This is a genomic window from Selenomonas sp. AE3005, from assembly GCF_000686945.1.
Classification (GTDB): domain Bacteria; phylum Bacillota; class Negativicutes; order Selenomonadales; family Selenomonadaceae; genus Selenomonas_A.
Window position 1 is genome coordinate 57012 of record NZ_KK366040.1, and the last position, 214567, is coordinate 271578.

The 214567-nt window shown below is 49.9% G+C and carries 182 protein-coding genes, 1 pseudogene and 2 riboswitches (1 of these 185 running past the window's edge); of the genes and pseudogenes, 82 read left to right on the forward strand and 101 right to left on the reverse strand.

Annotation, left to right across the window (positions count from 1 at the left end):
- The 20 genes from kdsA to DL94_RS0112080 all read right to left on the reverse strand — a co-directional run.
- Nucleotides 1-187, reverse strand: the start of a protein-coding gene (gene kdsA / locus DL94_RS0111985) for a 3-deoxy-8-phosphooctulonate synthase (protein ID WP_028130355.1). Its footprint begins 641 nt before the window's first position; 187 of the gene's 828 nt are visible here — the first part of the coding sequence; the start codon lies at nt 185-187; the stop codon falls past the left edge of the window.
- A gap of 2 nt (nt 188-189) precedes the next feature.
- On the reverse strand, nt 190-921 hold the full coding sequence (kdsB, locus tag DL94_RS0111990) for a 3-deoxy-manno-octulosonate cytidylyltransferase (protein ID WP_028130356.1): 732 nt from the start codon (nt 919-921) through the stop codon (nt 190-192).
- A gap of 23 nt (nt 922-944) precedes the next feature.
- A complete protein-coding gene (lpxK, locus tag DL94_RS0111995) occupies nt 945-3440 on the reverse strand; it encodes a tetraacyldisaccharide 4'-kinase (protein ID WP_028130357.1) in 2496 nt (831 codons plus the stop codon).
- Between the two features lie 4 nt (nt 3441-3444).
- Complete coding sequence (msbA, locus tag DL94_RS0112000; protein ID WP_028130358.1) at nt 3445-5187, reverse strand: lipid A export permease/ATP-binding protein MsbA; 1743 nt, start codon at nt 5185-5187, stop codon at nt 3445-3447.
- Nucleotides 5188-5204: 17 nt separating this feature from the next.
- Nucleotides 5205-6347, reverse strand: coding sequence for a lipid-A-disaccharide synthase (gene lpxB, locus DL94_RS0112005; protein WP_028130359.1), 1143 nt, complete (start codon nt 6345-6347; stop codon nt 5205-5207).
- A gap of 103 nt (nt 6348-6450) precedes the next feature.
- Nucleotides 6451-7254 (reverse strand): LpxI family protein, encoded by an 804-nt coding sequence (locus DL94_RS0112010; protein WP_028130360.1) that lies wholly within the window; start codon nt 7252-7254, stop codon nt 6451-6453.
- Nucleotides 7255-7284: 30 nt separating this feature from the next.
- Nucleotides 7285-8112, reverse strand: coding sequence for an acyl-ACP--UDP-N-acetylglucosamine O-acyltransferase (lpxA, locus tag DL94_RS0112015; RefSeq protein WP_028130361.1), 828 nt, complete (start codon nt 8110-8112; stop codon nt 7285-7287).
- A 123-nt stretch (nt 8113-8235) separates the two neighbouring features.
- Nucleotides 8236-8676, reverse strand: coding sequence for a 3-hydroxyacyl-ACP dehydratase FabZ (gene fabZ / locus DL94_RS0112020; protein ID WP_028130362.1), 441 nt, complete (start codon nt 8674-8676; stop codon nt 8236-8238).
- A gap of 33 nt (nt 8677-8709) precedes the next feature.
- Nucleotides 8710-9540: a UDP-3-O-acyl-N-acetylglucosamine deacetylase gene (gene lpxC / locus DL94_RS0112025; RefSeq protein WP_028130363.1), complete on the reverse strand. Its 831-nt coding sequence runs from the start codon at nt 9538-9540 to the stop codon at nt 8710-8712.
- A gap of 49 nt (nt 9541-9589) precedes the next feature.
- Entirely contained in the window at nt 9590-10477 is an 888-nt protein-coding gene (locus DL94_RS0112030; RefSeq protein WP_028130364.1) for a lysophospholipid acyltransferase family protein, read from the reverse strand.
- A gap of 67 nt (nt 10478-10544) precedes the next feature.
- A complete protein-coding gene (gene lpxD, locus DL94_RS0112035) occupies nt 10545-11564 on the reverse strand; it encodes a UDP-3-O-(3-hydroxymyristoyl)glucosamine N-acyltransferase (RefSeq protein ID WP_028130365.1) in 1020 nt (339 codons plus the stop codon).
- A gap of 18 nt (nt 11565-11582) precedes the next feature.
- Entirely contained in the window at nt 11583-12032 is a 450-nt protein-coding gene (locus tag DL94_RS0112040) for an OmpH family outer membrane protein (protein ID WP_028130366.1), read from the reverse strand.
- A 23-nt stretch (nt 12033-12055) separates the two neighbouring features.
- Nucleotides 12056-13147, reverse strand: a complete 1092-nt coding sequence (locus DL94_RS0112045; protein WP_028130367.1) for a hypothetical protein — start codon at nt 13145-13147, stop codon at nt 12056-12058.
- A 95-nt stretch (nt 13148-13242) separates the two neighbouring features.
- Nucleotides 13243-13707, reverse strand: a complete 465-nt coding sequence (locus DL94_RS0112050; protein ID WP_028130368.1) for an OmpH/Skp family outer membrane protein — start codon at nt 13705-13707, stop codon at nt 13243-13245.
- A gap of 137 nt (nt 13708-13844) precedes the next feature.
- Complete coding sequence (locus DL94_RS0112055; RefSeq protein WP_028130369.1) at nt 13845-15746, reverse strand: BamA/OMP85 family outer membrane protein; 1902 nt, start codon at nt 15744-15746, stop codon at nt 13845-13847.
- A 41-nt stretch (nt 15747-15787) separates the two neighbouring features.
- Nucleotides 15788-20143 (reverse strand): translocation/assembly module TamB domain-containing protein, encoded by a 4356-nt coding sequence (locus DL94_RS0112060; protein ID WP_028130370.1) that lies wholly within the window; start codon nt 20141-20143, stop codon nt 15788-15790.
- 45 nt (nt 20144-20188) lie between these two features.
- Nucleotides 20189-21766, reverse strand: a complete 1578-nt coding sequence (locus DL94_RS0112065; protein WP_028130371.1) for a TolC family protein — start codon at nt 21764-21766, stop codon at nt 20189-20191.
- A 72-nt stretch (nt 21767-21838) separates the two neighbouring features.
- Nucleotides 21839-23122 carry an MlaD family protein gene (locus DL94_RS0112070; RefSeq protein WP_028130372.1) on the reverse strand — a complete coding sequence of 428 codons (1284 nt, stop codon included), beginning with the start codon at nt 23120-23122 and terminating at the stop codon, nt 21839-21841.
- Nucleotides 23119-23868 carry an ABC transporter ATP-binding protein gene (locus DL94_RS0112075; RefSeq protein ID WP_028130373.1) on the reverse strand — a complete coding sequence of 250 codons (750 nt, stop codon included), beginning with the start codon at nt 23866-23868 and terminating at the stop codon, nt 23119-23121. Before DL94_RS0112075 ends, DL94_RS0112070 begins: the two co-directional genes overlap by 4 nt.
- A gap of 22 nt (nt 23869-23890) precedes the next feature.
- Entirely contained in the window at nt 23891-24655 is a 765-nt protein-coding gene (locus tag DL94_RS0112080) for an MlaE family ABC transporter permease (protein WP_028130374.1), read from the reverse strand.
- Between the two features lie 299 nt (nt 24656-24954).
- On the opposite strand from DL94_RS0112080, the gene DL94_RS0112085 reads away from it, so the two are divergent.
- A complete protein-coding gene (locus tag DL94_RS0112085) occupies nt 24955-26193 on the forward strand; it encodes a dicarboxylate/amino acid:cation symporter (RefSeq protein ID WP_028130375.1) in 1239 nt (412 codons plus the stop codon).
- 50 nt (nt 26194-26243) lie between these two features.
- Here the strand turns inward: DL94_RS0112085 and rnhA are convergent, their stop codons facing one another.
- Together rnhA and DL94_RS0112095 are read right to left on the reverse strand one after the other, a co-directional pair.
- Entirely contained in the window at nt 26244-26918 is a 675-nt protein-coding gene (rnhA, locus tag DL94_RS0112090) for a ribonuclease HI (RefSeq protein ID WP_028130376.1), read from the reverse strand.
- Complete coding sequence (locus DL94_RS0112095; RefSeq protein WP_028130377.1) at nt 26918-27472, reverse strand: UbiX family flavin prenyltransferase; 555 nt, start codon at nt 27470-27472, stop codon at nt 26918-26920. The genes rnhA and DL94_RS0112095 overlap by 1 nt, the downstream gene beginning before the upstream one ends.
- 549 nt (nt 27473-28021) lie before the next feature.
- Between DL94_RS0112095 and DL94_RS0112100 the strand changes: the two genes are divergently transcribed.
- A complete protein-coding gene (locus DL94_RS0112100) occupies nt 28022-30202 on the forward strand; it encodes a Tex family protein (protein WP_028130378.1) in 2181 nt (726 codons plus the stop codon).
- Nucleotide 30203: 1 nt separating this feature from the next.
- Nucleotides 30204-32120: a nicotinate-nucleotide--dimethylbenzimidazole phosphoribosyltransferase gene (locus DL94_RS0112105; protein WP_028130379.1), complete on the forward strand. Its 1917-nt coding sequence runs from the start codon at nt 30204-30206 to the stop codon at nt 32118-32120.
- A gap of 176 nt (nt 32121-32296) precedes the next feature.
- Here DL94_RS0112105 and DL94_RS0112110 read toward each other — a convergent pair whose 3' ends face one another.
- The 12 genes from DL94_RS0112110 to DL94_RS0112165 all read right to left on the reverse strand — a co-directional run bounded on the left by DL94_RS0112110 (nt 32297) and on the right by DL94_RS0112165 (nt 43067).
- A complete protein-coding gene (locus tag DL94_RS0112110) occupies nt 32297-32737 on the reverse strand; it encodes a transcriptional regulator PerR (protein WP_028130380.1) in 441 nt (146 codons plus the stop codon).
- Between the two features lie 100 nt (nt 32738-32837).
- On the reverse strand, nt 32838-33365 hold the full coding sequence (locus tag DL94_RS0112115; RefSeq protein WP_028130381.1) for a 2-oxoacid:acceptor oxidoreductase family protein: 528 nt from the start codon (nt 33363-33365) through the stop codon (nt 32838-32840).
- Nucleotides 33362-34192, reverse strand: coding sequence for a thiamine pyrophosphate-dependent enzyme (locus DL94_RS0112120; RefSeq protein ID WP_028130382.1), 831 nt, complete (start codon nt 34190-34192; stop codon nt 33362-33364). The genes DL94_RS0112115 and DL94_RS0112120 overlap by 4 nt, the downstream gene beginning before the upstream one ends.
- A complete protein-coding gene (locus DL94_RS0112125) occupies nt 34192-35334 on the reverse strand; it encodes a 2-oxoacid:acceptor oxidoreductase subunit alpha (RefSeq protein WP_028130383.1) in 1143 nt (380 codons plus the stop codon). Before DL94_RS0112125 ends, DL94_RS0112120 begins: the two co-directional genes overlap by 1 nt.
- A complete protein-coding gene (locus DL94_RS0112130) occupies nt 35331-35540 on the reverse strand; it encodes a 4Fe-4S dicluster domain-containing protein (protein WP_028130384.1) in 210 nt (69 codons plus the stop codon). The genes DL94_RS0112125 and DL94_RS0112130 overlap by 4 nt, the downstream gene beginning before the upstream one ends.
- Before the next feature lie 233 nt (nt 35541-35773).
- Nucleotides 35774-37108, reverse strand: coding sequence for a putative porin (locus DL94_RS0112135; RefSeq protein WP_028130385.1), 1335 nt, complete (start codon nt 37106-37108; stop codon nt 35774-35776).
- A 248-nt stretch (nt 37109-37356) separates the two neighbouring features.
- Nucleotides 37357-37707 (reverse strand): hypothetical protein, encoded by a 351-nt coding sequence (locus DL94_RS0112140; protein ID WP_028130386.1) that lies wholly within the window; start codon nt 37705-37707, stop codon nt 37357-37359.
- 31 nt (nt 37708-37738) lie between these two features.
- Entirely contained in the window at nt 37739-38092 is a 354-nt protein-coding gene (locus DL94_RS0112145; protein ID WP_028130387.1) for a hypothetical protein, read from the reverse strand.
- Between the two features lie 177 nt (nt 38093-38269).
- Nucleotides 38270-39310, reverse strand: coding sequence for a galactofuranose ABC transporter, permease protein YjfF (gene yjfF / locus DL94_RS14865; RefSeq protein ID WP_051586446.1), 1041 nt, complete (start codon nt 39308-39310; stop codon nt 38270-38272).
- On the reverse strand, nt 39307-40377 hold the full coding sequence (locus DL94_RS0112155) for an ABC transporter permease (RefSeq protein WP_028130388.1): 1071 nt from the start codon (nt 40375-40377) through the stop codon (nt 39307-39309). The genes yjfF and DL94_RS0112155 overlap by 4 nt, the downstream gene beginning before the upstream one ends.
- A complete protein-coding gene (locus DL94_RS0112160) occupies nt 40377-41885 on the reverse strand; it encodes a sugar ABC transporter ATP-binding protein (protein WP_028130389.1) in 1509 nt (502 codons plus the stop codon). Before DL94_RS0112160 ends, DL94_RS0112155 begins: the two co-directional genes overlap by 1 nt.
- 159 nt (nt 41886-42044) lie before the next feature.
- Entirely contained in the window at nt 42045-43067 is a 1023-nt protein-coding gene (locus DL94_RS0112165; RefSeq protein WP_037371871.1) for an ABC transporter substrate-binding protein, read from the reverse strand.
- A gap of 562 nt (nt 43068-43629) precedes the next feature.
- Between DL94_RS0112165 and DL94_RS0112180 the strand changes: the two genes are divergently transcribed.
- Nucleotides 43630-44649 (forward strand): LacI family DNA-binding transcriptional regulator, encoded by a 1020-nt coding sequence (locus tag DL94_RS0112180; RefSeq protein ID WP_028130391.1) that lies wholly within the window; start codon nt 43630-43632, stop codon nt 44647-44649.
- A gap of 58 nt (nt 44650-44707) precedes the next feature.
- Here the strand turns inward: DL94_RS0112180 and DL94_RS15440 are convergent, their stop codons facing one another.
- The 6 genes from DL94_RS15440 to purB all read right to left on the reverse strand — a co-directional run bounded on the left by DL94_RS15440 (nt 44708) and on the right by purB (nt 54874).
- Nucleotides 44708-46405: an HD domain-containing phosphohydrolase gene (locus tag DL94_RS15440; RefSeq protein WP_051586447.1), complete on the reverse strand. Its 1698-nt coding sequence runs from the start codon at nt 46403-46405 to the stop codon at nt 44708-44710.
- A complete protein-coding gene (locus DL94_RS0112190; protein ID WP_028130392.1) occupies nt 46402-47997 on the reverse strand; it encodes an ATP-binding protein in 1596 nt (531 codons plus the stop codon). Before DL94_RS0112190 ends, DL94_RS15440 begins: the two co-directional genes overlap by 4 nt.
- A 207-nt stretch (nt 47998-48204) precedes the next feature.
- Nucleotides 48205-49629, reverse strand: coding sequence for an L-arabinose isomerase (araA, locus tag DL94_RS0112195; RefSeq protein ID WP_028130393.1), 1425 nt, complete (start codon nt 49627-49629; stop codon nt 48205-48207).
- Between the two features lie 107 nt (nt 49630-49736).
- Nucleotides 49737-51347: a xylulokinase gene (locus DL94_RS0112200; protein WP_028130394.1), complete on the reverse strand. Its 1611-nt coding sequence runs from the start codon at nt 51345-51347 to the stop codon at nt 49737-49739.
- A 912-nt stretch (nt 51348-52259) separates the two neighbouring features.
- Nucleotides 52260-53546: an adenylosuccinate synthase gene (locus DL94_RS0112210; RefSeq protein WP_028130396.1), complete on the reverse strand. Its 1287-nt coding sequence runs from the start codon at nt 53544-53546 to the stop codon at nt 52260-52262.
- A gap of 35 nt (nt 53547-53581) precedes the next feature.
- The gene (purB, locus tag DL94_RS0112215; protein ID WP_028130397.1) at nt 53582-54874 is read right to left on the reverse strand and encodes an adenylosuccinate lyase; all 1293 of its coding nucleotides are present in this window, start codon (nt 54872-54874) and stop codon (nt 53582-53584) included.
- A 319-nt stretch (nt 54875-55193) separates the two neighbouring features.
- Between purB and DL94_RS0112220 the strand changes: the two genes are divergently transcribed.
- Both DL94_RS0112220 and DL94_RS0112225 read left to right on the forward strand, forming a co-directional pair.
- Nucleotides 55194-56504 (forward strand): purple acid phosphatase family protein, encoded by a 1311-nt coding sequence (locus DL94_RS0112220; protein ID WP_028130398.1) that lies wholly within the window; start codon nt 55194-55196, stop codon nt 56502-56504.
- Nucleotides 56505-56722: 218 nt separating this feature from the next.
- Nucleotides 56723-57268: a PadR family transcriptional regulator gene (locus DL94_RS0112225; RefSeq protein WP_028130399.1), complete on the forward strand. Its 546-nt coding sequence runs from the start codon at nt 56723-56725 to the stop codon at nt 57266-57268.
- A 682-nt stretch (nt 57269-57950) separates the two neighbouring features.
- Here DL94_RS0112225 and DL94_RS14875 read toward each other — a convergent pair.
- Nucleotides 57951-59123, reverse strand: coding sequence for a hypothetical protein (locus DL94_RS14875; RefSeq protein WP_051586448.1), 1173 nt, complete (start codon nt 59121-59123; stop codon nt 57951-57953).
- Between the two features lie 150 nt (nt 59124-59273).
- Here DL94_RS14875 and DL94_RS0112235 point away from each other — a divergent pair, with 150 nt between their 5' ends.
- From DL94_RS0112235 to panD, 5 genes are all read left to right on the forward strand, one after another.
- On the forward strand, nt 59274-60458 hold the full coding sequence (locus DL94_RS0112235) for an iron-containing alcohol dehydrogenase (RefSeq protein ID WP_028130400.1): 1185 nt from the start codon (nt 59274-59276) through the stop codon (nt 60456-60458).
- Between the two features lie 87 nt (nt 60459-60545).
- Nucleotides 60546-62036, forward strand: coding sequence for a class I adenylate-forming enzyme family protein (locus DL94_RS0112240; protein WP_028130401.1), 1491 nt, complete (start codon nt 60546-60548; stop codon nt 62034-62036).
- Nucleotides 62037-62358: 322 nt separating this feature from the next.
- A complete protein-coding gene (locus DL94_RS0112245; protein WP_028130402.1) occupies nt 62359-63315 on the forward strand; it encodes a bile acid:sodium symporter family protein in 957 nt (318 codons plus the stop codon).
- 12 nt (nt 63316-63327) lie between these two features.
- Nucleotides 63328-64176: a pantoate--beta-alanine ligase gene (panC, locus tag DL94_RS0112250; RefSeq protein ID WP_028130403.1), complete on the forward strand. Its 849-nt coding sequence runs from the start codon at nt 63328-63330 to the stop codon at nt 64174-64176.
- A gap of 28 nt (nt 64177-64204) precedes the next feature.
- Nucleotides 64205-64588 (forward strand): aspartate 1-decarboxylase, encoded by a 384-nt coding sequence (gene panD / locus DL94_RS0112255; protein ID WP_028130404.1) that lies wholly within the window; start codon nt 64205-64207, stop codon nt 64586-64588.
- 74 nt (nt 64589-64662) lie between these two features.
- Here panD and DL94_RS14880 read toward each other — a convergent pair whose 3' ends face one another.
- Nucleotides 64663-65184 carry a hypothetical protein gene (locus DL94_RS14880; RefSeq protein WP_051586449.1) on the reverse strand — a complete coding sequence of 174 codons (522 nt, stop codon included), beginning with the start codon at nt 65182-65184 and terminating at the stop codon, nt 64663-64665.
- A 138-nt stretch (nt 65185-65322) separates the two neighbouring features.
- Nucleotides 65323-66210, reverse strand: a complete 888-nt coding sequence (locus DL94_RS0112265) for a LysR family transcriptional regulator (protein ID WP_028130405.1) — start codon at nt 66208-66210, stop codon at nt 65323-65325.
- Between the two features lie 297 nt (nt 66211-66507).
- Here DL94_RS0112265 and DL94_RS0112270 point away from each other — a divergent pair, with 297 nt between their 5' ends.
- From DL94_RS0112270 to DL94_RS0112285, 4 genes are all read left to right on the forward strand, one after another.
- Nucleotides 66508-67809: an S-layer homology domain-containing protein gene (locus tag DL94_RS0112270; RefSeq protein ID WP_028130406.1), complete on the forward strand. Its 1302-nt coding sequence runs from the start codon at nt 66508-66510 to the stop codon at nt 67807-67809.
- A 31-nt stretch (nt 67810-67840) separates the two neighbouring features.
- Nucleotides 67841-69502 (forward strand): bifunctional metallophosphatase/5'-nucleotidase, encoded by a 1662-nt coding sequence (locus DL94_RS14885; protein WP_051586450.1) that lies wholly within the window; start codon nt 67841-67843, stop codon nt 69500-69502.
- A 774-nt stretch (nt 69503-70276) separates the two neighbouring features.
- On the forward strand, nt 70277-71431 hold the full coding sequence (locus tag DL94_RS0112280) for an exonuclease SbcCD subunit D (protein ID WP_028130407.1): 1155 nt from the start codon (nt 70277-70279) through the stop codon (nt 71429-71431).
- 2 nt (nt 71432-71433) lie between these two features.
- Nucleotides 71434-74616 carry an AAA family ATPase gene (locus DL94_RS0112285; RefSeq protein ID WP_028130408.1) on the forward strand — a complete coding sequence of 1061 codons (3183 nt, stop codon included), beginning with the start codon at nt 71434-71436 and terminating at the stop codon, nt 74614-74616.
- A gap of 67 nt (nt 74617-74683) precedes the next feature.
- On the opposite strand, the gene DL94_RS0112290 is transcribed toward DL94_RS0112285, so the two are convergent.
- The 3 genes from DL94_RS0112290 to DL94_RS0112300 are packed head-to-tail and all read right to left on the reverse strand — an operon-like array spanning nt 74684 to nt 78506.
- Nucleotides 74684-75967 (reverse strand): S-layer homology domain-containing protein, encoded by a 1284-nt coding sequence (locus tag DL94_RS0112290; RefSeq protein ID WP_028130409.1) that lies wholly within the window; start codon nt 75965-75967, stop codon nt 74684-74686.
- A 33-nt stretch (nt 75968-76000) separates the two neighbouring features.
- On the reverse strand, nt 76001-77356 hold the full coding sequence (gene dcuC / locus DL94_RS0112295) for a C4-dicarboxylate transporter DcuC (RefSeq protein WP_028130410.1): 1356 nt from the start codon (nt 77354-77356) through the stop codon (nt 76001-76003).
- Nucleotides 77357-77372: 16 nt separating this feature from the next.
- Nucleotides 77373-78506: a M20 family metallopeptidase gene (locus DL94_RS0112300; protein WP_028130411.1), complete on the reverse strand. Its 1134-nt coding sequence runs from the start codon at nt 78504-78506 to the stop codon at nt 77373-77375.
- A 192-nt stretch (nt 78507-78698) separates the two neighbouring features.
- Between DL94_RS0112300 and DL94_RS0112305 the strand changes: the two genes are divergently transcribed.
- Both DL94_RS0112305 and DL94_RS14890 read left to right on the forward strand, forming a co-directional pair.
- On the forward strand, nt 78699-79604 hold the full coding sequence (locus DL94_RS0112305) for a LysR family transcriptional regulator (protein ID WP_028130412.1): 906 nt from the start codon (nt 78699-78701) through the stop codon (nt 79602-79604).
- Between the two features lie 59 nt (nt 79605-79663).
- Nucleotides 79664-80572: an alpha/beta hydrolase family protein gene (locus DL94_RS14890; protein WP_037371873.1), complete on the forward strand. Its 909-nt coding sequence runs from the start codon at nt 79664-79666 to the stop codon at nt 80570-80572.
- A gap of 211 nt (nt 80573-80783) precedes the next feature.
- Here the strand turns inward: DL94_RS14890 and DL94_RS0112315 are convergent, their stop codons facing one another.
- Nucleotides 80784-81476 carry a cysteate racemase gene (locus DL94_RS0112315; RefSeq protein ID WP_028130413.1) on the reverse strand — a complete coding sequence of 231 codons (693 nt, stop codon included), beginning with the start codon at nt 81474-81476 and terminating at the stop codon, nt 80784-80786.
- An 854-nt stretch (nt 81477-82330) separates the two neighbouring features.
- Here DL94_RS0112315 and preA point away from each other — a divergent pair.
- Complete coding sequence (preA, locus tag DL94_RS0112325; RefSeq protein ID WP_028130415.1) at nt 82331-83848, forward strand: NAD-dependent dihydropyrimidine dehydrogenase subunit PreA; 1518 nt, start codon at nt 82331-82333, stop codon at nt 83846-83848.
- Between the two features lie 114 nt (nt 83849-83962).
- Here preA and DL94_RS0112330 read toward each other — a convergent pair whose 3' ends face one another.
- The 8 genes from DL94_RS0112330 to DL94_RS0112365 all read right to left on the reverse strand — a co-directional run bounded on the left by DL94_RS0112330 (nt 83963) and on the right by DL94_RS0112365 (nt 93104).
- Nucleotides 83963-84313 (reverse strand): ASCH domain-containing protein, encoded by a 351-nt coding sequence (locus DL94_RS0112330; RefSeq protein ID WP_028130416.1) that lies wholly within the window; start codon nt 84311-84313, stop codon nt 83963-83965.
- A 48-nt stretch (nt 84314-84361) separates the two neighbouring features.
- Nucleotides 84362-86704 (reverse strand): FAD-dependent oxidoreductase, encoded by a 2343-nt coding sequence (locus tag DL94_RS0112335; RefSeq protein WP_028130417.1) that lies wholly within the window; start codon nt 86702-86704, stop codon nt 84362-84364.
- A gap of 17 nt (nt 86705-86721) precedes the next feature.
- Complete coding sequence (locus tag DL94_RS0112340; RefSeq protein WP_028130418.1) at nt 86722-88353, reverse strand: glutamate synthase-related protein; 1632 nt, start codon at nt 88351-88353, stop codon at nt 86722-86724.
- Complete coding sequence (locus DL94_RS0112345; RefSeq protein ID WP_028130419.1) at nt 88341-89447, reverse strand: class II glutamine amidotransferase domain-containing protein; 1107 nt, start codon at nt 89445-89447, stop codon at nt 88341-88343. Before DL94_RS0112345 ends, DL94_RS0112340 begins: the two co-directional genes overlap by 13 nt.
- Nucleotides 89448-89881: 434 nt before the next feature.
- On the reverse strand, nt 89882-90838 hold the full coding sequence (locus DL94_RS0112350) for a M23 family metallopeptidase (RefSeq protein WP_028130420.1): 957 nt from the start codon (nt 90836-90838) through the stop codon (nt 89882-89884).
- A gap of 30 nt (nt 90839-90868) precedes the next feature.
- The gene (locus DL94_RS0112355; protein WP_028130421.1) at nt 90869-91378 is read right to left on the reverse strand and encodes a DUF4446 family protein; all 510 of its coding nucleotides are present in this window, start codon (nt 91376-91378) and stop codon (nt 90869-90871) included.
- A gap of 21 nt (nt 91379-91399) precedes the next feature.
- Nucleotides 91400-92353, reverse strand: coding sequence for a ParB/RepB/Spo0J family partition protein (locus DL94_RS0112360; RefSeq protein ID WP_028130422.1), 954 nt, complete (start codon nt 92351-92353; stop codon nt 91400-91402).
- A complete protein-coding gene (locus tag DL94_RS0112365; RefSeq protein ID WP_028130423.1) occupies nt 92346-93104 on the reverse strand; it encodes a ParA family protein in 759 nt (252 codons plus the stop codon). Before DL94_RS0112365 ends, DL94_RS0112360 begins: the two co-directional genes overlap by 8 nt.
- Nucleotides 93105-93321: 217 nt before the next feature.
- On the opposite strand from DL94_RS0112365, the gene DL94_RS0112370 reads away from it, so the two are divergent.
- Entirely contained in the window at nt 93322-93996 is a 675-nt protein-coding gene (locus DL94_RS0112370) for a methionine synthase (protein WP_028130424.1), read from the forward strand.
- A gap of 27 nt (nt 93997-94023) precedes the next feature.
- Nucleotides 94024-96402: a homocysteine S-methyltransferase family protein gene (locus DL94_RS0112375; RefSeq protein WP_028130425.1), complete on the forward strand. Its 2379-nt coding sequence runs from the start codon at nt 94024-94026 to the stop codon at nt 96400-96402.
- A 59-nt stretch (nt 96403-96461) separates the two neighbouring features.
- Here DL94_RS0112375 and pfkA read toward each other — a convergent pair whose 3' ends face one another.
- On the reverse strand, nt 96462-97424 hold the full coding sequence (gene pfkA, locus DL94_RS0112380; RefSeq protein WP_028130426.1) for a 6-phosphofructokinase: 963 nt from the start codon (nt 97422-97424) through the stop codon (nt 96462-96464).
- Nucleotides 97425-97668: 244 nt separating this feature from the next.
- Nucleotides 97669-97745, forward strand: a riboswitch (ZMP/ZTP riboswitch).
- Between the two features lie 43 nt (nt 97746-97788).
- On the opposite strand from pfkA, the gene DL94_RS0112385 reads away from it, so the two are divergent.
- On the forward strand, nt 97789-98958 hold the full coding sequence (locus DL94_RS0112385) for a phosphoribosylaminoimidazolecarboxamide formyltransferase (protein ID WP_028130427.1): 1170 nt from the start codon (nt 97789-97791) through the stop codon (nt 98956-98958).
- Nucleotides 98959-99043: 85 nt separating this feature from the next.
- Here DL94_RS0112385 and DL94_RS14895 read toward each other — a convergent pair whose 3' ends face one another.
- Entirely contained in the window at nt 99044-99706 is a 663-nt protein-coding gene (locus tag DL94_RS14895; RefSeq protein ID WP_051586451.1) for a hypothetical protein, read from the reverse strand.
- 596 nt (nt 99707-100302) lie between these two features.
- On the opposite strand from DL94_RS14895, the gene DL94_RS0112395 reads away from it, so the two are divergent.
- Complete coding sequence (locus DL94_RS0112395) at nt 100303-101418, forward strand: IS110 family RNA-guided transposase (RefSeq protein ID WP_028130428.1); 1116 nt, start codon at nt 100303-100305, stop codon at nt 101416-101418.
- Nucleotides 101419-101977: 559 nt separating this feature from the next.
- On the opposite strand, the gene DL94_RS0112400 is transcribed toward DL94_RS0112395, so the two are convergent.
- The gene (locus tag DL94_RS0112400; protein WP_028130429.1) at nt 101978-102985 is read right to left on the reverse strand and encodes a hypothetical protein; all 1008 of its coding nucleotides are present in this window, start codon (nt 102983-102985) and stop codon (nt 101978-101980) included.
- A 160-nt stretch (nt 102986-103145) separates the two neighbouring features.
- On the opposite strand from DL94_RS0112400, the gene DL94_RS16620 reads away from it, so the two are divergent.
- On the forward strand, nt 103146-103277 hold the full coding sequence (locus DL94_RS16620) for a type I toxin-antitoxin system Fst family toxin (RefSeq protein ID WP_156031864.1): 132 nt from the start codon (nt 103146-103148) through the stop codon (nt 103275-103277).
- Between the two features lie 140 nt (nt 103278-103417).
- On the opposite strand, the gene DL94_RS0112405 is transcribed toward DL94_RS16620, so the two are convergent.
- The 10 genes from DL94_RS0112405 to rpmH all read right to left on the reverse strand — a co-directional run bounded on the left by DL94_RS0112405 (nt 103418) and on the right by rpmH (nt 111793).
- Complete coding sequence (locus DL94_RS0112405; RefSeq protein WP_028130430.1) at nt 103418-104374, reverse strand: hypothetical protein; 957 nt, start codon at nt 104372-104374, stop codon at nt 103418-103420.
- 123 nt (nt 104375-104497) lie between these two features.
- Nucleotides 104498-105316, reverse strand: coding sequence for a hypothetical protein (locus DL94_RS0112410; protein ID WP_028130431.1), 819 nt, complete (start codon nt 105314-105316; stop codon nt 104498-104500).
- Nucleotides 105317-105392: 76 nt separating this feature from the next.
- A complete protein-coding gene (gene rsmG / locus DL94_RS0112415; RefSeq protein ID WP_028130432.1) occupies nt 105393-106109 on the reverse strand; it encodes a 16S rRNA (guanine(527)-N(7))-methyltransferase RsmG in 717 nt (238 codons plus the stop codon).
- A complete protein-coding gene (mnmG, locus tag DL94_RS0112420; RefSeq protein WP_028130433.1) occupies nt 106102-107997 on the reverse strand; it encodes a tRNA uridine-5-carboxymethylaminomethyl(34) synthesis enzyme MnmG in 1896 nt (631 codons plus the stop codon). The genes rsmG and mnmG overlap by 8 nt, the downstream gene beginning before the upstream one ends.
- 30 nt (nt 107998-108027) lie before the next feature.
- The gene (gene mnmE, locus DL94_RS0112425; RefSeq protein ID WP_028130434.1) at nt 108028-109404 is read right to left on the reverse strand and encodes a tRNA uridine-5-carboxymethylaminomethyl(34) synthesis GTPase MnmE; all 1377 of its coding nucleotides are present in this window, start codon (nt 109402-109404) and stop codon (nt 108028-108030) included.
- Nucleotides 109405-109483: 79 nt separating this feature from the next.
- On the reverse strand, nt 109484-110266 hold the full coding sequence (gene jag / locus DL94_RS0112430; protein ID WP_028130435.1) for an RNA-binding cell elongation regulator Jag/EloR: 783 nt from the start codon (nt 110264-110266) through the stop codon (nt 109484-109486).
- Nucleotides 110266-110940: a YidC/Oxa1 family membrane protein insertase gene (locus DL94_RS0112435; protein ID WP_028130436.1), complete on the reverse strand. Its 675-nt coding sequence runs from the start codon at nt 110938-110940 to the stop codon at nt 110266-110268. The genes jag and DL94_RS0112435 overlap by 1 nt, the downstream gene beginning before the upstream one ends.
- 51 nt (nt 110941-110991) lie before the next feature.
- Nucleotides 110992-111189: a membrane protein insertion efficiency factor YidD gene (gene yidD / locus DL94_RS15710; protein WP_369793732.1), complete on the reverse strand. Its 198-nt coding sequence runs from the start codon at nt 111187-111189 to the stop codon at nt 110992-110994.
- Nucleotides 111190-111219: 30 nt separating this feature from the next.
- A complete protein-coding gene (gene rnpA, locus DL94_RS0112440; protein WP_028130437.1) occupies nt 111220-111576 on the reverse strand; it encodes a ribonuclease P protein component in 357 nt (118 codons plus the stop codon).
- Nucleotides 111577-111658: 82 nt separating this feature from the next.
- A complete protein-coding gene (gene rpmH / locus DL94_RS0112445) occupies nt 111659-111793 on the reverse strand; it encodes a 50S ribosomal protein L34 (RefSeq protein WP_014425951.1) in 135 nt (44 codons plus the stop codon).
- Nucleotides 111794-112249: 456 nt separating this feature from the next.
- On the opposite strand from rpmH, the gene dnaA reads away from it, so the two are divergent.
- From dnaA to DL94_RS0112510, 13 genes are all read left to right on the forward strand, one after another.
- Entirely contained in the window at nt 112250-113665 is a 1416-nt protein-coding gene (dnaA, locus tag DL94_RS0112450; protein ID WP_028130438.1) for a chromosomal replication initiator protein DnaA, read from the forward strand.
- A gap of 280 nt (nt 113666-113945) precedes the next feature.
- Nucleotides 113946-115058, forward strand: a complete 1113-nt coding sequence (dnaN, locus tag DL94_RS0112455) for a DNA polymerase III subunit beta (RefSeq protein WP_028130439.1) — start codon at nt 113946-113948, stop codon at nt 115056-115058.
- An 11-nt stretch (nt 115059-115069) separates the two neighbouring features.
- Entirely contained in the window at nt 115070-115291 is a 222-nt protein-coding gene (locus DL94_RS0112460) for an RNA-binding S4 domain-containing protein (RefSeq protein ID WP_197020759.1), read from the forward strand.
- A complete protein-coding gene (gene recF, locus DL94_RS0112465) occupies nt 115291-116394 on the forward strand; it encodes a DNA replication/repair protein RecF (protein WP_028130441.1) in 1104 nt (367 codons plus the stop codon). Before DL94_RS0112460 ends, recF begins: the two co-directional genes overlap by 1 nt.
- Before the next feature lie 4 nt (nt 116395-116398).
- The gene (locus DL94_RS0112470) at nt 116399-117349 is read left to right on the forward strand and encodes a DciA family protein (RefSeq protein WP_028130442.1); all 951 of its coding nucleotides are present in this window, start codon (nt 116399-116401) and stop codon (nt 117347-117349) included.
- 13 nt (nt 117350-117362) lie between these two features.
- Nucleotides 117363-117680 (forward strand): extracellular matrix regulator RemB, encoded by a 318-nt coding sequence (gene remB / locus DL94_RS14900; RefSeq protein ID WP_051586452.1) that lies wholly within the window; start codon nt 117363-117365, stop codon nt 117678-117680.
- A gap of 21 nt (nt 117681-117701) precedes the next feature.
- Nucleotides 117702-119696 (forward strand): DNA topoisomerase (ATP-hydrolyzing) subunit B, encoded by a 1995-nt coding sequence (gyrB, locus tag DL94_RS0112480; RefSeq protein ID WP_028130443.1) that lies wholly within the window; start codon nt 117702-117704, stop codon nt 119694-119696.
- Between the two features lie 228 nt (nt 119697-119924).
- Nucleotides 119925-120647, forward strand: a complete 723-nt coding sequence (locus DL94_RS0112485; protein ID WP_028130444.1) for a TerC family protein — start codon at nt 119925-119927, stop codon at nt 120645-120647.
- The gene (gene htpX / locus DL94_RS0112490) at nt 120640-121488 is read left to right on the forward strand and encodes a zinc metalloprotease HtpX (RefSeq protein WP_037371876.1); all 849 of its coding nucleotides are present in this window, start codon (nt 120640-120642) and stop codon (nt 121486-121488) included. The genes DL94_RS0112485 and htpX overlap by 8 nt, the downstream gene beginning before the upstream one ends.
- Nucleotides 121489-121793: 305 nt before the next feature.
- On the forward strand, nt 121794-122789 hold the full coding sequence (locus DL94_RS0112495; protein ID WP_028130446.1) for a pyridoxal-phosphate dependent enzyme: 996 nt from the start codon (nt 121794-121796) through the stop codon (nt 122787-122789).
- 13 nt (nt 122790-122802) lie between these two features.
- A complete protein-coding gene (locus DL94_RS0112500) occupies nt 122803-123717 on the forward strand; it encodes a Ppx/GppA phosphatase family protein (protein ID WP_369793731.1) in 915 nt (304 codons plus the stop codon).
- A 340-nt stretch (nt 123718-124057) separates the two neighbouring features.
- Nucleotides 124058-126487 (forward strand): DNA gyrase subunit A, encoded by a 2430-nt coding sequence (gyrA, locus tag DL94_RS0112505; RefSeq protein ID WP_028130448.1) that lies wholly within the window; start codon nt 124058-124060, stop codon nt 126485-126487.
- Between the two features lie 151 nt (nt 126488-126638).
- Nucleotides 126639-127151: an ECF transporter S component gene (locus DL94_RS0112510; RefSeq protein ID WP_028130449.1), complete on the forward strand. Its 513-nt coding sequence runs from the start codon at nt 126639-126641 to the stop codon at nt 127149-127151.
- A 71-nt stretch (nt 127152-127222) separates the two neighbouring features.
- Here the strand turns inward: DL94_RS0112510 and DL94_RS0112515 are convergent, their stop codons facing one another.
- On the reverse strand, nt 127223-128458 hold the full coding sequence (locus tag DL94_RS0112515; RefSeq protein WP_028130450.1) for an NAD(P)-dependent malic enzyme: 1236 nt from the start codon (nt 128456-128458) through the stop codon (nt 127223-127225).
- 280 nt (nt 128459-128738) lie between these two features.
- Nucleotides 128739-130010 (reverse strand): LCP family protein, encoded by a 1272-nt coding sequence (locus DL94_RS0112520; protein WP_028130451.1) that lies wholly within the window; start codon nt 130008-130010, stop codon nt 128739-128741.
- 307 nt (nt 130011-130317) lie between these two features.
- Here DL94_RS0112520 and DL94_RS0112525 point away from each other — a divergent pair, with 307 nt between their 5' ends.
- The 6 genes from DL94_RS0112525 (at nt 130318) to DL94_RS0112550 (ending at nt 136190) form a co-directional block, all read left to right on the forward strand.
- A complete protein-coding gene (locus tag DL94_RS0112525) occupies nt 130318-130782 on the forward strand; it encodes a CYTH domain-containing protein (RefSeq protein WP_028130452.1) in 465 nt (154 codons plus the stop codon).
- A 376-nt stretch (nt 130783-131158) separates the two neighbouring features.
- A complete protein-coding gene (locus tag DL94_RS0112530) occupies nt 131159-131839 on the forward strand; it encodes an MgtC/SapB family protein (protein ID WP_197020760.1) in 681 nt (226 codons plus the stop codon).
- An 88-nt stretch (nt 131840-131927) separates the two neighbouring features.
- Nucleotides 131928-132344, forward strand: a complete 417-nt coding sequence (locus tag DL94_RS0112535; RefSeq protein WP_028130454.1) for a cytidine deaminase — start codon at nt 131928-131930, stop codon at nt 132342-132344.
- A 96-nt stretch (nt 132345-132440) separates the two neighbouring features.
- Nucleotides 132441-132893: a hypothetical protein gene (locus DL94_RS0112540; protein WP_028130455.1), complete on the forward strand. Its 453-nt coding sequence runs from the start codon at nt 132441-132443 to the stop codon at nt 132891-132893.
- 329 nt (nt 132894-133222) lie between these two features.
- Entirely contained in the window at nt 133223-133591 is a 369-nt protein-coding gene (locus DL94_RS0112545) for a hypothetical protein (protein WP_028130456.1), read from the forward strand.
- 28 nt (nt 133592-133619) lie between these two features.
- Nucleotides 133620-136190 carry a flagellin N-terminal helical domain-containing protein gene (locus DL94_RS0112550; RefSeq protein WP_028130457.1) on the forward strand — a complete coding sequence of 857 codons (2571 nt, stop codon included), beginning with the start codon at nt 133620-133622 and terminating at the stop codon, nt 136188-136190.
- 192 nt (nt 136191-136382) lie between these two features.
- On the opposite strand, the pseudogene DL94_RS16485 reads toward DL94_RS0112550, so the two are convergent.
- The 6 genes and pseudogenes from DL94_RS16485 to DL94_RS0112580 all read right to left on the reverse strand — a co-directional run bounded on the left by DL94_RS16485 (nt 136383) and on the right by DL94_RS0112580 (nt 142525).
- Nucleotides 136383-138047: pseudogene (locus DL94_RS16485) on the reverse strand (IS66 family transposase).
- A complete protein-coding gene (tnpB, locus tag DL94_RS0112560; RefSeq protein ID WP_028130458.1) occupies nt 137975-138331 on the reverse strand; it encodes an IS66 family insertion sequence element accessory protein TnpB in 357 nt (118 codons plus the stop codon). Before tnpB ends, DL94_RS16485 begins: the two are co-directional and overlap by 73 nt.
- Nucleotides 138332-138333: 2 nt before the next feature.
- On the reverse strand, nt 138334-138678 hold the full coding sequence (locus DL94_RS14910) for an IS66 family insertion sequence element accessory protein TnpA (RefSeq protein WP_037371879.1): 345 nt from the start codon (nt 138676-138678) through the stop codon (nt 138334-138336).
- A 221-nt stretch (nt 138679-138899) separates the two neighbouring features.
- Nucleotides 138900-140789 (reverse strand): PTS fructose transporter subunit IIABC, encoded by a 1890-nt coding sequence (locus DL94_RS0112570; protein WP_028130459.1) that lies wholly within the window; start codon nt 140787-140789, stop codon nt 138900-138902.
- Nucleotides 140790-140865: 76 nt separating this feature from the next.
- On the reverse strand, nt 140866-141774 hold the full coding sequence (gene pfkB, locus DL94_RS0112575; protein WP_028130460.1) for a 1-phosphofructokinase: 909 nt from the start codon (nt 141772-141774) through the stop codon (nt 140866-140868).
- A 4-nt stretch (nt 141775-141778) separates the two neighbouring features.
- A complete protein-coding gene (locus DL94_RS0112580) occupies nt 141779-142525 on the reverse strand; it encodes a DeoR/GlpR family DNA-binding transcription regulator (RefSeq protein ID WP_028130461.1) in 747 nt (248 codons plus the stop codon).
- Nucleotides 142526-142862: 337 nt separating this feature from the next.
- On the opposite strand from DL94_RS0112580, the gene DL94_RS0112585 reads away from it, so the two are divergent.
- Together DL94_RS0112585 and DL94_RS0112590 are read left to right on the forward strand one after the other, a co-directional pair.
- On the forward strand, nt 142863-143720 hold the full coding sequence (locus DL94_RS0112585; protein WP_028130462.1) for a YitT family protein: 858 nt from the start codon (nt 142863-142865) through the stop codon (nt 143718-143720).
- A gap of 21 nt (nt 143721-143741) precedes the next feature.
- Nucleotides 143742-144341: a hypothetical protein gene (locus DL94_RS0112590; RefSeq protein ID WP_028130463.1), complete on the forward strand. Its 600-nt coding sequence runs from the start codon at nt 143742-143744 to the stop codon at nt 144339-144341.
- A gap of 40 nt (nt 144342-144381) precedes the next feature.
- Here the strand turns inward: DL94_RS0112590 and DL94_RS0112595 are convergent, their stop codons facing one another.
- Complete coding sequence (locus DL94_RS0112595; protein WP_028130464.1) at nt 144382-144945, reverse strand: beta-class carbonic anhydrase; 564 nt, start codon at nt 144943-144945, stop codon at nt 144382-144384.
- 24 nt (nt 144946-144969) lie between these two features.
- A complete protein-coding gene (locus tag DL94_RS0112600) occupies nt 144970-145530 on the reverse strand; it encodes a hypothetical protein (protein ID WP_028130465.1) in 561 nt (186 codons plus the stop codon).
- A 159-nt stretch (nt 145531-145689) separates the two neighbouring features.
- On the opposite strand from DL94_RS0112600, the gene DL94_RS0112605 reads away from it, so the two are divergent.
- Both DL94_RS0112605 and panF read left to right on the forward strand, forming a co-directional pair.
- Nucleotides 145690-145962, forward strand: coding sequence for a YhdT family protein (locus DL94_RS0112605; RefSeq protein ID WP_028130466.1), 273 nt, complete (start codon nt 145690-145692; stop codon nt 145960-145962).
- Complete coding sequence (gene panF / locus DL94_RS0112610; RefSeq protein WP_028130467.1) at nt 145955-147454, forward strand: sodium/pantothenate symporter; 1500 nt, start codon at nt 145955-145957, stop codon at nt 147452-147454. Before DL94_RS0112605 ends, panF begins: the two co-directional genes overlap by 8 nt.
- 78 nt (nt 147455-147532) lie before the next feature.
- Here panF and DL94_RS15720 read toward each other — a convergent pair whose 3' ends face one another.
- On the reverse strand, nt 147533-147841 hold the full coding sequence (locus DL94_RS15720; RefSeq protein ID WP_072023125.1) for an AzlD domain-containing protein: 309 nt from the start codon (nt 147839-147841) through the stop codon (nt 147533-147535).
- A 162-nt stretch (nt 147842-148003) separates the two neighbouring features.
- Here DL94_RS15720 and DL94_RS0112620 point away from each other — a divergent pair, with 162 nt between their 5' ends.
- The 3 genes from DL94_RS0112620 (at nt 148004) to DL94_RS0112635 (ending at nt 151809) form a co-directional block, all read left to right on the forward strand.
- A complete protein-coding gene (locus tag DL94_RS0112620; RefSeq protein WP_028130469.1) occupies nt 148004-148519 on the forward strand; it encodes a nitroreductase family protein in 516 nt (171 codons plus the stop codon).
- A gap of 768 nt (nt 148520-149287) precedes the next feature.
- The gene (locus DL94_RS0112630; RefSeq protein WP_028130471.1) at nt 149288-150202 is read left to right on the forward strand and encodes a hypothetical protein; all 915 of its coding nucleotides are present in this window, start codon (nt 149288-149290) and stop codon (nt 150200-150202) included.
- Entirely contained in the window at nt 150181-151809 is a 1629-nt protein-coding gene (locus DL94_RS0112635) for a dicarboxylate/amino acid:cation symporter (RefSeq protein ID WP_028130472.1), read from the forward strand. Before DL94_RS0112630 ends, DL94_RS0112635 begins: the two co-directional genes overlap by 22 nt.
- A 42-nt stretch (nt 151810-151851) precedes the next feature.
- Here the strand turns inward: DL94_RS0112635 and DL94_RS0112640 are convergent, their stop codons facing one another.
- On the reverse strand, nt 151852-152574 hold the full coding sequence (locus tag DL94_RS0112640) for an AzlC family ABC transporter permease (RefSeq protein WP_028130473.1): 723 nt from the start codon (nt 152572-152574) through the stop codon (nt 151852-151854).
- 19 nt (nt 152575-152593) lie between these two features.
- Nucleotides 152594-153922 carry a threonine/serine exporter family protein gene (locus DL94_RS0112645; protein WP_028130474.1) on the reverse strand — a complete coding sequence of 443 codons (1329 nt, stop codon included), beginning with the start codon at nt 153920-153922 and terminating at the stop codon, nt 152594-152596.
- A 171-nt stretch (nt 153923-154093) separates the two neighbouring features.
- Between DL94_RS0112645 and DL94_RS0112650 the strand changes: the two genes are divergently transcribed.
- The 3 genes from DL94_RS0112650 to DL94_RS16490 all read left to right on the forward strand — a co-directional run bounded on the left by DL94_RS0112650 (nt 154094) and on the right by DL94_RS16490 (nt 157412).
- Nucleotides 154094-154507: a peptide deformylase gene (locus tag DL94_RS0112650; RefSeq protein WP_028130475.1), complete on the forward strand. Its 414-nt coding sequence runs from the start codon at nt 154094-154096 to the stop codon at nt 154505-154507.
- A 75-nt stretch (nt 154508-154582) separates the two neighbouring features.
- Nucleotides 154583-155938, forward strand: a complete 1356-nt coding sequence (locus tag DL94_RS14915) for an SH3 domain-containing protein (RefSeq protein WP_051586455.1) — start codon at nt 154583-154585, stop codon at nt 155936-155938.
- A gap of 106 nt (nt 155939-156044) precedes the next feature.
- A complete protein-coding gene (locus tag DL94_RS16490; protein ID WP_072023126.1) occupies nt 156045-157412 on the forward strand; it encodes a M15 family metallopeptidase in 1368 nt (455 codons plus the stop codon).
- A gap of 81 nt (nt 157413-157493) precedes the next feature.
- Here the strand turns inward: DL94_RS16490 and DL94_RS0112670 are convergent, their stop codons facing one another.
- From DL94_RS0112670 to DL94_RS0112700, 7 genes are all read right to left on the reverse strand, one after another.
- Nucleotides 157494-158924: a 6-phospho-beta-glucosidase gene (locus DL94_RS0112670; RefSeq protein ID WP_028130476.1), complete on the reverse strand. Its 1431-nt coding sequence runs from the start codon at nt 158922-158924 to the stop codon at nt 157494-157496.
- A gap of 39 nt (nt 158925-158963) precedes the next feature.
- A complete protein-coding gene (locus DL94_RS0112675; protein WP_028130477.1) occupies nt 158964-159296 on the reverse strand; it encodes a PTS sugar transporter subunit IIA in 333 nt (110 codons plus the stop codon).
- A gap of 27 nt (nt 159297-159323) precedes the next feature.
- Entirely contained in the window at nt 159324-159626 is a 303-nt protein-coding gene (locus tag DL94_RS0112680; RefSeq protein WP_028130478.1) for a PTS sugar transporter subunit IIB, read from the reverse strand.
- Between the two features lie 82 nt (nt 159627-159708).
- A complete protein-coding gene (locus tag DL94_RS0112685) occupies nt 159709-161067 on the reverse strand; it encodes a PTS sugar transporter subunit IIC (RefSeq protein ID WP_028130479.1) in 1359 nt (452 codons plus the stop codon).
- Nucleotides 161068-161250: 183 nt separating this feature from the next.
- Nucleotides 161251-162114, reverse strand: a complete 864-nt coding sequence (locus DL94_RS0112690) for a MurR/RpiR family transcriptional regulator (RefSeq protein ID WP_028130480.1) — start codon at nt 162112-162114, stop codon at nt 161251-161253.
- A gap of 138 nt (nt 162115-162252) precedes the next feature.
- Entirely contained in the window at nt 162253-163632 is a 1380-nt protein-coding gene (locus DL94_RS0112695) for an alanine/glycine:cation symporter family protein (RefSeq protein WP_028130481.1), read from the reverse strand.
- A gap of 107 nt (nt 163633-163739) precedes the next feature.
- A complete protein-coding gene (locus DL94_RS0112700) occupies nt 163740-165527 on the reverse strand; it encodes a MutS-related protein (protein WP_028130482.1) in 1788 nt (595 codons plus the stop codon).
- Nucleotides 165528-165643: 116 nt separating this feature from the next.
- On the opposite strand from DL94_RS0112700, the gene DL94_RS0112705 reads away from it, so the two are divergent.
- The 13 genes from DL94_RS0112705 (at nt 165644) to DL94_RS0112765 (ending at nt 178463) form a co-directional block, all read left to right on the forward strand.
- A complete protein-coding gene (locus tag DL94_RS0112705) occupies nt 165644-165808 on the forward strand; it encodes a hypothetical protein (protein WP_028130483.1) in 165 nt (54 codons plus the stop codon).
- A gap of 77 nt (nt 165809-165885) precedes the next feature.
- A complete protein-coding gene (locus DL94_RS0112710; RefSeq protein WP_028130484.1) occupies nt 165886-166164 on the forward strand; it encodes a hypothetical protein in 279 nt (92 codons plus the stop codon).
- A 20-nt stretch (nt 166165-166184) separates the two neighbouring features.
- Nucleotides 166185-166853 (forward strand): hypothetical protein, encoded by a 669-nt coding sequence (locus DL94_RS0112715; protein ID WP_028130485.1) that lies wholly within the window; start codon nt 166185-166187, stop codon nt 166851-166853.
- A gap of 24 nt (nt 166854-166877) precedes the next feature.
- Entirely contained in the window at nt 166878-167537 is a 660-nt protein-coding gene (locus tag DL94_RS0112720; protein WP_028130486.1) for a D-sedoheptulose-7-phosphate isomerase, read from the forward strand.
- Nucleotides 167538-167877: 340 nt separating this feature from the next.
- A complete protein-coding gene (locus tag DL94_RS0112725) occupies nt 167878-169386 on the forward strand; it encodes a phosphohexomutase domain-containing protein (RefSeq protein WP_028130487.1) in 1509 nt (502 codons plus the stop codon).
- Between the two features lie 180 nt (nt 169387-169566).
- Complete coding sequence (locus tag DL94_RS0112730) at nt 169567-170529, forward strand: YybS family protein (RefSeq protein ID WP_028130488.1); 963 nt, start codon at nt 169567-169569, stop codon at nt 170527-170529.
- Between the two features lie 10 nt (nt 170530-170539).
- On the forward strand, nt 170540-172549 hold the full coding sequence (locus DL94_RS0112735; RefSeq protein ID WP_028130489.1) for a DHH family phosphoesterase: 2010 nt from the start codon (nt 170540-170542) through the stop codon (nt 172547-172549).
- Nucleotides 172521-172964 carry a 50S ribosomal protein L9 gene (gene rplI / locus DL94_RS0112740; protein WP_028130490.1) on the forward strand — a complete coding sequence of 148 codons (444 nt, stop codon included), beginning with the start codon at nt 172521-172523 and terminating at the stop codon, nt 172962-172964. Before DL94_RS0112735 ends, rplI begins: the two co-directional genes overlap by 29 nt.
- 1 nt (nt 172965) lies before the next feature.
- The gene (gene lonC, locus DL94_RS0112745) at nt 172966-174936 is read left to right on the forward strand and encodes a Lon family ATP-dependent protease (RefSeq protein WP_028130491.1); all 1971 of its coding nucleotides are present in this window, start codon (nt 172966-172968) and stop codon (nt 174934-174936) included.
- A gap of 5 nt (nt 174937-174941) precedes the next feature.
- On the forward strand, nt 174942-176270 hold the full coding sequence (gene dnaB / locus DL94_RS0112750) for a replicative DNA helicase (RefSeq protein ID WP_028130492.1): 1329 nt from the start codon (nt 174942-174944) through the stop codon (nt 176268-176270).
- 49 nt (nt 176271-176319) lie between these two features.
- Complete coding sequence (locus DL94_RS0112755; RefSeq protein ID WP_028130493.1) at nt 176320-177477, forward strand: FprA family A-type flavoprotein; 1158 nt, start codon at nt 176320-176322, stop codon at nt 177475-177477.
- A gap of 112 nt (nt 177478-177589) precedes the next feature.
- The gene (locus DL94_RS0112760; RefSeq protein ID WP_028130494.1) at nt 177590-178081 is read left to right on the forward strand and encodes a hypothetical protein; all 492 of its coding nucleotides are present in this window, start codon (nt 177590-177592) and stop codon (nt 178079-178081) included.
- A gap of 139 nt (nt 178082-178220) precedes the next feature.
- Nucleotides 178221-178463, forward strand: coding sequence for a hypothetical protein (locus tag DL94_RS0112765; RefSeq protein ID WP_028130495.1), 243 nt, complete (start codon nt 178221-178223; stop codon nt 178461-178463).
- A 77-nt stretch (nt 178464-178540) separates the two neighbouring features.
- On the opposite strand, the gene DL94_RS14930 is transcribed toward DL94_RS0112765, so the two are convergent.
- The 9 genes from DL94_RS14930 to DL94_RS0112810 form a co-directional block, all read right to left on the reverse strand.
- Complete coding sequence (locus DL94_RS14930; protein WP_037371881.1) at nt 178541-179797, reverse strand: ATP-binding protein; 1257 nt, start codon at nt 179795-179797, stop codon at nt 178541-178543.
- Between the two features lie 202 nt (nt 179798-179999).
- Entirely contained in the window at nt 180000-182552 is a 2553-nt protein-coding gene (locus tag DL94_RS15455) for an ATP-binding protein (RefSeq protein ID WP_051586456.1), read from the reverse strand.
- Complete coding sequence (locus DL94_RS0112780) at nt 182539-183654, reverse strand: BMP family ABC transporter substrate-binding protein (RefSeq protein WP_028130496.1); 1116 nt, start codon at nt 183652-183654, stop codon at nt 182539-182541. The genes DL94_RS15455 and DL94_RS0112780 overlap by 14 nt, the downstream gene beginning before the upstream one ends.
- The gene (locus tag DL94_RS0112785) at nt 183644-184987 is read right to left on the reverse strand and encodes a PTS transporter subunit EIIC (RefSeq protein WP_028130497.1); all 1344 of its coding nucleotides are present in this window, start codon (nt 184985-184987) and stop codon (nt 183644-183646) included. Before DL94_RS0112785 ends, DL94_RS0112780 begins: the two co-directional genes overlap by 11 nt.
- A 10-nt stretch (nt 184988-184997) precedes the next feature.
- Nucleotides 184998-185438 (reverse strand): response regulator, encoded by a 441-nt coding sequence (locus DL94_RS14940; protein WP_051586457.1) that lies wholly within the window; start codon nt 185436-185438, stop codon nt 184998-185000.
- Nucleotides 185439-185456: 18 nt separating this feature from the next.
- On the reverse strand, nt 185457-187511 hold the full coding sequence (locus tag DL94_RS0112795) for a type 2 periplasmic-binding domain-containing protein (protein WP_028130498.1): 2055 nt from the start codon (nt 187509-187511) through the stop codon (nt 185457-185459).
- A 199-nt stretch (nt 187512-187710) separates the two neighbouring features.
- Nucleotides 187711-188229 carry an energy coupling factor transporter S component ThiW gene (thiW, locus tag DL94_RS0112800; RefSeq protein ID WP_028130499.1) on the reverse strand — a complete coding sequence of 173 codons (519 nt, stop codon included), beginning with the start codon at nt 188227-188229 and terminating at the stop codon, nt 187711-187713.
- A 1-nt stretch (nt 188230) separates the two neighbouring features.
- Nucleotides 188231-189424 carry a putative hydroxymethylpyrimidine transporter CytX gene (gene cytX, locus DL94_RS0112805; protein ID WP_037371882.1) on the reverse strand — a complete coding sequence of 398 codons (1194 nt, stop codon included), beginning with the start codon at nt 189422-189424 and terminating at the stop codon, nt 188231-188233.
- Between the two features lie 57 nt (nt 189425-189481).
- Nucleotides 189482-189590: riboswitch (TPP riboswitch) on the reverse strand.
- Nucleotides 189591-189630: 40 nt separating this feature from the next.
- Nucleotides 189631-189993, reverse strand: a complete 363-nt coding sequence (locus DL94_RS0112810) for a PTS glucitol/sorbitol transporter subunit IIA (RefSeq protein WP_028130501.1) — start codon at nt 189991-189993, stop codon at nt 189631-189633.
- Nucleotides 189994-190203: 210 nt separating this feature from the next.
- Here DL94_RS0112810 and DL94_RS0112815 point away from each other — a divergent pair, with 210 nt between their 5' ends.
- Genes DL94_RS0112815 through DL94_RS0112830 form a run of 4 tightly spaced genes read left to right on the forward strand, consistent with a single transcriptional unit; the run spans nt 190204 to nt 194472 of the window.
- Nucleotides 190204-191169 (forward strand): sugar ABC transporter substrate-binding protein, encoded by a 966-nt coding sequence (locus DL94_RS0112815; protein WP_028130502.1) that lies wholly within the window; start codon nt 190204-190206, stop codon nt 191167-191169.
- Nucleotides 191169-192512: a sensor histidine kinase gene (locus tag DL94_RS0112820; protein WP_037371883.1), complete on the forward strand. Its 1344-nt coding sequence runs from the start codon at nt 191169-191171 to the stop codon at nt 192510-192512. Before DL94_RS0112815 ends, DL94_RS0112820 begins: the two co-directional genes overlap by 1 nt.
- Nucleotides 192509-193180: a response regulator transcription factor gene (locus tag DL94_RS0112825; RefSeq protein WP_028130504.1), complete on the forward strand. Its 672-nt coding sequence runs from the start codon at nt 192509-192511 to the stop codon at nt 193178-193180. Before DL94_RS0112820 ends, DL94_RS0112825 begins: the two co-directional genes overlap by 4 nt.
- Entirely contained in the window at nt 193177-194472 is a 1296-nt protein-coding gene (locus tag DL94_RS0112830; protein WP_028130505.1) for an ABC transporter substrate-binding protein, read from the forward strand. Before DL94_RS0112825 ends, DL94_RS0112830 begins: the two co-directional genes overlap by 4 nt.
- A gap of 52 nt (nt 194473-194524) precedes the next feature.
- Here DL94_RS0112830 and DL94_RS0112835 read toward each other — a convergent pair whose 3' ends face one another.
- Nucleotides 194525-195001 carry a PTS sugar transporter subunit IIA gene (locus tag DL94_RS0112835; protein ID WP_028130506.1) on the reverse strand — a complete coding sequence of 159 codons (477 nt, stop codon included), beginning with the start codon at nt 194999-195001 and terminating at the stop codon, nt 194525-194527.
- Between the two features lie 142 nt (nt 195002-195143).
- A complete protein-coding gene (locus tag DL94_RS0112840; protein WP_028130507.1) occupies nt 195144-196241 on the reverse strand; it encodes a hypothetical protein in 1098 nt (365 codons plus the stop codon).
- 155 nt (nt 196242-196396) lie between these two features.
- On the opposite strand from DL94_RS0112840, the gene DL94_RS0112845 reads away from it, so the two are divergent.
- From DL94_RS0112845 to manZ, 5 genes are all read left to right on the forward strand, one after another.
- Nucleotides 196397-196837, forward strand: a complete 441-nt coding sequence (locus DL94_RS0112845) for a metal-dependent hydrolase (RefSeq protein ID WP_028130508.1) — start codon at nt 196397-196399, stop codon at nt 196835-196837.
- 38 nt (nt 196838-196875) lie between these two features.
- Complete coding sequence (locus tag DL94_RS0112850; RefSeq protein WP_028130509.1) at nt 196876-198789, forward strand: fructose-bisphosphatase class III; 1914 nt, start codon at nt 196876-196878, stop codon at nt 198787-198789.
- A gap of 233 nt (nt 198790-199022) precedes the next feature.
- On the forward strand, nt 199023-199514 hold the full coding sequence (locus DL94_RS0112855; RefSeq protein ID WP_028130510.1) for a PTS sugar transporter subunit IIB: 492 nt from the start codon (nt 199023-199025) through the stop codon (nt 199512-199514).
- Between the two features lie 57 nt (nt 199515-199571).
- Complete coding sequence (locus tag DL94_RS0112860) at nt 199572-200369, forward strand: PTS mannose/fructose/sorbose transporter subunit IIC (protein WP_026759533.1); 798 nt, start codon at nt 199572-199574, stop codon at nt 200367-200369.
- A gap of 15 nt (nt 200370-200384) precedes the next feature.
- Entirely contained in the window at nt 200385-201209 is an 825-nt protein-coding gene (gene manZ, locus DL94_RS0112865) for a PTS mannose transporter subunit IID (protein WP_028130511.1), read from the forward strand.
- Nucleotides 201210-201318: 109 nt separating this feature from the next.
- Here the strand turns inward: manZ and DL94_RS0112870 are convergent, their stop codons facing one another.
- Nucleotides 201319-201594 (reverse strand): hypothetical protein, encoded by a 276-nt coding sequence (locus tag DL94_RS0112870; RefSeq protein ID WP_231464701.1) that lies wholly within the window; start codon nt 201592-201594, stop codon nt 201319-201321.
- A gap of 258 nt (nt 201595-201852) precedes the next feature.
- On the opposite strand from DL94_RS0112870, the gene DL94_RS0112875 reads away from it, so the two are divergent.
- The 4 genes from DL94_RS0112875 to DL94_RS0112890 are packed head-to-tail and all read left to right on the forward strand — an operon-like array spanning nt 201853 to nt 205546.
- Nucleotides 201853-203163 carry a dicarboxylate/amino acid:cation symporter gene (locus tag DL94_RS0112875; protein ID WP_028130513.1) on the forward strand — a complete coding sequence of 437 codons (1311 nt, stop codon included), beginning with the start codon at nt 201853-201855 and terminating at the stop codon, nt 203161-203163.
- A gap of 10 nt (nt 203164-203173) precedes the next feature.
- The gene (locus DL94_RS0112880) at nt 203174-204244 is read left to right on the forward strand and encodes an FAD:protein FMN transferase (RefSeq protein WP_028130514.1); all 1071 of its coding nucleotides are present in this window, start codon (nt 203174-203176) and stop codon (nt 204242-204244) included.
- A complete protein-coding gene (gene larE / locus DL94_RS0112885) occupies nt 204241-205065 on the forward strand; it encodes an ATP-dependent sacrificial sulfur transferase LarE (RefSeq protein ID WP_028130515.1) in 825 nt (274 codons plus the stop codon). The genes DL94_RS0112880 and larE overlap by 4 nt, the downstream gene beginning before the upstream one ends.
- Nucleotide 205066: 1 nt before the next feature.
- Nucleotides 205067-205546, forward strand: a complete 480-nt coding sequence (locus tag DL94_RS0112890) for an NUDIX hydrolase (protein WP_028130516.1) — start codon at nt 205067-205069, stop codon at nt 205544-205546.
- 77 nt (nt 205547-205623) lie between these two features.
- Here DL94_RS0112890 and DL94_RS0112895 read toward each other — a convergent pair whose 3' ends face one another.
- Nucleotides 205624-206961 carry an MFS transporter gene (locus tag DL94_RS0112895; RefSeq protein WP_028130517.1) on the reverse strand — a complete coding sequence of 446 codons (1338 nt, stop codon included), beginning with the start codon at nt 206959-206961 and terminating at the stop codon, nt 205624-205626.
- Between the two features lie 189 nt (nt 206962-207150).
- Between DL94_RS0112895 and DL94_RS0112900 the strand changes: the two genes are divergently transcribed.
- From DL94_RS0112900 to cas2, 4 genes are all read left to right on the forward strand, one after another.
- Entirely contained in the window at nt 207151-209697 is a 2547-nt protein-coding gene (locus DL94_RS0112900) for an autotransporter outer membrane beta-barrel domain-containing protein (RefSeq protein WP_028130518.1), read from the forward strand.
- A 288-nt stretch (nt 209698-209985) separates the two neighbouring features.
- Nucleotides 209986-213282: a type II CRISPR RNA-guided endonuclease Cas9 gene (gene cas9 / locus DL94_RS14945; protein WP_037371887.1), complete on the forward strand. Its 3297-nt coding sequence runs from the start codon at nt 209986-209988 to the stop codon at nt 213280-213282.
- Nucleotides 213260-214150, forward strand: coding sequence for a type II CRISPR-associated endonuclease Cas1 (gene cas1, locus DL94_RS0112910; RefSeq protein WP_037371889.1), 891 nt, complete (start codon nt 213260-213262; stop codon nt 214148-214150). The genes cas9 and cas1 overlap by 23 nt, the downstream gene beginning before the upstream one ends.
- Nucleotides 214151-214154: 4 nt before the next feature.
- A complete protein-coding gene (gene cas2 / locus DL94_RS0112915) occupies nt 214155-214466 on the forward strand; it encodes a CRISPR-associated endonuclease Cas2 (protein WP_028130520.1) in 312 nt (103 codons plus the stop codon).
- Nucleotides 214467-214567: the final 101 nt, after the last annotated feature.

Consider the following 214567-nt stretch of genomic DNA (forward strand, 5'->3'; position numbering starts at 1 on the left):
AAGAACGGTTCGCCTTGTCAAAGGAGGCTTTGAATACGTAGTTAATGTCCAAACGCTGGCAGATTTCCTTAATCGTACGGCCAATCAGCAGACATCTGTCCAAGCCCTCCAGCACGCAGGGGCCGGCCAGCAGTGTCAGTTTCTCCCCACCGCCAATGGTGTAATTACCAACTTTAACCTGATTCATTGTCAAGCTCCTTTCGTTTTATATATCTCATTTACTTTGGCCAAATCTTCGGCGGTATCTACGCCGACAAATTTAGCTGCAGTTTCTACCACTTTGATGCGATAGCCATTTTCCAAGGCCCTGAGCTGTTCCAGGGATTCCGCACGTTCCAAAGGCGTGGAGGCCATCTTGGCATAGTTCAGCAGGAAATCACGCTTGTAGGCGTAGATTCCGATATGCTTGTATACCGGGCAGCCGGTATTCCGGGGATAAGGCATTACCGAACGCGAGAAGTACAGGGCGTAGCCTGCCTTATCGGTAACCACCTTGACATTATTCGGATTGGCGATTTCCGCCTCGTCTTCCATCCGTGTCTTGACCGTAGCCATCTGCAAGTCGGCGTCTTCCTCAAAGGAAACCACCAGTTCATCAATCAGGCTGGGCTCAATCAGCGGTTCATCCCCCTGCACATTGACTATTAAGTCCACGTCCGGGAAGGCCGCCGCCACTTCTGCCAGGCGGTCCGTCCCCGTGGGATGGTCGGCTCTGGTCATGACGGCGCGGCCGCCATGCTCTGACACGGCTTTCATTATCCGCTCGTCATCAGTGGCCACCACTGTATCAGCTACTTTTTTCGCCTGCACAGCCCGGTCATAAACCCGGCAAATCATCGGCTTGCCGGCTATATCCTTCAGGGGTTTTCCCGGCAGCCGCGTGGATGCATACCGCGCAGGAATGACGCACAACACCTTCATAATGTATCCCTCTTATCTTCTTGTCATTTTTGCGGCTGTCCCAGCTTTTCGGCCAGGCGCTCCGCCAATAATGCTTTAAATTCATCTTTGCCGGCCTGGAAATTGACCTCTACGCAGATAACATATACCGGTACGGTACTGCCTGCATGTACAACTTCCATGGGAATCTTCACGGCATCTTTTTCCGTAATGACAATGGCCTCTGCTCCCATATTTTCGGCCTGACGCAGAATATCGGACATTTCCAGCATGCTGTAATCATGATGGTCCGGATAGCGGAGGCTTTCAATGATGATAACCCCCAGGTCAGACAAGGTCTGTTCAAATGAGGCCGGGTTGCCGATGGCGGACACGGCCATGATTTTCCTGCCGCGCATCTGATTGACGTCGACGCCCTCACCGGCAATATCCACATACCAGTCAGCCAATGGAATGAACCGGCGCGGCTCATGGATACTCTCCACAATCTGGGCACCGTCATTGTAGCGGTGCACGGTATCGCGGATGTATTCCCGGGAACCTTCGGCGGCCTGGTCAACCTTGGTCAGCAGGCAGACATCGGCACGGCTGATATGCGAGATGGGCTCACGCAGGGTGCCGCGCGGCAGCATATAGCCATTGCCAAAGACGTTAACGGCATCTACCAGCAAAATGTCCATATCGCGTTCCAGCTGCCAATGCTGGAAACCATCGTCCAAAATAGCCACTTCTGCGCCGAAGTTTTCGATGGCATATTGACCGGTGACCGAACGGTCAGCACCAATCAAGACCGGTACTTTCGGCAGGTGCTTGGCCAGCATGAACGCCTCGTCCCCGGCGTCAGCCGCAGTCATATGCAGCCGCTGGCCGTCGGAAACAATGCCAACCTTGCCGTGCCATTTGGCCCGGTAACCGCGGTTAAGGATAACCACCTTGTAGCCCATATCGCGGATATCGCTGGCCAGACGCTGCGCGGTCGGTGTCTTGCCGGTACCGCCCACAGTTACATTGCCCAGACTGATGACAAAGCAGTCCAGCTTTTTGCGGCTGAAGATGCCTTGACGGTATCCCCACAGCTTAATATCTACCAACAGGGCATAGATTTTGGAGAACACGTACAGAATTGCCGTCAGTGTGTTTTCAGCAATACCATCGACCTCTTTGTTATGCACGAGGTCGATAAAGTAAGTCTGGAAATTATTTATCTTCTGGGTGGAACGGGCACGCTGCCGGTTTTCCGGACGGCTTTCGTATTCCTCCAGAGTTTCCCGGAGGATGATGGCTGATTTGCGGGACGCGCCCTTGTTTTCCCCGACAATAGCCAGCGTTTCCTTCTCCAGACGCTGGCGGTAAGCCTCATCATCAAACAGGTTCACGACCTCATTGGCCAATTCCTGGGCATTGTTTACCGTAATGCAGGCCTCACGTTTTTTGAACAGGGCGTGCGTATCCTTGAAGTTGAACATGTAGTGGCCCACGATAATAGCCTTGCCATGGGCTGCCGGTTCCAAAATGTTGTGGCCGCCGTGGGTAATCAGGCTGCCGCCCACATAGACTACATCACCAACACTGTACACCTTGCCCAGCTCGCCGATGGTGTCCAAAATGACGATATCAGCGTCCTGCGGCCCCTTTTCCTGCTGTTTGGTCCGCGTCGTGACCGTAAAACCGGCCCGCTTGCACAGGTGAATGACTTCCTGCGTGCGCAAAAGTTCACGGGGGGCAATGACCAGTTTGGCCTTGTCATGCTTTTCCCGTAAGGCCTTGAAGGCTTTCAGCACAAAGTCCTCTTCGCCGCGGTGCGTAGAACCAGCCAGCAGTATGCCTTCGGCGTTTTCCAGGCCCATCTCATGAATGATGGCCGTCTTTTCCTCAGGGCTTACATCGGTATAGGTCTGGTCAAATTTCGTGTTGCCGGTCACCGTCACCAATTCCGGCGGTGCGCCCAGACGCATGATATAATCAGCATCGATATCCGACTGCATGGCAAACTTGGTCACCGTGCCAATCATATCCGTCAACAGGCTGTTCAGGTACTTGTACTGCTTGACGCTGCGGTCACTGATACGGCCGTTTACCATCATGACGGGAATATGCATCTGCCGGGCCGTCTTGAGGAAGTTCGGCCATAATTCCGTTTCCACCGGCAGGAACACCCGGGGGTGAATCCGCCGCAGAACGCGGCCGGCTAAAAACGGCAGGTCCAGGGGGAAGTAGATAATGGCATCAGCATCTTTTATAATGCGGTTAGCCATCTCATAGCCGCTCGTGGTAACCACGGAAACCAGAATCGGCGTCTGCGGAAATTCCTTATGAAATTCTTTGATCAGCGGACTGGTGGCCACGATTTCACCAACCGAGGCTGCATGTACCCAGATACAATGTTTTTTTGCTACCTTGTCCAGTGCGTGCTCCGGGAAAATGCCCAGGCTCTGGCGAATACGCTCCACAAAGCCTTTTTCCCGGACAGAACGAATCATAAACACCGGAATAATCAGGATGACAACCAGTATCGCCGCTATGTTATAAAGAAATTGCATTTATCTATGCCCCTTCTGATACATTTCCGTTTTTGAACTGAATATTGTAAAGGTGGCTGTAAAGGCCGCCATTAGCCAACAGTTCCTCATGGGTGCCATGTTCCCGTATCTTACCATCATCAATAACATAAATCTGGTCTGCATTGAAAATGGTAGACAGGCGGTGGGCGATAACAAAGGAGGTACGCCCTACCATCAGTTTATCCAGTGCCGCCTGCACAATCTTTTCACTTTCCGTATCCAGTGCAGAGGTGGCCTCGTCGAGAATCAGTATCCGGGGATTCTTCAAAATGGCCCGGGCAATGGACATACGCTGCCGCTGGCCGCCGGACAGGTTAAGGCCGCGTTCACCAATCGGCGTATCATAGCCCTGCGGCAGTTCGCGGATAAAGCTGTCAGCATTAGCCGCCTTGGCCGCCTCAATAACCTCTTCGTCTGTAGCATCCAGGCGTCCATAACGGATGTTTTCCATCACCGTGGTGGAGAACAGCATGGTTTCCTGCGGCACAATGCCAATCTGGTCACGCAGGGACGCCACAGTTACGTCACGGATATCATGCCCGTCAATGGAAATGGCACCACTGTTTATTTCATAGAAACGTGGGATCAGGTTGGCAATGGTTGACTTGCCGGCACCGCTGGGGCCGACAAAGGCAATCATCTGTCCCGGTTTTACTTCCAAAGAAACATTTTCCAGGGCATTGACGCCTTCTTTATAACCGAAGGTTACGTCCTTAACCACCACATGGCCCTGAATCTGCGGCAGGGGTTTAGCCCCTTCCTTATCGCCAATGGGTTCCGGCAGGTCGATTACGGCAAAAACACGGTCAACAGCCGCCATTGCCCGCTGCAGGGTACCATAGACACGCGCCAGGCGCTTTACAGGATTAGCCAGGTTGACAGCGTAGGTCAGGAAGGCTACCAGCGCACCGGCCGTCATCTGGCCGTTGACCACTTCATAGCCGCCGAACCCCACAATAAAGGTTACGGAAACCGCTGCCAAAAATTCCACCGTCGGCGTCAGCAGGCTCGTCAGCTGCACATTCTTCATGGCCGCCTGGAAGTTCAGGACATTCTGGTTGATAAATCGCTTGATTTCGTAATCCTCACGCACGAAGGACTTTACCACCCTGATGGAGGAAATGCTCTCCTGCAGCAGAGAAGTGATATCAGCCGCGCGTTCCTGAATAACCGTACCATTGCGTTTCAGCTTGCGGCCAAAAATCTTCATGGCCTGTCCCACCAGTGGAATGACCACCAAGGTCAACAGCGACAGTTTCCAGTCCAGATATACCATCATGGCAATGGAACCAATCAGAATGGAACCTTCCGTCACCATCTCAATGAGCTGGTCAACCAGTGCGGACTGAATAGCGGCCACGTCGTTGGTGATATAGCTCATGGTTTCACCGGTCTGATGCCGGTCAAAATAAGCCATCGGCATCCGCTGGAACTTGCGGAACATTACCTCGCGGACATCGATAACGACTTTTTGTCCGATATACGATACGAGATATGACTGGCCATAGTAAAATATGCCGCGGATCAGGAATACCACCACGATACTCACACAGATAACGTAGAGCATCACCATATCCTTTTCCGCCAGTACCTTATCCACCATATCCTTGATAATCCAGGGCAGATAGAGGTTACAAGCCGCTGCAATTACAATGCAGACAATGGCCAGCCCCAGGCGTTTCAGGTAAGGCCTGATATATTGCAGAAGGCGCTTATAATTCTTCATGTATTTCCCTCACTAATTTATTTGGCAGCAAATTCCCGGGCCGCCGCCAGTATCCGCTGAGCCACGCGCCCGGATGCCCCCGGCGGCCCCAGCTGTTCACAGGCGGCCTGCAGTTTGGCCAGCACTTCCCGGCGATGTTCCTCGCCAGGATATAATTTCTTCAGCTCTGCCGCAATATTTTCCGCCGTGACCTCATCCTGCAAAAGTTCTCTTTGAAAACTTTCGTTTAAGAGTATATTTGGCAGGCTGAAATTATCGACATGCACCAACAGTTTGCCAATGGCATAGGATACGGCTGACAGGCGGTAGAGCACTACACATGGCAGCCCTAAAAGCGCGGCCTCCATCACCACAGTTCCGGAGGTGGCCATCGCCGCGTCAGCGGCCGCCATCAGACTGTAACGCTTTTCCGTGACCAGCGTTACCGGCACACCGGCAGCTGCGATCATTTCCTCAATGCGTTCCCGGCTGACGGTATCAGCCACCGGCAGGTAAAATACCGTAGCCGGCTTTTCCGCCAGCAGTTTTTTTGCCCCGTCCAGCATATAGGGCAGCAGCAGTTCTATCTCCTGCTTGCGGCTGCCGGGGATCATCAGCACCACTGTTTTATCCGCCGGCATCTTAAAGTATTGCCGGGCCTCGTCCCTGGGCATTTCTGCCTGTACGGCGTCAACCAGCGGATTGCCCACAAAGGAAATCTTGGCTCCGGCGGCCTGATAAACCGGCAGCTCATGCGGAAATATCGCGATAAACTCATCAGCGATCCGGGCACAGCTTTGCGCCCGGCCTTTGCGCCAGGCCCAGGCTGATGGCGGTATATAGGAAAACACCGGGATTCCCAAAGATTTGGCTTTCCTGGCCAGCCGCCAGTTAAAATCAGGATAATCAATCAGCACCAGCATATCCGGCTTTTCCTCACGCATAAAATCCGTAAGGCCGGACAACAATTTATACAGACGCCGCAGGTTTACGAGTACCTCCCAAACGCCCATAACACTGTATTCAGCAAAATTTTTATACAGGCGGACGCCGGCTGTTTCCATTCTGCTGCCGCCAAAGCCGACAAGCTCCACGGCCGGGTCTAAAGCCTTAATGGCCCGGGCAATATTCTCGCCATGTACATCGCCTGATGCTTCCCCTGCTGAAAACATTATTTTCATGGGCTGACCTCCTGTAAGTGTAAATACTAAACCATCCTATATTTTAACACAAAAAAAGATACCGGGCATCCTTTTTTTACATCCCCGGCATCTTTCTTCCAAATCACATCGCCATAATCGTAATATCGTTAGCCTCGGCTAAGGCGATGACCTCTTCACTTTCCACGAGCAAGGTGGCCCCAGCCTCAATAACCAATGCCCTGGCCTTGGTTTCCACCATCATCTGCAGGGTTTTCAGCCCCACGGTCGGTACATCAAAGCGGTTATCCTGTTCAGGCTTGGCGACTTTGGCCACCACAGCACCACCGCCGGCCAGCTTGCCGCCCCGCAAAATGCAGGCGTCAGTCCCTTCGATGGCCTCCAAAGCCATGACCGCCATGTCTTTTACCACTACGGTCTGGCCAACATCCATCCGGCCGATTTCCTTGGCCATCTTAAAGCCGAATTCCATATCCTTCAGCTCATCAGCCGTCGGCTGCCGCTTGGTCAGCACGCCCTTGGCGGGCATTAACTGACGAATCAGTGCCGTCTGGTCAAAAACCTCTACATCGATTTTTTTCAGCTCGTCCACAATCGCCAGCATAATCGTATCATCCTTGCGGTTGGGCAGTTTCATCAAAATCTGCATGGCTTTCAAATCCGGCAGAGCCTTGCCGGCGAACAGTAATTCCTTGGTGACCTTGCCAATCATCGTCACCTTGTGGATGTCATTTTTCTTTAGATGCTTTAAAATCTTGCCCACCTTGAGGACATTGATTTCTTCATAGTTATCAGCGTAATCCCTGAGGCGCTGGTCTGTCTCCTTCAGGAGCGCTACAGCGTAAACCTCGTAGCCGAGTTTCTTCGCCGCTCTCGCTATTTCCACCGGCAGGGCACCAATCCCGGCCAAAAGTCCTATCCGCTCCATGATATTCCTCCGCACCTCAAAAATTAAAACTTACTCGTCTTTACCGAATTCACCACGGCGTTCACGGCAGATGCCCCTGTCTACATTGCGCAGGAAACGGAGCAGGTGGTCCACTTCCTCACAGGAGGGAATTTCCTGTTCGATGATGGACACAGCCTTCTGCAGGCTGATCCCTGACCGAAATAGCATTCTATAAGCTTGCTTTAAGCGTCTGCGTGCCGTAGCATCTACTCCAGCCCGGGATAATCCTACACTGTTAAGACCAACAGTTTTGGCCGGCTGGCCGGCAACGATAGTATAAGGCACAACGTCCTGCGTCAGGCGGCTCATGCCGCCAATCATAGCATTGCGGCCGATTTTTACAAACTGGTGTACGCCCGTCATGCCGCCGATAACAGCACGGTCCTCTACCACCGCATGCCCGGCCAGGCTGGCCAGGTTGGACATGATAACCCGGTTGCCAATGACACAGTTATGGGCAACATGGGTGAGCGCCATCAGCAGGCAGTCATTGCCAATACGCGTTTCTTCACCTTCACCTGTGGCCCGATGAACCGTAGCCCCTTCGCGGATGGTTGTTCTGTCACCAATGAAGGTATAGCTTTTTTCACCTTTGAATTTCAAATCCTGCGGCACTTCACCGATGGAGGCACCTTGGAAAATATGACATTCTTTGCCGATTTTTGTCCAGCCATGAATGACCACATGGGGACCTATCACTGTGCCTTCACCGATTTCCACGTCGGGCCCAATGACAGAGTACGGACCAATATCCACCCCGGCAGCGATTTTGGCACCTTCGCCAACAACTGCGGTTTCATGTATATGCGCATCGGCACTGATATTTTCAGTACTCATTTCTACAACTCCTTAATCTATCCACCGGCACCAGTCTATCCATGCTGCCGGCAGGCTCTTTGCACCGGTTGGTTTCCCCAGCACTCAACAGCTGTGCAAAGAATATTCTTTATTGACATCTGCTTACATTTCAGATTCGCGTTTCATGGCGAACTTGAAATCCGCCGATGCCACCAGCTGGTCGTCTACATAGCCATCGCAATGCAACAGACCGAACTCGCCGCGCACACGTACTACATGAGCCTTGGTTACCAGCTGGTCGCCAGGCACTACCGGGCGTTTGAACTTAATGTTCTCCATGCCGCCAAACATGGCAATCTTGCCACGGTTTTCTTCCGGATAGAGCATGGCTACGCCGCCAACCTGCGCCATCGCCTCCAAAATCAGCACACCGGGCATGATGGGATGTCCCGGGAAATGACCGTTGAACTGCGGTTCATTCATGGTGATATTTTTTATCCCCGTAGCAGATTTAAAAGGGTCTATTTCAATAATGCGATCCACCAGCAGCATCGGTGCACGATGGGGCAGAATCTTCATGATTTCTTCAATACCAAGTTCCATTTTTATTTCCCTCTTTCTCTGATAGTCCGTTTCTCAACCTAAACTCTTCTGAATTTCCTTAGCCAGCGCCGTATTCAATGCATGACCAGAGGCCACGGCAATGACATGACCACGGATCGGTCCTGCCAGGCGCAAATCGCCAATAACATCCAAAATTTTATGCCGCACCAGCTCATCCTCATAATGCAGGGGATTGAGCCAGCCTTCATCATTGTAGACAATGACGCTTTCCAAAGTGCCGCCGAGACCAAGCCCCATCTTCTGCAGGGCCTCTATCTCTTTTTCGTAGGCAATCGTCCGCGCCGGCGCTATTTCCTTCTCATATGTTTCAGGGTTTATCGCAAAGTTTTCGTACTGTATCCCAATGAGCTTATGGGGATTTACAGACGTAAAGCTTACCCGGAAACCGTCATAGGGCAGCACCATGACAAAGCGCTGCTGTTCTTCATCGTCAATACGATAAATCTTGTCAATCACGATCTCCCGGCGTTCGGCCGTAAGTTCCTGAACCCCGGCCTCCTGCATTAGCTTAAAGAACGCCAGGGACGAGCCGTCCGCCACCGGCGGTTCTTCCGCATCAATCTCTATATAACAGTTATCTATCTGCATAGCATGAAAGGCACTCATCAGATGTTCTATCGTAAAGACCTTACAGCCGTTTTCTTCAACAGTCGTCGCGCGGAGCGTCGAGGTAACGTTGGCTGCTACGGCCTTAATCGTGGGTTGTCCGTCAATGTCCATGCGTTTAAACACCAGGCCTGTATCCGCCGGTGCCGGTTTTAATACCATATGCACTTCCTGACCGGAATGCAATCCCACACCAGTATAAACTGCTGCAGCTGCCAGTGTAGTTTGCCGCAAAATAATTCCTCCTCATAGTAGTCATTACTACTATTTTAACCAACATCCTCCACTATTGCAACCATGGTTTATCGGGAAATTCCTCCCGTATGGACTTCCAGCGGTCGTGGAGCCAAAACCATTCTTCCGGATACTTGCGGATATGGGCCTCTATGGCGTCATTCAAAAACTGCGTCATTTTGGCAATATCCGCTCGCTTGTCCTTCGTCTTTTCCACATAAAAGGGGCCATCAACAATCAGCGTATGCGTGCCATCAGGTTCCCGGTGCATAAAGGACGTGAGGATGGGCACACTCTGGAATCTGGCCATCGAGGCAGGCCCCGTCAGGCAATTAGTATACTGCCCAAAGAATTTCAGCACAATGCCATCGTGACGGTTGGGGTCCTGGTCAGCAATCAGGCCGATAGCCCAGCCTTTTTTCAGCATATCAAACATTTCCCGTACACCGGTCTTGTAAGTAATATGCATGCCTATCAGCGTGCGGTATTCATTGATAAACTTATCCACTCCGGCATCACGCTGTTTTTGTGCTACCCCGACCAGCGGAATCCCTGCCATGGCAAACGCACCACCCATAAGCTCCCAGTTGCCGCTGTGAGCTGCTGCAATTACCGCGCCTTTTTGCTCCGCCATACTTTGCTGCAGTTTTTCCAAACCTTGAATACGCACGTACTTATCCGGCTGACGTTTTATCACCGGAAAGCGCAGCACCTCCATCAACATCGAACCAAAACGCACCGTACTGGCTCTGACGATGCGCTCTGCCTCCTGTTCCGAGCAGCCAAGGCAGCGCATTACCTGTCCCTTGGCCATCTGTTTGCGTTTTCCCGGCACTGCCAGCCAGCCCATATAGCCCAAGGTCTGTCCAAAGTGTTCACATAGGCCGCGAGGCAATAAGCAAGCTGCCCAGCTTATCAATTTCAGAGCATAATATACCACGTTACCTGCCTCCAAAAAGTCCTGCTGACACCAAAAAGCCCCCAAGCAGGGGCTTCTGGCAATATTACTATTTATTTTCGTACTTAGCCAGCTGCTTTTCCAGCTGTTTTATCTTTTTCAGCATCTCCGGCAATTTTTTCATCGACGCCTGCATGCGCAGCCATTCCGTATGAGACTGCACAGGGAAACCGGCACAGAACACGCCTTCCGGCATGTCACCGATAATCCCGGACCGTGCTGCATAGACGGAATTTGCCCCGATGTTGATGTGCCCTACAGTGCCCACCTGGCCGCCGAACGTAACATTATGACCAACGGTCGTAGAACCGGAAATACCCGTCTGGGCTACAATCAGACAGTTAGCACCAATCTTGCAGTTGTGGCCGATATGTACCAGATTATCGATTTTCGTGCCCTGACCGATAACCGTAGCCCCCATGGCGGCCCTGTCAATGCCGTCATGGGCGCCGATTTCCACATCGTCTTCCAAAACCACGATGCCCACCTGGGGCACTTTGGTATGGACGCCGTCTTTGGTTGTGAAACCAAAACCATCGGAGCCGATTACGGCCGAACTGTGAATCACACAGCGCTTGCCAACCCGGCAATGCTCACGTACGGTAGCGTTGGAGTACACCACCGTATCTTCACCGATTTCCGCATACTGGCCGATATAAGTATGGGGGTAAATTATGACATTGTCACCAATAACGGCATGGTCATCAATCATGGCAAAAGGCATGATAGTAACGTTCTTCCCTAATTTTACATCTTTGCCGACATGAGCTTGGGCGCTGACACCCTGTTCATGCTGCAGCTTTGGCGTAAATATCTCCAACAGCTTGGCAAAAGCCGCTCTGGGGTCTTCCACCAGCAGAGCTGTTTTCGGGAAATCCGTTATGCCCTCCGGCAGCATTACTGCCGCCGCGTTACAGGTTTTAGCTTCCTCGATATGTGGTTCTACCGCGAAGGTCAAATCATGCGCACCTGCACCCTGAATATTGTCCAGACCTTCGATTTCAATATTCCCGTCGCCAACAATGCGCCCTGCCACGAGGCCGGCTATTTCCTGCAATGTCTTTTTCATGCTGCTAATACTCCCATCTTACTGCAACTGTGCGATTACGGCATCAGTAACGTCTTCAGCGCCACTGACAGCTGTCGGCTGGTCAGCAGCGTTGTTCACTACTGCATCAAGTTTCTTTTCCTTCATAACAGCAGCACAGGCTGCATCTATCTTCTGTTTCAGCTGCAACGAGTAGGACTGGTTGAGCCCCTGTATTTTACGCTGGCTGTCCATCTGAGCCTTCTGCAAATCTTCCTGGCTCATGTTGGGATTTTCCTGCATTTTTTTCTGCAGCTCTTCTCCGGCCTGCGTCTGGGCTTCCTGAATCTTCTTATTGCCCTCCTCGACCAGCGTGTTAATCTGCGGAGCTTCTTTCGTAACGCGTTCACCATCTATATAACCGATTTTCGCCTGTCCGCAGCCGCTGACCAGCATAGCTCCTAACATAGCTGCAGCCATGAAGGCCGCAGATTTTTTGCGTAATTTCATTATCTTTCGCTTCTTTCTTTGCTTTAAATATTTTTCATTTCCTGCACCAATTCGTCGGTGACGTCCTGTGTCTTCAGGCCAATAACCACACTATCCTGCGGCTGCAGCGCCGGTACTTTTCCTGTCTGTGGCAGGAAACTGGCAAGTGCCGCCGGATGATGAACCAGTATCAGGGTAAAATGATGCATGATGGCAATTTTAGCTGCCTTGCCGGCCACATCATTGATTATATGGGCATGCAGTGCCGCAAGTTCTGCCTGCTTTTCAGCCAGCTGCTGCCGTTTGGCCAGCCGCTGCTGTACCTTTTCAGCTATGGCCTGTTGCTTGGACATCAGGTCAGCATTACGTGCGTCTGCCGCTGCGCGAGTCTGTTGCGCAGCCGCCATTTTCTCATCCCGGAGCTTTGGCATACTAGCCCGCCACTGTGCCAGTTCAGGGGCCAGCTTATCCTGAACATATTTTTCAACTTCCTGCTTGTAAGCCTGCCACAATTCATACTGCCGCCGCCCGCGTTCTGCCTGCAGCTGGCTGCGCTGCGCCTCCCAGACTTCCCGTTCCTCCTGGATTGCCTGTTTAGAGTCCAGCGCATTGTGCATGGCCGCCTGATTGTCCAACTTGATGTTGAGATTTAAAATCTCATTTAAATACTCTTCATCGAGCGCCTGCCGCCGGGCATTGAAATCCGCCTCGGTGGCCTTGGTGTATTCCTGCCGAAGCTGCTGCGCCTTACGCTCCAGCTCGGCCCGGCCGCCGATTACATCAGCAGCATTTTTCTGCCAGACTGACTCTTTAAACGTTTCATCCAGCAGCTGGGGCATTTCCAGGGAAAGCATATCCCCTACATCGGAAACCTCCAGTTCCAGCAGCTGACATTCTGCGTCCAAAGCGGTAAATTTTTCATAATCGGGATGCGCAGCCACAACCTGCTGCCAGTTGATGATGCCTGTGTCCGGCTTTTCCTGAGCCATCTGACTATGTTTTGGGGGCAGAATAAACTCCCGCGCCAGCCAGGCGCCCAGAAAAATCATACAAAGGGCAGCCACGGTGCCAACCAGAATATTCCGGCGACGCTGTGCTTTGCCAGCTTTCTGACTGTCATCATGCGTTTCCGGCACCTGCGCTCCCCCCTCTTACAAACAGTACCGAGCGCCTTTGCTGCTCGGTACTGCCAAACTTTATATAGTCCAATCAGTGAAGTACCTGACTGCTCTTATTTGCTAACCTGCTTAAGGACATCCTGAGTGATGTCTACACCGCCGTAAACAACAGCGCCTTTTTCCAGAACTACGGACAGGCCCTTCTGTTCAGCAACCTTCTTTACAGATTCCTCAACACTCTTGGTGATGGGTTCCATGAGTTCCTGATTCTTCTGCTGCAGGCGCTGCTGAGTCTGCGTATAGTAGTCGCGCTTTTCATTATCGTTCATGTTAGCGGATTTGGTTTCAAATTCCTTCTGGGCTTCCTGAACAGCCGTCTGCATTTCCGTAGAAGCAGCCTGAACCTTCGGATGCTGGTTCATAACCTGGCTGTAATCAACCACGCCGACGTTGGAGCTGGCTGCGCTGACCATATTCGGGCCAAACTGCGTCAGAGCCATAGCTACTACGGAGCCAACGAAAGCCAGTGCGATAAGAATGCTGACAATTTTAACCTGTTTTTTCTGTAATTTAACCATTGTAAAATCTCCTTTTCCCCTAAAGGGTGATTCATCTTTTCCCTAATGTAGTGTCAAAAACACCCATACATAAAAGTTATTATAACAAACTATTTTTTCTTATTCAAGGCAAACTTCAAATAAACGTCTGGCCTACCTTAGAAAGTGCCGCCCACGGTGAAATGTACGCGGCCGCCATTTTTGCCACGGCCGTAGTCCAGACGCAGCGGCCCCAGCGGCGTGTTGAGCGCCAGGCCTACGCCGATGCTGCCCTTGAGGTCTTTCGGCGTAAAACCATCATACCATGCGGAACCCCAGTCAGTGAAGAGTGCGCCCTGCACCTTGCTGACAATCGGGAACCGGTATTCCAGCGTGGCCAGCGCCATACGCGTACCACGGAACTGGTCTTCACGATAGCCGCGCAGGCTGTTCTGACCGCCGACCTTGTACAGGTTGAACTCGGATATCTCGCCACGACCCACGCCGTACTGACCGCGCAAGGCAATTACCTGTGCATGCCCCACCTTAATGTAGCGCTGGTCTTCGATAGTAGCCTTTTGGAAATTAAAATCTCCCCCCAAGCCGGCCACTTCGCCGGTCAAACTTATCCGGCTGCCTGTCGTCGGATTGTAAACATTATCACGCGTATCCGTCACATGGCTGAAGGTGATACTTCTTGTCAAACCGAAATTCTTTTCCTGCCAAGCAGTATCACCACTACGGTCTTTCCCCTTATTTTTAACATGGCGGACATATTTATCATCACGGTTACGGAAAGTCAAATAGTTAGTGGAATACTCACTTACCGGTCTGCCCAGAGTAATTTCCCCACCGGAATACTTACGCATATAGCTTTCTACTAAATTGCCATCCGTGTTGTAATCATCGTATTGGTACGTACGATTGTAAATACGCAGGGTGCCAACGGTTTCTTTCTTATCAATCCAGGGATGACGCCAGGAAAAAGTATAGCCGCGAGCATCCGTCTCGCTGCCGCTTTTTTCAAACGTCAGACTTACCGCATCACCGGTACCACGGAAGTTGGTATCACCAATGCTGACCATACCAATTACACCATCAGCGGTACTGTAACCGGCACCAATACCAAACGACCCTGTACGTTTTTCCTTAACGTCCAGTTCCATAACTACGGCATTGGGTTCCACGCCCGGATTCATCTTGATATTTACATCTTCAAAAAAGCCCAGATTGTAAACGCGCTGCATACTGCGGCGTGCCTTCTTGGAATTGAACGGCTCGCCGGGTTTCTGCCGCATTTCGCGCAGGATAACATAGTCCTTGGTCTTGGTATTACCCTTAACCTTGTAGCCTTCCAGGGTACCCTCGTTTATGCGCAGCGTCAGGTTGCCTTCCTTATCAATATTTATATCGGTGACCTTAGCCAGGATATAGCCTTCTTCACGGTAGACATCCTTGATACTTTGAATATTTTGCTGCAACAGACGGCTGTTTAATATCTCGCCATCTTTAACCGTAACATTTTTCAGCAAGTCCGCCGTCTTGATGACGGTGTTGCCCGTAATGTTAATGCTCTTCAGCACCGGATTTTCCAGCACATGGTAAGTGATAACCACACCTTCCGGCACTTTTTCAAAAGTCGGGAACAAATCATAGAAATACCCCGTATTGTAGACGGCCTCGCGGTCATTGTTCATCCCCTTAAGTGTGAACATATCACCGGTATGCATGGTAAGTGCCGCCTTCGCAGTATTTTCCGTTACTGACGTAGTACCATCAAACACTGTATCTACAATGGTCTGGCCTTCATATTCCTTGCCGAATTTTTCTATAGCATCCTCCTGCGGACGGTTCTTGAGCCATTCCTCCGTCCGCTGGTCTGCAGCTTTCCCCTGTGCCTCAGCAGTCCCCTGTACTGCATTTTGTACCGGAGCGCCCTGGGGAGCTGCCGCCTCCTGCGCCGTCTGGACCGCGGACTTATCCGCTGCCGCCACTTCCGCATAAGCCATTCCCGGCAGGGCGGAAAAACTGGTTGCCAAGGCAACCGCATAAGCTAAAAACCTTTTATTTCCCTTATTCAAAGGTCAAACCTCCTAATTATGTAAATACATGTTCTGCGTAATTAAAAATTAAATCTGGCCTCCACACCCATAATATAACCACCACTTTCCCTTTCCAAGGTCAGGCCCACGTTATCACTTAAGTCGTATTGGAAGCCATAGCGATTGATATTATCGCCGCCTAACCCCCTGGTATATCGCAACATAACTCTGTCTGCTATATATTTTCCCATAGAAATATTAAAATCATATTTGTTTTCGTTAATTTCTTTTTCCGTTGTGTTATTACGATTGCTAAAAGCTGAACCACTCCCCCGGGAAATAGCCAGCCGGTCAAGATACAAATACTCACGCATAGCCGACTCAATTTCCGACAGGAAACTCATCTGCAGCCCCACTACCAGCATATCACCGGCATTCATATTTGTCTGCCCGTGTCTGTAGGCATCGCGCAGTGTGAGCAGCTGAATAATCTGCGTCTGGCTCATGGCCGGGCTTGCAGACAACCTCATATTGGCAGCTCCTAGCGGGCCCTTCACCGACAAGAACACCCTGGCCTGCGTCAGTCTGGTATCAGCAACGAAATCAATGCTGGGCATAAAGGACGCCACCTGATTAAAGTTCGCCACACCCTGCCGGATGTTGAACTCTGTCTTTAAATAATTTATGGTGCCGCCGCGCTTAACTTTTAAGCTGCCAGACATTTTGGGATGGCTCGTTATGCCGCCCACATGGAAAGCCCCGTCCAGATAGAGGTCATAGAGGTATGCACTGTAAAAATGCACCTTCTTGCCGGCATTGACCTGAACATCAAAGACCATTTCCGGCATGTCGCCATCACTATCGGGTATTGTCGGCACCGAAACCTGGCAATCATGGAAATCAACTTTACCGGATATTTTGGGCAGCTGACGTCCATAAAAGTTCGTGTCGCCCAGATGGAACTCCGCATTCAATGGCCCTGTAAAGAATTTGCTCTTTATCCCCAGTGCATTGCAGACCAGCGAAAAATCGTAATGTTCCGGCTGCCAGCCATCCATAGTCAGGTTGCCCTGCAGATTATATGTGCCACCGCCCATTTTACCAAAAAATTCTTCAACTGTCACTTTATTCCCAGTAAATTTTACCTTGGCTGCCATATCAGTAACCGGTAAATCCAGGAATTTCAGTTTCATGGCGCCAGTGGGAATCTGAATACTGCCATCAATCAGCGGATGTGCCAGGGTGCCATGTATCTTTATGTCACCGGCAGTAGCTCCCATAGCCCAGTCAATTTGCGGCGATAAGGTGGGCAGCAGAGATAAATCTGCATTCTCCAGCCCCACCGTCAGCTGTATCTGCTCGTAATCGTCCAGCCATTCATCCTTGCCGGCAGTCAGGGCGCGCATGGGCACGATACCCTTGATATCAACCGCACAGTTGCGTTCCCCTACCTGCTTGTTCACGCGCAGGCTTTTTACGCTTAGCAAACCATTTTTCAGGTTTACCTGTCCGGTCATGCTGTCAAAAGCAGCCCCCTGAATACCGCCATTTACGGCCTTCAAGGTCACGTCGGCCGACGGATTGTTTATGTACCCACCCAGCTCGGCCTCAATATCAGCTTTGCCGGTTACGCCCTGGGCTTTCACCCCGGCCAGACCGGTGAACATGCCAAAATCAAGCTGCTGCGCGGAAAATTTTGCTGCAATTGGGCCATCCAAGGCCACTGTGCCGGAGGCCGCAAATGTGCCCTCGTCTCCCTGGCTGCCCTTAAGCTGGTTGATGTACAGGATTCTATTGATAAGCTGCATATCGACCGCTACGCCGTGAATGTCGTAGCCGCCGGCCAGCCCCTGCGCGATATTGCCATTTACCTTCACGCTGGGATTACCAGCTGTACCGCCAATATGCGCCGTCAAATCGGCCTTACCGGAGATTACCTCCGTTTTCTGGTTGACCAGCGCCGCCACCGCACTGATTTCTGCGCCGGCAATCACCACATCGCCATCCAGCGCCTCACTTTGCGTATCGTAGCTCAGCTCCATATCATAGGTGCCGCCCTGCTGTTCAAAGCCGAAATGGTCAATGTCAAATTTGTCATTACGGTATTTTACCATGCCATGCAGGTTGTCAATCACCTGGTCATTCAGGATAATTTGCGGCGCATCGAGCAGCCCGTAAAATTCCGGGCGCTGAATCGTCCCTAAAATTTTACCTTTAAACGTGCCATGGCCGCTGACTTCATACGGCAGTTTATGCTGCACGCGTTTCAGGTCAATATCCTGCGCCTCAACTTCCATGTCCAGTGCCTGCGTGGCTGTAATCAAGTTGCCATTTAAGACCATATCAATCATCGGCGAGTAAGCGTGGAAATCCTGCAGGCGCAGGACACCGTTTTCGAGGAAATAGTCCCCGTCCATACCGGACAGCAGCATGCCATGATAACTGCCGCGATAAAAGTGAATATAGCCCACGGCCTGCGGCTTGTCCAGTGTGCCCGTAACCCTGACGACATTGTCCACATTACCCGTCAACGGCTGGTCTGGCGCTATCAAGGCCATGATATCTTCCATGCGGGCGCCCATGGTATCGAGCCGCAAATTGATTTTTTTTGCACCGGTAAAACCTACCGAACCAGCAGCCCGCCAAACTTCCTTGCCATCCTTCTCCATCAGGAAATCGTCAATGCCGACACCGTCCAGGCTGCCGCTGGCCGCAAATTTCAGACTGTCATAAGGCTGCTTGAAGATACGCCCATGATTGCCGGCGAATTTTATCTCGACCCGGGGATTGTGGCGGTCGCCCCGCACCGTGCCCTTAAAATCAGCCAGTCCTGACATGTCAATACGTTCATCGATGTTACGGAACTGTGACAAGTCAAAATGACCGCCATAGAAATCCAAATTCAGTTTGGCCTGGCCGCGCATATCCAGGATTGAGCCTTCCACACCCAAACTGCTGTGATTGGGCATATTTACGCTTAAATAATCTATCTGCAAATCATCATCAGACAAGTGCAAGGATGCACTGGCGCTGTCCACCTGCAAGCCACGGAAAGCAGCATTTTTCAAGCTGGCACTGCCATAAAGCTGCAGCGTGCTCATATCCGCGCCTATACCATTGCCCCCGAGGTCCGCGGACAGACGTCCCGCCGCGCCGGCCAAATCCGGCACCAGTCCTGCAGCCTGGGCAACATCCAGTTCCTCAACTTTTACATGTGCAGTGTAACCAAGGTTTTCTGTAGATAATACCAGTTCACCGCTGACCTTGCCGCCCATCACCAGCGCAGCAAAATTCCGCACAAAGAGATTCTTATCCTGATAGCGGACCTCTGCCACGCCGCCGCTAAAGGGCACGTCCATAGCCTGACCGGCCGGCACCTCTACCCGGCCGTCAATGCTGGGATTGCTGAAAGCGCCTGTAATCTTAGCCTTGAAGTTTACGCCGCCACTATACGGTATGTTTTGTAAAATCCTGCTGGGGTCGAACTCTTCCCCCTCAGCCTCCAGTTCCATGTACGGCACAGTCTGCAAATGTTTTATTTTGCCATGGACACTGGCTTTTTGCCCATTGCTTTCCGCCTGAGCGTTCAGCAGCAGCTCTTCGTTGGTAAACGCCGCATGTCCGGTGATATGCTCGATATCCGTGCCTTCAACAGTTACTGCGCCCTCACGTAAATCCACGTCACCGCTGAAGGAAATATTATCTTCCCGGCGATAAAGGTTGAAACTGCCCTGTTCAATTCTGCCGCCTTTGATGACAACATTGTCCGGCAGCAGCCCCTGCGGCAGATAGCTGATGTAGTTGGCTAAGTCAGCCCCAGACACCTTGGCATTGATTATCTGACGGCTGTCAGATATAGTCGCCGTGCCGGCCAGGTCAGCCCCGGCATTATTAGCGGAAAATTGCGCTTTGGCTACAGGATACGTCCCCATATCCACTGCCGCCTGCACATTATCCAGCTGAAGTTCCTGTCCCTGCCGGCGGACAGTTAACTGGCCGTCTGCTACCGTCACCTTGCCATGAAACTCCTGATTGCTTGATTCCCCCGACAATAAATCCTGCACATTCCAGCTGCCATCAGCCCGTTCGGCAAGTACGGCCTTTACGCCGGTTACCGAAATTTCCTTTACCGCATCGGCAGGGTCTGAAACCGCCGCAAGCAGGCGATAGCTGACCCGTGCCTCATCGGCACGGGCAATCAGCTCCGCCTGCTTGTCATAGATAGTCAAGTTATGCAGTTTGATATCACTAAGGGAACTTACCTCTATTTCCCCAATTTCTACCTCGGTTTCCAACGCTTGAGATGCCAGCTGGGACACTTTCCCCCCCGCTGCTGCCATGAAGTTTTTCGTCTGCGTATAGTACCAAAAGCCACTCACAGCCATTATCAGCAGGCCGCAAGCAAGTGCCCATATTTTCCAGGTCTTTACCTTCATTGCTGTCTCCTCAAACGCCCTGCCCAGGGCAGTATCTTGTCATGGTTATTTAGCCATTTCATTGGCCACCGTACTGGTGCTGGCAGCCTGTTCCTGAGCAGGAGCCGCAGGCTTGGTTTCTGCGGCTTTTTCCTGCTGCACAGGCTGCTGTTTCTTGCTGGCTTTGGCCGCAACTTCACGTTCAGCCTGACGATTGGCTTTAGCCTCTTCCTTCGAAGCCTGCTTAGCCGCCTGCGTTAGTTCCAGTACGGGATTTTCCGTAACTTTGGCATCGTTACGAACCTTCTTCACCCGGTTGCCCTCCATCTGGGAAGTCTTATACTTAGCCACATTGATATCCACAGGAATGCCCATAGCCTTATCCAGAGCAGCCTTGGAAACATTGTACTTGTACAGCGCCGTGTAGTAGTTGGTCTGGGCTGCCGTCATTTTTTCCGTGGCATCCATAACGTCCAGGTTTGTACCAACACCGGCCGCATAGCGTACATTGGCAATCTTTAAATCTTCCCGGGCCTGTTCCACAGCTACTTCCGTGGTCTTGATGTTCTTTTCCGCAGCCTGCAGGTTCAGGAAGGCCGTGCGTACATCCAGCTGAATGGCCTCATCTTTCTGATGCAGGTTTTCCTGTGCCTTAGTCAGTGATGCCTCGGCGGAATTTACATTAGCCGTAGTTACACCATTGTCAAAGATATTCCAGGATGCCGTGGCACCAACCACCCAGGTGTCCGTGTCATTGCCAAAAGCGTTCTTGCCTTCAATAGACGTCGAGCCGGATGCCGTCACCGTCGGATACCAGCCGGCCTTAGCCGTGTTAATGCCGGCCTCTGCCTGCTTTACAGCATAATAGGCAGCCGCACCGTCAGCGCGATTGTTCAGGGCATAGTTAGTGCAGTCATTTAAATCCAGATTATAGGACGAATGTTTCAGCTGGTCATCAATTTCCAGCACCGTATCCGTGGGCAGGCCGACAATATTATTCAGCGTGGCCACCGCAATATCGTAATTGTTCTGTGCCGTGGTCAGGGACTGCTGGGCATTAGCCAGGTTTACCTGTGAGGACAATACGTCAGACTTGGCGACCGTACCTACACGATACTGGGCATTAACATTGTCCAGATGTTCCTGATAAGCCTTGACCGAGTCTTCCTGCACCTTGATAAGGTTCTTGTAGTTCAGCACATTGTAATAGCCTTCAGTAGCACTATAGCGCACGCTCTGCTTGGTGTTTTCGAGCGTCACATCGGCAGCGTTCAGGCCATAGCCTGCTGCCTCAATGCCGCTGCGCAGGGAGAAATTATACAAAGGTATCGATGCACTGGCACTGTTGGTAAAATACTTATTGTCTACATGGGTTCCAGCCACAGTATCGTTAACACGATTAAAAGCCGAAGACAGACCTACCGTAACACCAGTCTGACGGCGGTATTTGGACAGGTTCCACTTGGCTACATCCACGTCAGCCAAGGCACTCTTGATGCTGCGGTTATTCTCCATAGCCATCTGCACTGCGTCATTCAGGTTCAGCTGTACCGTGTTGGCGGCCAGCGCCGTACCTGTGGAAACGGTCAGCAGACCGCCTAAAACCATAGCCGTCAATTTTTTATAAAAACGTTTTTTATTCAAGACAAATTCCTCCTCAATCTCTAATCGGTGTATTATTTAAAGCCGCCCTTGCAGCTGGGATTATCGTAGTAATTAAAACGCCTGTTTCAAGCCTATGTAGGCCGCTCTGCGGTCACTGTGATTTACATCCCGCCACTGTCCCATCAGCCAGGTATCCCCGGCAATACGATACTGGGCGCCCAAACGAAGGGAGAAATCATTAAATTTATAGGCATCAGCGGAAAGTTTGAAATTTTTGCCAGCATAAGCATCAAGTCCTACACCGGCCTCGCCATGAATAGCTCCGGCCCGGGCTGCCAGGCTGCCCCGGCGGCTGCCCACCTGAAAATTCATCCGGTTGTGTTCGCCGATATCTTCAACGCCCATATTTAGGAACGGCCCTTGTTCCATACCAACCATAAAGTTCAGATTGGTTTCCCAGTCCTTGCGGCCGCCGCTGTATAAAACATCAACGCTGGCTTCGGTTTTAATGGAGTCCAGCTGCTTTTTTACATCTTTAGCTTTTTCCGTAAGTTCACGGGCGTTATGAATTATCTTTTTCGTATCTTCCACGGTCTTTTCGTCGCCAGCTATCTTGGCTACACCTTCCGTGATAATTCTGATTTGCTCACTGGACTTGGCGATATTATCCAAGGTCAGACGCAGATTCTCCGCCGTCTGCGGGTCAGCGCCTACAGTGGCCAGATTTGCCATCATCGCCTCGACGGAGTTCATGGTTCGATTCAAACTGCCAGTAGCCATATTGAGGTTGCCAAGCAGCTGGCTGATATTGCTCTGATTGCTGACAGCAATGTTTTCCAGAGCCGCCGTCATGCCTTTTATATGCGCTGTGGTATCACGCATGTTTATGGCCATCTGGATAAAAGATGCCTGGAAATCGCCATTGCCGATAACTTTATTCATGCCTTCCAGCAGATTTTGCGCTTCAGCCGCCAGCTTGATCATACTCTGCATCATGTCATCCATGCCGACTTCATCCTGTCCCTGCAGGTAGTCGCCATCTTCCACCCAGCCGCTGTTATCGTCACCGGGCAGGATATTGATGAACTTATCCCCCATAACCCCGGCAGCGCCTACAACCACCTGCGAGTTCTGCGGTATTTTAACATCGCTGTTTATGCGCATGGTCACCGTAACACCGCGTCCATCGTTGTTCACGGATTCAACACTGCCCACAGGCACACCGGAAAGTCTGACCAGTGACTGTGGTTCAATGCCCACCACCTGTTTAAAACCGGCATATAAGGTATAGCCCTTATCGCCGCCCAGCTTAAAACCGCTCAACATGATAACGACGCCTGCAAATAAGGCCAGACCAGCCAGGGTGAATGCTCCCACCTTTGCCTCTGTTGTCATGCCGTCTGTCCCTCCTTTGCAATGTGCAGCGTCCGGAAAAAGGCCTGCACACGTTCATCCTTTATCTGTTTAAAATTCTCCACCGTATCCACAGCGATAAGTTCGCCCTCGTAAACCATGGCAATGCGGTCAGCGATGCGGCAGGCACTGGCCATATCGTGCGTGACCACCACGGACGTAACGGCGAGTTTATTCTGCATGTCTACAATCAGTTCATCGATTTTCGCCGTGGTGATGGGGTCCAGGCCGGAACTCGGCTCATCGTAAAAGATGATTTCCGGGCCAAACGCAATCGCCCGGGCCAGGCCGACTCTTTTTTTCATGCCGCCGGACAATTCTCCCGGCAGTTTATTCTCCACGCCGTAGAGACCTACCAGTTCCAGTTTCTCTTTGATAATCCGCTGAATTTCCGCCTCGGGCAAATGCTTATGTTCCCGCAGGCCAAAGGCCACATTTTCCCCGACGGTCATGGAATCAAACAGCGCTGAATACTGAAACACCATGCCCATGTTAAGACGAACCTTATCCATTTCTTTCTCGGAAAGCTTGGTAATATCCTGTCCGTCTATGAAGATTTCCCCACTATCAGGACGAATAAGCCCCACGAGCAGCTGCAACAGGGTACTCTTGCCGGAACCGGAACCGCCGATAACAGCCAATGTTTCCCCTTTTTTTATCGTCAGGCTGACATCATGCAGAGCATATTTGCCATCGTAGACCTTAGATACATTCGACAACCGAATCATATTATCCTCCTGCAGACCCTTTTTAGTACAAAACAAAGGTCAGCGCGGCATTCAAGATAAAAATAACAATTATGGATGTCACCACAGTACGCGTGGTGGCTTTACCTACACCTTCGGCCCCGGCAGGACAGTGCAGACCATAATAGCAGCCCAGCACCGCAATGACATTGCCGAAAAATATTGCCTTGATCATACCGCCCGTCAGGTCAAAGACGTCCGCAAAAGTATTGATGGAATTGATGTAACTGAACGAGCTGATGTCGGAGTAATATACCGCCACCAGATAACCACCCAAAACACCGACCACATCACCAAACACTGTCAATAGCGGCACCACCAGCATGCAGGCCAGCATACGCGGCACGATAAGATAATTGACCGGGTTTACCGCCATAACGCGCAGGGCATCAATCTGCTCGGTGACCTTCATGGTGGAAATCTCAGCCGTAATAGCTGCCCCCACCCGGCCGGCACATACAACACCGACCAGCACCGGTCCCAGTTCACGGCCAATAGCGACGGAAATAATACCACCGACAGTACTTTGTGCCCCGAACCGGATCAATATATCTGCCGTCTGCAACGCAAACACCGCCCCTGTAAAAAGCAGGGTGAGGCTCACAATCAACAGGGAGTCCACACCCAGATGCGACATCTGCGCCAGAATATGTTTGACACGCGGCTTGTGACATAACTCCTGAAAGGTATCACGATATAAGAGTACGATGGTGCCAAATTCAGACAAACGCGCTATAACCCACGCGCCTAGCAGCTCTAAATAACGCATCCAGCGTGCCTCCTTTCCTCGCATTTACCACCCTTTGATTTTAACAGGCTTAAGACAATTAGTAAATATAAGTGTACTATTTTTTCGGTAAAATTTCAAGATTTACCACCTGTCAGCCCCAATACCAGCGCACAAGATTATTGACATTTTTCTCCACCAACAGTAGACAAAAACGTTATAAGATGTTAAAATGTAAACATCATAAATCGTGCAATGAAGCCGCATGCCATATCCCCCGGGGTATGCATGCGGCTTTCTGCGTCAGCAGCCGTTTTAGTAAAGTTTTGGGAGGTTTATTTATGTCAGAAAACAAACACAGCAGCCTCGACAGGCTCGGACTATGGATTATTGCCGCCACCATCCTGGGTGCCGTCACCGGCCTGATTCTGGGGAAAGACGCGCAGATGTTCGCACCCTTGGGCAATCTTTTCATGCAGCTCATCAAAATGATTGTTGTTCCGCTGGTGCTCTTTTCCTTAATTGGCGGTGCTGCCTCGCTGGGCAGGTCCGGCAATGCCGGAAAAATTGGCCTGTTGACCTTTGCGTACTACGCCGTCACCACTGCTGTCGCCGTAGCCCTGGGACTGGCCGCCAGTGAAATCTTCCAGCCGGGCCGCGGCATTGAAATGGGCACGCTGTCCGATGCAGCCATTCATGTTGAGCATATCGAGGAAAGCACCCACATTCCCGGCTTTTGGGAAACAGTCACAGGCTTTGTCCCCACTAATCCTTTCCAGGCACTGGTAGATGGCAATATACTGCAAATCATCGTATTTGCGCTCTTTATGGGTTTTGCCGCCACTTATCTGGAGGAACACAAAAAGAATTTTGTATTGAATTTCTTTAATTACCTGACGGAATTATTTATCAAAATTATGACCGGCATTATGTACACGGCTCCCATCGGTGTTTTCTGTCTGATGGCTGATGCCACCGGCACCTTTGGCTATGCCGTGCTCACCAAGATTCTTTATCTGATTATCCTCTATGTAGCCGTGCTGGCCATCGTTACCTACGGCATGATTGGCGGCAGTGTAGCTCTGTTCTCCCAATGCACGAGTTATAAAAAATTCTTCAAGAGCATGTGGAAGGTACAGGTTTTCGCCTTCTCCACGGCGTCTTCCATCGCCACCCTGCCGCTCAATATGAACACGGCCACCACTGAGCTGGGCGTATCCAAGGAAACGACTTCCTTTGCCCTGCCCCTGGGTGCTACCATCAATATGAACGGCAACGCCGCCTATTACGCTATGGCCGCCACTTTTCTGGCCCAGATGTATGGCATGGAGCTATCCATGCCGCAGTACATTGCCATCATCATCACCAGCACCCTGGGCGCTGTAGGCCAGGCCGGTGTCCCCGGCCCGACGCTGCTCGTAGTAGCTGTACTGGTTTCCGCCGGCATACCTCTCGATGCCCTGCCCATTCTCTTCGGGGTTGACCGTATCTTTGACATGCTGCGCACCGCCGTCAACATCACCGGTGACGCCGCCTGCGCCACCATCGTCGACAGATTCCGCACGCCCTCACAGTCCTGATAAACTTATAACAGGAGGCCCGTTGACAACGTCAACGGGCCTCTTACTATTTATTGAAATTTCATCGCCTCAGCCTTAGCCAATTCATCGCAGCGCTCGTTCTGTGCCACCCCTACATGGCCTTTAACCCAGTGAAACCTTACCTGATGCTCGGCAAAAGCTGTGTCCAATTTTTGCCACAAGTCCTGATTTTTCACCGGCGCGCCAGCAGCTGTCACCCAGCCTTTACGTTTCCAGCCTGCCAGCCAATTTTTCGTGAACGCATTTTTCAGATACTGACTGTCAGTATACAGGTCAATCACAGCCCCGGCCTTGGCAAACGTCAGTGCCTGTAATGCCGCCGTCAGTTCCATGCGATTGTTGGTCGTAGACGGCTCACCACCATGAAGTTCCGTGAGCTTGCCTTCATTCTGGTCAGCAATCACCGCCGCCCAGCCCCCCGGGCCATCAGGATTACGCAGGCAGGAACCATCAGTATAGATAATATAATCTGCATCTTCCGCATAAGACGGTGCGGGTTCCGTTGGAGCTTTTTCTGCCGTTCGGCCGCCGCCATAAGGCGGCACATAATCAAGATTCAACCACTGCAGCGCCTCGTTGGGGTCTGTAAAGCCCTTAAATCTTGCGCCTTGAAAACCATCCACCTGTGCCTTGCATTCTGCCCAGGTCGTAAAAATCCCCGTCTTGCGTCCAGCCCGGACGGCATACACTTTTTTTCCTGCCATTAACCTTCCCACCTTGTAAACAAATCCGTATCCACGCCCAGCTGGTCGCAAATTTTGCCCACCAGCATATCCACCAAATCAGCAATGCTGCGCGGCCGATGATAAAAGCCTGGCGCTGCCGGCACAATGCGCACGCCCAGCTGTGCCAGTTTCAATAAATTTTCCAAATGAATGGCGTGCATGGGCGTTTCCCGGGGCACGATTACGAGCTTGCGTCCTTCTTTGAGCATCACATCTGCAGCTCTGGTCAAAAGATTATCTGACATACTATGGGCAATACTGGCCACGGTTTTCATGGAACAGGGCAGTACCACCATGGCGTCCACCTTAAAGGAGCCACTGGCAATCGCCGCCCCCACATTGTCATTATCATAAAGCACGTTCACCCGCGTCTCCAGCATGCCCCGGCTGACACCACACTCATAGTCCAGCACCTGCCAGCCGCTGTCCGTCACCACGGCATGCACCTCATGGCCAGCATGCCGCAGAACTTCGATAAGCCGCAGGGCATAAACACTGCCGCTGGCTCCGGTTATTCCCACTACTATCTTCATAAATTACCTCATACATACGTTATAAGTTACAAGAAATTCCGGCCGGACGGCAGTTATTGGCTCACTTCGCTGAGCCGTTAAGCTAAAACTTATTTTTACCTTTTATATAACGGAAAAGGCTTAAACTCACTGCGTTCAAACAACAGCCTTTTCCGTTATGACAGATGATGGCAAAAATAAGTTTCTTGACACTTAACGGCAAACGCTGCGCTCTGCCAATAACTGCCGTCCGGCCTCCCACCTTACTCATGCGCTCTTTAAATTATAACGCCGTTGTTCCAGTTTTGCCATAGGCAAAACTTCCTCTTGGCGTTTCCCTAAAGGACTAGCTTCGCTTCGCAACGAGGCGGGAGATATGCTCGCCGCCTGTTTTGGTATTCGTGCCCCCACCTGCTGAGGTGGGGGACATTTTCTTGCCTCGTTATAACGAACCCTGCAAAATTCTGTCAATCAATCCGTACTGCCTGCAGCTATGATTTCCGTTGGCAAAAACTAAGTTTCGGCGTTATAATAAATGTACTTTATTTTAGAGAAAGCTGGTGTCAGACCATGAAAATAAATGACATTCCCGTAATTATCGCTAAAGAACTGGGCGTTACCCCCAAGCAGACCACAGCAGCTATTGAACTGTTGGACGGCGGCAACACCGTTCCCTTTATCGCCCGTTACCGCAAAGAGGCTACCGGCGCCCTGGAAGACGAGCAGCTGCGCACCTTGGAAGAACGCCTGACCTACCTCCGCAACCTCGTAAAGCGGCAGGAAGAAATCATCGCTAAAATCACTGAGCAGGGCAAGCTCACCGCTGAGCTGCAGGCGGCCATTGAACAAGCTCAAAAACTGCAGGAACTGGAGGACCTTTACCTGCCCTACAAACAGAAAAAACGCACTCGTGCCCAAATCGCCCGGGAACGCGGTTTGGAACCACTGGCTCAGCTCATGCTGGAACAGGCAAAAATCAACGGCTCCCCCTTGGAAACAGCGCAGGAATTTATCGATGCCGAAAAGGATGTCCCCACGGCCGAGGATGCCTTGACTGGGGCTATGGATATCGCGGCCGAAACCATTATGGAAGACGCCAAGCTCCGTCAGGCCATGCGCACCCGGTTGTGGAACAACGGCCATGTGGAAACCGAGCTGGTGGAAGATGCCGAGGAATCTGACACCTTTGCCATGTATAAGGACTACAGCGAACTCATCCACACCCTGCCGTCCCACCGCATTTTGGCCATCAACCGCGGCGAGGCGAAGGGCTGTTTAAAGGTTCATGTAACCATCGACGCGGAGGACTGTCAAAACCGGATTTTCCGCCGCGTCAGCAAAACGCCTTCCCAATGGGACGAAACCTTGCACGCCGTCATTGAGGACGGCTGGAAACGCCTGTTGTTCCCGGCTTTGGAGCGCGAAGTCCGCAGCCAGCTGACCGAAGAGGCCGAGGCGCAGGCCATAAAAATCTTCGGCGTAAACTTAAAACAGCTGCTCCTGCAGGCCCCGCTGGCCGGCCATACTGTCCTGGGGCTTGACCCCGGCTACCGCACTGGCTGCAAGATGGCTGTTGTCGATGCCACCGGCCATGTGGTTGACCACGGCGTCATTCAGGTTACCCAGAGCGACGCGGCCAAAGCTGCCGCCGCTAAGACTGTACTGGGGCTTATCAAAAAGCACCATGTCACGCTTATCTCCATCGGCAACGGCACAGCCTCCTATGAAACCGAACAATTCACGGCCCAGCTTATCGCGGACAACCAGCTGACGGACGTACATTACCTTATCACCAACGAGGCCGGTGCCTCCGTGTACTCTGCGTCAGCCTTGGCCAAGGAAGAGCTGCCCGAGTATGATGTCACCATCCGCGGTGCAGTCTCCATTGCCCGGCGCATTCAGGACCCGTTGGCCGAGCTGGTCAAAATTGACCCCAAGGCCATTGGTGTCGGCCAGTACCAGCATGACGTCAACCAAAAGGAACTGGGAGCCACTCTTGACGCTACGATTGAAAGCACCGTGAACCATGTCGGTGTAGACCTGAACACCGCCAGCGGTGCCCTCTTAAAACACATTGCCGGCATCAATGCCACAATTGCCAAGAACATCGTAGCCTACCGCAATGAAAACGGCATTTTTACCAGCCGCAAACAGCTGCTCAAAGTGCCCCGTCTGGGGCCGGCCGCTTTCACCCAGTGTGCCGGGTTCCTGCGCATAGCTGGCGGCAAATCACCTCTGGACAACACTTCCGTTCATCCTGAATCCTATGACCTGGCAGAAAAACTGTTGGCCAAGCTGGGTTTCAGCCTAAATGACCTCAATGATAAAAACGCCCTTGCCCTGCTTGCTGTCAAGGCCAAACTTGCTGACTGCAGTAAACTGGCCAAGGATTTAGACGCCGGCGAGCTGACGGTCAAGGATATCATCGCCGCCCTTATCAAACCGGGACGCGACCCCCGCGAAGACCTGCCGGCCCCGTTGACACGTCAGGCAGTTGTCAAACTCTCTGACATCAAGGAAGGCAGCATTATGCGCGGCACCGTGCGCAATATCACTGATTTTGGCGCCTTTGTAGACATCGGCCTCAAAACAGCCGGTCTTATCCACATTTCCGAAATGAGCAAAAAACGAATTAAACATCCGCTTGATGTACTGGCCGTCGGTGATATTTTAGATGTGATGGTCATCAGCGTAGACGAATCCCGGGGGCGTATCGGCCTGTCCCTGAAACAGATTCCCAAGGAGGCATAACATGAGCCTTTTACAAGCAACTATAGAGGCGATAACGCCGGCTGACGGCAAGCTGGCCGCGCAGGCAGGCAAACAACTGGCTGCCGTAATGGAAGGTGATGAACAGGCTTTTGGCAAGTTCAAAGACCTGCTGCTACGCTACATCGCCATAACCGGTGAACTGCACCCGGCCTCACCTGACAAATGCACGGTTATCTGCTGTGCCAGCCACGGCGTAGCTGCCGAAGGTGTCAGCGCCTATCCCGAAGAAACCACCCTGCAAATGACCAAAAGCTATCTTATCGGTCAGGGAGCCGCAGCCAACGCCTTTGCCGAATTCTGTGGCAGTGAACTCTTTGTGGCGGACTTCGGCATTGCTGCCACCGATGATATTCCCGGCCTGCTGGACTGCCGTATAGCCGCCGGCACCCAGAACATTGCCAAAGGCCCGGCCATGACCAGGGAGCAGGCCAGTGAATCCCTGGAAAAGGGTATTATGCTGGCCGAAAAACTCATATCCGAGGGCTTTGACTGCCTCCTGCCCGGTGAAATGGGCATTGCCAATACCACCGTCAGCGCTGCTATCGTCGCGGCTGTCTGTCAAAAAGCCGCCCCGGAAGTCACCGGCCGGGGCACCAATATATCCGATGAACGCCTGGCCAAAAAAATCAAGATTGTGGCACAGGCACTGGCTGTAAATCAGCCTGATCCTCAGGATGGACTTGACGTGCTTACCAAGGTTGGCGGTTTTGAGTTCGGCGCTATTGCCGGTCTTATCTTAGGCTTTGCAGCCCATAAAAAGGCTATCATTCTGGACGGTGCCAACTGCGCTGCCGCTGCACTTATTGCCCAGAGTCTGGCCCCGGCCTGTGTTGACTACCTGCTGCCCTCCCATAGCGGCGGTGAAAAATCCCATGCTATCGCTTTGGCTAAGTTAGGACTCACCCCCGTGATGGATTTGGACCTGAAGTTAGGCGAGGCCTGTGGCAGTTCCCTGCTGGCCAGACAGCTTGACACCATGCTGGCGGTATGGGACGTGGCCGGCCATTTACCACACGACCCTGTGGAAACGCCGTTCCAGCAGGCTTACATGCCCACCTTTGCGCCCAAAATCACCAACAAGACTTTTGACTTTTACCTGTCAACCATGCAGGATTTGGATAAGCTGGCCATGGTCAACTGTCAGGAACGCATTGACAAATTGGTAAAACCTCTCCACAGTCTGGGTGCCTTAGAGCAAATCGCGGCCGAATTTGCTGGCATAACCGGCGATGAACTGCCGCCATATCACAGTGACAAGGCACTGCTTTGTTTCACCGGCAAGGTATCCAATCCCCTGCAGCTGCAGCTCTGCGCCGCCAGCAGTCAAAGCGCGCAGGCCGATGTCACCATGGCCCACGTCCGTGATGGCCTCCCTCTCACCGCGGCCTTTGACTTTGGCCGGGAACAGGGTGAATTTCTCTCCCTGTCCTATCCGCTGTTGGGACTGGCCATCACCGAAACAGATGAAAACGCTCCCTTTGGCAGTACGGCAGAATTACTGCGCACTGCGCTGCTTAACCCCGACGGCAGTCTGAAATACCCGGCCGACGAGTTTCTTGCTCATGCGCCGGAAAGCTGCCAGCCTTTTATCGGCGCGATGATTGGTGCCATCATTGCCGCAGCCCACAACAGCGCCTTTATCATTCTTGATGATGAGGCCAGTGAGATAATCGCCCGTTACACCGAGCTGTTATGCCCCACGGTTCGTCCCTATATTCTCCATGTCCAGCCCCTGCTCATCAAAGCAGACGTTACCCTGCCCGGCGGCTTTATCGCCGGCCTGGGCATGGATATCATCGAGGCCTCCCTCTATATGCTGAACTATATGCGCACCTTTGTGGAAAGCAAAGTGGCTATCGCCAGCGATGGCCCGGGAGCCGAACTGCAAAAATCATAATTAACATCAAAAAAGGAGCCGCAAGGCTCCTTTTTTATAACGCCGTTGTTCCAGTTTTGCCATAGGCAAAACTTCCTCTTGGCGTTTCAACGAGGCAGGAGATATGCTCGCCGCCTGTTTTGGTATTCGTGCCCCCACCTGCTGAGGTGGGGGACATTTTCTTGCCTCGTTATGTCTTATTCAGCCCGTGACTGTTGGCACTCCGGACAAATTCCATAGAAATAGTATTGTTGGCCTGTAAGCTGATAGCCCGTATCCCTGCCTACCTGCCGCCCTAAGTCTGCTGTCGGCAGCTGGGGTACATCGTCTACCCGGCCGCAGCATTGGCAGCGGATATGGGGATGGGCATGAACATTGGCATCGTAACGGAAAGAATCCTCCCCGACATTAAGCTCTTGTGCCAAACCCACCTGACATAATATCCCCAATGATTTATACACCGTAGCCAGACTCATAGTCGGATAACTTGGCTGCAGCTCCTTATACAGCTTTTCTGCACTGGGGTGGGCCGTGGTATGTGCCAGGGCATTATACACGGCCAAACGCTGCGGAGTGACCTTAAATCCCTGTTCGCGCAGCCTTATTGTCACGTCTTTAGGTTTTAGTCCGACAAACATAAATGGACCTCTTTTCATAACAAACAATCATTATTAGTTAGAATCTATTCTAATAAATAAAAAACAGCCTGTCAATGAAAAGTTTTTTCATTGCCCATCTCTATTTTGCGGCAGCCTCCCAGCCTAACTGTAAAGCCTTCATATTGGCCTCCACAGTATGCGGCGGCACACGTTTTTTGACAAATTCCTGCACCGTTTCCAGCTGCACCAACCCTGTAATACGCACCAGCGCCCCGAGGGCCACAATATTGGCAAAGAGCGCTTTGCCCAGCTCTTCCACCGCCAGTTTGGTGATAGGCAGGCGCATTACATTTTTGAAGTCCGGTGTTTCCGGCACCAGCGTATCATCCAGAATAAGCAGGCCGTCTTTCTGCAAATCACCGTAATACTTATCTGCCGCCTTCTGCGTCATAGCCAGCACCAGGTCCGGCGTTTCCACATGCGGATGGTAAATACTTTCATCACTGATGATAACCTCGGCTTTGGAGGCGCCGCCCCGGGCCTCAGGGCCGTAGGACTGGCTTTGTGCCGCCTCCTTGCCTTCGGCCACCGCTGCCTCAGCCAGCAGTATGGCCGCCGTAATTACGCCCTGTCCACCGGAGCCGGAGAGCCTTAACTGTTTTTTCATTTGCCTGCACCTCCTGCCCGTTCAATAACCTGGTCATACGCCGTATCATAATCTGTTGCCGTAGATTCATACAGCAGGCCAATGGGGAATTTCTCCGGCGCAATATTCTCTGCCGGCATCTTATCCCAGGCCGCCTTCATCACCGCATTGTCGCGCATCCACTTCAGCATATCCGCCGGTGTGCCCAGTTTGTTCTTGCGCCCATAGGCCGTGGGACACTGCACCAGCGCCTCGACGAAGGAAAAGCCGTGATTATCAAAAGCCTTGGCAATCATATCAGTCAAATGCTGGACATGGAAAGCCGTGGAACGGGCCACATAGGTGGCGCCGGCCGCCTCGGCCAGAGCACAGGCATCAAACGGTCTGTCCACGGAACCATAGGGAGCCGTGGTCGCCTTGCGGCCCAGCGGCGTCATGGGAGAGGCCTGACCACCGGTCATACCGTAGATATTGTTGTTGAACAAAACCACGGTCAGGTCCACATTACGGCGGCAGCCATGAATGAAATGATTGCCGCCGATTGCCGTGCAGTCACCGTCACCTGTTATAACGACCACATTGAGTTCTGGACGGGCCAGCTTAATCCCTGTAGCGAAGGGAATAGCCCGGCCATGTGCGGTATGCAGGGTATCAAAATCCATATAACCGGACGCCCGGGACGAGCAGCCTATGCCCGATACAATCACCGTATTGTCCTGATTCAGCTCCGGACGCTGGGCAATAGCCTGCACAATGGCCTTCATGGCAATACCGTTGCCGCAACCCGGGCACCAAAGGTGCGGGAGGCGGTTCTGACGGAAATATTTCTCGTATTCTCTTTCTGCCATCAGCCCTCAACCTCCTTTATCAATGCCTCAACACCAGCCAAAATTTCACCAGGCTCAAAAGCCCGCATATTGTACTTGCCGCACAGGGTAACGGGACACTGGCCCTGCGCTGCCCGGCGCACCTCGTGAACGAGCTGACCGTAATTCAGTTCAGCCACGACAATGCCCTTAACCTTGGCCGCCAGTTCACCAATAACCTTATCCGCAAAAGGCCAAATGGTCAGCAGCCGCACGAGGCCAACCTTCTTACCGGCCTCCCGGGCCTCACGCACGGCCTCATAAGCTGTCCGCGCTGTACCGCCAAAAGAAACCACAGCATATTCCGCATCGTCCATAAAATAGCTTTCCGTATGAATGATTTCCTCACCGGCCCGCGCAATTTTCTCATGCAGGCGGTTGATGGAATCCTCTGTCACCTTAGGACTGCCTACAGGGAAACCTGTTTCATCATGAATGAGGCCCGTAACATGGATATGATAACCTTCACCAAAATCCGCCACATTGGGCACCAGGTCAGCCTCCGGCGCAAAGGGCTGATAACCTTCCGCCCGTGTCTTTGACGGTTTACGGCGCGGATATATCTCCACCTTTTCCGGCAGCTCCACCTTTTCACGCAAATGGCCGACCATTTCGTCCATCAGGAGCATTACCGGCGTACGGAAACGCTCAGCATAATTTACGGCCATAACCGTGGCATCGTACGTTTCCCGGACGCTCCAGGGCGACAGGGCAATCACCGGATGGTCGCCGTGGGTGCCCCAGCGCACCTGCATTACATCGCCCTGCGACGGCGCTGTCGGCTGGCCCGTAGACGGGCCCACACGCTGTACATCTACCAGTACGCAGGGAATCTCCGCACAGGCGGCGTAGCCAATCAATTCCTGTTTCAAAGAAAAGCCCGGGCCGGAGGTAGCGTCCATAACCTTGCAGCCGGCCAGCGACGCACCTAAAATTGCGCCCATGGAGGCAATTTCATCTTCCATCTGAATAAATTTGCCGCCATGCTGGGGCAAAAGTTTCGCCATGGTTTCCGCAATCTCCGTTGAAGGGGTAATGGGATAACCGGCAAAGAAGTTCACCCCGGCAGCGATGGCTGCCTCCGCGCAAGCCTCATTGCCTTGCATCAATCTTGCCTTGCTCATGCCGCGCCCCCCTTTGCAACTTTATCCACAAATATTGCATAATCCGGACAACGCAGCTCACACTGACCACATCCGATACAAGCCTCCGGATTGGCCACCTGTACCTTGCCCAGCTCATCTATGGCCAGCACTGACTTAGGACAAAAGGCTGCGCATATTCCACATCCCTTGCACCGCGCCAACTTGACGCTAATCTCCGCTTTCATAAACTCCGCCTCCAATTACACAGATAAATATGATTCAATTTACATACTAAATATGCTTATTGCTTATATACTTTTACATCATAACAGACTTTTGTGTAAAAATCTACTATTTTTGTAAATATAAGTAATGTATACATAAACAGCATGCTATAGCATATCCCTTAATGTAATTGTTCGCTAAAAAAAGAAAATCTCCCCCATAACGGAGGAGATTTTTATAATCTAATATGAAATTAGAAGAAGAATTCAACGCGGCCGAAGAAACGCTTGCCTTTGGAGTTGTTGCCATTGCCATTGTCATCAAGCATCTTGACATCGCCATAGCGCAGGGTACCTACAACATTCTTAACGAAGGTGTAGTTAGCACCGAGTTCCCAGCCTTTTTCGTTGGGCTGAATTACATCGTAGGTGCTGGCAACCATGCCCCAAGCCCCAAGGTGGCGATATGCCAGCCATGCGCCCCAAGTGCCACGGTTTTCGCGCTGTGCCCCTTTATAATCCACTTCTAAGGAAGCGGCCTTATTAAAGTAATCTGCATTACGATTATTAGCATAGAAACCATTTACAGCCACGTTCTTGTTGAATCTGTAAGCAGCCTTGACAGCGATAAGATTGAAGTTATCCTTATCAGCGTCCTTGGTGTACTTATTTGTTTTGAAGGACTCGCTGCTCAGACGATGGTAGTACAGGCCGCCGAACAATTTGCTAACCTTGCCTTCAACGCCAACATACTGGTAGCTGGCAGTTCTGTTCATGCCAGTTACACCACCGCCAACATAATAACCATCAGCCCAATCATGGCCTGCATTCTGTGCTACACCATGTCCATTGGCTGCAGCCGTGTTACTGAGCTTCAGGCGGCCGGCACCAATAATACCTTTTACATTTTTGCCGAAGGAAACTTCTGCACCGGAGAAATCCGTATCAGCAAAGCTGTCGTTATTCATGGAGGCGAACTTACCCAGTTTCACCTGGAAGTTCTTGTAATCACCCTGTGCCCAGATGCGTTTCAGCTTAACATTGCCGTCAGCACCCGTGTCAGTCTTGGCGTTGGTATCAGCGTCGAGACGGGCATTTACATGCCAGTGATTGTTGACCTCAGCAGAGGGTTCAAGACGGAACTTCAGATTGTTCTTGGAGTTCTTGCCGTCCATATCTTCATTCAGATCTTCAACATTGGTGCGAACAGCCGTGTATTCCAACTTGCCGTTCCACTTAACCATGTCAGCATTGCGTTCGAGGTTAGCAACGCGTACCCCCAGGTTGTTCAGTTCAGCAGCGAACTCAGCAGCCAGTTTGTCAACGAGAGCTTTGTCAACACCGCTGGTGTTCTTAGCCATAGCCTTAGCTACCATCTGAGCCATTTCGTAACGGGTGATGTTCCGGTTGCCCTTGAACGTAGCGTCGCCATAGCCTTCGATTACGCCGTCAGCAGCGAGCTGGCTTACAGCGTCATAAGCCCAATGGTCAGCAGGAACATCGGAGAACGGATTTGCAGCAGCGAAAGTCGTGCTGGCAGCACCAACAACCAGAGCAGTCGTCAGCGCAGATACGAGAGTCTTTTTCATTAAAGAACTCCTCCTTAAAAATTTTTATTTGCTTTAAGGAAGATTTATTCGCCCTAAGTATCCTTGTTTCCTTAGCAAATTCTAATCTTCTCTTAAGAACTTCTTAATCTTATCATATAACTACATATATAGCAAGTGGCCCCCTGCTTACAATAATTCCCATTTGCGGAGGTTGTGTGAAAGGCAGATTTTATAACAAAAACAGTCCCTTAACCTGCCTGTATTAGTCAGATTAAGGGACATATTCATTATGCTTTTAGAAGTTTTTCCGCACCTTCACGTACTGCATCCGATACGCCGGCAAAACGCCATTTTGTTTGTGCATATATCAGGCCGGCACCAGCACCGACCATTATGCCGAAAGGTACATTATTGGCAAATATTTTTCCGATGGCTTTGTTTTTCTCTTTGTCAGTCATGGAGGCGTATGCCTTAGAATTAACCAGATTCTTTACTTCTTTATACACGTCCATGCCCGTAATAATTGCTGTTTTTAATGCCCCGACGACAGCCTCTACACCAATTCCGCCGGTAACGGTATCCAACTGTTCCTCACTTAGAACCATACCTGTATTTTTTAGCTTGATTGTTTCCGTCATTTTTATACACCCTTTCTCTTTATACCGTCATTTAATTATTTTTCATCATGTCTTCGACGCCCTTACGAAGTTTATCCGATACACCGGCAAAACGCCATTTGGTCTGTGCATATACAACACCTAAGCCGCAGCCAAGCATTGCCCCAAAAGCTACATTATCAGCGAAGATTACGCCGATGGCTTTGTTTTTCTGCTCGTCACTCATCTTTTTATATTCCGGTGAATTTATTAAGGCTTTGGTTTCCTTATACACCGACATATAAGTTTTTCCTGCGTTGTAGAGGCAGCCAAGTACTGTACCAATTCCCAAGCCTCCAATTACCTGCTCCAACTGAGCATCATCCAAAACCATCCCGGCATTTTTGAGTTTCATTGCTGCTGTCATTTCAATCGACCTCCTACGAATTTTGATTTTCTTTTTTCTTTCTGTTCTTTATATCCGTGGAAGCGAAAAAAGTGTAGAAGAAAATGAAAAGAACGTGAAAAAGTCCGTTGACATTGTACGTCAACGGACTTTCCAGCCAGCAAGGGAGCATTTCACATCCCTTTAACGTATTCTCTTTTATTGCAAACCAGGTGCCGCCTTGGCGGGCGGAGTGCCACTGTCCTCCATGGAACTCTTGGACGAGAGTTTGCTCTTCTGTTCCGTGATAAACGCCTGCATAATGATGAAGACAAAGAGCAGGACACCGACCACAATCTTTGTCCACCAGGCAGAAAGCGTCCCCTGGAAACTGATAAAGGTCAGGATAACGCCCTGAATCAGTACGCCGACCAAGGCGCCGGGGATAAAGCCCACACCACCGGTCAGCAGCGTGCCGCCGATGACGGAGGACGCAATGGCATCCATTTCCATGCCCAGACCATGCAGGTTATAGCCGGTCAGCATGATAAGGCTGTAGGCCAGGCCGCCCAACGAAGAGCAAAAACCGGAAATGGCATAGACCATGACCTTCGTGCGGAACACCGGCAGGCCCATCAGCGATGCCGATGACTCACTGCCGCCGATAGCAAAGACCGTGCGGCCAAATTTCGTAAAGCCGAGCACAATGGCGGCGACCACAATAGTCAGCAAAGCTACAATAGCACCGATGGAAATAAAGCCGACACCTACATCAACGCGATAGCTGGCCAGTGCCACCCAGGTGGGATTTTCAATCTGAATCGTATCCTGGGAAATAACGGCCGTCAGGCCGCGGCAGAAGAACATACCAGCCAGTGTAATGATGAACGGCTGTAAATCAAATTTGGAAATAATATACCCCTGGGCAGCACCAAACGCTGTCCCCATAACCATGACGATGAGTACACACAGCCCCAGAGGCAGGCCTGTGTTGGCCAGCAGCCACGCCAGCACCATGCAGACCAGCGCGAGCACCGCACCCACTGACAAGTCAATACCGGCAATAATCAAGGTGAAGGTAATCCCCACCGTGACAATAATCAGAGCCGCGTTATCGATGAACAGGTTAAGAAATACCTGTGGCCGCATAAAGCCTTTATACAAAGCTATACCTGCGCCATAGAGCGCGGCAAACAGCAGTACCGTAACGAAGAAGGAGAAATATTTTGAGGCTATGATGTCATTCAGTTTGTTTCTCATGCCTGTTCCACCACCTTTCCATCAACCAACTTTTTTGGGCGCGCATTACCTGCCCGCCGTGCTTTCCAGGCGTCGAAAAGTTCCTGTGCTTTCTTGGACTGAATCAGGCAGATGATAATAACGGCAATAGCCTTTACCACAGGCAGCTGGTCTGCCGATACACCCAAAGCATACATCGTTGTCGTCAAGGTCTGAATAGTAATGGCACCAATGACCGAACCGCCGATGTTAAACTTACCGCCGGAAAGCAGCGTACCGCCCAAAGCTACTGCCAGAATAGCGTCCATTTCCATGTTGAGACCGGCATTATTGGCATCTGCCGCCCTGATCAGGGAGCTTTCGATAAGCCCCGAAACACCTGCGCACAGACCAGAAAACGCATACACGAGGAAAATTACCAGCGTGACATTGATACCGGCATAACGCGCCGCCGTCGGATTGATACCTACTGACTGCACAAACAGGCCGATACTGGTCTTTTTCATCAGCAGGGCCACCAGCAGCACCATCGCCAGGGCGATGAAGATATTTGTCGGCAGGGGCACTCCCGGCAGGAAACCGGCAATATACTCAAATGGTTTATAATAAACCGTAATAATCTGTCCTTCGGTCATCAGCTGGGCAATACCACGGCCGGCCGTCATCAGAATCAGCGTGGCTACCACAGCCTGAATCTTGAACTTGGCCACCAGCAGACCATTCCACATGCCGCAGAGGACACCGACGCCTACAGCGGCCAGCATGGCTGCTGCCATCGGCATTTGTGCCACACCATCGCCACGGCCGCCAATCAGCGTACATACCACAGCCGCCGAAATAGCCACCACTGCACCTACGGAAATATCAATACCACTGGTCGCAATGACGAAGGTCATGCCCAAGGCCAAAATAATCAACGAACAGGAACGATTGAGGATATCAATAAGGCGTCCATACAACCGGCCATCCTCAGTCAATTGTATCGTCAGGAATCCATCAACAAAAATCGTATTAAATACCAGCAGTACCAACAGCGCTACCACCGGCAAAAACAGCGAGCTTGCTGCAAACTTTTTCAGCATATCCATCAGGCTGCACCTCCTGCAATTGCTTTCATGACGCCATCAGAACTGATATCGCTGCCCGTAAGCTCTGCCACCTTGCGGCGGTCGCGCATGACGATGAGCTTGGTACAGGTACGTATCATCTCGTCCATCTCCGAGGAGATAAAGACCACTGACATGCCACGCTGTTTTGCCAGCGAAATGGCCATTTTCTGAATTTCCGTTTTGGTGCCGACATCGATGCCACGCGTTGGTTCATCGAGTATCAGCAGATTCGGCTGCGTCGCCAGCCAGCGGGCAATAATGACCTTCTGCTGGTTGCCGCCTGACAGGTTCTTGACCAGCTGTTCCCGGTCAGAAACCTTGATTTTCAACAGTTTTATGCAGTCATCAGCAATTTTGCACTGTTCCTCATAAGGAATATGACGCATGATACCGTCCTTGGCCTGCATGGCCAGGATAATGTTTTCCCGTACGGACAGGTCACCGATAATCCCCGACAGTTTGCGGTCCTCCGGACAAAAACCGATTTTCTGCTCCATAGCGTCCATGGGGTTCTTAAGATTTACCTTCTTGCCATTGATGCTGATAGAGCCCTTGCTGATCTGGTCAATACCAAACAGCATTTCGGCGGTTTCCGTACGGCCAGAGCCCAGCAGCCCGGCAAAGCCGATAACCTCCCCCTTGTGAATAGTCACATCAACCTCACGCAGCTTGCCCACAGCCCCAATTTTCTGGGCATCGAGGAATACTTCCTGCGCTGGCGTGCTCTTTTCCGCAAATTTATCCATATCCTTGACATCGCTGAGTTCCTTGCCCACCATCTTGGCAATCAGTTCCAGCCGCGGCAGTTTGGCCACCTCGTAAGCGCCTACCAGTTCGCCATTGCGCAATACCGTAATATGGTCGCAAATCTCATATATCTGGTCGAGGAAATGTGAGATAAAGACAATGCCCATACCTTGTTGCTGCAGCTGGCGCATTATCTTAAACAAATGCGCCGTTTCCTCCTCATTGAGCGACGAAGTCGGCTCATCGAGAATCAGAATTTTGGCATCGACATCGATGGCACGGGCAATAGCAATCATCTGCTGCAAGGCCACCGAATAGTTATCAAGAGTTTTTGTAACATCTATATGTACATCCAGTTTCGCCAGCAGTTCCTCTGAGCGTCTGTTTATTGTTTTCCAATCAATAAAGCCATGTTTTTTCGGCTCACGGCCAATGAAGATATTTTCCGCCACCGTCAGATTTGAACAGAGGTTGACTTCCTGATACACCGTGGAAATACCGCATTCCTGTGCCTCTTTCGGTGTTTTGGGCGAAATGGCCTTGCCGTTCATGAGGATAGTACCACCGTCACGCTGATACACCCCGGTGAGTACCTTGACCAGCGTTGACTTTCCCGCACCGTTCTCCCCCATCAGGGAATGGATTTCCCCGGCACGGAGCGTGAAATTAACTTTTGACAGGGCCCTGACCCCTGGGAATACCTTATCTATATAGCGCATTTCCAATAGAGCTTGTGCCATAATCTTCACTCCTAACACGGAAAATTAAACTTTCAATAAATGAATAAATGCTATAAACATAATATAATTATTTATAAAAACAGCCGCGTCCGCATTCATACGACTTACGGGCGCGGCTATTTATCCTAAACTGCATCTTCTAAGATATAGATCCGGAAATTAGTATTTACGTTCCGGAAGAGTCTTGGCTGCAACATCTGCTGGGAATACGCCTTCGTCAACATAAACGAGTTTTTCTACTTTCTCGCCAGCGAGAATCTTCTTAGCAGTTTCCATGAGCAGCGGTCCCTGCAGGGGGTTGCATTCAACCGTGCAGTTTGCTTTGCCATCAATCATGGCCTGGAACATGCCTTTTACGCCATCGATGGAGATAATCGTGATATCTTTGCCGGGTTTCAGGCCAGCTTTTTCGATTGCCTGAATAGCACCCAGGGCCATATCATCATTGTATGCGAACAGGATATCAATTTTCGGACCATAGGATTTGAGGAAGGATTCCATAACTTCCTGGCCTTTCTGACGCGTGAATTCACCAGTCTGAGAAGCGAGGATATTGTACTTGCCTGCATTAGCGGACTTAGCCAGAGCATCTTTGAAACCTTCCTGACGGCGGATAGCTACGGAAGAACCAACAGTGCCTTCGAGAACTACGACATTGTACTGGCTGCCGCCATCACGCGGAGTCTTCTTTTCTTTGGCCATGTACTCATCAATCCATTTGAAGACATTATTGCCTTCTTTAATGGAGTCAGTACCGATTTTAGCTACATAGAGGGAATCATCACTGAGTTTTACATCACGGTCAACAACAACAACCGGAATCTTGGCATCTTTTGCCTCTTTGAGGACGGTGTCCCAACCAGTTTCAACGATAGGAACAAAAGCAATGATATCAACACCCTGTGCGATGAAAGAACGGATTGCCTTAATCTGGTTTTCCTGTTTCTGCTGCGCATCAGAGAACTGCAGGTTGATGCCTGCATCCTTGGCTGCCTGCTTGATGGATTCGGTGTTGGCTGTTCTCCATTCGGATTCCGCTCCGATCTGTGAAAAGCCCATCGTTATCTGCTTGCTGCCTGAACCAGAGTTGCCGCCTTTGCTGGCAGCCTGGTCGCCGCCGCCACATCCGGCAACAACGATCATCATAGCTGCTGCCAAAAGTAATGCAATGATCTTTTTCATGTTTTCGTCTCCTTTGCCATTAGCACTGTCAATCAGTACATTTTTTTGCAGGCTTTGTCAGAAACCGGCCCTCACATCTGTCCACCTCACTTCTTCAGAGTGGTTTCTCATTTGTCGTCAGCTGCACCGTTTTTTCCGTTTTCTGTTCTCGTGCACGGAAAAGATAAAAACAATCACGCCAATTGCCAAAAATCAGATAATAAAGCAACCAGCATGGCCTTCATCGGTTACAACCCCCTACTTCCTTGTTCCAAAGCCGTTTATTCCTCTGAGTATTACAATACACTCTAAAGCGGGAATTGTCAATATATTTTTATTCTTTGTTTTTGTTTAGCAACGTTTTCTTCTTATTTGCTCTCATGTGCCCGAACACCAGAAAGCCAGTCTTTACAATACTTCCCAACATTTCCGAGCCTGTTTTTACAGGCAAAAATTTATTTTCTTATTGCCAGTAAAAATTTTTAACTGTGCTCGAGCAGGATTAGCACAGTCCTATAACGAAATTATAAGTCAGTTCTTAATGGTTATAGTGTATAATTATATACGAATAGAGGTGACATTTATGGTAACTATAAAACAAATAGCCGAAATATGTGGTGTATCCCGCGGCACCGTAGACCGCGTCCTCAATAACCGTGGCAATGTAAAACCCGAAAAACGGCAGCTCATACTCAATACCGCCCGTCAGCTGAACTATCAGCCCAACCCGGCCGGCAAAGCTCTGGCAGCCCGTAAAAAGAATCCCATTGTCGGCGTACTTATCGCCTCCGATGGCGTGCCCTTCTTCGATGACGTACTCCTGCCTATGCGCAAAGCCGCCATCAAGTACGAAAACTACGGCATGAAAATTCTCTGGCGCAGTATGCGCGGCTTTAATGTCGACGAACAATGCGGCATTATCGACGAACTGGCCCAAAGCGTCAACGCCCTCATCATCAATCCTGTAAATGACGAACGCATCATTCACAAACTCGACAGTTTAGTTGACCAGGGAGTATTCGTTGTCACCATTAACAACGATGTCGATTCCTGCCGCCGTCACTGCTATGTCGGCAGCGACTACCTGCAGGGAGGACGTACGGCCGGCGCCCTGCTGAACATGATTGCACCGCCGGGCATTCATGCCGGTGTGCTGATGGGTTCCAAGAGCATGCAGGGGCACCGTGAACGTCTCAAAGGATTCTTGGAGGTTCTTGAAAAAAATGCCGATTTCCAACTTATGGGCGTGCGTGAAAACAACGATGACGATATTATTTCTTATGAGGAAACCCAGCGGCTTTTGACAGAGCATCCCGAAACCAATGCCCTGTTCGTTATTTCCGCCGGAGCCTATGGTGCCGCCCGGGCCGTCGTCGCACAGAAACGCCGCGATATCATCATGGTAGTATTTGACACCATCCCCTCCACTATCCGCATGATGCGCCAGCACATCATTCAAGCCGCCATCTACCAGCACCCACGCCAGCAGGGTCGCCGGGCCATGCAGGTGGTCTTTGATTATCTGGTAAACGGCATCAAGCCCGAACGGGAAAAATACATTATGCGCAACGAAATCCGCATTCTGGAAAACGCTGACGAATAAAAACGGAGCTGAGACGAATTGCCAACGCATTTTCGCTCAGCTCCGTTTATTTATGTACTCACCTGTCGTTCTGTAAATAATACTGCTCCAGCGACTCCCGGCAGCCCAGAAATATCTCTTTCAGTTTGGGATCAAACTGAGTGCCCATGCCCTCACACATGATGGCGGCACTTTTTTCAAAACTCATGGGTTCCTTGTAGACGCGCTTACTCACCAAGGCGTCATATACATCAGCTACAGCCATAATTCTGGCCTCGAGGGGAATCATACTGCCCACCAGTCCTTCAGGATATCCTTTGCCGTCCCAGCGTTCGTGATGGTATCTGGCCACATTGTAGGCCACCTCGACAAAATGTTCCTGTTCCACCCCGGCCAGCAGAATTTTCACCATCTCACCGCTTTTGGTGGAATGAGTTTTCATTATGGCATACTCCTCCTCCGTGAACCTGCCGGGCTTGTTGAGGATACTATTATCGATGGTAATCTTCCCGATATCATGCGTTGGCGCCGAACGTATGATATCCCGTCCCTGCTGCTCTGTCAGCTGGAATTTTCCCTGCCGCAGAATCTCATCCACGATGATGCTGATGATATCACTGGTGCGCCGTACATGACCGCCGGTATTGCTATCCCGGTTATCGATGAGCTCAGCCATGCCCAAAACCACTTTGCGTTGTATTTCCTTGATGTTTCTGGTTTTCTCCTTTACTTCCTCATTGAGGCTGCGGTTGAAATCCGCCATGATATCCAGATTGTTCTGTTCCTCGGTGCCATCATAGATTTCGATGATATAGCCCAGCCGCCCATTACTGCTGCCAAAGCTCAGGGAGGTAATTGCAGCCATACAGGTCATTTCTCCCAGCCTGTACTTGATACGCTGCGTATAGCCTTTTTCATAGTACTCCACGAGTTTCAGGATTTTTTGCGCCAGCTGGTCATCCGCCGGCAATCTTTCATCAACTTTCAATTTGTCCAGCAGCGGCAGAAAGTCCCGGCACAGTCTGTTGCAGCACAAAAACTTACCGCTGGGCGTAATCGCCAGATATCCTTTGCCGGCCTCCTCCTTATGCGCCTCAGCCATCAAAAAGCCAATATCATAAGCATGTGCCTTGTCATACTGAAAGGCAATCATCACCGCCCCGAGGCCATAAAACACCGGCCTGTAGGAAAAACCCGTATTCAGCACCATTTCCACGCCATATATTACAATCGTAAGCAGAGGCAGCATGAGATATGCCGCAAAATGCCAACGGGGATATGTGCCCCGGCGCTGTACAGCCAGCCACATAACAGACAGCAGCCCTCCCAGCATAATGAGCATATACGCCGTGTGCAGGCCTTTCAACGGCCCTGGCGTAAAACGTACCGCCGTCCCCATACTGGTTTCCATCAGGGTGATGCCACTGTAATACAGCTCTGTATGATAGCTGAAAAAAATGATGAGCACATGCAGCGAGGCCAGTCCAAACAACGCAATCTTCAAGCCTGGCCAAACTCTGATACCCAGAATATGCAGCAGGTATATAAGCACCACACTAAACAGATAGGTACTGTCAAAATAGGCAAAGCATTGCAGTAAATATGCTCCCTCTGCCGTTGTCACCTGCGACATCAGCCAGTGGGCCGTGATGACCACAGCTATGATGAGTACCATGGTCCACTGATAGATATCTGTATGTTCATATTCCTTTTGCGCCAGATATATAAGCACCACAATGGACACAAAGAGCATGGTGCCGTAAATAACGGTCATCATTTGTCACAAATCTCCTGATCAAGCTCGAAATAATACTCGCGCTCTCCATCATCATTACACAAAACAGACAGTTCAGCCGGCAGCATGAACAACGTTTCCTCCGCCATGTTCTGACACAGGACATCAAGCCCCTCCTGCACGCCTGCTGACACACGGCCCTTCAGGGAGAACAAGAGATGACATACCCCTTCTTTGGCTTTACCATAAACCGCCAGCGATAACTTTCCGCCAGCTCCGGGCACGATGTAGCGCAGGGCCAGACTGAACAGCGCCAGCCGCAATTTACGGGGATCCCCCAGTACATAATAGGGCAGATTCGGACTGATATCCGTTTCCAATGCGAAACCGCCGTCCCCAGCCGCAGCCTTTATATCAGCAGCCACAGATTCCAGCAGGTCACGGACAGAATACGCCTCCAACTCTGCCTGTTCCACTTCCTCGGCCCGGTCTTTTTCCTGCAAGGCCAGCATTTTATTGCGCTCTTCATCAATATTTCTCATGGCAAAGATAACCCGCTCCACAGCATGGCCAGGTTCATGCTCCATAGAGAAGAGCCTGAGCATAAAACAGCGTCCATCCTGAGTCATGTATTCAAAGGCCAGACTTTTCCCTTCCAGCCGCTGTGATATGGTTGTTATATCCAAAAATTCTTCCAGCGGCTCCACATATTCCTTGGCAATATCCGCCATAAAAATCTGTTTCAGCCGTTCTGCCACACTGCTGTTCCTGCTTGAATTATGCTGGGTTGGAATGCCTCCGGATACTTGAATGAGTTCGTCATTTACTAAATCCACAATACAGATAAAATCATAAATCACTGCCATATAGGAAATGCCGATTTTCCTGTGTTCCATTTCTGCCATACCCTTACGATAGGCATAGGACGACACTAACATAGCCCCAAAGGCCGCCAGCCACAAAATGACCAACGTCAGAATAAGATAGAACTCCGCCCCATCTGTAAAACTCTTGTGGTAACTGTACACAATATCATAATCAGAAAGGTCCAGTGTTCCCAGATAGTAAAAAATCAACCCCATTTCCAGACTGCCCCCGGCCTGCACAGGCACTTCCCGGTCCGCAGCTGAGGGATAATATACCAGATAATCCCCCTCCTTCAAGGGTATCAACAGTTCGCTGTCATCCACATAGTCCAGCTCGATATCCGTCCGCTTGCAGTGCCTGAGGTCAAGGGTTTGCACCTTTTCCTTCCCCGCTGCCACGCCCTGATGGATTTCCACCCGGCCGCACCAGGCATTATTCAGAAAACAGTCACCGTGAAAGCGCAGGGTTAGACGCCAGGATGACAGCTCATCCACGGCCTTATTTTTCAGGGCACCGTCAAAAATTTGCCCTGACAGATTAACCTTCTGCCCATTTAGGTCAAAATCCCTTTTCACCCAGGCACTGGTTGTATCTGTCCGCTTATCCAGCAATATATAAGATTCACGATTCTGGTCGGCTCCCTGTGTAATATGCACCCTGCTGTTGTAGGACGAGATAGACACAAAATGCCCCACCACCGCCGTCAGTACAATGATAGCAAAGACGGAGAGCAGTTTTATGAACCGTTCATTTTTTCTGCTGCGCATGAATATCACCTTACCAGTACAGCACATTTTCCGACATCATATAGCATGCTGAAAATTTCGACATAATAGGACGAAAAACCTGCCATTTTCACGCAGCTGTAAAAAAAACATGAAAAAGCTCCCGCTATGACACAGGTTGTTTACTGTCTGTCACCACAGGAGCTTTTCTATTTTATCGCATTAAAAATATGTCTATTTTTCTGCTTATCAGCAGATTTCTACAATATCCATGCCCAGCATAATACCCAGCTCACGAATCTGTTCCGTAGTCAGGCTAAAGCTCAGTACCGTATGATGTCCACCGCCGGCCTGAATCCAGGCCGTAGAACCTTCCTTAAGGCCCACCGTCGGCGTCCAGAGCTGCTTAGCTACCGGCAGGTGCGGCGTTTCAGCCTCAGCTTTGCGGCAGTCTACCGGATAGTAAATCAGACGGAAACCTTCACGGAAGTCAGCCACCGTAACATCAACAGCCGCCCCATCGGCACCTGTAAATACCAGACGCGCCGGGTCATCCTTGCCGCCAATATCCAGCGGATGTACTTCTACCTTGGGTTTATCGCTGGCAATGGTCGGGTCTACCTCAAGCATGTGCGCTCCTAAAATAGCCTCATGCCCCTTGCGCAGGTCAAGGGTATAGTCTTCCATAAATACCGTACGGTCATTGTGTGCCATAACCTTCAACAGGCGCGTGAGCGCTGCATGTTTCCAGTCACCTTCAGCGCCAAAGCCGTAGCCATCACGCATCAGCAGCTGGGCAGCCAGCCCCGGCAGTTGTTTGAGTCCCTTTAAATCCTGGAAGTTGGTGCAGAACGCAGTGTACCCACGGTCATCAAGGAATTTCTTGATTCCCAGATACTCACGCAGCTGATAACGGACTGATTCCGTAAACTTTTCTTCGCTGTTATCCTGCACGTTCAGGTCATATTCGGCTTTGAGTTTTTCATATTCAGCATCGATATCCTTCTCATCAACGGCATCCACGACATCGACGAGTTCACCCACCGGCCAGTAATCTACTGTCCAGCCCAGCTGAATCTGTGCCTCGACCTTATCGCCTTCGGTAACAGCCACATCACGCATCGTATCACCGAACCGGCAAACACGAATCTTGAAACTTTCATTGTAAGCTACAGCTACATCCTGCCAGTCTGCGACTTCACGTTGTACTTCCTCATCTCCCCACCAGCCATAGACAATCTTATTGTTGATACCCAGACGGGCATTAAGATAGCCATACTCACGGTCACCATGAGCGCTCTGATTAAGATTCATATAGTCAAAATCAATCGTTGCATAGGGAATTTCATTCAGGTACTGCGTTGCCAGGTGCAGCAACGGTTTCTGCAGCAGTTTGGTGCCACGAATCCAGTTCTTGGCCGGGGAGAACGTGTGCATCCAGGTGATGACACCGGCTACTTCATCATGATAGTTGACGTCCTTCATAAACTGGGTAATACCATCAGCCGTGGTCATAACACCTTTGCAGACCACTTTATAAGGCAGTTTGCCACTGGCGTTCAGTTTATCAACGATGTCCTGCGCATCACGCGCCACATTTTTGAGCTGCTCCTCACCATAAAGGAACTGACTGCCTGCCACAAACCAAAATTCGTAATCATTTGTTTTCAACATGATAATACGTCCCTCCAGTTAAAAAAATATATCATACATTCAGCAGTGCACAGCACTGCCTTTTCTCCTTATACAAGTGCCTGACAGCGGCATAATAACTTCTCCTGTCAGGAACGCTCCTTAACCGCAGTCCCAGCCTCTTTTTCCACAGCCAAGCCTGCCTGATATGCCTTGATGAACGCCTGACAGCCAGCCACGCCCTGCTCATCGGGCGTAAGGGTTGTACTCTCTGGCTGACAGAATACATGCTTATCAAGGAAGTCTGGCAGTGACTCTTCCGCTGCGCCCCACTTGGCAAACACCGCCAGCACCGCCATACCCCACGGGCCGCCCTCACCGGCAGTTTTCATAACCGTAATGGGAATGTTCAGCGCATCAGCCAAAACCTGCTGGCCAATCACCGGTGTCTGGAACAAACCGCCCTGTGCAATCATCACATCGGTCTTTACGCCTTCCTCACGCACGAGAATATCCATACCAATCTTAAGCGGTGCAAAAGACGCATATAACTGCGCCAGCATGAAATTGGCCAGATTCATACGGCTATGCGGCGTCCGCAGGAACAGTGGCCGTCCCTGCTCCACCCGGGTTATATTCTCGCCGGACAGGCAGCTGTAATTGAGCAGGCCTCCGGCATCCTTATCGGCCAGCCGCGTCTGATTGAACAGCAGGCCATATAATTTATCCGGTTTGAGGCTGTGCCCCATGACATCAGCAAACTCACCGAACAACGACACCCAGGCATTGAGGTCTGACGAACAGTTATTCGTATGCACCATGGCTACAGGGGCACCATCCGGGGTTGTCACCATATCGATGTCCCGATGTACGGCTTTAAGCGGCTTATCGAGGACATTCATCGAAAAAGCAGACGTTCCCACAGAGATATTACCTGTGCGTTGGCGCACACTGTTGGTGCCGACCATGCCTGTGCCAGCATCACCTTCCGGCGGTGCCATCAGACTGCCGCCTTCCAGGCTGCCTGACGGGTCAAGGAGCTTAGCACCCTCTGAGGTCAAAACACCGGCCGATTCACCGGCCTTACGTACCTGCGGCAGAATATCTTTGAGCTTCCAGCTGTAGGGCTGCACCTTGGCCAGCTGGGCAAACTTCTCCAGCATCACTGCATCATAGTCACCCGTTGCGCTGTCAATCGGAAACATGCCGGAGGCATCGCCTATCCCCAGAATCTTTTCCCCCGACAATTTCCAATGAATATAACCAGCCAGCGTCGTCAGAAAATGAATTCTGCCCACATGCTCCTCGCCATTCAGAATAGCCTGATAGAGATGAGCAATACTCCAGCGCTGGGGAATATTGAAGGAAAACTCCTGCGTCAGCGCCTCTGCCGCCTCACCGGTTATATTGTTGCGCCAGGTGCGGAACCCTGCCAGCTGCTGGCCATCTTTCGCAAACGGCAGGTAGCCATGCATCATAGCACTGACACCGATAGAACCAATTTTCGTCAAGGCTGTATGATAACGGCTGTGCACATCAGCCGCCACCTGCGAAAAACACGTCTGAATGCCTGTCCAGGCACGGTCCAGCTCATACGTCCAGATACCGTCCTGCAGCTGGTTTTCCCATTCGTAACTGGCCGACGCCAACGTTTCGCAATCTCTGTTTACGAGCACAGCTTTGATTCGCGTTGACCCCAGCTCTATCCCCAGCGCCGTTTCGCCATTTTCAATGCTGGCCGCATTCTTCATGAGATCCATCAATAGCCCTCCTCAGTTGGTTTGACATTTGGATAACCACAAATACCGTTGCTGCAATCGGCCGGCACCAAAACAATGCCAGCCGCCACAATTCCCCCATGACTATTCTGTCGGTCAATTGTGTTCGAGCACATTTATATTTTAAATATATCACCCCCATCGGTTTTTGTCAATTTCTTTATTGCTTTTTATTGCACTATCTAACCGCACAATTTATAAATTCCCCATCTTGTCCACAGCCCCTATGCCAATTACAGTTTGCCGGTCAATGCGTGCTTATTTTTATTTGTTACAGCTCAGTCGGGTGGAGGTGGTAATACTTTTCGCTGTTGCACTAAATGACCCACCAGCAAAAATATTGTTTTTCTAGCTACATGCGCCGGCAAGCAGTCGGCGCGATTGTTCAGCACAGTGTCCAGGGACTGTTGTTTGTGGGCCAGTCCTCACTGCGTTCGGACGGTCGTTCCACTGCGAAAAGCATCACCACCTCCGCCCTAAGCGTCGTCCGTTTAAAAGAATTATTTCGCAGTGACAGGGAACAAGAACATCGATGTTCTTGTAACGGGAGCAACGAGTTCGTGGCAATTGTAAAGGCTGTGGCTAGGGGCGAACGGGGGAGTGATTTTTATGCGGGGAGCGACTGCCTGAGCGCAGCGAAGGCCGGCACACTGTAGTACGCAGCTAAGCAACTACGCTGAAAGGAGCGCCGTTGGCCTGCCCGGCGCAGGTAAATGGACAGCATTATTTAACGAGGTGTGTCGTTTAGCGGAGGCAGAAAAATTACTCCCCCGTGAACCCCATGCACGCATAAACGGGATATTTTTAAGAACGTATTTACCGCCAAACTGCAATTTACAAAAAAAATCCGCAGACTACTATAGTCTGCGGATTCCCTTTTTCCATGGATATATTTTAGAATATGTCTTTCGCCATCACAATGGTTTCATCACGGTTCGGACCAACGGAGACGATACCGAGCTTAATGCCGGTTACTTCTGCCATACGCTCCAGATATTTCTTGGCATTTTCCGGCAGGTCTTCATACTTGCGAACCTTGCTGATATCCGTATTCCAGCCCGCGAAAGTCTCGTACACCGGTTCAACCTCAGCCAGAACCTTAAGGCTGGCCGGGATTTCGTTGAGGATTTCGCCCTTGTACTTATAAGCCACGCACATCTTGATTTCTTCGAAATTATCGAGAATATCGAGGCGCGTTACAGCCATATAGTCGATACCGGAGATAAGGCCGGCATAACGTACTACGCAGGCATCAAGCCAGCCCGTACGACGGGGACGTCCCGTAACTACACCATACTCATGGCCTTCTTCACGGATTTTTTCACCGATGGCATTGAGCTGTTCCGTGGGGAACGGGCCTTCGCCAACACGCGTGCAGTAAGCCTTGACGATACCAACAACTTTATCAATCTTGTTAGGAGCAACACCGGCACCTACGCCCACACCACCGGAAATTGGATGGGACGCCGTAACATACGGATACGTGCCATAGTCAATGTCCAGCATCGTAGCCTGAGCACCTTCAAAGAGAATCTTGCGGCCTTCCTTGATTTCCTCATTCAGCAGGGCAATTGTGTCGCAAACATAGGAACGCAGACGTTCGGCATAGCCCATATATTCCTTAAGGATTTCATCATAGGACAGCGGCTCATGGTCGTAGAGCAGTTTCAGTTCCTTATTCTTGATTTCCAGGTTTTCCTTGAGGCGTTTGGCAAATTCTTCCTCGTCCATCATATCGCAGACGCGGATACCAATGCGGTTGTCACGGTCCATATAGCAGGGGCCGATACCGCGCTTAGTGGTGCCAATTTTATTGTCGCCACGTGCCTCATCGCCAATACCGTCCATCAGACGATGATACGGCAGAACTACATGGGCACGGTTGGAAATACGGATACCTGACAGGTCAATACCGCGTTCAGCCAGGCCGTCCATTTCCTCGAGCATAACCATCGGGTCAAAAGCCACACCGTTACCAACAACACAATGGGAACCCTTGAACAAAATCCCCGAGGGCATCAGACGCAGCTTATAGGCCTCGCCATCTACCACTACAGTATGACCGGCATTGCTGCCGCCCTGAAAACGGACTACCGTATCAGCCTGCTGAGCCAGATAGTCTACGATTTTGCCCTTGCCTTCATCGCCCCACTGGGTGCCTGTAACTACTACTGTTGACATATTATTTCTCTCCTTAAAAGCCCTTGCTTACCGTCTCAAAGGCCAAAACGCTCAAAAATCATATCTACATGACGCAGGAAGTATTTATAATCGAAACAATCATCGATTTCTTCCTTGGTCAGGTACTTCGTAATATCCGGGTCATTTTCTACGCTGGTGCGGAAGTCCTGACCTTCCATCCAGCGTTTCATAGCGTTACGCTGTACCCATTTATAAGCATCTTCACGCAGTACACCCTTGCTGACTACGGACAGCATAATGCGCTGGCTGTAGATAAGGCCGCCCGTACGTTCCATATCGTGGAGCATCTTGTCCGGGTAAACCAGCAGCTTGTCGATGATATTCGTCAGCTTGCGCGTGCAGTAATCCACGTTGATGGTGCTGTCCGGCAGGATAACGCGTTCTACGGAAGAATGGGAAATATCGCGCTCATGCCAGAGAGTGATATCCTCCAAAGCTGCTACAGCGTTGCCGCGTACCAGGCGTGCCATGCCGGAGATACGTTCACAGTTGATGGGGTTGCGCTTATGCGGCATAGCCGAAGACCCCTTCTGGCCCGGGGAGAAATATTCCTCAGCCTCACGGATATCCGTACGCTGCAAATTGCGGACTTCCGTAGCAATCTTTTCGAGCGTGCTGGAAACAATAGCCAGCGTCGTCACAAACTCAGCATGACGGTCACGCTGAATAACCTGCGTTGCCAGAGGTACCGGCGTAAGGCCGAGTTTTTTCGCCACACGCTGCTCGATTTCCGGGTCAATATTGGAGTAAGTACCTACAGCACCGGACAGCTTGCAGACGGACACCGTCTTTTTCGCATGCTCTACTCTGTCGATATCACGTTCAATTTCTGCACTCCACAGCGCCAGTTTCAGGCCAAAAGTCATCGGCTCGGCATGAATGCCATGCGTACGGCCAATGCAGGGCGTATGTTTGAATTCCAAAGCCCGGCGGCGCAGTACCTCGCGGAATTTTCTGAGGTCGTCCAAAATGATGTCAGCTGCATCACGCATCATCATGCAGTAAGCAGTATCTTTTACATCGCTGGAAGTCAGACCTTTATGGACGTATTTGGAATCTTCACCAACGTTTTCAGCGACATTGGTCAGGAAGGCAATGATGTCATGATGGGTAACGGATTCAATTTCCAGAATGCGTTTCACATCAAATTTGGCCTTAGCGCGAATGTTCTTCGCAGCCTCTGCTGGAATTTCTCCGAGCTCTGCCATAACGTCGCAGGCAGCCAGCTCTACATTCAGAATCTGCTGCCATTCGTTCTCGATGGACCACAGGTGTCCCATCTCGGGGTTGGTGTAACGTTCAATCATTAGTGAATTCCTCCTCAGGATTCTTGCGGCGTCTCTGCACCGCGGAAGTGAAAACACGATAAAAAAACTCAAATTGACTGCCCCACCACATGTGGACTTCAGCCTCATTTTGAGTTTGGAGAAAAGTCTTTAGTTTCCCTTTCTTATAATAGCAAAGCCTAGATAAAGTGTCAACAAAAACCGCCATTCATGAACATATATCTAACCGCAGGACACAAACACAAATATAAGTCTGTATGATATTTTTTCTTGACTTGGAGGGCACTCCAAGTACTAAAATGAGATATCACGTTACGCTTTTTATTGTAAGGAGACATATATGACCAATCAAGCAAATACAAAATCACGGCTGTCACGCCGTTCCTTTATCAAAGGTGCTGCCGGCCTGGGTGTCCTGGCTGCCGCCGGCTGTTTCCTGCCCCAGACCAGTTTTTTCCGCAGTGCCAAAAACAGCGCCATGGCTCTGACTGGTGACCTGCAGGCCATGTATCTGCGGCAGCTTATTACAGCCAATGCGGCCAACAGCCGCCGCATTATGTGGCAGTCTGACACCCCGCTGGAAAATCCCGGTATCGAATACCGGGGCAAAGACAGCAGCGACAGTCATACTGTAACCGCCGCCCCAGCCTTTTTTACCGATGATGGCACGGAAAACCTCCAATATGATGCCCTGCTCACCGGCCTAAAGCCCGGCCAGAAATATGAATACCGTGTAACCTGCAAACAGGGCGCCGGCGACTGGCACCCCTTGGCAACACCGCAGGAAGGTGCTGCCTCTTATAAGATGCTTGTGTTCCCCGACTCCCAGTCCAGCGATTACAGCGACTGGGAAAAAACAGCCCAAAGCGCCTGGCAGCGCAATCCTGACGCCTGCGCTTTTATCAACATGGGCGATATTGTCGATAACGGCGAGGACAGCACGCAATGGCATGCCTGGTTCAATGCCGTAAATGGTATGAAAGAAAACATTCCCTTTATCCCCTTGATGGGCAATCACGAAACCTACAATAAAGACTGGAAGGTACGCCTCCCCGAGGCTTATCTGAATTATTTCCACACACCGGCAAACAACAGCCAGAACTTTGAACGCTACTATTATTCTTTTGACTACGGCGATGTGCACTTCATCGTCCTCAACAGCCAGTGGGATGAAATCGAAGACTTCAAAGCCGGACTTAAGGAGGAACAAATCAGCTGGTTCCGGGAGGACGTCCAAAAATCTACCGCCAAGTGGAAAATCCTGCTGATTCATAAAGACGTGCTGCAATACCGGATTCATGGCCGCCCGGAACGAAAGGAAGGTATTTCTGACCTCGGAAAGACCTTTATGCCCCTCTGTGATGAACTGGGCATTGATGTCGTCTTTACCGCCCATCTGCACACCTACCGCAACCGCGGCCATCTGCAAAATCTCGCCCCCAGTGACAAGGGGCCGCTGTATATCCTCACAGGGGTAGCCGGCAATGTCCGCTATCCCGGCCTCTGGATTGACCATGCTTATGACAAGGTCACCGCCCCCCAGCCGGAAACTGACAACTACCTTACGCTCGAAGTCACGCCCGACCAGCTGACAGTAGCCTGTTTCCTGCCTGACGGCCAGGAAATTGACCGGGTCAGCGTCCGCAAATAATTTTTTTGTAAACTTGTAAAAATACTATTGATTTTCATTCTCAGTTATGCTATATTATATTCAGGCTTTCGTTAAAGCTCTCCTAAAATATAATACACAGCAAAAAACCGGACGTACTGCTCATGCGTCCGGTTTTTTGTATCCTGTTATGTCCTTTTCGCTGTTTTATGCTATACTTATTAAGCTGATTATGACGAATGAAGGAATGAAATGGAAACATGGCTCAGAAAAACGTATTGCGCTATATAATATTAGGTCTGCTGGCCCAACAGGATTTGGCCGGCTGTGATATAAAGAAAATGTTTGAAGGAGAACTGGGAGATTTTTGGCATTCCAACCACAGCCAGATTTATCCGGAGCTGCGAAAAATGGAAACCGATGGCCTGATTGAATATCATACGGTACTGGTGGGCAAAAAACTGGAAAAAAAAGTCTATACCCTCACCGCTGCCGGGGAAGAATTGGTCAGCGACTGGCTGCATAAGCCGTTAAATCCCCTGCTCCCCACCCGGGACGAGTTCACCATGAAACTCTTTCTGCTTAATGACCGGGAATCGCCCCTGGTGCGCAAACTTTTCCGCGAGGAAATTGCCCGTCACGAAGAAAAATGTCTTTACCTGCAAAACCGCTGGCAGCTGCTCTTTCACAATGAGGCCGAACAAGCACAGCACTACGGCCATGCCTGCATTTTAAAGCATGCCATTGAACGTGAACAGGACCGCCTAAAATGGTTAAAAACTGAATATGCCAGCCTGACGCGGTAGAAAATGATATTGCTGGCTTTAATGCAAAAACGATGTGAAAATGCTTTAGTATTTGTCACATCGTTTTTTATTGCCCATTGCAGTTTGACGGTCAATGCCTGCTTTATCTTATTTGTTACAGCTCAGTCGGGTGGAGGTGGTAATACTTTTCGCTGTTGCACTGAATGACCCACCAGCAAAATATAGACATTTCCAGTTACATGCGCCGGCAAGCAGTCGGCGCGATTGTTCAGCACAGTGTCCAGAGACTGTTGTTTGTGGGCCAGTCCTCACTACGTTCGGACAGTCGTTCCACTGCGAAAAGCATCACCACCTCCGCCCTAAGAAACGTCCGTATAAAATGATTCTTTCGCAGTGACAGGGAACAAGTACATCGATGTTCTTGTAACGGGAGCAACGGTTTCGTGGCAATTGCCCAGACCGTTACTGGGGGCGAACGGGGGAGTGATTTTTATGCGGGGAGCGACTGCCTGCGCGCAGCGAAGGCCGGCACACTGTAGGCCATAGCTAAGCAACTACGCTGAAAGGAGCGCCGTTGGCCTGCCCGGCGCAGGTTACTGGACAGTTCTATTTTCCGAGGGGTGTCGTTCAGCGGAGGCAGAAAAATTACTCCCCCGTGAACCCCAGGCACGCATGAACAGGATACTTTTATGCCCGAACTAATCAACAGGCTGTAATTTACTCAGCTGTCCCCCGGTGCCATAATCAGTAGTACCGGCAGATTGGAGGCTCCCGGGGGTGAGTATTCCAACGCAAAATAGCGATATGGTTTAAACCGGCCGATAAGCGCCAGTTCAAAATCCTTGGTCAGAATAGCATTTTTACCTGTGCGGGGCACCAAGTCCCCTGGGGTGTCAGTGCCAAAGTATAATCGTCCGGCAGGCGTATGTACCACACGGCTTTCCCGCCGTCCGGCCTCCACTCTTACCGCACCGGCATAAGGGCCGCCCAAGGGAGTCAGCATGACTTTTACCGGCTGACTGCCTATAGTCGGCAATTCCAGACGATAAAGCACACCATAATTGCCATAATTTATCACCCGGCTGCCATCAGTAGCATCGATACCCTGCTTATATGTGTCATAATAATCGTCGCCAATAGGAATATACACCGTGCCATCACGCTCCGGTTCATAACTATGCCGGGCACGGAGCGTGCGGTTCATTCCCTTAAATGTGCCACGCAGGGCCACTTCATCTTTAGGTAAAATCCGGGCGCGCTGCACAAAATCCACGGGATTCCCCGGCGCAGGACAAAAAACCACCGTCACCCTGACTGGTTCCGTGGTGAAAATATCATACATACCTAAAGCCAGTTCCTTGGGCTCCAGCAGTTCCACGCCCATCAGGGGATTCAGTAAATTTCGGCTGCCGGCCTCTAGGGGAATTTTTCCCACGGGCTGGGGTATGCGCATATAACCGATTTGTGTTTCCTTGCCTACGTGAAAATAGTTGGCACTTGGCTCCGGCATAGCTGAACGCTCCACGCTTACCTGCGTGCGCCGTGTCCCCAGATTTTCCAGAACCACGGCCAGCTTTCCCGGTCTGTCCGTCACATTAACATGATAGTAAAAAATACGCGCCTCGCCCCGTATCACATCACTATACAGGATTCCATACTCACCCACATATTCCGGACTGTCAGAAAGCAGCAAAACGCCGCCGGAATCGTGTGCTGTCACCGGCCAGGGGCTCATCAGCTGCACGCCGGCCAGCCCTTTGGCCACCCTTGCCTGCGCTTGCTGCTGTTGTTCGCGCAGCTGCTGCAGATGCATATGTCTGGCCGCTGCCCCCCCTGTCAAGGCCAATTCCAGCCCCAGGACCAGCGTCAGTACTATCAAGCCGCGTATATGCATTCCCCAATCCCCCCTTTTATTCCCTGTATTCTCCACCAGCCCCCAAAGTCCTGCGCTGATTTTTCCCTGCGTCCTTGGCAGGAAAATCACAACTAATGGCTAATACATGCACTATGATGTGATAAAAGATAATTTTATGGAGGGAAAAGCATGCAGTCATTTAACTTTAAAGTGCCCACAGAAATCGTCTTTGGCCGGGGCGCCGAGGATAAGGCCGCCGAAAAACTGGCCGCTTATAACGCCCACCGGGTATTCATTGTCTACGGCGGCGGCAGTGTGGTAAAAAGCGGCCTGCTGGGAAAAATCGAAACCTCCCTGCAAGCAGCCGGTATGTTCACCCAGGCCAAAGGCGGCGTCCAGCCTAATCCCCGCCTCAGCTGGGTACGGGAGGCCGTAAAGGAGGCCATCGCCTGTAAAGCTGACTTTATCCTGGCCATCGGCGGTGGCAGCGTCATTGACTCCGCCAAGGCTGTAGCGCATGGCACCGCTAACCCCGACATTGATGTCTGGTCATTTTGGAATGGTACAGTAAAACTGGAACGCAGTCTGCCCGTAGGGGCCGTGCTGACCTTATCTGCTGCCGGCAGTGAAACGAGTGATTCTGCGGTCATCACCAATGAAGAAACCGGCAAAAAAGCCGGCCTCAACACGCCATTCAACCGCCCGGTACTGGCCTTTATGAATCCGGAACTGACCTATACTATCCCGAAAAAGCAGCTTATCTGCGGTACTTCCGATATTCTCATGCACACCTTGGAACGGTATTTTACCAGCGTCAAGGCCGAAAACGCCCTGACGGACAGAATTGCCGAGGCCCTGATGGTGACGGTAATCAACGCCACGCACAAAGCTATCAAGGATCAGACCGATTACGACGCCATGAGCGAAATCATGTGGGCTGGCAGCGTATCCCACTGCGGTCTGACAGAGCTGGGGCGCTGCAAGGACTTTGCCTGCCATAAGCTCGGCCATGAGCTTTCCGGCCGTTTCGATGTCACCCACGGGGCCAGCCTGACAGCTGTCTGGGGCGCCTGGGCTCATTACGTCTATCAGGACGATATCCCCCGCTTTGCCCTCTTTGCTGAAAAAGTCTGGGGTATCACGGACGGAACGGAGGCCGAACGCGCCTTGGCCGGTATCGAAAAGACCGTGGCTTACTTTAAGGAAATCGGCATGCCCGTAAACTTTACCGAACTGGGGATTGGCGTGCAAAGCGCAGAAGTTATAGAAGAACTGGCTGACTCCTGCACAGCCGGCGGCACCAAAGTTGTGGCCAATTTCCACCCCATTGACAAACAGACCGCCATCGCCATCTACCAGCTGGCCAACAAATAAATCTCTTTACATTTTTTATGACCTGGTATAAAATTTGTCTTGTATGAGCTAATTTACGTAGTTTATAAAAAAGAAAGAGGTAACATCATGTTTGTTCATGAATTGATTTTACAGGGAAAACCTGAGGCTATGGCCATTGTGGACCATGAACGCCGCTTTACCTATAAAGAAACCCAGCAGGCTGTGAACAACTGCCGCAACCGGCTTTACGCCGCCGGTGTCCGCGAAGGCGACCGCGTGGGTATCTTCTCCCGCAACAGCGCTGATTTCGTCTTTGCCTATATGGGGGCCACGTCTTTGGGTGCCATTGCCGTGCCCATCAACTTCCAGCTCAGCAACCGCGAAATTGCCTACATCATCAAGGATTCCGGGATTCGCGTCCTGCTGACCTATCAGCCGTTGAATCTGGTGGACGCCCTGGCTGCCCTGCGCTGCGATTTGAAGGTCACACAGTACGATATCAAGACTATGTCCAAGGCCAACAAGAAAATTGCCGATGCACCGGCGCTGAGTGCAGACTTCGACGAACATAAGCCCTGCGCCACCATCTACACCTCCGGCACTACCGGCAACCCCAAAGGGGCCGTGCTCTCCCATCGCAATCTCGTAGCCAACTGCGAGCAGATGCGCGATAACGGCATGGGCTGTAAGGCCGAACACAACGTCCTCTGCGTACTGCCGATGTACCACGCTTTCGGCTGGACCTGCTCCGCCCTCTATTCCTTCTTCTGCGGCGCTACGGTGGTAATTCTCGACTCCTTCACGCCGAAGGAAACCATCGCTGTAATCCGCGAAGAAAAGGTCACTGACCTCTACATCGTGCCCTCTATCTGCAGCCTGCTGACCAAACTGGCCACCACCGAGGACATGAAACCCCTGCGCCTCGTAGTCAGCGGCGGCACTACCCTGCCCCTGCAGATTCAGCAGGACTTCATCAAGAAATTCGGCGTAGATATCTGCGAAGGCTATGGCCTGTCCGAAACCAGTCCGGTTGTCACCATGAATCCGCCCGAAAAGCCCATCGTCGGCTCCTGCGGCAAAATTGTCCCGGGCATTGAATGGAAACTCATTGACGCCGAAGGCAAGTCTGTACCACAGGGCGAGGCCGGCGAACTTATCGTCAAGGGCGAAAACATCATGCTGGGTTATTGGAATCTGCCCGATGTTACCCAGGACGCCATGCGCGGCGGCTGGTTCCACACCGGCGACGTAGCCCGGGCTGACGCCGAAGGCTATATCTACATCGTGGACCGCATTAAGGACATGATTATCAGCATGGGGGAAAACATTTACCCCCGCGAAGTTGAAGAACTCGTTTACCAGTTCCCCGGCATCTTTGAGGCCGCTGTTATCGGTATTGATGACAAACTGCGCGGTCAGGCTGGTGCTTGTTTCTACAGCACCCATGACGGTCAAGACATCAACGTCCGCGAACTCAAAAAATTCCTGCAGGCTAACCTCGCCCTCTACAAGATTCCGCGCGAATTCCACCTCATGGAAAAACTGCCCCGTACCTCTACGGGAAAAATCGCCAAGCGCATGATTCTTGAGGAATTTCAAAAAGCCAAAAACAAATAACGGACGCCTTAATATCCCCATATAAGCCACCCCTTTACCAATCAATTCATAAGTGCTAAAATATGACTCATGGCAAAAGATGACATCATTGCTGTGAGTCATACTTTTATGAACTGGATTTATCTTAAGGCATAAAGGAAACTGCCCGGATTGTCAGAAACCGGGACAGCTTTAGAGGATATGCTCTATTAAGGTTACTTTCCGTACAATCAGTAAATAACAAGGCTGTGAAAGCATCTTTGCCGTTCTCAGGGAGAGCGTGCGTGCTTTACAGCCTTTTTCTTTTGCCTAAAAATTTCATTTCTTTTTAGGAGGTTTTTTTGTGCAAAAAATCATCAAAAAACTTGTCGACAATCTCGCGCTGCTCGTAATCGCTATCGGCGTTCTGGGTGCCTGGCGCCCGGAAACGCTGACCTGGGTAGGGCCTTATGTGTCCTGGATGCTGGGCATTGTCATGTTCGGTATGGGCATGACGCTCAAAGTCGAGGACTTCCAGCGCGTACTCAGCCATCCCAAAGAAGTGGCCATCGGCGTAGGCGCCCAGTTCGTCATTATGCCGCTCGTAGCACTGGCTCTGGTCAAGCTCTTTGCCCTGCCGCCGGAACTGGCTATCGGCGTTATCCTCGTAGGCACCTGCCCCGGCGGTACGGCGTCCAATGTTATCGCCTATCTGGCCCGCGGTGATGTGGCGCTCTCCGTCTCCATGACGATGACCACCACGCTGCTGGCTCCTATCGTAACGCCGGCCCTTACCTATTTCCTCGCCGGCGCCTGGATTGATATCTCCTTCACGGCCATGATGATTTCCATTGCCCAGATGGTACTGGCACCGGTAATCCTCGGCCTGCTGGTTCACCACTTCATGGCTGACACGGCACAGAAAATCATGCCGGCCATGCCGCTGGTATCAGTAATCTGCATCGTACTGCTGGTCGGCTGCGTAGTAGCACTTTCCGCCAGCAAACTGGCAGCCGTCGGTCTGACCATGGCTGCCATCGTCATTCTGCACAACGCCTTTGGTCTGGCCTTAGGCTTTACCGCCGCCAAATTACTGCGCCTGGACAGCCGCAAAGCCCGTACTGTCGCCATTGAAGTCGGCATGCAGAACTCCGGTATGGCTGCCAGCCTGGCCGTTATGTACTTTAACCCGGCCGCAGCGCTGCCCGGTGCCATCTTCAGCGTCTGGCACAATGTTTCCGGCTCCCTCGTGGCCAACTTCTGCGTACGCCGGGACAATCGCGAGTCGCAGGAAGAACCTGCCCCTGCTTATAACCAGTAAGGAGAATACACTATGAAAATTTTAACAACTATCAAAGACATCAAAGCCTACGCGGCGGCCTGCAAAGCCCAGGGCAAAACCATCGGCCTCGTGCCCACCATGGGTGCCCTGCATGAAGGCCATCTGACGCTGATGCGTGCGGCCAAAGAAAAATGCGATATCGTCATCGCCTCGGTATTCGTCAATCCCACCCAGTTTGGCCCCAACGAGGATTATGACGCCTATCCCCGTCAGTTTGCCGCTGACTGTGAAAAATTAGAAAGTGTCAATATTGATGCCGTGTTCCATCCGGAACCGGCTGAGATGTACCCGGAAGGCTACTGCACCTTTGTCAACGTAGATGGGGATATCACGCACAAACTCTGCGGTGCCCAGCGCCCCGGCCATTTCCGCGGCGTTGCTACGGTCGTAACAAAACTCATCAATCTGGCGCGCGCTGACGAGGCCTTCTTTGGCCAGAAAGACGCCCAGCAGGTAACGGTTATCCGCCGCTTTGTCGAAGACCTCAACATCAACGTACACATCAACATGGTGCCCATTGCCCGGGAAGAAAGCGGCCTCGCCCGCAGCTCACGCAACAGCTACCTGTCAGCCGAAGAAAAAACTGCTGCTCTCGTCCTCTCCCGGAGCCTGCAGCAGGCTAAAGCCGCCTATACGCAAGGGGAAACAGATGTAGCGGCCCTGGAAAATATCGTCAAGGCTGAGCTGACCAAAGAACCAATGGCCAGCATTGACTATGTCAAGGCCTATGCCTATCCGTCCCTCAAACCGCTGACCAAAGTCAGCGAAGACACGCTGCTGGCCATTGCCGTAAGAATCGGCAAGACGCGCCTGATTGATAACGTAATACTCACAGCCTGAGTTACTAGTAAGAAAGGACACACCAACAATGCTCCTAAATATGCTCAAAGGAAAAATCCACTGCGCCACTGTTACGGAGGCCAATCTGGCCTACATGGGCAGCATCACTATCGATGAAGAACTCATGGAAAAAGCCGGTATCCTGCCCAATGAACGGGTACAGGTCGTCGATAATAACAACGGCGCACGCCTGGAAACCTACACCATTCCCGGCCCCCGTGGTTCCGGCGTAATCTGCCTCAACGGGGCTGCCGCCCGCCTGGCCCAGCCCGGTGATATTGTCATCATTATGGCCTATGCCCTGTTTACCGAAGAAGAAGGCCGGGCCCATAAGCCCAAGGTTGTCATGGTGGATGAAAACAATAAAATCAAAGAAATCCGCACTGTAGAATATCACGGACAAACAGCATAATAAATCCCCCCATATAACAGGTTCTCCTCTGTTATATGGGGGGATTTTATATTGTAGTTTTGTATTTACCAACCTTAAAAATAGTTCAGGCTAAGCTCCAATAAACCATTTGCCAACAGACGTCCAAACTCCCGATATGTCATATTCTCACAACTTACGGAAAAGAGCATATTATTATGTGTCCAATGTGCTGCATAACCAGTCAGTTTTTTATTCATTCCGTAAACTTCGGTAATAGATGTTTCAATTCCCTTTATCTTTTCCTGCTGCCACTTGGCACCGTATATGCCGCTGATTTCGTCGTTACGCAGTTCCGTACAACGGGCTGTACGCAGCCGGAATCTGCCCACCGGCTGATTGTCTGAAACATACTCAATGTCAATAATATCACCGGCAATCACCCAGACCTTATTCACATGATAACCACTTATTGAAGGCAGGTAAAGAGGTTGAAAACCGGCGGCATTTTTAGCGGCCATTACACTGTCATAACTGACCATCGGATTAGGCAGACCAGCAGTTTTTTCTGCGGCATTAACCGGGTTTACACAGATAATCCCCATAGCTAATAATGATAAAAACAGTTTTTTCTTCATAAAGCTAATCCCTCCAATATTTACTTTTACAACTTTATTATTGCCATATAATTATCCCCTATATAGGGACTTACTATGTTTGTAAATATTCTACATTTACCGTCAAAATCCTGTTTATTTTTTCTTTAATTATTATGTTTATTTTACATTAAGACTCCTGGTAATTTCCTTTAAATATTTGATTAAACGTCGTTCATCGTCATAGACCTGACGTCCCTTCTTGGTGACGATACCGGAATTGATATAAAAAGGCTGTTCCATAGGAATTAACGCCAGGTCATCGCGTGGCAAAACGGCCTGCCGGGTGAGAAATGTACAGCCGATACCTGTACGCACGAGATTCTTTATCGTGTGCAGATACGGGGAATAATGTACTACCTGCGGCTTGCTGTTTTCCTGAGCAAACAACTCGTGTACCATGCGATAGACAAAGAAACTGCTGTCCAGCAGCACCAGCGGTTCGTTAATAATGTCTGCCATCGTGATGGATTTTTTGCCGGCTAAGGGGTGTTCCCGGCTTGTGACCAGGCAGCACTCACAGGCAAACAGCTTTTCATAGTTAAGTTTTTGGCTGAACCCCGTTTCATAGTTGGTGAACGCCATATCCAGTTTTTCCTCTTCTACCATATGCAAGGCAGAGATGCCGCCCGATTCGATAATATCCAGCCGAATTTCCGGGTTTTGCTGCCGGAATTCTCCCAGTATCTTGGGCAGGAATTGTGTCCCCAGCTGCAGGGGCATAGCCAGCCGGATATGATTGCGATTATGGGCCATATCGCTGATTTCCTCTTCCAGTTGGTCTACTTGGGTTAAAATGTGTTTGACTTTGCCAAGTAATTTACTGCCCTCCGGGGTGATAATAATCTTTCTTCCTTCCCGTTGAAAGATATTAAGCCCTGTCTCTGCCTCTAAGGTCTGCATAGCCATGCTGATAGTCGGCTGGGAAACATGCAGGTGTTCCGCCGCCTTGGTGATGTTCTGCCACCGGCAGACCTCATAGAAATATCTCATCTGTATTAGCGTCATTATCTTTTACCTCTTGTCTGGCTAATATACTATCAAAGCCCTTAATGCTCATTTATATAATATCACATCTGAGGCACCAATATTTGCCCAAACATATCTATGTATAAGCCTGCCTAAAGTATACATGCCAAAACACGGCCTCGCACCGCAAAAAAGGACATATGACCTTGTTTTAACTGCATGCCTCTAATATAATTTTAATCGTGATTTCGCGTTGTTTTTATTGTTGTCTGAATATCAAAAATTTAGACGACAACGAAAATTCGCATATTTTATATCAGGGGAGAGATTTAACTCATGAAGAAAACTATGGTTTCCGCATTAACCACGGCTCTGCTTGTCGGTGCAGCCAGCACGACTTTCGCAGCCAGCAATCCGTTTGCCGATGTTCCGGCTGACCACTGGGCTTATGACGCTGTTTCCCAGCTCGCTGCTGACGGTGTCATTGAAGGCTACGGCGACAGCACTTTCAAAGGCAACCGTAACATCACCCGTTACGAAATGGCTCAGATGGTAGCCAAGGCTATGGCCAAGAACACCAAGGGTGCTGACAAAGCTCTCGTTGACAAACTGGCCGCTGAATTCGCTGCTGAACTGAACAACCTGGGCGTACGTGTTGCCAACCTTGAACGCAATGCTGATATGGTTAAGTGGAACGGCATGGCTCGTTATGACTTTGAACGTTCAAACTATGAACATCATCCGCTGAATAGAGCTGATTATAACAAAGATGATGTTACCAGCGGTAACACCATCACCTTCCGTCTGGAACCCACGGCAGAAGTAAATAAGAACTGGAAAGTAAAGGCTCGCTTGGACAGCACTATCAATATGAAAACCGATGGTCCTGGCTATGGCGGTGATAATGTAAAGCTCAAACGTATCTGGGCAGAAGGCAAATACGGCAACACCATGGTACGCTTTGGTAAAATGCCTGTTACCATTGATATGGATATCATGTTCGATACCCAGTTCAGCGGCGCACAGGTGCAGTTCGGCAACAAGCTGAAGACCACCATCAATGCCGGCCGTTTCAACCTGAAGAGCGGTAACGATTACTATAATTACGGTGTAGCTGTGGATAATACGGGAGCAACGACTGCCAGCTATCAGGCTATCGGCTTCACGGGCTGGCTCGGCAAATTAAATGCCGGCCTCGGCTACCATCACTTAACCAGCCATGCCTTTACCAACATGTTAGGCTATGGCCGTAACAATGACGCTATGAACACCATTACGGCAAAAGGCACTTATCACTTTGACAAAAACATCGCCCTGCAGGGTAACTACGGCAAAAACTTCAGTGCTGATAGCTACAACCAGTCTGCCAGCATCGTACTTGGCTATAAGGAATTTGAAAACTTCGATACCACCAATGCCGGCCAGTGGGGTATGGCGTTAGCTTACCGTCACATCGGCCAGAACGTCGGCCCGGCTCCGACCTATACGCTGGACGCTGGTACTAAGGGCTGGGAACTCAGCTATCTGGCCAATGTTATGCCCCATACTTATTTATGGCTCAAGGCTGTAAAGGGCAAGACGCTGATTGGCGACGAAAGCTACAACGAACTGTTCGGCCGTATTGAATGGCAGTTCTAATTCTCTCGTGTTAAAGAAAAGAGGCAAAAGTATGTTTGCAAAACGCTCTTTAAAAACCATGGTTTTGGCAGCACTGACGGCTGCTATTACCTCTGGTACGGCCTTTGCCGGTGACCTCACTGTATTTTCCACTTCCGATATCCACGGCAGCATCATCGGCTGGAATTATTTCACTGCCAAGCCGGCTGAAGTAGGACTGGCTAAAATCAGCACCCTTATCAAGGAAGCCCGCAGCCAAAAAGGCCCGAATGATGCTATCCTCGTTGTGGACGGCGGCGATATCCTGCAGGGCACTCCGCTGGATACCTATATGGTACAGCATCCCAATGAATGGAAAACCCATCCGATGTTCGATGCCTTCAACACCATTGGTTATGATGCTATCGAACTGGGCAACCATGAATTCAACTTTGGCCTGGATTTTCTCAAAAAAGCCATCGGCAAAAACAAGAATGTCCTGGCTGCCAACGTCATTGATGACAAGACAGGCAAAACCTGGAGTGCTGTGCGTCCTTACCTGATGAAGACGGTTACCATCGACGGTGAAAAGGTCAAAGTCGGCATTATCGGCACTGATACGCCGGCAATTCCGATGTTCGAAGACCCGTCCCACTTTGCCGGCGTTCACTTCGCTGACCAGGTGCCGGTATTCAAACAGTGCGTCAAGGAACTTAAGGCCAAGGGTGCTGATATCATCATCGGTATCACCCATTCCGGCGTGCCCCGTGATGACCGTGCCGGTTCTGAAAACCAGGTAGTGGATATCGCCAAGGCCTGCCCGGAATTGTCACTGTTGGTCTGCGCTCATAACCATGTCGTTATTGATAACAAGAGCGGCATTGTAGGGCCGGACGGCACCAAATACGCTGATTCCGTCATCAACGGTGTTCCCGTAGTGGAAAGCGGCAAAGATGGCAAATTCCTGGGCAAGAGCGTCCTCACCGTCAACAAGGTGAACGGTAAATGGCATGTTGACAAGGTAGCTACGCAGGCTATCTCTGTTAAAGGTGTCGCTGATGACCCCCAGATTGTAAACCAGGTAAAACCCTGGCATGACAAGACCTTGAAACATCTGCAGACTGTAATCGGCAAGGCCTCGGCTGAATTTGTCGGTGCTGAGTCCAACCATCAGGATTCCGCTATCGTGGACCTGGTAAATGAAGTACAGCGCCACTATGCCGGCACCCAGCTGTCTGCATCTGCCTCTTTTAACACCAGCCAGAACATTGCCAAGGGTGACATTACGCTGCAGGAAATGTCCGGCCTGTACATCTATGAGAACTATCTCTACGGTATCGAAATCAACGGTGCTGAACTGCGTAAGTACATGGAACATGCCGCAGGTTTCTATGGCAAGTCCCCGGACTACAACTATGACATGCTGCAGGGCGTTGATTACACCATTGACCTGACGAAACCTGTCGGCCAGCGTATCGTAAAACTCCAGTACAAAGGCAAAGATGTCAAAGATACGGATATCTTTACCATGGCAATCAACGACTACCGCATGAACGGCGGCAGTGGCTACATGGCTGCTATGGGCTACACCAACGGCAAAAAACCGAAGGTTGTCTTTGATTCCATGCGCAAATACGGCGATGATGGCCAGATGCGTAATCTCATGATTCGCTATGTCCAGGAAAAAGGCACAATTTCGCCCAGCTGCGACCATAACTGGAACGTAATCAAATAAATACCCTCATATATAAAAACCAGTCCCTCTGTGGACTGGTTTTTTGCATTGAAAATACCATTTGCAGTTTGATGGTTAGTGCCTGCTTACTTTTAGTTGTTACAGCTCAGTTGGGTGGAGGTGGTAATACTTTTCGCTGTTGCACTGAATGACCCACCAGCAAAAGTTTGGACTTTTCCAGCTACATGCGCCGGCAAGCAGTCGGCGCGATTGTTCAGCTCAGTGTCCAGGGGCTGTTGTTTGTGGGCCAGTCCTCACTGCGTTCGGACAGTCGTTCCACTGCGAAAAGCATCACCACCTCCGCCCTAAGTGACGTCCGTGTAAAATGAATATTTCGCAGTGACAGGTAACAGGCACATCGATGTTCTTGTAACGGGAGCAACGAGTTCGTAGCAATTGTATAGGCCGTTTGTAGGGGCGAACGGGGGAGTGATTTTTATGCGGGGAGCGACTGCCTGAGCGCAGCGAAGGCCGGCACACTGTAGACAATCGCTAAGCAACTACGCTGAAAGGAGCGCCGTTGGCCTGCCCGGCGCAGGTTACTTGACAGTGCTATTTTCCGAGGTGTGTCGTTTAGCGGAGGCAGAAAAATTACTCCCCCGTGACCCCCATGCACGCATGGACAGGATAATTTTAAGAACTCGTTGACCGTCAAACTGCAATTTATCTATGTAAAATATATCGCTGTATTTTGCACGGCCTCTGAGTTTTCTGTGCAAAAAAGGCGGCGTGCCTATATAATAATAACAGATACATCGCTAAGGAGGCCGCACAATGAGATTTTTTCACCTATCAGATTTGCATATTGGTTTAAAACTCGTAAACCATGACCTGAAGGAGGACCAGGCTTTCATTCTCCGGCAAATCGCAGACCAGGCAGCCCAGCGCCAGCCGGACGCCGTAGTCATCGCCGGCGATATTTATGATAAAGCTATTCCTGCCGCCGAGGCTGTAGCACTATTTGACGATTTTATTACGCAGCTGCGCAACGCCCTGCCCCAGGGGGAAATCATGCTCATATCAGGCAACCATGACAGTGCCCAGCGCGTAGACCTGTTCCGCCAGGTACTGGCTCGCCACAAAATTCACCTTATCGGCCTGCCGCCCCGGCTCCCGGAAGAATACATCACCCAGGTCACCCTCACCGATTCATTTGGCCCCGTAAATTTCTACCTGCTGCCATTTGTCAAACCCTCCATGGTCAAAGAAATTACCGGCACTGACGCTAAGGGCAACAATCTCTCTTATGACGAGGCTGTGCACGCCCTGCTGTCACGGGAAAACATCGATACTGACCAGCGCAACGTCCTCGTCAGCCATCAGTTTTATCTCTCCACTGCCGGCCAGGACATCGTCCGCAGTGATTCCGAAAGCATAACCGTAGGCAATATTGACTCCGTAAACGGCGATATTCTGGAACTGTTTGACTATGCAGCGCTGGGACATATCCATAAGCCCCAACGCCTCAACGGTCAGGATTGTTACCGCTATTGCGGCACGCCCCTGGCCTGCTCCATCAGTGAGGCCGAACAGGAAAAAGGCATTATCGAAGTGGAACTGAGCGCTAAGGGCGAAGTAAACACCACGGTTCTGCCCCTCACGCCCCTGCATGCCGTACGCAAAATTCAGGATACCCTGGAAAATGTGCTGGCCTCCCCCTCCACAGATTATGTCAGCATCACCCTGACAGACGAAGATGATTTAGACATCTTTGATATGCATGACCGGTTGAGCGCAGCTTTTCCCAACTTGCTGGAAATCCGGCGTGCCGTCAAACAGAAAGTGAATTATGAGGGCGCTGACATACCGCAGGAGCAGCTTTCACCCTTTGAGCTATGTAAGACCTTCCTTGGGGAGTTAGAGGACGCTGACGAGGCTCTCCTTGCCGATATCATCAATACGGTACAAGACAAGCGCACGGAGGCATGACCATGAAACCACGCAAACTTACGCTGCAGGCCTTTGGCTCCTACGGCCAGAAAACTGACATTGACTTTTCCCTGCCCCAGCAGAATTTATTTCTGATTACCGGCGATACCGGCGCAGGAAAAACTACCATTTTCGACGCTCTGGTCTTTGCCCTCTATGGCGAAAACAGCTCCAATACCAACAAAAAAGCCAGCACCGACATGCAAAGCCAATACATTGGCCGCGATGTAACCCCCTTTGTGGAACTCACTTTCAGTGAACAGGAAGATGGGCAAGACCGCTGCTATACAGTACGCCGCGTCCCCCATCATTTTCGCAAGCGGCTGCGCGGCCAGGGCGATGATATTGAGGCGCGCGAGGAATTAACCTTCACCATGCCGGACGGCAGTAATTATAACGGCAAAATTGGCGAAATAAACACCAAACTGCAGGAAATCATCGGCCTGACCAAGGAACAATTCATGCAGGTGGGCATGATTGCCCAGGGCGAGTTTATGGAACTCCTGCGTCTGGAATCAACCAAGAAAAAAGAAATCTTCCGCCGTCTGTTCGCTACGGAAATTTTTGACCGCATCGTGAATGAACTGAAATCTCGTAATGCGGCCACACAGGAAGAAATGAAACGCCTTATGCAGCGCTGTCAGGGTGTTATCGAAGGTCTGGCAGCCGAGTCCGACGCTGAATTACAGGCCCTTAAACTCCGGCTCAGCCAGACAAAGGACATAAGCATAGTAGATATTGAAGAACTGCAGGCCCGGCTTGAGCCTTTCTGTGCAGAATTAAAGGCGCAGGCGGCTGCTATCAGCCAGGAATACACGCAGGCCACAGCCCTGCGGGATAAGCACCAACAGGCCTATACCGCGGCGTTATCCCTCGTTGCTGCCTACAAGGAACTCGATAATATCACCGTTAAGGAAACAGAACTTGCCAGCCAAAAAACAGCGCTGACCCAAAAAGCCCAGTTAGGGCAGGCGATAAACACCGCCTGTAAAATAGATTCCCTGTATCAACGCTGGCAGGAAAAACTAAAAACCCTCCAACAGCTGCTCGCCCAGCAAAAACAGCAGACAGCCGTTTTACCCAAACTGAAAAACGCCGAAGAAACGGCCTGCCAAAAGCGTGAGCAGCTGCAAGCCGCCCAACAGGCAGCCCTGCAAACCTACAGTGCCCAGGAAACAAAAGTAACGGCGGCCATGCAAATGCTGGGCCAGCAAAAGGACCTGCAAAAGCAGGAAAAGCAAATGCAAAAGCAGGTACAGTCAGCCCTGGAACGCCTGACAGCTGCCAGACAGCAGGAAACAGCATTTGCCCAGCAAGTAACCGACTGGCAAAAACGCAAAGACGCCATGCATGATGCCGGGCAGAAATTAGAACAAAGCCATAACCAAGCGGAACGCCTGGAAAGCTGGCAGGCTGACACCCGGCGCTTAGCGGCTCTGGAAGATAATATTGCCCAAGCCCGGCAGGCCACTGAACAGGCGCAAAAGGCCTATCAGCAGGCGCAAGCCGCTTACGCCACGGCGCAAAACACCTACACTGTTCAGCAAAAACTGTTTCTCGATGCTCAGGCCGGGTTGCTGGCTGAAACCCTGCAGGACGGCGAGCCCTGCCCGGTCTGCGGTGCCACCGTTCATCCTGCCCCCCACATTCTCGCAGAACAGGCCAAACCCCTGGAACGAGCAGAACTGCAAAAACTGTCCCAGCAGGTTACAGAGTTGAACCAAAAACAAAACCGTCTGGCAGAGCAAGCCGGCCAAGCCAGCACTAATTTGCAAAACTGCCAGCAGCAGCTCAGTGACGGTCTGCAGCGGCTTTGTCAAAGCCTGGCCGAATTCATGCCCCTGCCTGAAAATCCGGCTTTAACTGATATAACGCCACAACTCAGCAAATGGGAGTCCCTGCTCCGGCAAAAACGCACCAATCTGGAAAAACAAGCGGACGAATTGAAAAAGATTCAAAATCAGCTGGCCCAAAGCGATGCCCAGTCTGTCAAACTCAAAGACAGCGTATCTGCTGCCGAACAGGATTATCATCAGGCTGACAGCCAGTTAAAGAACCTGCAGGGCCAGCAAAAAACCTTGAATGCCCAGTGCCCTTATGAAAGTGAAACCGCCGCACAAGCCGCCTTAGCTGCGGCCAAAGCCCAACTTATGGCCGCACAAACCAGCACCCAGCAGGCAGAAACAGCGGCCGCCACAGCAGCGGCCGCCCGGCAGCAGGCTGAAACCCTGTTAAAGGACGCAGAGGCTAAAATCCCCGGCCTTACTACAGAAACAGAGTCTGCCCACAAAGAATATCAAAACATTTGTACCGCCCTTAACATGAGTGAAAACATCTGGCAGCCATTAGTACACGATTATACGGCTGCGGACAGTGAGCGCCTGCTGCAGGAAGTACAAACATACAAGGACACAGTCAACAACCTGCAAGGGCGCAAGCAGGCACAAATCACATTCATCGACAGCCGTCCCCGTCCTAATCTTACGGAACTCAAAGAACAGCAGGAACAGGCCCATGCCGCCTGGCAGGAACTATCGCAAAAATTACAAAACTGTCAGCACATGCTTTCCACCAATGAAAAAGTCGCCGGCGTCCTGCATACTGCCCTCGCCGCCCGTACTGACAAGCTATTGAGTGCTGCCCGTCTGGATAATCTCTACAACCGTTTATCCGGCAAGATTTCCGGGTATCGCATGGACATTGAAACCTTTGTGCAGCGCCGCTACCTGACGCAGATTCTGCTTGCTGCCAACCGGCGTTTCTCCGAAATGACAGCCGGGCAATTTGAGCTGCGCCTTATCCCCATAACCGATGCCGGACAAGGACGCAACCGCGGCCTGGACCTGATGGTGTATTCCACCGTTACCGGCAATGTGCGGGATATCAAAACACTCTCTGGCGGTGAATCATTTATGGCAGCCTTATCACTAGCCTTAGGCCTATCTGACCAAATTCAGGTGAGCACTGCTGCCATCAATCTCGACATTATGTTCATTGACGAGGGTTTCGGCTCTCTTGATGACCACTCCCGCAACCAGGCCATCAAAGTCCTCAAGCGCCTTTCCAGCGGCGACAAACTGATTGGCATTATCTCCCATGTAACCGAATTAAAACAGGAAATAGACAACCAGCTCATCGTGCGCAAAGACGACAAAGGCAGTCATGCCGTATGGCAAATAAGCTAAGACAACGCCCCTGTAAGCAGCAGCTTACAGGGGCGTTGTTTCACGTGCAACATTTATATCTTATTTCTTAGAACCAAAATTCCAAACGGCCAAATAATTTTTCCGCTTTTAAGTCATTTTCCAGCTGTTTGCCCCGGAAGTAAATGGCTTTCGCCTGTACGTTGGGCAGAATTGTATACTGCGCGCCTATTTCAATACCTTTGGTATTAAAGAATGCACCATCACACGTGGGGTCAATTGAAGTATTACCTCCCTGATAGCGGTAGGACGCATAAGCTCCCCATGAGCCCTGCTGCTGTTTTTTGGCGCCTTTATAGTCAAGATGTACCAAATAGGAGCGGTTATATTTATCCGCCTCTGTGTTGCGCATATACGCCCCTGTCAGGGCAAAATTCTTATCAAAGCGGTACGTGGCCGCAATTTCCCAAATATGAGCATTATCCTTATCACCGTTATCATTATAGAAGGTGTCCTTAAACATACCGTTCTTAAAATGGTAGTAGGCCCCGGTCGCTGACAACTTCCCCGGTTTATACGTCACAGCCAGACTTTGGAAATCTACGGCGTCCGCTGGTGTTTTCCGCTTTGTGGCCCGCTTAAGGGCATCATCATAGCGCATATCACCCGTACTTATACGGCCTGCCCTGGCCTGCAGTTTTACTTTGCTGCCGTAGTTTACCTCCACACCACTAAGCTGGGTGAAGAACATCAGGTTTTTATTATAACTTGTCCCCGAAGGGATACGTCCCAGCTTTACATTGAAGTCCTTATAATTTCCCTGAGCCCACAAACGTTTCAAACTTACTTCATCCGTCGTGTCATTTTTTAAATCGACCTTGGCATCCAGACGGGCATGAACATTCCAGTTTTTATTTATCTCTGCCCTGGGTTCCAACCGCAGCAGCACTTCGTTGGTATTAGATGAATCCGTATCACCTTTCGCATTTTCCGTACGCTGACTGTAAAAAGTATAGCGTGCCTCCCCACTCCACTTTACCACATCTGCATTTCGCTCCAAATTAGCTACACGGACACCCAAATTTTTAAGCTCAGCAGCAAACTCCGCTGCCAGTTTATCAATCAGCGCCTTGTCAGCTGTACTGCCCTTTTTTTCATTGGCCATGGCCTTCGCTGTCATCTGTGCCATTTCATAGCGTGTAATATTACTCTGCCCACGGTAACTGCCATCACCATAACCTTCAATAATTCCATCTGCCGCCAAAGCAGCTACAGCATCGTATGCCCAATGGTCAGCCGGCACATCGGCAAATGGATTAGCGGCGGCGCTGACACTGGCGGCGCCTCCGGCAATAATGCAGGTCGATAGCAGAGACACAATAGTTTTTTTCATAATCCTACACTCCTCTTTATCCTAAAATATCTGTTACACCAGTACTGCCATAACAAAGGACGTAACCAGGGCCACCAGCATGGGAATAGCCGTCCTTTTTACGACATCAACTGGTGATACATCAGCCACACCAGCCACAGCTACCACCGCTGCCGTTATCGGAGACGCACTGCGGGCAATGCTGGACGCCATCTGCATAGGGGTTATCATCGCGGCCGGCAGCATGGACAATTTGGCAGCAATATCAGGCACCAATGCCCCAAACGAATAGAACGGCGCGTTGCCTGAACCCATAATGACTGCAGATACAGCCACGATAAGCACCATTACCAGGGTAATAGCAGTGGCCCCGAAACCGGAACTCTGTGCACCACTGATAATCATGTCCACGGCACCGATTTTCGTCAGACCAAAAGCAAAGGTTTCACCAGCCACAATCAGCGTTATAACGGTAGCAAAAATCCGCCCCATACCATCGAAGAACACTTTAATGCTGTCAAATACAGTTTTCACATCACGGGTACGCACCAGTTCAAATGTCATAGCCAAAGCTATGCTGATTATCATAGCCGTCACTACCGGCATTTTAATCGTAGAGATGCACAGTTTGCTGAATACCAGCACCAGACCGATAGGCACCAGGGGCAGAATCGCATAAATAGCCGGTGGCATATTATCGTCTTTTTCCTGAGCAATATATTCCATAGACTTGGCCTCGACGCCAGCGCGGCGGTCAAACCAACGCTGTACAAGGAAGTGTGATATTGCTATTGCCACAATCGTAACCACAGCAATGGGAATCTGTTCCCCGACAAAATAATCAGCAACATCCAGACCAGCGGTTTTTGCTGCAAATACGGCAGTACCAGAGGCCGGCCCCAGGTCCAGACAGGGAGCCGTGGCAATAACAGCCGCTGCCGACAGACGGCTGACGCCCAGACTTGTTAAGACAGGAAATAAAGTGGCCATCAAAAGTACGCACAGACCGGCGGCGCTGGGAATGACGATATTCAGCAGCTGTCCCACCACATAGCTGACTGCCAACAGCAGATACGGTGATTTCATCATACTGAGCGGCTTGGCCGACAAATATACCAGCACACGGCTTGCACCGATATGTTCCATATACTTGGCAAAGCCGCCCACAGCCATAATCAACAGGCCAATACCAGCCGCCCGTGAGCTGAATGTGTCTTCGATAAACTTAAAGATATCAAACCAGACCATACCCGTTGATTTCTTGCCTTCCAACAGGGGATATCCCAGCAAAATAGTCATGGCCATCAAAAATATACCGCCGGCAAAAAGCACCGTCTGGGCATTCTTTTTGTGCAGAATCATGTAGGCCACAATCACAGTTGTTATCAGGGCCAGGGCCATCGCTAACATAAACTCTCCTCCTCTTTTACTTTATACAGATAATATGCTGTATAATACGGCATAACAGCTCATAACGGGGAATGATGGTATCTATTTCCAAATACTCATTTTCACTATGGGCACCGCCGCCCACCGGCCCCAGGCCGTCGATGGTCGGCGTGCCGGCAGCAGCGGCAAAACTGCCATCAGAACCGCCGCCGCTGGCCATCCAGCCAAATTCCACACCGATTTCCTGACCGATATCGTCAATACTGCGGCAAAGGGCCATGGTTTTTTCCGAGGGGAGCATCGGCGGTCTGGTGATGCCGCCCTCCACCTCAGCCAACGTTCCCTCCACATGCGGATGGGCTTGCAGGCTGTTCATTATCCCTGCTACACGTTCGCTTTCTGCAGCGTCATAGTAGCGCACATCCACCGCAGCTCCGGCTTGTCCCGGTACAGCACTGATACCCGTGCCGCCCCACACCTTCCCCACATTTACAGTTGTTTCCTTGCTGAGGTCCGTGGCGGCCTGCAGGGCAATAATCCAATGTGCCAGTTCCTCAACAGCATTTCGCCCCGCCTGGTAGTCAACACCAGCATGTGCCGCTACACCTTTAATATTTATATGATACCTGGCTATCCCTTTGCGTTTATAAACCAGATTTCCATTAGCCCGGCCGGCCTCTAAGGCCAGTACATAACGACTCTTTCTGGCTAAATTCGTAGAATAAGCCGCCGAATACCGCGAGCTTATTCCTTCGTGGTCACTGTTCAGAAACACACATACGGCAGCATCAGCCAGCGCCCCTCTTTCCTGCAGGTTGGCCAACGCATAAAAACCACTTAACAGGCCAGCCTTGCAGTCAATAACACCTGGCCCATAGGCGCGGTTTCCCTCTATTCTAAAGGGACGTTTTGCCGCGGTTCCCAACGGAAAAACCGTATCCATGTGCGCCAGCAGCAGTACATCGTATTTTTCTGCCTCCCTGTTGACAATCCGCAGGCAAGGCCCGATAGACGGTGCCAGGCTGACCTCTTCCACCAGCCAGCCCAGGGATTTATACTTATCCTTCATAAAAGCAGCAATTTTGCCAGCGCCCTCCGGTTCCGAGGATACGCTGTCAATATTGACCAGCCTGGCCAGCTCGTCCAGAAAACGCTGTTTATCCAGCTCCATACTCAACTACCTCCTGTAAAATTTTAGCTTATGCAATTCTATGCCATAGCCACGACTTTATCATAAAGGCTTTGATATTAAATGTAAAATTCGCAATTCTTCTAATTTTATTAGCCAATCTAATTGGACAAAATACGACAAATCAGTATATAATGATGGCGAACTTGAAAACAAGCAGAAAGGTGATACGTCATGCTCTTGCGGCAAATACAATACTTTATGGCAGTAGCAGAATCACATCATTTTACCAAAGCTGCCAAACAACTCTTTGTCTCCCAGTCAGCACTGTCACAGCAAATCAACAAGCTCGAGGACGATTTAGGCGTAAAGCTGCTCGACCGTATTTCGCATCCCATTACCCTGACACCTGCCGGCGAAGAGTTTTACCGCTGCGCCAAAAAAATTATTTCCGATATAAACCATCTTGAACTGCAAATGCAGCACTACGCTCATGATAATCAGGGCACATTGCACCTCGGTGTAATTACCGGTCTGGGCAAACTTCCCCTCACGGATATTCTTTCCAAGTTTAATACGGAAATATCCCCACAAATGCAGTTTTCCCTGACCAATTGCCTTAGCAAAAAACTTTGCCACATGCTGGGGAATCATGAAATAGATATCGCCATCATGGCTGTACCCGATGATTTTCCCACGGATGAGTTTGAGCTGTTTTCCCTGCAGCATGAGCCTTTTTTGGTCATTCTGCCGGCGGGCCATCCGCTGACATGTCAAACGCAAATAAGCCTGCAGGAACTGCAGGCCGAGAATTTCATTTTTCCTACGGCAGAAAATGTTTCCTATGATGTTTTTATGGCAGCCTGTCAAAAAGCTGGTTTTACGCCTAATATCGTCACCTACTGCAACAGTCCAGGCCAACGCATTGACCTCGTCCAATCCGGCCTGGGCGTCAGCCTTATATCGACAAGCGGCTTTGCGTATTTCAATAATCATGCAGATGTTGTCCCGCTGCCCTTAAGCGTGCCACTCTACAAACACATCGCCATGGTACGGCGGAAAGACAATAACCATCTGCCGCTGGTTGCCAAATTTTGGGAGTATATCCGTACCAACTATGGACAGGAAACTGTTGGCTGAAAACTTTCTGTCTCATAGCAGGATATCATTATTTATCACCCTTGAAAGGAGTGCTTTTTATGAAGAAACCCTCTCTATTTATGGGGATGCTATGCCTGCTGGCCTGTCTGTTACTGCCCCTGGGCGCGGTTCAGGCACAAAGCTCACAGCTGCCGGCCGGCTTAAGTAGTTTCTCCCTGCCCGAACCAGCCGGCGTCACCGCTGATCCCCTAAAGGTGTATACCTACAAACCAGCCGCCTGGCAGGACGGCCGCCCCATCGTCGTCGTTTTTCATGGTTTAAAACGCAATGCCGAAGAGTACTGTCAGGGTTGGAAGGAATATGCGGAAAAGTATAATTTCCTCATCGCCTGCCCGGAATTCACCGAAAGTAAATTCCCTGGTGTACGCTATTATAATTTCGGTAATGTAATTGATAATGACAATACCGGCGGCAACGTTCAGCCTCAAAGCAAGTGGATTTTCCCGGTCATTGACAACATTATCAAAGCCACCAGGCAGCAGGCCGGTACGAAAAAAAGCAAAGTTATTATCTTTGCCCATTCAGCCGGAGCCCAGCTCGTACATCGCTATGTCCTGCTGAATAAGCGTACTGCGGCTGACCTCATTATTGCCGCTAATTCCGGCTGGTACACTATGCCTGATGAAAATATCTCCTACTCCTACGGCATGAAAGAACTGGCACCTGCCAAAAAGGATTTCCGTAATGCTTTCGCCAAGCCTGTTGTCATTCTGCTGGGCGAGAAAGATACTGTCCGTTCCAAAGTTCTGCGTAAAACACCTGAGGCCGACGCCCAGGGACAAAATCGCTTGGAACGCGGCCGTAATTTCTATAACCAGGCACAGCAAAAGGCCGCCAGTCTGGGCCTGCCATTCAACTGGCAGCTTATCACGGTTCCCGGCGTTGGTCATGATGGTACAGGCATGGCCAAGGGAGCAATCCCCCTTATTGAATCCCTTGCCCGGTAAGAACATATAAATCCCCACAGGAAAAGCCCTGCAAGCATAAACTTGCAGGGCTTTGATTTTTATCCCTTTATAACGCCGTTGTTCCAGTTTTGCCATAGGCAAAACTTCCTCTTGGCGTTTCAACGAGGCGGGAGATATGCTCGCCGCCTGTTTTGGTATTCGTGCCCCCACCTGCTGAGGTGGGGGACATTTTCTTGCCTCGTTATAATACTTAGTCTTTATCTGCCTTGGCGTATTTAACCGCCGCCTTGGCCAGTTCTTCTGTCGAATCGATGAAGTCGCCCTGTAAATTGTACATGGATACAGCTACAGGCACTTCCGTACAGCCCAGAATAAACGCCTCCGCACCATCATGCTGCATATCCTGCAGCAACTGACACACTGCGCTCGTATCATAAGCGTTATTATTGGCTTTTACACCATCATATATCAAATCATCAATCAAATGCTGTTTATCTGCCGCTGGGGCTATGCACGTTATCCCCTTTGCTGATAACGCCTTTTGGTACAGGCCTGTACGTATGGTGCCACTGGTCGCCAGCAGCCCCACAGACTTACAGCCTCTAGCCAGCACACTGTCTGCCGCTGTCTCGATAATGGACAGTACAGGTATTTTCACCTGCGGTGCCACCTCCGGCAGAAAATAATGTGCCGTATTGCAGGCAATAATAATGAAATCTGCGCCCCCGGCCTCCAGCCGCCGGGCGCTTTTCACCATAGCCGCCACCGGCGATTCCCCCTGCCCTAATATAGCCTTAGTCCGGTCAGGAATCTGTGGTGCATTATCCACCAGCATGGGAATATGTTCCTGGTCTGTTGCGGCGGGCGTTGCCAGTATAATTTTTTTCATCAAATCCACTGTAGCCATAGGGCCCATGCCCCCCATAATACCAATTGTTTTCATATCCCTCACTCCTCAACTGAATTATCAAAATAATAGCAAATAATCTCAATAAAAGCATAGCATAATGTAAAACTAACTTCAACTGCTGAAACACTAATGCAAAAATAAGCTACACAATTGTAAATTGCAGTTTGACAGTTAAGTAGTTCTTAAAAGTATCCCGTTAATACGTGCATGGGGTTCACGGGGGAGTAATTTTTCTGCCTCCGCTGAACGACACACCTCGGAAAATAGCACTGTCCAGTTACCTGCGCCGGGCAGGCCAACGGCGCTCCTTTCAGCGTAGTTGCTTAGCGATTGACTACAGTGTGCCGGCCTTCGCTGCGCTCAGGCAGTCGCTCCCCGCATAAAAATCACTCCCCCGTTCGCCCCCAGCAACGCTATTTACAATTGTCACGGATTCGTTGCTCCTGTTACAAGAACATCGATGTGCTTGTTCCCTGTCACTGAGAAAAAGACGTTTTATATTGACGTTGCTTAGGGCGGAGGTGGTGATGCTTTTCGCAGTGGAACGACCGTCCGAACGCAGTGAGGACTGGCCCACAAACAACAGTCCCTGGACACTGTGCTGAACAATCGCGCCGACTGCTTGCCGGCGCATGTAGCTAGAAAAACAATATTTTTGCTGGTGGGTCATTTAGTGCAACAGCGAAAAGTATTACCACCTCCACCCGACTGAGCTGTAACAAATAAAAATAAGCACGCATTGACCGTCAAACTGCAATATATATTTTCTCCATCTGCTTTGTTGCACGTGAAACAAAAATTATTTTCTCCATTTCTAGGAAAAAACTTCTCCTGCCGCGAATATATCAGTAATACTTAGTTAGTGAAAATCGCCAGAGGTATTAACCATGAAATCACAAAATTTTATTCGCCGCAGCGATATGTTAAAATGCATGCTCTGTGCTGACCCCGTATGCGACAAATCCTGCCCCGCGAAATTACAGCCGTCCAGGATTTTACGCAGTCTGTGGTTTGCCAACGAAGATGTTGCCGCCGTCAGCCTGCCTGCGGACAATCCTTGTGCAGACTGTTCTGCCCTCTGCGAATCAGCCTGTCTGCGCCCTCATGAAGTCCCGATAAAGAACCTCATCGGCAGGTTAAAGACTGATGTTGCCCCGCAGCTCAGTACGGCCCTGCCCACGCATGAGGACCGCCTCAAAACAGATATTTGTGGTATTCCCTTGGAAAATCCTTTTTTACTGTCCTCTTCCGTAGTGGCCAGCACCTTTGATATGTGCGACCGTGCCTTTACCGCCGGCTGGGCCGGAGCCTCCTTTAAAACCATCTGCAACTTTGACATTCATGAGGCCTCTCCCCGTTTTTCAGCCATCAATGGCGCTGACGGCAGCATAATCGGGTTCAAAAATATTGAACAACTTTCTGACCATAGCGTGACCGAAAACATGGCTATTTTCCGTCAGTTAAAGAAAAAACATCCCACAAAGTTTATTTTGGCCTCCATCATGGGACAAAATGACGCCGAATGGACAGAACTGGCCTATACTTGTCAGGAAAACGGTGCCGATGCTATTGAACTGAATTTTTCCTGTCCCAATATGATGGCCGATGGACTTGGTTCAGATATTGGTCAGGTTCCCGACCTGGTAGAACGCTTTACCGCCGCGGCCAAACGCCGCACCACCATACCAGTTTTAGCTAAACTCACGCCTAATGTTGCTGTTATGAGTCCGGCAGCTGAAGCGGCCCTGCGCGGCGGTGCTGACGGCCTTGCGGCTATCAACACCATCAAAAGCATTATGGGCATCAATCTAAACACTTATGTATCGAGCCCTGCCATACAAGGCAACTCTGCCGTAGGTGGCTACAGTGGCAATGCAGTAAAACCGATTGCCCTGCGCTTTATTGCCGAACTTGCCAAAAATCCTGCCCTTAAGAACCTGCATATCAGCGGTATGGGCGGTATTGAAACCTGGCAGGACGGCTTGGAATTTTTACTGTTAGGCGCCACTTCCCTGCAAGTCACTACAGCCGTCATGCAATATGGCTATCGTATCATTGATGACCTGAAGTCCGGCCTTAACTACTATCTCCACGAAAAAGGCATTACTTCGGTAAAGGACATTGTAGGACGTTCCCTGCCCTACGTCAGCGATTCCACAGATGTATTGGAACGTGACAGTATTCTGTTCCCGAAATTTACACATACGACCTGCCTGGGATGCGGCCGCTGTGTTATTGCCTGCGCCGACGGAGGACATCAAGCCATTAGTCTGAACGAAAACCGCCGGCCTGTACTTGACGGAAAAAAATGTGTTGGCTGCCACCTCTGCCGTCTGGTTTGCCCCACACATTCCATCTCCTCCGGTACAAAAAGAATTTACCGCCGTTCCCCTTCCCTGTCATGACCGGCTCCCTATGAAATCCCTGTTGGTTATATATTAAAGCTGAAAGGGCCGCAGGCTTAGTGATTATCACCAAGCCTGCGGCCCTTTTGTTTCACGTGCAACAATATGATATTTTTACAGGCCTATGACCTCTGTAAAATAAATTACCGTTACCGTATCTTCCATAAGGATACGCCGTTTATAGATACGTTCAAAATCGGCAATCAGTTCCTCATGACTGTTGATATCGGGATTCTGATTACCCAAATCTTTGGAGGTCAGGGTTCCCATTGTCTTTACTCTCACCTTATCCAGGTAAGCCGTATAGAGTTTTTGTTTTTGTTCGCCCTTTTGCCCGGTAGTAATCCAGACAATCGAGCCTTCCGGGAATTGCGCACTGACATCGCCTAAGCGGACCGTACAGCGCTTGGTGCGGCTAATCAGCATCTTTTTATGCTTTTCGTCGCGGAAATTCAAGGCCATCATACAGGCATTCCTCCTTCGGATGACACATCATCAACTAGCTTGATTATATCACATCTTAGCCCCAGTAGAATACATTTTAATCGGCTCAGGATTATCTGCTATGCTCCAAACACCGCATGGGCAGACACCAGCACAGATACCACAGCCAATACACTTATCCGGGTCAGATACATATTCCCAGCTGCCATCAGCTTTTTCGATACGGGTAATAGCCTTTTCCGGGCAGGACTCCAGACACATCTTACAATCGCGGCAGGTACCACAGCTGACACACCGTGCATGGTCGTCCACGGGGTCACCTAACAGGCAGTGATGGCACTTATCAAAATAGGCTTTTGACAGGCGTTCAGCCGGAATCTGCTGTTTCTGAGGGAACGGCTTAACCTCCTGTCCCCTTACGTACTGGTCAACATAATAAGCAGCTTTACGGCCGCTGCCAATAGCATCTGTCAGGCGGCCCGGTTTAATGGTGTCACCAGCCGTAAATACACCGGCAGCGATGGACTGGTCAGCCTTCGGCACCAGCCAGCTGTTACGGAAGAATTCTATGCCTTCATTCTCTGGCAGGAAATCCAGCTCCGGCTCTTCACCGATGGAAACAATAACCTGGTCAGCCGGGATAAACGTACCATCATTGGCATATACACCTTCAGCAGTAATCTTATTGGTGAAGAAGGGCCATACGAGCTTGCCGCCCAGACCTTCCACATAGTCAATTTCCTCTTTAAATGCCGCCGGTTTCTGTACGTCCACAGCTACAACAGTTTCCGCGCCCATCTCATAGGCTCCGCGGCAGGTATCCATACCAGAGTTGCCGGCACCGATAACCACTACATGCTTGCCAGTCCGGGGGTGCTCGCCACGGTTGATGGCTTTAAGGTATTCCAGCCCCATAGTCAGGCGCTCTGCGCCTTCCCAGGGGAAGAAACGCGATTTGGTGCCGCCCGTTGCTACGACAACAGCATCATTGTCACTACGCAGCTGCGCGAATTTTTCTTTATCTACTTTATAATCAGATACAAACTTAACGCCGACACTTTCAATGCGCTTAAGCTCGGCCTCAAGCAGTTCATGTGCCAGGCGGCCACGCGGAATAACCTGTTCGAGTTTGCCGCCGATATGGGCAGCCTCATCATAAACCGTGACGCTATGTCCCTTGCGTGCCAGCTGCCAGGCGGCCGACAGGCCGGCTACACCACCGCCGATAACGGCAATTTTCTTTCCGGTCTGTACTGCCGGTTTGACTACCGGCAGAAATGCGGAACGATAGCCCAGGTCACCAATCTGTATAGGTTCATCAATACTGCCACGGGTACAGCCGTCCATACAAGGGTTGGGGCAGACAGAGCCGCAGACCGAACCCGGGAACGGCGTATATTCCAGTTCCAACTGGAACGCCTCGTCCAGTTTGCCCTGACGAATCAGGTCAAAACGGCGCTGTGTCGGAATACCTGTCGGGCAGTTAAACTCACAGGGTGCAGCAAATTTAGCATTATCCCAGCTGGGTACACGCAGACGGTAGAGCCCTGTCGAGAGCGTATTATGTACCGCAAAATCATCATGCGCAACATCAGCAAAGATACCGCCCTTCACCCATTCACTCATGCGGAATCCCTGCATGGACGGTTTATTATTGCCCTTGGCAGTCTTTTCGGCAAAGGTCAGGGGAACTAATTTCTGCCATTCCTGCCAGTTGGTCAGTTCCGGTTTGAGCCCGTTCTTATCAATATGATTCAGGAAATCATCCATGCCTTCATTCAGGAAAGCAATATCAGCGTCATCCAAAGGCAGGCATTTTATATCCGCCGGGAACCCGGCAATGGCCCCACGAACGTAAACTACGCCGCCTACCATGCCAACACAAGGACGTTCACCTAACACAGAAGTATATTCTGCACTGTCATAGCCGCAGACTACAGCCCGGCCGCCGCCCATAAACTCAAAGGAGAAGGAACCGGTATTTTTGAGAATCCACAGTTCCGGTTCTTCATAGAGCGGGTCATGTTTCATCAAGGAACCGGTACGGGTACCACTGCGGCCGCCGATGAAGATTTTACCACCGGAAGAACAGTGACCGGCCGTATCACCGGCATCACCCTTTACGGTGATGATACCACCGGCATTAAGCCAGCCCACGTCAGCAGAGGTCGCACCTTCCGCCACGATTTCCGTCCCCGGCAGGCACATAGAGCCTACACGCTGACCGGCATTCGTCACATGGAAATGCAGTGTCTTGCCCTCAGGGTGCCACAACGGACCGCCAATATCATGCTGACCGGAGGCCGCTATCTCAAACTCCGTTTCCCCCTTGGAAACGGCCTGGCCAATGGCCAGCAGCAGGTCTTGGGTGGACATACGGTCATGTCCCTGCATTGTATCTATTTTGAACATTTTCGTAATCCCCCTAATTAGCACACATACTGAATACCAAGCTGTTCAGCCACAGCCTTGTCCGTAGCCACCAGTGCGTCACTGCGGCCAATAGGCAGGGAACTGTTGCCGATAGGAGCCATGAGCTTTTTCAGCTCGGCATCAAAGGCCAGTACATAATCAACAATCTTCTGTGCACCCTTATCGACATCCAGACGTTTCACCAGGCGCGGATCCTGCGTACAGATACCCATTGGGCACTTGCCGGTATTACAGGAGTTGCAGCGGCCCTGCTCGTTGCCGACACAGCCCAGCAGCTGAATAAGCACCTTACCCACAAACACACCATTTGCTCCCAGGCACATGAGCTTGAAGGCATCAGCTGCAGCATTGCCAGTCATACCAATACCACCGCCGCCATACAGGGGAATCTGCCCCTGCAGGCCCTGTTTCACGGCTGCCAGATAACAGTCACGAATCTTGGATACCACCGGATGGCCGGTATGGTCCAAAGAGACCTCATTGGCAGCACCAGTACCGCCCTGAATACCATCCAGGAAGAAACCACCGCAAATCTTATACGGGTCACGCAATAAGTTATTATATACCGATACAGACGTTGCTGATGCCGCACACTTGATGGCTACCGGCACACGGAAACCAAAAGCCGCATTCATGGACAAGTGCATTTTCTGTACCGATTCCTCAATGGAGTACAACCCCTGATGATTCGGCGGTGAGGCCAGCGTAGCCTTGGGTACACCGCGAATTGCCTGCACGTGCTCAGCCACCTTGGCACTGGGCAGCAGGCCGCCGTCACCGGGCTTAGCACCCTGACCGATTTTAATGAGAATACCAGCCGGGTCGGTAACCATATTGGGAATTGCCTTAATAATACGGTTCCAGCCAAAATGACCAGAGGCAATCTGAATAATGAAGTATTTAAGGTAGTCAGATTCCAGCAATTTACTGGGCATACCACCTTCACCAGAGCTCATACGTACTGGCAGACCGCATTTTTCGTTAAGATAGCCTACAGCCAACGCCACAGCCTCCCAGGCTCTGGTTGACAAGGCGCCGATGGACATATCCGAGAAAATCAGCGGATAAATCCAATTTACCGGCGGTGTACTGGCTGACGATACCAGCTTGCCGTCCTTTACCGTAAAGGGCAGTTTATTAGCCGGCAGAACGCGGCCAAAAGGCGCACGGATATCAAAGGTATGACGCGCTGCGTCCAGCGAGGGGTCAGTCATCTGCGAGATACGCCCTACCACAATGCTGTCCAAAGTCCGCTGGGCATTGAGATTAGTACGGCCGCCGCGTTTAATCGGACCGCTGTCCCGTGATAACAAAGTCTTGCGCGTATCCTGATTTCTTACAGGGCGAATAGCATTATTGGGGCAGATTTTTTCACACATACCACAGCCACGGCAGAAATCAGTCAGGCTGGCCACCTGTTTAATGATAGGTCTTGCCACATGAGTATGCTTAGGCTGGGGCTGATTCCCTTCAGATACCGTCAGGGACTGCCGCTGCATTTCCACTTTAATGGCCTTGAAGGAACAACCGGCTACACAGCTGCCGCACATGGTACAGCGTTCAGCGTGATATTCGATTTTCCAGGGCAGGTCATTTACACCGATGTCCTGAGTTTTTACTGCTTCCATCTCTGTACCTCCAAGTCATTATCGATAACCACAATTTCCCGTTCATTGGGATAAATATCCTGCGACTGGTCACGGTCAGGCATGATTTCATTGATACCGCATACCTCAGAGGATATCGCCACCATGTTTTCGTTACGGCCGATTACCACCGGACGCAGTTTTTTGGAATCACAGCAGGTAATCATCCGGCAGTCCGGGAGTACCCCGATAACAGTGTTCGGGCCGTTTATTTCCAAATTAGCCAGTGACTGGCGGATAGCCGTCAACACATCTTTATCCTCACGCTGTTCACATTCCTCAAACGGCAGCGGCGTAATCACATGCTTGTAATAGATAAGCGGCCATTTCAATTCATGATGAACGTAATGGAGCGTATTCAAGAAACACTGGGAATCGGACTCAAAACCGATGTAGCCCCTGTGCAGCGAGGACTGAAATTCCTTGTTCTTGGTATAGAAGGTATTTTCCCCGTTAGCACACAGGGTATAGCCCTGCAGGAAGAAGGGATGTGCTGCATAACGCACAATATCATAGTTCGTATTCTGACGGCACTGCACGACAATAGATTTAGCGATAAGACAGCCATTATCATCCCACAGATGGAAATAAGTGGCGATATCACGCGGATCACCGATTTCCTTTAAGGTCAGCACATCAGGCCAGAAGGAGTACACAAAGCCATTCCCTGTTTCCGTAAGGAGCTTGCGCAAAGCCAGCCGGGTATCAAGCAGCAGATTTTCCTTCTGTTCAGCCGTCATATCCGCAGCCTCTTCAGGATAATCATAGTTACGGAAGATGTAGTATGGCATTGCCTTGATATCCAGCCCCGGCTGTTTGTCGGGGATAGGAATCCATTCGGCCAAAGGCACAAAGTTATGTGCGTCCATGTACTCCTCTACCAGCTGGGCACCACGCTGGGTGCAAGCCAGGGACAGCAGCGGCTTATCCTTGTAGGGAGAGAATATCCCGTACAAATCCTGCATAACCATGGCAAAGCCGGAATTGTCGTGGCCTTCCTGCTGGGGCAGCATCAGGCGCAATGCCTGTGATGGCTGGATAGGCACCTTGCTTTTTATCGAACCAATTCTGCACATAACTTTCGCTCCTTTGGGAAATGTATACGCTATTTGATACTTTTATCTCTTTACACTACACATACAGTGTAACACTGTTCATATTATATGTACCATGTAAACTATTGTCAATAAGGGTTTAGCTTAAAATTATGCATTTATGGTTATCATAACCCCTGTAAAATAGCCGTTTATGCCTTATCAATATGTATTTTTATTCATAAATTAGTATTTTTATAAAAACAACTATTTACACGATGACAAATATGTTATAGCCATAAAGCCACTAAAAAAGCCCTATGCAACAAATTGCATAGGGCTTTTTATATTATATTACTTTTGTTATGTTATGTATTTTTTTACGGTATACAGGAATACAAAGAACGTCAGTAACCATCATTATGAATACATAATACTTTTATCTGAACGGTCAGTATTCACAAAAAAACATCATCTTAATGCAAATAAGCCGATGGGTTTACTGCCTGTCCGTTAATCCGTACCTCGTAATGAACATGCGGTCCCGTGGAAAATCCGGTGCTGCCCATATAGGCAATTACCTGTCCCCGGTGAACCTGTTGTCCGGCCACTACCGCCACCTGCATGGCATGGCCATAACGTGTCATAATGCCGTTGCCATGGTCAATGTCAACCATATTGCCGTAACCGCCGTCATTCCAGCCAGCTACCCGGACAACACCATCTGCCGTAGCAATAATAGGCGTGCCCATATCGTTGGCAATATCAATACCAGGATGGAAATCTGAGCCATTCCAGCGCAGGCCGTATGGCGAGCTGACCACACCGCGTGCCGGCCAAATGGCAGGTGTTGTGCCTCCCGGCAGGGAGATTCCCGGCAAGCCTAAGGCCTGCTGGCGCTGACTTAATTCTTCCTTCAAAGCTGTGAGCGACTGCCTTCTGATTGCCAGCCCCTGCTCCACTAACGACAGTGTATCACTGACATTCTGCACAGTCGGCTTATTTATAGGGCCACCCTGTCCATTATGATTGCCGGCCTCGCCCTGCTTGTCACCGTTGCCAGAATTGTTATCCTGCACAGGCTGTGCCCCGGACAAGCGTCTGATATCTTCTTCCAGCTTTTTCAGCTGATTCATATCCTCCTGCAAAGCATTGGCTTTTTTAGCCAACTGCAAAAGCTGCTCCTGCTGAATGGCATTTACCTGCCGCAGGTCCTCAATTTCAGCACTGCCGCTTTTATTGGCCATCGTGGAATACACGGCATAGCTGAATGCACCGACAAACAGCAGAGCCCCGGCCAGTAAGGACGCAATACCGTATTTCAGAATACTGCCTGATATACGGATTGTTCTGGTATCTCCTCCCTGACTGGGAATAAATTTTATCGTATACTCCTGTCCAGCAGTCTTGCCTGACTCTTTTTCTGCTGACATTTACGTCTTCCTTTCCTAAACTATGGATGATTACTTGGCGGTATTCATGGCCTCGCGCAAGGCCTCTTCTTCCTCATTGGTCATGGGATAAGTAGATTTGCCGCCGACAATGGGCTTTGCATAGCTCCGGGAATCCTCACGGCCAAAGATACTGGACATCACCACACCATTATCATGTGCGTCCAGCAATGCTACTGCATAGCTCAAATCACTGCCCATATCTTCAAAAGCGCGGAACCGTACAATGCCTACACGGGTTACAGCCTTTTGCAGCAACTCGTCAATACGGCGGTTTTCCGTATCCAGACGTTTATTTTCTTCAACTACATGGCGCACTTCATCGATATGTCCCATAAGTAATCTTTCAAGATTATCACCGGTAGCACCACTCATCATCTTGCGATACCGTTTTTTCATATAACTGAGCGTCCATGCCTGTTTAATCATAATGCCGAGCATGATAAGCATGACCACAGCCATAATCACTACCAAAAACGGCATATTGTCCCCCATAAAGGACATAAAATAATTCATGTTCATTGTGTAAACCAAAGCTCCTCTTTATACGGTAAATTTGCCAGTCTGCGAGAACTGCCGCAGGGCATCCATTTTGGCCTGTTTTGTGCTCTGCTGGCGTTCTATCATCGTCCCCATAATACGTTCCAAATCCTCCGGGGAATAGAACTCTATCTCCAGTTTGCTTTTCTTCTTCCCCGTCTGTATCCGCACCTGCGTACCAAACATCTGTGTCAGCTTATCTACGGCATCCCGGATAAACACATCCTGCTCCGTTTTTTGTTTAGCCGCCTGCTCGCCACCCTGTGCGTGGAATAAATCGGGATTTTCCAGTAGTTTTTTTACGAGCTGTTCCGACTGGCGGGCAGAAAGCTCCCGGCTTTGAATATAGTCTGCGGCCTCGAGCTGCAATTCCTTGTTTTCCAGGGAAAGCAAAGGTTTGGCCTGGCCCATGGACAGGGTGCCATTGGCTACATACGCCTGTACCTGGTCTGCCAGATTAAGCAGCCGCAGGAAGTTGGCAATATGCGAACGGCTGCGGCCTACCTTTTTGGCCACGGCCTCCTGCGTCAATTTGAATTCCTTCATCAGACGCTCGTAAGCCTTGGCCTCTTCCATCGCATTTAAGTTTTCCCGCTGAATGTTTTCAATCAGAGCTATCTGGCCGATTTCTTCATTATTATATTCCCGGACAATTACAGGTACATCCTGAAGGTTTGCCAGTTTGGCAGCTCTGAGACGTCGTTCACCAGCGATGAGTTCATAGCCATCATCAGGCAATTTTCTTACCAGCAAGGGCTGCAGAACGCCAAACTCCTTTACGGACTCCTTTAATTCCTCCATGGCGCCCTCGTCAAAATCCAAACGCGGCTGATAACGATTGGCCTGAATTTTGGCCACAGGAACTGATTTTACGCCGTCGCTGCTCTCCGGTGTCAGTTTCGCCTTCTGCAAACCAAAGGCGCCCAGACCTTTTCCCAGTCCGCCTTTTTTAGCCACGGGCAATCACCTCTTTCGCCAGTTTCATATAAACTTCCGCCCCTTTGGATTTTTTATCATAATATAAAATGGGCTGACCATAGGAAGGCGCCTCACTCAGGCGCACAGTACGGGGAATCCGCGTCTTGTACACCGCAGTATCAAAGCTGTTTTTAACCTCTGCTACAACCTGCTCAGCCAGCTTTGTCCGGGAGTCATACATGGTCATGACCACGCCCTCGATAGCCAGATTGGCATTGAGGTTATTACGCACCAGCTCAATGGTTTTCATCAGCTGCGCCACACCTTCCAGCGCATAGAATTCGCACTGAATCGGCATGATTACCGAATCTGCTGCCGCCAAAGAATTCAGCGTAAGCAGACCTAAGGAAGGCGGACAGTCTATGAGAATGTAATCATAATTATCCCGCACAGCGTCCAGTGCCTTTTTCAGACGTGTTTCTCGGGATATGGCAGCCACCAGTTCCACCTCTGCACCAGCCAGTTCAATATTAGCCGGCAGTATATCAACCTTGAATTCCGTCTTTTGTAATACTTCCGCCACCGGCGCATTATCAATGAGTACATGATAGATAGTCTTGTCCAGTTCTGATTTTTCCACACCAAAACCGCTGCTGGCATTTCCCTGAGGGTCACAATCCACCAGCAGAACCTTCTTTTTCTTAGCCGCAATGCAAGCCGCCAGGTTTACTGCCGTAGTGGTCTTGCCAACGCCGCCTTTCTGATTGGCAACAGCTATAATCTTTGCCAAATTTTTCACCGCTTTCCTCACAATTATTTGCTATATGTAACAGTGATTCTTGTAAAAAACCATGAAAGTAAGTATAATTGTTACATTACTTGATTTATTTTGGACAGATGTAAATAAAAAACACCTACAAACAGCCATACCTATATAATAATATGAAATGACAAAAAATGCCATTGTTTCACGTGAAACATTTAAAAAAATTTAAGGTCGTGATGAAATGCCCATTTATAACGCTCCTCTGCTGGCCATAGATGCACAGGAGACCAAACGCTATGCAGGGCTGATGAAGGCCCGGGACTTTGCCGCTGAGAAAATTCTGGAGGCCTGCGACAATGCGCGCTTATTGGCCCAGCCGCGGGGCATTTGGGAAATATACGATTATGACTGTCAGGCACAAATGATAAAATCACAGCCCAGCTGCCAGCTGCAGGGCAAAAAAATCGGCCAGCACCTGGCCGGCTGTGAAAAAATCATCGCCCTGTCAGTAACCATCGGTGAAGATGTCGAGGACGATATTTCTGCCCGTTTTAAGGACGGTGAATACACCCTGGCCCTGCTGATGGACGCTGCCGCAACCGCTGCAGTAGAGCAGATTGCCGACGGTATGGAAAAAGCCCTGGCTCCCAAGATGGCAGCCCAAGGTTTTGCCATGAAATGGCGTTTCAGTCCCGGCTATGGCGACTGGCCTTTGGAACAGCAGCCGGAACTGCTGCGCCTGGCCCAGGCTGATAAAATCGGCGTCAGCCTCACGACCTCGCTGATGCTGCTGCCCAGGAAAAGTATCACCGCCATCATCGGCCTGTACCGCAAACAGGAAAATTCTGTCCCCAGCCACCAACCGGAAAACTGTGCCCTGTGCAGTCAGAAAAACTGTCCGGCACGCAAAGTTTAAATTTCTCCATAGAACAGGAGTCAATATATGAGCAAAATAGAAATCTTTGACGGTGCCATGGGCACCATGCTGCAAGCCGGCGGCCTCCAGCCCGGAGCTTGCCCGGAACTGATGAATGTAGAAAATCCCGACGTGGTAAAAAACATTCATCGGGCCTACATTGAGGCCGGTGCCACTATCATTGAAACCAATACGTTTGGTGCCAGTCCCTTAAAGCTGGAACATTACGGACTGACAGACCGTATGGCTGAACTAAATACAGCAGCGGTTGCCATTGCCAAGGAGGCTGCCCGGGGCCGGGCTAAAGTTGCCGGTTCCATGGGACCCACCGGCCGCTTTGTTGAACCGCTGGGCGACTTATCCTTTGATGAGGCTTACGACAATTTCTTTGCTCAGGCCCAGGCGTTAGCTGCTGCCGGAGCAGATTATCTCATTATCGAAACCTGCATTGATATTCAGGAAATGCGCGCGGCCCTGCTGGCAGCGAAAGCAGCCTGCAATATTCCCGTAATCTGTCAGCTCTCCTACAGCGAAGACGGCCGCACGGTTACAGGTACTGACCCGCAAGCCGCCGCAATTCTCCTCGACGCTATGGGCGCGGATATCATCGGTGTAAACTGTTCCCTCGGCCCGGAGGAACTGGTCCCCATTGTCAAAACGCTGGCGGAAAACTGCAACTGTCCAATAAGTGTACTGCCTAATGCCGGTATGCCCTACCTTAAAGACGGCGAAACCGTCTTTCCCATGGGGCCTGCGGACTTTGGCCAATGGGGCGTAAAGCTGCTGGAGGCTGGTGCCACCTATTTGGGAGGCTGCTGCGGCACCACCCCTGAACACATCAGAGAACTGGCCAAAGCTGTAAAAGGCCAGCCCCTGCCCAAACGAAAAAAACAGGCCAAAAAACTATGGCTCACCAGCCGCAGCAAGGCTGTCTGCATTGACAAAGAGCTGCCCACCCGCCTGATTGGCGAACGTATCAATCCTACAGGCCGCAAAAAACTGGCAGCAGAAATCCGTGAAGGCTCCCTGCTGGGTGTAAAAAAAGAGGCCGTCAATCAGGTCAAAGCCGGCGCCCACCTCCTTGATGTAAATATGGGTGTTGGCGGCATTGACCAGGCCGCCGCCATGCAAAAGGCCATTACTGAAATTGCCCAGCTTACAGATGCACCGCTGGCCATCGATACCAGCGACGCCCAGGCTCTGGAGGCCGGACTCAAAGCCTATCCCGGCCGTGCCCTCATTAACTCCGTCAGCTATGAACCGGAACGGATTGCCGAATTCCTGCCTTTGGCTAAAAAATACGGCGCTGCTATTCTCTGTCTGCCCATTACCCCTGATGGCGTACCTAAGACCGCCGAAGAACGCATTGACGTCATGCATAAAATCATCGCTGCAGCCAAAGAGCAGGGCCTTGATGATGGCGATTTCCTGCTGGACGCTTTGGTCATGACAGTTTCTGCTGATAAAAGTGCCTGCTACGAAGTCCTCATCACCCTGCAGATGTACCGCGAACGCTTTGGCTATCCCACCACCATGGGCCTGTCCAATATTTCCTTTGGCCTGCCAAACCGGCCGCTGATAAACAGCACCTTCTTCGCCATGTGTCTGGCAGCCGGCCTTGATGCTCCCATCATGAATCCCTATGATGAGTCCATGCAGAATACGCTTATGGCTGCCGCCGCCCTGCTGGCTGATGACCCCAATGGACTTGCCTACAGCAAAAACGCCGCGAATCTGGCCGCACCTAAGGGAGCTGCCACCGCCAAAGTAACGGAACTGACACCACTGGCAGCCATCAAACAGGCCGTTATTGATGGCGAAAAGGACGAAGTTCCTATATTGGTAGAAAATGCCCTCAAAGCCGGCATAGATGCCAATACCATCACCGAACAGGCCCTCACCGCCGCCATGACCGATATTGGTGTCGACTTTGGTGCCGGGCGCATGTTCCTGCCACAGGTACTGCTCTCTGCCGAAACCATGCGGGCTGCTTTTAACAAAATCAAAGAATTGACACCCGTAAGCCAATCCCCGGAACAGGGCACCGTCGTTATCGCCACTGTCAAAGGTGATGTCCATGACCTCGGCAAGAATATCACCGGCGCCCTGTTGGCCAACAGCGGCTTTAAACTCATCGACCTGGGCAAGGACGTGGACAGCACGGAAATAGTCAAAGCTGCTATCGAAAACAAAGCCGATATCGTCGGCCTCTGTGCCTTGATGACCACCACCATGGTACAGATTGACAAAGTTATCGAGGACTTGAAAACTGCCGGTTGTGCAGCCAAAGTTATGGTCGGCGGTGCCGCTGTCACCCAGGAATACGCTGACAGTGCCGGTGCTGATGCCTACGCTCCCGACGGCGTAAAAGCCGTGGAACTGGCCAAAGAACTGGTCAAAAAATAATGCACGAAAAAAGACTGTGAAGTACACAGTCTTTTTTGGTATGTTAAATTCAGCTTTGCTTAGAACAGTACCTTGGCCAGGTGCAGGTATTCCGGGTCAAGCTGCTTTTTATTGTTTACGGAGTCATGCAGGTCAATGGATACTACGCGGCCTTTGCTGAAACCGAATACTACGTCAGACAGACCGGAGATAAGAGCCAAGGCAGCCTGCTCGCCGAGCTGGCTGGCGCGTACACGGTCGATAACCGTCGGTGAACCACCGCGCTGAATGTGGCCCAATACCGTTACACGCGTATCAAGTTCCGTCTTCTGGGCAATGAAGTCACCAATTTCCTGCGCATTGCCGGCACCTTCAGCTACAACCACGAGGATATAACGCTTGCCCTGAGCATAAGCGTCCTTCATATCATCGCAGAGCTTTTCCAAATCATATTCTTCTTCCGGTACGAGAATGTACTCAGCACCGCCGGAAATACCGGCCACCAGTGCCAGCCATCCCGAACTGCGGCCCATAACTTCCATAACGATGACACGACGATGGGCCGAAGCCGTGTCACGTAACTTATTGATGGCATCAATGATGGTATTGGCTGCCGTGTCACAGCCAATCGTATAGTCAGAACCCCAAACGTCATTATCAATCGTGCCCGGCAGGCCTACGATAGGAATACCAGTTTCCTGTGACAGCAGGGACGCACCACGGAGAGAACCGTCACCGCCGATAACGCACAAGCCCTGAATACCACGGTCTACCAAATGCTGATAGCCGAGCATACGGCCTTCCGGCGTTTTCCAGCGTTTGCAGCGAGCCGTTCCCAGGAACGTACCACCGCGCTGAATGATGTCACCAACGTCCTTGGATTTCATCTCGAACATATTTTCTTCCAGCAGACCATGGTAACCATCGCGGATACCCCAAACCTTAACGCCCTCATACAGAGCCGTACGTACAACAGCACGGGCAGCTGCGTTCATACCAGGGCTATCGCCGCCGCTAGTCATGACTGCAATACTTTTAAGCATAATAGAAGTTCCCCCTTGAAATATGAGCAATCTGTAGCAAGTATTCGTTACTACGAGTAAAATCAAACCTCACTAATCCTTATCATACCATAAAAAGAAGAAATCTAACAGAAATTTTTTCAAGTTTACGCTAAGTTAAGTCTAAAAGGCAGCCAAGCATATCTTACTATTTTCCCTGACCTGCACTGCAATATCCGATTCGCCTCTTGACAACCGCCTGCTTTTCATGTTAAATTTTTCGTAGTTGATGCCGTGCAACTGACGGAAGTGGATAACCACAGGGAGCACGGGGAAGATAAGCCGACCGTCTGGGTGAACACCTGGATTTGTGTCGGCTTTTTACGTTATATAAAGGAGAATAGCAATGACAGAAATGGAACTGAAATACGGCTGCAACCCCAACCAAAAACCTGCCAAGGTATTTTGTGAAAACGGCCTGCCCTTTACGGTACTCAATGGCAAACCTGGCTATATCAACCTGTTGGACGCATTAAACAGCTGGCAGCTGGTACGTGAACTCAAGGAAGCCACCGGCCTGCCGGCAGCCGCCTCCTTTAAGCATGTCAGCCCGGCAGGTGCCGCCGTTGCTGTTCCCCTGTCGGAAACCTTACAGAAAACATATTTCGTTGAAGGCGTAGAACTCAGCCCGGTAGCTACCGCTTATATCCGCGCCCGTGGTGCTGACCGCATGTCCTCTTATGGCGACTTTGTGGCCCTGTCTGACGAATGCGATGCCCAGACGGCAAGTTTCCTCAAACGCGAAGTTTCTGATGGCATTATTGCCCCCTCCTATTCGCCGGAGGCTTTGGAAATTTTAAAATCCAAACGCAAGGGCACTTATCTTGTCATTCAGATGGACGAAAACTATCAGCCGGCACCGCTGGAACAAAAACAAGTATTTGGCATTACCTTTGAGCAGCAGCGCAACGATATCAAACTCACTGCTGACTGCCTGACAGAAATCCCCACGGCCAACAAAGACCTGCCCGAGGCTGCCAAACGCGACCTGCTCATTGCTTTAATCACCTTGAAATACACGCAGTCCAATTCCGTATGCTATGCCAAAGACGGACAGGCTATCGGCATTGGCGCCGGTCAACAGTCCCGTGTACATTGCACGCGTCTGGCTGGCAGCAAGGCCGATATCTGGTATCTGCGCCAGTGCCCCAAGGTTATGAACCTGCCCTTCAAAGACGAAGTACGCCGCCCGGACAGGGACAATGCCATTGATGTATACGTTGGCGAAGAAAGCGAAGACCTCTTAACGGACGGCAACTGGGAACATCTGTTCACCGAAAAGCCTGCCCCCCTCACCCGTGAGGAAAAGAAAGCCTGGCTGGCTACCCAGACTGGTGTTTCCCTGGGCTCTGACGCCTTCTTCCCCTTTGGTGACAATATCGAACGCGCCCGTAAAAGCGGTGTAAGCTACATCGCCCAGGCAGGCGGCTCTATCCGTGACGATAATGTTATCGCCACCTGCGACAAGTACAATATGACCATGGCTATGACGCATATTCGCTTGTTCCATCACTAATCAGTTACCCCGTTCTTACTTATATACACACACAGCAAAATCGCTGGCGGCTAACCGTCAGCGATTTTTGTCTGTTTTTATTCTATTACAGGGAAACTCTGAACCAGTCCTCCAGCACATCACGTACACTCTTATGCTTTGGCCAGAGGTTGTCGCCCTTCTTCACTTCTTTTAATACCCTGGTATAGATTTCATCTTCCAGGGAGCCGGACACAAGATTTTCCCAGTTTCTTACACTATAGGGACGTTCCTTAGCAGTGTTATCCGGCCGCCCGGATACTTCCAACTCACTGAGGAACTGTATCTGCTTAGTTTTAGGCCGCAGGTAATAATGCTCCAAAAAGTATTTCTGCGGATAGCTGTATTCCTCATCAGAATCAACCTTCACGAGTTTAATCCACACGTCGAGTATTTCCTCTGACTCCGAATAGGGGATATTTTTCCAATGCGCATTCTGGGAGTCAAGAAAATAGGCAAAACCATTATCCTCAAACAGGTAAACATAGCGTACCTTCTTTTTGTCCGTACTTTGCCCATTAGCCTGCTGCTCACGCTCCATAGCCTTGGACAAAGGGCCTTTTTCTACGCTGTCCTCCTGCTTATTAAACCAATCATCAGCATGACTGGTATCCGAAGAAATCTCGGTACTTTTTATCTCTTCCGGCTCCTCCGCCGCCTGAACCGTCAAAGGCATACACAGGCATAATGCCAGAAAACTGCCAACTGCCAAGCCCTGCCACTTAAACATTTTCCCACCTCTATTCACAGCCATATTATCCTGCTCATGTATTTTATGTATTCTCCATCAGTGGCAAATATCCTTTTCCCTCACATGAGGAAAATTGCAGTTTGACGCTCAGTGCCTGCCTTATTTTATTTGTTACAGCGCAGTCGGGTGGAGGTGGTAATACTTTTCGCTGTTCCACTAAATGTCCCACCAGCAAACGATTGAGCTTTTTAGCGACCTTGCGCCGGGCAGGCCAGCGGCGCGTATGTTCATCTCATTTTCCAGTAACTGTTGTTTGTGGGCCAGTCCTCACTGCGTTCGGACAGTCGTTCCACTGCGAAAAGCATCACCACCTCCGCCCTAAGCAACGCCCGTATAAAATGATTCTCTCGCAGTGACAGGGTACAAGTACATCGATGTTCTTGTAACGGGAGCAACGGGTTCGTAGCAATTGTAAATACCTTAGCTGGGGGCGAACGGGGGAGTGATTTTTATGCGGGGAGCGACTGCCTGAGATAATATGTAGTGACCTCCAATTGCAAGCATCGTGGATTTACCTGTATGATACAAATATAACCAAATCAACAGGATTTACCGCATACAAATGGAGGTCACTTATGAAAAGTATAGTATATGTCGGGATGGATGTCCACTCTTCAAATTACACGCTTTCCTGCTACATGGTAGAAAATGACAGATGCTTTGCAACAGTTCAGATAGAGCCAGACTATATGGAAATCTTGAAGTATCTTGCCAAAGTTCAGGAAAACATCGGTGAACCATGTGAATTTCGCTGTGGCTATGAGGCTGGCTGTTTGGGGTATAGCCTTTACCATCAACTGACAGACCATGGTGTGGACTGCACTATCCTTGCGCCAACAACTATGCCCATTTATAAGAAAAATGAAATCAAGACGGATAAACGTGATGCAATGAAAATTGCACGCTGTCTCGCATTCAACACATATCGTGCGGTATATATCCCCACCAAGGAAGATTCTAATACGAAAGAATATATCCGCATGAGAGATGCTCATAAACGTGCCTTAAAAACGGTAAAGCAGCAAATTACGGCATTCTGCCTGCGTTACGATTTTCGCTACACAGGTGGCAAAACTTATTGGACATTGAAGCATATTGCTTGGCTGAGAAGCCTTGAAATGGATGCTTTAATGCGCGAGATATTGGACGAATATATCCAAACCTACCAGAGCCTTATGAACAAGCTGGAAAGATTTGACAGAAGAATCGAAGAACTCGCTGGTGGAACTTCGTATGCTGACAAGGTGAAGAAACTTTCCAGCTTGATTGGTATACGTACACATACCGCGCTGGCATTAGTGGTAGAAAGCGGTGACTTTGCGCGCTTTGCAAAAGCAAACCAGTACGCAGCCTTTCTAGGTCTTGTCCCCGGGGAGAAATCCAGTGGTGAAAAGCAAAATCGTACAAGTATAACAAAGGCAGGAAATAGTCATCTGAGAAGATTGTTGACTGAAGCCGCACAATGTTACGGACGGGGACGCATAGGCTATAAATCAAAAGCCCTAAAAGCACGTCAATACGGCAATACGACAGAAACGATAGGATATGCAGATAAAGCCAATGAGCGTTTGAGAAGAAAATATTACCACATGGTTTTGAAAAATAATAAGAAGCATAACGTAGCCGTAACAGCAGTGGCACGAGAATTGGCTTGCTTTATCTGGGGGATGATGACAGAACATATCGCCTGACTAAAGTAATTTATAAACTGCTGAAAGGTATCTTGAAAAGACTTTGGCATAGCTGAGCAATGTTTAGTGATCTACGACTGCGCTGAGTTGACACAATGAAATGTGATTCACGATCTGAGATAGTAGCACTTACGGCGAAACCATTACACTGAGGTAACCAATCCACGTATAACAGAGTGGCAATGCCGGGAACTATGTTATCTAAGGTCTTTTCAAAATGCCTTTTGGCAGAGATAGAAATCGGTGCTTGACAAAGGTCACTACATAACAGCGCAGCGAAGGCCGGCACACTGTAGTACGCAGCTAAGCAACTACGCTGAAAGTAGCGCCGTTGGCCTGCCCAGCGCAGGTAACTGGACAGTGCTATTTTGCTAGGTGTGCCGTTCAGCGGAGGCAGAAAAATCACTCCCCCGTGAACCCCATGCATGTATTAACGGGATACTTTTAAGAACTACTTAACCGTCAAACTGCAATTTAACAAAAGTCTGTTGACATTTTCGTCAACAGACTTTCGTATCTGTTAGTGATAATATCATTACATCAAATATAATCACTACTTTTATTCAATTTCTATAGCGATATCGTTCATAGCCTCTGTCATAGCTTTATCGACAGCCTTTTCCATTAGCCGTCCGTTAACCCCACTACCACTAAAATTAGAACCATGCGTAGATCCTGCTGTTACAATATCATTTCTATAAGCATAATCACCTTTATTTACGTCTACTAAACGTACACGCACCCAAATGTTTCCCTTATTTGTTGTTGAATTAAACAACACAAAGCCATGTTTCTCATGTTTAAGCATACCTACATTCATGGTTACAACAAATAAATAATCATAACCATATTTACGGCCAACTTCTACAAAATCTTCACGCCGCAAATCTGCAAATCCCCTAGGCTGTATTCCAACTGGCATTTGGTCAACATCAGTACGCGATGTAATAGATGTTGTCGTACTATTTTCATTGTTACTTCCATTGCCACTAATAAGGGTATCTGCCGCAGCTCCTATGAGGGCTCCATTTATTTCGCTTTGACCTCTATTATGCGCTATAACAGCACCTGCTACAGTACCAGCTACAGATGCAATACTAAATCCACTTGCTGAACGATATGGTTGTCGATTCGTACTTATTGACGAAGATGGTCTGTTATCATAGAATTTATCTTCTTCCATCTGCAACAACGAAGTTTTTACATCTGTCCCTTTCATTAAGGCAAACTCCTCTGGTGAAAATTTTGCCCTCAACTTGCTATATATACGATTTTTTACCCTATCTTCAACAACAATCTGTTCGTCGCCATTGATGACTACAGCAATGCGAGTACGCTGGTCTTTTGGCACTCTGCCATTAGGATATATTATATGATGAGCACGCTTATATATGTCCGATGGCTCATAGTTCTTTTCCTTTTTCATCTCCCGGTCTGCAGCCGCTAAAGACGCCCTAGCCTCTGCTTTCGTAAAAAAAGCATAGGAATTGCAATCAGTATTTAGAGTCTGCCCCCCAGATACACAAATTCCCATTACCAATGCTATAGCACAAATCCTCTTCTTCATTTATACTGCCTCCCTACAACTCCCTTTGTAATCAACAGTTCCCATTACAAATTTTCCTGTATTCTATATTATATCCTAAATTTTCGCAAAAGTCCATTTTTATATATTACAGCTACTTTATCCATAAATTTAAAATTTTACTACACTCCACAAATACATTATGATAAAATATATTTATCTCCTATTGAGAGGAGGTGTATATCTGTTGTTTCAGACATTCGTGGAGTTGATACTCGCTCCGCTGATAGTAGGAATATTAGTTGAACTTTTCAACTACTGGTTAAACCACTAACAGCAAAGTAGTACAGAACCCCCCCAGGACTGGTCCTCCTGGGGGGGTTCGTATATCTGTTGTTTCTATATCGTACCATAATTATACCATTCCGCATAATCTAATGCAAGTTTAATACAACACCATACTGATAGATATATTCACTTTTTCTTTTCCGCTGCCTCTGCTACGCCTTTTTGAATATCAGCCAAATTCATTAAAGACACAGCATTTTTGCGCACATCTGCAGGGATATTCAATTTATCCTGTTGTTTTGAGCCTGCATAAGTAAGATAGAACTTCAATTCACTGAAATAGCCTAAGGATTCCATAGTTTCCCGTTCTTCAGCACTCAATTTCACGGTTCCGGCAGCCATTTCCTTGATAACACCTTTAGCATAGCCTCTGATCAACGGGGTTAAATCAGTGCTAATCGTAACTGTTTTATGGTTAGCCTTGTTCACCACCCAGTCTACCGTTATTTCCGTACCGGTCAAACTTTGCACCAGACCAGCCAACATTTTGTCATGCTGCTCTTTCTTATCAGCAGGCATTTTACTGGTATCAGCCATTGCATATTTCTGTGATACCTCTATCATCTTACCGGCGTCCATAACGATACGGAATCCCTGCATTTTTTCATTTGTATTTACCAATGAAATATTTTTTACCGCCTGCAAACTTTCATTAAATAAATCTACTGCGCCATTCCGCCAGGCTGCTGCAAGCTCCGTGGGCAGTCCCGGCAGTGTTATCTTGCTCCATTTACTCTTGCGCTGGGAGTAAATCGTCATTACGCCTTTATCCTGCTCCAGATAAAACGGTATATCCTCATGACTGGTGGTTTTATTATCTTTGGCAGTATAATCCCAGCTCATATTACCGCACCAGCGCATACTGCCGTCACGCAAAACCTTGCCGCTGGCATCAAGTTCCCAATGATAGTTAGGGCCGAATAAATCAATATCGGTATCGACCATCCGCTCATCATTGATATTTGCCATATAGGCCTCTTTGTACGCCCACATAACATCCGGCTGGATTTCGGCGGCCATAGCCGGGCTGCAGCCCCATAAAAGCATGCTGCAGCCAGCGGCGGCGATTAACTTTTTCCACATAATCACTCACTCCTTTTTACGCTAATACTTATAACGCAGTTGTTCCAGTTTTGCCATAGGCAAAACTTCATATTGGCAGTTCGCCATTATATAAATATCTCTCTTTTATCCCCCCTAATCATATTAGCGGATTTCGATAAATTTTTGCACTAAATAGCCAAATACAGCCGTAACAGTCAACACATCAGTGCCGTTAAGAACAATATATCCAACTATTTCCATCGTGTTTCTATCCAAAATTTGGCTTTGCGATGCAACAAATATTCCCTGATTGATAACCTTAGCAATATCACCAAAAATATTTGCCTCAAAATCCTGAGGATTATATCCATTTATTCCGCTGAAAAACCCCACCCCGTAATAAGTAATGAATTCCATGGTAGTGAGCATAATCATTCCCAATAAAACAATTTCCTCACGGGATAAATCTCTTTCCATAAATCTTCTTAAAGTAGCTACACAAACGAAATACGACATCAGCGTAATGCTATATCCATAAATCCACATATCTTCCTTAAAAAAATCATTCATGTAAAAAATATCAAATACCACTACGCCCATACTGTAAAACATAAATATAACAGAATAGGTAAAACCAAAAATCTCTATAGGAAACTCCTTGCGCGATAAATCTTCCTGCGGCGCAAATACAATAACCAATAGAAAATACATTATCGCATTCATTACATCGTCTATAATGCATATTATTCCATATTTAATTGGTATAAGCGGCAAAATAAAAAGAATTATAATAAAGGCGATAATAACTTTGACTAAGCGCGGATGGAAAAAAATTATTTTTTTGGCGTAATCATAAAGACTAAACAAATCTTTTTTTACAGCTTTCATAAGATTGCCACGCGAACTTTTTTTAGGCAATATATGATAAAAAAAGCGAAAAATAATGAACATCAGTACCAGCAAAATATATCCTATCAGCATTTGACTCCCCCTTCCCTAAAGTATATTAGTATACTATAAAGCCCCTATTCGCGCTGAATAGGGGCTTTTCCTGCTTTTACACTATGGGATTTTTTGTGGGCGTACCAGCTTTACGTGGATATGTTTTGGGTGTCGGCATGGTCTTATTGATAATAATGACCGCCCGTTTATCGTCGATTTCCGGCAGTTTTACAGGACGGATTTCCGTACTGCTGCCGCCCATGACCTTGATGGCCTTAACGGCCTCCTCCGCCTCATCATTATACTGCATGCCTTTAAGAGCGATGAAATGACCGCCTTTTTTTACAAAGGGCAGGCAGTACTCACAGAGAATGGGCAGTCTGGCCACTGCCCGAGACACGGCGATATCGAAAGACTCGCGATATTTTTTATTACGCGCCCCTTCTTCAGCCCTGGCATGGACGCATTCTACGTCCTTTAAGCCCAATTCCTCGACTACCGTCTGCAGGAACTTAATGCGCTTATTGAGGGAGTCCATCAATGTCAGCTTTATTTCCGGACAGAAAATCTTTAAGGGCAGGCCCGGAAAGCCGGCGCCGGTACCTACGTCAATAACGGTGGTTCCTGCCTGAAATAAAGCAGCATCATAGGCCGTAATGCTGTCAATTATATGCTTGATAGCTACGTCCTTAGGTGCGGTGATGGCGGTAAGATTTATCTTTTCATTCCACTCGATAAGCAGTTCAAAATAACGATTATACTGCGCTATCTGCGTTTCCGTAAGGTTAATGCCATACTCAGCAGCTGCTTTCTGCAGCTCTTCCTTAAACATCTGCTTTCCCCTCCCCGGCCTTTAGGCGCTGCTGTTGTTCCAGCCAGATAAGCAGAACGGAGATATCTGCCGGCGACACGCCGCTGATACGGCTGGCCTGTCCTACGGAACGGGGACGGATAGCCTTTAACTTTTCCCGTCCTTCATCGCGCAGGCTGGGCACATCATCATAATTAAGATTTTCCGGCAGGAGTTTTTCCTCCAGCTTTTCCATACGTTCCACCTGTTCCAGCTGTTTTTTGATATAGCCTTCGTAGGTGATAGTGATTTCCACCTGCTGCTTGACCTCCGGAGCCAGTTCCGGCAGGTCAAATAAACCAGCCAGTTTATCATAGTCCACAGCCGGACGGCGCAATAAATCATAAAAACTCGTGGCATTGCGAATGGGATCAATGCCGGCTCCAGTCAGCTTATCCGTAATTTCCTGCGTGGGATTGATACTGTTGTTTTCCAAAAAAGCCAGCGCCTCTTTAATAGCCGTCTGCTTAGCTGTAAATCTTGCCCAGCGGTCGTCCTTTACGAGTCCGACTCTGCGTCCTAAGGGTGTCAGGCGCTGGTCAGCATTATCCTGCCGCAGCAGCAGGCGGTATTCCGCCCGGCTGGTCATAATACGGTAAGGTTCATTGGTGCCCTTGGTCACCAAATCATCAATAAGTACGCCGATATAAGCCTCACTGCGTTTTAAGATAAGTGGTTCTTCGCCCTTAATAAACATGGCGGCATTGATACCGGCGATAATCCCCTGCGCCGCCGCCTCTTCATAGCCTGATGTGCCATTGGCCTGTCCGGCAGAGAAGAACCCCTGAATATTTTTAAATTCCAAAGTTGGTTTCAACTGTGTAGGGTCAATGCAGTCATACTCTATGGCATAACCGGCACGCATAACCTTGGCGTTTTCCAGGCCAGGAATGGTACGCAGAAATTCGAGCTGTACATCCATGGGCATAGACGTGGACATACCCTGCACATAGACCTCATTGGTATGACGGCCCTCCGGCTCTAAGAACAGCTGATGGCGTTCCTTGTCCGGGAAACGCAGGATTTTAGTTTCAATTGACGGGCAGTAACGGGGGCCGATACCTTCGATGATACCATTGGCCATCGGTGCCCGTTCCATATTGTCCCGCAGGATTTTATGAGTTTCTTCATTTGTGTAGGTCAGATAACAGGGAATCTGCTCGCGTGTGACTTCATCACTCATAAAGGAAAAGTTACGGCAGGCTGTGTCACCGGGCTGAATTTCCATTTTGCTGTAATCCAGTGTCCGTGCATCTACCCGGGCAGGCGTACCCGTCTTAAAGCGCATCAGCTTGACGCCGGCCTCTTTGATGGAATCGGAGAATTTCACCGCCGCCCGCTGCCCGGCCGGGCCTCCCTCATAGGTATGTTCACCAATGATAATACGTCCCTTTAGATAGGTGCCTGTGGCCATAATGACAGCTTTGGCCTGATATATTTCCCCGGTTTCCGACTGTACGCCAGTAACCTTGCCATCTTCTACCAGCAGTTTATCGATAAGCAGCTGTTTAACGTCCAGATTTTCCGTGTTCTCACAAGTTTCCTTCATCGTGAACTGATAAAGTTTTTTATCCGCCTGCGCACGCAGGGCATGTACAGCCGGGCCCTTGCCTGTATTTAACATACGGAACTGAATGCAGGTCTTATCGGCATTTACCCCCATTTCACCGCCTAAGGCGTCGAGCTCACGCACTAGATGCCCCTTGGCCGGACCGCCCACGGAAGGATTGCAGGGCATCATGGCGATATTGTCCATGGACAGCGTCGTCAGCAAGGTATTACAGCCGATACGGGCAGCCGCCAAAGCCGCCTCGACACCAGCATGGCCGGCTCCTACCACTATTACATCATAGTTGCCAGCTACAAACACATTTTTATTATCCATTTTCCTTAACCTTCTTTATTTACCAATACAGAACTTGGAGAATATCTCATCAATTATATCCTCACCCACTGTTTCACCGGTGATTTCGCCTAATTTTTCCCAGGCCGAACGCAGGTCGATGGAGATAAAATCGAGTCCCATGCCGGCCTCAATGGTATTTAGGGCTGCCGCTAAGTGGCTGTCAGCCTGCCGCAGGATATTGGCCTGGCGTTCATCACTGACAAAACTGCCTTCATCAGTCATTACCTGGCCGCCGTAGACCTTATCCTGGATAGCCGCCGTCAAGGCGTCCAGTCCATGTTGTTCCTTGGTGGATATTTCCAGCACTGCAGTCTTAGTCTTATTTTGCAGCATTGCAGCTGTAACCACTGGCGCTAAATCGCTCTTGTTTAACAGAACAATGGCCTCCCGGCCCTGCAGCAGTTCCAGTATTTCTTCATCTTCCTTGTCCAGCGGCCTTGACCCGTCAAACAGGGCCAGAACCAATGCCGCCTCGTTTACCATCTGCCGGGCCTTCTCCACGCCGATTCGTTCCACGACGTCCTCGGTAGCACGAATACCGGCAGTATCAATGATACGCAGCGGCACGCCGCCCACATTGGCGTATTCTTCAATGGAATCACGGGTTGTACCGGGAATATCGGTAACGATGGCCCGTTCTTCCTGCAGCAGGGCATTTAACAGACTGGATTTGCCTACGTTCGGCTTGCCCACGATGGCAGTCATCAGCCCCTCCCGTAATATTCTGCCTGTACCAGCAGTTTTGAGGAACTTTGCAATGTTTTGACGTACTTCGCTGACTTTGTCACTTACCTCTTCCGTAACCACATCATCGACTTCATCTTCGGGGAAGTCGATGGCCGCCTCCAAATGGGCAATCTGTCCCAGTATTTCATGACGCCATTCCTTTATCTGTGCTGAAAACTGACCTGTCAAATGCCCCGTGGCCATTTTTAATGACCTGTCAGTTTTGGCCGTGATAATATCCATAACCGCCTGCGCCTGCGATAAATCCAGCCGTCCGTTGAGAAAAGCCCGTTTGGTAAACTCACCGCCCTCTGCCGGCCTCGCCCCATATGCATAGGTCAGGGCCAGTGTCTTGCGCAGCGGCATTACACCGCCATGACACTGCAGCTCTACCACATCTTCCCTGGTATAGGAATGCGGTGCCTTCATTATTATGGCCATGGCTTCATCAACGGTACGTCCTTCTTCATCCACTACCGTGCCATATACAGCCCGATGGCTGGGATAATCTAAAATGCTTTTGCCACTGGCCGGCCGGAACATTTTGTCAGCCACGGTTAGTGCCTCACCGCCGCTGAGACGGATAATGCCTATACCGCCCTCGCCCTGAGCGGTAGCAATGGCGCTGATGGTATCTCCTTGCATAAATTCACCTTCTCATAACGTAAAAGGGCAGCCTCAATAATGAGACAGCCCTTTCACAGCTCTCTTGCTATAGCAATACTTATTCTTCTCCGTAATTCTCCCGGTCATAATCGCGACGGCGACGGCGGCGACGGGGAGCAATGACCACATAGCGGCGCGGTTCATCACCGGCACTATAGGTCGACACACGGCGGTTATCCTGCAATGCCATGTGAATAATCTTGCGCTCATGGCGATTCATAGGTTCCAAATGAACCTCATCACCGATACGGCAGGCCTTCTCTGCCAAATGTCCTGCCAGGCGCATCAAGGTTTCTTCGCGGCGGGCGCGATAACCTTCAATGTCCAAAATGATATGCACACGGTTTTCCGCGTTACCGCGGTTAGCCGTAAGATTTACCAGATACTGCAGGGAATCAAGTGTCTGGCCATGCTTGCCGATCAAAATCCCCAGGTTATCACCTATCAGGTCGTAAACCACACCTTCACTGGTGTCACGGCGCTGCCACTGTACTTCGATATGCATAGCAGCAAATACATCCTGGAAGAATTGCTCGGCACGCTGCAACTGTTCCTCAGCAGGAACTGCACAAGGTTCAGACACAGCCTCTGCCGGCTCGGCAGCTTTTTCTGCCATTACTGGTTCTACAGGCGTTACTTCTGTGTTTTCCTTGACCACAGCCGGTGCCTTTTTCGTCACACGCAGGTGTGCCGGTTTTACACCGAAAATACCAAAGAGTCCCTTGGAGGGTTCTGCCAGCACTTCGTAATCGACATCACCAGCCGTACACCCCAGTTCCTTAAGGGCATTGTCCAAGGCCTCTTCAATGGTTTTGCCCTTAGATTCTACCACTTGTGCCATTAAGCGGCCTCCTTTTTCGGTGCCGTGTTTTCACCACGGTACATCCACCACTGCTGTGCAATCTGCACCACGTTCATCGTTACCCAGTAAAGAACCAGACCGGACGGGAAGTTTATGCTGATCCAACCGATAAAGAGCGGCATGATGAACATCATCATCTTCATCTGCGGATTCATTTCCGTAGTCGTCATCTTCTGCTGCAGGAAAGTTGTCAGTGCGGACAACACCGGCAGAATATACAAGGGGTCAGGTTCAGACATATTCGGCATCCATAAAAATACAGCCGAGGCCTCCGACGGATACGTAAAATTATACAGCGAATAGTACATACCCATAAGAATCGGCATCTGAATCAAGAGCGGCAGACAGCCAGCCAGCGGATTAACCCCGGCTTCCTTATACAGGGCACCGATTTTCTGCTGCATCATCTGCGGATTATCCTTATATTTTTCCTGGATTTTCTTCATCTTCGGAGACAGTTCCTGCATGGCCTTCATGGACTTGACCTGCTTAACCGTCAGCGGATACAAAATCATCTTAATGATGATAGTCAACAACACAATAGCCCAACCATAGCTGGCAAAGCCGGCTGCACTGGTAATGGCAAACAGCGTTTCGAGCACAAAACGTAAAAGACTTTCAATCGGAGAAAATAACGTACTAAAAAATTCCAAACCATCACGTCCTAATCTAATCAAAAGACAACAACATATATATAATGCCTTTTACGGCACGGGGTCGTAGCCTCCAGGATGCCAGGGATGGCAGCGCAAAATGCGCTTTAAGGCCAGCTTTCCTCCGCGCCAGGCTCCATATTTCTCAATGGAAAGCCGTGCATACTCCGAACAGGACGGAATATAACGGCAAGTAGGTGGTTTCAATGGTGATATAAAAACCTGATATCCCCAAATTAAGAGCAGCATTAGTTTCTTCACTGCTTTAACCTCGATTTCCTATTCCTTATCTTTACAGAAAATCCCTGCCTTTTTCCCCAGGGAAAGGAAGGCCTTTTCCACCACGTTGCATTTCACATCCAGCATGGGCCGCCGGGCCACCAATAACAAGGCTATTCCCGGGCGCAGTTCATGACTGTGCAGGCGATAGCTTTCGCGCAGCAGCCGTTTCACACGGTTACGTTTCACCGCACAGCCCAGCTTTTTTCCAGCGGCAAACCCCACCTTGCCAGCCAGCTGCTCCGTTTCAAATACATAGAGAACAAAGTAGCGGTTGGCCAGGGACTTACCCTTACGGTACACCAACTGAAAGTCATTGCGGCGCTTCAGCATTCGCCGTCGCGGTAATGTAAACATACCTAAATTCACCAAAATCTATCTAAAAAATCGTTACTAAACTAAGAAAAAAGGTCACCGCTAAGTGACCTTGCTGTAAAATTTATGCCGAAAGCTTCTTTCTGCCACGCTGGCGTCTTCTCTTCAAAACGAGACGGCCGCCCTTCGTCTTCATGCGCTCACGGAAGCCATGAGTCTTCTTTCTCCAATGGTTGTTCGGCTGAAAAGTCATTTTCATTCGGTAAACACCTCCTTAACCTGTTTTTATTCTGATATTCTCTGTCGTATAGAAGCAAGGCATCAGAAATTGCTAATCTAAGCTCTCATTCGCAGGAAATTTGCATCCTCGCGCTAAGAATCACTATGAATTATAGCCTAAGCCCTGTGTGGTGTCAATATTTTATCCACTTATTTTTGCTGTCAATCTGGGGATAATTTTCGTTTTTATCAGCTTATCCACGGAAAAACTGTTGATAACTCCGAATTATTTTGATAAGATATTGTTGATAATTTTGCGGAAAACTCTACAAGACGTATTTTTCGGGAGTATTTGACTCCCGCCTTTTTATCCCATTTTGCCGCCTCTCTCCTGCGGAAACCTTCATTTATCCACAACTGTGGATAATAATGTGGATAATTTTATGCACTTGTGGAAACTTTTTTCTAATTCTATACGCAGAAAGGAACTTAATACATGGAGCAATCACAGCTGCAAGCTGTTTGGGCACAGATTTTAGATAGCATGAAGGAACAGCTCGCCCCCTCGGCTTTTAATTGGCTCAACCCCATCCAGCCCCTCTCCCTCTCCGATTCTGAACTCGTTCTTGGTACCCAGACCGAAATGGCCAAGGAATGGATAGCAGGTCACTATCAGACATTTATTGAAGATGCTGTCAGTGAGGTACTGGGAGCACAAAAAAACATAACCTTTACGGTAGTTGCCGAAGAAACACCTGCCGAAACCACACATGTTGTGGCCAGCAGCCGGAGCAATAAAGACAATCCCAATCAGGGCAGTCTCTTTACCGAGGGCGATAACAGCGCTGAAACTGCAGCTGAAACTCATATTGTCGCCCCAGGCGATAATTCATCACTCAATCCTAAATATACATTTGATACTTTCGTAACCGGCAAGTCCAATAACTTTGCCCATGCGGCTGCCATGGCCGTAGCCGATAAACCCGGCAAGACTTACAACCCCTTCTTTATGTACGGCGGTGTAGGTCTGGGCAAAACCCATCTCATGCATGCCATTGGCAACCGGGTACTGAAAAATCATCCGGATATGCGCGTACTCTACGTATCCAGTGAACAGTTTACCAACGAAATCATTCAGGCCATTCAGCAGGGTACGTCGGATAAGTTCCGTCAGAAGTACCGCAACATCGATGTGCTGCTGATTGACGATATTCAGTTTATTTCCGGCAAAACCAGTACACAGGAAGAATTCTTCCATACCTTTAACACCCTTTATGATGCCCAAAAACAGGTTATCCTGTCCTCCGATAGGCCGCCCCGGGAAGTGGAACGCTTAGAAGAACGCCTCCGTTCCCGTTTTGAATGGGGACTTACGACGGATATTCAGGCACCGGACCTCGAAACACGCATCGCCATTTTAAAGACCAAGGCCCAAAGCGACCATTACAGTGTGCCTGATGATGTACTGGTTTACATCGCCAGCCGCATCGACAGCAACATTCGTGAGCTGGAAGGTGCCTTGACCAAGGTGGCAGCCTACGCCTCCCTGACCAAGCGGCCGATGAACACCGACCTGGTAGCCGAGGCCCTGAAAGACATTCTGCCCTCAGGCAAGACCAAGGAAATTACGATGGATGTCATTCAGGAAATTGTTGCCTCCTACTTCAAAATTAAGGTTGAGGACCTGCAGTCCAAAAAGCGGACACGCACCATTGCCTACCCACGGCAGATTGCCATGTACCTGTGCCGCTCCCTGACTGATACGTCCCTGCCACAGATTGGCCAGTTCTTTGGCGGCCGTGACCATACTACCGTCATTCACGCCTTTGAAAAAGTCAGCCAGGAAAAGGAAAGCGACAGCAATCTTAACTCTATCCTCAACGAGCTGATAGAACGCGTCCAGAAGGTCTAAGACGCAGTACAGCCTGTCAACAGGCATGCCGTGGATAACCTTGTGGAAAGCCAGATGGTTTTCTTGTCAATAAAATGTGGATAAAAAGCAGGGGAGATTATCACCGTGGATTATGTGGATAACCTCCCCTCTAGTTATAAACAAATTACTAACAGCTAATCTGTCGATAACCAATAAGCGCAGCAGGCTTTTCCACATTTCCACAGGGCCTACTACTACTACGGCTATTTATTTATATATTTAGAGAGTAATATTAAAAAAAAGAAAGGGTCTATCCAAGATGAAAATAACCTGTTCCAAAAGCGAAATGGTCAATGCCCTGCAGATCGTCACCAAGGCCATAGCCTCTAAACCCCAAACGCCCATCCTCTCTGGTATTTTTCTGAGAGCAGAGAATGGTATCTTAGAGATGCAAGCCACCAATAATGAGATAGGCCTGATAAACAAGATACCTGCCGAAGTTGAGGAATCCGGGCAAATTGCCCTTGGTGGCCGTTATTTACTCGAAGTTATCCGCAAAATGCCTGGGGATAGCCTGACACTCAGTTATAACCGTACTGAAAAAATCGTCAATATAACTTCAGGACAGGCCAATTTTACCCTGCTCAGCATGAACGCTGCCGAATTCCCGACCATCAAAGAAATCGAAAGCACGGTAGATTTCACAATTAAAGATAATGTACTGCGTTCTTTAATTAAGAAAACAGTATTTGCCTGCTCCAAAGATGAATCCCGTCCTGTATTCACCGGCTGCTCCCTGGAAGTTGCTGACAACAAAATCACCATGGCAGCTACGAATATGCACAGACTGGCTGTTAAATATGAACAGTTAAATGACGAGCTCGGCAATATTAAAGTCATCATTCCGTCGCTGATTTTGCAGGAACTGCTGCACAATATGACATCGGAAATCCCGTCAGATGTTCATGTAAGCTGCAATTTCAATCAAATCAGCTTTGCCTTTGATAATCTCTACATGACTTCCCGTCTGATTGAAGGGGCATTCCCGGATTACAACAATGTTATTCCGGCTAATCACACCACTTTGGTAACACTGGACTCGGCGGAATTCAATGCCGCTGTTGACCGTGTTTCCCTTATTTCCCGGTCAGGCGATTACAATGTCATCAAATTAGAATTTGCCAATTCCCAGCTGGTGATTTCTTCCAATAACCCCGATGTGGGTAATGCTGTGGAAACCATTCCGGCCTCTATCGAAGGCCCGGATATCACCATTGCTTTCAATGCCCAGTACATCATCGATGTGATGAAGAATATAGACAGCAATAAGTGTGAACTGCGTCTGACGCAGCCACTCTCCCCCATCACCATCCGCGAAGAGCATTATGATGCCTTTATCTATGTGGTAACGCCGGTACGTACGGCTCACTAAGGAGGATTTATATGGCAGCAGCTATTATCGATGTGGAAATAGAAACGGAAGAAATTCAGCTGGATCAGTTTCTCAAATGGGCTGGTGTGCTGGCGTCCGGCGGAGAAGTAAAGGCCCTGCTGGCCGACGGTCTCATCAAACGCAATGGTGAGAAGGAAAGCGCCCGGCGCCGCAAGCTGCACGCTGGTGACGTCATCGAAATCGAGGGCATGGGGGCCTGGCGGGTGAAGTAATGCATATTTATACATTACGCTTAAGAAATTATCGGAACTATTATTCGCTGGAACTGACATTTGACCCCAATATCAATGTTTTTCTGGGGCCTAATGCCCAGGGCAAGACCAATGTGATAGAGGCTGTTTACTATGCCTCTTTGGGACGTTCCCATCGCACCAGTACTGATAATGACTTAATCAGCTGGGAAATGCCGGGCGGCAGTATTTCTTTGGACTTTGACCGCCTCGGGGTGCAGAACAGGCTGGATTTTCAATTCAGCCAAAACAAACGGCGCCGTATACTTTTAAATGAACATCCCATCCGGCCCAAGGAACTGGTCGGGAATCTTAATACAGTGTTGTTTTCCCCGGAGGATTTATTTCTCATCAAGGGAGCGCCGGCAGGACGCCGGCGTTTTTTGGACGGAGAAATAAGCCAGGCCAGTCCGGCTTATTACCATGAGTTGAATAAATATGGGAAAATCATCACGCAGCGCAATAATCTGCTGAAAAAAATCCGGGAACGGCAGGCCACTATAGATATGCTGGAACTGTGGGACACCCAGCTGGTTGATAGTGCGGTTAAAATCGTCACCAAGCGTCTGGCGGCGGTAAAAAAATTAAATATGCTGGCTAACCTAATGCAGCGGCGTATTTCCGGCAACATCGAGAATCTGGCAATTACCTATGACATACATGGGGCCGCTGGGGAAAATGTGACAAATGACCTGGTTTCATGGTATAATAAAGAGCTTGTTGCACATCGTCAGGTGGACATTATGCGTGGTTCCACCGGTCGTGGGCCGCATTTGGACGATATAATTTTGACCGTAAATGGGATAAATCTGCGTTCCTTCGGCTCACAGGGACAACAGCGTACTGGTGTATTGTCTCTTAAATTAGCCGAGCTCGAATTTTTACGCTCGGAAACGGGGGAATATCCTGTACTGCTGCTGGACGATGTGATGAGTGAACTTGATGTATCAAGGCGGACAAAGTTACTGGAATTCATTCGTCATGAGCGGATTCAGACTATGATTACAGCCACAGACGAGGCCTATTTCCCGGCCGAGAAAATCGGAACTTATTACCGGGTGGCGGCCGGGGTGATTACGAGGTAACAGCATGGCAAGGCGTACACCGGGACTGGAACGTCCGGACACCATTATCAAAAAGACCATCCACCATATGGGCAAGCCGGCAGAATTGAAGTACTATATGCACTGGGTACTTTGGCATTGGCCGGATATTGTGGGGGAGTTTATTGCCCGCAATACGGAGGTGCAGGGGATTCGCAAGGATGTACTGTATCTCTATAGCGATAATGCTGCCCTGCGCAATGAATTGCAGATGATGATGCCGCAGATAGTCCAGCAGGTCAATAACTTTGCCGGGCAAAAGATGATAACCAAGGTGGTTTTCGGCAAGCGTTGGGATAAAGCCGATACTGAGGGGCTGGAGGAAATCAGGCTGGCTCAGCAGGAAAAAGAGGAAAATCTCGGTGCCCAGCGGCGTAAAGTTCCCTTGTCACCCGTGGAAATGCAGCAGGCTGAACAGCTGGCTGCCCAGGCCAGTGACGCGGAAATTGGCACAGCTGCCGGCAATGTCTACCGCAAATACCTGCAAATGCAAAAGCTGCGACAGCAGAGCAATTGGCAAAAATGCCCGGAGTGCGGCCGGCTGATGGAGCCGGAGTCCAGACTGTGTCCGGAATGCAGCCGCAGGGAACGGGAGCAGGTGACAGCCGCTGTACGACAGGTGCTCAGAGATATGCCTTGGGCAAGGTACAAGGAAGTGCACGAATTTGTGCCTCTGTGTACCCCAAAAATCATCAATGAACAGCGGGCCGCAATGGTACAGCAGCTGGCCGCGGAAGTGGAGGCCGGTGATACCAAAAGCATGAAGGCCAAAACCCTGGTTATGCTTTATCGCTGTTTGCCGCCGGAGCAGCTGAACGAAGATAATATCACCAGAACAATCTATGATTTGCGGTTTGACCTGCATCGGCCACGTGATTATAAAGCACCCCGGCGCTACGATGTGATAAAACTGGGTAAACGCAGGCAAGGCAGTTAGAAGGAGGCAAGTGATGTTTCTCCATTTGGGTAATGGCATATCTGTGCGCACCAAGGAAGTGGTGGCTATTCATGATTATGCTATCTTTGCCAAGGGAACAGGCAGTGAATTTTTGAATAGGGAACAGGCGGCAGGCCGCCTGGTAAACACCTTGCCGGCTGAAATAAAGAACAATGACGGGGCGCGCAAGTCCCTGATTATTACTGATGACAAAACTTATCTGTCGGCTATTTCACCGTGGACTTTAAAGCGGCGGTCGCAGATGATTTACGATACAATGGATAGTGATAAGGACCTTTCCGAACTTGTGGCGGAAGAGGCAGAGCTTTGATGATGGGAGCGAAGAATATTCATGGCAAATGATAACGAAAATCTGGAGCTTGATGATACGGTGGACACCAGCGGTGTAGAAATCCATACCGATGAGAGCAGTGCCGAGGTAACGGCAGTAGATGCAGATTACGGTGCCGAACAGATTCAGATTCTGGAAGGGCTGGAGGCTGTTCGCATGCGTCCGGGCATGTACATCGGCAGCACCTCGGAACGCGGCCTGCATCATTTGGTGTATGAAGTCGTGGACAACTCTATCGACGAGGCTTTGGCCGGTTACTGCGATAAAATTGATGTAACTATCCATCGGGATAATAGTATTACCGTTACCGATAACGGCCGTGGTATCCCTGTCGACATGCATGAAAGCGGCATGCCGGCCGTAGAAGTAGTACTGACGGTACTGCATGCCGGCGGTAAGTTCGGCGGTGACGGCTATAAGGTATCCGGTGGTCTGCACGGTGTAGGTGTGTCCGTTGTTAATGCTTTGTCCACTTCTATGGAAGTTCAGGTTAAGCGTGACGGCAAGATTCATGAGATTTCCTTCAAGCGCGGTGAAACCGTGGAAAAACTCCATGTTACCGGGGAAACGGAAATCACGGGAACCCGTGTACATTTCGTACCGGACCCGGAAATTTTCTCTGTGACCACTTACAGCTTTGATACGTTGAAACATCGTCTGCGTGAGCTGGCCTTCCTGAACCACGGCATCACCATTGTGTTAAATGATGAGCGCGGTGAAGAACTGCGCAGCGATACCTTCCACTTTGAGGGCGGTATCAGCTCCTTTGTGGAACACCTCAACCGCAAAAAGGAAAAAATCAATCCGGAGCCGATTTACTTCAACGGTACCAAAGACGATACTGTGGTAGAAATTGCCCTGCAGTACAATGACAGCTATCAGGAGAATATCTACTCCTTTGTCAATAATATCAACACCGAAGAAGGCGGTACGCACCTGGCCGGTTTTAAACTGGCGCTGACACGTGCGGCCAACGACTTTGCCCGTAAACAAAATATCCTCAAAGATAAGGACGGCAATCTTTCCGGTGATGATGTCCGTGAGGGTCTGACGGCGGTTATCAGCCTGAAAGTGCGTGACCCGCAGTTTGAAGGCCAGACCAAGACCAAGCTCGGCAACAGTGAAGTCCGTGGCATTGTGGACTCCATCGTGACGGAAGGTCTGTCCGAATACTTCGAGGAAAACCCGGTCATCACCAAGAAATTTATCGAAAAGGCCATCATGGCTGCCCGCGCCCGTGAGGCTGCCCGTAAGGCCCGCGAACTGACGCGCCGTAAAAATGCCCTGGAGGTTTCCAGCCTGCCCGGTAAGCTGGCTGACTGCTCCGTCAAGGACCCGGAAATGGCCGAAATTTACCTCGTCGAGGGTGACTCGGCAGGCGGTTCTGCCAAGCAGGGCCGTGACCGTCGTTTCCAGGCCATTCTGCCGCTGCGTGGTAAGATTCTGAACGTCGAAAAGGCACGTCTTGATAAGATTTTTGCCAACGCCGAAATCCGTACCATGATTACGGCTTTTGGTACTGGTATCAGTGACGAGTTTGACCTGGCCAAGCGCCGTTATGGTAAAATCATCATCATGACAGATGCCGATGTTGATGGTGCCCATATCCGTACGCTGCTCCTGACCTTCCTCTATCGCTATATGAAACCGTTGATTGAACACGGCCACGTATTCATTGCCCAGCCGCCTCTCTACCAGATTCGCAAGGGCAAAAAGCATTGGTACACCTACAGCGATGAGGAACTGGCCAAGAAACTGGAAGAAGTCGGCCGTGATGGCAGCACCGTCCAGCGCTACAAAGGTCTGGGCGAAATGAACCCGGAACAGCTTTGGGAAACAACCATGGACCCTGCCGGACGCACCATGCTGCGCGTGGAAATGGCCGATGCCGAAGCTGCCGACGAACTCTTTACCATCCTCATGGGCGATAAGGTAGAACCGCGCCGTCAGTTTATCGAAGAAAACGCCAAATTGGTGCGCAACCTCGATATTTAATATATTTTTAATTGACATTTCGCTTGGTTATGGTAAACTAAGCGTATGAATCCCGTACAAGGGGAGTAGCTGAACGGTCAGATATCGTCAGTACGGTGCGCAGCACCCGGTATGACCGGCTATATTTAGTAAGCGAGACCTTGTCTTACAGCAGCCTGTGGGCGAAGTGTAAGGCAAGGTCTTTTTGTATATTGATTTTTGTGTAGAAAAAGGAGATTGACGAAAGATATGGAATCTATATTTGCAGGAATGTTCAGCCCCGAGTGGCTGGCGGCATTTTCCGGGATTTTGCTGTTGGATATTCTGCTCTCAGGTGACAATGCCATTCTCATTGCGCTGGCCTGCCAGAATCTGCCGGCACATAATCGCAAAAAGGCGATTTTTATCGGTGGTTTCGGTGCGGTGTTTATCCGCATTGTATGTACGCTTTTTGCTACCAGCGTGCTGGCAGCTCCTTATATCGAGTTTGTCGGCGGTGTGGCGCTGCTCTACATCGCGGTGAAACTGCTGACGGACCACAAGGACGGCGATAAGGAAGGCGGTGCAGCTCCGGCCAGCTTTGGCGCAGCTGTGCGGACGATTCTCGTGGCTGATTTCATCATGAGTATTGATAATATCCTGTCTTTGGCCGGTGTGGCCAACACTGTGCCCGAGGGCAAGTGGAGCCTTATCATTTGTGGTTTGTTGATTTCCATTCCTATTGTGCTCTTTGGGGCGCAGGTATTCCTGAAACTCATGCAGAAGGTACCTGCTCTTATCTATGGCGGTGCAGCTATCCTGGGCTGGACGGCAGCGGCTCTGATGGTGGCCGATAAGGGCCTGGGCATGTACTTTGCTCCCTATGAACTGGAAATGAAGATATGCTTTGTGGCAATTGTTCTGAGACTTGGTTATTATTTGAACAAGCGTTATGAGAAAGAAGAAAAGTTAGGAGTGACGGATAATGAATAACCTGAAAACCTTAATGCTGATGGTGCTGTTAGGTGCCATTATGATTTTTATCGGCGGCCTCGTGGGCGGCAAGGGCGGCATGATGGTCATGCTGATGATTTCCCTGGGTATGAACTTCTTTTCCTACTGGTTCAGTGATTCGGTGGTGCTTAAGATGTACAACGCCCAGGAAGTAAGCCGGGATGACGCACCGCAGTTATACGGTCTGGTAGAGAATCTGGCTGCCAATGCGCAGCTGCCTATGCCCCGTGTGTACATCATCAATGAAGATACGCCGAATGCCTTTGCTACGGGACGTAATCCGTCCCATGCGGCTGTGGCGGTAACCACGGGGATTATGCGGGCTTTAGATTATAATGAGTTGTCCGGCGTCCTCGGGCATGAACTGGCTCATGTCAAGAACCGTGATATCCTGACGGGCACGATTGCGGCCATGATGGCTACGGTTATCACTTATACGGCCCAGTTCTTTGCCTTCTTCGGCGGCCGCAGTGATGATGATGAAGGCGGTAATCCGATTGCAGCGCTCGTCATGGCCCTGTTAGCTCCTTTGGCTGCCAGTCTCATTCAGATGGCGATTTCCCGTTCCCGGGAGTATGAGGCTGACCATGATGGTGCCGAAATTTGCGGCAATGCCAATTATCTGGCTGATGCCTTGGAAAAAATTGAGTATTATGCCTTGAATGGCCGCCAGATGAGTGATGCCACGCCGGCCACGGCGCACATGTTTATCATCAATCCGTTCAGCGGTATTGGTTCTACCATGAGCAGGCTGTTCAGCACGCATCCGCAGACCAGCGAACGTATCGCCCGCCTGCGTGCTCAGGCTAACGGCAGATAAACCTGTAGACAGCAAAAAGCCCGGAATATTTATTCCGGGCTTTTTTATTGAAAAAATAACAAAAGCAGGAACTACCGAACGTTCCTGCTTTTGCCGCCTCTATACCTTCTGCCTACAACGATACACTACATATCGTTGTTCTCCCTTTTTTATAATACAACATTTGCCTAGTGATTTCAATAGAAAAAATGGAGTTTAGGTAAATTTATGAAAAAGGGATTAGAGAATTTCTGGCGAATATAATAATATAGTATACGATTACGCAATACTGTAAAATTATAGCACTGATTTTGGGAGGGGTTGCCATGTATTTTTACTGTGAGAAGTGCAAAAAACCATATCCGCTGAACACGCATTCCTATATGTGTGAGTGTGGGGGAATGTTCCGTTTGCACAAAGACCCTATGGATGATGTTCATACGGAAATAACGTTGGGCGAAGTGGAAACACCATTGCTGCCCATGAAATCCGGGAAACTGGAGGTCCTGTTGAAACTGGAAAACCTTCAGCCGACGGGGTCTTTTAAGGACCGTGGTGCCCGTACTTTGATAAACGAGATAAATCATCTGGGTATCAAGAAAATCGCTTTGGACTCCGCTGGCAACGCCGGTGCGTCGATGGCCGCTTATGCAGCTGCAGCCGGCATTGAATGTACCGTGTATGTGCCGGATGATTTGTCCAGTGAAATGAGCAATCAGATTGAGTCCTACGGTGCTAAGATTGTTAAAGTGGCCAATGGCCGTATGAATACCTGCGCGGCAGTGAAGAAAAATCTGGGTGATGCTTACTATGCCTCCCATGTATATAATCCGCTGTTCTTTGAGGGTATGCGCCCCATGGCCAAGGAAATTTACAAACAGCTGGGCAATAAGATTCCTGAGTACATTTTCATGCCGGTAGGCAATGGCACCATGCTTATTGGCCTCTATTTAGGCTTTATGGAGCTAGGACGCCTGCCTCACTTTGTTGCGGTACAGAGCAGCAAGTGTGCACCTTTGTATGAGGCTTTCTATGACAAGGAACCGCAGCCGAAAAAGACGACGATTGCTCATGCTATCCGTATTGAAACGCCGAAACGCTTGACGACAATGGTGGATATTTTGAAACAAACCGGCGGTGACGTGGTGATGGTGGAGGACACTGATATTCTGAAAGCCAAGAAATTCCTGGCCTCCAAGGGTGTGTATGTGGAGCTTACCTCTGCTGCAGCTATGGCCGGAGCCGAAAAATTCTTTGCGGCAGGCAAGCCGGATAACTATAAAGTTGTTATCCCTATGACGGGCAGTGGTCTGAAACGGTGATTATTTAGGAGAAATGGCAATGCTACAGGGGATAATTGACATTGGTTCCAATACGATACGGATGGCAGTTTATCTTATCGAGGGCAACCATTTTGAACAACTGATGAAACGCAAGGCTACGGTGGGACTGGCCTCCTATGTAAAAGAAGGCGTAATGCAGCCGGAGGGGATTGAACGGGCAGTGGAGACTTTGCTGGAGTATAAGCGTTTTCTCCATTGCTTTAAAATCAATCGCGTGGCGGCTTTTACCACAGCGGCTTTGCGTAATGCCAAAAACAGCCGCGAGGCTGTAGCGGCCATCGAAGAGCGTACGGGCATTAAGATTCAGGTTATCAGCGGTGACGAGGAGGCTACTTTTGATTTTATCGGTGCCACGCATAATCTGCAGAATGATTCCGGCCTGCTGATTGATATCGGCGGGGGCAGTACGGAGATTGTGACTTATCGTGACCGGCAAATCCAGTATAAGACCAGCCTGCCTATCGGCTCGCTGAGTTTTGCCAGCAAGTACGTAAAAGATGTCCTGCCGACAATGCAGGAGTGTATGGATATGCATGGTGAGGCTGAGGCCACCATCGCTGCGGCCTCAGATTTCATCAGTATAAGTGAGGCGGAAATTGTGGGCATAGGCGGTACTTTTAAAGGAGCCTGTGCATTAAACAATGAATTATTTAACCTGCCGGCAGCTAACCGCCGTTTGGAAACTAAGAATATCCGCAGCATTATCGGCAATTTTGTCAGTGATTTGGGCATGACTCAGGAAATGTCCATAACACTGATGCGTTCTGTGCCGGAAAGGCTCAATACCATTATCCCGGGGCTGATTATCGCCAGCGTGCTGTCCCGCAGGTTCCAAAGCCATTGGATTACGTATAGTGATTCGGGGGTAAGGGAAGGTTATATATATGACCAGATAATGGGGAAATAACCGTCCCTGGCAACCGTGGCGGCAGTTTTGCGGCTGCGTATAGACTACGGACTAAAAAGTATTTTTTGCCCTTTATTATCAAAAAATGTTTTAAACTCACTATGTTCAAACAAAAAACATTTTTTGATATGAGGATGAGGGCAAAAAATACTTTTTTTGCGTCCTGCGTCAAAAACTTCGCCGCAAAACTACCACCACGGTTGAAGAATGTACACAATAGAGGTCCGTATTTTGCTTTTTATTGTTAAAAATGATATAATAAGGAGCTAGTATTTTGCATTTTTATTATAGCTTTAGCATATATTTTTATGGACAAGCAGGAAGATTTTGAGGTGAGATTGTGGAGTTTGAACAGGGAAAAATAGTCCCCGTCAATCTGGAACACGAGATGAAGAACTGCTACATCGACTATGCGATGAGTGTTATCGTCTCCCGTGCATTGCCGGATGTCCGCGATGGTTTGAAGCCGGTACACCGCCGTATACTCTATGCCATGCAGGAAGCTGGTATGGGCTCAGGCAAGCCCTATAAGAAATCGGCTCGTATCGTCGGTGAAGTACTCGGTAAATATCACCCGCATGGTGATAGCTCCGTTTATGATGCCATTGTGCGTATGGCTCAGGACTTTTCTATGCGTTACATGCTGGCAGATGGTCATGGTAACTTTGGTTCCGTCGATGGTGACCCGGCCGCAGCTATGCGTTATACGGAAGTCCGTATGTCCAAGATTTCCGAGTTGATGTTACAGGACATCGACAAGGAAACGGTGGACTTTACCCCGAACTACGATGAATCCCTGAAGGAGCCGTCGGTATTGCCGGCCAAGTTCCCACAGCTGTTGGTAAATGGTACGTCCGGTATCGCTGTAGGTATGGCCACCAATATTCCTCCGCACAATATGGGCGAGGTTATTGACGGTACGTTAATGCTTATTGATAATCCCGATACTTCTATCGAAGAGCTTATGACGGTTATCAAGGGGCCGGACTTCCCGACTGCTGGTCTGGTACTGGGCAAAGAAGGCATTCGTCAGGCTTATACCACTGGCCGCGGCATTATCAAAATGCGCGCCAATGCCCATATCGAAACCATGAGCAACGGCAAGCCACGTATCGTAGTTACGGAACTGCCCTATCAGGTAAACAAGGCTCGCCTTATTGAAAAGATTGCCCAGCTTGTCCGTGATAAGCAGATTGAAGGCATTACTGATTTGCGTGATGAATCTGACCGCAATGGTATGCACATTGTTATCGACCTGCGCCGTGACGCTAACGCCAATGTTATTCTGAATCAGCTCTTTAAGCATACGCAGCTGCAGGAAAGTTTCGGCGTAATCATGCTGGCCTTGGTAGACGGCAAGCCGCAGGTATTGAACCTCAAGCAGGTGCTGCATTATTACATCAAGCACCAGGAAGAAGTTATTACCCGCCGCACGCAGTATGAACTGAAAAAGGCTGAGGCCCGCGCACATATCTTGGAAGGCTTGACCATCGCCCTCGACCATCTGGACGCAGTCATTACGACCATCCGCGAGAGCCGCACGGCTGATATCGCCAAAGAGGCCTTGATGACGGGCTTTAAGCTCTCTGACAAGCAGGCACAGGCCATCCTCGACCTCCGCCTCCAGCGCCTCACCGGCCTGGAACGGGAGAAAATTGAGGAAGAATATCAGGAAACTTTGAAGGCTATTGAAAATTTCAAGGCTATCCTGGCTGATGAACAGAAAATCCTGAACATCATCAAAGAAGAACTTACGGCTGTGAAGGAAAAGTACGGCGATGACCGCCGCACGAAACTCACCATTGACACCTCGGAAATCGATGTTGAAGACCTCATCGCGGAAGAAGATGTGGTGATTACCCTCACGCATAACAACTACATCAAGCGTATGCCGCTGGATACTTACCGTCGTCAGAATCGCGGCGGCAAGGGCATTAAGGGCATGGGTACTAAAGAAACGGATTTTGTGGAAAACATGCTTATTACCACTACCCACCACACTATTCTGTTCTTTACCACCCGGGGCCGTGTGTACAGTCTCAAAGCCTACGAAATTGCCGAATCCAGCCGTACGGCCAAAGGAACGGCGATTATCAATCTTTTGCAGCTTGATCAGGGCGAAAAGATCACGGCCGTCATTCAGGTCAAGGGCTTTGACCCGGATAGATACCTCTTCATGGCTACCCGCAAGGGTATCGTGAAGAAAACGTCCCTGTCTGAGTTCAGCAACCTGCGTAAAAATGGCTTGAATGCAATCAACCTTGACGATGATGATGACCTGATGGGCGTTAAATTCACCGATGGTGAAAGCTATCTGATGCTGGGTACCAAACTCGGTAAGGCTATTGCCTTCTCCGAGGACGATGTCCGCGCAATGGGCCGTATGGCTCGCGGCGTAAAGGGGATTACACTGTCTGACGGTGATGAAGTTGTCGGCATGGATATTCTTGTGCGCAATGCCGAAGTCCTTACCGTTACGGAATGCGGCTATGGCAAGCGTACCAGCACGGACGAATACCGTGCGCAGACGCGTGGCGGCAAGGGCCTTATCAACATGAAGGTCACGGAAAAGACTGGCTGTGTGGTAGGCATTAAGGTAGTCCGTCCTGACCATGAACTAATGCTGATTACCACCGATGGTATTGTCATCCGTACCAATGTGTCCGATATCTCCGTTATCAGCCGTAATACACAGGGCGTCAAGCTCATGACCACGGCGGAAAATGATAAGGTAGCCTCTATGGCAACTTTGGAGCAGAAGGAAGACTAATTTCATACTGGATTTAAAAAGGAACCGTGTAGCGGTTCCTTTTTTTGAGCATAAATTTATTTTTATGATTGACAAAATTTACAAAAACTCTATAATAAGCATTGTAATCATGTAAAGTATATTTGTTTAATAGGTAATTGGAGGGATTCGTATGTCAGCTTACGGAGCGGTTCAGGGACGTTGGACGGCAAGAGATATATGTTTAACGGCAGTGATGACAGCTGTGGTGTTTTTTATGACCTTTGTGCCCAAGATTCCCATTCCCTTGGGGTATGCGCATTTAGGTGATGCGGCGATATTCCTGCTGGTGGTACTGGCAGGACGGCGTGAGGCTGTCTGGGCAGGCTGTCTTGGTTCAGCCCTGGCTGATTTTTTGGGAGGGTTTGCCCTGTGGATAGGGCCTACACTGCTCATTAAATATCTGATGGCTATGACCTTTGTCCTGCTGATGGACAAAGGCAATGAATGGCTCAAATCACCGCGTACATTCATAGCTCTGTTAGCTGCCTGCCTCGTGATGGCTGCCGGCTATACCCTGTTTGGTGCAATACTCTATGACAGTCTGGCCGCTGGCCTGTCCTCGGCCCCCGGGCTCCTGTTGGAAGGCGGCGTAAATATTGCTGCTTTTTATCTGGCAGCTGTGGTACTGAAAGATAGGATTTAATATACAAAAAGCCTCTTAACTAGCTGTGGGCAGCTAGCTAAGAGGCTTTTTTAGGCAATGATATTGCGCCGTTATTTATTTTTCAGCAGTTCCCGTGTATGCTCCGCCACCATTTCCGGCGTCATATCGCGGTTGCGGGCCACGCCGGTTTTGCGGGCGGCTTTGGCGACGGCTGCGGCTACAGTCGGTGCTACTTCCGGGTTAAAGGGGCTGGTGATGATGTGTTCTTCATCAAGCTCGGCGGGGCTTATCAGTGAGGCAATGGCTTTGGCTGCAGCCATTTTCATTTCCTCGTTGATAGTGCTGGCCTGTACGTCCAACGCTCCACGGAAGATACCGGGGAAAGCCAGGAGGTTATTGACCTGATTAGGGAAATCGGAGCGGCCCGTGCAGACGATTCTCGCACCGGCCTTCTTGGCCAAATCGGGCATAATTTCCGGTTCGGGGTTGGCCATACCCATGACGATAGCGTCTTTTTTCATGGTGCGTACCATATCGGGCGTCAAACAGCCGGCAACGGATACGCCGATAAAGACGTCAGCCTTGCGGATAACGGCGTTTAAGGGGCCGGCCTCGTGGTCAGGATTGGTTATTTTGGCAATGTCTTCCTTATAGGGGTTCATGCCATTGGGACGGCCGTCATAGATGGCACCACGGGAGTCACAGAGAATGATATTGCGGCCGCCGGCACTATGAATCAGCCGGGTAATAGCCTGACCGGCTGCACCGGCACCATTTACGACAAATTTGGCCGTGGCAAAGCTCTTGCCGACGATTTTAAAGGCATTTATCAGGGCAGACACCACGACGATAGCCGTGCCGTGCTGGTCGTCATGGAATACGGGAATATCCAGCGTTTTCTTCAATTCGCGCTCAATATCAAAGCACTGGGGCGCTTTGATATCTTCCAGATTGATGCCGCCGAACGTGGGCGCCATAAGCTGCACGGCCTTTATGACTTCCATGGGTTCCTTGGCGTCCAGACAAATGGGAACGGCATCAACGCCGGCAAAGCCCTTAAAGAGGATAGCTTTGCCTTCCATGACCGGCAGGCCGGCCAGAGCACCGATATTTCCCAGGCCCAGTACCGCAGTGCCATTGGTGACTACTGCCACCATATTGCCTTTACTGGTGTAGTCATAGGCTTTGCGCTTATCGTCCTTGATGGCCAGACAGGGCGCTGCCACACCAGGGGTGTAGGCTAATGTCAAATCTTCGGCCTTTTCCAGGGGCACTTTGCTATGTACGGCTAATTTACCTTGATATTCTTTATGCAGTTTCAGAGCTGCGTCATTTACATTGCTCATATTTATACTTCCTTTCATATTACGGCTAATAGTATATACAGAGAACGTGTGAATTTCTGTATTATAAGTTACAATTTACACTTTCTTTATAAAATGAGTACAAATATATATAAAGTGTAATATCTATTATTATATACAGTAATGAGAAAAAGACAAATATAAAATATGCATGGATATAATAAACATACGCTATGGATATTTTTCAAAAAAGAAAAGCCTGTGTAACAATTTACTCTTTAGCAGATTGTTACACAGGCTCTTGGTATTGTGAGGTAATTATTTAGCGCGTTTTGCTGACGCCGCTGCTGGGCGTGGGAACGGCGGCCGGTTCACGACTGCTGCCGCTGTCACTGGCTTTATTGGAATCGCCGCCGGAAGTATTGGCAGTTGTTTCCTTGCGCTCTTCGCTGTCAGAGGTACGCTTTTCCTTGCTGGTTGTTTCCTTGCTGGGATTGCGTTTTTCCCTGTCAGTGGATTTTTCTTCTTTTTTGCGGTTCTTAATGTTATCCGCAGGTTTGGTGCGGCCAATGGAGGTATCGCTGGCCGGAACTTCGCTGGCACCGGCAGGAATGCTGTTTTCGTACTCGCGGATATCGGCCTCCATACGGGTTTTATACTTGCCGCTGAGGGATACACCCAATGTATCAGCCACCGTCATACGGAGCTTGTTCAAGTCAGGAATCCAATAGCTGATACCTTCAATATACAACGGGCGCCCAGGTACCATGTCGGTTTTGAGGCCGTTATTTTTTGATTCTTTGAGCGTGCCGGCAAATTCCAGCAGCTGACGGAAGGACAGGTCTGTTTCAATAGAACCCATTACTTCCTTGATGACAACAGGCAGTTTGGGAATAATGGCCGGGGAAACAAGTTTTTCCATGCAGGCTCTGACAAAGTCCTGCTGACGGCGGATACGTCCCAAATCGCCTTCTTCATCACGATAGCGTACATAGGTTACGGCTTTGGCGCCGTCCATGTGCTGCATACCGGGCTGGAAGTCGATGATAAGACCGCCATCATCGTCCCAGGGGTCCTCATAGTGCATACGTTTAGGCACATCGATATCAATGCCGCCTATGGCGTCGATTATCTTTTTGAAGGACTTGGTGTTGATGATGATGTAGTGGTCAATATTTACCCCTAAGAGGCTCTCTACCGTGTCCTGGGAGAGTTTCTCCTTACCGTAGGCATAAGCAGCATTAACCTTGTCAAAGCCGTGTCCCTTTATCTTTACCCGGGTATCACGGGGCACAGACAGCAGGGAGGCCTGATTGGTTTTGGGGTCAATGGAGGCAATCATCAGCGTGTCGCTGCGCCCCACATCGTCGTCGCGTTCATCGACACCCATAATCATGATGGTGGCCTTGTCCTTGGCGGTCAACAGTTCTTCTTTCTGCTTGTTCTCTGTCGGCTTTTCCAGCAGGCTATTGCTGGCGAAATACGCACCGCCTATAGCTGCGGAAAGAAAAACAACGATAAGCAGCAACCAGGGCCAAATGCGTCGTTTATTTTTTGCTTTACGTGGTGGAATATTTGATTCTTGCAAAACAATACCTTCTTTTCTGTAGTTTGTAGTGTTATAACGCCGTTGTTCCAGTTTTGCCATAGGCAAAACTTCCTCTTGGCGTTTCAACGAGGCGGGAGATATGCTCGCCGCCTGTTTTGGTATTCATGCCCCCACCTGCTGAGGTGGGGGACATTTTCTTGCCTCGTTATAACGCGGAAGAAGATATCTTCCGCCTCGTTGGCGTTATAAACAAATAAAAGACATATAGTGTTATTATAGCAAAGAAATATGAAAAAAGGAGTAGATAAGCAAAAAAAGTGTTACAATTACGAGAGAAAAGGAGGTTGCTGATATGGCACAGGAAATAGAGCGTAAATTTTTGGTAAAGGCTGGCTGGCAGCCACAGGGGCAGGGGGAAAAAATTGCCCAGGGCTATCTGTCCACAGTGCCGGAGCGTACAGTTAGAGTCCGCATAAAGGGCGAAAAGGGCTTTTTGACAATAAAAGGAAAAAACAAGGGAATAAGCCGGGCGGAGTTTGAATACGAAATACCGCTTAAAGAGGCCGAGGCGATTTTAGAGCTGGCTGAGCAGCCTGTACTGACCAAGACACGTTATCTGGAAAGACACGGCAGCGATATATGGGAGATAGACGTATTTGCCGGGGAAAATGCAGGACTGGTTGTGGCTGAAATCGAACTGACTGCCGAGGATAGTGATTTCTTTAGGCCGGCATGGCTCGGAGAAGAAGTATCAGGCGATGTGCGTTACTATAATGCGAACTTAATAAAATCACCATATTCCCTGTGGAAAAAGTAAAAAATTGTAACTATTGGGGAAGAATGACTGTTATCCACAAGAAATTGACTAAAATTGGTGGAAAAAACCACAAAATATATGGAAAATCAACTTGTCAAGAGGGGATATATAGGGTTATCCACGGATTTATCCACATTGTCCACAGATTTTAGCGTATTTGTTTTGAACAATATACACATGTCGCTTATATATTATAGTAGGAAAATGAAAAAATAGTTACGATAAACATGGTTTATCCACAGCTGTGGATTGTTTTGTGGATAATTTTATGATGTTTAAGGGAATGTTGTATTGTTGAGGAAGGATTTTCTGCCAGGAGAGGGAATATATTATAGATACCGGGAATATGTAGAAAATGCTGCGGAGGTGAGATGATATGCTGTCAGAGGGGGAGTTGTTTCTGCGGCTGGTTCTCGCCTGTGTTTTGGGCGGCGTTATCGGGTATGAACGGCAGTCAAGACGCAAGTCAGCAGGCCTGAGAACAAATGTGCTGGTATGTCTGGGGTCCTGTCTTATTATGGTTCTGTCAGAGGCCTTGTATCAAAATGTCGAGGGACGGACCAATGCTGACCCGGCCAGATTAGCTGCACAGGTGGTCAGCGGCATAGGTTTTCTGGGAGCTGGCGCCATCATGAAGGAAGGCCTGTCGGTTACCGGACTTACCACTGCTGCCTGTTTGTGGGTGGTGGCTGGTGTTGGTCTGGCTGTGGGCTGTGGTTTTTATTCCGGGGCCCTTATCACTACGGCGTTGGTATTTGTGACTCTGGGCAGTTTGTCGCGCTTGGATGACTGGGTAGACCATGAAAAGAATTTATCACTTAATATCCATACGGTTGACCGGCCGGGGCAGCTCATGCGTATCAGCCGCTGTCTGGAAGATTTGCAGCTCCGGGTACGCGGCGTTAAGGTCAAGGCCGATGAAGATGAAGTTGATGACAGTGGCGAGAAATCCATGTATATAGACCTGGAGATTTTCAACAAGCAGAGCATTAAGAGTATCATCATCGTTGATGCCGTACGGCAGATAGATGGGGTTATCCGCGTAGATGTGGTGTAAAATTTTATTTTCCCGCGACAAGGAATTTGCTGATGGACGGGGAATAGTAAAAGTAGATAGTGTTGGCGACAAAAGGAGTGAGTGGACAATGAATCCGGAAATAGTGGATACGATGGTGCGGGCGGCCATGCAGGTCATGGATAATGCCTACGTACCTTATGGTAAGGCGGCCATAGGAGCATGTGTGCTGGCCAGTGATGGGACTTTTTACACAGGCTGCAATATAGAAAATGCCATACCGCGCCTGTCGGTTTTTGCGGAGGAAGTAGCTATGTACCGTGCCGTGGCTGATGGCAAACGCGAATTTGACGCCATCGCCATAATCGCTGATACGGAAGAGCCCTTTATCCCCAATGGTGCTGTATGCCAGCTGCTGGCAGAGTTTGATGTACAGGAAATAATTATGACCAATATGGATGGCGTAGTTAAGACAGCCAAGCTGAGTGACCTGCTGCCGAATGCCAAGGCGCCGATGGATAATGCGTTGCGCCCAACTGAGGAATAACGCGGTAGAATATGTATCCCGACTTTTGACATTATAATAAAGCTAAAGTTTTGCCCCCTTTCTGTCGATATATATGACAGAAAGGGGGCTGTATTTATGTCACAGATGGCTATGGAAACGCTGCTGACTTTGCAAAAGCTGGCAGATAAATCATATAAAGGCACGAAAACTGCTGTTAATAAGACTGCGGACGGTGAGAGTTTTGCGGATATATGGAATGAGGTAAAGAGAGAACAGGAAGAATGGGACAAGACTCTTAATGAGTATGACCTGACGAAGTATAAGCTGGGCCTGATGGACAGCTTTTGGTCAGACAGCCGCAAAAAGACGCAGGATTATATGTACAGCTATTATAAACGCCAGCAGCGTTCGCTGAATCAGCAGGCTATTAACGAAGTGGCGCAGAATATCGCCTGGCTGAATCAGCTGAATAACAGCGGCCTCCTTAACGGAAATATCGACACCGCAGCTGCCCAGGCTACCGGCAAGGCGCTGTCAGCAGCCCTAAAGACCACCATGCTGGCCAGTATCGTAAGCGTCAAAGCTTAAGGCGTATTCCAGCCATTCTATTAGTGTGAGATAATAACATCAACAAATTAAAGTTTTGCCGAATGTCTCAGAGTTTCGGCAAAACTTCAAAATGGAGGTGTTTTCTTGGCAGAGAATATATTGGAAATACGAACTTAAATATTATCATAAAAAGTAAACAGGCTCAAGTTATCATTTAAGTTATTCGTTTGTATATCTGATATAACTTAAAAAACGCCTACACGGATAGGCGTTTTAGTCGAAATATATTTAGTCATGGGCAGGAGAACGACGGGAAAAGCCCGAATTATCTAAGGCGATAAGAGGATTTCGCCGCATTGTAGGGGAACATGGCAATTATCAAGAAAATAACTATGTATGTCGCAATTGATGAGAGCAAACTTCTTAATGACAGCTACTACAAAGAACGAATCGAGGACGATATTGAGGAAGGCTATACTCAAGAGGAATCGCTGAGCAACCGCGCATCAGACGCACTGGAGCTTATCATGGAGAATGCTATATACAACGTTTACGTCCAAGTTGCCGGAGTCCATGCAGCGCTTATTGCAGGCGGCCTGAGGATTTTATCTCTTGAGACATACGGTTTTCAAGGAGCCGTTAGTATTTTCTATGTGGGAAGTTTGAGGAAGAATATATTATCGTTCACAAGTAAAGATGAGGTAGAAACAGCATTTTTCAACAGAATTTTTGATTAGTATATCTTGGGGAAGCGGGTGAACTATCATGTCTATGGTATTGGCACATAATAATGCGGCTATGCAAGCACTCCATGAAAATCAAAAGAATTCCAATAGGTTATCGAAAGATTTACAAAAAGTGGCTAGTGGAATGAAGATAAATGGGGCTGGTGATAGTGCTGCTGAATATGCTATATCCGAAAAAATGCGGACAAGAATTAGAGGCCTAGACCAAGACATTCAAAATGTACAAAATGGCAGAGCACTTTTATCTGTGGCTGATGGTGGTATACAAAGCATCATTGATGAGTTACGAAGCCTGAAGGAGTTGGCAATCAATTCCGCCAATGACCACAATAGCAGTATAGACCGTGCGATCCTTCAGGAAGAATTTAATCAGAGAAGGGCTAATATAGAAGAAATTGCTGTTGAAACGAATTATAACGGAATTCCCCTGTTGGATGGAAGATGGTGTCAATTACTATGGGAAGATGGACAAACTGACCCTAAAATTATCAGTCAAAATGTTTCTAGCAATACTACAACGGGAACTGTTTCGACAACGGTAGTTGGCCCAAATGTATCTGTTAGTACGATACCGTCTACCAAGAAAACAGTTAATTCCAGTACGACAGTTATTTCATCAACTCCTCCGGCGACAACAGGAATGACAACAGTGGGACCAATTACCGGTACACCTGTCGTTACAAGTGTAACTTCTACAACAGGCCCAACGGTAACATCGTCATCCACGACGAGTTCAAATTCTAATATCGTCAAGAATGGAAACAAAACTACCGTTACGGATACAGATGTTACAACAACCAATAATACTGCAACCACAATAACCACAACTACAGATACGACAACGGTACAGAAGGTGACAACGACAACTTTTGTAACCTGTAATGAAATTACTACGACCAAACCAGAAGAGCCTATTCTAATAACTAATGGAACAACATCTATCACTGCTAATGGCGTATACAGATTTGCTTCGGATTACACTGGAACTCTGACAATAAGTGCACCAACTGTGGAAATAATGGGTCCCGAAGATGGTTCAACGGTGAATGATGTATATATTGTAGATAATGGCTTACAGGATCTCTACTTAAAGGATGTAAGTATTTCCAATAATGGTGATGATTCAACGATACGATTTGATGCATTGGGTTCAAATACGCTTCATTTGTTAGGGACAAATACTATTTATGAAGAAGGAAATTATCCTGGGCTTAGTATACCACGCCCTAAAAATACTGCATGCATTAATGCTGGTGGCAATCTGTCAGTGGTTGGTAGTGGTAGTTTATCCATAGATTCTAAATTCTTAAATAATGGAGCAATAATCGGTAGTGATTGTGAAGGAACCTGTGGTAATATAGCACTCGGTCAAGGAATAACAATAAATATAGTTCAAGAAAATAATGGTGGTGCTGCCGGAATAGGGGGGGGTGCTGGTGAAGCAGCATCATGTGGGGATATAACGATAGGCAGCAATTCCAATATTACAGTAAAAAGATATACGACCCCTGGAGGTACAGTAGATAATGATAACCCAGGTGTGGCAATTGGTGCTGGACAAATAAGTGCTCGGCCACAAGTTAATGTTAATATGCCACCTAAATGTGGTAATATTATTATTTATTCTAATGCAAATGTTACCGCTTATGGGCAAAAAGGCGCAGGTATTGGCTGTGGTGCTGGGGCAAGTTCCTGTGGAAATATCGTAATTTATTCCGATGCCAAGGTGGACGCAAAATCACAATCAGTAACAGGCAGTGCGGCAATAGGCAGTGGAACTGGTGGATTTGATTCGCTTGTTCCTTCAATACGTTACAAATCAACCTGTGGAGATATTAAGATATATTCTTATTCAAGTGGTAATGTAAAAGCTGTTGCTACATCGCTTGATGCGCAGGCTATCGGAAAAGGGAATACAAGTTCTAATTATTCAGCCTACAGTATAGTGGGGACTGTATCGTTATTAGACACAGTTATGCAAAAGGCAGGTGGCATTGCTGATTACAGCGAACTGAGTCTCGGCGAAACTACGGTTACGGAATATGAAATAATCACCGATACTATTGAAACTACAGAAACAACAGGAACTATAACAGAGACAACTACAACGCAATATGACACATGGACAGAAACAACGGAAAATATCTCAACGACGGTTTATGAAGATGGCGAATATGAGCGGAGGGCAAGGTTAAATAAACCGTTGATTATCCATACGGGAACAAAAGCCAATGAGCATCTGCGTGTCTATATCGAAAACATGCGGTTAAGTGCATTAGGTATTGAAGATACTAAGATAGACCCCTTGGAAGCTGCGGTATCAGCCTTGGACGTAATTGACGAAGCTATAGAATATGCGTTGAATAATGCGACTAAGGTCGGTGCCTATTCATCAAGGCTAGGACAAACAAACGAAACTTTAGTTGTATCACATGAAAGCACAACAGTTAGTGAATCGACCATACGTGATACAGATATGGCAAAAGGCATGGTTTCCTTGGTTAAGGATCAGATTCTTACACAAGCGTCACAGGCAATTTTAGCCCAAGCGAATCAAAGTTTGAGCAGTGTGCTATCGCTATTGCAATAAATGAAAAAAGGGGATTCACCAAATTTAAGATTTTGAGCCTCCAAAGGGATTTTATAACGTAATCGTCAAAATATAGTATGTCCCGATAGACATGAAAAAAGCAGCCCTAAGGCTGCGTTGGACGGTGGCATCATTATTCAGTTGGCAGAACCACATTCCACGGAAGATATTTTTCTAAAAAAGTGTCGTCTTTTAGCGAATCTTCCTGGGAAATGTTCGTGAAAATGTATTCCAGATATTCCTTGTATCAACTTTGTTGGCTATACATGTCTCTATGAGGCTGTAGGCTGCGGCACTGGCTGCAGCACCGGCAGGAGAACCGGAGAATATCCAGCTCTTGCGGCTAATGGTAAATGGCCGGATGCTTCTTTCTGCAAGATTATTGGAAATGCTGCAATTACCATCACGGAGATAGTTCATCAATTCGTTGCTGTGAGACAGGCAGTAATTTATGGCTTTAGAAATCTTGGATGCTTGCGGGACATGGCCCTTTTCTTTTTCAAGGTACTCAAATAAGGCTAGAAGAATTGGCCTAGCCTTTTCTTTCCACTGTTTTTGCCGTTCCTCAGCCGAAAGCTCCTGACAATCCTGTTCAATTTTGAATAAGCGGCCCATTTCCTTAATTACCCGGCCAGGGATGGTCTCCTCAGATTGCTCAATATTTTCAGGCAGGGCTTCAGCAAATTTTAGTCTTGCATGAACCATACAGCAGCAATGGATTACATCGTCCACCTGACTGTATCCTGCATAGGCATCTGTATGGAGATAGCCGTGAAATCCTTCAAGAAATTTACTGGCACATGCTCCTGCTCTGGAAGGCTGGTATTCAAAGAGCCTTATGTGGTGCTTGGCATATTGCCCTGTAGCATAGAGCCACATATAAGATTTGCTCTTATTCTTCCGGCCCTTCTCCTTAAGCACCTAAACCGGCGTTTCATCCGCATGCAGGATTTTTTCCTGCAGGAGCTGCTTTTTCATCAGCTCAATAAGGGGCTTAAGGTAATCCCTGTACGCATAATGAATCCAGTTTGCCATGGTCTGCTTGCTAAGGTTAAGTCCAAGAATCTGCCATAGCTTTTCCTGTCGTTGCAACGGCAATGCAAACTGGAACTTGTTGAGCATGGTGGCAGTCATCACGGATGGCGTAACCGATGAGTTGGGAATCAGCGGCTTATGTACCGGTGCCTTTATAAATTCCACATGTTCATCATTTTCACAGGCTTTGCACTTGTAGACCCACTGGTATATTTCATCAACAATAATCTTTGCGGGGATAACTCGCACCTCATCGCGGACATGCTCTTTTCCAACGGGAACCAGCTCATCACTGCCGCAAGAAGGGCAACGGTGGTCCTTTTCCGGAATATCCAAAATTACCACATTGCGTTCTGCCATGGAAAGGTCAAGCTTCCTTTGCGTACGCTGCTTCGTACGCTTATGTGCCTTAACTGTTGTAGACTCTTCAGAGAGCTCTGGAGAAGATTCCTGCTCAACTTCATTAAACAGAGACAACTGGTCAGGATTGGGCAATATTATCTTGGTGCGTTCAGATTTGGACGAAAAAAGACGCCTGCGCATAGAAGCATTTTCTTCTTTCAGAAGTGCTATTTCCTGCTTATAACGCAGCTCCATCTCAGCAATTTTTTGCTCATATTCAGCTCTGAGTTTTTCAAATAAGTTCTTATCTGTCACGCAAAATTCTCCCGTATAAAATATACCTATATTATACCCAAAAATCCTTGTGGATGCAGTATTCACAAGGATTTTGGGCAAATTATTCAGGATTAAATTGTGTGGGTTGGGTACGACTTTTTTACACTTGTCTGCTGGATTATTTCCAATCCTTCCATGAGCCATCTTAACTGCTGTTCAGAAATGCTTATGGCTTCATTTTTAGATTGGGGCCAGCGAAATTTACCGTTATCCAAACGTTTATACAGCAGGCTAAAGCCATCCCCGTCCCAGAAAAGGGCTTTTATTCGGTCTTTACGCCTTCCGCAGAACATGAATACATCCTGTGAAAAAGGGTTAAGCTTAAAATTTTGCTGCACTATAGCCGCCAACCCGTCAATAGACTTTCGCATATCCGTATGCCCGCAAGCGAGAAAAACGTGCTCGGCAGTAATGTTCTTGACCAGCATGGCTACATTTCCTGCAGAACATTCAGCACTGTTTTCAGGGATGCTTTGTTTACATTGCCTTCAACCTCAACTGACATCCCACCAATATGAATGGTAATCGTACCAGGATTGGCAAGGGCAGGTACCTCCACAGTTGGTGGCAACTGAACAAACTCAGTTTCTGCAGGCTGAGGCTGAGCAACATATTCCCTGATTTTTCGCAGCCAATAATAATATGCATGCCAGCTGATATTTCTGTCTTCACAGAATTTCGTTACGCTCATGTCGGATTCCTTGCATTCTTTAATTATGCTCTGCCATTGTGCCATGCGGACTTTGGTTCGTATTTCCAATATATTCTCCGCCAAGAAAACACCTCCATTTTGAAGTTTTCCCGAAACTCTGAGATATTCGGCAAAACTTTAATTTGTTGATGTTATTATCTCACACTAATAGAATGGCTGGAATACGCCTTAAGCTTTGACGCTTACCCAGTATCAGGAACTTTCAGGTCAATTCGTTTTTAGGGTTATAGATCAAAAAAGCAGCTCATCACTTGATGAGCTGCTAGTTTTTTTATGCGATATTATTATTTAAGCGGCTTTTTGAGTACGGAGAGTACTGCACAGCCTACTACAGCACCGATAAGGATAGCTGCAATATACATACCGGCATTGCCGATGGTCGGTACTACGAAGATGCCGCCATGGGGAGCACGCAGAGTGCAGTCAAAGGCCATGGAGAGGGCACCAGCCGTAGCGGAGCCGATGAATACGGAAGGAATTACACGCAGGGGGTCACCAGCGGCAAACGGGATAGCACCTTCAGTGATGAAGGACATACCCATTACATAGTTGGTAATACCAGCTTTGCGTTCGCTTTCGGTGAAACGGTTCTTGAAGAACGTGGTGCACAGAGCGATAGCCAGAGGCGGAACCATACCGCCAGCCATAACAGCGGCCATTACATGATATTCACCGGAGGCCAGGAGACCCGTACCAGTTACATAAGCAGCCTTGTTGATGGGGCCGCCCATGTCGATAGCCATCATGCCGCCCATAACGATACCCAGCATAATGCGGGCGTTCGGGTCCATGTTCTTCAGCGTGTCAACGAGCCAGGTGTTGATAGCACCAACCGGCGGAGCAATGATGAACATGCTGATGAAACCGATAATCAGAATACCGAAGAACGGATAGAGCAGAACGGGTTTGATACCGTCGAGAGATTCCGGCAGGCAGGAGAAGGCTTTCTTCAGGAAGTTTACAGCATAACCTGCTACGAAACCGGCTACGAGAGCACCGAGGAAACCGGAGCCAGTGCTGCCAGCCAGAGCACCGCCGACGAAACCTACAGCCAGACCCGGACGGTCAGCAATGGACATGGCGATAAAACCAGCGAGAATCGGCAGCATGAAACCGAAGGATGCACCGCCGATATCCATGAAGAACTTAGCCAGCGGCGTGTTGGAACCGAATTTGCTCGGGTCGATGGAGTAATCATCAAACAGGAAGGCCATGGCAATCAGGATACCACCGCCAACAACGAAGGGCAGCATGTGGCTGACACCGTTCATGAGGTGCTTGTAAATCTGACGGCCGAGGCTTTCACCGGAAACGTCAGCTGCACCGGCCTCTTCATCAGCGCCGGACGCATGGTAGATGGGAGCGTTGCCGGACAGGGCACGGTCAAGGAGTTCGTCAGCCTTGTTGATGCCGTCAGCAACCTTGGTGATGATGGTCGGTTTGCCATCGAAACGAGCCATAGCGACGTTCTTGTCAGCAGCGACGATAATAGCGTCAGCCTTGGCGATTTCTTCAGCGGTCAGTACGTTCTTAGCACCGCCGGAGCCATTGGTTTCAACCTTGATGGTGATGCCGCGCTTTTTAGCGTGCTGTTCGAGGCTTTCAGCAGCCATGAAGGTGTGGGCAATACCAGTCGGGCAGGCCGTAACAGCCAGCACCTGAATGTGGTCAGCTTGCGGAGCTGCCTGAGCAGTTTCGGCAGCCGGAGCTACGAAATTGCCATCTTCTTTAGCATCGATGAGTTTCAGGAATTCTTCTTTGCTCTTAGCGGCAATCAGGGCCTCCTTGAAGTCCGGGTCCATAATCATGGTAGCCAGCTTGGACAGGATAGCCAGATGGTCGTCATTGGCAGAGTCCGGAGCAGCAATCATGAAGAACAGGCGGCTCGGCAGGCCGTCCATGGACGCAAAATCCATACCGCCGGGAACCGTCATAGCGGCCAGACCGGCAGCCTTTACGCCAGCACTCTTGGCATGCGGCGTGGCGATACCATCGCCGAGGCCGGTCGTGCCGGAGGCCTCACGGGCAAAGACATCTTTCTTGTACTGTTCCTTGTCGGACAGGTTGCCGCCAGCCTCCATGAGGTCGGCCAGCTGATTGATGGCTGCGTTTTTATCAGCCGGGGAAGTACCCAGAGCAATGCTTTCGCTCTTGAGCAGGTCGGTAATACGCATAATGTTCTCTCCTTTGTATAAAAAAGAATTTTATAATAATGCCTTAAAGGCGAACACCCAATTTAGTAGTTAAAACTTAGGCAATAGTTGCCAGCAGCGCCTCAACTTCCGGACGCGTAGCGAGATTTTCGCTGAAGGCCGAGGCTGAACCCGTGGCTACACCCATGTGGAAGGCTTTTTCGAAGTCACCATTGGATTCAATGTAGCCGGTGATAAAGCCGGCCACCATGGAGTCACCAGCACCTACGGAGTTGATAAGCTTGCCCTTCGGTGCCGGGCATTTGAAGGACTGGCCCTCAGCCGTCAGCAGGATAGCGCCATCGCCAGCCATGGAAATCAGCACGTTCTGTGCGCCTTTTTCCTGCAGTTTCTTGGCGTAGGTGATGATTTCTTCGTCCGTAGTGAGTTTCACGCCGAACATGTCACCAAGTTCGTGATTGTTGGGTTTAATCAGGAACGGATGATACTGCAGCACGTTGAGGAGCAGTTTCTTTTCAGCATCAACCACAATGCGAATGCCTTTGCCGTCCAGACGGGCCATAATGCGCTGGTAGATATCGTCCGGCAGCGTCTTGGGAATGGAACCGGCCAGCACCAGTGTGTCACCTTCTACCAGCTTATCCAGCTGCGCGAAGAGTTCCTGCTGTTTTGCCTCGCTGATGTCAGGTCCCTGACCGTTGATTTCCGTTTCGTTTTCAGCCTTGGCTTTTACGTTAATACGGGAGAAACCTTTTTCCAACTGGACGAAATCGCTTTTTACGCCAAAGTCTTTCAGCTGGGATTTGATTTCTTCGCCGGTAAAGCCAGCCAGGAAACCCAGGGCCGTATTATCATGGCCGAGGTTCTTCAGCACGATGGACACGTTGATGCCCTTGCCGCCGGCCAAAACCTGCTCGTAGTTGACGCGGTTAATCTGGCCTGCTGTAAAGGAATCAAGGCGTACAATGTAATCCAGGGATGGATTGAAGGTTACGGTGTAAATCATTCTCTTACTCTCCTTCAAGAATAGTGGTATAATCTCGATATTTTATATCTGTCAGTTTACCGGTAATGATGGTAGCACTGGAGATATGGGCAAAGGTAATGGGGGAAATCTTGTTGAACTTTGACTGGTCAGCCAGTACGTAGGCATTTTTACAGCGGGATAAGGCTGCACCTTTAATGGTGCCCTCTTCGGCATCAGGGGTAGAAAAACCTGATTTCATGCTGATGCCATTGGTGCCGAAAAAGCCTTTGGTGAAGTTATAAGATTTTAAATTGTTTAAAGCCTCTGTGCCGACCACGGCCTCAGTGATGGCTTTTACTGCGCCGCCAATAATAAAGACCTTAAAACCTTTGGCAGCCAGTTTGCTGGCGTGCTGCATGCCGTTGGTGACAAAGACGGCGCTGGTTTCGGTAATGAAGTCGATAAGGTGCAGCGTGGTGGTGCCGGCGTCGATATAAACGAAATCTTTGCGCTTAATCAGGCTGGCGGCTTTTTTGGCAATGGCGATTTTTTCCTCGGGGAATAAATCGTTCTTTGTTTTCATATCTTCCTCGGCATTGCTGTAATTGTTGTCGATGGAAGTCGCACCGCCGTAAACTTTGTAGAGACGTCCACTCTTATGCAAGGCGGTGAGGTCGCGGCGTACCGTGGATTCCGAGGCATCAAGGGCCTTGGTTAAATCAAGGACGGTAACAGCCTTTTTTTCTTCGAGAATACGTAGAATTATGGCATAACGCTCTTCCGTCAGCATGGCTATCACTCTCCAAAAGTTTGATTATTTTATACTATACAACTAAAGTCAATCAAAGTCAATCAAAGTCGCGAGAAAACACGCAAAAAAATGGGCTAATCCCGTCAAAAAACTCCAATGTAATACATTTGTACTTTAGTGAGATACAATGGTAAAATTGTTACCTAGTCCCCGGAGGAAAACGCTAAGAGGAAGTTTTGACTGTGGCAAAACTGAAATAACGGCGTTATAATATATATAAATATATATGAAAGATCTAATAATTAGGGAAGTATAGGGGAGTGTGAGGCGTGTGGAAGAGGCAGCTGCTTATGCTGTTAATAAGACAAAACAAAAAATAGGACAAAACCGCAAGACATCATTCTATATAAAAAAATACCTGATGATTTTCGTTGGTGCCGTTATTGCCGCCTTTGGCTTGGAAGAGTTTTTGATACCTAATAATGTAATTGATGGTGGTATCGTCGGTATTTCCATCATGCTCGAAACCATAACGGGTATGAGTCTGGGTGTGTTCCTGGTACTGCTCAATATACCCTTTCTGTTCATGGGCTATAAGCAGATTGGCAAAAACTTTGCTATCGCCACTTTGGTAGCCATTTGTTTTCTGTCAGTGTGGTCGGAGATTTTTGAACCTTTGCAAAAGGTGACGGACGACCCCTTTTTGGCGGCCATCTTTGGCGGTATAATTGACGGTCTGGGTGTAGGACTCATAATCAGGGCTGGCGGCAGCCTGGACGGTACGGAGATTGTGGCTATCATCATGGATAAGAAGTCCGTTTTCTCCGTGGGCGAAGTAGTTATGTTTATCAACCTCTTTATTCTTTCCAGTGCCGGCCTTCTTTACGGCTGGGATAAGGCCATGTATTCGCTGGTAGCTTATTTTGTTATTTCCAAGATGATTGACGTGGTTATCAAAGGGTTGGACGAATCATACGCTGTCATGATTGTGACTAATGCACACGAAGAAATAACCTCAGCCCTGAATGACCGTCTGGGGCGTGGCGTGACGCTCCTGCATGGTGCCGGCGGCTACACGGGGGAAAGCAAGGAAGTCCTTTACTGCGTGGTGACACGCTTGGAGGTGGATAAACTCAAGGAAATCGTACTCGACAAAGACGAGAGTGCCTTTGTTACCATCAATGCCGTTCATGATATCGTGGGCGGCCGGTTTAAGAAAAAGTCAATTCACTGATTGGGAGAAGAGGTGCCGGCAATGAAAAAGAAAATTGTTTTATCATTGGTAATGCTGCTTTGCTGCTTTATGGCACAGGTTTACGCTGCTCAGCGTGTGCCGTTAAGGGTGGCGCAGTTTCCCCTGACGGTGCAGAGCTATATGACACCGTCACAGGACGTGCAGGACAGCTTGGAAAGGCTCGTTGACCGCAGTCTGCACATTCCTTTGAATGGCACATTGAACGCGGTTTACTATATTCCTGAAAAGGAATGTTGGGAGGCTTTTGACGCAGCCCGGGCCGAGGCTTTTGGCAAGGTAAAACTCAAGGATTTAATGCGTCCGGTAGCGGAAAAACTCAAAGCTGATTTGGTAGTTATGCCGGTGCTGACAGGCTATGAGCAGTACCAGACCATGAGCTGGAACCGCTGGGGGCGGTATATAACTCATAGCTATGCCTCTGTAGAAATCATCGGTTATGACAAGTCAAAAGACGAAGTATTCAGCAAAGGCGCCTCACGCCAGTATAATGACGAATACTCCACGCAGGCAGAAGTATCAAGGCTGGCCTGCGAGGCCATGGACGATGCCCTGCGCAGTGCCAAGGTCAACGAACGTGTATGGATTTGGAAAAACAGGTAATGTAAAACGCCTGACCGCGATGATGGTCAGGCGTTTTATTTTACGTATAGCCGTTTTCAACTACGTCTATTTTTCCGGTACGGGGGTGGAAAATCAGGCCGTGAATGGGGACGTCGGCAGGGATAAGGGGATTTAAGCGAATGTATTCCACTGTGTCGCGGACGTTTTGTTCCGGGTGGTGGAATTCGTCAGCCCATTCCTGCAGTTCTTTTTTCACCATGTGGATGGCCTCTTTGGCAATGCCCCGTTCCAGCATGGATTTTATCAGGCTTTCGGAGGTGGTATGAGCCATGCCGCACTCGTGATGGCCGATGACGATGATTTCCTTTACGCCGAGTTCGTAGATACAGACCAGCAGGCTGCGTATGGTGCCGTCAAATACACCGGTTACACCGTTGCCGGCGGTTTTTATGACCTTGGCCTCACCACGGCCTATGCCCAAAGCCGGCTCCAAAAAATTTACCAGCCGGGTATCCATGCAGGTGATGATGGCTGCCTGTTTTTGGGGAAGTTTGCTTTTCTTATGGTCCTCCTGCGTGTAGTCTGTGGGCGGATGGGCACAGAATTCGGCGTTGGCGGCCAGCATATCGTCAAGCAGGGACATGATACTCACTCCTTTGTGCTTTGCTTAAATAAATCCCGGGCGGATATTCAGTTTCTGGCCATCGCGCAGGGTGACTTTTTGTACCAGGCAATTGCGCATACCCACCATAAAGAGCTCAAATTCGTCAGCATGGGGGAGTTTTTTGAGCAGTTCGTCCCGGCTGACTTTTTCCGTAAGGTTTTGGGCACCTTCCTTGCCGTTGGGGTCAAGTATCATGACGTAGTAATCGCTGGCAGGTACGTCCTTGATTTCAAATTTACCTTTTTCATCAGCGACAGCATGATAGATGGGCTGGTTGGCAGGAATTATCCCGTCCTGATACCATTTTTGTACGGCAGCGTAGGGCAGGGCAGCAAAGTTGATGTTGCGGTCAATAAGCCATATTTCGGCCCGTTCAGTTTTTTTCTTGTTTTTGGGAGCGCTCATATCCCACATCATGCCGGCTCCGGCGTCACTTTTGGCGATATGCATACCGCGTTCCGTATTGGGTGTATAGACGTTGCCGGTAATGGAACCGGCAGCCGAGGCGATGGCTGTGCTGAGAGCCCAAAGGCAAATTAACAGCAATGTAATATGGCGTTTCATATATATCATCCTTTCTAAAATAATCCTTGTAGATATTCTTCGCTTTGCAGGAAAAAAATCCTGCTGTGTTTGCCTGTAACATCATTTTGCGGTACACTAGAGAGCGACGGTATGCACGGCAAAAAATTAGGTGCAACTGTACGAAAGGAGTATTTATTTATGACAGAATGGGAAAAGTATCAGCAAATTCGCCGGGAGGCCGTGTTTACGGGACTGGCATTGCTGGTACTTATTTTATTTTGGTGCTGGGCCGGGTTTGGTCTGGCCAGCGTAGAGACGGAGATTTTTGGTTTGCCGCTATGGGCAGTCACGTCAAGTATCGGTGTTTGGCTGTTTGCCATCGTGCTGGTGAAAATTTTGCTGAAATTCGTATTCCGGGATATGCCCTTGGAAGATAGTCAGGTGGAAAAGGGGGCTGATATCCATGAATAATGGTGGTAATATGGCCGCGCTTTTACCTCTGCTGGTCTTTATGGCGGTGATGGTCGGCATTGGCTTTTATGTACGGCAGGTGCAGGCCCGGGGCTTTGCGAAAAACTTTGTTCAGCAGTATTTTATCGGCAATCATGATTTAGGCGGCTTTGTACTGGCCATGACTACGGTCGCTACATACAGCTCCGTGAGTTCTTTTGTCGGCGGCCCGGGCATGGCCTGGCAGATTGGCTTTGGCTGGATTTACATGGCGGTTGTACAGGTGACAGCTATCTTCCTGGTGCTGGGTATCTTCGGTAAACGGGTGGCCCTGTTGTCGCGGAAGTTTGACGCGGTGACGGTAGTGGATATCATTCGGGAGCGCTTTCAGTCAGATGGACTGGCCAGCCTCGCGGCGTTCATCATCGTGTTGTTTTTCTGTGCAACGATGACGGCGCAGTTTGTGGGCGGTGCTAAGCTGTTTGCGGCGGTGACGGGGTACAGCTATGAAATGGGCTTGCTGCTCTTTGGTCTGGCCGTGGTTGTCTATACGACTGTCGGCGGATTCCGGGCGGTGGCGATTACGGATACCTGTTGTGCGCTGATGATGATGGTGGGGATTGTCCTGCTGCTGTACTATGTACTTGCGGCCGGGGGCGGTTATACGAATTTGATGGCTAATCTCCACAGCAGCCACCCGGAAATGTTTGAGCCGTTTTCCGGCGGTCACATGCCAGCCGGGCTGTACCTGACACAGTGGATTTTGGTCGGTATCTGTACTATTGCCCTGCCGCAGTCAGTTGTGCGTGGCATCAGCTACAAGGATACGGCCAGCCTGCACCGGGCTATGCTTATCGGTACGGTGGTCGTAGGTTTTATGAATATCGGCATCAATTTCACGGGGATTCTGTCCCATGGCGTGCTTACCGGTGACCTGGCCGCTTATGGCGGCGTGGATAATATCATTCCCAAAACCATCGTGACGGTTATGCCGCCGGCTCTGGTGGGGCTGGCTATTATCGGCCCCTTGGCGGCGTCCATTTCCACGATTTCCGGCCTGCTGATTGTAGCGTCCTCAGCGATTATCAAGGACGTATACCTGCACCACGCGCATAAGCAGGGCAAAGAGCCGGGGACAAAGCAGCTGCGCCTCTTGTCCATGGCAGCTACGGCGGTTATCGGCGTGGTGGTCTTTGTAATTGCGCTGACACCGCCCAGTCTTATCTGGATTATCAATATGTTCGCCTTCGGTGGTCTGGAAACAGCGTTTTTCTGGATGCTGCTCCTGGGCCTCTTCTGGCGGCGCGCCAATAAGCTCGGAGCTTTGCTGTCCATGGGCGGCGGCACGGTGGTGTACTGTCTGACACAGGGGCTGGGCTTTAAGGTCATGGGCCTGCACCAGATAACCATCGGCATTACGGCCTCCCTGCTGTTCTTCCTGTTGGGCACGTATTTAGGTAAGCCGCAGGACGAACGGGTGCTGGCCATGTTCTTTCCCCAGCGGGATAAATAGACAAATACAAAATGGCGTTATAAACAAACAGCCATGGAAGTTCAGGAAAAAACTTCCATGGCTGTTTTTATGTTTTCATTACAGCAATACCAGTTCAACGCCAAATACGACAATACAGCAGGCTGCCGCCACTTTGAACAGGCTGAATCCTTTCCAGGCCAGGCCAATGCCGATAAGCAGGGCCAAAAGTCCGGCGTACGGGCTGCGGGTGGCGTCCATAATGGCGGGGAAGGTCATCACGGCCAGTGTTACATAGGGGACGTAAAACAGGAAAGAGCGCAGGAATATGTTTTTGATGGGGCGGCGGATAAGGGTGACGGGGAGTATGCGAATCGCTATGGTTACGGCACTCATAACAAACAGGTAGATGTAAATGTCATGGTTCATGGGAATGTTCCTTTCCTTTTGTATATGTTATCTATTGTAGGGGGCTGGTAGGGGATTGTAAAGGAAAAATTACCGTGGGGCAGGAAAAGAAGAATTTTGCAAGAAATAGATAACATGGCTTTATTGAGGCCGTAGGTAAACAATCTGCCCTAGGAGGTAAAAATGGACTTCTTAAAACTTGCTAAAGACCGTTATTCCTGCAAGAAGTACAATCCGGACAAGAAAGTGCCGCAGGAATTGTTGGACAAAATTCTGCGGGCTGGCCAGTTGGCGCCTACTGCGAAGAACAGTCAGCCGCAGCATATCTACGTCATGCAGTCCGAGGACGCACTGCAGTTAGTAGACAGTCTGACGCCCTGCCGCTATGGTGCTCCGGTGGTACTGGCTGTGACCTATGACCAGCAGCAGGAGTTTAATTACCCCGGGGATAAATATTCGTCTGGTGCTGAAGATGCCAGTATCGTAGCCACGCACATGATGCTGGCTGCTGCAGCTGAAGGTGTAGACAGCTGCTGGCTGAATTTCTTTGACCCGGATAAGGCCGCAGAGGCGATGAAATTGCCGGAGAATGAAAAAGTAGTGCTGCTGTTGGATATCGGCTACGCCGCCGATGGGGTACGTCCTACGCCTACGCATGAAAAGACAAAGAGTATAGAGGAACTGGTAACATATTGCTGAGGAAAAGCCCTATTGGAGTGTAAGGCTCCGATGGGGCCTTTTTTTAATATCCCGTTCATGCGTGCACAGGGTTCACGGGGGAGTAATTTTTCTGCCTCCGCTAAACGACACACCTCGTAAAATACTGCTGTCCAGTTACCTGCGCCGGGCAGGCCAACGGCGCTCCTTTAAGCGTAGTTGCTTAGCTGAGCCCAACAGTGTGCCGGCCTTCGCTGCGCTCAGGCAGTCGCTCCCCGCATAAAAATCACTCCCCCGTTCGCCCCCACAAACGGCCTGTACAATTGCCACGAACTCGTTGCTCCCGTAACAAGAACATCGATGTGCCTGCCCCATATCACAGGGAAGAATACATTTAATGCGTACGTTACTTAGGGCGGAGGTGGTGATGCTTTTCGCAGTGGAACGACCGTCCGAACGCAGTGAGGACTGGCCCACAAACAACAGTCCCTGGACACTAAGATGAACAATCGCGCCGACTGCTTGCCGGCGCATGTAACTGGAAAAGTCTTTATTATGCTGGTGGGACATTCAGTGCAACAGCGAAAAGTATTACCACCTCCACCCGACTGAGCTGTAACAAATAAAATAAAGCAGGCACTAATCATCAAACTGCAATTTATATAGGTGATTTTGTTTTCTTGCACCGTAGTGGCAGGATTTCGTATTAGGGAGAGCGAATTATTCTAAGTGCGTTTATTCATAATTATGTAACTAAGGAAAGGTGTGTAAAAGATGAACAAAATACTGCCAATTAGATGGCTTACTGTAATGGTATTGGGATTATTTCTACTGTTGAGCGGCAAAAGCTGGGCGGCGGAGTTTGAGCCGGTTTCTTATACGGCTTATACGTCCCTGTTCTGGCTGCGTGAGGCCGGGGTGCCGGAGGCTGCGGAATATGCGAAGGCTACGGGCAAGACGCATCTTTTATTTACCGGGAAAATCAAGAATTTCTATACCCTGCAGCCTGTGAATATGCTGTATCATGAAATGCGCTATGCCGCTATCAATCAGTATGTGCAGCAGAAAGGCTATAAAAATGTTATGGATATTGCCTGCGGCTTTTCGAGCCGCGGACTGTATATGGCCAGACATGGGGTGAAGTATATCGGGGCAGAGTTCCCGGCTGTGGCAGTTACCGGCAACGGTTATCTGCAAAAATGCCTGAAACCTGCTGAGCTGAAACTGGCCGCCTATGAAGTTGCTGACGCGACGGACAAGCAGCAAATGCTCGCAGCTGCCGATAAAATGGAAGGGCCTATCTGTATTGCCATGGACGGTCTGATGATGTATCTTACCCATGAACAGCAGGCCAGTGTTTTGCAAAACATTAAGGCTGTACTGAAAAAGCATGGCGGCTGCTTTGTTACTTCTGATTTTTCTGCCCGTGATTTTGTCATGGATGCCTCGAAAGTTGTTTATGATGAAAAAAATGCTCGGGAAGTATACCGTGAATCGGCCAAAGTTTATGAGGAAATCGCTGAGGCAGACTTTGACCAGAAGTTCTTTGCCACTGATGCGGAAGTACAGAAGTTCATCACTGCTCAGGGACTTAAGGCACAGCAGATTCCCCTGTTCAGCGAACCTGTAAAACTCTATAGTGAAAAAGGGTTGAACAAAGTACAGCTGAAACGTCTGGACAATCTTAAGAAAGAGAAAATTTTATGGCTGATAACGCTCGAATAAGCGGTAGTCAGTTTGCCATGACGATGGAAAACTTCTCCCAGGCTATGGAATGGATTGCCGATAGTCTGGCCGGGGAGAAGGTTGAGCAGCATGAAATCTATATTATGCAGTTGCTGGTGGAGGAGTCATTTCTGCGCCTGGCCAAGCATAGCAACAATCAGGCGGATTTTTGTGTAAACCTTTCATGGCATAGTAAATTTAAGCGGTTAAGTTTGGTTATGTCTGCCAAGGGCGAGGCCTATAATCCCTTGCTGGTTTTACCCGAAGATACGGAAGATGAGCTTTCGGGGTATGCGATACTGTCTTCCCACCGTAAACGGCTGAAATACGCGCGCCGCCGGCGTGATGGTGTGAATAATGTCACCATTTTACTGCATGAACCTGGCAATCAGGAAGTGCGTAATATTTTGACGGGGCTTGTTTTGGGTGCCGCCATGGGCATTTTTCTACATTATGCAGCCGGAGCGCAGACTAAGATTTGGCTGGAAGATGGCGTGATAGAACCGATACAGTCTATGTTTATCAGCGCCTTGATGATGGCTATTGCCCCCATGATATTTTTTTCAGTTATTTCGGGAATTTCCAGTATGTCCTATTCCAGTAATATTGGGCGAATAGGCTGGCGTGTGGTTTTTTGGTCGTTAGGTAAACTGGCTTTTTATGTAATAATCGGCATACTGGCCGGATATCTAGTGGGCGGTATGACGGATATATTACCGGCACTGTTAGTAGGCGACCAGGCTGCTGTTGATAGCAGCCTCACGCTGCGCTCTTTAATTACCGGAATTGTGCCTGGTAATGTCATTTCACCTTTTGCCAACAACAACATCATGCAGACCTTGTTCCTGGCGTGTTTCTGCGGTTTTATTTTAAATAAAATGGAGGGGCCGTTGGAATGGGCGCGGGAAGGCGTCAATTTCATGAACAGATTCACGATGAATGTCGTACAGATGGTAACCATGCTGCTGCCTTTTTTGGTATTCATATCTATGGCCAGAATGGTCATGAAGATGGGGCTGGGGGTTCTGCTTACCTATGGCAAGCTGTTGTTGGTCATAGCTTTGGGCATGCCGTTATGTTTCATCGTTTCCAGTGTGCTTATCGGTGTGATTGCCAGGTTGTCGCCTGTGATTTTTCTGCAAAAGACGGTACGTTTCAGCGCTTTGCCCTTTTCCACCTGTAATTCCAGCGCCTGCCTGCCGGCAACGCTGCAGTTCTGTGAGGAAAAACTGGGGATAAGTGAGCGCCTGTCTAAATTTTCCGTGCCCGTGGGCATGCAGTTCAATATGGACGGGATAGCCTATTATGTTTCTGTAGTGTCCATGATGCTGGCGTGTACTTTTTCTGTTACCATCGATGCTGATTTTTTGTTTTCCTTGTTTTGTGTAGAATTCTTGATGGCCATGACGGGGGTAGGCCTTATCGTCATGCCGCCGGTACTTGAGAGCATGGGGATTCCCGGGACGGCGGTCATGCATTTTATCGGCCTGGAACCGCTTATGGATATGCCGGGGACAGCACAGAATGTTGTGGGAAATATCACGTCGGCCTTATTGGTGGCCAAGCAGGAAGGCCAGGTAGATGAGAAAGTGTATAATTCGCTATAGTAAAACGCCCGTGGGACTGGCTGTCAGATCCACGGGCGTTATTTATTCTTCTTTTATGGGGTGCAGTATGGCACCGATGGTGGCAATTACTACCGTCAGGATAATCGTGCGTGTGCCGCCGGACAGCTCGCTGATGAGGGGCAGGTTGGCACAGGCAAAGCTGGCGATAAAGCTCACGGCAACCAAAGCGCCGATAATGCGGTTATCCCGGGCAGGAGGGATAATAACCCAGATAAACATACCAAACAAAGCGACGCTTAGAGCGCTGACCGCAGCCTCCGGCAGGAGGTTGCCGGCCATTACCCCCAGAGCCGTGCCTACAGACCAGCCCGGCAGAGCCAGGCTCATGGCTCCATAATTGTAATAGGGATTTAATGGGCCTTTGCGGGCAATGGTGATACCGAAGATTTCATCGGTGATATCAAAGCCCACCAATACACGGTGGAGAATGTTGGTATCCGGGGAGAATTTTTGGCTGACCACGCAGCTCATCAGAAGATACCGGGCATTGGCCACAAGCGTCATAATTGCCAGTTCCAGATAGGGCGCGTCGGCGGCAATGATGGTGAAAGCCGCGTATTCGCCGGCTGATGCATTATTGAATAAACTGGCTAAGAAACCTTCAAACGGTGTCAGACCGGCATTGCGGGCGGCAATGCCCAACGTAAAAGATACCACGAAATAACCAAGGGCAATGGGCATACCATCGCGCATGCCGTCAATAAAAGCTTCCCGGCGGGGGGACGTGGTTGTTGTAAGGGTCATAAAGTACCTTCTTTCTTAATCAGTCTGCTGATTCTGCATAGCGTTTGGCCAATAATTTCTGGACATTATCCTGTTTGCGGCGTTCGATTTGGCGGTGGATAAAAATATTGGGAATGGCGACGCCGACAGCAATACCGATAATGATGGTTATGGCATCTATGCCGCTTTTGAAACTCGTGAAAAAACCTTCTGCAGTAATGAAATGGATATTAAGCAAGGCAAAGAGCAGCCGGTACAGCAGTACCCCGGGAATCATGGGAATGGCCGAGGGAATCGTCATGACGATATTCGGTGTATGAAACCAGTGAATGGCCTTTAAGGCGATGAGTCCCACAACGGCGGCACCCAGAAAGGAACCGGCTGTCTGGGTAAATCCAAATTCCAGTACGGTGATATTGCGGATAAGCACCGTGATAATGCCGCCTACCGCCACTACGGGCAAAATACGCGGCGGCACGTTAAAGATGATGGAAAAGCCGACAGCACTGATAGCGGCGGCTATTGCCTGGGAAAAATAAACCGTATCGGGAGTCAGCTGCACACTGGTAAAGTCCGTTACGCCGCAAAGGCGGATAGCGATGACAATACCAAAGGTCATGCTGCCGACAACCAATAGCGTGTGCATGGCTCTGGTCATGCCGGCTACGATGAAGTTGTTGAGCAAATCGTCAACCGCGTTTATCAGCGGTATGCCTGGCACGAGGAACAAGGTGCAGGCAATGAGCGGATACCAGTTTAGGCCGCCTGTTAAAAACTGGGTGCTCCAGGCCAAAAGGGTGGTCACAAACGAGGTGATGGCAATCGTGGCATAAGTATTGAAGGCGTAGGCTGTACAGAGCCGCCGCATATAAAAGCCCAACAGGGAACAGATGGCCGTGAGCAGAAAATCGAGCCAGCTGCCGCCAAAGAGTTTGCAAAAACCGCCGCAGGCTGCCCCGGCACCCAAAGCTGTCAGCCAGACAGGATAAGCCCGGGGCAGATTTCTGATATTATTCAGCTGCCGCCGAAAGGCCTCCAGACTGTAGTTTTGTTCCAGCGCCCGCCAGGTAAGTTTGCTGACAGCTGACAGGGTAGTCATGTTTATGCCGTGCTTTTGGTACTTGCAAAACTCCGTATAAGAATGCCGGCTGTCGCTGACGTTTAACATCAAAGTGGTATAAAGTACATGCTGGTGCATGTGTTCGCTGTCAATGCCCATAAAAGCCGCCGCGCGCCGCATATCCCGTACGGTTCTGTCGCTGTCGGCCCCGTTTTCCATCAGGAGCGCCCCGGTTTGCAGCAGCAGGTGCAATTTCTCCCCGATTTCCGCAAAGGGCTTGTTCAGTATCTCGTCCTTGTCCTCACTCAAAAATATCCCTATCCTTTCCCTAGTGTAAACATAATTGTAAATGTATGTAAACTATTGTAGGACAGAGGCAGATTTATGTAAAGTGTTTTAGCCGGGAAAAGTTAAAATGAGGTCTTAGGGACTGTTTATGGTAAAATAGAAGGAAATAACCTGTGGAAGTGAGGAATCAGAATGGTAAAGAATATTGTCAAAGACACAGAATTTTTACAGCGCCCTTCCGAGCCGGCAACACGCAAGGACAAGAAGGTGGCAGAAGACTTGCTGGACACACTGAAAGCCAACAGTGTTGCCTGTGTAGGTCTGGCGGCCAATATGATTGGCGTATCCAAATGCATTATTGCCGTACAGGTGGGCAAGTATAACGTGGCTATGTTCAACCCCAAAATTGTCAGGCACTCAGCAGAATCAGCGGAAGTGATGGAAGGCTGCCTGTCCCTGCTGGGGCAGCGTCCGGCCAAGCGTTATGAGTGGATTGAAGTAGAGTATCAGGATATAAAATTCAAACCGCAGAAACAACGGTTCACTGGCTTTACCGCCGAGATTATCCAGCATGAGATTGACCATTGCCAAGGGATATTGATTTAAAAAATAAATAGGAAAATCACCATGATGTGTGGAATACATACAACATGGTGATTTTTATTGAAAGGAAGTTTGGCTATGAAAAGAAATTTTTTGACAGCCTGCGGCAGCCGCTGCTTATGGCTTATAGCGTTGGTAATTATAGCTGTACCTGCCTGGGGGGAGGCCTCTATAGCCATTAGTGACAACCGGGCAACGGAGACTTACTGGACAAAAAACAACAGCGCGGGCGACAAGGTGCTGCTGTCTGCGCAGGAAATCACGGCGCTTAATCGCACTATGCGTACCAAGAGCGACAGTCTGGTGGACCTGGCCGCCTTTAATGTTAATGTGCCGGCGGCGTCCGTAAAAGAAATGATACTTAAAGCCCAGCAGGACTATCGTGGAGAAAGTACACCCGGTGAGGTTTATGATGCCAGTGGCAAGGCTATTAGCACAGCCAGCTACGCACAGGCACAGGCGAACTGTAATCTTAAGGCCCTGCAGGGAACTATCACAGGAAAATATGCGTTGACGACGGAACGGACGGATATGCGCCTGCTGCCGACACCGCAGAATTATTTTGATGATGCTTCTTTCCGTCATTATGACAACCTGCAGGGCACGGCGCTGGACCCGGCAGAACCGCTTATCATTCTGCATAAGAGTGCCGATGGGGCCTTTGCTTTTTGCCAGGCCCGTCATTACACGGGCTGGGTGAGTCTGGGCGCTTTAGCTGTTACGGACCGTGCGCACTGGCAGCGTTATGTGAATCCCAAGGATTTTCTCGTCGTGACTGCCAATAAAAAGGTGGTGGCCGTGGGTGGTGCCTGGACGGTACTTTTCCAGATGGGCAGCGTCATTCCGCTGGCGAACAGCAAATTGCAGGCGCATGATACCTGGCTGGCTTATGTACCGGTAGAGGTAAACGGTGTCCTGACTGAGGCGGAAGTAAAAATCACTGATGATGATAGCGTTCATAAGGGATTCCTGCCCTGCACACAAAACAACTTCATTCGTCAGAGCATGAAATTCCTAGGCGATGGCTATGGCTGGGGCGGCATGGAGGACAGCGTTGATTGTTCCTCGTTTGTGGGTGATGTTTACCGCAGCATGGGTATTGAAATCCCCCGTGACGCTGACCAGCAGGAGCTGGCTATGCCGCAGTCGCTGAATTTTGCCGGCCTGTCCACTGCCAAGCGCTGGCAGAAAATGCAGGAAGTACCGGCCGGCGCCCTGCTCTTTAAACCGGGACATGTTATGATGTATCTGGGCCGTGATGCCAAGGGAAATCCGCTGGTAATTCATTCTGCCAGCAGCTATTTCACTTTTAAGAATGGCAATAAACAGAAACATTACATCAGAAAAGTGCTGGTGTCTGACCTGCACTATCAGAACAGCAAGGGTGTAGAAACGATTGACGGCCTGACCAGTGCCGGTTTCTGCGTCAAATAAAATAAAATCCTGCATGGCGGTGGCTATGCAGGATTTTATTTTATTTTGTGGAATTTTACCTAGGATGACAGTTTAGTTAACATATATATGATAAAAGGAGGTTTTTATGAATACTAAACGCTTTTGGGGCAGGTTTATTCTGCCACTGCTGATGTTAGGCCTTTTGCTGGTGAATTTCACCGCACCGGCCAAGGCCGAATCCCGTAATGTGAATCCCCTGGATTCTTCGGGCTTTGTGGTGCTCTCGGACGTGGTGCCTGATGTCATTCAGGAAATTCGCTACTTCAGCACCTATAATTTTGTTGGTGAACGGATTACGGGCTATCATACGCCCTGTGCGCTTATGACCAAAGAGGCAGCCATGGCCTTGAAAGAGGTATCTGATGAGGTAAAAGCCAAGGGCTACCGCTTGAAGGTCTATGATGCTTACCGTCCGCAGATGGCAGTGGACCACTTTGTCAGATGGGCAGAAAACCTGAATGACAAGCGTATGAAACCATATTTCTATCCGCAGGTAGAAAAGAACCGCCTGTTTGTTGATGGCTATATTGACGCTAAATCCGGTCACAGCCGGGGCAGCACGATTGACCTGACGCTCTTTGACATGTCAACCGGCAAGGAACTGGACATGGGCGGCACCTTTGACTATTTTGGCGAGTTGTCCCATCCCGATTACAAGGGCAACCTGACGGAACAGCAGTTAAAGAACCGCAGCATTCTGCGTGAGGCTATGACGCGTCATGGCTTTAAGCCGCTGGCTACGGAATGGTGGCATTTCACCCTCCGCAATGAACCGTATCCCGATACGTATTTCAATTTCCCCGTGGAAAAACTGCCGCAGTCCAATCTGACGGTGCAGGCATCGCCGCAGTGGGTGCAGAATCTGCCGGCCGCCAAGACGGCCAAGCAGCTCTTTGTTGTTGGTGCCGTTGGCACGACTACGGCCTGGGTATCCCTGCATGAAAAGAACGCGCAGGGCCAGTGGCAGCAGATTATGAGCACGCCTGGCTTTATCGGCAAAAACGGTCTGGGTAAAGTGCAGGAAGGTGACAATAAAACGCCTGTCGGCACGTTCTATTTCACCAAGGCTTTCGGCATTGCCCCGGACCCGGGTTGTGCCATTCCCTACAAGCAGGTAGATGACAACATTTACTGGTCCGGCGATGGCCGCCCCGGTATGCACTACAATGAAATGGTGGATATTCGTCAGTATCCGTCCTTGAATAAAAAGGACAGCGAACATATTATCGACTACAATCCGCATTACATTTACTGCCTGAATATCAGCTACAATGAAAAAGGCACGCCCGGCAAAGGTTCGGCTATTTTCCTTCACTGCCTGGGGGATAAAAAGCCTTATACCGGCGGCTGTGTAGCAATTCCTGAGGCGAAAATGCGTTTTGTGCTTCAGCATGTAAAGGCTGATTGTGCCGTAGTTATTGATTCGTTGAACAATCTCGGCGGCAGCCTGTAAGCATAGCGGCCTTAAAAGCCACACAGAAATGGCGGTCCGCAGACTCTTGCGAGTTTGCGGACCGCCTTTGTGATATCGCGATTAAGCCAGATTTTCGCCGTTGGTGGCGATGACTTTTTTGTACCAGTAGAAGGATTTTTTCGGGGCACGTTTAAGGGTGCCATGTCCTTTATTGTCCTTGTCCACATAGATGAAACCATAGCGTTTTTCCATTTCGCCGGTACCGGCAGATACGAGGTCAATGGGGCCCCAGGGGCAGTAACCCCAAAGGTCAACGCCGTCCTCATCGATGGCTTTTTTCATCTGTTTGATATGGGCGCGGAAGTAAGCGATACGGGCATCATCCTGAATCTCGCCGGATTCGGGAACCTGTTCGTGGAGGCCGATACCGTTTTCTACAATCATCAGGGGCAGTTCGTAGCGTTCCTGCAGTACATTCAGCATATAGCGCAGGCCTTCCGGGTCGATGGGCCAGCCCCAGTCGGACTCCTTGATATAGGGGTTCTTGACACCTTCGGCAAAGCCGCCCTGCAGGTTTTCCTTGCGTTCGGCCACGGACGTGGTGGCATGGCTCATGTAGTAGCTGAATGCATAATAATCTACCTTGCCCTGCTGGAGAATGTCCAAATCTCCTTCTTCCATTTCCACCTTGTAACCCTTGTTCTCCCAGAGTTTCAGAATGTAGGACGGATAGTGGCCGCGGGCCTGCACATCGCCGAAGAAGAAACTTCTGTCCATTTCCTTGAGGGCGGCAATCTGGTCGCCGGGACGGCAGGTTTCCGGATATACCGGAGTCATGGCCAGCATGCAGCCAATCTTGAAATCCGGGTTGATTTTATGGCCTTCGATAACGGCTTTAGCCGAGGCGATGAATTCATGGTGTGCTACCTGGAACAGGGTAGCATACTTGTCCTCATCCTCACCGTAGAGGATACCGCTGTTGGTGAAAGCGGTAAAGGGGACGTTGACTTCACGCTGGTTGTTGATTTCATTGAAGGTCATCCAGAATTTGACCTTGTCCTTGTAGCGCTGGAAACAGGTCACGGCAAAGCGGACGAAGAAATCCACCAGCTTGCGGTTGCGCCAGCCGCCGTATTCCGTTACCAGATGATAGGGCATTTCGAAGTGGGAGAGAGTAACTACCGGTTCAATGCCGTATTTGAGCATTTCGTCAAAGAGGTCATCATAGAATTTCAGGCCTTCCTCATTGGGCTCCAATTCGTCCCCGTTGGGGAAAATTCGCGTCCAGGCGATACTGGTGCGGAAACATTTAAAGCCCATTTCCGACAGCATTGCCATATCCTCTTTATAGTGATGGTAAAAATCAATGGCCTCATGGTTGGGGTAGTTTTTACCCGGCAGTACGCCGTCCGTAATCTCGCGGGGGACACCGTGGCGGCCTGCGGTCATGACGTCAGCCACGCTTACGCCTTTGCCGCCTTCCTGCCAGCCGCCTTCTAACTGATGGGCAGCAACCGCGCCGCCCCATAAGAACCCTTTTGGAAAACCCATAATGAAAACCTCCGTGAAAAGATATAGATTACAATCGTGTTACTTTAGTTTTGCCTCCAACGTATCAATCCGCTTGTGCGTATCAATGAATTCCTGGGCAATAATCTTGAAGGCCTCCGCACTCATCAGCTGGTCCTCAGCGTGGAGAATGAGCAGGGATACGGAACTGCCCTCGCCTTCGTTGGCCTCCTTGGTCAGCAGACCGGCATGGGCCTCGTGACCTAAGGCAAAGCTTTCATCACCTTCGGTGATAAGTTTTTCGGCCTGTTCGTAATTACCAGTTTTGGCAGACTGAATGGCTTCAATATAGCAGCTGCGAGCAGTACCAACACTGGAAATGATATTAAAGGCAATAAGTTCTAATTCTTTCATAGCTATAATCCACCTTTCAGTTTCTGTTTAAGCGTGCATTTTTTCCTGGGCAAATTTCAGCACACCTGCGCCGTCCATACGGCCATACATGCGCATGTCGATAGCGTCTACAGGAATCCCGGGCAGCAGTTCCTGAATCTTGGCTTTCTGGAAACGTACCTGGGGGCCAAGCAGGACGACATCAGAGCCGGCGGCCTTGTCTTTAGCCTCAGACGTGGGGTAAGCGGCGATTTCACATTCGAAGTTTTCACTTTCCGCGGCTTTTTGCATAGCCTTTACCAGCATGCTGGTGCTCATACCTGCGGCACAGAGTAAAGTAATCTTTTTCATAATCTATCATCCTTTCAAATATACGTTGTTATTGCTTGGGAAAAAGTTATTTACCGGGAACTGCCCGGAGGGCCGGGACGGCTCAGTTATTCAGAGCAGGTTCGCCGTCTTCTTCCTCATTGGTCTTGTCGATATCGTTGGAGCCTTCACCCATTTCCTCAGCCAGCATGGCCTTGTCCTGTGCGCGGACGAAGGGGAAGTACACAGCGGTGCTCATGGCGATGACGATAATCTGTACCACTGCACCCTGCCAGCCATTTAAGAGCAGACCGGCGATGATGGGCGGCGTGGTCCAGGGAATCTGGACGGCGCTGAACGGGCTCATGAAACCAATGGCGATGGACGCATAGGTGATGACAATCGCGAGCAGCGGTACCAGTACGAACGGAATGAGCAGGAAGGGGTTAAAGACAATCGGCAGACCGAAGATAACCGGTTCATTGATGTTGAAGAGGCCCGGCACCGTAGCCAGTTTCGTGATGGATTTCATCTGGGAGGACTTAGCGGAGAGCCAGCTGGCAATGAGTAAGCCCATGGTAATGCCGCAGCCGCCGGATTTGATGAATACATCAGTAACCTGAATGGTGATGATTTTGGCATCGGGATTACCGACAAGGCTCATACCGGCGTTGAGCATAGCCTGATTGTCAAGGGAATTGGCAATCAAAATGGGGTTCACGACACCGCCAACCACGTTGGGGCCATGAATGCCGGCCCAGAACAAAATGCTCTGGAGAGCCGCGATAATGGAACCGCCGATAAGCGTGTCGGAAAGGCCCTGCAGCGGCGTCTGTACCATAGCGAAGATGAGTTCCGGGAAGGTGGTAGCACCCACGAAGTGGCAGAGGCCGTAAATCGCAGCACCAAGCGTAAAGAGAATCATACCGGGCGTCAGAGCCTCAAAGGCTTTGGCTACACCGCCAGGAACGGCGGGCGGCATCTTGATGCCGATGTGGTTTTTCTCACAGTAGCAGAACACCCAGGAAACTACGAAACTTACGAGGATAGCGGTGATGACACCGTTGCTGCCTGCCCAGGCTTTAGGGATGATGTTATCCACAACAGCACCGCCTTCGGCTGCTACAGTGGGAGGCAGGAGAATCAGGAAAGTGGAAAGAGCGAGAATCGAGGCCATTATGGCATCACAGCCTTCGCCTTCCACATATTTGTAAGTGATAGCCAGTACGGCAATCAGAGCCAGTACGCTGAACGTTGCTCCGGAAACAGCATTTAAGGGGTCAGTCCAATTCGGGCCGAACAGGCCAGCCATAAATTCTGCATAACCAGGTATTGGCAGGTTTGCCAGCAGAAGGAATACAGAACCGCAAATGGTAAAGGGGGTAGTCATGATAAAGCCATCGCGCAGGGCGGCAACGGCACGGATTTCCGCGAAGCGCCCCATGAACTCGATGAACTTATCGAACATCTCTTGTTTGTTCATTTTGATAACTCCTTTGCAATTTTGTCTGAATAAATGCTATCTTGCCTTAAGACATGTTCACTATATCATTACTTTGGCGTTGTTTCAATAGATTGAGTCGATTGTGGTCGATTGTTTCGGGGAAAGAACAAAAAAACCGAAACGCGTGAAACAACGTTTCGGTTTTTTATTCTTTTGTTAGGATTACCATAAACGATTTTTGTCATCGGGATGGCCAAGGTAACTCTCAAATTCTGTATAGAAGTTTTCTACATCCTTGAAATGGCGGGAGAGAAGCATACTGACCATTACATCAAAGTAATAGCGGGCGCCGACACTGAAGATGTTGCCGCCCATATCCAAATACTCCAGCGTATTGGCTACATAGAGAAATTCATCGCATAGTCCGGCCAGTTCTGTTTCACGGTTTACGGAGAGCAGAATCGTTTTGATCTTGCATTTTTTCAGGATTTTCGCTGTGCGAATCAGACGCTGATTGATACCGGAGCGGCTGATGATAATAGCGGCATGACTGGGGTCTGCGACCAGTGCGGCACAAAGCTGGCTGTTCAGGGAGTTATGGGCTACGGCGGTTTTTTTCACCTGCAGGAAGTTATATACCGCCATTTGGGCGAGTGAATAATTCTGGTCGTAGGCATAGATGTCGATGATGGCCGCTTTATCCAGGATGCTTGCTATCCGTTCCATTTGGTCGGTGTCCATTTCATTCTTCGTTTCTTCAATGGCCTCGATTTCGAGCTGTGCCAGCATGCGGATGATATCGGAGGTGGAGTCCTTGTCCGTGATGGGACGGCGCATGATGTGGGAGTCACAGGGCAGCGTCCGGTTTATTTCGCTGGTAAATTTTATTTTGAATTCATTGTAGCCCTTCAGCCCCAGTTTTTGACATAACCGAAAGATGGCGGCAGGACTGGTATAGGTTTTTTCCGCCAGTTCCCGGGTCGTCATTTCGGAAATTTGGGCAGGATGGGACAGTATGTATTCGACAATGTTTTCCTCGGTGGAAGAAAAACGCTCTCCTTCCTGCATGGCTTTTAACAGACGCACGGCAAACACTCCTTCGTTTATGCTGTTTCTATTATATTAGGAATATCGGCCGATAGCAAAATTTTTATCTTCTTATCCGCATAATAAAAGACGGTTCGCCGGCTCTTGCGAGCCAGCGGACCGTCCGGATGATAAAATTTATTCGGCAATTACCGTAGAATCAACGTCTTTTGTAACTTCTCCCTTGCGGGCCAGATAGCTTTCAGTTTCAGCCACGACTACACCGGAGAGGGCAATCAGGGCAATCAGGTTCGGAATGGCCATCAGCCCGTTGACGATATCAGCCAGAATCCAGATGGCCTCCAGTTTCAGGAAACCGCCGCTGGCAATCAGGGCGATGAAGATGATACGGTACGGCATAACACCTTTGGTGCCAAACAGGTAAATGCAGGCACGTTCACCGTAGTAGTTCCAGCCAAGAATCGTGGTGAAGGCAAAGAGCACCAGAGCCACGGTAAGCAGCATGCTGCCGATATTGCCATAAGCGGTGGCAAAAGCCGCACTGGTCATAGCAGCACCAGCGGCATCGCCCTGCCATACGCCCGTGAGGACGAGAGCCAGGCCGGTCATGGTGCAGATAATCAGGGTATCGATAAAGGTACCGGTCATGGAGATAAGGCCCTGTTCAGCAGGTTCCTTGGTCTTGGCAGCTGCCGCCGCAATGGGGGCAGAACCCAGACCGGATTCGTTGGAGAACACGCCACGGGCGATACCGTTCTGCATGGCCATCATGATGGTTGAACCGGCAAAACCGCCGGCCGCTGCCGCACCTGTGAACGCGGATTCAAAGATAAGAGCCACAGCGGCAGGTACACCGTCAATATTCATGACGATAAGACCAAGGCTGATGGCAATATACATAACAGCCATAAAAGGAATAACCTTGGAGGCAACTTTGGCAATGCTTTGCAGACCGCCGATGGTGATAGCGGCGATGAGAACTGTCAGTACAAAACCTGTCAGCACCTTGGACAGGCCAAAGGAAATTTCCGCACTGTCCACAATAGCGTTGACCTGTGGGAAGGTGCCGATACCGAAATATGCCACGAGAATCGTAGCTGCAGCGAAGAACGTGGCCAGCGGTTTATATTTTTCACCCATGCCCTGACGGATATAGTACATGGGGCCGCCAGCGATGTTGCCATTGGCGTCGGTGCTGCGATACTTTACCGCCAGCAGGCCTTCGGCGTATTTGGTGGCCATACCGAAGAAAGCTGCCATCCACATCCAGAAGATAGCACCGGGGCCGCCGATTTTTACCGCGGTAGCCACACCGACGATGTTGCCAGTGCCGACCGTAGCCGCCAAAGCCACACACAGGGCTTTGAAACTGGATACATCACCTTCACCGTGATTTTTGGCCTTGAAGATAAGGGATAACGCCTTGGGCAGGCGTATTACCTGCAAAAGTTTCAGCCGCAGGGTAAGGTAAATGCCAGTGCCCACCAGCAGTGTGATAAGCGGGGGGCCCCACATAAAGGAGTCGATGGCATTAAGCATAGGGATAAATGATTCCATGAAGTGTCCTCCTTGCATGATACGAACAGGTTGCTGTCTAATGACAGTGAACATAGGTACTTCTAAAATAAGACAGTCCCTATATTATCATACAAAAAGACATTTGTCTACATAATTCCCGCCATTTTTAACAAATATTGCGCGTTGGTGGTCTGGCAGCGCCCATTCTTTATTTTATAGTCGAATTTTATCTTGTTGTCGTCGTAGTATTCCGCGAAGTGAAAATTGGTAACGGGGGTACTGTTGGGTGACTTTATATCGCATAGTTCGAAGTCGTGGGTGGATACCAGCGTGAGGCAGTATGGCTGTGTTAATCTGGCGATAGCCTCCCGGGCACCGATGATACGGTCGGCTGAATTGGTGCCCTTGAAAATTTCGTCGATGCAGATAAGCATAGGCTGTTGCTGTTTACAAAAATCCACCATCTGTTTGATACGCAACAGTTCAGCGTAAAAGGTGGAAATACCCTGACTCTGGTCATCGTGAACCTGAATGGAAGTGAAAATGTGCATAGGTGTAAAGGCAAAGCTCCGGGCACAGACCGGGGCCCCGGCGTAAGCCAGCACCAGGGAACTGGCCAGCGTACGCATATACGTCGTTTTGCCGGACATATTGGAGCCGGTGATTATGCGTGTTTCAGCCTGCATGGCCGTGTCATTGGGAACGGCCTGGTCCTCGTTCAATAACAGGGAGGTAAGGGCGGTGGCGTTTAACTGGGGCGCACTGTCCAGCAGCTGGGGAAAGGTATAACATTCGCGTGTATGTCCGGCCATGGCCAGTGACAGATAAAGCTCCATTTCGCTCCAGGACGCAAGCCAGCTTTTTAAGTGTTGCGCGGTATGCAGCTGCCAACGGCAGAACCGGGCGGCACAGTGGCAGTCCCAAAGCAGCAGGGCATTTCCGCATACGAAGAAGAAAAGATTGCGGCACATGTTCACATGGTCTGTCAGCCTGGCCAGTGTTTGTAAAGCCGGTGCTGCGCCCTGAGATAAACTATGGGTAATACTAGTCAGGGCAGGGCTTGTAAAGTTTGTTTCTCCCAGACGGATAAACAAGGTCTGATATGTATGCAGCTCCTGCTGGAGGGCGTGCAGGGGCGCAAGCATGGCCTGATTATGTTTATGGAATATCATGGCAATGGTGAATTGCAGCAGGATAAGCAGGCCGGGAATATCCCAGCCGGTCAGCTGCAAACCGGCCAGGGCAATACTGCAGGCCGTCAGCACAGGCAAAATCCAGGCCGTGCGCTGCAAAGTCCGGCTGATATGGTGCTGGCGGTCAGCGGTGATTTCCTGAACAAGAGCCGCGGTATCGTGGTTATCGGGGAGCAGACGCCCCAGGGCCTCCAGTTCTACACATAAATATGGATGGCCAAGGAGTTCTCGGACAGCTGACTGACGGCGCAGCAGTACCTCCCTGGCAGGTGGAACCGGGGAAAGGGCATGGGCCAGAGCCAGGCGGCCGCCTTTTGTACGGGCCGCACAGAGATACTGGAACAGGGAGCTCGGGCCGAAAATATGCAGGTCAACATTCTGTGGCCGCTTATTGCTGCTAAATTCCTGACCATTGACAGGCAGCTGCTGCCAGCTGTTGTCAAAGCGGCACAGATAATCGTGCAGGACTGCTATTTCGTTGTCCAGAAGTCGGAGCATTTTTTTTACCCTGTTGTGGCGGCGGATAAGCATGACAAAGGCAATGAGGAAGATGGGGGACAGCAGCAGGGCGGCCGTCAGGCCATCATAGGCACCTGCCAGGGAGAACAGCAGGGCGAAAAAGCAGATAGTCCGCTCCAGCGTCAGGCGGCTGCTTTTTTTCTGGCAGTCCTGGGCGCGGCTCAGGGCCGTATGCTGCAGATTGGCGTAAAAGCTGGCTTTCTGTTTATATGTATTATGCATGACACACGCTCTTTTCTGACCGGTCAATTGGCCTTTATTTGCTTTTATTATATGTCATATTTATGAATTGTGACAGGAGAGAAACTCTGTTATACTATTAGTCGGAGGCTATAAATATGGATAATAAAAATGCAGCCATGGCCCGTCTGCAGCAGAGTATTGACGCGATAAACAAGCGCCTGGCCATTGATTCCAACGATTTGGATTACGAAACCCATTTGCGGCAAAAGCGGCAGTTACAGCAGATTTTGGACCGCATGAAAGCCGGAGAGCAGAAATAGATTAAAATCAGTTTATTTTCAGATATAATTGTTAGAATTATAAACATCAAAAAGTCAAAGACGAAAGGATGAACACTATGTCACAGCGTATGACCATGGACGAAGTATTGAAGGAATACGGCGTGCCTCAGATAAAACTGGATATACATGCCACGCGTTCGGAATTGCTGAAACTGAGGGAGAAACTCATGGCGATTCGTGACTTGTCAAATGGCAATGAACAGGGCTATCTCGACCTTGACTGCAAATTGTATATTGACGTGGACGATATTGACCGTTATCTGTCCGGTGAGCTGGACACGGTGGGGGAAATTTACGCTTTCCCGGAAGATATAAAGTCCTACAAGGAAAATTAAACTAAAAAGGAGACAGTATTATGAAGATGAAAAAAATCCTTGCCTCCCTGATGGTGGGAGCTATGGTTATGACCACTGTACCCGTGATAAATGCAAGCTATGTTTCTACGGCTTACGCGGCCAAAGGCGGTGCCAAAATCGGCGGCGGTGCGAAGAGTGCTGCACCTAAAGCTGCACCGAAAACCAATACGCCCAGCAGCAATAACAGCACGAGCAAATCCGTTTCCGGCAACGGCGAAACCTACAAGCCGTCCAAGGACGCGAAAAGCCTGGACAAAAACGCGCCGGCAGCCAACAGCAAGAGCAATGCTAATGCCAATACCGCGGCCAATGCCCAGAGCGGCAGCCGTTGGGGCAGTGCCCTGAGAACCATTGGCTTGTTTGCCGGTGGTATGCTGCTCGGCTCTATGCTCGGTAATTTGTTCGGCAGCAGCCTGTTAGGCGATGTTTTTGGCTTAATTGCCAATGTGCTGATGCTGATGGTGGCCTTTATGGCTATTCGCTGGCTCTGGAATAAGTTCCGCAATCGCAACAAGGAAAACGTGTATGCCTCGCGGATGAATGATTACAATCGCCATAATGCGCCGGTGGATATTGCACCGCGTCAGAATAATTCAGTGCAGGATATTCAGGGGCCGTCCGGTGACTACAACGCCCGGAATACGGCTGATAAATATCGGAACCGTTAAATAGCAGCAAAAGGGAGATTTATTTTGGTTAAGGAATCGACTTTAAAATGTATAGATGATTTAATTGCCCGTTATCCGCAGCTGGCTGAGTGCCGTGCTGATTTGCAGTCCGCCGTGGAAATCATTTGCGACAGTTACCGCCAGGGACATAAACTGATTGCCTGCGGCAACGGTGGCAGTGCGTCTGACAGTGAGCATATCGTGGGTGAGCTGATGAAAGGTTTCCTGCTGAAACGGGAAATCAAGGGCGAACTGGCAGAGAAAATCCGCCAGCATTGCGGCGAAGATGCGCAGTATCTCATTGACAACCTGCAGGGAGCATTGCCGGCCCTGTCCATGGTCAATCAGGTGGCCCTCAATACGGCTTTTGCCAATGACCAGGCCCCTGATTTGTCCTTTGCCCAGCAGCTGTTAGGCATGGGCGATGACGGTGATGTCCTGCTCGGTATATCCACCTCCGGCAACTCCACCAATGTCATTTACGCTTTGGAAATGGCCAAGGTCAAGGGCGTGAAATCAATTGCACTGCTTGGACACAGCGGCGGCAAAATCAAGGCCCGGGGACTGGCTGATGTCAATATCTGCGTGCCCGAGGACGAAACATATAAAATTCAGGAATTGCACCTGCCGGTTTACCACATGCTGTGCATTGCCGTGGAGAACGAATTCTTCGGCGAAGGCTGAAATATTGATTTTTCTCGTGAAAAATGATATGATAAGCACAAGAAAGGCTACCGGTGACGGTCAGCCCTACATAAGAAAAACGATGATAAGAATCGCCGCCTTCAGATTGCAGGTCCAGAGGCGGCTTTTCTTATGCCTTTATGGTTATTACAAGCGCAAGAACTAAAATCAGTATCAGATAAAAGTCATATCTACTCATCGTTCAGCGCCCCTTCCCAGGGCCATAGATTAACCGCCACCGTTCGGTAGCCATGCAAACAGTATAGCATACTGGCAGGAATTATTCTATATGACGGCGAATTATACCAATATATGTACTAATCTAAGGGAGGCATTATCTATGATTATTCCGGAAAAGAATCTGATGAAACTGGCCAATGGCAGTGATGTGCGTGGCGTGGCTATTGAAGGTGTGGCTGATGAGCCTGTAACCCTCAGCACTGACGCGGCCAATGTTATTACCAGTGGTTTCCTGGATTTCCTGGCTGAAAAGACCGGCAAGAAGAAAAAGGATTTGCGTGTAGCTGTTGGCCATGATTCCCGGCTGTCTGCCGGCGACCTCAAACACGCCGTATTAAACGCCCTGACGGCGGCAGGCGTGGTGGCAGTGGACTGCGGCCTGGCGTCTACACCGGCTATGTTCATGTCCATTGTGTTCCCGGAAACAAAGATGGATGGTTCCATCATGATTACGGCCAGCCATCTGCCCTACAACCGCAATGGCCTGAAATTCTTCACCAAGGATGGCGGCGTGGAACATGACGATGTAATCGCTATCCTCAAAAATGCCTCCCGTAACCCTGTAGTAACCGGCGACCTGACCAAGGTGCAGAAATATGACCTCATTGAACGTTACGGTCATCACCTCCGCAAGAAGATTCGTCAGGCTTTGGGCGGCGAAAACGAACCCTTAAAGGGCATGCACATTGTTGTAGACGCCGGCAACGGCGCCGGTGGTTTCTTTGCCACGCAGGTGCTGAGCCGCTTGGGTGCCAACACCGCCGGCAGCGTATTCTTAGAGCCGGACGGACACTTCCCAAATCACATTCCAAACCCGGAAAACAAGCAGGCTATGGCCGCTATCAAAAAAGCTGTGCTGGACAGCCATGCTGACCTCGGCCTTATCTTTGATACGGACGTTGACCGCATGAGCGCCGTGCTGAAAAACGGCAAAGAAATCAGCCGCAACGCGCTGATTGCCATGATGGCCGCTATTCTGGCCCCGGATTATCCCGGCAGCACCATTATCACTGACTCTGTTACGAGTGATGAGCTGACGGTATTCCTCGAAAAGGAACTCAGCCTTAAACACCTGCGTTATATGCGCGGCTACAAGAATGTCATTGACGAATGTATCCGCCAGAACAAAGCTGGAACTGTTTCGCCGCTGGCTATTGAAACCTCCGGTCACGGTGCACTTTCGGAAAACTATTATCTTGATGATGGCGCTTATCTGGCAGTTAAACTGCTGATTGCTGCCGCCAAGGCCAAAGCCAAGGGCAAGAAACTGTCTGACCTGGTAGCCAAGCTGGGTGAGCCGGTAGAAAGCCAGGAATTCCGCCTGAAAATCAAGGGTGAAGAAAACTTCCGTGCTTATGGTGACGATGTTCTCAAACAGTTTGAGGAAAGAGCACAAGCTGCCGGCATTAAGATTGCTAAACCTTCCTACGAAGGTGTGCGCTTAGTGTTCGCTGACGGCTGGGCCCTGCTCCGTATGTCCCTCCATGACCCCAATATGCCGCTGAACATCGAAAGCCGCAAAGCCGGCGGTGTCAAAGTTATCGCTGACAAGGTCAAGGAACTGCTGGCAGGCTTTAACAGCCTTGATATGAGCGTGTTTGAAAAATAATAGATAAGTAAACACAAGTGGGAAAAGCTGTTTGTTTTTTATGACAGAGCTTTTCCCACTTTTTTATTGGCTGTCAGCGTGAGGATATATCGGTTGTGGCGGTTTAGTACCTGCTTGCAAGACAGGGTATAGCTTTTCTGCTATAATAAGGGGTGGTTTCTTTTAGAAAGGAATGACGATATGAATCAACATAGAATCACTCCCTTGACGGAGAGTGGGCTGCTGACGGCATTGTCGGTAGTACTGGCGCTGGCGGCGATTTACCTGCCGGTGGTGGGGTTCCTGGTAGTGCTGTTGTGGCCTTTGCCTCTGGTGGTGCTGGTGGTCCGGCATGGCCTGCGTTATGGCGTGATGGCGGCGGCAGTGGCTGGTTTGCTGGTGGGGATACTGGTTGAACCGCTGCTGGCTTTGCGGCTGATACTGGCCTTTGGCCCGGCAGGTATTATTCTGGGGCTGGCGTTTCGGCGCAGGACTTCCGGTGTATGGGCCTTTGGGGCAACTTTGGGAGCAGCGATACTGGGCCAGATAATGGCCGTGCTGCTGTTACTGGCAGTTACCAATATCAATCCTTTGACGGCGCAGGTGGATATGCTGCAGTCGTCCTTTGATACCTCGCTGCAGCTTTACGCGGATATGGGGCTGGACGAAGAACAGCTGGCCAAAACCAAAGCTGATATTCAGGAAGGCATCAAGATGCTTACCTATCTGTTCCCCCTGGTATTTATCCTGACGGGGCTGTTGTATGCGGCGGTGGCGTACAGTACGGGCAGCCGGGTTTTACGGCGGCTGGGACATGATGTTCCCCAGTTTCCGCCCTTTGCTGAGTGGCGTCTGCCGCAGGCGTTTTTGTACCTGTTCGGGTTTGCCCTGGTGGGGCTGTACTGGGGCGGTACAAGGCAGATTACCCTGCTGTACGAAATATCCCTGAATGCTAATGTCCTGGCGATTTTAGCCGGCCTGCTGCAAGGTATGGTGCTCATACACTGCCTGCTGCGGCATTACAAAGTGATTATTCCCTTGCGGATTGTCGTTTATGTATTCGTAATTATGACTCCGTTTTTGGCGCAGGTTACGGCCATGACCGGACTTATCGATATGTTGTTTGACTATCGGCGGCGTTTTTCTGCGCGGGGGAAGAAATGAGGTGGACTAAATGCCACGCAATTTATCGGCATGGATAGATTTGACAATACATCTGGTGATAATGCTGGTGCTTATCGGTGTACTGTCTTACTATAATTTTTACATTGCGGCCATCGCGGCTGTGGTATGGCTGGCCCTGGCGTCTTTTGCCCGGGAACGCTGTACGGACAGAGCGCGGCGCTTTGAGCGTTATTGCCGTAATGTGGTGCGCAATATCAATGAAATGCTCAATTATGCCGTGGATGAACTGCCGCAGGCCATCGTTATTGTCAACGAGGACGGGCGGATCCAGTGGTGTAATGACAGAATAACGGCCTATCTGCCGGAAAAGCCCGAGCAGGATACGGACATAAAGGATGTCTGGCCGGGGGTAATTGTCGCGCCTGTCTGGGGACAGGAGGGCGAGTATGTTTTTGCCCATGAGGACAAGTACTATCATGTATACTACCATCCGGTGAAGATGGCACCGCGGCAGGAACCGCTGATGACGCTGTATATTCAGGATGTTACCAGTCATGAGCAGCTGAAAAACACTTATCAGCAGAGCCGGACGGTGCTGGTTTATATCCAGATTGACAACTATGATGAAGTCATGCAGGGGCAGACGGAGGCCGAACGTACCTCACTGTTGCTGGCGGTCAATCAGACCATTGACAAGTGGATGAAAAATCTGGGCGGCTTTATGCGCCGGGTGTCAGAGGACCTGTATGTGGTAATTCTGACGCGTGAGGGGCTCGACCAGGCGCTGAATGAAAAGTTTGATGTTCTGGACAAGGCGCGGCAGCTGCAAAATACCAACCGCCTGCCGGTTACATTGTCCATGGGTATCGCGGTGGCTGAGAACCAGACGATGGCGGAACTCGGCGCACAGGCACAGGCCGGTCTTGACCTGGCACTGGGCCGTGGCGGTGACCAGGTGGCCGTGATGATGAATGGCAAGACGCAGTTCTTTGGCGGCCGGGCCAAGGCCGTGGAAAAACATACCCGTGTCAAGGCCCGTGTGGTGGCGCATGCTATCCGGGAAATCATGGAAGGTGCCGATGAAATCTACATCATGGGCCATCATAATGAGGATTTTGACTGCTTTGGGGCGGCCATGGGTGTGGCCAAAATGGCCCGTCAGCTGGAAAAGCCTTATCATATTGTGCTGTCGGATATGAACGATGGCATTGATAAATTCCTGGAATTGTTAAAGGAAAAGGAAGAGTACGCAGATGTTTTTGTGCATGCGGAGGATATTAAGAACTCCACGGCGCTGAACCCTGTACTCATCGTGGTGGATACGCATATCCCCCATCTGGTGGCGGATCCCACCTTACTCGACCGTGTTCATCAGGTGGTTGTTATCGACCATCATCGCCGCAGTGAAAACTTTATCAAGAGCCCTCTGCTGGTGTACATAGAACCGGCGGCCAGCTCCACCAGTGAGCTGATTACGGAGCTTTTGATGTACTTCGGTGATGATATACGGTTAGGTCGTTTGGACGCTACGGCGCTCTATTCCGGTATCGTGGTCGATACGAAAAACTTTGCGGTGCAGACCGGTGTGCGTACCTTTGATGCGGCGGCTTTCCTGCGGCGCAGCGGTGCTGACCCGGTTATGGTACGTCATCTGTTCCGTTCTGACTACGATACGACCGTGGCCCTGGCGCGCACGAAGTCCCGGGCAGAGTTGTACCCGGGCGGCCTGATTATCGCGACGATTCCGGAGCGCATGAACAACATTCAGGTGATTGCGGCGCAGGCGGCGGATTCACTGCTGCGCATTGAAAATGTCCGCATGAGCATTTTGATTTTCCAGCTGACGGAAGACACTGTGGGGCTAAGTGCCCGTTCTACCGGCGAGCTGAACGTGCAGGTCATCATGGAATCCTTTGGCGGCGGCGGCCATCAGAATGTGGCCGGGGCGCAGATAAAGGGCGGCAGCCTGGCGGCAATCAAGGCTAAAGTCATAGAAGTTAGTGAAAAATATATTGAGGAGAATGATAAAGATGAAAGTAATTCTGCAACAGGACGTTAAAAAATTGGGCAAGAAGGGCGAAATCGTAGAGGTTTCCGAAGGCTACGGCCGCAACTTCCTCCTGCCGCGCAAGGCCGCTGTACTGGCTACGGCCGAAAATATGAATGTAGCCAAGGCTCAGGCCGGCTCCAAGGCCCGTAAAGAGGCGATGGCCACGGACGAGGCCAAGCTGATGGCTGCCCAGCTCGAAAAGGTTTCCGTAACCATTCCGGTGAAAATCGGTGAGAACGGTAAGCTCTTTGGTTCGGTAACGGGCAAGGATGTGGCAGACGCACTGAAAAAAGAAAATATCGATATTGACCGCCGCAAAATCACCATTCAGGGCGATGTAACCGGCACAGGCACTTATGAGGCGGTTATCAAGGTTCATCCGTCTATAACGAGCAAAATCAAGGTTAATGTAGTGGCAGGCTGATATGAATCTACTAGACTTTATTCGCAAATTTTTTACGAAAAAGCAGGAGCAGGCATTGCCTGCTCCTGTTTCACATGACCAGCCGCTGGACAGGCAGATAGACGCCCTGTACGCGATTCTGGTAGATGTGATGGGGACGGAAAAGCTGGTCATTAAGGCCGGCAAGATGAAGGCGCTGTCCCTGATGCGGTCGGAAAACCGCTGTGAGCGCGTGCTGGCCCTGCAGCGTATTTTGGGGGAGGACCCGCTTATTGCTCCTGCCCCGAAGGAAGAGCAGCTGCCTTCCATACTGGAGGCCCTGTCAGAACGGGTGGCCGATATCGTCGCCCGGCGGAATGTGGAGGACAGCATTGAAAAAAAGGTCAATGAAAAAATGGAAAAAGACCATGCGGACTACGTCAATGACATACGTCAGCAGGTTATGAAAGATGAAAAAGGCGGCAATGAAAGTCCGCAGGATAAGGAAAAAATGGCCAAGCTGGAGAAACTGGAAAGCATTAAGCTCACCCAGTCCATTATGGAACTGCTGCGGCCGCAGGATTTTTCGGAAATCGTGGGGCAGGAACGGGCAGTCAAGTCCCTGATGGCCAAGCTCAGCTCGCCTTATCCGCAGCACTTGCTCCTGTACGGGCCGCCTGGTGTGGGCAAGACCACAGCTGCCAGACTGGTGCTGGAGGCGGCCAAGAAAAAGGCGGTATCTCCGTTTGGCGAGGAGGCTCCCTTTGTAGAAACAGACGGTACAACCTTGCGCTGGGACCCACGGGATATTACCAATCCCCTGCTCGGTTCCGTCCATGACCCCATCTATCAGGGCGCGCAAAAGACCTTGGCGGACAGCGGTATTCCCGAACCCAAGCCGGGGCTGGTTACCGACGCCCACGGCGGCATTTTGTTTATCGATGAAATCGGGGAAATGGACGAAATGCTGCAAAATAAGCTGCTTAAGGTGCTGGAAGATAAGCGCGCCTATTTTGAGTCGGCCTATTATGACCCGACGGATAAGAAGGTGCCGCCCTATATCAAAAAGCTGTTTGAGGAAGGTGCTCCGGCAGATTTCGTGCTGATTGGGGCAACCACCCGTGATGCCGGGCATATCAATCCGGCCCTGCGCTCACGCTGCGCGGAGATTTACTTTGAACCGCTGACGCCCAAGCATATACAGCAGATAGTCCGCAATGCAGCCGCCAAGCTGCAGGTGACGGTCAGTGATGAAGTGGCGGAGCTTATCAGTGAGTACACCATTGAAGGGCGCAAGGCTATCAATATTTTAGCTGACGCCTACAGCCTGGCGCTCGACCGCTGCGGCGTAGGCGACGAATTCAAAGTCGAGGACCTCGGCACGGAAAATGGCCCTGTTGTGGAAATCAGCAAGGCTGATATCTACGAGGTGACGCAGGTCAGCCGTCTGACGCCTTATGTGACGAAAAAGGCGGCGGATACAGCTGTGCAGGGACATATTTTTGGTCTGGGCGTGGCCGGCTTTTTAGGCTCGGCCATCGAGATTGAGGCCGTAGCTTTTCCGGCGGCGGAAAAGGGCAAGGGGACGGTGCGGTTCAATGAAACCGCCGGTTCCATGGCCAAGGATTCTGTCTTTAACGCGGCCTCAGTTATGCGGCAGCTCACGGGCAAGGATTTGCACGATTACGATGTTCACATCAATGTGATTGGCGGCGGTAATATCGACGGGCCCAGTGCCGGTACGGCCATTTTGGCGGTTATCACCAGTGCTGTGACCGGGCGGAAAATCCGGCAGGATGTGGCGGTGACCGGGGAGATTTCCCTGGCCGGACGGGTGCGTCCGGTAGGCGGCGTCTTTGAAAAGGCCTATGGCGCCAAGCAGGCAGGAATTAAAACATTGGTCATTCCGCAGGAAAACAGCAAGGATATCCCGAAAGAACATTTAGGACTGGATATTCATCCCGTCGCGACGGCCGAAGAGGCGTTTAACTATATCTTCCAGCCAGAGGAGTAAGGAAAATGGCATTACCAGAACGGGTACCTCCCCAGAACATCGAAGCCGAGCAGGCTGTTTTGGGGGCTATGCTCATCAAAAAAGAAGCCATCATCGAGGTGCAGGAAATCCTGCGTCCTGATGATTTTTACCGGGAGATTCACCGCATTGTTTACGAGGCTATGGTGCGCCTGCAGAATAATGACGAGGCGGTGGACCTGGTCACGCTGACAGAGGAACTGCGCAAGACCGATATGCTGGACAAGGTGGGCGGCCTTGGCTTTATCACCCAGCTGGCCAACATCGTCGGCACGGCAGCCAATGTCAGCTATCATGCCAAAATCGTTAAAGAAAAGGCAGAACTTAGAAATCTTATCAACGTAGCCACGGAAATTGCCGGTAAGGCTTACGAGGACAGCGATGAAGTGGAAAACATCATGGACGAGGCGGAGAAGAAAATCCTCGCCGTGGCCAGCCGTCAGGGCGGCGGTGCCTTTGAGTCCATGAAGAACATCGTCATGCGTACCTTTGAGCGCATTAACATTCTGTATGAGTCCAAGGGCGGCCTTACGGGTATCAGCTCCGGGTTCAAGGACCTGGATAAGCTGACCGCCGGCCTGCAAAAGTCGGATTTGATTCTCGTGGCGGCGCGTCCGTCCATGGGTAAGACGGCCTTTACCCTGAATATTGCCAGCTACGTGGGGCTCCACGGCGGCAGTGTGGCCTTCTTCTCCCTCGAAATGAGCAAGGAGCAGCTCATGCAGCGTATGCTCTGCTCCGAGGGCGGTATTGACGCCTCCCGGCTGCGTACCGGACAGCTGGACGAAGTGGAATGGAACAAACTGGTGGGCGTGGCCGATAAAATGAGCCGGGCGCCTATCTACATCGACGATACGGCCGGTATTACGGTTATGGAACTGCGTTCCAAAGCCCGCCGCCTGAAGGCAGAGCATGGCCTTGACCTCATCATCATCGACTACTTGCAGCTGATGCAGGGCCGGGCCAGCAAGAACAGCGACAACCGTCAGCAGGAAATCTCCGAGATTTCCCGTTCGCTGAAAGCTCTGGCCCGTGAGCTGGACGTGCCGGTTATCGCTCTGTCACAGCTTTCCCGTTCTGTGGAAAGCCGTCAGATAAAGAAACCCATGCTCTCGGACCTGCGTGAATCCGGGTCGTTGGAGCAGGATGCTGATATCGTTATGTTCCTGTATCGTGAAGATTACTATGATAAGGATACGGAGAACAAGAATATAACTGAAATCATCGTGGCCAAGCACCGTAATGGCCCCGTGGACAGCGTGCAGCTGTTCTTCCAGAAGGAATACACCAAGTTCCGCGACTTGCTTATGCAATAACCCGGAACTTGGACAACGGCGTTATTATTTTGTGAAGGAGAGGACGATTATGCAGGCAGTAGAAATCAAGCAGGGAATTTACTGGGTAGGCGCTATTGACTGGTCAATGCGCAGTTTTCATGGTTATCAGACAGGCCGGGGCACGACATATAACGCCTATCTGATAATTGATGATAAAATAACGCTTATTGACACCGTAAAAGAGGCCTTTGCGCCGGAACTGCTGGCGCGGATAAAATCGGTTATTGACCCGTCAAAAATTGACTACATCGTTTCCAGCCATGTAGAGCCCGACCATTCCGGGGCGATTCCCTTTATGCTGGAACACGCTCCGCAGGCCAGGGTCATCACCACCCTGCCCAATGGGGAAAAGGGGCTTACCGGCCGCTATGGGCAGCTGCCCCTGCAGGGGGTTAAGGCCGGCGACAGTCTGAATATCGGCAGCCGAACCCTGCAGTTCGTACCCACGCCCATGCTGCACTGGCCGGACAGCATGGTTACCTACTGCCCGGAGGAAAAAATCCTGTTCTCCAATGATGCCTTTGGTGAGCACTTGGCATCCAGCGGCCGTTATGATGATGAAGTCGATTATGGCACGCTGCTGTTTGAGTGTCAGAAGTATTATGCCAATATCCTGATGCTCTACGGCCGGCAGGCACAAACTGCCCTTAAGGCGCTGAGCGGCCTGGAGATTAACCTGATTGCCACTGGCCACGGTGTCATTTGGCGCAAACATATCAAGGATATTATGGCCTGCTACGAAAAGTGGTCAGCCGGTGAGATGGAGGAACGGGCTGTTGTGGTCTTTGACAGCATGTGGCATTCCACGGAAAAAATGGCCAGAGCTGTGGCCGAAGGCTTTGCACAACGGGGCATAGCTGTAGGTTTCTACGACATTAAGGAAAATCACATGTCAGATATTGTCACTGACCTGATGACGGCTAAATATCTGGCTGTGGGTTCACCGACCATCAACAACCAGATGATGCCGACAATCGCGGCGTTCCTGTGTTATCTAAAGGGCCTGGCACCCAAGGGGAAAAAGGCCTTTGCTTTCGGTTCCTACGGCTGGGGCGGTCAGAGTATCGGCCAGGTGGAAGAAGAATTAAAGGCCTGCGGCTGTGAAATCGTCCTCGACAAAATCCGCGTGGCCAACGTGCCCAGTGACGAGGATTTAGCGGCGATAGCTGCCAAGATGAATTTTTAATGGAAATATAATTTCTTTTAAATTGTTTTCAAAGGTTGACTATGTATACTATATGCATAGTCAACCTTTATTATTTTAGGGATAATTTTACAAGCGATGGGAGCGATAGGATATGACAAGCAAGAAATGGCAAAAGCTGACGGGCGGTGTACTGGCCGGACTTATGACTTTTAGTATTATGGGAACGACTTTGGCAGTGCCGGCTTATGCTGCCAGCTATGAGTCCTCTTGGAGCGAACGTGAACATCGTGAGGACGTGCAAAAGGAAATGCACCGTCATAAGGAAAAGCAGGACAAGCTCGCGGAGGAGCGCCGCAAGGAAGATGCGCGTCATGATGAAAAGGTACGGGAACTGAAATACGAAAAGGAAAAACACAAGCGCGAGCAGTATGAAAAAGAGCGCCGGGAACATTATGAGCGTGAACACCGTAAAACGGCCTACGAACGTTATCGTGAGGCCCGTGAACGGCAGGATGCCCGCGAACGCCGGGAAAAAGAACTTGAAGAACAGCGCAAGCATGATGAACAGGTACAGCAGAATCAAAAGATTGCCGCCGGGGTTATCGGTGCTGTAATTGGTGCTGTAATTGCGAAAAATACCTGATAAAAAATACTCCCGCGGTTTATTACCGGGGGAGTTTTTGCAAATGTAACAAGAATACAGAATACTTCCTTCTAAATCGTCTACAAATCGAGTGTAAAGTTGTATACTGATGGTGGGTAAAGAAGGAGGTTGATTCTGAATGAAGAAGTACTTAGGTCTGTTGGCTGGTCTGTTGCTTTGGGGAGGCCTGCTCTATTTGCAGGGCACGCCGGCTATCACAGAGGAAATTGCCGCGGAGGCTGTAATTGCAGCGCATCCGGACACACAGTTCTGCGAAGTGGAACGTCAGGGGAATGAGTTCCAGGTCGCCTATGTGACGGCTGATTTGCAGCAGGGAAAAGTGACTATTGCCAAAGATGGTCATATTGTCAGTGTGCAGTAAAGTGCTTGCCAATACAAGGGAGAATGAAGTCTCCTAAAATGCGGAAAGGCCGGTGACGTGCGTGTCAACGGCCTTTTTCATAATCCGAGCAAAGATACCGGATACATCCAGGCTGCCTCATTTATGGGGCGGATTTTTTCGCAGGTGTCGATAACCAGTCCTGGCTGGATAGTCTGCTTGTACTTTTGCAGGACAGAGAAGTTTTTGGTAGGCTGGCTGGGAGCAATACCTTTTTTGATTTCGATAGGATAGATTTTGCCCTGCTCAACATATAGGATGTCTACTTCTTTTTGGTCAATATCCCGGTAATAGAAGAGAAATGATTGGGGGTCAAGGTTATGGGCGTAAGCATTCTTGATGATTTCGCTGACTACATATGTTTCAAAGAATGCGCCGCTCATGGCACAGTTTTCCAGCATTTCCGCATTAGGCCATTTACAGAGATAGGAGCACAGGCCAGTGTCAAGAAAATAAATTTTGGGCGCTTTGATAATGCGTTTGGAAATTTTTGCCATGTAGGGCTGCAGGAGATAGATAATCCCCGAGGTTTCCAGTACAGAAATCCATTTCTTGCAGGTGCGTGTGTCAATGCCGACGGCGTTGGCCAACTCGCCTACATGAAACTCCTGCGCGGTGCGCAAAGCGAGCAGGGAGATAAAGTTGCGGAACGCCAGTTCACTACCCACTGAGATTAGCTTGCGGACATCCTTTTCGATATAGGTATTGACGTAGGATTTGAAGTAAGCATCCCTGTCGGCGATGTTGGTGCAGATATCTGGCATGCCGCCGGTAAAGATATCGGCAAATATCTCTTTGCGTGTACGGTACGGCAATTTTAATTCTTTCTCCCGTTTTAACAGCGGGGCAATCTCCGGGTGGAAAAGCCTGCCAGCAGCATTTGCTTTTTCCCCTTGGGAGAAGGAGGTCATTTCCAGTACGCCGCAACGGCCTGTCAAAGAATCAGATATGCCCTGCTGCAGTTCAAAGCGGTTGGAGCCGGTAAGGATATACATCAGCTGGCGTGGTTCACCGCTGTCGAGCCATTGCAGGCGGGCTTCGTCAATACGCTTTTTTATCTCGTCCAGAAGCAGCGGTGCCTTTTGAATCTCGTCAATAATGAGCGGCCAGCCGTATGTTTCCAGAAAAAGTTTCGGATTGTTAAGGGCTAAAGCACGGTCATCTAAATCATCAAGGGTGACTTTTGTATATTTCTGTCCAAAAATATGCTGTATGGTCGTGGACTTGCCTACCTGACGAGCACCATAAATGACGATACAGGGAAAGGACTGGCCTAGCCTTAGAATAGCATCTTCAATTGTGCGCTTCACATACATGGATATCCCACCTTTCGATTAAATCATCATCGCGATGCTTGTTTAATCGAAGTATAACAAAAAAGTCCGATTAAATCAACATTGCGATGCTGATTTAATCGGACTTTTTGCATGGTCACTTTCAGGGGAGACTGGTTCGTGTTCAGTGATTGAAATGTCTTATCAAGGAGGAAATTAGTCGGTGTTTTTAATAATTTAAGGCTTATGGTTGAATGCCGAACCGTTCCTTTGCCTCGGCGGCCAGTTTGGTGTAGAGCGCAAGGGCCTCGTCATGATGGTCTTTGATGAACTGCAGGTGTACGGCTTTTTCTTCCTCGGGGCCTTCAGTGTAGGCCTGGCCGGCCATTTCGAGGGCTTTGGCGCATTCGGATAGTTTGACGCCGCCGATGGCCAGGGCCGTGGATTTGAGGGCATGAACGTGGGTGGTGTAATCGGCGATGTTGTTTGCTGTCAAATCCTCATTAAGCTGTTGGCTTACAGCCTCCTGGCGTGTGACGAAAATGTTCAGGAATTTCTTCTGCATTTCCTCGTTGCCACCACAGTATTTGAGGGCGGTAGCAAGGTCAATATGTTCTTCAGTGCCGGCGGTGCTTTCCGGCGCGGCAGGTGGTGCTGTGCCTGCGGGGGCGTCCGTTTTTTCACCGGCAGCCATGATTTTTTCCGGGGGCAGGTATTTTTGTACCACGCGCTCCAGGGTTTTGCCGTCCACGGGTTTGGACAGGTAGTCGGTAAAGCCTTTGCCCAGGAACATTTCCCTTACCCCGGCCACAGCATTGGCGGTCAGGGCGATGAAGGGGGTATCCTTGCATTTGCTGGTGATGAGGTTCTTGGCCCGCTGCAGGGTTTCAATGCCATCCATTTCCGGCATCATGTGGTCCAGGAATACAATGTCGTAGTGGTTGTCCGCAATCAGCTGCAGGCAGTCCTTGCCGGAGCTGGCCGTATGGATGTGTATACGGGTTTTCTCCAGCAGGCTCTCCACTACGGTAAGGTTCATGTCGTTATCGTCCACTACCAGAATATGGGCCTGCGGGGCGGTGAAACTTTCCCGGTAGTTTTCTTCTTCCTGCAGGGCGGCCTCAATACGGGCATTAAAATCGCCAATCGGTTCATATTTTTCCACTTGCTGGGGCAGGTTAATGGTGAAGGTGCTGCCTTCGCCGTAAACGCTGTCTACAGATATGGTGCCCTGCATCATTTCCGTCAGCCGCACGGTGATGGCCAGTCCGAGCCCTGTGCCTTCGATATTGCGGTTTTTTTGGAGGTCCAGCCGCTGGAATTTGGAGAAGAGTTTTTCCTTGTCCTCTTCGCGGATGCCAATACCGGTGTCCTGCGTGATGAATTGCAGTTCCAGCTTATCGTTTTCCGCCTCGCCGCTGGCTTTGACGGTAAAGGTCACGGAGCCTTTGGGGGTGTATTTGACAGCGTTGTTGAGGATGTTCACTACCACCTGCCGCAGGCGCACTTCGTCCCCAATCAGGGCATCGGGAATGTCCTGGTCGACATGCATCGTGAATTCCAGCCCTTTTTGGCCGGCCTTGTAGCTGACCATATTGTAGACATCGTTGAGGACGGAGCTCAGGCTGTAGCTTACCGGCACAATCTCCATCTTGCCGGATTCGATTTTGGAAAAATCCAGAATGTCATTGATGATGGAAAGCAGGGTTTCGCCGGCGCTCTTGATATTAAAGGCGTATTTTTTGAGGCTGCCGCTGGCCTCACGCATAATCATCTCGTTCATGCCTAAGATGGCGTTGAGCGGCGTGCGGATTTCGTGACTCATATTGGCCAAAAACTCGCTTTTGGCGCGATTGGCCCGCAGGGCCTCGTCGCGAGCCTCGCGGAGGGCAGTGCTTTCCTCGGCGGCCACCTGATTGGTGAAGGCGTAGAGGATAAAGACGCAGAACAGTACCACTAAAAGGCCAAATACCCAGAGGACAATCAGGTGGATATTGGTTATGCCTGTGACTACGGAGCGCCATTCCCGGTAGCCGATGGCGATAAAACTCGTATCGGGGATGGGGGCGGCATAGAGCACATAATCTGCGCTGAGCTCGGAGTCAAAGATAGCTGCCTCATGGGCGCTGGCCAGTTTGGCCAGCAGCTTGTCAAGTCCCAGCGGACTGTCGGTGGCAGCGTCATAAAAGGGACTGTCCTTATAGTTTTCGAAGGGCACTACCACCCGTTGGGTGTTGGTATCGTAGAGCAGAATTTTATCTTCGTCCGGTTTGCCGGCGAAATGGAAGGGGGAGCTCTTATCTTTGAGGGATGTGTCCGTGTGGAGTTTGCAGAGTACATAACGGGCGGTGGTTCCCTGATAGACGGGCACCATCACCAGCAGCCCTACATCTTTGTAGTAGCGCCAGCTGGGTTCTCCCTGCAGGGTACGGGCGCATTGCAGTTTGACTTCAGCAGGCAGGGCAACGCCCCATATACTGTTACCGTTGATGTCCAGCAGGCCGCCCAGTTGTCCCTGGCTGCTGATGGCCTGCACGCCGTTGGCCAGGCTGATTTTTTCCGCCGCAATCAGGGTAGCGGTCTGACTGAGGTCAGCGATTTCCGTCTGCAGCAGATTTTGATAGAGGAAGGCCAGCGATTCCCCTTGATGTGTACTGAATTTTTCCACTTCCCGGTTCAGGGAGTCGTTCATCTTGCTCTGCAGGGCAAAGCCAATCAGGAGCAGAATGGCAAAGAAAAGCATAAACCTTCCCAGCAGCTGCAGGGAGAAGTTGAGTATGCGTTTATTTGGTTTCAATGATTTCCACTCCCTTCACCAGCCAGTCCATTTTCTCGCGCAGGCTGTTGTTGGCGATGACTTCGCCCTCCTGGCAGCGTACCCGGCCCTCCCTGTCCACGATATTGCCGGAAAAGACGGGATAGCCCTGCAGAAGTTCCTGCCGGGCCCGCAATACCAGTGCCTCTTCGCGGGGCGTAAGGCCGGGGGACAGCCGCAGGCTGATTACATCATCCAGCATGCCCTGCCAGTATACCTTGTTGGCGGTCTTATGGCCGTTTATATGGAGCAGCTTGCCATAGACCTTTTGCCAGTCCGTTTCGATAGAGGCTATGCAGTGAGGGGAGGTGTTCAGGCCGGCTGTATGGAAGTCTATGTAGTCAAGCCCCAGGCTGGCCGCCTCTTGGGCGGCGTGTTGGGAGGCCGCAAAATAGGTGATTACATCGGCACCGCTGTGTTTCAGAATATAGAGTGCTTTATTTTCCTTTTCAGGGGAAATCCATTGTCCCGTCCATTCGACGAGAATCCGGGCCTCCGGGCGCACCTTTAGTACGCCCAAGGCAAAGGCGTTGACATCCTGACGCGTTTCCAATGCAGGAAAGGGGGCCAGATAGCCCACAACGCCTGTCTGGCTGTGCAGGCCGGCCAGAATTCCTGCCAGGTAGCGTACCTCGTAATAGCGCATGGAGTAGTTGAACATGCGGTCGGAAATGGTCTCGCCTACGGAGTTGGCATAGAATTCCACTTGCGGATAGCGGCGGGCAATATCCTCCAAATTGTGCTGATAGCCGGGATTAGCCAAAAATATTTTTTTTACGCCTTTGTTAACGAGGTTATCTGTTACCCGCGCAAGGCTGTTATCGTCACTGTTTACATTGTCCTCGATATAGAGGTTAAAACTTCGTTCATTGCAGGCTTTTTGCAGTCCCTGTGCCATTTCGCGGGGCCAGCCCGGAGCATCTTTGGGGCTGGCGAGAATCAGGCCCACGGCGTCACGTTTCTCCCAGATGGCAGAGCCAAAGTAGTTGATGGAGAGGAAGATGGCCAGACAAAGCAGGAAGGCCTGCAGGAGGGCAAAGGCTATAAAGCGGCGTTTTAGCATATCATGACTGCTAAGTTTCATGGGGATACGCCTCCTCCGTCCGGTCTTCCTCCTTGGTCAACAGGTTGAAAATAATGACAAAGGGAGTATAGATAACGATATCCAGGCTCAGCCAAACAAGCTGCAATACTGCGCCCATTATATCGCCGGTGGCCAGCCAGCCTTGCAGCAGCACCGGGGCGGTGGACTCCACCGTATAGCGGAACAGGGGAACAATACCCCAGTGAATGGCCAGCCAGCCCACCAGAACGTTGAGCATGGGAGCCAGCAGATAAGGGACAAGGAACATGGGGTTAAGGACAATGGGCAGGGCGAAGAGGAAAGGCTCGTTGATGGAGAGCAGCATGATGGGAAAGCAGTAGGCCGACAGCCGCCGCAGCCGCTGCCGGGAGGCAAATACCCAGACCGAAATAGCCAGCCCCAGGAGTGATATGGAGGCGGCATCGAAGAATTCCGCGGTAAAGATGAATTTGCCGCCGGAGATTTCATTGGCTATCTGGGCTGGTATATAGAAGGCCTCATTCCAGAAGTAGGTGAGACTGTTGCCGTTCAAGCCCAGCCACCAGAGCAGGCGGCGCAAAAGCTCATAGCCAATGGCCATGGCCGGACTTTGGGCAATGCTTTCATTTATGGTATGGGCAAGAATGGCTGGCAGGGAAAGCAGGGAGCTTTCCACGGATATCCAGCCAAAGGCAGTGAGCAGGGAGGCCAGCAGGGTACAGCTCAGGGGCAGCAGCAGTTTCAGGGAAAGGGCCATCTCATGGGGCAGCTCCGGCAGCACAGGCAGCTGCAGAAATTTCAGCCGCGACAGGCGGCTGAACATGAGGGTGCTGAACGTGGCAATGAGCAGTGCCAGGAAAAAACTCCGTCCGGCAAAGTAAAGGGCCAGTTCGTGGTCATTTCCCGAAAAGGCGGTAATTATAAACAGATAGGCCGCCACGGTGCAGATAAGAGCCAGATATTTATTCACCTGCCACAAGTCGGCCAGTTTGACCGTCAGCACCATGGCAAAAAGCAGGGAGTTTAGTATGTTGGTGACTTCCAGATACTCCCGGATATGGTTCCAAAAGGCAAAGAAGGAGGACTCCCGGTAGGCCTGGTCATGGAGGCCGCCAGTCAGGACACTGCCCAGCCCCAGCCAGTCCTCGCCCAGTAAGGGACCGGTGGGATTGCACAGCAGATAGCCGGTCATGTGGATAAGCGTCAGCAGAATAATGACCGGCATCATCAGAAAGAAGGATTCCCGAATGGCTTTAAGATAGGCAATTTGGCGCAGACGGCGGCTCAGGGGAATGATAACGTCCTCCAGCAGGCCGCTCCGCTGGCGATAATCTTGCTCGTTATGACCGCCCATAATTTACTCCTTAGAGTCCTAAACTATCCAATGCCTTGAAGATATTATTGACTTCCTGGTCTTCAATAGGTGGGTAAAGGTGCTTTTCCACCCTGTTGATGAGGTCATCAGGGATAAAGGGTTTTTTTACATAATCGGAGATTTTTAGCTGGCTGGCCTTGACAATGGTGTCCTTGTCGGCCGCAGCCGTGAGGAAGATGACTTTCATATCAGCGTAATCAGGATTTTTCCGGATTACCGAGAGCGTCTGCAGGCCGTCCATGCCGGGCATGGCAATATCCAGCAGGATTAAATCAATGGCGCCCTGCCGCTTTTGCAGGATATCCAGACAGCCGGCGCCGCTGGTGGTAGTCAGGATTTCGGCCCGCACTTTCATTTCCAAAATGCTTTTAGCCATGGCGATATTCATATCGTCATCATCAACTACTAAAATAACAGGTAATTTACTCATGTTTGTTCCTCCTAATATTTATAACTGTTTATCCCAAATATGGGCGGGGGTACCTTTTTCAATAGCTGCCTGACAGGCATGGACAGCTCGTTCTTCGGCCTGGGGCAGACTGTTGCCGGCCATGGGGCAGCAGCCTGACTGCCAGATATATTCTTCCTGCATGCCCTGCAGGTCGGTGACAAATTCGGCAGCAAAGTTCAACATCTGCCTGTTGTTTTGGGCGGCACAGAGGCAGACAAGCTCCCCGGTGACATTGCCGGCTGCAGTTGCCAGTACCCATTCCTTATCCTTTAAGAGCTCAGCGGCCTTTTGCAGAGGTTCGGCCAAAAGATGGCGGTTAGCGGCAGATTCTTTGGGGGCTGCGGCAAATATTGTCAGATAGCAGGCTGGTTTGGGGGGCGCTATAGGTAATTTCCCCATCAGGGGGACGAGGTTGTGCTCCAGATAACGCATATTGGGGAGCTGACTGAAGTTATCCCTATAGGCCAGTGTTTCCATGGCTGTCAGCTGCTGACGGTGGTTCTGGGAACGGTAGTAGATAATGCCGATGATAATACTCATGGTGAGAAAAATCAGCAGGGCAGCTTGCTGCGGATAGTGGTACAGAAGATACCGGGGGCTGAGATGCTGGATATGTTCATGGGTTCCCTGATTCAGAGCCGTGGTCAGCAGCCCGGGCGGCAGATGATTGACTTCTTTATTGAGAATCTGCCAAAGGTGTCTGTCAGCAGTTTGGGAAATCCCCAGACTGATGGTGCTGGTAAAGACCTGCTCCGTGTCTGCTGACAGATTGTAGGCAGCGGAAGATTCCAGCAGGGTGGGGGCCACAGCCCGGGGAATGTAGGTAATATCTGCCAGCCCGTTGCTGACGGCATAGCAGCATTCATCCAGACTTTTGCAGTAGAGAATCTGTTCTTCGGGATAGCTGGCCTTGACGAAGGTGACGGTTTCAAACAGGCCGTCCACAGCTGCGACACGGGGCGTGCCCGGCAGGGGCGTGCCATGCTTGGTGACGGCTACAAAGCCGATATCCAGATAGGGCTGTGTAGGAATCAGGCCCATCTTGTCCAGCCAGCTGAAATCGCAGGGGATATCGGCCACCACATCTACCGTGCCGCGCAGCAGCAGGCGATGTATTTCCTCCAATGATTTTTCCGCCACCAGTTCAATCCTGATGTTCAAATCCTTTTCCAACTGGCTGAGCAGGGCTTGGGTGGCGCCAGCCCACGTTCCGTCAGTATTTCGGTAGAAGTAGGGCTTGTTGTTCATCAGTACAGCGACTTTGAGGATTTTCTTACCCTGCAGATAGGCCTGTTCTTCCGGGGAAAGCACCAGCGGAAAACCTTTGGCACGTTCGTATTTGTCATTGAGGCGGTTGCGGATATTGGGCTGATTCAGCAGCAGGCTGTCCTGAGCGGCGTTAACCCGTGCGAGCAGCTCAGGGCGGCTGTGGTGCAGGAGCAGCCGGTAGCTTACCCGGTCGAACAGCGCCAATACCCGTTCTGATTTTTCCGGGTGCAGCAGGGGCTGTATATAGCCGTCCAGCTGATGGGCGGTGAAAGCGGCTTTCATCGCCGTGGGGTCGTTATAGGTGATGAGTTCATAACTAAAACCGTGTTCCTTGGCAATGGCCGGCAGATTGGGGGTAGGATAATTGTAATCCAGCGTGCCCAGTCGTACCTGGCCACCGTGGAAATCATCCTGTACCACCAGTTCCATGGGGAACCGGGCGATAACATGGTCTGTACGCACCGCAAAGGGCAGCGTCTTGTAATCGCCGGGCATAGCCGGCAGCAGGTCAATCTCCATTTTCTCCAGCTTATTGCCGGCCTCCCACCAGTTTACACAGGGAATATAGGTGAATTTTGCGCCCAGAAAACCGGAGAGAAATTCCATGTACTCATAACCGTTGCCGCGCATGTGTCCGGGCCTGTCCTCGTCTAAAAAGCCTGTTCCCGGTACGTAGCCGACTTTTAGTTCCTCCGTGGCTCCCGCCAGCCCCGGCAGACATAAGGCGCTCAAAAAAATACACAGCAGGGCACAAAGCAATATCTTCCGTGGAAAAATCCTCATGTCCTCGCCTCCGTAGAAAAACAGATATATCGAAATTATCAGAAAATGACAGACGAAATTCAGCATTGCACACTAAGTCTATTTTCGCGTTTAGTTGATTATAATCCTGCTGACAAAAATGAAAAAAGAGGCCAGCTTACTTTTACGAGCAAGCTGGCCTCTTTGGTGATGCGATTTAGGGTGAAGTAATATTGATGCTTTATGAGTAATTATTTGTACTGCTGCTGGGCAGGATTTTTTTTACCTTTTGCAGGTTATAGAGCAGAACAGCGGAGATGGCGGCGCCGGCGGCGGTGGAGATAAGGAAGGGGACGATGTAGGCGTAGAAGGCTATGCTGCCGGCACTTTGACCGAGAAACAGCAAGGCCAGGGGATAGGCGCAAAGACCGCCTATCAGGGCGGTGCCTAAAACCTCCCCGGCAAGGGCTGCAACGATACTGTGCGTGTGTTTATAGGCCAGTCCGCACAGCAGGGCGCCGCACATACTGCCGGGGAAAGCCAGAACACTGCCCAAGCCTAAAAGATTGCGCAGCAGTGAGGCGGTAAAAGCTGCGCCTACGGCATACCATGGTCCCAGCAGGACGCCGCAGAGAATATTGACCATATGCTGGACAGGGGCACATTTACTGCCTAGTACGGGCAGCGCAAAGAGACTGCCGGCGACGGCAACGGCACAGAATACACTGGCCATAACTAATTTTTGCGTGTTGATATTCATTTTAGTGAACCTCCACTTCGACTGGATTTTCCTGGGGGCGTAAAGCGTTGCAGACGGCGCACAGCATCATGGTCAGCAGCATAGCTGGCAAGGTGCTGCCCAGCGGCAGGTCAGCCTGCATAAGCAGGCGGTAGATAATGAATCCGGCAAGCCAAAGCAGCAGGTTGTGCCGGGAAAAGGCTGTTTGTTCGTAATGTCTGCCCGTGAAGAAATAATCTGTCAGCTGTACGGCAATCATGGGGGCAAAGACGGAGCCTATAAAATACAGAAAATCCGTAAAATCCAGCAGGGGCAGCAGGATAGCGCCAATTGTGCCGAGCAGGGTGACGGCAAGCGAAACGGCCTTGGGGTTAACGCGGCTGAACAGGGATTGACTGGATACCCCGGCAGAGTAAGCGTCCAGGAAAGTAGTGGTTACGGTGGACAGCAGGATTATCAAAAGTCCGGCTATCCCCAGCCCGGATTTCAGCATAACCTGCGCAATATCATTTTCACCAAAGGTCAGCGCAGCGCCCAGGCCGATAGCATACATCCAGCAGCTGACCAGGCCATAGACAATGGTGCTGACCGCAGTCGTCCGGACGGGATTCTGGGCTGACCGTGTGTAATCGCTGATAAGCGGCAGCCAGGAGAGCGGCATAGCGATGGACAGCTCCAAGGCCAAGGCAAAGCTGATACCCTCGCCGGATACGGGCGCAGATTCTGTCACAGTAAACAGGCCGGTACTAAGCAGGATGGTCAGCAGCAGCAAGGCACCCATGGCCATGACGTTAAAGCGGCCAAGATTTTTGCGGCCGGCAGCAATCCAAAACATAATCAACAGTCCCAGAACGCCGCACCATATTTGCTGGCCTGTGCCAAACAGAGTGCTGGCGGCCAGTGCGCCTTCGTAAATCATAATGCCCGTCCAGCCTAATAACTGGATGATATTCAGCAGGGCAAAGAGGCGGCCGCCTTTATTGCCAAAACTCATTTTTACGGTTTCCATGGCGCTTTTGTGTGTTCTGCCGCCGATGATGCCGGCCGCAAAAAGCAGGGCACAGCCGATAATATGCCCGGCCACGATAGCGATAAGTCCCTGTTTTAAACCAAGAGGGGCAAAATAAGTGCCGGTCTGCATTTCGGCCAGGGAGAGAGCTGCTCCGAACCAAAGCAGCCCGCTTTCCCAGAGGGAGATTCCTTTTGAATTGGTCATACTGATTCCACCTTTCGAAAATAAAAAGCAGGAAACGCCGTAAGCATCTCCTGCAATAAAACCCTCAGTATGACTTCCTACGGCGGCATTACCCGCATCAGGTTAAAGGGTCGAAGTTAGATTACTTCCTCTCAGCCTGCTTAAACAAGCTCCCCTGTTTCAATTTCAAGGTAATTATATAAAATTTTCTTTGTGAATACAAGTGTTTATTTCTTGGTAAAGGTAACATGTGCGCCAACTGTAAGCACCGGCAGGGCGGGGCCTTTGAGGATAATCTGTCCCGGCATGGAGCCTTCAGCGTTGAACACCAGCGTGCAATGGCCTTCTTCGCGCAGGTTTTCATTTACGGCGTCACCGACTTTTTCAACGGTGTACTTAATGCCGCCCATAAGCAGCTTGTCGCCCTTCTTGATGTCCTCTTCCAATTTTCCGGGGGTGTGCTGGATAACCATGTCGGAAAGATTGGGGCGGATGCCTTCATCCAACAGGATTACGCTGTTGTTGTTGGTAAGAAAGGTCTTGGCCAGATTGCCGATGGCTGTAATGGATATGTCGTATTTGATGTCCATGCTGTTCATTCCTCCTAAATAACACATTACCTTCAGCTTGCTTTGTTTACATACACATTATGAGTCTTATTCACTATTATATCATAATTAAACATGAAATAGCTAAGACATTTGTCTTGCTTTGTAATTTTTTTTCTGACTGCGGTCAATAATGCAGGTTTATGTTATAATTTGAATGAAAATGACTAAGAAAGGCAGAGTTTGACAGCTATGGATAGACGGGAGCAGCTTTTTGGCTGGCTGATTGGCGGTTTAAGCATCATAATGCTGGCGTTGGTGGGCTGGCAGGTCATGCAGGGAGATTTTTCCCAGCGGCAGACGGAACACCGGCGTAAGTTTGGGGCCGTGTATATGACACTTAACAATCCCTTTTATGAAATTGTGGACGAGGAAATCCGCATGACCGTTGAGGGGCATGGTGATGTGCTTATCAGCCGGGACCCGGTGTTGTCGGTAGAGCGGCAGGAAGAGGAAGTGCGGGAGCTGATTGCCGAGGGCGTGGAGGTACTGTTTATCAATCCCGTGGACTGGCAGCGGATTGAACCGGCTCTCAAAGCGGCCTATGATGCTCATGTACCGGTTATTGCCGTAGATACGAATGTGCAGGATGACCGTTATGTGGCGGCTACCATCGTGTCGGACAATTATCTGGCTGGCAGGCAATGTGCAGAGCACTTGCGCGCGCATGCTGCCGGCGGGAAAATCGCGCTGCTGAAACATACGGAAACGCGTTCGTCTGTGGACAGGATTCAAGGGTTTATTGACGGCCTGGCAGACAGTCCTGAATTTCAGGTCGTGGCGGAGGCTGAATGCCGCGGTCAGCTGGAGCAGGCTATGCCGGCCATGCAGGAAATGCTGGCCGCTCATCCCGATATCGATGTGGTGATGGCGCTGAATGACCCGGCGGCCATGGGGGCCTTGGCGGCCTTGCAGGCGGCAGGAAAATTGGACAAGGTGCGCGTCTATGGTGTGGACGGTGTGCCGGAAACCAAGGAAATGATTGCCCAGGGGCACATGATGGCGACGGCCGGGCAGTCCCCCAGGCAGATAGGCCGGCAGGCGGCGGAATGTGCCTATAAGCTGCTGGCTGGCAAGGATTTGTCCAAGCTGACCATGCTGCCGACTAAGCTGCTGACGAAGGAAAATGTCTGGCAGAACATGGAGGGATGGGACTGATGGATGCTGCGGTAAAGTCTGAGGGCAAAAGCCGTCTGCTGCGTACGCATGGCCTGCTGGTTTGGTATAATGGCCTGGTGGTTTTGCTGATGGCCGGCTTTATGAGTATAACGCAGGAAAAAATAATTTCTGCGATGGCCGCAAGGTCATTTTTGGCGACCATTCCGATAGTGCCGCTTCCAACGGCTAAAGGGTTTTCGCTGGCTGTTGGTTCCTATGTCCTGCTCATGTTATTGGGCAGTCTATGTCGGCGCCGTAATCTGTCCAACAAAAACCTGTATTTTGTCATCATGGCGGAGATTGTCACCTGCCTCATTCTGATGCACAGTCTCAATCTGGGTTATGATGGCGTGGTGCTGGTGGTGGTGGCTGATTTAATGTTTCGCTATCAGGGGAAGAATCAGGGCTGGCTGCTGCTGGTGACCATGCTGGGGCTGTATTTTATGGCCAGTTACAATCTGGCCTTGTTCCAAAGTCATGTGGCCCCGTTTGACGCTTATGCTGCCTATTACCGCTCCGATGTGCAGGCGGTGTTGTGGGCGATAAAGAATGGGCTGTCATCCCTGAATATCATAATTTTCGTCTTTTATATGGTGCTGCTGGTGCAGGATAAGCATGATGAGAAGGAACGCATTGCCAGCCTGAACAAACAGCTGGGCGAGGCCAATGACAGGCTGCGGGCTTATGCTCTGGAGGCGGAGCATACAGCAGAAACCAGAGAACGCAACCGTCTGGCCCGTGAGATTCATGATACGCTGGGCCATGCCCTGTCCGGTATCGCCACGGGGCTTGATGCCTGTATTGTTCTGGTGGATGCGGCCCCGGAGGCAGCCAAGGCGCAGCTGGCCAAAATCCGGGAAACGGCCCGGCGCGGCATTGTGGACGTGCGGCGGTCTGTAAAAAAACTGCGTCCCGATGACTTGGAAAAATTGCCCTTACGGCAGGCCGTGGAAAAACTTATTTTTGAGTACAGTGCCTCCTCGGGCATGCAGACAAAACTGGTAGTGCTGGGCTGGCCCAAGGATTTGCGCCCGGACGTAGAGGATGTCATTTACCGTATTGTGCAGGAGGGCATAACCAATGCCAACCGGCATGGGCAGGCCACGGAAGTGGTCATTACCATAGGTACGGAGCCGGGACGTCTTTATATTATCATGGCCGACAACGGCAAGGGTTGTGCCGAGCTGAAGGACGGCTTTGGCCTGCGGCACATGCGTGAGCGTCTGGAACTGCTGCACGGACGGCTGCGGTATTGGAACGACAAAGGATTTACCCTGGAGGCGGTTATTCCGTTGGGCAAAGCCGGTGAACAGGTAGAAAAACAGGGGGATGAACATATATGATTAAGGTCATCATTGTGGACGACCAGGAACTGATTCGCGACAGCCTGAAAATCGTTTTGGACCAGAACGAGGACATTGAGGTGTCGGGACTGGCGGCTAGTGGCGCGCAGCTGATGGATATGCTGGTGGATTCCCAGCCGGATGTAATTCTGATGGATGTGCGCATGCCGGAGCTCGACGGCGTACAGGCCACCCGGGAGGTAAAGCGCCTGTATCCGGCAGTGAAAATCATCATTCTCACGACTTTTGACGATGATGAATACGTGTTTAATGCTTTGAAATATGGGGCCAGCGGGTACCTGCTCAAAGGTGTGTCTGTGCCGGAGCTTACGGGGGCTATCCGCACGGTTGTTTCCGGCGGCGCTATGATTAACCCTGGTATTGTAGCCAAGGTGGTAAAATTCTTCAGTCAGATGGCGCAGGGCAGCAATGCCGTGGACACCGCACCGGAGACCGAGGGGCTCAGCCGTACGGAACGCAATATTGCCCATTTTGTCGGGCATGGTCTTTCCAATAAGGAGATTGCCGATAAGCTCAGCTTATCGGAAGGCACCGTGCGCAATAGTTTGTCCAGTGCCCTGTCCAAGCTGGGGCTCCGCGACCGGACACAGCTGGCTATTTGGGCCGTACAGACAGGTCTGGCTGCGGCTGAGGTGGATGTATCATGAAACGTGGCTTTGCCCTATATGTGGTGTTTCTGCTGCTGTTCACCGTCGCTTTGAGCTGGTATCTGACCAAGCCCAAAGTCCTGTATGTCGGCCTGTTTGCCGGCAGTAACTGGGATGTGCCGGAGGGGGATTCGTATGCCATGCTGGAGGCCGCGATTGAGCGGTTTGAAAAGGAACATCCCGGTGTGAAAGTGAAATATGTCAGCGGTATTCGCAAGGATGATTATTCCGAGTGGCTGGCTGAGCAGTTTTTAAAGGGGACGGAACCGGATGTTTTCGTGGTCCCCGGGGCGGATTTTGACCTGTATGCGGCCAGTGGGGCGCTGTATCCCTTGGCACGTTCGGCCAGTGTTGATGCCAGCTTTGACGCGTCAGTTTATTACAAAAGTGCGCTTGACTACGGCAAGTGGCAGGGGCAGAGCTATGCCCTGCCTGTGGGAGCGGTGCCGACATTGATGTTCGTCAATAAAAGCCTGTTGGCCCGTGAAGGTATTGCGATTCCGGCCAATAACTGGACGTGGCATGATTTTATGCAGATATGCCGGGCCGTTACCCGGGATACCGATGGTGATGGCCGGATTGACCAATTTGGTGTATATGACTACACTTGGCGGATTGCGGCCCTTACCAACGGCATAAAATTCTTTTCCGCCGATGGGCGCACAGCTAATCTGGCCGATAAAAAGATGGAAGAAGTTTTGCGTTTTATGCAGGAAATCCATGAGGTCAATCAGGGGCAGGAGGTTCAGGCCAAGGATTTTGATATGGGCAAGGTGGCCTTTCGGCCTTTTACCTTTGCGGAATACCGCACGTACAAGCCCTATCCCTGGCGCATAAAAAAATACAGTTCCTTTGAATGGGACTGTATCAAACTGCCGGCAGGGCCGTCCGGACGCAATTCCTCGCTGATACAGCCAATGCTCATGGGTATCAGTGCACGCAGCCACGAACAACGGCTGGCCTGGGAACTGCTGAAAACCATTTGTTATGACCCGGCTGTACAGGAATTGATGCTCACCAAGACGCAAGGCCTGCCAGCCCGCCGGGATGTGGTGGAGTCACCGCAGGCGCAGGCACTCTTTAATGAGGCCACGCCGGGCAGCGAAGAAATGAATCTGAAAACAGTCAGCGAAGTGATGGACGACTCCATTACGCCTTCGAAGTTTGCCAGATGTCTGGAGGCGCTGCATTTAGCCGATAACAAACTGCAGCATATCATACGGGAGAAGGATTCTCTCAGCAGTGCGCTCAGCCAGGTGCAAAAGGAAATAAACGCATATTTACAGCAATAAAATAAAAAAGACGATGTGGACAATGCTTGCGCATGTTTCACATCGCCTTTTTTCATACGGCGTATTGTAATACTTCGTCGGTGCCGGCAGTTACTGCGGTGCCGGCGTTACAGGGACAAAGTTCGGAAACCTGGTCAAAATTTACGACGAGGACGGGGGAAATCATATTGATGGAATGCTTTTTCAGCACGTCCATGTCAGCTTTGATAACCGGTGTACCGGCGGTAACCCGGTCCCCAGCCTGCTTTAGGGCAGTGAGGCCTTCGCCGTTCAAAATAATGCTGTCCAATCCCACATGTACGAGAATCTGAATGCCTTCGTCCGTGGTAATGGCAAAAGCGTGTTTTGTTTCAAAAAACAGGGAAATAACGCCATCGCAGGGCGCTAGTACAGTGTCACTTTCCATTTCGATGGCCAGTCCGTCACCAGTAAGTTTTTCGGCAAACACTGGATCAGGAACGGATGCTAGTTCGAGCGTTTTGCCCGAAACAGGGGCCAGGACTTGGTATGTATTTTTTTCTGCGGTCATGATATCAAGCCACCTTTCTGCAGCGATTAGTTTGTCGATAGTTTGCTGGAATTTGAGAATTTTCTAACAACATTTATATTTATATTTTACTATGAAAATCCAGGAAGTCAAGAAGTTTTAACCGGAGTCAGGGACTCCGGTGTTATGGCAGGTTGGGAATGTTTTTACTGATAGCCGTATGGCGGATGATATCCTGAACGCGCAGGTCAATGGCCAGCTCCTGCTTGTGCAGGGTTTCTGCCGTGGCAAATTCCTGCGGATTGCCGGTCTGCAGGCCGCGGATGTAATGCTGCCAGGCCTTGATGCTGGTTTCCGTAGCCTGCTGGCGCTGTCGGGCCAGATACTGGGCGCCGGCAGGGATGGCCACGGCGTCCAGCTGGGTCTGTCTTTCCTGCAGGTTGGGAATGATATCGTCTGCGATTAGCGACTGCAGTTTTTGTTTTTGCTGCTTGCTCAGGTAGCCGTTTTTGGAATGCCCCAGCCGTTTAAAGTGACTTTTTAGGACGGCGAAGGTTTCATTGCTATTGTTGACGATTTCCTTGGTATCAGCTATATAGCTGGCAATGTCCCGGTTTTGCAGGGGCGAAATCAAATCCAGATAGGCTTTGTAATTTTTGAGGTAAGCTATCTGCCAGTGACCGTCATCAGCTTGTTCCATTACAGCCACCAAAGTGAAATCCGTCTGGGTATAATCTTCCCGGATATTCAGTTCGGCGGTGGCGTTTTTGCCGTTATGTTCCACCTTGCCGATGCTGACCAGGGTGGTATTGCGTAGCTGGCTGCGTTCCAGGAACCGTTCAAAGTCTATACCCAACTGGCGGCCTTTGAGGATATCCGTACCGTCTGGCAGCAGCCAGCTGCCGGCGGTGACACGGTTAAGTGCCGTGGTTTCCAGACCAGCCGCCATTTGCGGCTTTATCAGAATGTAGAATTTCTCAAACATGGCCTTGGTTTGCGGCGTCAGTTCTGAGTCATAGGCGAACAGGTCAACCGTCAAATCATCGTAGGCCCGGGAGGCCAGTAATTCCTGATTTACATAACGGGCAAAGGTTTCGCCGTCATGCTCGGCAATGGCTGTCTGCAGCTGTGCCAAGGAGTATTCAGGGGTGCGGATGTAAAAAAAGAAATACCAGAGGGCAGAACCAATCATGGCCGCCAGCAGGAAAATGACCAGGGACAGGCGGCGGTGTTCTCTTGCCTTGCGCGCCTGCAGCCGCTGTTGCCAAGTATAATCATCCATTATATTCTCTCCGTTTCTATAAGTAAATTCATTATACTATAAGAAGGCAAAGTCAGCAACGCCTGTTCAAGCGGTGGAGGCAAGGAAAGATGGTACAAGCGGCAGCAGATATGATAAGATAAGGTAATAGGTATAATAGGAGTTAATTTAGTATAATGAAATGGATAAACCATGAAATAGTAACCGGGGTAATCGTCTATGGGGCTACGCAGGATATGCTGGCGGCAGCATTTGCCATGGGCGGTGCTATTTTCCCCGATAAGGTGGAGGGACGCCCAGGCGCGTCCTACTGGAGCTGGCGTGCTAAACACAGGGGCTGGTCGCATTGGCCGGTAATCTACATTGCCCTGTATGCCATCATGCAATTGGGCTGGCTGCAGGCGCATAATGAAATCGCCGTTTACGGCAGTTATGTCTGTATTGGGGCATTGCTGCATATCGCGGAAGATGCTGTCTGCGGCAAGGTGCCATGTTTGTTCCCCTGGCAAAAAATAGGGATAAAGCTGTTTAAAGTCGGTTCGGTAACAGAGTATTTGTTTTCCATGGCTGTGGTGGTGCTGACATATATCGTCCATACACAGTTTATGCTAAAATAAAAGTAAATATATATGAATGCGCTGAAAGGGTGGTCGGTATGGTACGCGGCACAGCGGTCAAAGGGCGGCCTAACAAGGTTATGCGGCTGTTGGCAGAAAAATATCCCACGAAGGAATCGGTATATGAGCAGCTGATTTATCTGCAGTCCAGGTTATCCCTGCCCAAGGGCATTGAACATTTTATGAGTGATTTGCACGGGGAGTATGCGTCTTTCTTTCACATTCTGAACAATTGTTCCGGGGTTATCCGGGAAAAGGTGGATTATGTTTTTGGGGAGCGCCTCAGCGCGGAGGAAAAAGCCGAATTCTGCACTTTGATTTACTACCCTAAGGAAAAAATCGAGCAGATGGCCAGCAAGCATCAAAATACGCCGGAGTGGTACCGGCGCAATTTATCCCAGCTGCTTGAACTGTCTAAGCTCATGAGTTACAAATATCCGGCCTCCAAGGTGAACGGTTTTATCCCCAAGCGCTATGAGGCGGTGATTGTGGAGCTGATGAATACCCGGCCCGAGGCCGACAACGCCCAGTTTGTGTACCATAAACGGCTGCTGAATACCATTGTGCAGATTGACAGCGGTGCTGATTTCATCGAGGCGTTTACGGTGCTGATTAAGCGGCTGGCGGTCGACCGGCTGCATATCGTCGGGGACTTTTTTGACCGGGGCAATCGTCCTGACGCCATTTTGAACCTCTTGATGAAACACCCGTCGGTGGATATTCAGTGGGGGAATCATGATGTGCTGTGGATGGGGGCAGCTCTGGGGAATGAGGCCTGCATTGCCACGGTGGTGCGCAACAGCCTGCGCTATAATAATACGGACGTATTGGAACGGGGTTACGGTATCAGCCTGCGGCCGCTGACAACCTTTGCCTCGCGCATTTATCCTGACGCCAATCCCATCAAGGCGGCGGAAAAGGCCATCACCATGATGATGTTCAAGCTGGAGGGGCAGCTTATCCGCCAGCACCCGGAATACCAGATGGACAGCCGCCTGCTGCTTGATAAAATCGACTTCCGTTCCTCGCATGCAGTCCTCGGTGACGGCAAGCGGTATGAGCTGGAAAGCGCGTATTTCCCCACGCTTGATGAGGCGGCTGCTGACTGCTATGAACTTACGGAAAAAGAGGCGGCCATCATTGCGGACCTCAAATCGTATTTTGAGGAGAGCACAGTGCTCCGGCGTCATGTGGATTACCTCTACCAAAAGGGCAGCCTTTACACTCGTTATAATGGCAACCTGCTTTTTCATGGCTGTGTGCTGCTCAATGATGACGGTTCCCTGCGGACTATTACCTATAAGGACAGGGATTTCCGGGGCAAGGGCTGGTTTGACTATTGTGACCGTCTGGCCCGTGAGGCTTACCTGCACCATACGGCGGAGGCGGTGGACTTCATGTACTTCCTTTGGTGCGGCCGCCTTTCGCCGGTATCCGGCCGGGAGTTCAAGACCTTTGAGCGGGCGTATATTCCCGATGAAAGTACCTGGAAGGAACCGGCAGACCCCTATTTCAAGTATGTAAATAATGAAGATACCTGTGCTATGGTATTGCAGGAATTTGGCCTGGACGCTCAAAAGGGGCATATCATTAACGGCCATGTTCCTGTGAAGGTCAAAAAAGGCGAAACACCGGTCAAGGCCGGGGGCAAGGCCATTATTATTGATGGCGGTTTTTGCAAAGCCTATCATAGCAAGACAGGTATTTCCGGTTATACGCTGATTTCCAATTCCCGTGGCCTGCGCCTGCTGCAGCATCAAAAAATTGCTGACGTCCGGGAGGCTTTGCGAGAAAATCACGATATTGAATCCGTGTCGGAGACCGTGGAACTGCAAACCTGCCGTACAACGCTTGGCGATACGGACGAGGGCCGGCTGATACAGGACGAGATTACAGATTTATATAATTTGCTGCTGGCATATCAAAATGGGTTGATAAAACCGCAGGAGTAAATATACGAAAACAGACCGTTGGTGCGTGGAAACCGACGGTCTGTTTTGCGGTTGTGAGCATAATTTGACTGTATATGACAAATGTCATGTTATTATTTGCTAAGTTGTGACAGAGTTCAGCTGACTTTGACGTAATTTGCTATTATAATTCTTATTGTCAGAAAAAAACAAAGTTTACCTCTCTTGTGCCGATTGGAAATAGGCCAGGGGAAATTCCGAAAGGGGAATGAATTATGGAAATCGCATTTTGTCGTATTGATGACCGTCTGATTCATGGTCAGGTGGCAACGGTATGGACGAAGGTAACGGGCTGCAACCGTATCATGTGCTGCAGCGATGAAGTTGCCAAGGATGAAATGAGAAAGAAGCTCCTGCTGCAGGTTGCTCCTCCGGGAATCAAGGCGTACGTTGTGCCTGTGGAAAAGGCTTGCGAAGCATACAAGAACCCGAAGTACGAAGCATTCAAGACGCTGTTCCTGTTCACGAAGCCGGCTGATGTTGTCCGTGCTGTTAAGGGTGGTATTCCCTTCAAGTCCGTAAACCTGGGCGGCATGACTTACAAAGACGGCGATACGCTGATTTCCAGCGCTGTAGCTGTAAACCCGGATGATGTCAAAGCTCTGCTTGAACTGCAGGAAATGGGCATCGAAGTAGAAATCCGCAAACTGGCCAGCGAACCGAAAGGCGATTTGATGTCGGCTCTGAAGGCTAAAGGTTTGGCTTAATCATCTTAAAAGAGTTTAGGAATTATATTTACGAATCTCGAAGGGGGATTATTCATTATGACGAGTGTACAATTTATTCTGCTCATCGTGGTGGCCGCCATCGCTGGTATGGGAAGTGTGCTGGACGAAGCACAGTTCCATCGTCCGCTGGTTGCCTGCACGCTGGTTGGTCTTGTATTAGGTGATATGACTACTGGTATTATCCTTGGTGGTACGCTGGAAATGCTGGCTCTGGGCTGGATGAACGTCGGTGCAGCAATGGCGCCGGATGCGGCTCTGGCATCTGTAGTTTCCGCTATCCTCGTAATTGTCGGCCATCAGTCCATCGGCGCTGGTATCGCACTGGCTGTACCTCTTGCCGCTGCTGGCCAGGTTCTCACCATCTTCGTTCGTACCATTACCGTATTCTTCCAGCATTTAGCTGATAAGTTCGCTCTCGAAGGCAACGCTTTCGGCATTGAAATGTGCCATATCGGCGGCCTTCTGCTGCAGGGTATCCGCGTAGCTGTTCCGGCTGCTGTCGTTGCTGCTGTTGCTGGTACTGATACTGTTAACGCTATGCTGGCATCCATTCCTGAAGTTATCACCCGCGGCCTGCAGGTTTCCGGTGGTTTCATCGTAGTTGTAGGTTATGCAATGGTTATCAACATGATGAACGCCAAGTCCCTCATGCCGTACTTCTTCCTCGGTTTCCTCATCGCTGTGTTCACCAACGTCAACCTCATCGGTTTCGGTGCTATCGGTCTTATCGCTGCTTACTTCCACATCCGTGGCCTGCAGCGTGAACTGAATGGCGCAGCTGCTGGCGGCTCTGGTGACCCGCTCGACAGCATTGACGATTCTGATTTGATGTAAGGGGAGGTTCGACTCATGGAAAAACAGCTCACTAAAGGCGATCTCGTATCGATTTTTATCCGTTCCAACTTCCTGCTCGGCTCCTTCAACTTCGAGCGTATGCAGGCTATCGGTTTCTGCGTGTCCCTGATTCCGGCACTGAAGAAACTTTACAAAGATGATCCTGAAGAATATAAGCGTTCTCTGAAACGTCACCTCGAATTCTTCAACACTCAGCCGTTCCTGGCAACTCCGATTATGGGTATCATTGCCGCTATGGAAGAAAAGAAGGCTAACGGCGCCGATATCGGTGAGGACACTCTCTCCGGCGTTAAGGTAGGTCTTATCGGTCCTCTGGCTGGTGTTGGTGACCCGATTTTCTGGGGTACGCTCCGTCCGGTACTCGCAGCTCTCGGCGCTGGTGTTGCCCTGACTGGCAGCATCGTTGGCCCGCTGATTTTCTTCATCGCTTTCAACGTAATTCGCCTCCTGACCAACTGGTACGGCGTAATGTACGGTTATGACAAAGGTACGGAACTCGTTAACGAAGTTGGCGGCAACCGTATGCGTTACCTCACGGAAGGTTCTTCCGTACTCGGTCTGCTCGTAATGGGTGCCCTCGTTGCTAAATGGACCACGGTCAACATGCCTCTGGTACTGTCCTCCTATACGAACAGCCAGGGTGAGCAGGTTGTTACCACGGTTCAGAGCCTGCTCGACAGCCTGATGCCTGGCATCGTGCCCATGCTCATGACTTTCGCCTGCATGTACCTGCTGAAGAAGGGTGTTAATCCGCTGATTATCATCCTGGGCCTCTTCGCCCTTGGCATTGCTGGCTACGCTGTTGGTCTTTTCGCCTAAGATAAGTCCAGTAGTAGTCTACATACACATTCCATTATATCATTCCCAAAAGCCCCACACAGTCGATGCTGTGTGGGGCTTTTAGGTGTAAAAAGGTATGAAGTTACGTTCAAATCCACATATGCCGGAGGCACAGGGCAATGAAACAAACAATGGATATGCCAAAGGTAAAATACTCTACGCATTTGACCGGATAGGCATAGTGCAGCGGTATGTCCAGTACCCGGGGCACATTGCTGGCCAGCAGCGATGACGCTATAGATACGTAAAGCAGCACGTTGATAATCGGCAGCGTCAAATGGGTAGAGAAGGCCCTAATCAGGAGGTACACCGCAAAGGCGATGAAGAAATAGGCGATTTTGTCGCCGTGCAGTTTCATGTTCATAATATCACATCCTTGTAATAACTTGCAGAAACGTTTCCGTATATTAGTTGTTTATTTCATTCGTGATGGAGAGGTGATTTTCCTGCTTGGGCAGGATTTTTATCTGTATACAGCGAAATTTACGTTTGGTAATTATGCTAAGCGTTGAAAGTTACAAATTTAACTTGAAAAATAGATAATATATGTTAAAATGTAAAGCATATCTGATTGCTAGGTTTTATATTTATCATTATTTTATGTAGGAAAGAAGGAATTATTATGGCAGATGAAAACAAGTCCGTGGCAGAGGCCAGGGAGGCGGCCTTGAAGGCGCATAATCCCGGGGCCACCAGAAAACAGCTGGTGCTGTGGTTCGGCGCCTTGCTTGTCGGCGGCTTTCTCGGTTTCCTGGAGATAGCACCGCTCAATGAGCTCTTTAACTTTATTGCTACAGTCTTTACCCGGCTCTTCCAGTTTATCGCTGTACCCACCATTGCCCTGGCGGTGATTACCACTTTGGCAGCCTTGGGCGGCAAAAAGGAGACAGGGCGGATTTTCGCCCATGCTGTCAGCTACACCTTTTTGACCACGTTTGCGGCAGCGGCTGTGGGCCTGCTGCTCTACATTGTCGTAGCACCGGGCAACCTGCCGGCGGAAGTCGTGGGCGCTGGTGCCAGCAATGTACCTTTGGATAAGGTGGGCAAGCTGACTTATTATGACCATATCCTGTCGGTCATTCCCAACAATGTTCTGCAGCCCTTCCTGGCCGGTAATGTGCTGTCGGTAATGCTGATTGCGGCGTCTGTTGGCCTGGGGCTGGCTTTTATGCCCAAGACGGAAAACCGCGAAGTGCTGTTAAAGGGCCTGCAGGGCTTGCAGGAATTGCTCTTTACGCTGATAAGGGCTATCCTCTGGGCTTTGCCGCTTGGTATTCTGGCCTTTGCCGGCCAGCTGTCGGCACAGATTGAGGCCGGCGTAATCGTCGGTGCTTTAAGCCAGTATGTGCTGGTGGTCATGGGCGGTAATCTCATTCAGATGGTAGTTGTCCTGCCGCTGTTCATGCTGCTGCGCGGCCTTAATCCGCTCACGGTGTTCCGCAAAATGTCGCCGGCTTTGGCTGTAGCCCTCTTTACCAAGAGCTCGGCCGGTACCCTGCCCGTGACACTGGCGTCGGCGGAAAACAATCTTAAAGTGAATCCCAAGGTTTCCCGGTTTGTACTGCCGATTTGCACCACTATCAATATGAATGGCTGTGCGGCCTTTATCCTTGTGACGTCTTTGTTTGTCATGCAGAATGCCGGATTTGAACTGACGCTGGGGACGATGATTGCCTGGGTATTCATTGCTGTGCTGGCGGCCGTGGGCAATGCCGGCGTGCCGATGGGCTGCTACTTCCTGACGTTGTCGCTCATGAGTTCTTTGGGAGCGCCCATTGGCCTGATGGGAGTTATCTTGCCAATTTATACTATAATTGATATGATTGAAACAGCGGAAAATGTTTGGTCCGATGCCAGCGTCTGCGCCATGACTGACCACGACCTGGCAGGCAAGCTGGAGGATTCGCCGGCAGCGGCCAAAGCTGTATCATAAGGAGTATAAATTGAAAAGGCTAAGAGGTTTTTGTCTGATGGTGCTTTTCTGTGCAGCCCTCTGTTCTTGGGGCTGCGGTGCGGATAAGCCGGTGCAAAAAAGCGATATGGTCATGGACACGGTGGTGACACTGTCGGCCAGCGGCGCGGAGGCCGAGGCGGCAGTGACGGAGGGCATGGCCCGGCTCCACGAGTTGGAGAAAATGGTCAGCCCCAATCTGCCGGCCAGTGATGTGAGCCGGCTGGAGCAAATGGCCGGCTCCGGCCATTGGGTGGTGCTCCACCCGGAGGTATATCACCTGCTGGCGGTCGCTCAGGATTACGCAGCCAAAACCAATGGCGCCTTTGATATAACAGCCAAACCTCTTGTTGACCTGTGGGGGATTGGCACTGACCACAGCCGGGTGCCGGCGCCGGCCGAGATTGCCAAAGCGCAAAAACTCGTGGGCTGGCAAAAACTGGAGCTTAATGAAAAGACGCACAGCGCCCGTTTGCTGGAGGCCGGAATGGGGGTGGACGCCGGCGGTATAGCCAAGGGCATGGCGGCCGATGAAGTGCGGAAAATCTACCGCAAACATGGGATAAAAAACGGCCTGATAAATCTGGGCGGCAGCTCCATGTATGCTCTCGGGGTAAATAATGAGGACAAGCCCTGGCGGATAGGCCTGCGGCACCCCCGTAAGGACGATGCCAAGGAAAAAATCGCTGTGCTGCCCTTGTCAGATGAGGCGTTATCTACCTCGGGCGATTATGAACGTTTTTTTGAAAGCGGCGGGCAGCGGTATCATCATATTATCGACCCGCGGCTGGGACGTCCGGCTCCGTCCGGACTGATGAGTGTGACCATTACGGCGGCGGATAAGCTGGAGGACGCCGGCATGCTTACGGATCTGTTGACCACGACGGTGTTTGTGCTGGGGCCGGAGCAGGGCACGAGATTCCTGCGTACCCTGCCGGCCGGTATCAGCGGTGCGCTTGTGGATAAGCGCTATCAGTTATGGACAACTCACGACATGGCCCAGCGGCTGGAGGAAGTGTCCAAGGAATTGCAATTTTGGCAGGAAAGTGGAGAACTGCAATGATGAAAAAAGAATTACAGGCGAAAGTTGCTAAATTACAATTACTGCTCAAAAGCTATGGTTCGGCTGCCATAGCTTTTTCCGCAGGCGTGGATTCAACGGTGCTGCTAAAGGCGGCCAAGGAGGTTTTAGGACCTGAGCAGGTACTGGCGCTGACCGTGCAAAGTGTGCTGGTGCCGGTAGAAGAAGTAGCTGAGGCCAAGGCTTTTTGTCAGGCTGAGGGCTTGCGGCACACAGTGCTGACACTTGACCCGCTGCTTTACTATGATGTACGCACGAATCCGCCGGAACGCTGTTATTTTTGCAAGCGGCTGGTAATTGATAAACTGCGGGAGGCAGCTGCCCGGGAAAATATCGCCCATTTGCTGGACGGGACGAATGCCAGCGATGGGCAGGATTATCGCCCCGGCAGCCAGGCCCTGCGTGAACTGCGGGTTATCAGCCCCCTGCAGGAGGCCGGTATGGATAAGGCCGATATCAGAGCCTATGCCCGGGAACTGGGACTGGCTGTGGCGGACAAGCCTTCGGCAGCCTGCCTGGCCTCACGTATCCCCTATGGGGAGGAATTGTCGGCCGCGAAACTGCAGCGGATTGACCAGGCAGAAACCTTCCTGCGTACGGAGGGCTTTGTGCAGTTACGGGTGCGCAGCCATGAAAATATAGCCCGGATAGAATTACTGCCGGCAGATATGGCCAGGTTTATGGCGTCAGGACTGTATGAAAAGACCGTCAGCAAATTCAAGGAACTGGGCTTTGCTTATGTGACGCTGGATTTGCAGGGCTATCGCATGGGCAGCCTCAATGAAACATTGAAAGGAAAATGACATGTCAAAGTCGAATCTCACCACGTTGTGCTATATCGAAAAAGAAGGCAAGTATCTGATGATGCACCGGGTGAAGAAGGAACATGATATCAATAAGGATAAATGGGTGGGGATTGGCGGTCACTTTGAAGGTGACGAATCCCCGGAGGAGTGCCTGCTGCGCGAGGCCCGGGAGGAAACCGGCCTTAAACTTACGGATTACCGCCAGCGCGGGATTATCACCTTTATTTCGGACAAGTGGCAGACGGAATACATGTTCCTGTATACCGCCACAGGTTATGAGGGGAAAATCGGTGATTGCAACGAGGGCGTGCTGGAGTGGATTGACAAGGATAAAGTCTATGACCTGCCCCTGTGGGAGGGGGATAAAATCTTCTTCCGCCTTATGGCTGCCGAACGGCCGCATTTTTCGCTGAAACTGCGGTATGTGGGCGAAGAACTGGTGGAGGCTGTGCTGGACGGCAAGGACATAATTAACTAAAAAGAACGCCCGTGACGGGGTAATATTTTTCCTTCGGGAAAAACATCACTCCATCACGGGCTGTTTTTTATATGTTTCTATTTTCTAACTCTGGCCGGAATTACGCCGAGCCCGGCGCAGAGGGCGAAAATAAGCAGGGCAATTTCCAGATTTTGCAGCAGGGCCGCCTGTGGGGCAAGGCCGTGCCAGGATAGGGAGAGGATTAAGTTCATCATGGCGACACTGAGCACCTGGCCGAATAATCTTGTGGTGCTGAGCAGGCTGGTGGCCAGACCGTAGTGCTGTTTTTCCACGGAACTCATGATGGCGTTGTTGTTGGGGGCGGCGAACAGGGCAAAGCCTGTGCCGGTAATCATCAGCATGGGAATGAGCAGATAGAGGGAGAGGGTATGGACGGTCAGGGCAAAGCCGATAAGGCCGGCGGTGATGACAGATTGTCCCAGGGCTGCCAGTTTGGTGGGGGCGTACTTATCGGACAGCCGCCCCATGATAGGTGACAGCGCGGCCATGAGGACGGGCTGGGCCAGCAGAATAATTCCGGCACTGTGCGATGTTAGTCCCAGAATGGCCTGCAGGTACAGGGAGAGCAGCAGGCTGGTGGCAAAGGTGGCACAGTAGTTGAGCAGTGCCGCCAGGCAGGACAGGGAAAAAGGCCGGTTGCTGAACAGCAGGTTTACGGGCAGCAAGGGATTTTCTGTACGTAGTTCATAGCGCAGGAATACACCAAACAGCAGCAGGCCGCCAGTTAACAGCAAGGGGGCGGCCGGCTGACTGAGCAGCTGGGACAAGCCGTAAATAATGAGCATGATGGCGCCACCGTACAGGAGGGCGCCTTTTTTGTCCCAGTCCGGACTGCTGTCGGCGTACCATTCGTCCTGCAAGGTATGACGGGCGGTGCCAAAGGCGAGTGCACCGAGGATGGTCAGCAGGATGAAAATACTTTGCCAGCCGTAATAATGGTTGAGAAAACCGCCGACAGCCGGCCCTAAGGTGAGTCCTGTATATACCACGGCCACATTCCAGCCCATAGCCCAGCCCCGGCGTTCTTTGGGAATCACCAAGGTCAGAATGGACATGGAAGTGGCAAAGGTCATGGCCGAGCCCAGACCTTGCGCGGCCCGGGCGGCAATCAGCCAGGGCAGACTCGGGGCGAAGATGGCCAAAAAGGAGGTCAGGGCAAAAATTCCGTTGCCCATGATGAAAAAACGCCGCTTGCCATAGCGGTCTGCCAGTTTGCCAAAGGGCAGCAGGACAACGATGGCGGCCAGTAAAAAACTGCCCAGCACCCAGCCCAAAGCTGCCGGACTTGCCCCATATTCCGCGCCCAGCGAAGGCAATGCCAGATTTAAGGCACTGCCGGTGAAAGGCGTAAGGAAGGAGGTAAGCATGATGGTAAAAAGTATTCTATATTCCATGGCGATGGCTCCTATGTTTACGTTTTTCTAAGTATACTATTGATATTAGTTTGACAAAAGAGTAAAATACCCTTTTGTTACATGATATAACTGCAAAAGAGATGATAAAATTGAAAAGACATGAAGGATTAAATCGCACCTTTATAGAACAAATTAAGAAGTAAGTTGGAGAAAGGAAGTGAATAGATTATGAGAACAACAAGAAAGGCCAGAAAGCGGCTCAGAAATAAAAGCAGCTGCCAGGCTACCAGATGTATTATGGCAGCACTTATATCTATAGGCGGAGGGCAAGGGATTTTGCCTGCGGCGGCTGTGGCGCAGGAGACTACGATAGATGAAGATACTTACAGTAATGACATTGTTTACGGAAATCATACTGGCACGACTCCTACAAATCATGATGGAAATGCCAGTAACAACAGCATTACCATAGCAGAAGGTCACTCTGTTAAACAAGTATATGGTGGACAAAGCACAGACGGCCAAAACGCCGACTACAATACCGTAACGGTTGCAGGGGAGGCTCCTGATGACGTTTATGGTATTGCAGCAGGCGGTAAAACAAATTATAACGGCAGCGCTAATCATAACCGTGTTACTATTAAATCAACAGGCAATGTTGGAGAATATGTGTATGGTGGCTGGACAGAGCGTGGCCCTGCCAAGCATAACATCGTCGAAATAGAAGGAACTGAAATATCACAAGGATTAGTAAGCCACGAAGTTTACGGTGGCCACAGCGAAAGTGGCGATGTTGAAGAGAACAAGGTCATAATCAATGGTTTTGTTAACGGCAAGGTCACGGCTGGATATTCTGCTACCTACAAGGCAATAAACAATACCGCCATACTAAACAGCAACGGAAATGTTGCCAATATCGCTGGCGGAGGCAGCACTTCAGGCACAGTTGAGCTGAACAATACCATTATAAATGGCGGCTCAACCTTTATGACTTCAGGTGGTTATAACGCAAACGGAACTGTGAAGAAAAATACACTGACCATCAAAGGCGGCGTAATTGTAGATGGCGCCTACGGCGGTTTTATCGAACCTACTGCCACCAACAAGGGCAATGCCTATGACAATATCGTCAATATTTCTGGCGGCACTATCTATACCACGGTAGCAGGCGGACAAACTAGAAGTGGCGATGCCTACAATAATACCGTCAATATTCATGGCGGCACTCTCGGCGATGATATCTGGGGGCTCGCTATGGTCGCAGGGGGAATCGCTGACGGCGGCAATGCCACCGGCAACACTGTCAACCTCTACACATTAAAGGACAACATCAACGGAAGCATTTATGGCGGCAAAGCAGGCGCGGGCAAAACTTCCGCAGACAACACCGTCAACTTCCTCGGCACTGCCATTCTCCCCAACGCCACCCTTGAAGGTGACACCATCCAGAACCTCAATGTCTACACAAAAGGCAACTATGTCAAATCCATAACCGGCAATATAAAGAATATGAATTTTTATCTTCCTGCCGGAACAAGTAACGGGGACACTATGCTCACTGTTGACGGAGGAACGGGAACAAATCTGGATAATACCACTATTACCTGGACTCCGCAGGCAGAATTTAATATGAATGTGGGAGATAAAGTTACGCTTATACGTGATGCGGCAGGTCTTTCTACCAATGGCACGGTGCTGCCGGAGGCGGAAAAATATACGGTAACTACAGGTATATCCACGGATAGTATTTATTCTTATAATACATTGAGAGAGGGAACACAGGCCATTGTTGTTACGTTTACAGCCGAACCCGTTGTTCATGAAAGTACCCTGCCGGAGCGTACTAAGTCGCTTACGGAAACCAGTACGGCTGTGACGGCTTTGCTTAATGGCGGTTCTGATTTTTTGACGGCGCATGGTATGGAGGAGGCCGAGGCGGTAGCCCTTGACCCGGAAATATCCGTTGTCTATGGCCGCCTGGTTCCTTTTGTGGCCATTGGCGGCGGTTCGTTGGAATTAGACACCGGTTCGTCCACGGACCTCAAAGCCTTCTATGCTAATCTGGGGCTGACCAAGGAAATCAAAAACCGTAACGGCAGTTTGTTTGTAGGGCCGATTTTAGAATATGGCCGGGGCAATTATGACAGCTATCTGGACAACGGCGTTCATGGCTGGGGCACCGGACACTATGTTGGTGCCGGTGGATTTGCCCGTCAGCGGAATCATGACGGCTTATACTATGAAGGCGATTTGCGGTTCGGCCGGTTTAGTTCCGATTACAGGGGCGATTTGGCCTCCGGCCTTACTGCTGATTATGACCTTGGCGGCAGCTACATTGCCGGTCATTTGGGCCTGGGCAAAATCTATAAAGTTAATCCCACGGACACGGTTGACGCCTACATAAAATATTTCTACAGCCGTACCAGTGGTGACGAGGTAACTGTCCATAGCAATTTGAACAACGAGGTTTATAATTTCAACAGCGTGGACAGCCATCGCCTGCGCCTGGGCGCCAGATATTATCATGCGACCAATGCGCGCAGCAAGATTTACGCAGGCCTGGCCTATCAGTACGAATTTAATGGTGAGGCCAAAGCCACCCATGACGGCCTCTGCACACCGGCACCGTCGCTTAAAGGCAGCAGCTACATGGCAGAAATCGGCTGGCAGGTAAAGCCTGACAAGACCAATATGACTGCCGATGTGGGGCTGACCGGCTGGACCGGCAAACAGACAGGTATAACGGGACGGCTGAAATTAAGCTGGGCATTCTAAAAGAAATACACAGACTAAAGGGGCTGCGGCATAAGTACTTTTCAACTTATGCCGCAGCCCCTCGTTTTAGTGATGGTATAATATAAAAGTGATAACCATGGTTAATATGTTGACAGAATAATCCATTTATTCTATAATATATCTGTAATTACTTATTGTATCATAGCGAGGTATATTAGGTTATTACAATAAGGTCTAGCTGTTAGCTAGCACCGCAAAGCTCTAACGGCTTGCCTTACGGCAAGCCGTTATCTTTTTATAAATATAATTGAGATAGGGAGAATAGATATGGAACAGCGATATGTTTTGGGATTAGATATTGGTATTGCCTCGGTAGGTTGGGCAGCATTGGCTTTGAACGATAAGGATGAACCATATCGGATTTTGGATATGAATTCTCGGATTTTTCCTGAGGCAGAGCAGGCAAAGTCAGGTGAATCATTGGCATCTCCACGCCGTAAGGCGCGAGGAATGCGTCGTAGACTGCGTCGACGCCGTCATCGTTTGGACAGGTTGCGCAGTCTGTTGGTTCGAGAGGGAGTATTGGATAAAGCAGCATTAGCAGCTCTTTATGAAAAGCCGATGACGGATATATATGCAGTTCGGTGTGAAGGTTTGGAACGCAAGCTCACATCAGATGAATGGGCAAGGGTATTATTGTATTTTACTAAACATCGCGGTTTTAAATCAAATAGGTTGGCAGAAGCAGAAAATGATGATGAAGGACAGGTAAAGGATGCCCTCAAAGCAAATGCAGAATTATTGACCTGCTATCGTACAGTGGGGGAAATGTTGTATAAAGATGTAAAATTTCAAGCTCACAAGCGTAACAAGGCTGCAGATTATCAAATGACAGTCAGCAGAGATATGTTGCTATCAGAGATAAAGCAGTTGTTCGCGGCACAGCGAGCGTGGAATAATAAGCATGCATCGGAGACTTTTGAAGAAAAATATGTACATATATTTTCATCACAACGTAATTTTGATGAAGGCCCGGGAGGCAATAGTCCTTATGGGGGAAACCTTATTGAACGAATGATTGGTGTTTGCACATTGGAACGGGCGGCAGGAGAAAAACGTGCGCCCAAAGCAAGTTTTTCATTTATGCGGTTTACTTTGTTGGAAAAACTTAGCCATATAAGAATTACGGCCAATGGTATAACGCGCAGTCTTACGAATGAGGAACGCCGACAATTGGAACAATTAGCTTGGCAATCTCCGTCCTTGACATATGCACATTTGCGTAAGGCGTTGGGGTTGCAGGAGTCTGAGCGATTCAATGATTTGTACTATACCAAGGATTATATCGAAACAGAGAAAAAGAAAAAATTTGGCTTTGTGGCAGCATATCACGAGGTGCGCAAGGCTTTAGACAAACTTGAAAAGGATTATATAAAAAAACTGTCGCAGGATGAGTTGGATGTTATCGGCTATGCTTTTTCGGTGTTCAAGAACGAGGGGAATTTGCATTCGTACTTAATAAATAATGGCATTGCGGAAGAAGTATGTAGTATATTACTGGCAAATTTGAAACCGTTCCGGAAGTTCGGTCATATCTCCATAAAAGCATGCCGCAATATTATACCATATTTGGAGCAAGGCATGACTTATGATGCTGCTTGTAGGGCAACAGGTTATGAACCTTCGGGATATAATGGCTCCAGACAAAAAATCCTGTCTGGAGCGATGGAAGAAGTACGTGAAATACCAAATCCTGTTGTGCGAAGATCAATATCACAGACAATCAAGGTGTTGAATGCACTGATAAGGCGTTATGGCAGCCCGGTGGAAATACATGTTGAACTGGCAAGGGAAATGGCGCGTAGTTTCCAAGATCGTAAGGAAATGCAGAATAAAATAGAAAATAATCGCAAGGCCAATGAGAGGATAATACAGGAATTGCGCGAAAATGGCCTGTTGCAGCCAAATGGCTTGGATATTGTCAAATGGAAATTGTATAAAGAACAGCAAGGCGTTTGCGCTTATAGCCAAAAGCCTTTTGATGTTGAGCGTTTACTGCATGATGGCAAGTATGCGGAGGTAGACCATATTCTGCCTTATAGTCGATCCTTTGATGATAGCTATGCTAATAAAGTATTGGTGCTGGCCGGAGAAAACCGGCATAAGGGTAATCATACGCCGTTGGAGTATATGGCTGGCAAGGAAGAAAAGCTGAATGCTTTTGTGTGCTGGGTTAATACTTTTATAAGAGATTTACGTAAGCGGCAGAATTTACTGCGTAAAAACTTCCATAGTGAGGAAAATGAGTGGAAGGATCGCCATCTTAATGATACAAAATATATCAGCAGGTTTGTTTATAACTTGTTACGGCAGCATTTGGAGTTTAGCACTTTTATGAGTGAGCGCAAGCGTCATGTGTTAGCGGTAAATGGCAGTGTAACTGCTTATGTGCGGAAGAGACTAGGGATAAATAAAATTCGCGCAAACGGAGACTTGCATCATGCAGTAGATGCGGTAATAATTGCCTGTGTGACGCAAGGTATGGTCAATATAATAGAACAATACAGCAAAGCACGAGAGTTGTGGGATATTTCTGCAAAAGAGCCTTTTCCAGAACCATGGCCAGGGTTTAGGAAGGAACTGGAGGCTAGAACAAGTGATAGTCCTGCAGATAATTTGCGTAGAATGCATCTGGAAAATTATACAGAGGAGGAACTTCAAGCAGTTAAACCTATATTTGTTTCACGAATGCCGCGTCGAAAAGTACGAGCGGCAGCGCATGAAGAAACAATTCGCAGTGCAAAGCATCTAAATGAAGGGGTGGCGGTAGTAAAGAAAAAATTATCGGACTTGAAATTGACGAAGGATAAAACGGCAATAGAGGGGTATTTCAACCCAACGTCAGATACTTTGCTGTATCAGGCATTATTAGCAAGATTGCAGGCCTTTAATGGTAATGCTCCAAAGGCCTTTGCTGAACCATTTTATAAGCCTAGGGCTGATGGCACTACTGGCCCATTGGTTAGGACAGTGAAGATTGCGTCTAAATCAGTGTTGCAGGTAGGTGTGAACGGTGGCAGGGGTGTAGCTGATAATGATAGCATGGTGCGTGTCGATATATTCTATCGTGCCGAAGGTAAAGGAAAAGGGTATTATCTTGTGCCTGTTTATGCTGCAGATACAGTGAAAGAAGAATTGCCATTAAAGGCAGTGACGCGAAATAAATCGTATGTGGACTGGGTGGTAATGAAACCGGAAGAATTTAAATTTTCTTTATATAAGGATGATTTATTACTAGTAAGTTCTGCAAAAGAAATGGATATGAAGGTTAACGAAAAGCGTGGGGAAATTACTACGCTGCCTCCGATTTTTAGAACACGAGAAGTTTTGACATATTATCAAGGAACAGATAGCTCTACAGCAAGTTTGACCGTTTGCAATCATGATAATACCTACACCAAAAGAGGAATGGGAGTAAAAACGATTGGAAAGTTGAAAAAAATGCAGGTAGATGTATTGGGGCAAGTAAGTGAAGCTCCATTAGAGCAACGGCACGGATTTGGACAAATGAAGAAGGATCCTCACAGGAGGCGTGGGCAATATGTATCAGCATCTTATGATTGATTCAAGGGCCAAGATATATCAGCGAAATTTCCAGTTATATGTGGATAATGGCGAGATACATCATTTCCCTATAGAGGATATTGATACATTGATGATTGCCAATAGGGAAAGCAGTATTACGGTGAGTTGTTTAGATGCATTGACTGCAAATGGTAGTTCGGTGCTAATATGTGGTGCAAACTATATGCCGGAAGGAATTCTACTGCCTTTTGGCGCTTATTCGCGTAGGTTGCGGATGATAAAGTATCAGATGGGACAGGCTAAGCCAGCAATGAAACAATTGTGGAAACGGATTGTACAGCGAAAAATAGAGAATCAGGGACGGTGCTTGTATTTAGCAGGGAAAAAGGACAATGTTTCAGTGTTGGCTGGCAATGTCCAGTCCGGGGACAAGGGGAATGTAGAAGCAGCCGCTGCGGCAAGATATTTTAAGACATTGTTTGGGGAAAACTTTGTTCGTCATGAAATGAATATAATCAATAGTATGCTTGATTATGGTTATGCAGTTTTACGTTCCTCGATTGCACGGTACTTGGCAGGCTATGGTTTTGAGCCGTGTTTGGGTATTCATCATCATAGCGAAACAAATGCGTTTAATTTGGCGGATGATTTAATAGAGCCTTTTCGTCCTGTGGTGGACTTGTATGTTAGTCGGCATACGGGAATGCCTGAAGGTGAATTGCCAAAGGACATCCGGCAGGATTTGATTGGGCTGTTGTCGACCAAGATACTGTTAGGAAAGGAGTGTGTTCGTGTGAATAATGCGGTGGAGAGTGTTGTTCAAGGATTAGCACGTTGGTATCAGGATAATGGGAAGCTGGTGGAGCTGCCACAACTACTTCCCTTAAACTGCCATACTTATGAGTAGCTTTATGCGTCTGTTGGTTATGTTTGACCTGCCGGTTACATCAGCGAATGAGCGAAAGGCAGCAGCAAAGTTTCGTAAGTTTTTGCTAAACGATGGGTACTATATGATGCAGTTTTCCGTATATATTCGTATATGCAATGGTAATGAAGCCGCACATAAGCATTTGGCAAGACTGCAAAATCATATACCGTCAGCAGGTTCTGTTAGGGCAATAATGATTACAGAAAAACAATATGAGGCCATGAAGATAATGTGTGGTGCGAAAAATGCAGATTTTGATAAAAACGCAGCTAACCAGCAAGTTTTGAGTTTCTAAATCTTGTTTTTTACAAAAAAGAGCCTTGATTTTCCGAAGAAAATCAAGGCTCTTTGGGTGATAAGATTGTACCATAGCGAGGTTTAATAGGGAATTACAAC

What these genes read in the sequence shown, in the direction of transcription:
- kdsB (WP_028130356.1), bottom strand. Translation starts at nt 921, where the DNA reads ATGAAGGTGTTGTGCGTCATTCCTGCGCGGTATGCATCCACGCGGCTG.
- lpxK (WP_028130357.1), bottom strand. Translation starts at nt 3,440, where the DNA reads ATGCAATTTCTTTATAACATAGCGGCGATACTGGTTGTCATCCTGATT.
- msbA (WP_028130358.1), bottom strand. Translation starts at nt 5,187, where the DNA reads ATGAAGAATTATAAGCGCCTTCTGCAATATATCAGGCCTTACCTGAAA.
- lpxB (WP_028130359.1), bottom strand. Translation starts at nt 6,347, where the DNA reads ATGAAAATAATGTTTTCAGCAGGGGAAGCATCAGGCGATGTACATGGC.
- DL94_RS0112010 (WP_028130360.1), bottom strand. Translation starts at nt 7,254, where the DNA reads ATGGAGCGGATAGGACTTTTGGCCGGGATTGGTGCCCTGCCGGTGGAA.
- lpxA (WP_028130361.1), bottom strand. Translation starts at nt 8,112, where the DNA reads ATGAGTACTGAAAATATCAGTGCCGATGCGCATATACATGAAACCGCA.
- fabZ (WP_028130362.1), bottom strand. Translation starts at nt 8,676, where the DNA reads ATGGAACTTGGTATTGAAGAAATCATGAAGATTCTGCCCCATCGTGCA.
- lpxD (WP_028130365.1), bottom strand. Translation starts at nt 11,564, where the DNA reads ATGAAAAAGACATTGCAGGAAATAGCCGGCCTCGTGGCAGGGCGCATT.
- DL94_RS0112040 (WP_028130366.1), bottom strand. Translation starts at nt 12,032, where the DNA reads ATGAAATTACGCAAAAAATCTGCGGCCTTCATGGCTGCAGCTATGTTA.
- DL94_RS0112050 (WP_028130368.1), bottom strand. Translation starts at nt 13,707, where the DNA reads ATGGTTAAATTACAGAAAAAACAGGTTAAAATTGTCAGCATTCTTATC.
- DL94_RS0112060 (WP_028130370.1), bottom strand. Translation starts at nt 20,143, where the DNA reads ATGAAGGTAAAGACCTGGAAAATATGGGCACTTGCTTGCGGCCTGCTG.
- DL94_RS0112070 (WP_028130372.1), bottom strand. Translation starts at nt 23,122, where the DNA reads ATGACAACAGAGGCAAAGGTGGGAGCATTCACCCTGGCTGGTCTGGCC.
- DL94_RS0112075 (WP_028130373.1), bottom strand. Translation starts at nt 23,868, where the DNA reads ATGATTCGGTTGTCGAATGTATCTAAGGTCTACGATGGCAAATATGCT.
- DL94_RS0112080 (WP_028130374.1), bottom strand. Translation starts at nt 24,655, where the DNA reads ATGCGTTATTTAGAGCTGCTAGGCGCGTGGGTTATAGCGCGTTTGTCT.
- DL94_RS0112085 (WP_028130375.1), top strand. Translation starts at nt 24,955, where the DNA reads ATGTCAGAAAACAAACACAGCAGCCTCGACAGGCTCGGACTATGGATT.
- rnhA (WP_028130376.1), bottom strand. Translation starts at nt 26,918, where the DNA reads ATGGCAGGAAAAAAAGTGTATGCCGTCCGGGCTGGACGCAAGACGGGG.
- DL94_RS0112095 (WP_028130377.1), bottom strand. Translation starts at nt 27,472, where the DNA reads ATGAAGATAGTAGTGGGAATAACCGGAGCCAGCGGCAGTGTTTATGCC.
- DL94_RS0112100 (WP_028130378.1), top strand. Translation starts at nt 28,022, where the DNA reads ATGAAAATAAATGACATTCCCGTAATTATCGCTAAAGAACTGGGCGTT.
- DL94_RS0112105 (WP_028130379.1), top strand. Translation starts at nt 30,204, where the DNA reads ATGAGCCTTTTACAAGCAACTATAGAGGCGATAACGCCGGCTGACGGC.
- DL94_RS0112110 (WP_028130380.1), bottom strand. Translation starts at nt 32,737, where the DNA reads ATGTTTGTCGGACTAAAACCTAAAGACGTGACAATAAGGCTGCGCGAA.
- DL94_RS0112115 (WP_028130381.1), bottom strand. Translation starts at nt 33,365, where the DNA reads ATGAAAAAACAGTTAAGGCTCTCCGGCTCCGGTGGACAGGGCGTAATT.
- DL94_RS0112120 (WP_028130382.1), bottom strand. Translation starts at nt 34,192, where the DNA reads ATGGCAGAAAGAGAATACGAGAAATATTTCCGTCAGAACCGCCTCCCG.
- DL94_RS0112125 (WP_028130383.1), bottom strand. Translation starts at nt 35,334, where the DNA reads ATGAGCAAGGCAAGATTGATGCAAGGCAATGAGGCTTGCGCGGAGGCA.
- DL94_RS0112130 (WP_028130384.1), bottom strand. Translation starts at nt 35,540, where the DNA reads ATGAAAGCGGAGATTAGCGTCAAGTTGGCGCGGTGCAAGGGATGTGGA.
- DL94_RS0112135 (WP_028130385.1), bottom strand. Translation starts at nt 37,108, where the DNA reads ATGAAAAAGACTCTCGTATCTGCGCTGACGACTGCTCTGGTTGTTGGT.
- DL94_RS0112140 (WP_028130386.1), bottom strand. Translation starts at nt 37,707, where the DNA reads ATGACGGAAACAATCAAGCTAAAAAATACAGGTATGGTTCTAAGTGAG.
- DL94_RS0112145 (WP_028130387.1), bottom strand. Translation starts at nt 38,092, where the DNA reads ATGACAGCAGCAATGAAACTCAAAAATGCCGGGATGGTTTTGGATGAT.
- yjfF (WP_051586446.1), bottom strand. Translation starts at nt 39,310, where the DNA reads ATGAGAAACAAACTGAATGACATCATAGCCTCAAAATATTTCTCCTTC.
- DL94_RS0112155 (WP_028130388.1), bottom strand. Translation starts at nt 40,377, where the DNA reads ATGGATATGCTGAAAAAGTTTGCAGCAAGCTCGCTGTTTTTGCCGGTG.
- DL94_RS0112160 (WP_028130389.1), bottom strand. Translation starts at nt 41,885, where the DNA reads ATGGCACAAGCTCTATTGGAAATGCGCTATATAGATAAGGTATTCCCA.
- DL94_RS0112165 (WP_037371871.1), bottom strand. Translation starts at nt 43,067, where the DNA reads ATGAAAAAGATCATTGCATTACTTTTGGCAGCAGCTATGATGATCGTT.
- DL94_RS0112180 (WP_028130391.1), top strand. Translation starts at nt 43,630, where the DNA reads ATGGTAACTATAAAACAAATAGCCGAAATATGTGGTGTATCCCGCGGC.
- DL94_RS15440 (WP_051586447.1), bottom strand. Translation starts at nt 46,405, where the DNA reads ATGATGACCGTTATTTACGGCACCATGCTCTTTGTGTCCATTGTGGTG.
- DL94_RS0112190 (WP_028130392.1), bottom strand. Translation starts at nt 47,997, where the DNA reads ATGCGCAGCAGAAAAAATGAACGGTTCATAAAACTGCTCTCCGTCTTT.
- araA (WP_028130393.1), bottom strand. Translation starts at nt 49,629, where the DNA reads ATGTTGAAAACAAATGATTACGAATTTTGGTTTGTGGCAGGCAGTCAG.
- DL94_RS0112200 (WP_028130394.1), bottom strand. Translation starts at nt 51,347, where the DNA reads ATGGATCTCATGAAGAATGCGGCCAGCATTGAAAATGGCGAAACGGCG.
- DL94_RS0112210 (WP_028130396.1), bottom strand. Translation starts at nt 53,546, where the DNA reads ATGTCAACAGTAGTAGTTACAGGCACCCAGTGGGGCGATGAAGGCAAG.
- purB (WP_028130397.1), bottom strand. Translation starts at nt 54,874, where the DNA reads ATGATTGAACGTTACACCAACCCCGAGATGGGACACCTGTGGTCCATC.
- DL94_RS0112220 (WP_028130398.1), top strand. Translation starts at nt 55,194, where the DNA reads ATGACCAATCAAGCAAATACAAAATCACGGCTGTCACGCCGTTCCTTT.
- DL94_RS0112225 (WP_028130399.1), top strand. Translation starts at nt 56,723, where the DNA reads ATGGCTCAGAAAAACGTATTGCGCTATATAATATTAGGTCTGCTGGCC.
- DL94_RS14875 (WP_051586448.1), bottom strand. Translation starts at nt 59,123, where the DNA reads ATGCATATACGCGGCTTGATAGTACTGACGCTGGTCCTGGGGCTGGAA.
- DL94_RS0112235 (WP_028130400.1), top strand. Translation starts at nt 59,274, where the DNA reads ATGCAGTCATTTAACTTTAAAGTGCCCACAGAAATCGTCTTTGGCCGG.
- DL94_RS0112240 (WP_028130401.1), top strand. Translation starts at nt 60,546, where the DNA reads ATGTTTGTTCATGAATTGATTTTACAGGGAAAACCTGAGGCTATGGCC.
- panC (WP_028130403.1), top strand. Translation starts at nt 63,328, where the DNA reads ATGAAAATTTTAACAACTATCAAAGACATCAAAGCCTACGCGGCGGCC.
- panD (WP_028130404.1), top strand. Translation starts at nt 64,205, where the DNA reads ATGCTCCTAAATATGCTCAAAGGAAAAATCCACTGCGCCACTGTTACG.
- DL94_RS14880 (WP_051586449.1), bottom strand. Translation starts at nt 65,184, where the DNA reads ATGAAGAAAAAACTGTTTTTATCATTATTAGCTATGGGGATTATCTGT.
- DL94_RS0112265 (WP_028130405.1), bottom strand. Translation starts at nt 66,210, where the DNA reads ATGACGCTAATACAGATGAGATATTTCTATGAGGTCTGCCGGTGGCAG.
- DL94_RS0112270 (WP_028130406.1), top strand. Translation starts at nt 66,508, where the DNA reads ATGAAGAAAACTATGGTTTCCGCATTAACCACGGCTCTGCTTGTCGGT.
- DL94_RS14885 (WP_051586450.1), top strand. Translation starts at nt 67,841, where the DNA reads ATGTTTGCAAAACGCTCTTTAAAAACCATGGTTTTGGCAGCACTGACG.
- DL94_RS0112280 (WP_028130407.1), top strand. Translation starts at nt 70,277, where the DNA reads ATGAGATTTTTTCACCTATCAGATTTGCATATTGGTTTAAAACTCGTA.
- DL94_RS0112285 (WP_028130408.1), top strand. Translation starts at nt 71,434, where the DNA reads ATGAAACCACGCAAACTTACGCTGCAGGCCTTTGGCTCCTACGGCCAG.
- DL94_RS0112290 (WP_028130409.1), bottom strand. Translation starts at nt 75,967, where the DNA reads ATGAAAAAAACTATTGTGTCTCTGCTATCGACCTGCATTATTGCCGGA.
- dcuC (WP_028130410.1), bottom strand. Translation starts at nt 77,356, where the DNA reads ATGTTAGCGATGGCCCTGGCCCTGATAACAACTGTGATTGTGGCCTAC.
- DL94_RS0112300 (WP_028130411.1), bottom strand. Translation starts at nt 78,506, where the DNA reads ATGGAGCTGGATAAACAGCGTTTTCTGGACGAGCTGGCCAGGCTGGTC.
- DL94_RS0112305 (WP_028130412.1), top strand. Translation starts at nt 78,699, where the DNA reads ATGCTCTTGCGGCAAATACAATACTTTATGGCAGTAGCAGAATCACAT.
- DL94_RS14890 (WP_037371873.1), top strand. Translation starts at nt 79,664, where the DNA reads ATGAAGAAACCCTCTCTATTTATGGGGATGCTATGCCTGCTGGCCTGT.
- DL94_RS0112315 (WP_028130413.1), bottom strand. Translation starts at nt 81,476, where the DNA reads ATGAAAACAATTGGTATTATGGGGGGCATGGGCCCTATGGCTACAGTG.
- preA (WP_028130415.1), top strand. Translation starts at nt 82,331, where the DNA reads ATGAAATCACAAAATTTTATTCGCCGCAGCGATATGTTAAAATGCATG.
- DL94_RS0112330 (WP_028130416.1), bottom strand. Translation starts at nt 84,313, where the DNA reads ATGATGGCCTTGAATTTCCGCGACGAAAAGCATAAAAAGATGCTGATT.
- DL94_RS0112335 (WP_028130417.1), bottom strand. Translation starts at nt 86,704, where the DNA reads ATGTTCAAAATAGATACAATGCAGGGACATGACCGTATGTCCACCCAA.
- DL94_RS0112340 (WP_028130418.1), bottom strand. Translation starts at nt 88,353, where the DNA reads ATGGAAGCAGTAAAAACTCAGGACATCGGTGTAAATGACCTGCCCTGG.
- DL94_RS0112345 (WP_028130419.1), bottom strand. Translation starts at nt 89,447, where the DNA reads ATGTGCAGAATTGGTTCGATAAAAAGCAAGGTGCCTATCCAGCCATCA.
- DL94_RS0112350 (WP_028130420.1), bottom strand. Translation starts at nt 90,838, where the DNA reads ATGTCAGCAGAAAAAGAGTCAGGCAAGACTGCTGGACAGGAGTATACG.
- DL94_RS0112355 (WP_028130421.1), bottom strand. Translation starts at nt 91,378, where the DNA reads ATGAACATGAATTATTTTATGTCCTTTATGGGGGACAATATGCCGTTT.
- DL94_RS0112370 (WP_028130424.1), top strand. Translation starts at nt 93,322, where the DNA reads ATGCCCATTTATAACGCTCCTCTGCTGGCCATAGATGCACAGGAGACC.
- DL94_RS0112375 (WP_028130425.1), top strand. Translation starts at nt 94,024, where the DNA reads ATGAGCAAAATAGAAATCTTTGACGGTGCCATGGGCACCATGCTGCAA.
- pfkA (WP_028130426.1), bottom strand. Translation starts at nt 97,424, where the DNA reads ATGCTTAAAAGTATTGCAGTCATGACTAGCGGCGGCGATAGCCCTGGT.
- DL94_RS0112385 (WP_028130427.1), top strand. Translation starts at nt 97,789, where the DNA reads ATGACAGAAATGGAACTGAAATACGGCTGCAACCCCAACCAAAAACCT.
- DL94_RS14895 (WP_051586451.1), bottom strand. Translation starts at nt 99,706, where the DNA reads ATGTTTAAGTGGCAGGGCTTGGCAGTTGGCAGTTTTCTGGCATTATGC.
- DL94_RS0112395 (WP_028130428.1), top strand. Translation starts at nt 100,303, where the DNA reads ATGAAAAGTATAGTATATGTCGGGATGGATGTCCACTCTTCAAATTAC.
- DL94_RS0112400 (WP_028130429.1), bottom strand. Translation starts at nt 102,985, where the DNA reads ATGAAGAAGAGGATTTGTGCTATAGCATTGGTAATGGGAATTTGTGTA.
- DL94_RS16620 (WP_156031864.1), top strand. Translation starts at nt 103,146, where the DNA reads ATGATAAAATATATTTATCTCCTATTGAGAGGAGGTGTATATCTGTTG.
- DL94_RS0112405 (WP_028130430.1), bottom strand. Translation starts at nt 104,374, where the DNA reads ATGTGGAAAAAGTTAATCGCCGCCGCTGGCTGCAGCATGCTTTTATGG.
- DL94_RS0112410 (WP_028130431.1), bottom strand. Translation starts at nt 105,316, where the DNA reads ATGCTGATAGGATATATTTTGCTGGTACTGATGTTCATTATTTTTCGC.
- rsmG (WP_028130432.1), bottom strand. Translation starts at nt 106,109, where the DNA reads ATGTTTAAGGAAGAGCTGCAGAAAGCAGCTGCTGAGTATGGCATTAAC.
- mnmE (WP_028130434.1), bottom strand. Translation starts at nt 109,404, where the DNA reads ATGCAAGGAGATACCATCAGCGCCATTGCTACCGCTCAGGGCGAGGGC.
- jag (WP_028130435.1), bottom strand. Translation starts at nt 110,266, where the DNA reads ATGGCACAAGTGGTAGAATCTAAGGGCAAAACCATTGAAGAGGCCTTG.
- yidD (WP_369793732.1), bottom strand. Translation starts at nt 111,189, where the DNA reads ATGCTGCTCTTAATTTGGGGATATCAGGTTTTTATATCACCATTGAAA.
- rnpA (WP_028130437.1), bottom strand. Translation starts at nt 111,576, where the DNA reads ATGTTTACATTACCGCGACGGCGAATGCTGAAGCGCCGCAATGACTTT.
- rpmH (WP_014425951.1), bottom strand. Translation starts at nt 111,793, where the DNA reads ATGAAAATGACTTTTCAGCCGAACAACCATTGGAGAAAGAAGACTCAT.
- dnaA (WP_028130438.1), top strand. Translation starts at nt 112,250, where the DNA reads ATGGAGCAATCACAGCTGCAAGCTGTTTGGGCACAGATTTTAGATAGC.
- dnaN (WP_028130439.1), top strand. Translation starts at nt 113,946, where the DNA reads ATGAAAATAACCTGTTCCAAAAGCGAAATGGTCAATGCCCTGCAGATC.
- DL94_RS0112460 (WP_197020759.1), top strand. Translation starts at nt 115,070, where the DNA reads ATGGCAGCAGCTATTATCGATGTGGAAATAGAAACGGAAGAAATTCAG.
- recF (WP_028130441.1), top strand. Translation starts at nt 115,291, where the DNA reads ATGCATATTTATACATTACGCTTAAGAAATTATCGGAACTATTATTCG.
- DL94_RS0112470 (WP_028130442.1), top strand. Translation starts at nt 116,399, where the DNA reads ATGGCAAGGCGTACACCGGGACTGGAACGTCCGGACACCATTATCAAA.
- remB (WP_051586452.1), top strand. Translation starts at nt 117,363, where the DNA reads ATGTTTCTCCATTTGGGTAATGGCATATCTGTGCGCACCAAGGAAGTG.
- gyrB (WP_028130443.1), top strand. Translation starts at nt 117,702, where the DNA reads ATGGCAAATGATAACGAAAATCTGGAGCTTGATGATACGGTGGACACC.
- DL94_RS0112485 (WP_028130444.1), top strand. Translation starts at nt 119,925, where the DNA reads ATGGAATCTATATTTGCAGGAATGTTCAGCCCCGAGTGGCTGGCGGCA.
- htpX (WP_037371876.1), top strand. Translation starts at nt 120,640, where the DNA reads ATGAATAACCTGAAAACCTTAATGCTGATGGTGCTGTTAGGTGCCATT.
- DL94_RS0112495 (WP_028130446.1), top strand. Translation starts at nt 121,794, where the DNA reads ATGTATTTTTACTGTGAGAAGTGCAAAAAACCATATCCGCTGAACACG.
- DL94_RS0112500 (WP_369793731.1), top strand. Translation starts at nt 122,803, where the DNA reads ATGGCAATGCTACAGGGGATAATTGACATTGGTTCCAATACGATACGG.
- DL94_RS0112510 (WP_028130449.1), top strand. Translation starts at nt 126,639, where the DNA reads ATGTCAGCTTACGGAGCGGTTCAGGGACGTTGGACGGCAAGAGATATA.
- DL94_RS0112515 (WP_028130450.1), bottom strand. Translation starts at nt 128,458, where the DNA reads ATGAGCAATGTAAATGACGCAGCTCTGAAACTGCATAAAGAATATCAA.
- DL94_RS0112525 (WP_028130452.1), top strand. Translation starts at nt 130,318, where the DNA reads ATGGCACAGGAAATAGAGCGTAAATTTTTGGTAAAGGCTGGCTGGCAG.
- DL94_RS0112530 (WP_197020760.1), top strand. Translation starts at nt 131,159, where the DNA reads ATGCTGTCAGAGGGGGAGTTGTTTCTGCGGCTGGTTCTCGCCTGTGTT.
- DL94_RS0112535 (WP_028130454.1), top strand. Translation starts at nt 131,928, where the DNA reads ATGAATCCGGAAATAGTGGATACGATGGTGCGGGCGGCCATGCAGGTC.
- DL94_RS0112540 (WP_028130455.1), top strand. Translation starts at nt 132,441, where the DNA reads ATGTCACAGATGGCTATGGAAACGCTGCTGACTTTGCAAAAGCTGGCA.
- DL94_RS0112545 (WP_028130456.1), top strand. Translation starts at nt 133,223, where the DNA reads ATGGCAATTATCAAGAAAATAACTATGTATGTCGCAATTGATGAGAGC.
- DL94_RS0112550 (WP_028130457.1), top strand. Translation starts at nt 133,620, where the DNA reads ATGTCTATGGTATTGGCACATAATAATGCGGCTATGCAAGCACTCCAT.
- tnpB (WP_028130458.1), bottom strand. Translation starts at nt 138,331, where the DNA reads ATGCTGGTCAAGAACATTACTGCCGAGCACGTTTTTCTCGCTTGCGGG.
- DL94_RS0112570 (WP_028130459.1), bottom strand. Translation starts at nt 140,789, where the DNA reads ATGCGTATTACCGACCTGCTCAAGAGCGAAAGCATTGCTCTGGGTACT.
- pfkB (WP_028130460.1), bottom strand. Translation starts at nt 141,774, where the DNA reads ATGATTTACACCGTAACCTTCAATCCATCCCTGGATTACATTGTACGC.
- DL94_RS0112580 (WP_028130461.1), bottom strand. Translation starts at nt 142,525, where the DNA reads ATGCTGACGGAAGAGCGTTATGCCATAATTCTACGTATTCTCGAAGAA.
- DL94_RS0112590 (WP_028130463.1), top strand. Translation starts at nt 143,742, where the DNA reads ATGAAAAAGAAAATTGTTTTATCATTGGTAATGCTGCTTTGCTGCTTT.
- DL94_RS0112595 (WP_028130464.1), bottom strand. Translation starts at nt 144,945, where the DNA reads ATGTCCCTGCTTGACGATATGCTGGCCGCCAACGCCGAATTCTGTGCC.
- DL94_RS0112600 (WP_028130465.1), bottom strand. Translation starts at nt 145,530, where the DNA reads ATGAAACGCCATATTACATTGCTGTTAATTTGCCTTTGGGCTCTCAGC.
- DL94_RS0112605 (WP_028130466.1), top strand. Translation starts at nt 145,690, where the DNA reads ATGACAGAATGGGAAAAGTATCAGCAAATTCGCCGGGAGGCCGTGTTT.
- panF (WP_028130467.1), top strand. Translation starts at nt 145,955, where the DNA reads ATGAATAATGGTGGTAATATGGCCGCGCTTTTACCTCTGCTGGTCTTT.
- DL94_RS15720 (WP_072023125.1), bottom strand. Translation starts at nt 147,841, where the DNA reads ATGAACCATGACATTTACATCTACCTGTTTGTTATGAGTGCCGTAACC.
- DL94_RS0112620 (WP_028130469.1), top strand. Translation starts at nt 148,004, where the DNA reads ATGGACTTCTTAAAACTTGCTAAAGACCGTTATTCCTGCAAGAAGTAC.
- DL94_RS0112630 (WP_028130471.1), top strand. Translation starts at nt 149,288, where the DNA reads ATGGTATTGGGATTATTTCTACTGTTGAGCGGCAAAAGCTGGGCGGCG.
- DL94_RS0112635 (WP_028130472.1), top strand. Translation starts at nt 150,181, where the DNA reads ATGGCTGATAACGCTCGAATAAGCGGTAGTCAGTTTGCCATGACGATG.
- DL94_RS0112640 (WP_028130473.1), bottom strand. Translation starts at nt 152,574, where the DNA reads ATGACCCTTACAACAACCACGTCCCCCCGCCGGGAAGCTTTTATTGAC.
- DL94_RS0112650 (WP_028130475.1), top strand. Translation starts at nt 154,094, where the DNA reads ATGGTAAAGAATATTGTCAAAGACACAGAATTTTTACAGCGCCCTTCC.
- DL94_RS14915 (WP_051586455.1), top strand. Translation starts at nt 154,583, where the DNA reads ATGAAAAGAAATTTTTTGACAGCCTGCGGCAGCCGCTGCTTATGGCTT.
- DL94_RS16490 (WP_072023126.1), top strand. Translation starts at nt 156,045, where the DNA reads ATGAATACTAAACGCTTTTGGGGCAGGTTTATTCTGCCACTGCTGATG.
- DL94_RS0112670 (WP_028130476.1), bottom strand. Translation starts at nt 158,924, where the DNA reads ATGGGTTTTCCAAAAGGGTTCTTATGGGGCGGCGCGGTTGCTGCCCAT.
- DL94_RS0112675 (WP_028130477.1), bottom strand. Translation starts at nt 159,296, where the DNA reads ATGAAAGAATTAGAACTTATTGCCTTTAATATCATTTCCAGTGTTGGT.
- DL94_RS0112680 (WP_028130478.1), bottom strand. Translation starts at nt 159,626, where the DNA reads ATGAAAAAGATTACTTTACTCTGTGCCGCAGGTATGAGCACCAGCATG.
- DL94_RS0112685 (WP_028130479.1), bottom strand. Translation starts at nt 161,067, where the DNA reads ATGAACAAACAAGAGATGTTCGATAAGTTCATCGAGTTCATGGGGCGC.
- DL94_RS0112695 (WP_028130481.1), bottom strand. Translation starts at nt 163,632, where the DNA reads ATGGAATCATTTATCCCTATGCTTAATGCCATCGACTCCTTTATGTGG.
- DL94_RS0112700 (WP_028130482.1), bottom strand. Translation starts at nt 165,527, where the DNA reads ATGCATAATACATATAAACAGAAAGCCAGCTTTTACGCCAATCTGCAG.
- DL94_RS0112705 (WP_028130483.1), top strand. Translation starts at nt 165,644, where the DNA reads ATGGATAATAAAAATGCAGCCATGGCCCGTCTGCAGCAGAGTATTGAC.
- DL94_RS0112710 (WP_028130484.1), top strand. Translation starts at nt 165,886, where the DNA reads ATGTCACAGCGTATGACCATGGACGAAGTATTGAAGGAATACGGCGTG.
- DL94_RS0112715 (WP_028130485.1), top strand. Translation starts at nt 166,185, where the DNA reads ATGAAGATGAAAAAAATCCTTGCCTCCCTGATGGTGGGAGCTATGGTT.
- DL94_RS0112725 (WP_028130487.1), top strand. Translation starts at nt 167,878, where the DNA reads ATGATTATTCCGGAAAAGAATCTGATGAAACTGGCCAATGGCAGTGAT.
- DL94_RS0112730 (WP_028130488.1), top strand. Translation starts at nt 169,567, where the DNA reads ATGAATCAACATAGAATCACTCCCTTGACGGAGAGTGGGCTGCTGACG.
- DL94_RS0112735 (WP_028130489.1), top strand. Translation starts at nt 170,540, where the DNA reads ATGCCACGCAATTTATCGGCATGGATAGATTTGACAATACATCTGGTG.
- rplI (WP_028130490.1), top strand. Translation starts at nt 172,521, where the DNA reads ATGAAAGTAATTCTGCAACAGGACGTTAAAAAATTGGGCAAGAAGGGC.
- lonC (WP_028130491.1), top strand. Translation starts at nt 172,966, where the DNA reads ATGAATCTACTAGACTTTATTCGCAAATTTTTTACGAAAAAGCAGGAG.
- dnaB (WP_028130492.1), top strand. Translation starts at nt 174,942, where the DNA reads ATGGCATTACCAGAACGGGTACCTCCCCAGAACATCGAAGCCGAGCAG.
- DL94_RS0112755 (WP_028130493.1), top strand. Translation starts at nt 176,320, where the DNA reads ATGCAGGCAGTAGAAATCAAGCAGGGAATTTACTGGGTAGGCGCTATT.
- DL94_RS0112760 (WP_028130494.1), top strand. Translation starts at nt 177,590, where the DNA reads ATGACAAGCAAGAAATGGCAAAAGCTGACGGGCGGTGTACTGGCCGGA.
- DL94_RS0112765 (WP_028130495.1), top strand. Translation starts at nt 178,221, where the DNA reads ATGAAGAAGTACTTAGGTCTGTTGGCTGGTCTGTTGCTTTGGGGAGGC.
- DL94_RS14930 (WP_037371881.1), bottom strand. Translation starts at nt 179,797, where the DNA reads ATGTATGTGAAGCGCACAATTGAAGATGCTATTCTAAGGCTAGGCCAG.
- DL94_RS0112780 (WP_028130496.1), bottom strand. Translation starts at nt 183,654, where the DNA reads ATGAAACTTAGCAGTCATGATATGCTAAAACGCCGCTTTATAGCCTTT.
- DL94_RS0112785 (WP_028130497.1), bottom strand. Translation starts at nt 184,987, where the DNA reads ATGGGCGGTCATAACGAGCAAGATTATCGCCAGCGGAGCGGCCTGCTG.
- DL94_RS14940 (WP_051586457.1), bottom strand. Translation starts at nt 185,438, where the DNA reads ATGAGTAAATTACCTGTTATTTTAGTAGTTGATGATGACGATATGAAT.
- DL94_RS0112795 (WP_028130498.1), bottom strand. Translation starts at nt 187,511, where the DNA reads ATGAGGATTTTTCCACGGAAGATATTGCTTTGTGCCCTGCTGTGTATT.
- thiW (WP_028130499.1), bottom strand. Translation starts at nt 188,229, where the DNA reads ATGAATATCAACACGCAAAAATTAGTTATGGCCAGTGTATTCTGTGCC.
- cytX (WP_037371882.1), bottom strand. Translation starts at nt 189,424, where the DNA reads ATGACCAATTCAAAAGGAATCTCCCTCTGGGAAAGCGGGCTGCTTTGG.
- DL94_RS0112810 (WP_028130501.1), bottom strand. Translation starts at nt 189,993, where the DNA reads ATGGACATCAAATACGACATATCCATTACAGCCATCGGCAATCTGGCC.
- DL94_RS0112815 (WP_028130502.1), top strand. Translation starts at nt 190,204, where the DNA reads ATGGATAGACGGGAGCAGCTTTTTGGCTGGCTGATTGGCGGTTTAAGC.
- DL94_RS0112820 (WP_037371883.1), top strand. Translation starts at nt 191,169, where the DNA reads ATGGATGCTGCGGTAAAGTCTGAGGGCAAAAGCCGTCTGCTGCGTACG.
- DL94_RS0112825 (WP_028130504.1), top strand. Translation starts at nt 192,509, where the DNA reads ATGATTAAGGTCATCATTGTGGACGACCAGGAACTGATTCGCGACAGC.
- DL94_RS0112830 (WP_028130505.1), top strand. Translation starts at nt 193,177, where the DNA reads ATGAAACGTGGCTTTGCCCTATATGTGGTGTTTCTGCTGCTGTTCACC.
- DL94_RS0112835 (WP_028130506.1), bottom strand. Translation starts at nt 195,001, where the DNA reads ATGACCGCAGAAAAAAATACATACCAAGTCCTGGCCCCTGTTTCGGGC.
- DL94_RS0112840 (WP_028130507.1), bottom strand. Translation starts at nt 196,241, where the DNA reads ATGGATGATTATACTTGGCAACAGCGGCTGCAGGCGCGCAAGGCAAGA.
- DL94_RS0112845 (WP_028130508.1), top strand. Translation starts at nt 196,397, where the DNA reads ATGAAATGGATAAACCATGAAATAGTAACCGGGGTAATCGTCTATGGG.
- DL94_RS0112850 (WP_028130509.1), top strand. Translation starts at nt 196,876, where the DNA reads ATGGTACGCGGCACAGCGGTCAAAGGGCGGCCTAACAAGGTTATGCGG.
- DL94_RS0112855 (WP_028130510.1), top strand. Translation starts at nt 199,023, where the DNA reads ATGGAAATCGCATTTTGTCGTATTGATGACCGTCTGATTCATGGTCAG.
- DL94_RS0112860 (WP_026759533.1), top strand. Translation starts at nt 199,572, where the DNA reads ATGACGAGTGTACAATTTATTCTGCTCATCGTGGTGGCCGCCATCGCT.
- manZ (WP_028130511.1), top strand. Translation starts at nt 200,385, where the DNA reads ATGGAAAAACAGCTCACTAAAGGCGATCTCGTATCGATTTTTATCCGT.
- DL94_RS0112870 (WP_231464701.1), bottom strand. Translation starts at nt 201,594, where the DNA reads ATGAACATGAAACTGCACGGCGACAAAATCGCCTATTTCTTCATCGCC.
- DL94_RS0112875 (WP_028130513.1), top strand. Translation starts at nt 201,853, where the DNA reads ATGGCAGATGAAAACAAGTCCGTGGCAGAGGCCAGGGAGGCGGCCTTG.
- larE (WP_028130515.1), top strand. Translation starts at nt 204,241, where the DNA reads ATGATGAAAAAAGAATTACAGGCGAAAGTTGCTAAATTACAATTACTG.
- DL94_RS0112890 (WP_028130516.1), top strand. Translation starts at nt 205,067, where the DNA reads ATGTCAAAGTCGAATCTCACCACGTTGTGCTATATCGAAAAAGAAGGC.
- DL94_RS0112895 (WP_028130517.1), bottom strand. Translation starts at nt 206,961, where the DNA reads ATGGAATATAGAATACTTTTTACCATCATGCTTACCTCCTTCCTTACG.
- DL94_RS0112900 (WP_028130518.1), top strand. Translation starts at nt 207,151, where the DNA reads ATGAGAACAACAAGAAAGGCCAGAAAGCGGCTCAGAAATAAAAGCAGC.
- cas9 (WP_037371887.1), top strand. Translation starts at nt 209,986, where the DNA reads ATGGAACAGCGATATGTTTTGGGATTAGATATTGGTATTGCCTCGGTA.
- cas1 (WP_037371889.1), top strand. Translation starts at nt 213,260, where the DNA reads ATGTATCAGCATCTTATGATTGATTCAAGGGCCAAGATATATCAGCGA.
- cas2 (WP_028130520.1), top strand. Translation starts at nt 214,155, where the DNA reads ATGCGTCTGTTGGTTATGTTTGACCTGCCGGTTACATCAGCGAATGAG.